At 65.6% G+C, this 225,466-nt stretch carries 205 protein-coding genes, 3 tRNA genes and 3 rRNA genes (1 of these 211 running past the window's edge); 118 read left to right on the top strand and 93 right to left on the bottom strand.

All coding sequences use genetic code 11. The annotated features are described in order from the left end of the window. The 6 genes from D9X30_RS01560 to D9X30_RS01535 form a co-directional block, all read left to right on the top strand. A 16S ribosomal RNA gene (locus D9X30_RS01560) occupies positions 1–141 on the top strand; the annotation flags it as partial. A 63-nt stretch (positions 142–204) separates the two neighbouring features. Beyond that, positions 205–281, top strand: a tRNA-Ile gene (locus D9X30_RS01555). A 12-nt stretch (positions 282–293) separates the two neighbouring features. After that, positions 294–369 (top strand) — tRNA-Ala (locus D9X30_RS01550). 300 nt (positions 370–669) lie between these two features. After that, positions 670–3,471 (top strand): 23S ribosomal RNA (locus D9X30_RS01545). A 101-nt stretch (positions 3,472–3,572) separates the two neighbouring features. Then, positions 3,573–3,686 (top strand): 5S ribosomal RNA (gene rrf, locus D9X30_RS01540). A gap of 340 nt (positions 3,687–4,026) precedes the next feature. Further along, positions 4,027–4,977, top strand: coding sequence for a DUF3047 domain-containing protein (locus D9X30_RS01535; RefSeq protein ID WP_502799594.1), 951 nt, complete (start codon positions 4,027–4,029; stop codon positions 4,975–4,977). A gap of 46 nt (positions 4,978–5,023) precedes the next feature. Here D9X30_RS01535 and D9X30_RS01530 read toward each other — a convergent pair whose 3' ends face one another. Together D9X30_RS01530 and D9X30_RS01525 are read right to left on the bottom strand one after the other, a co-directional pair. Beyond that, positions 5,024–6,049 carry a DUF2891 domain-containing protein gene (locus D9X30_RS01530; protein WP_153947166.1) on the bottom strand — a complete coding sequence of 342 codons (1,026 nt, stop codon included), beginning with the start codon at positions 6,047–6,049 and terminating at the stop codon, positions 5,024–5,026. A gap of 33 nt (positions 6,050–6,082) precedes the next feature. Continuing rightward, positions 6,083–7,276 carry a M20 aminoacylase family protein gene (locus tag D9X30_RS01525; protein ID WP_153947167.1) on the bottom strand — a complete coding sequence of 398 codons (1,194 nt, stop codon included), beginning with the start codon at positions 7,274–7,276 and terminating at the stop codon, positions 6,083–6,085. A gap of 413 nt (positions 7,277–7,689) precedes the next feature. On the opposite strand from D9X30_RS01525, the gene D9X30_RS01520 reads away from it, so the two are divergent. The 5 genes from D9X30_RS01520 (at position 7,690) to D9X30_RS01500 (ending at position 13,442) form a co-directional block, all read left to right on the top strand. Further along, the gene (locus D9X30_RS01520; RefSeq protein ID WP_153947168.1) at positions 7,690–9,285 is read left to right on the top strand and encodes an ABC transporter substrate-binding protein; all 1,596 of its coding nucleotides are present in this window, start codon (positions 7,690–7,692) and stop codon (positions 9,283–9,285) included. A 165-nt stretch (positions 9,286–9,450) separates the two neighbouring features. Further along, the gene (locus tag D9X30_RS01515; RefSeq protein WP_153947169.1) at positions 9,451–10,428 is read left to right on the top strand and encodes an ABC transporter permease; all 978 of its coding nucleotides are present in this window, start codon (positions 9,451–9,453) and stop codon (positions 10,426–10,428) included. 3 nt (positions 10,429–10,431) lie between these two features. Then, positions 10,432–11,364 (top strand): ABC transporter permease, encoded by a 933-nt coding sequence (locus tag D9X30_RS01510; RefSeq protein WP_153947170.1) that lies wholly within the window; start codon positions 10,432–10,434, stop codon positions 11,362–11,364. 18 nt (positions 11,365–11,382) lie between these two features. Next, positions 11,383–12,381 (top strand): ABC transporter ATP-binding protein, encoded by a 999-nt coding sequence (locus tag D9X30_RS01505; RefSeq protein WP_153947171.1) that lies wholly within the window; start codon positions 11,383–11,385, stop codon positions 12,379–12,381. A gap of 17 nt (positions 12,382–12,398) precedes the next feature. Further along, a complete protein-coding gene (locus D9X30_RS01500; protein ID WP_194946497.1) occupies positions 12,399–13,442 on the top strand; it encodes an ABC transporter ATP-binding protein in 1,044 nt (347 codons plus the stop codon). A 161-nt stretch (positions 13,443–13,603) separates the two neighbouring features. Here the strand turns inward: D9X30_RS01500 and D9X30_RS01495 are convergent, their stop codons facing one another. Then, complete coding sequence (locus D9X30_RS01495) at positions 13,604–14,800, bottom strand: ABC transporter substrate-binding protein (protein ID WP_153947173.1); 1,197 nt, start codon at positions 14,798–14,800, stop codon at positions 13,604–13,606. 313 nt (positions 14,801–15,113) lie between these two features. On the opposite strand from D9X30_RS01495, the gene D9X30_RS01490 reads away from it, so the two are divergent. The 4 genes from D9X30_RS01490 to D9X30_RS01475 all read left to right on the top strand — a co-directional run bounded on the left by D9X30_RS01490 (position 15,114) and on the right by D9X30_RS01475 (position 20,956). Continuing rightward, on the top strand, positions 15,114–17,219 hold the full coding sequence (locus D9X30_RS01490; RefSeq protein ID WP_153947174.1) for a molybdopterin-containing oxidoreductase family protein: 2,106 nt from the start codon (positions 15,114–15,116) through the stop codon (positions 17,217–17,219). Further along, a complete protein-coding gene (locus D9X30_RS01485) occupies positions 17,216–18,358 on the top strand; it encodes an aminopeptidase (RefSeq protein WP_153947175.1) in 1,143 nt (380 codons plus the stop codon). Before D9X30_RS01490 ends, D9X30_RS01485 begins: the two co-directional genes overlap by 4 nt. Before the next feature lie 51 nt (positions 18,359–18,409). Next, on the top strand, positions 18,410–19,078 hold the full coding sequence (locus D9X30_RS01480; protein ID WP_194946492.1) for a TetR/AcrR family transcriptional regulator: 669 nt from the start codon (positions 18,410–18,412) through the stop codon (positions 19,076–19,078). A 195-nt stretch (positions 19,079–19,273) separates the two neighbouring features. Beyond that, positions 19,274–20,956, top strand: a complete 1,683-nt coding sequence (locus tag D9X30_RS01475; protein WP_153947177.1) for a long-chain fatty acid--CoA ligase — start codon at positions 19,274–19,276, stop codon at positions 20,954–20,956. A gap of 19 nt (positions 20,957–20,975) precedes the next feature. On the opposite strand, the gene D9X30_RS01470 is transcribed toward D9X30_RS01475, so the two are convergent. The 4 genes from D9X30_RS01470 to D9X30_RS01455 form a co-directional block, all read right to left on the bottom strand. Further along, on the bottom strand, positions 20,976–21,449 hold the full coding sequence (locus D9X30_RS01470; RefSeq protein ID WP_502799593.1) for a hypothetical protein: 474 nt from the start codon (positions 21,447–21,449) through the stop codon (positions 20,976–20,978). After that, positions 21,446–21,955 carry a MarR family winged helix-turn-helix transcriptional regulator gene (locus D9X30_RS01465; RefSeq protein ID WP_153947178.1) on the bottom strand — a complete coding sequence of 170 codons (510 nt, stop codon included), beginning with the start codon at positions 21,953–21,955 and terminating at the stop codon, positions 21,446–21,448. Before D9X30_RS01465 ends, D9X30_RS01470 begins: the two co-directional genes overlap by 4 nt. 90 nt (positions 21,956–22,045) lie before the next feature. Then, complete coding sequence (locus D9X30_RS01460) at positions 22,046–23,047, bottom strand: Bug family tripartite tricarboxylate transporter substrate binding protein (protein ID WP_153947179.1); 1,002 nt, start codon at positions 23,045–23,047, stop codon at positions 22,046–22,048. Between the two features lie 195 nt (positions 23,048–23,242). Beyond that, the gene (locus D9X30_RS01455; protein WP_153947180.1) at positions 23,243–24,427 is read right to left on the bottom strand and encodes a porin; all 1,185 of its coding nucleotides are present in this window, start codon (positions 24,425–24,427) and stop codon (positions 23,243–23,245) included. 340 nt (positions 24,428–24,767) lie between these two features. Here D9X30_RS01455 and coq7 point away from each other — a divergent pair, with 340 nt between their 5' ends. The 18 genes from coq7 (at position 24,768) to lpxC (ending at position 45,377) form a co-directional block, all read left to right on the top strand. After that, positions 24,768–25,391 carry a 2-polyprenyl-3-methyl-6-methoxy-1,4-benzoquinone monooxygenase gene (gene coq7 / locus D9X30_RS01450; protein WP_153947181.1) on the top strand — a complete coding sequence of 208 codons (624 nt, stop codon included), beginning with the start codon at positions 24,768–24,770 and terminating at the stop codon, positions 25,389–25,391. 514 nt (positions 25,392–25,905) lie between these two features. Then, on the top strand, positions 25,906–26,334 hold the full coding sequence (gene mraZ, locus D9X30_RS01445) for a division/cell wall cluster transcriptional repressor MraZ (protein ID WP_153947182.1): 429 nt from the start codon (positions 25,906–25,908) through the stop codon (positions 26,332–26,334). A 7-nt stretch (positions 26,335–26,341) separates the two neighbouring features. After that, positions 26,342–27,319: a 16S rRNA (cytosine(1402)-N(4))-methyltransferase RsmH gene (rsmH, locus tag D9X30_RS01440; RefSeq protein WP_153947183.1), complete on the top strand. Its 978-nt coding sequence runs from the start codon at positions 26,342–26,344 to the stop codon at positions 27,317–27,319. Next, entirely contained in the window at positions 27,316–27,633 is a 318-nt protein-coding gene (ftsL, locus tag D9X30_RS01435; RefSeq protein ID WP_092601229.1) for a cell division protein FtsL, read from the top strand. The genes rsmH and ftsL overlap by 4 nt, the downstream gene beginning before the upstream one ends. Next, positions 27,630–29,447, top strand: a complete 1,818-nt coding sequence (locus D9X30_RS01430) for a peptidoglycan D,D-transpeptidase FtsI family protein (RefSeq protein ID WP_153947184.1) — start codon at positions 27,630–27,632, stop codon at positions 29,445–29,447. The genes ftsL and D9X30_RS01430 overlap by 4 nt, the downstream gene beginning before the upstream one ends. Beyond that, positions 29,444–30,991, top strand: a complete 1,548-nt coding sequence (locus tag D9X30_RS01425; protein ID WP_153947185.1) for a UDP-N-acetylmuramoyl-L-alanyl-D-glutamate--2,6-diaminopimelate ligase — start codon at positions 29,444–29,446, stop codon at positions 30,989–30,991. The genes D9X30_RS01430 and D9X30_RS01425 overlap by 4 nt, the downstream gene beginning before the upstream one ends. Then, positions 30,988–32,388, top strand: coding sequence for a UDP-N-acetylmuramoyl-tripeptide--D-alanyl-D-alanine ligase (locus tag D9X30_RS01420; RefSeq protein WP_153947186.1), 1,401 nt, complete (start codon positions 30,988–30,990; stop codon positions 32,386–32,388). The genes D9X30_RS01425 and D9X30_RS01420 overlap by 4 nt, the downstream gene beginning before the upstream one ends. A 12-nt stretch (positions 32,389–32,400) precedes the next feature. After that, a complete protein-coding gene (mraY, locus tag D9X30_RS01415; protein ID WP_153947187.1) occupies positions 32,401–33,570 on the top strand; it encodes a phospho-N-acetylmuramoyl-pentapeptide-transferase in 1,170 nt (389 codons plus the stop codon). A gap of 46 nt (positions 33,571–33,616) precedes the next feature. Further along, on the top strand, positions 33,617–35,128 hold the full coding sequence (gene murD / locus D9X30_RS01410; protein WP_249640851.1) for a UDP-N-acetylmuramoyl-L-alanine--D-glutamate ligase: 1,512 nt from the start codon (positions 33,617–33,619) through the stop codon (positions 35,126–35,128). Then, entirely contained in the window at positions 35,125–36,366 is a 1,242-nt protein-coding gene (ftsW, locus tag D9X30_RS01405) for a putative lipid II flippase FtsW (protein WP_092601237.1), read from the top strand. Before murD ends, ftsW begins: the two co-directional genes overlap by 4 nt. Then, positions 36,363–37,433: an undecaprenyldiphospho-muramoylpentapeptide beta-N-acetylglucosaminyltransferase gene (gene murG / locus D9X30_RS01400; protein ID WP_153947189.1), complete on the top strand. Its 1,071-nt coding sequence runs from the start codon at positions 36,363–36,365 to the stop codon at positions 37,431–37,433. Before ftsW ends, murG begins: the two co-directional genes overlap by 4 nt. A gap of 10 nt (positions 37,434–37,443) precedes the next feature. Beyond that, positions 37,444–38,859, top strand: a complete 1,416-nt coding sequence (gene murC, locus D9X30_RS01395; protein ID WP_153947190.1) for a UDP-N-acetylmuramate--L-alanine ligase — start codon at positions 37,444–37,446, stop codon at positions 38,857–38,859. Beyond that, complete coding sequence (locus D9X30_RS01390) at positions 38,856–39,839, top strand: D-alanine--D-alanine ligase (RefSeq protein ID WP_153947191.1); 984 nt, start codon at positions 38,856–38,858, stop codon at positions 39,837–39,839. Before murC ends, D9X30_RS01390 begins: the two co-directional genes overlap by 4 nt. A 37-nt stretch (positions 39,840–39,876) precedes the next feature. Next, positions 39,877–40,779 (top strand): cell division protein FtsQ/DivIB, encoded by a 903-nt coding sequence (locus tag D9X30_RS01385; RefSeq protein ID WP_153947192.1) that lies wholly within the window; start codon positions 39,877–39,879, stop codon positions 40,777–40,779. After that, positions 40,776–42,008: a cell division protein FtsA gene (gene ftsA / locus D9X30_RS01380; protein ID WP_061955279.1), complete on the top strand. Its 1,233-nt coding sequence runs from the start codon at positions 40,776–40,778 to the stop codon at positions 42,006–42,008. The genes D9X30_RS01385 and ftsA overlap by 4 nt, the downstream gene beginning before the upstream one ends. Positions 42,009–42,204: 196 nt before the next feature. Beyond that, on the top strand, positions 42,205–43,395 hold the full coding sequence (gene ftsZ, locus D9X30_RS01375) for a cell division protein FtsZ (RefSeq protein WP_092601247.1): 1,191 nt from the start codon (positions 42,205–42,207) through the stop codon (positions 43,393–43,395). Positions 43,396–43,798: 403 nt separating this feature from the next. Further along, positions 43,799–44,305 (top strand): peroxiredoxin, encoded by a 507-nt coding sequence (locus D9X30_RS01370; RefSeq protein ID WP_153947193.1) that lies wholly within the window; start codon positions 43,799–43,801, stop codon positions 44,303–44,305. 154 nt (positions 44,306–44,459) lie between these two features. Continuing rightward, complete coding sequence (gene lpxC, locus D9X30_RS01365) at positions 44,460–45,377, top strand: UDP-3-O-acyl-N-acetylglucosamine deacetylase (protein WP_153947194.1); 918 nt, start codon at positions 44,460–44,462, stop codon at positions 45,375–45,377. 73 nt (positions 45,378–45,450) lie between these two features. Here the strand turns inward: lpxC and D9X30_RS01360 are convergent, their stop codons facing one another. From D9X30_RS01360 to D9X30_RS01350, 3 genes are all read right to left on the bottom strand, one after another. Continuing rightward, positions 45,451–46,155 carry a hypothetical protein gene (locus D9X30_RS01360; protein WP_153947195.1) on the bottom strand — a complete coding sequence of 235 codons (705 nt, stop codon included), beginning with the start codon at positions 46,153–46,155 and terminating at the stop codon, positions 45,451–45,453. A 31-nt stretch (positions 46,156–46,186) separates the two neighbouring features. After that, on the bottom strand, positions 46,187–47,359 hold the full coding sequence (locus D9X30_RS01355; RefSeq protein WP_153947196.1) for a M20 aminoacylase family protein: 1,173 nt from the start codon (positions 47,357–47,359) through the stop codon (positions 46,187–46,189). A gap of 252 nt (positions 47,360–47,611) precedes the next feature. After that, the gene (locus D9X30_RS01350) at positions 47,612–48,115 is read right to left on the bottom strand and encodes a DciA family protein (protein ID WP_153947197.1); all 504 of its coding nucleotides are present in this window, start codon (positions 48,113–48,115) and stop codon (positions 47,612–47,614) included. Positions 48,116–48,222: 107 nt separating this feature from the next. Here D9X30_RS01350 and D9X30_RS01345 point away from each other — a divergent pair, with 107 nt between their 5' ends. The 5 genes from D9X30_RS01345 (at position 48,223) to mutT (ending at position 54,988) form a co-directional block, all read left to right on the top strand. Then, positions 48,223–49,167, top strand: a complete 945-nt coding sequence (locus D9X30_RS01345) for a M23 family metallopeptidase (protein WP_153947198.1) — start codon at positions 48,223–48,225, stop codon at positions 49,165–49,167. A gap of 242 nt (positions 49,168–49,409) precedes the next feature. Next, the gene (gene secA / locus D9X30_RS01340) at positions 49,410–52,199 is read left to right on the top strand and encodes a preprotein translocase subunit SecA (protein WP_153947199.1); all 2,790 of its coding nucleotides are present in this window, start codon (positions 49,410–49,412) and stop codon (positions 52,197–52,199) included. 138 nt (positions 52,200–52,337) lie between these two features. Next, positions 52,338–53,564, top strand: a complete 1,227-nt coding sequence (gene argJ / locus D9X30_RS01330; RefSeq protein ID WP_153947200.1) for a bifunctional glutamate N-acetyltransferase/amino-acid acetyltransferase ArgJ — start codon at positions 52,338–52,340, stop codon at positions 53,562–53,564. A gap of 83 nt (positions 53,565–53,647) precedes the next feature. Then, the gene (locus D9X30_RS01325; RefSeq protein WP_153947201.1) at positions 53,648–54,538 is read left to right on the top strand and encodes an ATP-binding protein; all 891 of its coding nucleotides are present in this window, start codon (positions 53,648–53,650) and stop codon (positions 54,536–54,538) included. Positions 54,539–54,544: 6 nt separating this feature from the next. Next, a complete protein-coding gene (gene mutT, locus D9X30_RS01320) occupies positions 54,545–54,988 on the top strand; it encodes an 8-oxo-dGTP diphosphatase MutT (RefSeq protein ID WP_153947202.1) in 444 nt (147 codons plus the stop codon). Positions 54,989–55,129: 141 nt separating this feature from the next. On the opposite strand, the gene D9X30_RS01315 is transcribed toward mutT, so the two are convergent. From D9X30_RS01315 to ltrA, 9 genes are all read right to left on the bottom strand, one after another. Beyond that, entirely contained in the window at positions 55,130–55,321 is a 192-nt protein-coding gene (locus D9X30_RS01315) for a DNA gyrase inhibitor YacG (protein ID WP_153947203.1), read from the bottom strand. Between the two features lie 8 nt (positions 55,322–55,329). Continuing rightward, positions 55,330–56,088: a cell division protein ZapD gene (gene zapD, locus D9X30_RS01310; RefSeq protein WP_153947204.1), complete on the bottom strand. Its 759-nt coding sequence runs from the start codon at positions 56,086–56,088 to the stop codon at positions 55,330–55,332. Between the two features lie 259 nt (positions 56,089–56,347). Next, on the bottom strand, positions 56,348–56,971 hold the full coding sequence (gene coaE / locus D9X30_RS01305; protein WP_153947424.1) for a dephospho-CoA kinase: 624 nt from the start codon (positions 56,969–56,971) through the stop codon (positions 56,348–56,350). 86 nt (positions 56,972–57,057) lie between these two features. Further along, positions 57,058–57,951, bottom strand: a complete 894-nt coding sequence (locus tag D9X30_RS01300; protein WP_153947205.1) for a prepilin peptidase — start codon at positions 57,949–57,951, stop codon at positions 57,058–57,060. A gap of 15 nt (positions 57,952–57,966) precedes the next feature. Beyond that, positions 57,967–59,232 carry a type II secretion system F family protein gene (locus tag D9X30_RS01295; RefSeq protein WP_153947206.1) on the bottom strand — a complete coding sequence of 422 codons (1,266 nt, stop codon included), beginning with the start codon at positions 59,230–59,232 and terminating at the stop codon, positions 57,967–57,969. A 137-nt stretch (positions 59,233–59,369) separates the two neighbouring features. Next, complete coding sequence (gene pilB, locus D9X30_RS01290) at positions 59,370–61,091, bottom strand: type IV-A pilus assembly ATPase PilB (protein WP_153947207.1); 1,722 nt, start codon at positions 61,089–61,091, stop codon at positions 59,370–59,372. Positions 61,092–61,440: 349 nt separating this feature from the next. Further along, positions 61,441–61,517, bottom strand: a tRNA-Pro gene (locus D9X30_RS01285). A gap of 106 nt (positions 61,518–61,623) precedes the next feature. Then, positions 61,624–62,553 (bottom strand): octaprenyl diphosphate synthase, encoded by a 930-nt coding sequence (gene ispB, locus D9X30_RS01280; protein WP_153947425.1) that lies wholly within the window; start codon positions 62,551–62,553, stop codon positions 61,624–61,626. 164 nt (positions 62,554–62,717) lie between these two features. Continuing rightward, positions 62,718–64,418: a group II intron reverse transcriptase/maturase gene (ltrA, locus tag D9X30_RS01275; protein WP_092601284.1), complete on the bottom strand. Its 1,701-nt coding sequence runs from the start codon at positions 64,416–64,418 to the stop codon at positions 62,718–62,720. A 1,600-nt stretch (positions 64,419–66,018) separates the two neighbouring features. Between ltrA and rplU the strand changes: the two genes are divergently transcribed. The 4 genes from rplU to proB all read left to right on the top strand — a co-directional run bounded on the left by rplU (position 66,019) and on the right by proB (position 69,111). Next, complete coding sequence (gene rplU, locus D9X30_RS01270; protein ID WP_008647259.1) at positions 66,019–66,330, top strand: 50S ribosomal protein L21; 312 nt, start codon at positions 66,019–66,021, stop codon at positions 66,328–66,330. Positions 66,331–66,381: 51 nt separating this feature from the next. Further along, entirely contained in the window at positions 66,382–66,642 is a 261-nt protein-coding gene (rpmA, locus tag D9X30_RS01265; RefSeq protein WP_066732378.1) for a 50S ribosomal protein L27, read from the top strand. 201 nt (positions 66,643–66,843) lie between these two features. Continuing rightward, positions 66,844–67,941 (top strand): GTPase ObgE, encoded by a 1,098-nt coding sequence (obgE, locus tag D9X30_RS01260; RefSeq protein ID WP_153947208.1) that lies wholly within the window; start codon positions 66,844–66,846, stop codon positions 67,939–67,941. A 51-nt stretch (positions 67,942–67,992) separates the two neighbouring features. Further along, positions 67,993–69,111, top strand: a complete 1,119-nt coding sequence (gene proB / locus D9X30_RS01255) for a glutamate 5-kinase (RefSeq protein WP_153947209.1) — start codon at positions 67,993–67,995, stop codon at positions 69,109–69,111. Positions 69,112–69,201: 90 nt separating this feature from the next. Here the strand turns inward: proB and D9X30_RS01250 are convergent, their stop codons facing one another. Together D9X30_RS01250 and D9X30_RS01245 are read right to left on the bottom strand one after the other, a co-directional pair. Next, on the bottom strand, positions 69,202–69,780 hold the full coding sequence (locus tag D9X30_RS01250; RefSeq protein ID WP_153947210.1) for a CNP1-like family protein: 579 nt from the start codon (positions 69,778–69,780) through the stop codon (positions 69,202–69,204). Beyond that, entirely contained in the window at positions 69,777–70,490 is a 714-nt protein-coding gene (locus D9X30_RS01245) for an RNA pyrophosphohydrolase (RefSeq protein WP_153947211.1), read from the bottom strand. The genes D9X30_RS01250 and D9X30_RS01245 overlap by 4 nt, the downstream gene beginning before the upstream one ends. Positions 70,491–70,686: 196 nt before the next feature. Between D9X30_RS01245 and D9X30_RS01240 the strand changes: the two genes are divergently transcribed. The 6 genes from D9X30_RS01240 to D9X30_RS01215 all read left to right on the top strand — a co-directional run bounded on the left by D9X30_RS01240 (position 70,687) and on the right by D9X30_RS01215 (position 76,473). Continuing rightward, complete coding sequence (locus D9X30_RS01240; protein ID WP_153947212.1) at positions 70,687–72,408, top strand: proline--tRNA ligase; 1,722 nt, start codon at positions 70,687–70,689, stop codon at positions 72,406–72,408. A 15-nt stretch (positions 72,409–72,423) separates the two neighbouring features. After that, a complete protein-coding gene (locus D9X30_RS01235) occupies positions 72,424–73,185 on the top strand; it encodes a lytic transglycosylase domain-containing protein (protein WP_153947213.1) in 762 nt (253 codons plus the stop codon). Then, positions 73,182–74,114: a 2OG-Fe(II) oxygenase gene (locus D9X30_RS01230; protein ID WP_153947214.1), complete on the top strand. Its 933-nt coding sequence runs from the start codon at positions 73,182–73,184 to the stop codon at positions 74,112–74,114. Before D9X30_RS01235 ends, D9X30_RS01230 begins: the two co-directional genes overlap by 4 nt. Continuing rightward, the gene (locus D9X30_RS01225) at positions 74,078–74,926 is read left to right on the top strand and encodes a helix-turn-helix transcriptional regulator (protein ID WP_153947215.1); all 849 of its coding nucleotides are present in this window, start codon (positions 74,078–74,080) and stop codon (positions 74,924–74,926) included. The genes D9X30_RS01230 and D9X30_RS01225 overlap by 37 nt, the downstream gene beginning before the upstream one ends. 125 nt (positions 74,927–75,051) lie before the next feature. After that, on the top strand, positions 75,052–75,723 hold the full coding sequence (locus D9X30_RS01220; protein WP_153947216.1) for a LysE family translocator: 672 nt from the start codon (positions 75,052–75,054) through the stop codon (positions 75,721–75,723). A 111-nt stretch (positions 75,724–75,834) separates the two neighbouring features. Further along, entirely contained in the window at positions 75,835–76,473 is a 639-nt protein-coding gene (locus D9X30_RS01215) for a LysE family translocator (protein ID WP_153947217.1), read from the top strand. A 24-nt stretch (positions 76,474–76,497) separates the two neighbouring features. Here D9X30_RS01215 and D9X30_RS01210 read toward each other — a convergent pair whose 3' ends face one another. Continuing rightward, positions 76,498–77,040, bottom strand: coding sequence for a hypoxanthine-guanine phosphoribosyltransferase (locus D9X30_RS01210; RefSeq protein ID WP_153947218.1), 543 nt, complete (start codon positions 77,038–77,040; stop codon positions 76,498–76,500). Between the two features lie 50 nt (positions 77,041–77,090). Next, entirely contained in the window at positions 77,091–78,482 is a 1,392-nt protein-coding gene (ffh, locus tag D9X30_RS01205; RefSeq protein ID WP_153947219.1) for a signal recognition particle protein, read from the bottom strand. A gap of 118 nt (positions 78,483–78,600) precedes the next feature. Here ffh and D9X30_RS01200 point away from each other — a divergent pair, with 118 nt between their 5' ends. The 9 genes from D9X30_RS01200 (at position 78,601) to D9X30_RS01160 (ending at position 91,193) form a co-directional block, all read left to right on the top strand. Next, positions 78,601–79,545 carry a cytochrome C assembly family protein gene (locus D9X30_RS01200; protein WP_153947220.1) on the top strand — a complete coding sequence of 315 codons (945 nt, stop codon included), beginning with the start codon at positions 78,601–78,603 and terminating at the stop codon, positions 79,543–79,545. Positions 79,546–79,596: 51 nt separating this feature from the next. Beyond that, a complete protein-coding gene (locus D9X30_RS01195; protein WP_153947221.1) occupies positions 79,597–79,863 on the top strand; it encodes a PP0621 family protein in 267 nt (88 codons plus the stop codon). After that, positions 79,860–81,881, top strand: coding sequence for a sensor histidine kinase (locus D9X30_RS01190; RefSeq protein WP_153947222.1), 2,022 nt, complete (start codon positions 79,860–79,862; stop codon positions 81,879–81,881). Before D9X30_RS01195 ends, D9X30_RS01190 begins: the two co-directional genes overlap by 4 nt. A 38-nt stretch (positions 81,882–81,919) precedes the next feature. Next, a complete protein-coding gene (locus tag D9X30_RS01185) occupies positions 81,920–83,596 on the top strand; it encodes a sigma-54-dependent transcriptional regulator (RefSeq protein WP_153947223.1) in 1,677 nt (558 codons plus the stop codon). Then, positions 83,589–84,200, top strand: a complete 612-nt coding sequence (gene ampD, locus D9X30_RS01180) for a 1,6-anhydro-N-acetylmuramyl-L-alanine amidase AmpD (protein WP_153947224.1) — start codon at positions 83,589–83,591, stop codon at positions 84,198–84,200. The genes D9X30_RS01185 and ampD overlap by 8 nt, the downstream gene beginning before the upstream one ends. A gap of 704 nt (positions 84,201–84,904) precedes the next feature. Then, positions 84,905–87,853, top strand: coding sequence for a ribonucleoside-diphosphate reductase subunit alpha (locus D9X30_RS01175; RefSeq protein WP_153947225.1), 2,949 nt, complete (start codon positions 84,905–84,907; stop codon positions 87,851–87,853). Between the two features lie 137 nt (positions 87,854–87,990). Further along, positions 87,991–89,181: a ribonucleotide-diphosphate reductase subunit beta gene (locus tag D9X30_RS01170; RefSeq protein WP_153947226.1), complete on the top strand. Its 1,191-nt coding sequence runs from the start codon at positions 87,991–87,993 to the stop codon at positions 89,179–89,181. Positions 89,182–89,505: 324 nt separating this feature from the next. Then, positions 89,506–89,877, top strand: coding sequence for a helix-turn-helix domain-containing protein (locus tag D9X30_RS01165; protein WP_153947227.1), 372 nt, complete (start codon positions 89,506–89,508; stop codon positions 89,875–89,877). Beyond that, positions 89,874–91,193 (top strand): HipA domain-containing protein, encoded by a 1,320-nt coding sequence (locus tag D9X30_RS01160; protein WP_153947228.1) that lies wholly within the window; start codon positions 89,874–89,876, stop codon positions 91,191–91,193. The genes D9X30_RS01165 and D9X30_RS01160 overlap by 4 nt, the downstream gene beginning before the upstream one ends. A 41-nt stretch (positions 91,194–91,234) precedes the next feature. Here the strand turns inward: D9X30_RS01160 and D9X30_RS01155 are convergent, their stop codons facing one another. After that, positions 91,235–92,221, bottom strand: coding sequence for a tripartite tricarboxylate transporter substrate binding protein (locus D9X30_RS01155; RefSeq protein WP_488773551.1), 987 nt, complete (start codon positions 92,219–92,221; stop codon positions 91,235–91,237). Between the two features lie 167 nt (positions 92,222–92,388). On the opposite strand from D9X30_RS01155, the gene D9X30_RS01150 reads away from it, so the two are divergent. After that, complete coding sequence (locus tag D9X30_RS01150) at positions 92,389–93,354, top strand: MDR/zinc-dependent alcohol dehydrogenase-like family protein (RefSeq protein ID WP_153947229.1); 966 nt, start codon at positions 92,389–92,391, stop codon at positions 93,352–93,354. A 74-nt stretch (positions 93,355–93,428) separates the two neighbouring features. Here the strand turns inward: D9X30_RS01150 and D9X30_RS01145 are convergent, their stop codons facing one another. Together D9X30_RS01145 and D9X30_RS01140 are read right to left on the bottom strand one after the other, a co-directional pair. Further along, entirely contained in the window at positions 93,429–94,364 is a 936-nt protein-coding gene (locus tag D9X30_RS01145; RefSeq protein WP_092601323.1) for a recombination-associated protein RdgC, read from the bottom strand. Between the two features lie 175 nt (positions 94,365–94,539). Then, positions 94,540–95,139 (bottom strand): BPSL1445 family SYLF domain-containing lipoprotein, encoded by a 600-nt coding sequence (locus D9X30_RS01140; RefSeq protein WP_153947230.1) that lies wholly within the window; start codon positions 95,137–95,139, stop codon positions 94,540–94,542. A gap of 212 nt (positions 95,140–95,351) precedes the next feature. Here D9X30_RS01140 and D9X30_RS01135 point away from each other — a divergent pair, with 212 nt between their 5' ends. Continuing rightward, a complete protein-coding gene (locus D9X30_RS01135) occupies positions 95,352–95,846 on the top strand; it encodes a hypothetical protein (protein WP_349632216.1) in 495 nt (164 codons plus the stop codon). A gap of 43 nt (positions 95,847–95,889) precedes the next feature. Here the strand turns inward: D9X30_RS01135 and D9X30_RS01130 are convergent, their stop codons facing one another. Then, a complete protein-coding gene (locus D9X30_RS01130; RefSeq protein ID WP_153947231.1) occupies positions 95,890–96,723 on the bottom strand; it encodes an aldo/keto reductase in 834 nt (277 codons plus the stop codon). A 129-nt stretch (positions 96,724–96,852) separates the two neighbouring features. Further along, positions 96,853–97,251, bottom strand: a complete 399-nt coding sequence (locus D9X30_RS01125; protein WP_153947232.1) for a tautomerase family protein — start codon at positions 97,249–97,251, stop codon at positions 96,853–96,855. A 153-nt stretch (positions 97,252–97,404) separates the two neighbouring features. On the opposite strand from D9X30_RS01125, the gene D9X30_RS01120 reads away from it, so the two are divergent. Beyond that, positions 97,405–98,295 carry a LysR family transcriptional regulator gene (locus D9X30_RS01120; RefSeq protein WP_153947233.1) on the top strand — a complete coding sequence of 297 codons (891 nt, stop codon included), beginning with the start codon at positions 97,405–97,407 and terminating at the stop codon, positions 98,293–98,295. 65 nt (positions 98,296–98,360) lie between these two features. Here D9X30_RS01120 and D9X30_RS01115 read toward each other — a convergent pair whose 3' ends face one another. The 4 genes from D9X30_RS01115 to D9X30_RS01100 form a co-directional block, all read right to left on the bottom strand. Then, positions 98,361–99,047 carry a Fe2+-dependent dioxygenase gene (locus tag D9X30_RS01115; RefSeq protein WP_153947234.1) on the bottom strand — a complete coding sequence of 229 codons (687 nt, stop codon included), beginning with the start codon at positions 99,045–99,047 and terminating at the stop codon, positions 98,361–98,363. Between the two features lie 73 nt (positions 99,048–99,120). Then, on the bottom strand, positions 99,121–101,406 hold the full coding sequence (locus D9X30_RS01110; RefSeq protein ID WP_153947235.1) for a TonB-dependent receptor: 2,286 nt from the start codon (positions 101,404–101,406) through the stop codon (positions 99,121–99,123). 371 nt (positions 101,407–101,777) lie between these two features. Next, entirely contained in the window at positions 101,778–102,749 is a 972-nt protein-coding gene (locus D9X30_RS01105; RefSeq protein WP_153947236.1) for a Bug family tripartite tricarboxylate transporter substrate binding protein, read from the bottom strand. Positions 102,750–102,922: 173 nt separating this feature from the next. Beyond that, positions 102,923–103,396, bottom strand: a complete 474-nt coding sequence (locus D9X30_RS01100; protein WP_153947237.1) for a DUF2147 domain-containing protein — start codon at positions 103,394–103,396, stop codon at positions 102,923–102,925. A 1,984-nt stretch (positions 103,397–105,380) separates the two neighbouring features. Between D9X30_RS01100 and D9X30_RS01095 the strand changes: the two genes are divergently transcribed. Next, entirely contained in the window at positions 105,381–106,031 is a 651-nt protein-coding gene (locus tag D9X30_RS01095) for a histone H1-like DNA-binding protein (RefSeq protein WP_153947238.1), read from the top strand. 235 nt (positions 106,032–106,266) lie between these two features. Here D9X30_RS01095 and D9X30_RS01090 read toward each other — a convergent pair whose 3' ends face one another. The 10 genes from D9X30_RS01090 to D9X30_RS01045 form a co-directional block, all read right to left on the bottom strand. After that, complete coding sequence (locus tag D9X30_RS01090) at positions 106,267–106,734, bottom strand: outer membrane lipoprotein (RefSeq protein WP_092601343.1); 468 nt, start codon at positions 106,732–106,734, stop codon at positions 106,267–106,269. 65 nt (positions 106,735–106,799) lie between these two features. After that, complete coding sequence (locus D9X30_RS01085) at positions 106,800–107,747, bottom strand: carbohydrate kinase family protein (RefSeq protein WP_153947239.1); 948 nt, start codon at positions 107,745–107,747, stop codon at positions 106,800–106,802. Positions 107,748–107,852: 105 nt separating this feature from the next. Beyond that, complete coding sequence (gene tpx / locus D9X30_RS01080; protein ID WP_153947240.1) at positions 107,853–108,353, bottom strand: thiol peroxidase; 501 nt, start codon at positions 108,351–108,353, stop codon at positions 107,853–107,855. 76 nt (positions 108,354–108,429) lie between these two features. Next, positions 108,430–110,334 (bottom strand): DUF3426 domain-containing protein, encoded by a 1,905-nt coding sequence (locus D9X30_RS01075; RefSeq protein ID WP_153947241.1) that lies wholly within the window; start codon positions 110,332–110,334, stop codon positions 108,430–108,432. A 9-nt stretch (positions 110,335–110,343) separates the two neighbouring features. Then, the gene (gene prmA / locus D9X30_RS01070) at positions 110,344–111,255 is read right to left on the bottom strand and encodes a 50S ribosomal protein L11 methyltransferase (RefSeq protein ID WP_249640850.1); all 912 of its coding nucleotides are present in this window, start codon (positions 111,253–111,255) and stop codon (positions 110,344–110,346) included. 42 nt (positions 111,256–111,297) lie between these two features. Beyond that, positions 111,298–112,665 carry an acetyl-CoA carboxylase biotin carboxylase subunit gene (gene accC / locus D9X30_RS01065; protein ID WP_153947242.1) on the bottom strand — a complete coding sequence of 456 codons (1,368 nt, stop codon included), beginning with the start codon at positions 112,663–112,665 and terminating at the stop codon, positions 111,298–111,300. Between the two features lie 114 nt (positions 112,666–112,779). After that, complete coding sequence (gene accB, locus D9X30_RS01060; protein WP_153947243.1) at positions 112,780–113,250, bottom strand: acetyl-CoA carboxylase biotin carboxyl carrier protein; 471 nt, start codon at positions 113,248–113,250, stop codon at positions 112,780–112,782. A gap of 141 nt (positions 113,251–113,391) precedes the next feature. Next, positions 113,392–113,871, bottom strand: coding sequence for a type II 3-dehydroquinate dehydratase (gene aroQ / locus D9X30_RS01055; protein WP_249640849.1), 480 nt, complete (start codon positions 113,869–113,871; stop codon positions 113,392–113,394). A gap of 240 nt (positions 113,872–114,111) precedes the next feature. After that, positions 114,112–114,666 carry a TlpA family protein disulfide reductase gene (locus D9X30_RS01050; protein WP_153947244.1) on the bottom strand — a complete coding sequence of 185 codons (555 nt, stop codon included), beginning with the start codon at positions 114,664–114,666 and terminating at the stop codon, positions 114,112–114,114. Between the two features lie 67 nt (positions 114,667–114,733). Continuing rightward, complete coding sequence (locus D9X30_RS01045) at positions 114,734–115,414, bottom strand: UDP-N-acetylmuramate--alanine ligase (protein WP_153947245.1); 681 nt, start codon at positions 115,412–115,414, stop codon at positions 114,734–114,736. Between the two features lie 149 nt (positions 115,415–115,563). Between D9X30_RS01045 and mpl the strand changes: the two genes are divergently transcribed. From mpl to mtgA, 8 genes are all read left to right on the top strand, one after another. After that, positions 115,564–116,943, top strand: coding sequence for a UDP-N-acetylmuramate:L-alanyl-gamma-D-glutamyl-meso-diaminopimelate ligase (gene mpl / locus D9X30_RS01040; protein ID WP_153947246.1), 1,380 nt, complete (start codon positions 115,564–115,566; stop codon positions 116,941–116,943). Between the two features lie 17 nt (positions 116,944–116,960). Beyond that, on the top strand, positions 116,961–117,560 hold the full coding sequence (locus tag D9X30_RS01035; RefSeq protein ID WP_153947247.1) for a YqiA/YcfP family alpha/beta fold hydrolase: 600 nt from the start codon (positions 116,961–116,963) through the stop codon (positions 117,558–117,560). Beyond that, positions 117,557–118,207: a chorismate--pyruvate lyase family protein gene (locus D9X30_RS01030; protein WP_153947248.1), complete on the top strand. Its 651-nt coding sequence runs from the start codon at positions 117,557–117,559 to the stop codon at positions 118,205–118,207. The genes D9X30_RS01035 and D9X30_RS01030 overlap by 4 nt, the downstream gene beginning before the upstream one ends. Continuing rightward, complete coding sequence (gene fabG / locus D9X30_RS01025) at positions 118,204–118,944, top strand: 3-oxoacyl-ACP reductase FabG (protein ID WP_153947249.1); 741 nt, start codon at positions 118,204–118,206, stop codon at positions 118,942–118,944. The genes D9X30_RS01030 and fabG overlap by 4 nt, the downstream gene beginning before the upstream one ends. 166 nt (positions 118,945–119,110) lie before the next feature. Continuing rightward, positions 119,111–121,228: a ribonuclease catalytic domain-containing protein gene (locus D9X30_RS01020; RefSeq protein WP_153947250.1), complete on the top strand. Its 2,118-nt coding sequence runs from the start codon at positions 119,111–119,113 to the stop codon at positions 121,226–121,228. 119 nt (positions 121,229–121,347) lie between these two features. Then, positions 121,348–122,283, top strand: a complete 936-nt coding sequence (locus tag D9X30_RS01015) for an energy transducer TonB family protein (RefSeq protein ID WP_502799592.1) — start codon at positions 121,348–121,350, stop codon at positions 122,281–122,283. After that, entirely contained in the window at positions 122,283–123,161 is an 879-nt protein-coding gene (gene aroE, locus D9X30_RS01010; RefSeq protein WP_153947251.1) for a shikimate dehydrogenase, read from the top strand. The genes D9X30_RS01015 and aroE overlap by 1 nt, the downstream gene beginning before the upstream one ends. Positions 123,162–123,242: 81 nt before the next feature. Further along, positions 123,243–123,944, top strand: a complete 702-nt coding sequence (gene mtgA, locus D9X30_RS01005; RefSeq protein ID WP_153947430.1) for a monofunctional biosynthetic peptidoglycan transglycosylase — start codon at positions 123,243–123,245, stop codon at positions 123,942–123,944. A gap of 148 nt (positions 123,945–124,092) precedes the next feature. Here the strand turns inward: mtgA and corA are convergent, their stop codons facing one another. Further along, entirely contained in the window at positions 124,093–125,055 is a 963-nt protein-coding gene (corA, locus tag D9X30_RS01000; protein WP_066732294.1) for a magnesium/cobalt transporter CorA, read from the bottom strand. A 476-nt stretch (positions 125,056–125,531) separates the two neighbouring features. Further along, positions 125,532–126,416: a DMT family transporter gene (locus tag D9X30_RS00995; protein ID WP_153947252.1), complete on the bottom strand. Its 885-nt coding sequence runs from the start codon at positions 126,414–126,416 to the stop codon at positions 125,532–125,534. A 224-nt stretch (positions 126,417–126,640) separates the two neighbouring features. Between D9X30_RS00995 and pyrF the strand changes: the two genes are divergently transcribed. After that, positions 126,641–127,459 (top strand): orotidine-5'-phosphate decarboxylase, encoded by an 819-nt coding sequence (pyrF, locus tag D9X30_RS00990; protein WP_153947253.1) that lies wholly within the window; start codon positions 126,641–126,643, stop codon positions 127,457–127,459. Between the two features lie 86 nt (positions 127,460–127,545). Here the strand turns inward: pyrF and D9X30_RS00985 are convergent, their stop codons facing one another. From D9X30_RS00985 to thiL, 3 genes are all read right to left on the bottom strand, one after another. Further along, complete coding sequence (locus D9X30_RS00985) at positions 127,546–128,043, bottom strand: CinA family protein (protein WP_153947254.1); 498 nt, start codon at positions 128,041–128,043, stop codon at positions 127,546–127,548. Between the two features lie 58 nt (positions 128,044–128,101). Continuing rightward, positions 128,102–128,683 carry a phosphatidylglycerophosphatase A family protein gene (locus tag D9X30_RS00980; protein WP_153947255.1) on the bottom strand — a complete coding sequence of 194 codons (582 nt, stop codon included), beginning with the start codon at positions 128,681–128,683 and terminating at the stop codon, positions 128,102–128,104. A 103-nt stretch (positions 128,684–128,786) separates the two neighbouring features. Further along, entirely contained in the window at positions 128,787–129,767 is a 981-nt protein-coding gene (gene thiL, locus D9X30_RS00975) for a thiamine-phosphate kinase (RefSeq protein WP_153947256.1), read from the bottom strand. A gap of 234 nt (positions 129,768–130,001) precedes the next feature. Between thiL and D9X30_RS00970 the strand changes: the two genes are divergently transcribed. From D9X30_RS00970 to D9X30_RS00960, 3 genes are all read left to right on the top strand, one after another. Further along, positions 130,002–132,326 carry an NADP-dependent malic enzyme gene (locus D9X30_RS00970; protein ID WP_153947257.1) on the top strand — a complete coding sequence of 775 codons (2,325 nt, stop codon included), beginning with the start codon at positions 130,002–130,004 and terminating at the stop codon, positions 132,324–132,326. 428 nt (positions 132,327–132,754) lie between these two features. Then, entirely contained in the window at positions 132,755–133,102 is a 348-nt protein-coding gene (locus D9X30_RS00965) for a guanyl-specific ribonuclease (protein ID WP_153947259.1), read from the top strand. Then, the gene (locus D9X30_RS00960) at positions 133,099–133,707 is read left to right on the top strand and encodes a barstar family protein (protein ID WP_153947260.1); all 609 of its coding nucleotides are present in this window, start codon (positions 133,099–133,101) and stop codon (positions 133,705–133,707) included. Before D9X30_RS00965 ends, D9X30_RS00960 begins: the two co-directional genes overlap by 4 nt. Positions 133,708–133,797: 90 nt before the next feature. On the opposite strand, the gene D9X30_RS00955 is transcribed toward D9X30_RS00960, so the two are convergent. The 4 genes from D9X30_RS00955 to D9X30_RS00940 form a co-directional block, all read right to left on the bottom strand. Further along, on the bottom strand, positions 133,798–134,403 hold the full coding sequence (locus tag D9X30_RS00955) for a YidB family protein (protein ID WP_153947261.1): 606 nt from the start codon (positions 134,401–134,403) through the stop codon (positions 133,798–133,800). 15 nt (positions 134,404–134,418) lie between these two features. Further along, positions 134,419–135,162: a 16S rRNA (uracil(1498)-N(3))-methyltransferase gene (locus D9X30_RS00950; protein ID WP_153947262.1), complete on the bottom strand. Its 744-nt coding sequence runs from the start codon at positions 135,160–135,162 to the stop codon at positions 134,419–134,421. Continuing rightward, the gene (locus D9X30_RS00945; protein ID WP_153947263.1) at positions 135,162–135,596 is read right to left on the bottom strand and encodes a VOC family protein; all 435 of its coding nucleotides are present in this window, start codon (positions 135,594–135,596) and stop codon (positions 135,162–135,164) included. Before D9X30_RS00945 ends, D9X30_RS00950 begins: the two co-directional genes overlap by 1 nt. A 62-nt stretch (positions 135,597–135,658) precedes the next feature. Next, positions 135,659–136,570, bottom strand: a complete 912-nt coding sequence (locus tag D9X30_RS00940; protein ID WP_228770863.1) for a spermine/spermidine synthase domain-containing protein — start codon at positions 136,568–136,570, stop codon at positions 135,659–135,661. 10 nt (positions 136,571–136,580) lie between these two features. Here D9X30_RS00940 and tkt point away from each other — a divergent pair, with 10 nt between their 5' ends. Then, the gene (gene tkt / locus D9X30_RS00935; RefSeq protein WP_502799591.1) at positions 136,581–138,668 is read left to right on the top strand and encodes a transketolase; all 2,088 of its coding nucleotides are present in this window, start codon (positions 136,581–136,583) and stop codon (positions 138,666–138,668) included. A gap of 85 nt (positions 138,669–138,753) precedes the next feature. Beyond that, positions 138,754–139,752, top strand: a complete 999-nt coding sequence (gene gap, locus D9X30_RS00930; protein ID WP_153947266.1) for a type I glyceraldehyde-3-phosphate dehydrogenase — start codon at positions 138,754–138,756, stop codon at positions 139,750–139,752. Positions 139,753–139,816: 64 nt separating this feature from the next. Here gap and D9X30_RS00925 read toward each other — a convergent pair whose 3' ends face one another. Beyond that, entirely contained in the window at positions 139,817–140,413 is a 597-nt protein-coding gene (locus tag D9X30_RS00925; RefSeq protein WP_153947267.1) for a flavin reductase family protein, read from the bottom strand. A 294-nt stretch (positions 140,414–140,707) separates the two neighbouring features. On the opposite strand from D9X30_RS00925, the gene D9X30_RS00920 reads away from it, so the two are divergent. After that, complete coding sequence (locus D9X30_RS00920; RefSeq protein WP_153947268.1) at positions 140,708–141,712, top strand: LysR family transcriptional regulator; 1,005 nt, start codon at positions 140,708–140,710, stop codon at positions 141,710–141,712. 97 nt (positions 141,713–141,809) lie between these two features. On the opposite strand, the gene fur is transcribed toward D9X30_RS00920, so the two are convergent. Continuing rightward, positions 141,810–142,241, bottom strand: coding sequence for a ferric iron uptake transcriptional regulator (fur, locus tag D9X30_RS00915; protein WP_066732268.1), 432 nt, complete (start codon positions 142,239–142,241; stop codon positions 141,810–141,812). Between the two features lie 200 nt (positions 142,242–142,441). Here fur and D9X30_RS00910 point away from each other — a divergent pair, with 200 nt between their 5' ends. From D9X30_RS00910 to D9X30_RS00870, 9 genes are all read left to right on the top strand, one after another. Next, positions 142,442–143,056 carry an outer membrane protein assembly factor BamE gene (locus D9X30_RS00910; RefSeq protein ID WP_153947269.1) on the top strand — a complete coding sequence of 205 codons (615 nt, stop codon included), beginning with the start codon at positions 142,442–142,444 and terminating at the stop codon, positions 143,054–143,056. Between the two features lie 104 nt (positions 143,057–143,160). Next, positions 143,161–143,958, top strand: coding sequence for a 4-hydroxy-tetrahydrodipicolinate reductase (gene dapB / locus D9X30_RS00905; RefSeq protein WP_153947270.1), 798 nt, complete (start codon positions 143,161–143,163; stop codon positions 143,956–143,958). A gap of 174 nt (positions 143,959–144,132) precedes the next feature. After that, positions 144,133–146,754, top strand: a complete 2,622-nt coding sequence (gene leuS, locus D9X30_RS00900) for a leucine--tRNA ligase (protein ID WP_153947271.1) — start codon at positions 144,133–144,135, stop codon at positions 146,752–146,754. A 26-nt stretch (positions 146,755–146,780) separates the two neighbouring features. Continuing rightward, positions 146,781–147,296, top strand: a complete 516-nt coding sequence (locus D9X30_RS00895) for an LPS-assembly lipoprotein LptE (RefSeq protein ID WP_153947272.1) — start codon at positions 146,781–146,783, stop codon at positions 147,294–147,296. A gap of 43 nt (positions 147,297–147,339) precedes the next feature. Further along, a complete protein-coding gene (gene holA, locus D9X30_RS00890) occupies positions 147,340–148,410 on the top strand; it encodes a DNA polymerase III subunit delta (protein ID WP_153947273.1) in 1,071 nt (356 codons plus the stop codon). Between the two features lie 105 nt (positions 148,411–148,515). Next, positions 148,516–149,796, top strand: a complete 1,281-nt coding sequence (locus tag D9X30_RS00885; RefSeq protein ID WP_153947274.1) for a glutamate-5-semialdehyde dehydrogenase — start codon at positions 148,516–148,518, stop codon at positions 149,794–149,796. 18 nt (positions 149,797–149,814) lie between these two features. Further along, a complete protein-coding gene (locus D9X30_RS00880) occupies positions 149,815–150,237 on the top strand; it encodes a CopD family protein (protein ID WP_153947275.1) in 423 nt (140 codons plus the stop codon). 35 nt (positions 150,238–150,272) lie between these two features. Continuing rightward, the gene (locus D9X30_RS00875; protein ID WP_153947276.1) at positions 150,273–150,878 is read left to right on the top strand and encodes a 2-hydroxychromene-2-carboxylate isomerase; all 606 of its coding nucleotides are present in this window, start codon (positions 150,273–150,275) and stop codon (positions 150,876–150,878) included. Positions 150,879–150,946: 68 nt separating this feature from the next. Continuing rightward, positions 150,947–152,212 carry a THUMP domain-containing class I SAM-dependent RNA methyltransferase gene (locus tag D9X30_RS00870; RefSeq protein ID WP_153947277.1) on the top strand — a complete coding sequence of 422 codons (1,266 nt, stop codon included), beginning with the start codon at positions 150,947–150,949 and terminating at the stop codon, positions 152,210–152,212. A gap of 78 nt (positions 152,213–152,290) precedes the next feature. Here the strand turns inward: D9X30_RS00870 and D9X30_RS00865 are convergent, their stop codons facing one another. Next, a complete protein-coding gene (locus D9X30_RS00865) occupies positions 152,291–153,340 on the bottom strand; it encodes a response regulator (RefSeq protein WP_153947278.1) in 1,050 nt (349 codons plus the stop codon). Between D9X30_RS00865 and D9X30_RS00860 the strand changes: the two genes are divergently transcribed. Further along, positions 153,339–153,533, top strand: coding sequence for a hypothetical protein (locus tag D9X30_RS00860; protein WP_153947279.1), 195 nt, complete (start codon positions 153,339–153,341; stop codon positions 153,531–153,533). The genes D9X30_RS00865 and D9X30_RS00860 overlap by 2 nt on opposite strands. Positions 153,534–153,560: 27 nt before the next feature. Here D9X30_RS00860 and D9X30_RS00855 read toward each other — a convergent pair whose 3' ends face one another. From D9X30_RS00855 to D9X30_RS00845, 3 genes are all read right to left on the bottom strand, one after another. Beyond that, the gene (locus tag D9X30_RS00855) at positions 153,561–155,033 is read right to left on the bottom strand and encodes an NAD(P)(+) transhydrogenase (Re/Si-specific) subunit beta (RefSeq protein WP_153947280.1); all 1,473 of its coding nucleotides are present in this window, start codon (positions 155,031–155,033) and stop codon (positions 153,561–153,563) included. After that, a complete protein-coding gene (locus D9X30_RS00850) occupies positions 155,033–155,365 on the bottom strand; it encodes an NAD(P) transhydrogenase subunit alpha part 2 (protein WP_066732243.1) in 333 nt (110 codons plus the stop codon). Before D9X30_RS00850 ends, D9X30_RS00855 begins: the two co-directional genes overlap by 1 nt. Positions 155,366–155,508: 143 nt before the next feature. Then, positions 155,509–156,633, bottom strand: coding sequence for a Re/Si-specific NAD(P)(+) transhydrogenase subunit alpha (locus D9X30_RS00845; RefSeq protein WP_153947281.1), 1,125 nt, complete (start codon positions 156,631–156,633; stop codon positions 155,509–155,511). Positions 156,634–156,974: 341 nt separating this feature from the next. Between D9X30_RS00845 and D9X30_RS00840 the strand changes: the two genes are divergently transcribed. From D9X30_RS00840 to mnmA, 5 genes are all read left to right on the top strand, one after another. Then, positions 156,975–157,766, top strand: coding sequence for a TorF family putative porin (locus tag D9X30_RS00840; protein WP_153947282.1), 792 nt, complete (start codon positions 156,975–156,977; stop codon positions 157,764–157,766). A gap of 140 nt (positions 157,767–157,906) precedes the next feature. After that, positions 157,907–158,227 carry a hypothetical protein gene (locus tag D9X30_RS00835; RefSeq protein WP_153947283.1) on the top strand — a complete coding sequence of 107 codons (321 nt, stop codon included), beginning with the start codon at positions 157,907–157,909 and terminating at the stop codon, positions 158,225–158,227. After that, the gene (dapA, locus tag D9X30_RS00830) at positions 158,214–159,122 is read left to right on the top strand and encodes a 4-hydroxy-tetrahydrodipicolinate synthase (protein ID WP_153947284.1); all 909 of its coding nucleotides are present in this window, start codon (positions 158,214–158,216) and stop codon (positions 159,120–159,122) included. The genes D9X30_RS00835 and dapA overlap by 14 nt, the downstream gene beginning before the upstream one ends. A 59-nt stretch (positions 159,123–159,181) precedes the next feature. Further along, a complete protein-coding gene (locus D9X30_RS00825) occupies positions 159,182–159,718 on the top strand; it encodes an NUDIX hydrolase (protein WP_153947285.1) in 537 nt (178 codons plus the stop codon). Next, positions 159,715–160,794 (top strand): tRNA 2-thiouridine(34) synthase MnmA, encoded by a 1,080-nt coding sequence (gene mnmA / locus D9X30_RS00820; protein WP_249640848.1) that lies wholly within the window; start codon positions 159,715–159,717, stop codon positions 160,792–160,794. The genes D9X30_RS00825 and mnmA overlap by 4 nt, the downstream gene beginning before the upstream one ends. Positions 160,795–160,860: 66 nt before the next feature. Here mnmA and D9X30_RS00815 read toward each other — a convergent pair whose 3' ends face one another. Beyond that, entirely contained in the window at positions 160,861–161,475 is a 615-nt protein-coding gene (locus D9X30_RS00815) for a glutathione S-transferase C-terminal domain-containing protein (protein WP_153947286.1), read from the bottom strand. 382 nt (positions 161,476–161,857) lie between these two features. Between D9X30_RS00815 and purB the strand changes: the two genes are divergently transcribed. The 8 genes from purB to D9X30_RS00775 all read left to right on the top strand — a co-directional run bounded on the left by purB (position 161,858) and on the right by D9X30_RS00775 (position 170,752). Continuing rightward, entirely contained in the window at positions 161,858–163,234 is a 1,377-nt protein-coding gene (gene purB / locus D9X30_RS00810) for an adenylosuccinate lyase (RefSeq protein WP_153947287.1), read from the top strand. 357 nt (positions 163,235–163,591) lie between these two features. Further along, complete coding sequence (locus D9X30_RS00805) at positions 163,592–164,155, top strand: cytochrome b (protein WP_153947288.1); 564 nt, start codon at positions 163,592–163,594, stop codon at positions 164,153–164,155. 70 nt (positions 164,156–164,225) lie between these two features. Next, positions 164,226–164,801 (top strand): YceI family protein, encoded by a 576-nt coding sequence (locus D9X30_RS00800; RefSeq protein WP_153947289.1) that lies wholly within the window; start codon positions 164,226–164,228, stop codon positions 164,799–164,801. 77 nt (positions 164,802–164,878) lie between these two features. Next, positions 164,879–165,469 carry a YceI family protein gene (locus tag D9X30_RS00795; RefSeq protein ID WP_153947290.1) on the top strand — a complete coding sequence of 197 codons (591 nt, stop codon included), beginning with the start codon at positions 164,879–164,881 and terminating at the stop codon, positions 165,467–165,469. A 389-nt stretch (positions 165,470–165,858) separates the two neighbouring features. Continuing rightward, complete coding sequence (locus tag D9X30_RS00790; protein ID WP_249640847.1) at positions 165,859–167,250, top strand: class I SAM-dependent methyltransferase; 1,392 nt, start codon at positions 165,859–165,861, stop codon at positions 167,248–167,250. 40 nt (positions 167,251–167,290) lie between these two features. Continuing rightward, positions 167,291–168,622 (top strand): sensor histidine kinase, encoded by a 1,332-nt coding sequence (locus tag D9X30_RS00785; protein ID WP_153947291.1) that lies wholly within the window; start codon positions 167,291–167,293, stop codon positions 168,620–168,622. A 7-nt stretch (positions 168,623–168,629) separates the two neighbouring features. Beyond that, entirely contained in the window at positions 168,630–169,763 is a 1,134-nt protein-coding gene (locus tag D9X30_RS00780; protein ID WP_153947292.1) for a hybrid sensor histidine kinase/response regulator, read from the top strand. Continuing rightward, positions 169,760–170,752 (top strand): response regulator, encoded by a 993-nt coding sequence (locus D9X30_RS00775; protein ID WP_153947293.1) that lies wholly within the window; start codon positions 169,760–169,762, stop codon positions 170,750–170,752. Before D9X30_RS00780 ends, D9X30_RS00775 begins: the two co-directional genes overlap by 4 nt. Positions 170,753–170,857: 105 nt before the next feature. Here D9X30_RS00775 and secF read toward each other — a convergent pair whose 3' ends face one another. The 5 genes from secF to queA form a co-directional block, all read right to left on the bottom strand. Next, positions 170,858–171,832, bottom strand: coding sequence for a protein translocase subunit SecF (gene secF, locus D9X30_RS00770; protein ID WP_153947294.1), 975 nt, complete (start codon positions 171,830–171,832; stop codon positions 170,858–170,860). Positions 171,833–171,856: 24 nt separating this feature from the next. Next, positions 171,857–173,719, bottom strand: a complete 1,863-nt coding sequence (secD, locus tag D9X30_RS00765) for a protein translocase subunit SecD (protein WP_153947295.1) — start codon at positions 173,717–173,719, stop codon at positions 171,857–171,859. Positions 173,720–173,931: 212 nt separating this feature from the next. Next, positions 173,932–174,258, bottom strand: a complete 327-nt coding sequence (yajC, locus tag D9X30_RS00760; RefSeq protein WP_061955498.1) for a preprotein translocase subunit YajC — start codon at positions 174,256–174,258, stop codon at positions 173,932–173,934. 221 nt (positions 174,259–174,479) lie between these two features. Further along, positions 174,480–175,610 carry a tRNA guanosine(34) transglycosylase Tgt gene (gene tgt / locus D9X30_RS00755; protein ID WP_153947296.1) on the bottom strand — a complete coding sequence of 377 codons (1,131 nt, stop codon included), beginning with the start codon at positions 175,608–175,610 and terminating at the stop codon, positions 174,480–174,482. Between the two features lie 33 nt (positions 175,611–175,643). Next, positions 175,644–176,696 (bottom strand): tRNA preQ1(34) S-adenosylmethionine ribosyltransferase-isomerase QueA, encoded by a 1,053-nt coding sequence (gene queA, locus D9X30_RS00750; protein WP_153947297.1) that lies wholly within the window; start codon positions 176,694–176,696, stop codon positions 175,644–175,646. 182 nt (positions 176,697–176,878) lie between these two features. Between queA and recG the strand changes: the two genes are divergently transcribed. The 5 genes from recG to ubiA all read left to right on the top strand — a co-directional run bounded on the left by recG (position 176,879) and on the right by ubiA (position 182,186). Next, positions 176,879–179,107, top strand: coding sequence for an ATP-dependent DNA helicase RecG (recG, locus tag D9X30_RS00745; protein ID WP_153947434.1), 2,229 nt, complete (start codon positions 176,879–176,881; stop codon positions 179,105–179,107). Positions 179,108–179,230: 123 nt separating this feature from the next. Further along, complete coding sequence (locus tag D9X30_RS00740; RefSeq protein ID WP_153947298.1) at positions 179,231–180,187, top strand: LysR substrate-binding domain-containing protein; 957 nt, start codon at positions 179,231–179,233, stop codon at positions 180,185–180,187. Between the two features lie 241 nt (positions 180,188–180,428). Beyond that, positions 180,429–180,614 (top strand): hypothetical protein, encoded by a 186-nt coding sequence (locus tag D9X30_RS00735; RefSeq protein WP_153947299.1) that lies wholly within the window; start codon positions 180,429–180,431, stop codon positions 180,612–180,614. Positions 180,615–180,697: 83 nt separating this feature from the next. Beyond that, positions 180,698–181,183 (top strand): Dps family protein, encoded by a 486-nt coding sequence (locus D9X30_RS00730; RefSeq protein WP_153947300.1) that lies wholly within the window; start codon positions 180,698–180,700, stop codon positions 181,181–181,183. Between the two features lie 118 nt (positions 181,184–181,301). Continuing rightward, positions 181,302–182,186 carry a 4-hydroxybenzoate octaprenyltransferase gene (gene ubiA, locus D9X30_RS00725; RefSeq protein ID WP_153947301.1) on the top strand — a complete coding sequence of 295 codons (885 nt, stop codon included), beginning with the start codon at positions 181,302–181,304 and terminating at the stop codon, positions 182,184–182,186. A gap of 51 nt (positions 182,187–182,237) precedes the next feature. On the opposite strand, the gene proC is transcribed toward ubiA, so the two are convergent. Further along, positions 182,238–183,056, bottom strand: a complete 819-nt coding sequence (gene proC / locus D9X30_RS00720) for a pyrroline-5-carboxylate reductase (protein ID WP_153947302.1) — start codon at positions 183,054–183,056, stop codon at positions 182,238–182,240. 94 nt (positions 183,057–183,150) lie between these two features. Then, positions 183,151–183,840 carry a YggS family pyridoxal phosphate-dependent enzyme gene (locus tag D9X30_RS00715; protein WP_153947303.1) on the bottom strand — a complete coding sequence of 230 codons (690 nt, stop codon included), beginning with the start codon at positions 183,838–183,840 and terminating at the stop codon, positions 183,151–183,153. Positions 183,841–183,952: 112 nt separating this feature from the next. Between D9X30_RS00715 and D9X30_RS00710 the strand changes: the two genes are divergently transcribed. Genes D9X30_RS00710 through D9X30_RS00700 form a run of 3 tightly spaced genes read left to right on the top strand, consistent with a single transcriptional unit; the run spans position 183,953 to position 186,695 of the window. Beyond that, on the top strand, positions 183,953–184,996 hold the full coding sequence (locus D9X30_RS00710) for a type IV pilus twitching motility protein PilT (RefSeq protein WP_153947304.1): 1,044 nt from the start codon (positions 183,953–183,955) through the stop codon (positions 184,994–184,996). A 9-nt stretch (positions 184,997–185,005) separates the two neighbouring features. Then, positions 185,006–186,145 carry a PilT/PilU family type 4a pilus ATPase gene (locus D9X30_RS00705; RefSeq protein ID WP_153947305.1) on the top strand — a complete coding sequence of 380 codons (1,140 nt, stop codon included), beginning with the start codon at positions 185,006–185,008 and terminating at the stop codon, positions 186,143–186,145. Between the two features lie 55 nt (positions 186,146–186,200). Further along, positions 186,201–186,695, top strand: a complete 495-nt coding sequence (locus D9X30_RS00700) for a glutathione peroxidase (protein ID WP_153947306.1) — start codon at positions 186,201–186,203, stop codon at positions 186,693–186,695. 33 nt (positions 186,696–186,728) lie between these two features. Here D9X30_RS00700 and D9X30_RS00695 read toward each other — a convergent pair whose 3' ends face one another. From D9X30_RS00695 to D9X30_RS00650, 10 genes are all read right to left on the bottom strand, one after another. Next, positions 186,729–187,421, bottom strand: a complete 693-nt coding sequence (locus D9X30_RS00695) for a helix-turn-helix transcriptional regulator (protein WP_153947307.1) — start codon at positions 187,419–187,421, stop codon at positions 186,729–186,731. 7 nt (positions 187,422–187,428) lie between these two features. After that, the gene (locus D9X30_RS00690; protein ID WP_153947308.1) at positions 187,429–187,833 is read right to left on the bottom strand and encodes a VOC family protein; all 405 of its coding nucleotides are present in this window, start codon (positions 187,831–187,833) and stop codon (positions 187,429–187,431) included. A 96-nt stretch (positions 187,834–187,929) separates the two neighbouring features. Next, positions 187,930–188,655: an LrgB family protein gene (locus D9X30_RS00685; RefSeq protein WP_153947309.1), complete on the bottom strand. Its 726-nt coding sequence runs from the start codon at positions 188,653–188,655 to the stop codon at positions 187,930–187,932. Beyond that, complete coding sequence (locus D9X30_RS00680) at positions 188,652–189,023, bottom strand: CidA/LrgA family protein (protein ID WP_153947310.1); 372 nt, start codon at positions 189,021–189,023, stop codon at positions 188,652–188,654. Before D9X30_RS00680 ends, D9X30_RS00685 begins: the two co-directional genes overlap by 4 nt. A gap of 183 nt (positions 189,024–189,206) precedes the next feature. Continuing rightward, positions 189,207–190,478: a glycolate oxidase subunit GlcF gene (glcF, locus tag D9X30_RS00675; RefSeq protein WP_153947311.1), complete on the bottom strand. Its 1,272-nt coding sequence runs from the start codon at positions 190,476–190,478 to the stop codon at positions 189,207–189,209. A 43-nt stretch (positions 190,479–190,521) separates the two neighbouring features. Further along, positions 190,522–191,637, bottom strand: coding sequence for a glycolate oxidase subunit GlcE (gene glcE / locus D9X30_RS00670; protein WP_153947312.1), 1,116 nt, complete (start codon positions 191,635–191,637; stop codon positions 190,522–190,524). Between the two features lie 48 nt (positions 191,638–191,685). Beyond that, a complete protein-coding gene (locus D9X30_RS00665; RefSeq protein ID WP_153947313.1) occupies positions 191,686–192,624 on the bottom strand; it encodes an ion transporter in 939 nt (312 codons plus the stop codon). A 79-nt stretch (positions 192,625–192,703) separates the two neighbouring features. Beyond that, positions 192,704–194,215, bottom strand: coding sequence for an FAD-linked oxidase C-terminal domain-containing protein (locus D9X30_RS00660; protein WP_153947314.1), 1,512 nt, complete (start codon positions 194,213–194,215; stop codon positions 192,704–192,706). 220 nt (positions 194,216–194,435) lie between these two features. After that, on the bottom strand, positions 194,436–195,326 hold the full coding sequence (locus tag D9X30_RS00655) for a LysR substrate-binding domain-containing protein (RefSeq protein ID WP_153947315.1): 891 nt from the start codon (positions 195,324–195,326) through the stop codon (positions 194,436–194,438). A gap of 10 nt (positions 195,327–195,336) precedes the next feature. Further along, the gene (locus D9X30_RS00650; protein ID WP_153947316.1) at positions 195,337–196,755 is read right to left on the bottom strand and encodes an FAD-binding oxidoreductase; all 1,419 of its coding nucleotides are present in this window, start codon (positions 196,753–196,755) and stop codon (positions 195,337–195,339) included. Between the two features lie 193 nt (positions 196,756–196,948). Between D9X30_RS00650 and D9X30_RS00645 the strand changes: the two genes are divergently transcribed. The 4 genes from D9X30_RS00645 (at position 196,949) to D9X30_RS00630 (ending at position 202,901) form a co-directional block, all read left to right on the top strand. Then, positions 196,949–197,503 carry a cob(I)yrinic acid a,c-diamide adenosyltransferase gene (locus D9X30_RS00645; protein ID WP_153947317.1) on the top strand — a complete coding sequence of 185 codons (555 nt, stop codon included), beginning with the start codon at positions 196,949–196,951 and terminating at the stop codon, positions 197,501–197,503. Between the two features lie 169 nt (positions 197,504–197,672). Continuing rightward, a complete protein-coding gene (dnaK, locus tag D9X30_RS00640; protein ID WP_153947318.1) occupies positions 197,673–199,619 on the top strand; it encodes a molecular chaperone DnaK in 1,947 nt (648 codons plus the stop codon). 174 nt (positions 199,620–199,793) lie between these two features. After that, positions 199,794–200,936, top strand: coding sequence for a molecular chaperone DnaJ (gene dnaJ / locus D9X30_RS00635; protein WP_153947319.1), 1,143 nt, complete (start codon positions 199,794–199,796; stop codon positions 200,934–200,936). Between the two features lie 114 nt (positions 200,937–201,050). Next, positions 201,051–202,901, top strand: a complete 1,851-nt coding sequence (locus D9X30_RS00630) for a chorismate-binding protein (RefSeq protein ID WP_228770864.1) — start codon at positions 201,051–201,053, stop codon at positions 202,899–202,901. A gap of 161 nt (positions 202,902–203,062) precedes the next feature. Here D9X30_RS00630 and panB read toward each other — a convergent pair whose 3' ends face one another. The 7 genes from panB to D9X30_RS00595 all read right to left on the bottom strand — a co-directional run bounded on the left by panB (position 203,063) and on the right by D9X30_RS00595 (position 209,425). Next, positions 203,063–203,884 carry a 3-methyl-2-oxobutanoate hydroxymethyltransferase gene (gene panB, locus D9X30_RS00625; RefSeq protein ID WP_153947321.1) on the bottom strand — a complete coding sequence of 274 codons (822 nt, stop codon included), beginning with the start codon at positions 203,882–203,884 and terminating at the stop codon, positions 203,063–203,065. A gap of 122 nt (positions 203,885–204,006) precedes the next feature. Further along, the gene (locus D9X30_RS00620) at positions 204,007–204,648 is read right to left on the bottom strand and encodes a deoxynucleoside kinase (RefSeq protein WP_153947322.1); all 642 of its coding nucleotides are present in this window, start codon (positions 204,646–204,648) and stop codon (positions 204,007–204,009) included. Between the two features lie 20 nt (positions 204,649–204,668). Continuing rightward, on the bottom strand, positions 204,669–205,187 hold the full coding sequence (folK, locus tag D9X30_RS00615) for a 2-amino-4-hydroxy-6-hydroxymethyldihydropteridine diphosphokinase (RefSeq protein WP_153947323.1): 519 nt from the start codon (positions 205,185–205,187) through the stop codon (positions 204,669–204,671). A 1-nt stretch (position 205,188) separates the two neighbouring features. Further along, positions 205,189–206,808 (bottom strand): polynucleotide adenylyltransferase PcnB, encoded by a 1,620-nt coding sequence (pcnB, locus tag D9X30_RS00610; RefSeq protein ID WP_249640846.1) that lies wholly within the window; start codon positions 206,806–206,808, stop codon positions 205,189–205,191. 1 nt (position 206,809) lies between these two features. Beyond that, on the bottom strand, positions 206,810–207,484 hold the full coding sequence (locus D9X30_RS00605) for a histidinol-phosphatase (RefSeq protein ID WP_153947324.1): 675 nt from the start codon (positions 207,482–207,484) through the stop codon (positions 206,810–206,812). Positions 207,485–207,589: 105 nt separating this feature from the next. Beyond that, positions 207,590–208,303 carry a DnaA regulatory inactivator Hda gene (hda, locus tag D9X30_RS00600; protein WP_153947325.1) on the bottom strand — a complete coding sequence of 238 codons (714 nt, stop codon included), beginning with the start codon at positions 208,301–208,303 and terminating at the stop codon, positions 207,590–207,592. A gap of 51 nt (positions 208,304–208,354) precedes the next feature. Continuing rightward, positions 208,355–209,425 carry an AI-2E family transporter gene (locus tag D9X30_RS00595; protein WP_153947326.1) on the bottom strand — a complete coding sequence of 357 codons (1,071 nt, stop codon included), beginning with the start codon at positions 209,423–209,425 and terminating at the stop codon, positions 208,355–208,357. A gap of 205 nt (positions 209,426–209,630) precedes the next feature. On the opposite strand from D9X30_RS00595, the gene purM reads away from it, so the two are divergent. Continuing rightward, positions 209,631–210,683, top strand: a complete 1,053-nt coding sequence (gene purM, locus D9X30_RS00590; RefSeq protein ID WP_153947327.1) for a phosphoribosylformylglycinamidine cyclo-ligase — start codon at positions 209,631–209,633, stop codon at positions 210,681–210,683. A gap of 165 nt (positions 210,684–210,848) precedes the next feature. On the opposite strand, the gene D9X30_RS00585 is transcribed toward purM, so the two are convergent. The 3 genes from D9X30_RS00585 to mutL are packed head-to-tail and all read right to left on the bottom strand — an operon-like array spanning position 210,849 to position 214,363. After that, the gene (locus D9X30_RS00585; RefSeq protein ID WP_488770755.1) at positions 210,849–211,343 is read right to left on the bottom strand and encodes a GNAT family N-acetyltransferase; all 495 of its coding nucleotides are present in this window, start codon (positions 211,341–211,343) and stop codon (positions 210,849–210,851) included. Between the two features lie 53 nt (positions 211,344–211,396). Next, positions 211,397–212,350 (bottom strand): tRNA (adenosine(37)-N6)-dimethylallyltransferase MiaA, encoded by a 954-nt coding sequence (miaA, locus tag D9X30_RS00580; RefSeq protein WP_153947329.1) that lies wholly within the window; start codon positions 212,348–212,350, stop codon positions 211,397–211,399. Positions 212,351–212,377: 27 nt separating this feature from the next. After that, positions 212,378–214,363, bottom strand: a complete 1,986-nt coding sequence (gene mutL / locus D9X30_RS00575) for a DNA mismatch repair endonuclease MutL (protein WP_153947330.1) — start codon at positions 214,361–214,363, stop codon at positions 212,378–212,380. Between the two features lie 140 nt (positions 214,364–214,503). Between mutL and D9X30_RS00570 the strand changes: the two genes are divergently transcribed. Beyond that, complete coding sequence (locus D9X30_RS00570) at positions 214,504–215,142, top strand: VTT domain-containing protein (protein WP_175459959.1); 639 nt, start codon at positions 214,504–214,506, stop codon at positions 215,140–215,142. Between the two features lie 34 nt (positions 215,143–215,176). Here D9X30_RS00570 and D9X30_RS00565 read toward each other — a convergent pair whose 3' ends face one another. Both D9X30_RS00565 and murJ read right to left on the bottom strand, forming a co-directional pair. Beyond that, positions 215,177–216,025 carry a SirB1 family protein gene (locus tag D9X30_RS00565; RefSeq protein ID WP_153947331.1) on the bottom strand — a complete coding sequence of 283 codons (849 nt, stop codon included), beginning with the start codon at positions 216,023–216,025 and terminating at the stop codon, positions 215,177–215,179. Positions 216,026–216,041: 16 nt separating this feature from the next. Further along, positions 216,042–217,592 (bottom strand): murein biosynthesis integral membrane protein MurJ, encoded by a 1,551-nt coding sequence (murJ, locus tag D9X30_RS00560; RefSeq protein WP_153947332.1) that lies wholly within the window; start codon positions 217,590–217,592, stop codon positions 216,042–216,044. A 353-nt stretch (positions 217,593–217,945) separates the two neighbouring features. On the opposite strand from murJ, the gene rpsT reads away from it, so the two are divergent. Beyond that, positions 217,946–218,212, top strand: a complete 267-nt coding sequence (gene rpsT / locus D9X30_RS00555; RefSeq protein WP_066732116.1) for a 30S ribosomal protein S20 — start codon at positions 217,946–217,948, stop codon at positions 218,210–218,212. Between the two features lie 164 nt (positions 218,213–218,376). Here the strand turns inward: rpsT and D9X30_RS00550 are convergent, their stop codons facing one another. Then, positions 218,377–218,682 (bottom strand): DUF3579 domain-containing protein, encoded by a 306-nt coding sequence (locus D9X30_RS00550; RefSeq protein WP_092601779.1) that lies wholly within the window; start codon positions 218,680–218,682, stop codon positions 218,377–218,379. A gap of 450 nt (positions 218,683–219,132) precedes the next feature. On the opposite strand from D9X30_RS00550, the gene argF reads away from it, so the two are divergent. Next, the gene (gene argF, locus D9X30_RS00545) at positions 219,133–220,056 is read left to right on the top strand and encodes an ornithine carbamoyltransferase (protein ID WP_153947333.1); all 924 of its coding nucleotides are present in this window, start codon (positions 219,133–219,135) and stop codon (positions 220,054–220,056) included. Positions 220,057–220,139: 83 nt separating this feature from the next. Continuing rightward, positions 220,140–220,451, top strand: coding sequence for a pyrimidine/purine nucleoside phosphorylase (ppnP, locus tag D9X30_RS00540; protein ID WP_153947334.1), 312 nt, complete (start codon positions 220,140–220,142; stop codon positions 220,449–220,451). A gap of 66 nt (positions 220,452–220,517) precedes the next feature. Here ppnP and murB read toward each other — a convergent pair whose 3' ends face one another. Continuing rightward, positions 220,518–221,540 (bottom strand): UDP-N-acetylmuramate dehydrogenase, encoded by a 1,023-nt coding sequence (gene murB / locus D9X30_RS00535; RefSeq protein ID WP_153947335.1) that lies wholly within the window; start codon positions 221,538–221,540, stop codon positions 220,518–220,520. Between the two features lie 107 nt (positions 221,541–221,647). Here murB and D9X30_RS00530 point away from each other — a divergent pair, with 107 nt between their 5' ends. Beyond that, positions 221,648–222,133, top strand: a complete 486-nt coding sequence (locus tag D9X30_RS00530) for a YajQ family cyclic di-GMP-binding protein (protein WP_092601771.1) — start codon at positions 221,648–221,650, stop codon at positions 222,131–222,133. A gap of 24 nt (positions 222,134–222,157) precedes the next feature. On the opposite strand, the gene D9X30_RS00525 is transcribed toward D9X30_RS00530, so the two are convergent. The 3 genes from D9X30_RS00525 to D9X30_RS00515 all read right to left on the bottom strand — a co-directional run bounded on the left by D9X30_RS00525 (position 222,158) and on the right by D9X30_RS00515 (position 223,689). Beyond that, positions 222,158–222,607, bottom strand: coding sequence for a DUF192 domain-containing protein (locus D9X30_RS00525; protein WP_092601769.1), 450 nt, complete (start codon positions 222,605–222,607; stop codon positions 222,158–222,160). Positions 222,608–222,758: 151 nt separating this feature from the next. Then, the gene (locus tag D9X30_RS00520; protein ID WP_066732106.1) at positions 222,759–222,953 is read right to left on the bottom strand and encodes a hypothetical protein; all 195 of its coding nucleotides are present in this window, start codon (positions 222,951–222,953) and stop codon (positions 222,759–222,761) included. A gap of 124 nt (positions 222,954–223,077) precedes the next feature. Further along, positions 223,078–223,689 (bottom strand): pseudouridine synthase, encoded by a 612-nt coding sequence (locus D9X30_RS00515; RefSeq protein WP_153947336.1) that lies wholly within the window; start codon positions 223,687–223,689, stop codon positions 223,078–223,080. Positions 223,690–223,954: 265 nt separating this feature from the next. Here D9X30_RS00515 and icd point away from each other — a divergent pair, with 265 nt between their 5' ends. Next, positions 223,955–225,205 (top strand): NADP-dependent isocitrate dehydrogenase, encoded by a 1,251-nt coding sequence (gene icd / locus D9X30_RS00510; RefSeq protein WP_153947337.1) that lies wholly within the window; start codon positions 223,955–223,957, stop codon positions 225,203–225,205. 72 nt (positions 225,206–225,277) lie between these two features. Here the strand turns inward: icd and D9X30_RS00505 are convergent, their stop codons facing one another. Continuing rightward, positions 225,278–225,466 carry the 3' end of a carbonic anhydrase gene (locus tag D9X30_RS00505; RefSeq protein ID WP_228770865.1) on the bottom strand. The gene runs 579 nt beyond the window's last position, so 189 of the gene's 768 nt are visible here — the last part of the coding sequence; the start codon falls outside the window, past its right edge — the gene reads right to left on this strand; the stop codon is at positions 225,278–225,280.

Below are 225,466 nucleotides of genomic sequence, written 5' to 3'. Positions count from 1 at the left end.
CCCGTCACACCATGGGAGTGGGTTTTGCCAGAAGTAGTTAGCCTAACCGCAAGGAGGGCGATTACCACGGCAGGGTTCATGACTGGGGTGAAGTCGTAACAAGGTAGCCGTATCGGAAGGTGCGGCTGGATCACCTCCTTTCCAGAGGCTTGTGTTCACAAGTCAAGCGTTCACACTTATCGGTTTGTTTGCTGTTACAGCCAAGGGTCTGTAGCTCAGGTGGTTAGAGCACCGTCTTGATAAGGCGGGGGTCGTAGGTTCAAGTCCTACCAGACCCACCAAGTTATCTACGCGGGGGATTAGCTCAGCTGGGAGAGCACCTGCTTTGCAAGCAGGGGGTCGTCGGTTCGATCCCGTCATCCTCCACCACTTACCTTGGGGTTGTTGTCAAAGACAAGAATTCAGAACGCAGAACGCGGTTCTGAGTGTTTGTCTTTGGCTACTGCCAAGCGACGATAAGTCGGCTGTTCTTTAACAATATGGGATGTAGTAAAGGTGTCGCGAGGCGTTGATGAGACGCTGCAGTACAAGACGCGATACCGGGTTGTGATTGTATCAACCAAAATGTATTTAAGTGATCGAAAGATGACTTGGAATACGGCACAAACGCGAGAACTCAGACCTGTAGCCAGCGTGGATAACGGAAAGCGTTAGACACACTCGTTATAGGGTCAAGCGAACAAGTGCATGTGGTGGATGCCTTGGCGATCACAGGCGATGAAGGACATGGGTCATCCCTTGCTGAATACATAGGCAAGGGAAGCGAACGCGGCGAACTGAAACATCTAAGTAGCTGCAGGAACAGAAATCAACCGAGATTCCCAGAGTAGTGGCGAACGAAATGGGAAGAGCCTTGCACTCTTTAGCAGAACTGTTAGCAAAACGGGATGGAAAGCCCGGCCATAGCAGGTGATAGCCCTGTATGCGAAAACAGATTTGTGGAACTAGGTGTGCGACAAGTAGGGCGGGACACGTGAAATCCTGTCTGAAGATGGGGGGACCATCCTCCAAGGCTAAATACTCGTGATCGACCGATAGTGAACCAGTACCGTGAGGGAAAGGCGAAAAGAACCCCGGGAGGGGAGTGAAATAGATCCTGAAACCGCATGCATACAAACAGTCGGAGCCTGGCAACGGGTGACGGCGTACCTTTTGTATAATGGGTCAGCGACTTACATTCAGTGGCAAGCTTAACCGGTTAGGGAAGGCGTAGCGAAAGCGAGTCCGAACAGGGCGTTGAGTCGCTGGGTGTAGACCCGAAACCAGATGATCTATCCATGGCCAGGTTGAAGGTGCGGTAACACGTACTGGAGGACCGAACCCACTAACGTTGAAAAGTTAGGGGATGAGCTGTGGATAGGGGTGAAAGGCTAAACAAATCTGGAAATAGCTGGTTCTCTCCGAAAACTATTTAGGTAGTGCCTCGTGTCTCACCTTCGGGGGTAGAGCACTGTCATGGTTGGGGGGTCTATTGCTGATTACCCCGCCATAGCAAACTCCGAATACCGAAGAGTGCAATCACGGGAGACAGACATCGGGTGCTAACGTCCGGTGTCAAGAGGGAAACAACCCAGACCGCCAGCTAAGGTCCCCAAATATAGCTAAGTGGGAAACGAAGTGGGAAGGCTAAAACAGTCAGGAGGTTGGCTTAGAAGCAGCCACCCTTTAAAGAAAGCGTAATAGCTCACTGATCGAGTCGTCCTGCGCGGAAGATGTAACGGGGCTAAGCTATATACCGAAGCTGCGGACGCACAGCAATGTGCGTGGTAGGAGAGCGTTCTGTAAGCCTGTGAAGGTGTCTTGTAAAGGATGCTGGAGGTATCAGAAGTGCGAATGCTGACATGAGTAGCGATAAAGGGGGTGAAAGGCCCCCTCGCCGTAAGCCCAAGGTTTCCTACGCAACGTTCATCGGCGTAGGGTGAGTCGGCCCCTAAGGCGAGGCAGAGATGCGTAGCTGATGGGAAGCAGGTTAATATTCCTGCACCGTCGTATGATGCGATGGGGGGACGGATCGCGGAAGGTTGTCCGGGTGTTGGAAGTCCCGGTCCCTGCATTGGAGAAGGCGCTTAGGCAAATCCGGGCGCGGGATTCAAGGATGTGGGGCGAGCGGCCTAGAGCTGCGAAGCAATCGGAAGTGGTTCCAAGAAAAGCCTCTAAGCTTCAGTCATACGAGACCGTACCGCAAACCGACACAGGTGGGCGAGATGAGTATTCTAAGGCGCTTGAGAGAACTCGGGAGAAGGAACTCGGCAAATTGGTACCGTAACTTCGGGATAAGGTACGCCCTGGTAGCTTGACTGGCCTGCGCCAGAAGGGTGAAGGGGTTGCAATAAAATGGTGGCTGCGACTGTTTAATAAAAACACAGCACTCTGCAAACACGAAAGTGGACGTATAGGGTGTGACGCCTGCCCGGTGCCGGAAGATTAAATGATGGGGTGCAAGCTCTTGATTGAAGTCCCGGTAAACGGCGGCCGTAACTATAACGGTCCTAAGGTAGCGAAATTCCTTGTCGGGTAAGTTCCGACCTGCACGAATGGCGTAACGATGGCCACACTGTCTCCTCCCGAGACTCAGCGAAGTTGAAGTGTTTGTGATGATGCAATCTCCCCGCGGCTAGACGGAAAGACCCCATGAACCTTTACTGTAGCTTTGCATTGGACTTTGAACCGATCTGTGTAGGATAGGTGGGAGGCTTTGAAGCGTGGACGCCAGTTCACGTGGAGCCGTCCTTGAAATACCACCCTGGTTTGTTTGAGGTTCTAACCTTGGCCCGTGAATCCGGGTCGGGGACAGTGCATGGTAGGCAGTTTGACTGGGGCGGTCTCCTCCCAAAGTGTAACGGAGGAGTTCGAAGGTACGCTTGGTACGGTCGGACATCGTACCTAAAGTGCAATGGCAAAAGCGTGCTTAACTGCGAGACCGACAAGTCGAGCAGGTGCGAAAGCAGGACATAGTGATCCGGTGGTTCTGAATGGAAGGGCCATCGCTCAACGGATAAAAGGTACTCTGGGGATAACAGGCTGATACCGCCCAAGAGTTCATATCGACGGCGGTGTTTGGCACCTCGATGTCGGCTCATCTCATCCTGGGGCTGTAGCCGGTCCCAAGGGTATGGCTGTTCGCCATTTAAAGAGGTACGTGAGCTGGGTTTAAAACGTCGTGAGACAGTTTGGTCCCTATCTGCCGTGGGCGTTGGAATCTTGACGGGGGCTGCTCCTAGTACGAGAGGACCGGAGTGGACGTACCGCTGGTGTACCTGTTGTCTCGCCAGAGGCATCGCAGGGTAGCTATGTACGGAAGAGATAACCGCTGAAAGCATCTAAGCGGGAAACTCGCCTGAAGATGAGGATTCCCTGGAGGCTTGACCTCCTTGAAGGGTCGTTCGAGACCAGGACGTTGATAGGCTGGGTGTGGAAGCGCAGTAATGCGTGCCCGTAAGGCTTGATCCTATAACCAGTGTGTTTGACCTGGTGGGACCCGAGTCCGCGTGTGCCACAGGCATACAACACAACCCCCTTACTACACCCCAGATTCGCTGCGCTGATGCATCTCAGCGCGGCAACCCCTCATGCCTGGTGACCATAGCGAGTTGGAACCACCCCTTCCCATCCCGAACAGGACCGTGAAACGACTTTGCGCCGATGATAGTGCGGACTACCCGTGTGAAAGTAGGTCATCGCCAGGCTCTTATACCCAGAACCCCCAAGCCCTTAAAGCTTGGGGGTTTTGCTTTTGCGGATGCGAAAACGCAAAGCGGTCAAATTCCCCCTTGGCCCCCGGCGCACATGCCGTAGTTGCGCCCACTGTCCATAGAACAAATTCGAAAAGCACAGTCCGTCATGTTGGCTGTTGTATTCAGGGTACCCGAGCATTCCGGCTCCGCGATGCATCTGATATCGTCTGCCTTCAAGTGCTGAAAAATTCAGCACGAAGCAGTCTGCAATACCAAGCCTCGGCGCCGAATAGCCAGGCGGTTGGGATTTCGACGAACGGGTAAGTATCGGGTTATCAGGGTCCAGGGGGTTATCGTGGCCATGAAGTTTCGGCCAGCACTGGCTTGTGTGGTGAGCGCGCTCGCGCTCGCCGGTTGTGCATCATCGACGGTCGCACCGACCGATCCATCAAGGTTGGCCACCGTCTCCGACGGAAATTGCGCGACGTTCGCGGAAAAAGGCTTGTTGAACGCTGCCGTTCGAAGCCAGCCGGCCGACCTGCTCGAGCAGGCGAATCGCGCGGCAAATCGGGCGGCGAATGGCGCAGCCGATTCGGACGCGGGCGGCGACGGCGAGGCCGAATCCGACGCCACATCGTTGCCGTTGCTGGCAGAACCGCCGCTATTCTCGGCCTTCGCGACCCCTGCGGGCCCCACGGCGAGCCCGACAGGCTGGCAGCCCTGGAAGGTCAATCGCAACAAGACGCCCACCCGTTATTCGCTGGCCGAAGTCGACCAGCGCACCGTGCTGCATGCCGAGGCCGACGGGTCCGCGTCGGGCCTCTACGTCCCGCTTGAACAGCGCGATCCTGGCACGCTGCGCTGGATGTGGAAGACGCGGGATGTGATTCGTGTCGCGGATAACGCGGTCAGCCATCGCGAGGATGCCCCATTGCGGATTTTCGTCGCGTTCGACGGGGATCGCAGCACCTTGTCGCTGAAAGACCAGTTGATGTACGAAATGGCGCGCATTACCACGGGTCGGGAAATGCCGTATGCCACGTTGATGTACATCTGGGGTGGCAAGCGTCCGGTGGGCAGCGTCCTGAACAATCCCCACACGGACCGCGTTCGCATGATCATCGTGGATTCGGGCACGCGACATACCAACGAATGGCGCTGCCATGAACGCGACCTGCGTGCCGACTACCGCAAGGCGTTCGGCGCCGATCCCGGCAAGATCCTCGCGGTCGGCCTGATGACCGATACCGACAACACCAAGAGCCGCGCCGAAGCCTGGTACGGCGATATCGCGCTGGACTAAGCCCGCGTACCCCGCAAAACCCGGCAGAGCCCCGCCTGGGCGGCCGCTACCCGACGCTCAGGTCTTCCAGCGCCAGCAGCGCGAACGAGGCGAGCCAGTGCGTCGCCACGTAGTGGCCATCCACGGCCTGCGGCAGGGACACTTCCAGATGATCGGACCACGCCCGCACGGCCAGCGGCTGCAGGGGCGATGGCAAGGCCGGACCCAGCAGCCGCCAGCACCAGGCGCGCGACAGATTCAGACCGTCCAGATGAGACATCTTCGGATCGGTCCGATCCGCGACAGCCACAGGGGTCAGCCAGGTCCCGAGTTCGGCCTGTCCCGGCGAAAACAGGTCCCACCATTCCGCAAAGCCGCAGTCATCCATGACCTGCCGCATCAGCACGGCCTCCATCAGGCCGCCTGACAGGAATTCGTCGCCGCCCGGCTCGTAGCGGGCCGGATAGCGCAGGTCATGCGCGAACCAGCGATGCGCCCGACGCACGATCGATTTGCGCAGGGCCGGATGCTGGTCCTGCCGTGCGTAGAACAGCGCCATCACCAGCGCAAACGCACTATTGAAATGGGTGCCGGTGCGAACCGGGAAATCGGCTACGTCGATGTAATCCATCAGACGTTGGGCCAGATGGTTGGCCAGCGGCGCGCAAGCGGCGGCCCACCTGGCCGCCTGCGGGTCTTTGAGACCCAGCGCGCCCAGCTCGGCCTGCAGCCGCAGCACCCATGCCCAGCCGTAAGGCCGTTCGAAGGTCCGGGAGGCAGGCCGTTCGAAATAGGCCAGCTCCGTGGCGAAGGCCTCCGGGCGGAACTGGGCATCAAGTGTTTCGCGGATGCGGCCGGCATCGGGCAGGTTCGGACGCAAGACCACCAGCCGCACCAGCAGCCAGTGCATGTGCACCGACGAATGCCAGTCATAACTGCCGTAGAAGACCGGGTGGCTGACCGCCGGCGCGGCCAGGTCGCCCGCATCCACCATCATGTGGTCCAGCTTGTACGGATACGGACGCACGATATTGTCGAGCGCCACCCGGGCAAATCGCGACGCCACGGCGTCGTCCAGCAGCGTATGGGGCATCGTGCGTCGCCTGAAACGTCGATCAGTGCCGGATCAGGCCGGCGCCAGCCATTTCTCCACCAGCTTGACGAAGAACGTGGAGCCCACCGGCAGCAGTTCGTCGTTGAAGTCGTAGCTGGGGTTGTGCAGCATGCACGGGCCCATGCCGTGGCCAGCCTCGCGGTGCGAGCCCTCGCCGTTGCCGATAAAGAGGTAGCAGCCAGGCCTTTCCTGCAGCATGAACGAGAAGTCCTCGGCGCCCATGGTCGGTTCCACGTTGGCGTCGACGTTGTCGGCACCCACCAGTTCGCTGGCGATGCCCACCGCGAACTCGGCTTCGGCCGCGCTGTTGATGGTGGGCGGATAGTTGCGGCGGAATTCGAAATCGATCGTGCAATCGAACGCCTGCGCCACCGCGCGCGACACTTCTTCCATGCGCCGTTCGATCAGATCGAGCACTTCCACGGTGAAGGTGCGCACCGTGCCGCCCAGCCAGACTTCATTGGGCACGATGTTGGTGGCGTCGCCGCCGTGGAACTGCGTCACCGAGATCACGGCGGTGTCGATCGGCCGCTTGTTGCGCGTGATGATGCCCTGCAGCGCCGATACGATCTGGGCGCCCGTGAACACCGGGTCCGCGCCATTGTGCGGCATGGCTGCATGCGCGCCCTTGCCCCGCACCGTGATCTTGAATTCGTTGCTCGATGCCATCAGCGGGCCGGCCGTGGTGCCGAACGAGCCGACCGGCATGCCCGGCCAGTTGTGCATGCCGAACACGGCATCGCACGGAAAACGCTCGAACAGGCCGTCCTTGATCATCTCGCGCGCGCCGCCGCCGCCTTCTTCGGCCGGCTGGAAGATCAGGTGCACGGTGCCGTCGAAATTGCGATGCTCGGCCAGGTAGCGCGCGGCGCCCAGCAGCATCGCCGTATGGCCATCATGGCCGCACGCGTGCATCTTGCCTTCGTGCTGCGAGCGATGGCCGAAGGTGTTGGCTTCCTGCAGCGGCAGCGCATCCATGTCGGCACGCAGGCCGATGGTTTTGGCGCTATTGCCATGGCGGATGACGCCGACCAGGCCGGTGGTGCCCAGGCCACGGTGGACCTCGATGCCCCAGGATTCCAGGTTCTTGGCCACCACGTCGGCGGTGCGCTGTTCCTCGAAACACAGTTCGGGATGCGCGTGGATGTCACGTCGAATGGTGCGAATTTCGGCTTGCGCCTGCAGGATTTCGGGGATGAGCTTCATGATGCCGGTCCGGGCAAATGGGGCAATTGGATACCCCAGATCATACGACGCCTATCGTAGAAGCGCCAAAACAAGGCGTTCCCGGCACCTGGCGCCGGCCCCGGTCACGTATCGGTGCCCGGCCGGCCGCGGCGGGCATACATTGGCTCCGGCAACGGTACCGGCCCTGCGGCGCCCGCTTCCATGCTGGCGCAGCGCAGCATCGGGCGATGTTGCAGGGCGGGTGGGTTTCCCCGCATGGCGGACGCCGTGCACTGCTGGAACAGTTCATGCTTGAACTGCCCGGCCGGTTGCGCGCCACGTTGCCCAGCGGAATGCCGCACCAAAATGCGGCGCTCCTGCATGAGACATTCGGGACGCGCGCAACTGATCCTTATCGTCATTTCAAGACTTCCCACTGGGAGAATCGTGCGATGTTCCTTCGTCACGTCAAGAAGGCTGTCGGCAAGGCGGTCGGTACTGTCCTGCTGACCGGTGCGCTCGGCCTGGCCACTCAGGCCCAGGCGGTCGATCTCAAGATCGCCATGAGCTCGCCGCCGACCTCAATGGATCCGCATTTCTACAACCTGTTCTCGAACATCAATGTGTCCGAGCACGTGTTCGAGACACTGATCAAGCTCGACCCCGACAGCAAGGTGGTGCCGGGCCTGGCCGAATCGTGGAAGCTGGTCAACAACCTCACGTGGGAATTCAAGATCCGCAAGGGCGTGAAGTGGCATGACGGCACCGAACTGACCACCGAAGACATCGCGTGGTCGCTGGACCGCCCGGCCACCATCGTCAACAGCCCGGGCAAGTTCGATGTGTACACCAAGGCGATCATCAACAAGAAGATCATCGACAAGTACACGATCCAGGTGACCACCAACCAGCCGTATCCGCTGATGCTCAACGACCTGACATCGGTGTTCATGGTCCAGAAGAAGGCCACGCAGGGCCTGACTTCCGACGACTTTGCACAGGGCAAGGGCATGGTCGGCACCGGGCCGTTCAAGTTCGTCAGCTATGCGCGCGACGACCGCGTGGAACTGGTGAAGAACCCCGACTACTGGGGGGCCAAGCCCGCCTGGGACAAGGTGACGCTGCGTTTCATCCCCAACCCGGCCACGCGCCTGGCCGCGCTGCTGTCGGGCGACGTGCAGGCCATCGAGAACGTGCCCACGCCCGACCTGCCGAAGGTGCGAAGCGATCCCAAGCTGTCGTTCTTCTCGAAGATCTCGCACCGCGTGATCTACCTGTACTTCGACGTCAAGCGCGACAAGTCGCCGTTCGTGACGACCAAGGACGGGCAGCCGATGGACAAGAACCCGCTGAAGGACGCGCGCGTGCGCATCGCCATCAGCACGGCCATCAACCGCCAGGGCATCAAGGACCGCCTGATGGAAGGCCTGTCCGAGCCGACCAACAACCTGGTGCCGCCCACGCTGTTCGGCCACAACCCGGCGCTGAAGACGGTGAAATACGATCCGGAAGCGGCCAGGAAGATGCTGGCCGACGCCGGTTATCCGAACGGCTTCGGGCTGACGCTGCATACGCCGAACAACCGTTACGTCAACGACGAGAAGATTGCGCAGACCATCGCGCAGAACCTGACCCGCATCGGCATCAATACCAAGGTGGAAGGCATGCCGATGGCCACGTACTCGTCGAAGGCGATCAAGCGCGAATGGTCGTTCGGCCTGGTGGGCTGGGGCGCCCAGACCGGCGAGGTCAGCTCGCCGCTGCGCGCGCTGGTGGCGTGCGAAGACTCGAAGAAGGGCTTCGGCACCACCAACTGGGGCGAGTACTGCAATCCGAAGATGGACGCGGTGCTGGAAAAGGCGCTGGCCACCGTGGATGACAACGAGCGGTCCAAGCTGCTGCAGGAAGCCACGGCCATCGTGGTGCTGGACGGCGGCATCATCCCGATCCACCATCAGGTGACCACGTGGGCCACGCAGAAGGGCATCACGTATGTGCCGCGTACCGACGAACGCACCTACGCGCACCTGTTCAAGCCTGCCCAGTAAGCCAGCAGGGCAGGACGGCGCCGCCAGCGGCTGGCGGCTCCGGTATGATCGCGGCCCCGGTCTTCCACGAGAAGCCGGGGCGATGTTCCCACGATTTTCCCCGTGGGCCGCGAACCCGCCGGCAGTGCGCCACCGCGCGCCGGCGAAAGGATAGGCGTCTGGAAAATGCTGGTCTTCATCATCCGGCGACTGATGCAGAGCGTGGTTGTGCTGCTGGTCATGTCGTTGCTCGTGTTTCTTGGCGTTTTTGCGATCGGCAACCCGATCGACATCCTGATCAGCCCGCAGGCCGACCAGGAAGACATCAAACGCACCATCGCCGCGCTTGGTCTCGACAAGCCACTCTGGGAGCAATACTGGATCTTCCTGCAGAACGCGCTGCACGGAAATCTGGGCACCTCGTTCGCGCATGGCACCCCGGCGCTGAAGCTGATCTTCGAACGCATGCCGGCCACGATGGAGCTGGCGGTGTGCGCCATCCTGCTGGCCATCGTGCTGGGCATCCCGCTGGGCCTGTGGGCGGGGCTGCGGCCGAACGGCGTGGCCGGCAAGACCATCATGACGGTGTCGATCCTGGGCTTTTCGCTGCCCACGTTCTGGGTCGGGCTGATGCTGATCATGGTGTTCGCCGTGCAGCTGGGCTGGCTGCCGTCGAACGGGCGGGGTGAAACGGTCAGCGTGCTGGGCGTGCCGCTGAGCTTCCTGACCGGCGACGGCATCCGGCACCTGATCCTGCCCGCCGTGACGCTGTCGCTGCTGAATATCGCCATGGTGATCCGGCTCACGCGTGCCGGCACGCAGGAGGCGATGCTGCAGGACTACGTGAAGTTCGCCCGCGCCAAGGGCTTGTCGAACACGCGCATCGTCGGTGTCCATGTTCTTAAGAATATTCTGATCCCGATCGTCACCGTGATCGCGCTGCAGTTCGGCTCCATCATCGCGTTCGCGATCGTGACCGAGTCGATCTTCGCGTGGCCCGGCATGGGCAAGCTGATCATCGATTCAATCCAGTTGCTGGACCGCCCGGTGATCGTCGCCTACCTGATGGTGATCGTGACGCTGTTCATCCTGATCAACCTGGTGGTGGATATCGTCTACAGCATGCTCGATCCGCGCGTGCGCATTGCCGACAACAAGGGCTGAGCCATGAGCACATCGACCGTCCCCCAGCAAGCCCCGGCCCAGCCGACGCCGGCGGCCAAGGACCAGACCCCGTGGCGCCGCTTCGCGCGGCAGTTCTTCGAAAGCAAGCTGGCGGTGCTGGGCCTGGTGACGCTGCTGCTGATCATCCTGATCGCGATCTTCGCGCCGCTGCTGGCCCCGCAGAATCCTTATGACCTGGCCACCCTGGACGTGCTCGACGCGCGTCTGGCCCCGGGCGAGCAGGCCGGCAGCGGCATGACGTTCATCATGGGCTCCGACGAGCAGGGCCGCGACATGCTGTCGGCCGTGATGTACGGCCTGCGCATCAGCGTGGGCGTGGGCGTGGTCAGCACGGTGATTGCCCTGCTGCTGGGCGCCACGCTGGGGCTGCTGGCCGGCTTTCTGGGCGGGCGCACCGAGGCATTCATCATGCGCGTGGCCGACCTGCAGCTGTCGTTCCCGCCGATCCTGCTGGCGCTGATTCTTCTGGCGTTTCTACGACCCGGCATCGGCAATATCGTGATCGCGCTGGTGGCGGTGCAGTGGGCTTACTATGCCCGCACCACGCGCAGTGCGGCGCTGGTGGAGCGCCGCAAGGAATACATCGAGGCCGCCACCTGCCTGGGGCTGCCGCCGCAGCGCATCATGTTCCGGCACCTGCTGCCGAACTGCCTGCCGCCGCTGATCGTGATCGCCGCGCTGCAGGTGGCATCGGCCATCACGCTCGAGGCCACGCTGTCGTTCCTGGGGCTGGGCGTGCCGGTCACCGAGCCGTCGCTGGGCATGCTGATCGCCAACGGACAGCAATACATGCTGTCCGGCAAGTACTGGATCAGCTTTTTCCCGGGCATCGCGCTGGTCGTCACCATCGTGTCGATGAACCTGGTGGCCGACCAGTTGCGCGACGTGCTGAACCCCCGCCTGCAGACGCAGTAAGACGCCAGGAGCGCCGAAATGACCCAGCCAACCCTGGTCGTAGAAGATCTAAAAACGCAGTTCTTCACCCGCGCCGGCGTGGCCAGGGCCGTGGACGATGTGTCGTTCTCGGTGGGCCGTGGCGAAATCATGGGCCTGGTCGGTGAATCGGGCTCCGGCAAGTCGATGACCGGCTATTCGATCATGGGCTTGATCGATCCGCCCGGCCGGGTCGTGGATGGGCGGATCGCCCTGACCAGCCGCGACGGCGTGACGCGCGACCTGCGCGCGCTCACCCCGGCCCAGCAGCGCGACGTGCGCGGCAACGGCATCGCCATGATCTTCCAGGACCCGATGATGACGCTGAACCCGGTCCTGCGCATCGACACGCAGATGATCGAGGCCGTACGCGCGCACGACGACGTCAGCAAGGCCGCCGCCCGCGAGCGCGCCCGCAATGCGCTGGCGCGCGTGGGCATCCCGTCGCCGGACGAACGCCTGCAGGCCTATCCGCACCAGTTCTCGGGCGGGATGCGCCAGCGCGTGGCCATTGCCATCGCGCTGCTGAACAAGCCCGACCTGATCATCGCCGACGAGCCGACCACGGCGCTGGACGTGACCATCCAGGGCCAGATCCTCTATGAAATGCAGACGCTGTGCCGCGAATCGGGCACGGCGCTGATCTGGATCACCCATGACCTGTCGGTGGTGGCCGGCCTGGCCGACAAGGTCTGCGTGATGTACGCGGGCAAGATCGTCGAGTCTGGCGATGTGCGCCAGGTGCTGGAGCAGCCCCATCATCCCTATACGCACGGACTGATCGGCTCGGCGCCGTCGCGCAATCCGCGCGGTGCGCCGCTGCGGCAGATCCCTGGCATGACGCCGTCGCTGCTGAACCTGCCCGGCGGCTGCTCGTTCCGCAACCGCTGCCCGTACGCCACCGACGTGTGCAAGAGCGATCCGCCGCTGGCCGTTTCGCCAGATGGCCGGCAGTTGCGCTGCTTCCACCCGGTGCATGCCCAGCAGGAGGCCGCATGAGTACACCCGTGATCGAAATGCCGAAGGCCGCCGCCGTGGACGCGTCGCCCGACGCCGCCACGCCGCCGGCGCCGCTGCTGGAACTGCGAGGGGTGTCCAAGCGATTCGTCAAGTCGCTGGATGTGGCCGCCAGGGTCGCCAATGTGTTTGGCGCAAAGCAGAAGATGGAAGTGGTGCATGCCGTTGACAGGGTGGACCTGGCAATCCGCACCGGCGAGGTCGTGGGGCTGGTCGGCGAGTCGGGCTGCGGCAAGTCCACGCTGGGCCGCATGGCCGTGGGCCTGCATTCGCTAACCGAAGGCGAGCGGCTCTGGCGCGGCACCGACCTGGACCGCCTGCCGCCCGACAAGCGGCGCGAGAAGCAGCTGGCCATCCAGATGATCTTCCAGGACCCGTACGCGTCGCTGAACCCGCGCCTGCGCGTGCTGGACATCGTCGGCGAGGCGCCGGTCGTGCATGGCATGGTCGAAAAGGGCGCGCAGAAGGCTTATGTGGAAGACATGCTCGTGCGCGTGGGCATGGACCCCACGGTGCTGCGCCGTTTTCCGCATCAGTTCTCGGGTGGTCAGCGGGCACGCATCGGCATTGCCCGGGCCCTGGCCGTGAAGCCGGAATTCCTGGTCTGCGATGAGTCGGTGGCGGCGCTGGACGTGTCGATCCAGGCCCAGGTGCTGAACCTGTTCATCCGCCTGCGCGAAGACCTGAACCTGACCTACCTGTTCATCAGCCACGACCTCGGGGTGGTCAAGCACATCAGCGACCGCGTGGTGATCATGTACCTGGGGCGTGTGGTGGAATCGGCGCCGACCGAGGAAGTGTTCGCCTCGCCGAACCATCCGTACACCCAGGCACTGCTGGCCGAGGCGCCGAAGCTGGAGGTGGGCAAGAAGACGTATGTGGCGATCCGGGGCGAAATCCCGTCGCCGCTCAATCCGCCGATGGGCTGTCACTTCCACCCGCGCTGCCCGCACGCGATGCCGCGCTGCAAGGAGGAACAGCCCGCGCTCAAGGAAATCGCGCCGCTACGGTGGTCGGCATGTCACCTGAATGACATGGGGTGAGCGAGGGGGAGTTTCTCCCCTCTCCCGCGTGCGGGAGAGGGGCGGGGGAGAGGGCAAGGCGGTTCCATTCACGACAAGCCGCAACTTGAACCTCGACACCCTCTCCCCCAACCCCTCTCCCACAAGTGGGAGAGGGGAGCAACGTAGCCGCAGCACACCCCTCAGCGAATCACCACCCCCCGCGAATTGATGATCGTCATTTCGACGAATTTCGAGCCCACGTGGTTGTCCGGGCCGAACTGGACGATGAATCCGCCCAGGTCCACGTTGCGCATGCTCTCCAGCGCCATCACGAAGCGTTCGCGCGTCAGGTCCTTGCCGGCGCGGCGCAGGCCTTCCACGAATGCCTTGGCGGCGATGAAGCCTTCGATACTGGCGTAGTCGAAGTCGTTCTGCTTGCCGGCCGCCTGCAGCAGGCGCAGGTATTCGCGCACCACCGGCAGCGTGGCATTACCCGGATGCGGCATCACCTGCGAGATGATCACGCCGCTGCCCTGCGGGCCCACTTCCCTGGCCAGCGCCTGGGTGCCCACGAACGACACGTTATAGAACTGTCCGCTGTAGCTGCGGCGCAGGGCCTCCTTCACGAAGGCGCCGGCCGTGCGATAGGCGCTGATCAGCACCACGGCATCGGGCTTGGCCTTCATGGCCTCCTGCATCGCGTCGCCGATTTCCACCGTGTTGCGGACCACGCTGGACTGCGCCACCAGCTTCACGCCGCTGTCGGCCGGCAGCGCCTTGATGGCGTGCTCGATGCCCGCCAGGCCGGCCTTGCCGTAGCCGTCGTCGTTGTAGACCACGGCAATGCGTTTCAGGCCGGTGGTGCGGATCTGGCGCACGATGGCGGCGGTTTCTTCCTCGTAGCCGGCGCGCACGTGGAAGACGTAGCGGTTGGACCCGTCGCGCAGCGTCTGCGCGCCGCTGAACGGGGCGAAGAACGGAATGCGCGCCTGGCTGACCAGCGGCAGCGCGGCCTGGCTGGTGGGCGTGCCCACATAGCCGAACAGCGCAAAGACGCGGTCTTCCTCGATCAGCTTCTTCGTGTTCTTGACGGCATCGTCGGGCTCGTAGGCATCGTCCAGCGCCTTGAGTTCGATCTTGCGGCCGAACACGCCGCCATGGCTGTTGATGTAGTCGAAGTAAAGGCGCGCGCCGGCGTTCATCTGCTTGCCCAGCACGGCCGTGGGGCCAGTCAGCGCGGCCGATTGTCCCAGCAGGATCGTATCGGCGGACACGCCAGCCTCGGCGGGCGCGGTGTTGGCGGCAAACGCGGCGCCTGGTACGCCGCTGGCCGCGAGCGCGGCCGCCATCATCAGGCCGGCGAACTGCCGGCGCTTGACCCCAGAAGTGAAACCCATGTGAATCCCCGTCAAAAATCCGTAAAACGTTCTTCGTTGTGTCTTTGCTGCTTTCGGACCCCGCGGATGCCGTCCGGATCTTGTGCCGGTACGGCTCCCGGCCCTGCCGGGCCGGACAGTTGCCGGCCTTGGCCGGACTGCGCCGGCACATCATAATCGAATACAATCGGAGCCAAACAATTTCTCCCGGTCAGCAATGTTTGGCCGACGCCACTGCGCCACAGTCACGCCGTTGACAAACGCCACGCCGTCGGCCCGCCGAATGCCCGGACCGGGCGCCCCCACCCGCCGTATCTGCCTGCCCGAGCCCACCATGGCCACCCGCATCGTCCGCGCCGCCTGCCCCCATGATTGTCCCGACACCTGTGCGCTGCTCGTCACCGTCGAGGACGGCCGCGCCACCAAGGTGGCCGGCGATCCAGACCATCCCACCACGGGCGGCGTGCTCTGCACCAAGGTGTCGCGCTACACCGAACGCACGTACCACGCCGACCGCCTGCTGACGCCGCTGCGCCGCGTGGGCAGGAAGGGCGAGGGCAAGTTCGAGCCGATCTCCTGGGAAACCGCGCTCGACGAGATCGCCACGCGGCTGGGCGCCATCGCGGCACGCAACCCCGAGGCTATCGTCCCGTACAGCTACGCGGGCACGATGGGCCTGGTGCAGGGCGAAAGCATGGCCGCGCGGTTCTTTCACAAGCTTGGGGCGTCGCTGCTGGATCGCACGATCTGTGCCAGTGCCGGCGCCACGGCGCTGCGCTACACCTATGGCGCCAGCGTCGGCATGGACATGGAGCACGTGGTCGATGCGAAGCTGGTGATCATCTGGGGAGGCAACCCGATCGCGTCGAACCTGCATTTCTGGACCCGCGCGCAGGAAGCCAAGCGCCGCGGCGCCACGCTGGTGGCGATCGATCCGTACCGATCGCTGACGGCCGAGAAGTGCCATCGCCATATCGCGCCGATGCCGGGCACCGATGGCGCGCTGGCGCTGGCGATGATCCACATCCTGATCCGGGACGGCCTGCTGGACCACGACTACATCGCGCAACACACGGTCGGTTTCGACGCGCTGCGCGAGCGGGCGATGGACTATCCGCCGGCCCGGGCAGCCGACATCTGCGGCGTGCCCGTGGACGATATCGAATGGCTGGCCGGCCTGTACGGGCAACTGGCGGTCAAGGAACGCCAGCCCGTGGCCATCCGCCTGAACTACGGCATGCAGCGCGTGCGCGGCGGCGGCCAGGCGGTACGCGCCGTGGCCTGCCTGCCGTCGCTGGTAGGCGCCTGGCGCCTGCCGGCGGGCGGCCTGCAGCTGTCGACGTCGGGTTTCTTCCCGGTCGATACGGCGTCGCTGCAGCGCCCGGACCTGCTGCCCACGTGGCCCGAACTGCCGCGCACCGTGAACATGAGCACGATCGGCGATGCGCTGCTGGACGACGGCACGCGCGGCAACGGCCCGAAGATCGAAGCCGTGGTCGTCTACAACAGCAATCCGGTGGCGGTGGCGCCCGAGTCGGCCAAGGTGGCGCAGGGGTTTGCGCGCGAGGACCTGTTCACGGTGGTGCTGGAACACTTCCGCACCGATACGGCCGACTATGCCGATATCGTGCTGCCGGCCACCACGCAGCTGGAACACGTGGACGTCCACAAGACCTACGGCCACGTCTACTTCATGGCCAACAACCAGGCCGTGGCCCCGCTGGGCCAGGCGCTGCCGAACACCGAGATCTTCCGCCGGCTGGCCGCGCGCATGGGGTTTGCCGAGCCGTGCTTTGCCGATACCGACGAGGAAATCGCCAGCCAGGCCATCCTGCGCGACGACAAGCGCGCCGAGGGCATCAGCTGGGACACGCTGAAGGCGCGCGGCTGGCAGCGGCTCAATATCGACGCGGCGCCGTTCGCCAACGGCGGCTTCCCGACGGCTTCGGGAAAGTGCGAGTTCTATTCGGCAGCCATGGCGCGCGACGGGCTCGACCCGCTGCCGGCCCATGTGGCGCCGTACGAGACGCCGTCGTCGGCGCCGGAACTGGCGGCACGGTATCCGCTGTCGATGATCTCGCCGCCGGCGCGCAATTTCCTGAACAGCACGTTCGTCAATGTGGACAGCCTGCGCAATACCGAAGGCGAGCCCCATCTGGACATCCATCCGGTGGACGCCGCCGCGCGCAACATCGCCCACGGCGACATGGTGCGTGCCTACAACGACCGCGGCAGCATGCAGGCGCGCGCCCGCGTGACCGATCGCGCCAGGCAGGGCCTGGTGGTGGCCCTGTCGATCTGGTGGAAGAAGCTGGCCCCGGATGGCAAGAACGCCAACGAACTGACCAGCCAGCAGCTGACCGACCTGGGCCGCGCGCCGGTGTTCTATGACTGCCTCGTGGAAGTGGAGGCGGTGCGGACCGAGGCCCTGGCATCATGAAACGGTGGCCGGCCCGCCGGCGCCTGGCGGGTATCCTCGCGATACTCGCTGGTGCGACGCTGGCGGCCGGCTGCGACACGGTCGGCTATTACTATCAGTCGATCGGTGGCCACCTGGGCGTGATGGCTTCGGCGCAGTCGCTGGACGACGCCATCGCCACGGCCAACGGCGCCAACGACCGGAAGCTGGCGCAGCGGCTGGAACTGGCGCGCCGCATCCGCGACTACGCATCGCGAGAACTGAAACTCCCCGACAACGGCAGCTATCGCCGTTACGCCAATTTGCACCGGCCCTATGTGGTGTGGAGCGTTTTCGCCACGCCCGAACTGTCGCTGGACCTGCGCAAGTGGTGCTTCCCGATCGTCGGCTGCATTACCTATCGCGGCTACTACAGCCAGGACGATGCCGATCACTATGCCAAGGGGCTGCGCCGCGACGGCTTCGAAACCTACGTGGCGGGCATCCCGGCCTATTCCACGCTCGGTTATTTCGACGATCCGCTACTCAATACCTTCGTCTACCAGCCCGAGGGCGAACTGGCCCGGCTGATCTTCCACGAACTGGCGCACCAGGTGGTGTACGTGCGCAACGACACCGCGTTCAACGAGTCGTTTGCCACCGCCGTGGAAGTGGCCGGCGTGGAGCACTGGCTGGCGCAGGAGGGTTCGGCCGACGCGCGCGCCAGCTACAAGATCTATGACGCCCGGCGCCGCCAGTTCCGCGCGATGCTGCTCAGCACGCGCGACAAGCTGGTGACGCTGTACAAGTCACCGCTGACCGACGAGGCCAAGCGCCAGGGCAAGGCGCGCATCTTCGACGAACTGCGACAGGAGTACGCCGCGCTGAAGGTCGAATGGGCCGGCTATACCGGCTACGACCGCTGGTTCGACCAGCCGCTGACCAACGCCCACCTGGCCGCCGTGGCCACGTACCAGCAATGGGTGCCGGCCTTCACGGCGCTGCTGGCGCAGTGCGGCGGCGACTGGGAACGCTTCTATGCCGCCGCCCGCAAGATCGGCGATCTGCCGCCGGCCGAACGCGACGCGGCGTTGCGCAGGCTGGCGCCGCCGGCCACCGAAGTCACGCCGCTGACCGCCCGTGGCACCACGGGGGCCGTGGCCGATACGCCAAAACCCTGACGCGGGAGTTTCCCGATGGTGACGCACGCCCCGCATGCGAAAATGGCGGCCATGTCTCATGCCCCCAAGAAACCCGGCAATCTGCCGCGCGCCACCGCCGCCGCCACGCTGAGCGACGACGGCCCCGCCCGCTCGCACGTGGCCGAGCGCCAGGAAATGCGCCGCCGCCAGATCCTGGATACGGCCGCGCAGCTTTTCTACACGAAGGGCTATCCGGGCATGACGATGAACGACCTGTGCCGGGCCCTGGGCGTGACCAAGCCGGCGGTCTACTACTATTTCGCCGACAAGTACGAAATCTTCGACATCCTGTGCCGCGAATCGGCGCAGACCTGCCTGCCGGTGATTCGGGAAACGGCCAACCCGGCGCTGCCGGTGCGCGAACGCCTGCATGCCTGCCTGCTGGAAATGGCGCGCCGATGCGTCAGGTGCCATGTGGCGGCGGCGCTGAGCTTCCGTGACAACCAGTACCTGAAGAGCGATACGGTCGCGTGGCTCAACCGCATGGCGCGCGAGTTCTACCGCGACCTGTACGTGCTGCTGGAGGAAGGGCGCGCCGCAGGCGTGTTCGCATTCGGCGATGCGCGGGTGACGGCCCATTCCATGGGGGGCGTGATCGGCTTCATGTACACCTGGCATGAACCGGGACGCATGGACCCCGAGGCGCTGGCGCATGAGCTGGCGCAGAACATGATGAAGCTGGTGCTGCCGCCGGCTTGATCGGCGGCAGGGATTGCGGCTTTCTCCGCCGTTTTCGTCAGGGTATTCCCTCGATCCCGCCAATGGGTGGCGGATAATTCACCATTTCGACGGTCCAATTCGTGGAGGACTTCGTCTAACGGGTTGTCTTCACATGGGGCACGCGTTTAGCATTCCCCAAAAATCGAACGACCATTCAGAAATTCAGGAGACGGTATGGAAAAGCTGTGGCTGAAACACTATCCGGCAGGCGTACCGGCAGAGATCGACGCCAGCCAGTTCCGTTCGCTGGCCCAGTTGCTCGAGCATTCGTTCCGTACCTACGCCGACCGCCGCGCGTTCATCTGCATGGACCGCGCCATCACCTATGGCGAACTGGACCAGCTGTCGCGCCAGTTCGCGGCCTGGCTGCAGTCGCGCGGGCTGCGCCCGGGCGCCCGCGTGGCCATCATGATGCCGAACGTGCTGCAGTATCCGGTGGTGCTGGCGGCCGTGCTGCGTGCCGGCTACGTGGTGGTCAACGTGAATCCGCTGTACACGCCGCGCGAACTGGAGCACCAGCTCAAGGACAGCGGCGCCGAAGCGATCGTCATCCTCGAGAATTTCGCCGCCACGCTGCAGGCCGTGCTGCCGGCCACGCCGGTCAAGCACGTGGTGGTGGCCAGCATGGGCGACATGCTCGGCGGCCTGAAGGGCGCCATCGTCAATTTCGTGGTCCGCAACGTCAAGAAGATGGTGCCGGCCTGGGAACTGCCCAACTGCGTGCGCTTCAACGACGTGCTGGCCGAAGGGCGCAAGATGGAACTGAAGCCCGTCAGCACGGGCCCGGACGACATCGCGTTCCTGCAGTACACGGGCGGCACCACGGGGGTGTCGAAGGGCGCCACGCTGCTGCACCGGAATATCGTGGCCAACGTGCTGCAGTCCGAGGCCTGGATGCAGCCGGCGCTTGCCAAGGGTGCCCATATCGACCAGGTGGTGACGATCACTGCGCTGCCGCTGTATCACATCTTCGCGCTGACGGTCTGCTGCCTGCTGGGCATGCGCAGCGGCGGCCTGAGCATCCTGATTCCGAATCCGCGCGACATCCCGGGCTTCATCAAGGAACTGCAGAAGTACAAGTTCCATATGTTCCCGGCCGTGAACACGCTGTACAACGCGCTGCTGAACCATCCCGACTTTGCCAAGGTGGACTGCTCGGGCCTGCGCGTAGCCAACGGCGGCGGCATGGCAGTCCAGGAAGCGGTGGCCAAGAACTGGCTGGCCAAGACGGGCTGCCCGATCATCGAGGGCTACGGTCTGTCGGAAACTTCGCCGTCGGCCACCTGCAATCCGACCGATTCCGACGCGTTCTCGGGCACCATCGGCCTGCCGCTGCCTTCCACGGAAGTGTCGATCCGCGACGATGACGGCAACGAACTGCCGCTGGGCCAGCCGGGCGAGATCTGCCTGCGCGGCCCGCAGGTGATGGCCGGCTACTGGAACCGCCCCGACGAGACCGCCAAGGTCATGACCCCGGATGGCTTCTTCAAGACCGGCGACATCGGGGTGATGGACGAGCGCGGCTACACGAAGATCGTCGATCGCAAGAAGGACATGATCCTGGTGTCGGGCTTCAACGTGTATCCGAACGAGGTGGAAGGCGTGGTTGCCGAATGCCCGGGCGTGCTCGAAGTGGCGGCGGTTGGCGTGCCCGACCAGCACTCGGGCGAGGTGGTGAAGCTGTTCGTGGTCAAGAAGGACCCGGCGCTGTCGGAAGCCGACGTGATTGCCTTCTGCAAGGACCGCCTGACCGGCTACAAGCGGCCGAAGTACGTCGAATTCCGCACCGAACTGCCGAAGACCAACGTCGGCAAGATCCTGCGGCGCGAACTGCGCGACAGCCGCAAGGCCGCCTGAACGGGCAGGGCGGCCGTCGTCAGCATTCGTTCGACGGCGCCATCTGGGGCTGGGTCGATCCATCGGGATAGATCAGCCGCACGCACGTGCCGGGCTCCAGCCCCGGCGCGGCCGGCCCGTTCACCTGGGCCACCATGCCATCGGTGGTCCGGACCTTGTACTGGTACAGGTCCATCAGCATGGGCGGCGGCGGCGGATTCAGCAGCCGCGTCAGGTCGACAGAAAAACCCACCCCCACACCACCGCCTCCGCCTCCGCCACCAGCGGCCACACCGCCAACCCCCATCCCGTAGCCGCCGTAGCTGCTGCCTTGCGGCACCTCCACGCGCGACAGGAAGGTCTTTTCGGTCACACGGCCGAGCTTGATCGTGGCATTGACCGGCGTGACCTGCGGGCCGGCCGGTGCGCTGCTGCAGCCCGCGGCCAGCGTGGCCAGCGCGGCCGCGCACAGCGTGGGCATCCATCGACATACGGAAATGGCGATTCGGGTCATGGCGTGCTCGTCAGGCTGGACTTGAGGCGGCCAAGCAGGCGGAAGAGGGCGCGCCGATCGGTTTCGGCAAGGCCCGAGAACAATTGTTCCACCCAGCTCTCGTGTGCGCGTGCCATGCGCGAGAACGCCTCGCGCCCGGCCGGCGTCAAGCGGATCAGGTAGGCCCGGCGGTCCGTGGGCAACGCCTCGCGCGTGACCAGGCCTTCCTGCTGCAGCTGGTCGGTGATGCCCGTGACGTTGCCGCCGGTCACCATCATGCGGCGCGATAGCTCGCCCATCTTGAGCCCCTCGGGATGGCGGTCGAGCTGCGACATCAGGTCGAAGCGCGGCAGCGTGACCGCAAAGTCCTGGCGCAGGCGCGAGCGGATGTCGCCCTCGATCAGCGTGGTGCAGGTCAGCAGGCGCAGCCAGAGCCGCAGCGCCTCGTGGTCCGATTCGCCGGCGCTGGTTTCCAGATCGACCGGGATGTCATCGGCGGCGCTGCTGGCGACGGAAGGATTAGGCATCGGGATTCGGGCAGCATGAACATTTGATGCCTCAAGTATATGCGCTGCCCGGCGTTCCCCGTATCGCCGCCATTCCGGTGGCTGGAGACGTCAATCCACCTTGGCGCCCGAATCCTTGACGACCTTGGCCCACTTGGTGGTCTCGGAGCGGATCAGCGCGGCGAACTGCTCGGGCGTATTGCCCACCGGATCGGCGCCCTGGGCCATCAGCCGTTCACGCACGGCCGGCGTGTTCAGACTCCTGGCCACTTCCTGCTGGATGCGATGGATGATCTCCGGCGGCGTCCCGGCCGGCGCGAGCAGGCCAAACCACGAGCTGGCCTCGAAGCCCGGCAGGTTGGCCGCCTGCGCCACGGTTGGCACGCCGGGCAGGGCCGGCGACGGCCTGGCGCTGGTCACGGCCAGCGCCTTGAGCTTGCCCGACTTGATCAGCTGCATCGACGACGGCAGGTTGTCGAACATGACCTGCATTGTGCCGCCGGACAGGTCAGTCAGGGCCGGGCCGCTGCCGCGGTACGGAAAATGGACCATGAAGGTCTTGGTCTGCGTCTTGAACAGTTCGCCGGCCAGGTGGATCGACGTGCCGTTGCCGCTCGACGCCATATTGAGCTTGCCCGGATTGGCGCGCGCGTAGGCGATCAGGTCGTTGACGCTTTGGATCTTGTTCTGCTGGGCGAAGGCGGGATTGACCACCAGCACGTTGGGCACCGCGGCCACCAGCGTGATCGGCGCGAAGTCCTTGATCGGGTCGAACGGCAGCTTGCCGTAGAGCGACTGATTGATGCCGTGCGTGCCGACCGTACCCATCAGCAGCGTGTAGCCGTCGGGGGCCGACTTGGCCACGATGTCCGAGCCGATGTTGCCGCCCGCACCGGGTTTGTTGTCGACCACCACGTTCCAGCCCGGCAGCTTCGACAGCTCTGCGGACACCGCGCGCGCCATGATGTCAGTAGTGCCGCCGGCCGGGAAGGGCACGACCAGCCGGATCGGCCGGGTCGGATAGGCGTCGTTGGCGAGCGCCGGGGCCGCGGCCAGCGGGCCCAGGGCAACCGACAGGAGCAGGGCGAGGGTGCGCCGGCGAGGTGCATGCATGGCAATGTCTCCAGGTAAGGCGGCCGGGTGTTCCGGTCTGCAGGCCATTCTAGTCGGGTCCGCGCCACTTCGCGGATGAGGTGAAACCCGTTGAGACATTTGTGCCGGGGGAAGGGAAAAGGCTCCCGCCAGACGCAAAAAAGGCGCCCGGAGGCGCCTTGACGAAAGGAACAATGCCGAACGGCGTGAAGCCGGTCAGAACTTGTGGCGGATACCCAGGGCCACGCCAACCTGGCTGGTCTTGCCCTGCTGCAGCGGGTAGCCGTTGGCAAAGCTGACTGCCGAGGTATCGAAGTTCAGGCCCGAGTTCTTCACGTAGCCGGCCGTCAGGTAGACGTCGGTGCGCTTCGAGAAGTTGTAGTCGGCCACGAAGCTGATCTGCCACGGGTTCTTCGGGTTGTCCGCCACGAACGCCGACGATGCGCGCATCGTTTTCACGTCGTCGTAGAAGTACGCCAGCGTCAGGCCCAGCGGCGCCGATACCTGGTAGTTCACACCGAACCAGTAGTAGTTGTCGCGCAGCAGTTCGGCGCCCGTGTTGTCGGTCGTACGGCCGTAGCGGTAGCCCGCCATCAACTTGGCCGGTCCGACCGTGTAGCTGCCGGCGGCACCCGCCTTGCGCGAACGGCCGGGCTGGCCGATCGTGATCGTCGGACGCCATTCGTCGTACGCCAGCGTCAGGCCCAGCGGGCCGCTCATGTACAGCACGCCGGCACCGCCGCCCGCGTTGTTGTTGAAGTTGCCCGGGGTTTCGCCCGCGCCCGCGGCAGCCAGCGGTACCGGCCCGATCGCGGCCACGCCCGTGCCAAAGCTCCAGTGCGCCTCGGCGGTGACCGGGCCGAACACGGCCGTGTACTTGACGGTGTTGTCCGAGCGGAAGTTGGTGCCCAACTGGGCCACCACCGGTTCGTAAATCGTTGCGTAGCCGGTCGGCGAGAAGTTCGCGAACATGTCGAACATGGTCGTGTACTGCCGACCCATGGTCAGACGGCCGTAGCTGTCGCTCTGCAGACCCAGGAATGCCTGACGACCGAACAGGCGGCCGCCTTGCTGCGACCTGCCGTCGTCGAGGCCGAAGCCGCTTTCCAGCACGAACAGTGCCTTCAGGCCGCCGCCCAGGTCTTCAGTGCCACGCAGACCCCAGCGCGAGCCGGACAGGCCGCCGCCGGTCTGCAGGCCGACACGGCTGCCGCCGCCGGGCAGCGAAGGCGGGCGGCCATTCGGGCCCCACGTTGCGGGATTGGTGTTGAAGCCGGGTGCCAGGTTGTTGTTGTATTCGATAGGCAGGTCGACAACGCCGTACAGGGTCACGCTGGTTTGCGCATTTGCAGCCGTGGCAAAAGCGCTCATCGCGGCAAGCGCGAGTAGCGATTTTTTCATGCTGGGTGATCTCCACTTAAGAATTATTAGTTGAAGCTATGCGGAAGGACCTCCTGTCAGCCCTCTTCATCCTTCCGTGCTTGACTTCCATGGAAGCTGCCGATCACTCTAGCAAAATCACTATTTTTTTGACCCTGTGGTAAACGTCTTGTCTGGTTTTCACAACTCAGGGTTATCCGGGACCCAGGCTTAGCGAAACCGCGCGGGGCCATGTCGATGCGCAAACCTGCACAAAATCCCGCGGGTACAATGCGGGAAATCCCGGTGCGCCATCGAGGAAAAGCTCTACCTATCAGTGGGGCACGCGCGTATGGCGGCCGCAGACCTTCCATTGACACCCATGGACACGTTGATCCACGAATTCGATGTCGCGCTGCGCGCGATTGCCGGTGCGACCCGCGCGGGCCGCGACAATCCCGCAGACCGCCTGACGCCCGATACGGAACCGATGAGTGCAGAGGAGCGCCGCCACGTGGCCGGGCTCATGCGCATCAACCATGTGGGCGAAGTCTGCGCGCAGGCCCTGTACCAGGCGCAGAAGCTCACGGCCCGCAGCGCGCCCGTGCGCGCGCAGATGGATGCCGCGGCGCGCGAAGAGGAAGATCACCTGGCATGGTGCGCCGAGCGCCTGCGCGAACTCGGTTCGCGGCCGAGCCTGCTCAATCCGCTCTGGTATGCCGGCGCGTTTGCCATCGGCGTCGTGGCGGGCCGCGCGGGCGACCGCGTCAGCCTGGGCTTCGTGGCCGAGACCGAGCGCCAGGTCGAGCATCACCTGACCGGACATCTGGACCGCCTGCCGCCCGCTGACGGCCGCTCGCGAGCCATCCTGGAACAGATGCGCGACGACGAGATCCGCCATGGCGATGCCGCCCGCGACGCCGGCGGCGTGCCGCTGCCCGGCCCGGTGCGTGCACTGATGCGCGCCGCCTCGAAGATCATGACCACCACGGCCTATCGCATCTAGTCGCCACCCGGGCGTATGGCAAATGGCGACGGGCGTGTACGCATCGTTGCCATTTTCATTTCCAACGGGCATCTGAACGCTGCCTCGCACAGCTGTGGAAAACTGCCGTGAGCCCTTGGTCGGGCGGGGCTGGCGGCAAAACGTTGTATCCTTCCCGACGGCGCGCAACCGGATGCGATTCTCGCCGTCAGCAGTCCTCCCTCAGATAGTTCTCAGGTGGTTTCTCTGCTTTCTTCCCCAAGTGCTTCATTTCATTAAGGATTCACTGTTGCGGTGCGTGAAGTTGGCGCGCTAAGTCTTTGTTCTGATTAAAAAAACCCTGTTTTTTGCCCCATAGCGAGCCTTGACCGGCCAAAACGCTTCCTCTAAAGTGGGAAATAGTGTGAGGAAGTGTATTTTTGTGTGAAATACCGCCTTGTCTCTGCGATGATTCGCATCGGACCGGGCGGTTGCGGACAAGGACGAATCGACCTGCCAAAGGCTGAAATAGCCGGCGGTTACCGGGGGAAAGAGCTTGTTTCAGGGAGCATCGGCGCTGTCGCTCGATGCCAAGGGCCGGATGTCCATTCCGGCCAGGCACCGCGAGGCGCTGCAAACGCAGGCCGAGGGCCGGGTGACGCTGACCAAGCACCCGGATGGCTGCCTGTTGCTCTTTCCAAGGCCCGAGTGGGAGGTTTTCCGCGGCCGCATCGCGGCGCTGCCCATGGATGCCCACTGGTGGAAGCGGATCTTCCTTGGTAGCGCCGCCGACGTGGAAATGGATGGCGCGGGCCGCGTGCTGATCGCACCGGAACTGCGCACTGCCGCCATGCTCGACAAGGAAGTGATGCTGCTCGGCATGGGCAGCCATTTCGAAGTCTGGGATGCCGCCACCTACGCCGCCAAGGAACAGGCGGCGATGGCGCAAGGCATGCCGGACGCATTGAAGAATTTCTCTTTCTGAAGAGGTCATGACCCCTACCGAAACGCCGGGGACCACCGCCCTGCGCCATCGCACCGTGTTGCTGGACGAGGCCGTCGACGCGCTCGTCTGGCGGCCCGACGGCGCCTATGTGGACGGCACCTTCGGAAGAGGCGGTCACAGCCGTGCCGTGCTGGCGCGGCTGGGGCCGGCCGGCAGCCTCGTCGCATTCGACAAGGATCCGGCAGCAATCGCAGAAGCGGGCACCATCGAGGATGCCCGCTTCTCCATTGAGCACGCGAGCTTTGCGGAGATGGGCGACCGGCTGGCCGGGCGCCCGCCCGTGGCTGGCGTGCTGCTCGACCTGGGCATCAGCTCGCCCCAGATCGACGAGGCGGCGAGGGGATTTTCCTTTCGTTTCGAGGGCCCGCTGGACATGCGCATGGACACCACGCGCGGCGTCACTGCAGCCGAATGGCTTGCACAGGCGGACGAGCAGGACATTGCCAGGGTGATACGAGACTATGGGGAAGAACGGTTTGCTGTACAGATTGCAAAGGCGATTGTTGCTCGCCGGAGCGAACCCGGCGATGGCGGACCTGTCGCCACTACTTCAGAGCTTGCCGCGCTCGTGGCGAAAACCGTCAAGACACGCGAGAAGGGTCAGGACCCTGCGACCCGCACCTTTCAAGCTCTACGGATTCACGTCAATCAAGAGCTTGCGGACCTCGAAAGAGGCCTGAAGGCGGCGTACGAGCTGCTGCAGGTCGGAGGCCGCCTCGTGGTGATCAGCTTTCACTCGCTCGAGGACCGCATCGTCAAGCGGTTCATGCAGGCGCACGCCCATCCGGACCGCGACGCGGACCCGGCGCTGCGCCGCGCGCCGCTGCGTGCCGCGGACCTGCCGCAGCCGACCATGAAGCTGCTGGGCCGCTTCAAGCCCGGCGCCCAGGAAGTGGCCGATAACCCGCGCGCGCGCTCGGCCGTGATGCGCGTGGCCGAAAAGCTCGGAGGCCGGCCGGCATGAACCGCCTGACCTTCTTCCTGCTTGCCGCGCTGATGCTGTGCGCGCTGTCGCTGGTGAGCGCCCAGCACCAGGCCCGCACGCTGTTCGTGGCGCTGGAGCGCGCGCAGACCGAGGAAAAGCAGCTCGACATCGACTGGTCGCGCCTGCAGTACCAGCAGAGTTCGCTCAGCAAGAGCGCGCGCATTGCCGATTCGGCGCGTGCGCAGCTGAAGATGGCGCCGGCCATGGCCGGCCGTACCCAATACCTGCAGGGCGTGGTGCTGCCTGACACCCCGCCCGATGCCCAGCAACCCGCCGGGGGACCCGCCAAATGAGCCTGGCCCGCCCGAGCCTGAACCGCGCCCGCGCCGGCAACAAGCCGCGTGGCGAGGCCGCGCGCCCGCGCACCGGCCAGTTCTCGGCCAGCCCGGTGCTGGGCCTGCGCCTGCCGATGTGGCGCTCGAAGTTCGTGGTGTTCCTGATGTTCGCCGCGTTCGTGGCACTGGCCGCGCGGGCGATGTGGATCCAGGGCCCGGGCAACCAGTTCTACGAGATGGAGGGCAAGAAGCGTTTTCAGCGCACGCTGGAACTGCCCGCCACGCGCGGCAAGATCCTGGATCGCAACGGCCTGGTGCTGGCCACCAGCCTGCCGGTCAAGGCGATCTGGGCCGTGCCCGAAGACGTGCCCGATCTCGATCCCCAGCGCATGCGCCAGCTGGCCAGGCTGCTGGACATGTCCGAGAAGGACCTGCGCGCCAAGTTCAATGAAGACAAGAGCTTTGTCTACCTGAAGCGCCAGGTGCTGCCCGACGCCGCCGACAAGATCGCCGCGCTCAAGATCGAGGGTGTGCACCAGACCCGCGAGTACAAGCGTTTCTACCCGGAAGGCGAGGCGATGGCGCACATCGTCGGCTTTACCAACGTCGAGGACAAGGGCCAGGAAGGCGTGGAACTGGCGCGCGAAAGCGTGCTGGCCGGCAGCCCCGGTGCGCGCCAGGTGATCAAGGACCGCCTGGGCCGCGTGGTGGAAGACGTTGGCATCCTGAAGACGCCGCGCGACGGCCAGGACATGCAGTTGTCGATCGACGCCAAGATCCAGTACCTGGCCTACAACGAGGTCAAGGCCGTGGTGGAGCGCAACAAGGCCAAGGCCGCCAGCGCGGTGGTGCTGGACGCCCAGACCGGCGAGGTGCTGGCGCTGGCCAACTGGCCCACCTACAACCCGAACGACCGCAGCCGCCTGTCGGGCGAACAGCTGCGCAACCGCGTGCTGACCGACACCTTCGAGCCCGGTTCGATGATGAAGCCGATCACCATCGGCCTGGCGCTGCAGCTGGGCCGCGTGACGCCGGCCACGACGGTGGTCACCACCGGCAAGTTCAACTTCGAAGGCGCCACGATCTCGGATACCCACAACTACGGCACGCTCACGGTGGGCGGCGTGATCCAGAAGTCCAGCAACATCGGCACGACCAAGATCGCGATGATGATGAAGCCGCAGGAGATGTGGGACATGTTCACCAGCGTGGGCCTGGGCCAGGCGCCGAAGATCGGCTTTCCGGGCGCGGTGGCTGGCCGCGTGCGGCCCTGGAAGAGCTGGCGCCCGATCGAGCAGGCCACCATGTCTTACGGCTACGGCCTGTCGGTGTCGCTGTTCCAGGTGGCGCACGCCTATACGATCTTTGCCCATGACGGCGAGCTGATTCCGGTGTCGATGTTCAAGACCAACGGCCCGGTCACCGGCGAACGCATCCTGACGCCCCAGATCGCGCGTGAAGTGCGCGGCATGCTGGAAACCGTGACCGCTCCGGGCGGCACCGCGCCGGAAGCGCAGGTGATGGGCTACCGCGTGGGCGGCAAGACCGGTACCGCATACAAGCACGTTGGCCGTGGCTATGACCGCAGCAAGTACCGCGCGTCGTTCATCGGCCTGGCGCCGATGTCGAACCCGCGCGTGATCGTGGCGGTCAGCGTCGATGAGCCGACCGCCGGCAGCCACTACGGCGGTGCCGTGGCCGGCCCGGTCTTCTCGGCCATCACCGGCGGCGCGCTGCGCTCGCTGAACGTCCAGCCCGATTCGCCGATCCGCCAGCTGATGGTCACCGACAAGGTCCAGGAAAGCGAACCACCGTGGAGCGCCACGCCATGACGGCCAAGCCGCTGCTCCCGCTCGAGGTGTCCACTCAGGCCAGCAACTCGCTGGCCTGGCTGCATTCGCACGCGCCGGCCGGTGCCAGGCTGACCGGCGATACGCGCCGCCTGCAGCCGGGCGACGTGTTCTTTGCCTACGTGCTGGGTAACGAACGCCTGGCGACCGACGGCCGTCCGCATATCGACAAGGCCATCGCCGCCGGCGCCTCGGCCGTGGTCTACGAGGCCGATGGCTTCGACTGGCCGCACGGCGACGCCGTGCCGCACCTGGCCGTGTCGCAACTGCACTGGCTGGCCGGCCCGATCGCGGCCGGCTGGTACGGCGTTGGCGCCCGCAACCTGGCCGTGACCGGCATCACGGGCACCAACGGCAAGACATCGTGCGCGCAGTGGCTGGCGCGCCTGCTGCAGGGCACCGGCACGCCGTGCGCGACGATCGGCACGCTGGGCACGGGCTTCCCCGATGCACTGCGCATCACCGGTTTCACCACGCCCGATGCCGTGCAGCTGCAGGCCAGTCTGGCCGAGTTGAACGATGCGGGCGCGCGCGCCATCGCCATGGAAGTGTCGTCGCACGGCCTGGAACAGGGCCGCGTGGCCGGCACCGCGTTTGGCGTGGCGGTGCTGACCAACCTGACGCAGGATCACCTCGACTACCACGGCACGATGGCCGAGTACGAGGCGGCCAAGGCGCTGCTGTTCCAGTGGGATGGCCTGCGCGCGGCCGTGATCAATCGCGACGACGCCATGGGCGGCCGCCTGCTGGCCGGCAATGCCGCCGCCGTCAGCGCGCCGCAGGTGATCGAATATGGCATCGACGGCAAGGCCGGTGCCTCCGCGGCACGCGGCCAGTGGCTGCGCGCCACCGATGTGCGCGCCACGGCCTCGGGCACGGCGTTCCATGTCGATGGCAGCTTCGGCAGCGCCGACGTGACCACGCCGATGATCGGCGCCTTCAACGTCAGCAATCTGCTGGCGGTGCTGGGTGCGGCACTGGCGCAGGGCGTGGCCTGGGATGCGGCGATTGCCGCCCTTCGCCAGCTGACGCCGGTCGATGGCCGCATGGAGCTGTTCGGCGGCCATGAGGCGCCGCTGGCCGTGGTCGACTACGCCCATACGCCCGACGCGCTGGTGCAGACGCTGACCGCGCTGCGCCCGGTGGCCGACGCCCGCCAGGGCCGGCTCTGGTGCGTATTCGGCTGCGGCGGCGACCGCGACGCCACCAAGCGCCCCCTGATGGGCGGCGTGGCCGAGCGCCTGGCCGATGACGTGGTGCTGACCAGCGACAATCCGCGCAGCGAAGATCCGCTCGATATCCTCGAACAGATCGCCGACGGCATGCAGGACCGCAGCCGCGTGCGGCTGATCGAAGACCGCGCCGCGGCCATTCTTTACGCAATCAAGCACGCCGCCCCGGCCGATGTGGTGCTCGTGGCCGGCAAGGGCCATGAAGCCACGCAGGAGATTCAGGGCCGCAAGCGGCCGTTCTCGGACCGCGAACATGTGCGCCTGACCCTGGGCACGCGGGGGGTGTCGGCATGAACGGACACCAGATGACGAATTTGCAGCAAGCCGCCGGCTGGATGGCCGGCGCGCGTATTTCCGGCGATGCCACGCGCACGTTTTCGCGCGTGCACACCGACAGCCGTACCGTACAGCCGGGCGATCTGTTCGTGGCGCTCAAGGGCGACCGCTTCGACGCCCATGACTTCCTGGCCGATGTGGTGGCGCGCGGCGCCGCCGCCGTGCTGGTGAGCCGCGACATCGACCTCGACGTGCCGGCGCTGATCGTGCCGGACACGCGCATCGGCCTGGGCGAACTGGGTGCCGGCTGGCGCCGCCAGTTCACGCCGCCGACGGTGGCCGTCACCGGCAGCAACGGCAAGACCACGGTCAAGGAAATGGTCGCGGCGATCTTTGCCGCGGCCGTGGGCGAGGACGACCGGCTGGCCACGGGCGGCAACCTGAACAACGATATCGGCCTGCCGCTGACGGTGCTGCGCCTGCGTGCACACCACAGGCTGGCGGTGCTGGAACTGGGCATGAACCATCCGGGCGAGACGGTCTACCTGGCGGCCATCGCCCAGCCGACCGTGGCCGTAATCACCAACGCGCAGCGCGAGCACCAGGAATTCATGGTCAGCGTGGAAGCGGTGGCCCACGAGCACGCCAGCGCCATCGCCGCGCTGCCCGCCGATGGCGTGGCGGTGTTCCCGGTGGATGCCGAAAGCGGCGGCGCGCATGCCGCGATCTGGCGCCAGGCGGCGGGCGCCCGCCGCGTGCTGGCGTTCGGTACCGACGCTTCGGCCGATGTGTGCGCGACCGTGACGCTGGACGACGGCGTGCAGGTGCTGCACGTGACGGCGCCAAACCAGAGCTTCGATCTGCGGCTGCAGCTGCTGGGCGCGCACAACGTGCGCAACGCGCTGGCCGCCACGGCCTGCGCGCTGGCGGCCGGGGTGGCGGTGGATGCGATCCAGCGCGGCATCGCGGGCTTCTCGGCCGTGAAGGGCCGCCTGCAGGTCAGGCACACGCCGGCCGGCACGGTGGTCATCGACGATACCTACAACGCGAATCCCGATTCCGTGCGCGCCGCCATCGACGTGCTGGCCGGGTTTGCCGCCCCGCGCGTGCTGGTGCTGGGCGACATGGGTGAAGTCGGCGACCAGGGCCCGGCGTTCCATGCCGAGATTGGCGCCTACGCGCGCGACCGCGGCATCGAGACGCTGTGGGCGCTGGGCGATCTGGCCACGCATGCCGTGCAGGCATACGGCCCGGGCGCGCGCCATTTTGCCGGTGCGGAAGCCCTGGCGCAGGCGCTGAAGGAAGACAAGGAGGGCGTGGTGGCTGGTGCGGCCGCCGTGCTCGTGAAGGGATCGCGCTTCATGCGCATGGAACGGATGGTCGATGCGCTGGTCGCATCCCCTTCCGCTCACTAAGAAAGACGAACGATGTTATTGGCACTGGCCCAGTGGCTGCAAAACGATTACAGCTTCCTGCGGGTCGTTAACTACCTGACCTTCCGCGCGGTGATGGCCAACCTCACCGCGCTGGTGATCGGCCTCGGTTTCGGGCCGTGGGTCATCCGTCGCCTGACCGAACTGAAGATCGGCCAGGCCGTGCGTACCATCGGCCCGCAGACGCACCTGGTCAAGTCCGGCACGCCCACCATGGGCGGCGTGCTGGTGCTGATCTCGATCTGCGTGTCGACGCTGCTCTGGTGCGACTGGGGCAACCGCTTCATCTGGGTGGTGCTGCTGGTGACGCTGGGCTACGGCGCCGTGGGCTGGGTCGACGACTATCGCAAGGTGGTGTATCGCGACCCGCGCGGCATGTCGAGCCGCGAGAAGTTCTTCTGGCAGACGCTGATTGGCCTGGTGGCTGCCGTGTACCTGGCGTTCTCGGTGACCGAGGCTAGCAACGTGCGGGTCTGGAGCCTGTTCCTGAGCTGGATCGAAGGCGGCATGTTCGCCGATGTGCCGTACAAGACGAACCTCATCGTCCCGTTCTTCAAGGAAATCAGCTACCCGCTGGGCGTGACCGGCTTCATCGTGCTGACGTACCTGGTGATCGTCGGCTCCAGCAACGCGGTGAACCTGACCGACGGGCTGGACGGCCTGGTGATCATGCCCGTGGTGCTGGTCGGGGGCGGCCTGGGCGTGTTCGCCTACGTGATGGGCAACGCGGTCTACAGCAAGTACCTGCTGTTCCCGCATATCCCGGGCGCCGGCGAACTGCTGATCTTCTGCTCGGCGATGGCCGGAGCGGGCCTGGCCTTCCTCTGGTTCAACGCGCACCCGGCGCGGGTGTTCATGGGCGATGTCGGCGCGCTGGCGCTGGGCGGCGCGCTGGGCACCATCGCCGTGATCGTGCGCCAGGAAATCGTGCTGTTCGTGATGGGTGGCATCTTCGTGGTGGAAACGCTGTCGGTGATGCTGCAGGTCACGTGGTTCAAGTTCACGAAGAAACGCCATGGCGAAGGCCGGCGCCTGTTCCGCATGGCGCCGCTGCACCACCACTTCGAACTGAGTGGCTGGAAGGAAACACAGGTCACCGTGCGGTTCTGGATCATCACGATGCTGCTGGTGCTGATTGGCCTGTCGACGCTGAAGCTGCGCTGAGCGTCCCCGAAAACTGAAGCTCTCTATATATAGGCAGGAAATCGAAGTGTTTGGCGTGTTGCAGAAACCTCATGTGCTGGTACTTGGCCTCGGTGAATCGGGGCTGGCCATGGCACGCTGGTGCGGCCTGAACGGCTGCCGCGTGCGCGTGGCCGACACACGCGAGGCGCCCGCCAACCTTGTCTTCCTCCAGGCCGAGCTGACCACGGCGCAGTTCGTGGGCGGCCCGTTCGCCGAAGGCCTGCTCGACGATATCGGCCTGGTGGCGATCAGCCCCGGCCTGTCGCCGCTGGAAGCCGGCACGAAGGCGCTGCTCGATGCGGCCCAGGCGCGCGGCATCCCGGTCTGCGGCGAGATCGAACTGTTCGCCCAGGCGCTGGGCTATCTGGAAGCCGCGTCGGGCTACGCGCCGCGCGTGCTGGCCATCACCGGCACCAACGGCAAGACCACCACCACGGCGCTGACCGGCCGGCTGATCGAGCGCGCGGGCAAGACCGTTGGCGTGGCCGGCAATATCAGCCCGTCGGCGCTGGACAAGCTGTCGGCCTGCATCGCCAGCGCCACGCTGCCCGATGTCTGGGTGCTGGAGCTGTCGAGCTTCCAGCTGGAATACACGTTTTCGCTGGCGCCCCACGCCGCGACGGTGCTCAACGTCACGCAGGATCACCTGGACTGGCACGGCAGCATGCAAGCCTACGCCGCCGCCAAGGCCCGCATCTTCGGCCCGGATGGCAAAGGCTGCGTACAGGTGCTGAACCGCCAGGACAAGCTGACGCTGGAGATGGCCCGTCCGGGCGCGACGCCGGTCACCTTCGGCACCGACCTGCCCGAGACCGTCGGCAGCTACGGCGTACTGCGCGACGGCGGCATGCCGTGGCTGATCGTGGCCGAGCCCGATACGGAAGCCGAACCGGAGCAGAAGCCGCGCCGCCGCAAGAAGGACGAGGCGGTCACGGAAGCCGTGCCGGTGCGCCACAAGCGACTGATGCCGGCCGATGCGCTGCATATCCGTGGCCTGCACAACGCCACCAACGCCATGGCGGCGCTGGCGCTGTGCCGGGCGATCGACCTGCCGCTGAACGCGCTGCTGCATGGCCTGCGCGAGTATCGCGGCGAGCCGCACCGCGTGGAGTGGGTGGCGACCATCGACGAGGTCGAGTATTTCGACGACAGCAAGGGCACCAATGTGGGCGCCACCGTGGCCGCGCTGAACGGGCTGGACAAGCGCGTGGTGCTGATCGCCGGCGGCGAAGGCAAGGGCCAGGACTTTTCTCCGCTGGCCGCGCCGGTGACGCAATATGCACGCGCCGTGGTGCTGATCGGCAAGGACGCCGGCGCCATCCGCGAGGCACTGGCCGCCACGGGCACGCAGATCGTTGACGCCGCCACGCTGGAAGAAGCGGTCGAGAAATCGGCGGGCCTGGCCGAATCGGGCGATGTCGTATTGCTGTCGCCGGCCTGTGCCAGCCTCGACATGTTCCGCAATTACGTGCATCGCGCGCAGGTGTTTCGCGGCGCGGTGGAAGAACTGGCCCTGTCCCGGGGGATCATGCCATGAGCGATTCGCAGGTCAAGCGCAGCGGATTCATCGGCGCCACCATCGGCAACGCCTGGGGTGGCCTGCGCGACGCGGTGTCGGGCGTCAAGCCAACCCGTTCGCGGATGATGGAGTACGACCAGCCCCTGCTGTGGGTGGCCATCGTGCTGCTGACGTTCGGCCTGGTGATGGTCTATTCGGCATCGATCGCGCTGCCCGACTCGCCGCGCTACGCCAACTACCGCGAGGCGCACTTCCTGGTGCGCCATGCGTTCGCGCTGTTCATCGGCCTGTCGGTGGGCCTGGCGGCGTTCCAGGTGCCGGTCAAGGTGTGGGACAAGTACGCGCCCAAGCTGTTCATCATCGCGCTGGTGCTGTTGGTGCTGGTGCTGGTGCCGTTCGTGGGCAAGGGCGTGAACGGCGCGCGGCGCTGGATTCCGCTGGGCGTGATGAACTTCCAGCCATCGGAACTGATGAAGCTGGCCGTGGTGCTGTACGCGGCCAACTACACGGTGCGCAAGCAGGAATGGATGCAGACCGTCAGCAAGGGCTTCCTGCCGATGGGCGTGGCGGTGGTGGTGGTGGGCATGCTGCTGCTTCTGGAACCCGACATGGGCGCGTTCCTGGTGATCGCGGCCGTGGCCATGGGCATCCTGTTCCTGGGCGGCATCAACGGCAAGCTGTTCGCGGGCCTGGTGGGCGTGGCCGTGGGCGCGTTCGCGCTGCTGATCACGGCGTCGCCCTGGCGCCGCGAGCGGATCTTCGCGTACCTGAACCCGTGGGAAGAGAGCAACGCGCTGGGCAAGGCGTATCAGCTGACGCACTCGCTGATCGCCTTCGGCCGTGGCGAATGGACGGGCGTGGGCCTGGGCGGCAGCATCGAGAAGCTGCACTACCTGCCCGAGGCGCATACCGACTTCATCCTGGCGGTGATCGGCGAGGAATTCGGCTTCATCGGCGTGCTGGTGATGATCGTGCTGTTCTACTGGCTGGTGCGCCGCTGCTTCAACATCGGCCGCACCGCGCTGCAGCTCGACCGCACGTTTGCCGGGCTGGTGGCCAAGGGCATTGGCGTGTGGGTCGGCTGGCAGACCTTCATCAACATGGGCGTGAACCTGGGCCTGCTGCCCACCAAGGGACTGACGCTGCCGCTGGTGAGCTACGGCGGCTCGGGCATCCTGATGAACTGCGTGGCGCTGGCGATCGTCCTGCGGATCGACTACGAAAATCGAGTGTTGATGCGCGGAGGGAAGGTATGACCGACCGCACCCTTCTCGTCATGGCTGGCGGCACCGGGGGACACGTGTTCCCGGGGCTGGCGGTCGCGCGCGCGCTGCGCGACGAGGGCTGGCGGGTGGTCTGGCTGGGCAATCGTTCGGGCATGGAAGCCACGCTGGTGCCCAAGCACGACATCCCGATGGAGTACATCCAGTTCGGTGGCCTGCGCGGCAAGGGTCTGGTGACCAAGCTGCTGCTGCCGCTGAACCTGCTGCGCGCGTTCTGGCAAAGCATCGGCGCGCTGCGCCGCGTGAAGCCCGACGTGGTGCTGGGCATGGGCGGCTACATCACGTTCCCGGCGGGGATGATGGCGTCGCTGCTGGGCCGCCCGCTGGTGCTGCACGAGCAGAATTCCATCGCCGGGCTGGCCAACAAGGTGCTGGCCAAGGTGGCGGACCGCGTGCTGTGCGCGTTCCCGGACGCGCTGCCGGACAGCGAATGGACCGGCAACCCGGTCCGCGCCGAACTGGCGGAGATCCCGGACCCGGCATCGCGCTACGAACAGCGCACCGGACCGCTGCGCATCCTGGTGGTGGGCGGCAGCCTCGGCGCGGCGGCACTGAACGACGTGGTGCCGAAGGCGCTGGCCTTGCTGCCCGAGGCCACCCGGCCGACGGTGAAGCATCAGGCGGGCGCGAAACAGATCGACCAGCTGCGCGCGAACTACGTGGCGGCGGGCGTGGCCGGCGAGACCGTGCCATTTATCGACGACATGGCGGCGGCCTACGCCGACGCCGACCTGGTCATCTGCCGCGCTGGCGCGATGACGGTCTCGGAAGTGGCGGCCGCCGGGGTGGCCGCGCTGTTCGTGCCGTTCCCGCACGCGGTGGACGATCACCAGACCACCAACGCCAGCTTCCTGTCGAAGCAGGGCGCGGCGTTGCTGGTGCAACAGAACGCATTGACCGCGGAGGGCCTGGCGCAAACGATCGCCGGTCTGGACCGCGGCCAGTTGAAGGACATGGCGCGCGCTGCGCGCAGCCTTGCAAAACCTGAGGCAACCCGGCGAGTGGCCGAGATCTGCCGTCAGATGGCGGGCGAAAAATGAAACGGAAGCAATGAAGCATATCGTCAAGAACATCCACTTCGTAGGCATTGGCGGGGCCGGCATGAGTGGCATCGCCGAGGTCCTGCTGAACCTGGGCTACAAGGTCTCGGGCTCCGACATGGGCAGCAACGCTGCCACGCGGCGCCTGGCCTCGCTGGGCGCCCGCGTGTGCCACGGCCATGACGCCGCCAACGTGGAAGGCGCCAACGCCGTGGTCGTGTCGACCGCCGTGACCCACGACAACCCGGAAGTGCTGGCCGCGCGCGCCAAGCGCATTCCGGTGGTGCCGCGCGCCGTGATGCTGGCCGAACTGATGCGCCTGAAGCAGGGCGTGGCCATCGCCGGCACGCACGGCAAGACCACGACCACCAGCCTGGTGGCGTCGGTGCTGGCCGAGGGCGGGCTCGACCCGACCTTCGTGATCGGCGGCCGGCTGAATTCGGCCGGTGCCAACGCGCGCCTGGGCACGGGCGACTTCATCGTCGCCGAGGCCGACGAGTCCGATGCGTCGTTCCTGAACCTGTTCCCGGTGATGGAAGTCATCACCAATATCGACGCCGACCACATGGACACGTACGGGCATGACTTTGCCCGTCTGAAGCAGGCGTTCGTGGAATTCACCCAGCGCCTGCCGTTCTACGGCATTGCCGTGCTGTGCGTGGATGACCCGAACGTGCGCGAGATCATGCCGTTCGTGTCCAAGCCCGTGGTGCGCTACGGCTTTGCCGAGGATGCCCAGATCCGCGCGGTCAATGCCCGCGCGGTGGACGGCCAGATGCATTTCACGGTGCTGCGCCAGCTCAACGGCCACGCGGAGCCGCCGCTGGACGTGGTGCTGAACCTGCCGGGCCTGCACAACGTGCAGAACGCGCTGGCCGCCATCGCCATCGCCACCGAACTGGAGGTGCCCGACGCCGCCATCGTCAAGGCGCTGCGCGAATTCCACGGTGTTGGCCGCCGCTTCCAGCGCTACGGCGAGGTGGCGACGCCCGATGGCGCCGGCACGTTCACGCTGGTGGACGACTACGGCCACCACCCGGTGGAAATGGCCGCCACGCTGGCCGCCGCGCGCGGTGCATTCCCGGACCGCCGGCTGGTGCTGGCCTTCCAGCCGCACCGGTACACGCGGACGCGCGACTGCTTCGAGGATTTCGTGAAGGTGCTCGGCACCGTCGACGCGCTGCTGCTGGCCGAGGTGTATGCGGCCGGCGAGGCGCCCATCGTGGCCGCCGACGGCCGCGCGCTGACCCGCGCGCTGCGGGTGGCCAACAAGGTAGAACCCGTTTTTGTGGAACAGATCGAAGACATGCCCCAATCGATCATGGATGCCGTGCGACCTGGCGATGTGGTCGTGACCATGGGTGCCGGCACGATCGGTGCGGTGCCGGGACAACTGGTGTCGCACCAGGCGGGAGGTCAGCAATGAGCTTCGTGGCGCATCCCAATATCGATCCGGAATCGCTGGGCAAGGTTGGCGTGCTGCTGGGCGGGCGCTCGGCCGAGCGCGAAATCTCGCTGATGTCCGGCAACGGCGTCCTGGCGGCACTGAAGTCGCGCGGCGTGGACGCCCACGCGTTCGACCCGGCGCTGCAGTCCGTGGCGGAACTGGCCGCGGCGAAGTTCGACCGCGTCTTCATCGCGCTGCATGGCCGTTACGGCGAGGACGGCACGATGCAGGGCCTGCTGGAACAGCTGGGCGTGCCCTATACGGGCAGCGGCGTGCTGGCGTCGGCGCTGGCCATGGACAAGCAGGCCACCAAGCGCCTGTGGATGACGCACGGCCTGGCCACGCCGCGCTTTGCGATGCTGTATGCCGATACCGATTTCGACGCCGTGGTGCGGGATCTGGGCCTGCCGCTGATCGTCAAGCCGGCCCGCGAGGGGTCGTCGATCGGCCTGACCAAGGTCACCGATGCCGGCCAGATGCGCGAGGCGTTCGAGAAGGCGGCGGGGCTCGATGCCGATGTCATCGCCGAGACGTTCATCGATGGCGACGAGCTGACCTGCCCGGTAGTGGGCGAGGGCGCAACGGCCGAAGCACTGCCCGTTATCAAGATTGTCGCGCCCGAGTCGAACTACGACTATCAAAATAAGTACTTTACTGACGTTACCCAATACCTGTGCCCGTCAACTTTGCCTGAGGCACTGGAGAACGAAGTGCGGGCGCTGGCCGTCGAAGCGTTTCGCGTGCTGGGTTGCCGTGGCTGGGCCCGTGCGGACGTCATGCTGACCCGCGACGGCCGCCCGCATCTGCTCGAAATGAATACGTCGCCCGGCATGACCGGCCATTCGCTCGTGCCGATGGCGGCGCGCGCGGCGGGCATCAGCTACGAGGATTTCGTGATGCAGGTGCTGGCCGCCGCGACGCTTGACCTGCATCCGAACGAGCACTGGAAACCCGAATAACCGCATCACCAACGGCTGACCGCCCCACCAAACGACCATGTGGCACAACGCGCGCCTGCTCAACCTGATCGCCTCAGCGCTCTATGCGCTGGTGGCGCTCATGGCGCTTGGCGCCGGCCTGTTGTGGCTGGCGCAGCGGCCCGTGTTCGCCATTACCCACGTGGAACTGACGTCGCTGGACGGCAGCCAGCTGCGCCACGTGAACGCGCCGAGCGTGCGGGCCAACGCGCTGAACAAGCTGTCGGGCAATTTCTTCACGCTCGACCTGAACGCGGCGCGCCAGGCGTTCGAGTCGGTGCCCTGGGTGCGCCATGCCAGCGTGCGGCGCGAATGGCCGAACGGCCTGGCGGTACAGGTGGAAGAGCACGAGGCGCTGGGCACGTGGGGCGGGCCGGACAGCGGCCGGCTGATCAATACCTACGGCGAGGTATTCGTGGCCAACACGGCCGAAGCCGAGGAAGACGCCCAGTTGCTGGCGCTGGACGGCCCGCCGGACAGCGAGGAAGACGTGGTCGAGAAGCTGGAGACCATGCGCGAGTGGTTCAAGCCGATCAAGGCCGAACCGCTGGCCGTGGCCCTTTCCAGCCGCTATGCGTGGCGGGCGAAGCTGTCCAACGGCACGGTGATCGAGTTCGGGCGCGAGCAGAACGACGAGGATCGCGCCGCCATGGAGGCGCGGGTCAAGCGTTTCGTGGCGTCGTGGCCGCAGTTGACCCAGCAGTGGGGCAAGCAGATCGAGTACGCCGACCTGCGGTATCCCAACGGTTTTGCCATCCGCACGGCCAGCGTGCGCTTCCTGACCGATGCCCAGGCGCAGGCGGCGGCCAAGGCAGCGGCCAAGGCGGCAGCGGGTGCGGCAGGTTCCCAAGCGGCTTCGGCCGGCAACACCAACAACAATCCGACGCGACTCAAGAGTAAGAACGCGGAGAAAACTCGATGAGCAAGGAATACAAGGACCTTCTGGTCGGTCTCGACATCGGCACCTCGAAGGTGGCGGCCGTGGTGGCGGAACTGCGCCCCGACGGCAGCTATGAGGTCATCGGGATGGGCCAGTCAGAGTCCAAGGGTTTGAAGAAGGGGGTCGTGGTCAACATCGAGGCCACCGTGCAGTCGATCCAGCGGGCGCTGGAAGAGGCCGAACTGATGGCCGATTGCAAGATTGCCGAGGTGTTCACGGGCATTGCCGGCAGCCATATCCGCAGCTTCAACTCCAGCGGCATGGTGGCGATCAAGGACAAGGAGGTCACGCAGACGGACGTGGCCCGCGTGATCGAGACCGCCAAGGCGGTGAACATCCCGACCGACCAGCAGATCCTGCACATCCTGACGCAGGAATTCATCATCGACGGCCAGGAAGACGTGCGCGAGCCCATCGGCATGAGCGGCATCCGCCTGGAAGTGAAGGTGCATATCGTCACGGGCGCGGTCAGCGCGGCGCAGAACATCGTCAAGTGCGTGCGCCGTTGCGGGCTGGAAGTGCATGACCTGATCCTGCAGCCGCTGGCGTCGAGCCTGGCGGTGCTGACCGAGGACGAGAAGGAACTGGGCGTGGTGCTGGTCGACATCGGCGGCGGCACCACCGACATCGCCATCTTCAGCGAGGGCGCGATCCGCCATACGGCCGTGATCCCCATCGCCGGGGACCAGATCACCAACGACATCGCCATGGCGCTGCGCACGCCGACGCCCGATGCCGAGGACATCAAGATGCAGTACGGCATTGCCAAGCAGGCGATTGCCGACCCGGAAGACATGATCGAGGTGCCCGGCGTGGGCGACCGCGGCACGCGCACGCTGAGCCGCCAGGCGCTGGCCGCCGTGATCGAGCCGCGTATCGAGGAGCTGTATTCGCTGGTGCACCAGGTGGTGCGCGAGTCGGGCTACGAGGAGCTGCTGTCGTCGGGCGTGGTGATTACCGGCGGTACGGCGATGATGCCGGGCATGGTCGAGCTGGGCGAGGACATTTTCCTGAAGCCGGTGCGCGTGGGCGTGCCCGAGTACCGCGGCAATCTGCACGAAGTCGTGAAGAGTCCGCGCTATTCGACCGTTATGGGTCTGCTGCAGGAAGGCTGCGTGCAGCGCATGCGCGGCCGCAAGGTGGCCGTGCAGAGCGGCCAGGTGAAGCAGGTGTGGACCCGCATGAAGGAATGGTTTGTCGGCAACTTCTGAGCCGCAAGCTTGTCAGGACTTTTTTAAGTGTGACGATCCTGTTGCAGTCAGCCGAACGGATCGTGGCACGTTGAGCAGGTCAAGCAGTTTTGCTGCGGTATTGGCTACTCATTTTTTGATGGTTTCTTGTTCAGAAACCAAGGGTTGCGGCGGGGAGGCTGCAGCGTTTGGGGACTGATTTTTCTCGGAGGCAGTGATGGACTTTGACATGATCGAAACGGAGATTCAGGACGGCACCATCATCAAGGTGGTGGGCGTGGGCGGTGCAGGCGGCAACGCCGTGCAGCACATGATCAGCCGTGGCGTGCAGGGCGTGGAATTCATCTGCATGAACACCGATGCCCAGGCGCTGAAGCGTTCGAGCGCATCGCGCGTGCTGCAGCTTGGCAATTCCGGGCTGGGTGCCGGCGCCAAGCCTGAAGTGGGCCGCAACTGCGCGGAGCAGGCGCGCGAACAGATCGCCGATTCGCTGCGCGGCGCCCACATGGTCTTCATCACTGCCGGCATGGGCGGCGGTACCGGTACCGGTGCTGCGCCGATCGTGGCGCAGGTGGCCAAGGAAATGGGCATCCTGACCGTGGGCGTGGTCAGCAAGCCGTTCGACTTCGAAGGCGCGCGCCGCGCCAAGGTGGCCGAACATGGCTCGGGCGAGCTGGAATCGTCGGTGGACTCGCTGATCGTTGTGCTCAACGAGAAGCTGTTCGAAGTGATGGGCGACGACGCCGAGATGGACAAGTGCTTCCAGTGCGCCGATGACGTGCTGCACAACGCCGTGGCCGGTATCGCCGAGATCATCAATGTCGATGGTCTGGTGAACGTCGACTTCGAAGACGTGAAGACGGTGATGGGCGAGCAGGGCAAGGCCATGATGGGCACGGCAACCGTGTCGGGCGTGGATCGCGCCCGCCTGGCGGCCGAGCAGGCCGTGGCCAGCCCGCTGCTGGAAGGCGTGGACCTGTCCGGCGCGCGTGGCGTGCTGGTCAACATCACGGCCAGCCGTTCGCTGAAGCTGTCGGAAACCAAGGAAGTCATGAACACGATCCGCAGCTATGCCGCGGAAGACGCGACCGTGATCTTCGGTACGGTGTACGACGACTCGATGGGTGACGCCCTGCGCGTGACCGTGGTGGCCACGGGCCTGGGCCGTTCGGCCAAGAAGCAGCAGCCGATGACGCTGCTGAAGACCGGCACGGACAACATCCCGGTGCAGATGATGGCAGGCCTGACGGCCGCGCCGGCCCATGCATCGCCGGACTACAGCAACCTGGATACCCCGGCGGTGTGGCGCAGTTCGCGTGAGTCGGCATCGGCTCACGTGGCGGCGTTGCAAGAAAAGGGTGTGGATACGTACGACATCCCGGCCTTCCTGCGCAAGCAGGCAGACTAAGTTGGGAACCGGCAGGGCAGCGGCATCCGCCGCGCGCCTGGCAGGCTGTCAGCGGTCCGTCACGCATCGCCTGGGCGCTCCCTATCCGCCCGGCGTTTGCCTGGACTGACGTCACCCGTCAGTGCGTGCGGCTGCGCCGCGCCACGCCACATGTTGTCCGTCGCATCCCGTTGCCGGGCAGGCAGGCCATCGGCCGCCTCCCCGGACTGGTTTCCCGCCCCCGGCGGCGGGATGTCTCCGTCCGCGCGGCGCGTTTACCCAACGCGCCGCGCGGCGTTTCGAATCCCAGGTAATTCCTGCTGCACCCGCATGCCGCGCCGCTTGGTGGCGACGGCATCCGCCCCTATGATGCAGGCAGGTTTTTCCGATACACGCCAGACACCACGCTGGAGGATTGTCCAAAATGATCGCCGTTGGCCAGCGCGTCCCCGACGCCACGTTGTACGAATTCTTTGAAACCGAGACCGGCGGCTGCGCGCTGGGCCCCAACGCCTTTCCGGTGGCCGAACTGGTCAAGGGCAAGAAGATCGTGGTGTTTGGCCTGCCCGGCGCATTCACACCCACCTGCTCGGCCAAGCATGTGCCAGGGTTCGTCAAGCTCAACGACCAGCTGCGCGCGGCCGGCGTGGACGAGGTCTGGTGCCATTCGGTCAACGACGCCTTCGTGATGGGCGCCTGGGGCCGCGAGCAGAAGACCGACGGAAAGGTCCGCATGATGGCCGACGGTGCCGCACAGTGGGCAAAGGCGCTCGGCCTGGACCAGGACCTGAGCCAGCGCGGCCTGGGCGTGCGCGCCAAGCGTTATGCCATGGTCATCGACGATGGCGTGGTGACGCATCTGGCCGTGGAAGAACCGGGCGAATTCAAGGTCAGCAGCGCCGAAGCCGTTCTGGAAGCGTTGCGCGCCTGACACGAAGCGTGTCAGTAGAAGTGATTTTTTGGGCGCTTGATTAACATTGCATAACACCCGGACACAAAGTGGTGCAGCGCAATACATCCAGTAATGGTAGTATCGCGTTATTGGAAATTACGCCCAATAGCTTTTAATAATAGTTGAGGCCGTCATGCTCAAACAGCGCACTATCAAATCCGTGGTGAAGACGGTCGGCATCGGTTTGCACTCGGGTCGCAAGGTGACGCTGTCGCTGAGGCCGGCCCCTGCCGATACCGGCATCGTCTTCACGCGCGTCGATCTGCCCGAAGCGGTAGAAATTCCGGTGGCCGCCAGCGCCATCGGCGACACCCGTCTGGCGTCGGTCCTGCAGAAGGACGGCGCCCGCGTTTCGACGGTCGAGCACCTGATGTCGGCATGCGCCGGCCTGGGCATCGACAACCTCTACGTCGACGTCGACGCCGAGGAAATCCCGATCATGGACGGCAGCGCGGCTTCGTTCGTATTCCTGCTGCAGTCCGCGGGCATCGAGGAGCAGCCGGCCGCCAAGCGTTTCATCCGCGTCAAGAAGGCGGTGGAAGTGCGCGAGGGCGACAAGCTGGCCCGCCTGGAGCCGTTCTTCGGTTTCAAGCTCGCGTTCACGATCGACTTCCGCCATCCGGCGGTGGACAAGACCGGCCAGACGTTCTCGATCGACTTTGCCGATACGAGCTATGTCCGCGAGATCGCGCGTGCCCGCACGTTCGGCTTTGCCCACGAGGTGGAAGCGTTGCGCGAGATGGGCCTGGCCCGTGGCGGCAGCCTGGACAACGCGATCGTGCTCGACGAGCACCGCATGCTGAACAACGAGGAACTGCGCTACGGCGACGAGTTCGTGCGTCACAAGATCCTCGACGCCATTGGCGATCTGTACGTGGTGGGCCATCCGCTGATTGGCTCGTACGTTGCCCACAAGTCGGGCCACGGCCTGAACAACCAGCTGCTGCGCGCACTGCTGGCGGATCAGGAAGCGTACGAGATCGTGACCTTCGACAAGGTCGAGGAAGCGCCGACGGCCTTCCTGCCGCAGGCGCAACCGGCCTTTGCCTGATCGTCCATAGCCGTTCCACCAGATTGAAAAACCCCCGTTCGTGAGAGCGGGGGTTTTTTGTTGGGATCGCCGATCAGGCCGGCAACGGTTTCGCAGGTTTGGGGCCTGCTAGGGCCAGCACGATACCCAGGGCGACACCGAGCAATGCCGCAAACAGGATCTGGGAATCGGGGGGCAGCAGAAAGGTCAGCCCATGGGCGGGAATCCAGAAAAACGGAATGGTCTTCTTGAACACGAAGCCCCACTGCGTCTGCCAGTCGAGCGCCTTCAGGTGTTCCGCGACGGCAATCGGCCGGTACAGCGACCGCAACGATCCCTGATAGCGGACGATATGCATGTCCGTGACCTTGTGGGCGGTCATCATGACCGGCGAGAAGGTCAGGTTCAGCAAGGTGCTGATGATCAGGGCGCCCGCCAGTTTGAGCATCGTGAAACCGCCCGCCATGGCCGCGACGATGCCGTCGATGCCCAGGTATTCCGCAAAATAGGGCGATCCGACGGCAAAGACCTTGAACGCCATGCTGATGAACAGGCCGAGAATCCCCCAGACGACCATTCTCGGCAGGATGCCGAACCCCTTCCTCAGATAATGCCCGGTGCGAATGCGCTGCCCGATGACCTCGCCCAACGTCGCCAGCACGCCAAACTTGATAAATGCCATGACCATGCCGTGCTGCCCGTTGAAGCGCTTGTAGGCATCGAGCCATTCCGGGAACACGGCGAACGGCAGAAGTATCAGGCAGAGCAGCGCGACCAGCGCCAGATCCTGTGTTTTCATGGGATAGCCTCGAATCCAGCCTTAATTGGGCTTACTTCAGGTATCGCTCGGTCAGTGCGCACCAGTATGCGGCGGCAGGCACCAGGCATTTGTCGTTGAAGTCATAACCGGGGTTATGCACCATGCAATAGCCCGGCTCGTCGCCGCCGCCGATCAGCATGTAGCTGCCATTCGGATTGGCCTCCAGCATGAACGCAAAATCCTCGCTGCCGGGTAGCTGGGGCGCGTCGGTATGGACCTTGTTCCTGCCAAACACGTCCTGCGCGACCTCGGCGGCGAACTCGGTGGCGTGGTCGTCATTGACCAGCACCGGGCTGCCGTTCACATGAAAGACTTCGGCGGTAGCGCCAAAACTCTGCGCCTGCAGCTGGGCGACTTCGCCGATCCGCTTTAGCAGCAGGGTGCGGATGGACGGATTCAACGACCGGACGCTCAGTTTCATGAGGGCCTTGGCGTTGATAATGTTTGGCGCCTCTCCGGACTGGATGCTGCCGATGGTGATAACCGCCGCCTCGAACGGCGACACATTACGCGAGACAATGGTTTGCAGCGCGGTGCCGATATGGCAGGCAACCAGCGTGGCATCGACCGCTTTCTCCGGAATCGCACCATGCCCGCCGACCCCGGTAATCTCGATATGCAAGGTGTCGGACGATGCCATGAATGCGCCCTTCCTGAAATAGAATTCGCATTCCTTGAATCCCGGCATGTTATGCATGGCGAAAATCGCATCGCAGGGAAACTGCTCGAACAATCCGTCATGCACCATGACCTTGCCACCGTAAAGCAATTCCTCGGCGGGCTGGAAAATCAGATGCAGGGTGCCGTCGAAATTCCGGCTCTTTGCCAGATATTCCGCCGCACATAACAGAATCGCGGTATGTCCGTCATGGCCGCACCCGTGGAATTTGCCAGGAACGGTGCTGCTCCATTCCTTTTGACTGTTTTCGGTCATCGGCAAGGCGTCCATATCGGCGCGGATGCCCAGGCGCCTGTTGCCATTGCCCACCTTCAGCGTGCCGACCACGCCGGTCCGCGCCAAGCCGCGATGCACCTCGTAGCCCCAGCCTTTTAGCATTTCTGCTACGAGATCACTGGTCCGGGTTTCCTCGAATCCGATTTCCGGGTGTTGGTGGATCTGGCGCCGAATTCGGATAAATCTGTCTTCGCTTTCGGAAATGGCTTTCAGAATGCGCTGGTACATGATGTTTCTCCTTTGGACAATGCAAAGGGTCGTGATGTACGCCCGAGGCCATTCTATGAGCCCGAAAGCATGATCAAATTGCCCGGCGTCATGGTTTTGCCGACAGCGGGTTCGATGCGCGGGCCAGCGCCGGTACATCAAAATCGCGGGGAAATATCAGGATTTGCGATGACCGTCGCATCTGCCCGATTGGCGCAACGATGCGGGATTATCGTGATGGGCTCGACTGAAGCGTTTTGGGGCTTTCGGTCTTCAGCGGTGACGCGCCAGCAATGCCTGCACGGCATCCTTCAGCGGCGAATCCTCGAGGGTGCGCGCCAGCGCGTCCATGCTCTGCATGCCGGCTGGCGACAGATTCTGCGTGCGCGGCTTGCGCTCGACCGGCTCGGTGTCCCAGTCGCCGCGTCCCACCTCGGGTTGTACCCGTACCCGGATTGCAGTAACCTGCGAGCCTCGTTGTTGCAACCGGGAAAGCAATGTGGGCACCACTTGCCTGACCCGTGCGGCGGCCGCGCCATGGGCGGCCAGCAACAGCAGCGTCTGCTCCGCCTGCGGGCCCCGGTTGTCGGTCTTGATGCCGCCCACCGCAATGCCGCTGCGCAGGGCCGGTGGCAGCAACGCAAAGACTTCCGCTTCCAGTGACGCCAGTTGCCGCGCGGTCTGCATCAGCGCGGAAACCGGGCCGGACTTGGCCAGCCAATCATTGAGAGGCTTGGCGTTCGGGGTCTGGTGAGCGTGGTGGGTGAACAAGCGCATGCAAGCATTCTAGCGCGCAATCCTTGCCCGTCCGAGAGCCGGGATGCGATGCCTGCAAGCGCGCCGGTGCCTCGATGGCGCCGTCCTTTGGGAATTGGGGAACGGTCATGCAGATCATCGTGCTGCATCCGCGCGAGCCGCGGGTGTTTCGCTTCCAGTTGACGCGGGCGCGCGTCGTGCTCTTCGGCCTGGCGCTGTGCGCGCTGGTGGCGGCGGCCTCGTCGGGTTTGACCTGGCTGGTTGCCCGCAACGCGTCGGCGCCGGAAATCACCCGACAGGCGCGGGACAATGCGTACTTGCGCGAGAACCTGGCCGTGATGGCCACCCGGCTGGGCGAACTGCAGGCCCAGATGGTGCGCCTGGACGCGCTCGGCGAGCGCGTGTCCGGCCTGGCCGGCATCTCCCCCCAGGATTTCGATTTCCGCCATCGCCCGGCGCGCGGCGGCCCGGCCCACCCCGCACAGTCCAGCGACCTCACGATGCCCGAGCTTAGCGACGAACTGGCGCGGCTGGGCCGCCAGGCCGACCATCGCGTCGACTATTTCGACGTGATCGAGACCGCGCTGATGGATCGCCAGTTGCATGAGCGCCGTCAGCCCAGCGTGCTGCCGGTGGCGTCGGGCTACGATGGATCGAGCTTCGGCGCGCGCATCGATCCCTTTAGCGGCCGCCGCTCGCAGCACGATGGCGTGGATTTCGTCGCGCCGGCCGGCACGCCGGTCGTGGCCGCTGCCGGCGGGGTGGTGGTGGCCTCGGAATGGCATCACGAGTACGGCAACATGATCGATATCGACCATGGCAACGGCCTCAAGACCCGCTACGCCCACGCGTCGAAAGTGCTGGTCAAGGCCGGCGACCTGGTCCGGCCGGGCCAGCCGATCGCCCGCGTGGGCAGCACGGGCCGCTCCACAGGGGCGCACCTGCATTTCGAGGTCCATGTGAACGGCGTGCCACGCAACCCGGGCGGCTTCCTGAGCGCCGCGATGCCGGCGTCGGCGCAGCTCCCCCTGGCGGCTGCCCCTGCGCCGGCCGACCGGCGCGCCATCCGATGACGCCACCGGCCGCCATCGGGCCGGATGCCCGGAACATTGAAGCCGCCGCGTCTGTCCCAACCTGCTGTACGGGCCGCCAGTCAATGGGGCCGGGCGGTTGCACCTGTACAGAAACTGTGCTGGTGACAGGTCCGGTCAGGACATCGGCACATGATAAACTCGGCGTTTTGCGCCAATCTACCCATTCCTCGCGCGGATTTGGCGGGTCTCGTACCGGTCTGCCGCGCAGGTGAAAGCACTCGATGATCACGGGCCTTCTCAAGAAAGTCTTCGGCAGCCGCAATGAGCGGCTGATCAAACAATATCGCCGCACGGTCACGCAGATCAACGCGCTCGAGCCGAAGTTCGAGGTGCTTTCGGACGACGAACTGCGTGGCATGACCGAGACGTTCCGCCAGCGCCATGCCGCCGGCGAATCGCTCGAATCCCTGCTGCCCGAAGCCTTTGCCGTGTGCCGCGAAGCCAGCAAGCGCGTCATGAAGATGCGCCACTTCGACGTGCAGATGATTGGCGGCATGGTGCTGAACGACAACAAGATCGCCGAAATGCGAACCGGCGAAGGCAAGACGCTGACCGCCACGCTGCCCGTGTACCTGAACGCGCTGACCGGCAAGGGTGTGCACGTGGTGACGGTGAACGACTACCTGGCCCAGCGTGACGCCGAGTGGATGGGGCGCCTGTACAACTTCCTGGGGCTGTCGGTGGGTGTGAACCTGTCGCAGATGCCGCACGACCAGAAGCAGGTGGCCTACAACGCCGACATCACGTACGGCACGAACAACGAGTTCGGCTTCGACTACCTGCGCGACAACATGGTCTACGACCCGTCGCAGCGCGTGCAGCGCCCGCTGCACTACGCGATCGTCGACGAAGTGGACTCGATCCTGATCGATGAGGCGCGTACGCCGCTGATCATCTCGGGCCAGGCCGAGAACCAGACCGACCTCTACCAGCGCATGAACGGCATTCCGAAGCTGCTCGAGCGCCAGATCGGCGAGGAAAAGGCCGACGGCACGGGCGTCGAGAAGCCCGGTGACTACTACGTGGACGAAAAGGGCCACCAGGTCTACCTGACCGAGGCCGGCCACGAGAAGGCCGAGCAGATCCTGGCCGCGCAAGGGCTGATCGGCGAGGGCGAATCGCTCTACGCGCCGCAGAACATCACGCTGATGCACCATCTGTACGCCGCCCTGCGTGCGCAAAGCCTGTTCCATCGCGACCAGCACTACGTGGTGCAGAACGACGAAGTGGTGATCGTCGACGAATTCACGGGCCGCCTGATGACGGGCCGCCGCTGGTCGGACGGCCTGCACCAGGCCGTGGAAGCCAAGGAAGGCGTGACGATCCAGCAGGAAAACCAGACGCTGGCCACCATCACGTTCCAGAACTACTTCCGCATGTACGAGAAGCTGGCCGGCATGACCGGCACGGCGGATACCGAAGCGTACGAATTCCAGGAAATCTACGGCCTGGAAGTGGTTGTGATCCCGACCAACCGCCAGGCCCAGCGCAAGGACCTGCAGGACCAGATCTACAAGACGTCGAAGGAACGCTACGACGCCGTGGTGCGCGATATCCGCGACTGCTACGAGCGTGGACAGCCGGTGCTGGTGGGTACGACGTCGATCGAGACGTCCGAGTACCTGTCAGACCTCCTGAACAAGGAAAAGCTGCCGCACCAGGTGCTGAACGCCAAGCAGCACGAGCGCGAAGCCGAGATCGTGGCGCAGGCCGGCCGGCCGAAGATGATCACGATCGCCACGAACATGGCCGGTCGCGGTACCGACATCGTGCTGGGCGGCAACGTCGAGAAGCAAGCGGGCTTCATCCAGGCCGACCCGAACCTGTCGGATGCCGAGAAGGCCGCCAGGATCGCGCAGCTCGAAGGGGAATGGCAGTCGCTGCACGAGCAGGTCAAGGCATCCGGCGGCCTGCATATCGTGGGCACCGAGCGCCACGAGTCGCGCCGGATCGACAACCAGCTGCGGGGCCGTGCCGGCCGCCAGGGCGACCCGGGTTCGTCGCGCTTCTACCTGTCGCTGGACGACCAGCTGCTGCGCATCTTCGCCGGCGATCGCGTGCGCGCGATCATGGAACGCCTGAAGATGCCCGAGGGCGAGCCGATCGAGGCCGGCATCGTCACGCGTTCGATCGAATCGGCGCAGCGCAAGGTGGAAGGCCGCAACTTCGACATCCGCAAGCAGCTGCTGCAGTACGACGACGTTGCCAACGACCAGCGCAAGGAAATCTACAAGCTCCGTAACGACGTGCTGGAGGCCAAGGACGTCGGCGACATGGTAGCGAACCTGCGCGAAAGCGTGATCGTGGAAATGTTCCGCGACTACGTGCCCGCCGAAAGCATGGAAGAGCAATGGGATATCGCCGGGCTGGAGCAGCGTCTGCGTGACGACTGGAGCCTGGACGTGCCGCTGGCCAAGACCATCGAGGGCGCCCAGAGCATCGAGGACGAGGAGCTGCTGAACCTGATCCTGAAGACCGCGCGCGAGACCTACGACGCCAAGGTGGAACAGGTTGGCCGCGATTCGTTTGCGGGCTTCGAGCGGTCGGTCATGCTGCAAAGCATCGACACGCACTGGCGCGAGCACCTGGCCGCGCTGGATCACCTGCGCCAGGGTATTCACCTGCGCGGCTACGCGCAGAAGGACCCGAAGCAGGAATACAAGCGCGAGTCGTTCGAATTGTTCGCCCGCCTGCTGGACGTCATCAAGAACGAAGTCACGCGCGTGGTGTTCAACGTGCAGATCCAGTCGCCGGAGCAGCTGGAGCAGGCATCCGAGGAAATCGAGGAAGGCCTGTCGCACCTGGCCAACGTGCAGTACAAGCACGACGAATTCGCCGACGGCGGCGAGCCGGTGGAAGAGGCGTCGCCGCGCAGCAGCACGGCCGCCGCCGCGATGGCCGCGATGGGCGGCGACGTGGCGCTGGCCGGCATGCCCAAGGTTGGCCGCAACGACCCCTGCCCGTGCGGATCGGGCAAGAAGTTCAAGCAGTGCCACGGCAAGCTGAGCTGAAGCTGGCCCGCCACTGCCGGTGATGCGCCCCGAGCGGCGCGTCATCGACCGAATCCCTGGACATGCCCGCTTGAGCCGACCGCTCAAGCGGGCATGTTCATCAGGTGCATCACACAATTTGCAGCAAAGGAAACGAACATGCCCGTGAACTTGCCCCTGCCGCAGGCAGACAACCTGAAATCCGTCGCTGGCGTCGAACTCGGCTGGGCCGAGGGCGGTATCCGCAAGGCCAATCGCAAGGACGTGCTTGTGGTCAAGGTGGCCGAAGGCAGCACGGTGGCGGGCGTCTTCACCCAGAACCGCTTCTGCGCCGCACCGGTGCAGGTCTGCCGCGAGCACCTGGCCGCGGGCGCCGGCATCCGCGCGCTGGTGGTCAACACGGGCAATGCCAACGCCGGTACCGGCGAACCGGGCCTGGCCGTCGCGCGCGCCACCTGCGATGCGCTGGCCAAGCAGCTGGGCATCGCCGCCAACCAGGTGCTGCCGTTCTCGACCGGCGTAATTCTGGAGCAGCTGCCCGTGGATCGCCTGACCGCCGCGCTGCCCACGGCCATCGCCAACGCGCGCCCCGACAACTGGCTGGCCGCCGCCGAATCGATCATGACCACCGACACGCAGCCCAAGGCCGCGTCGCGCACGGTGCAGATCGACGGCAAGACCGTGACCCTGTCGGGCATCAGCAAGGGTGCCGGCATGATTCGTCCCAACATGGCGACGATGCTTGGCTTTATTGCGATGGACGCCGCCGTGGCCCAGCCGGTGCTGCAGAAGCTGGTGTCGCATGCGGCCGATCACTCGTTCAACAGCATCACGATCGATGGCGATACGTCGACCAATGACTCGTTCGTGCTGATTGCCTCGGGCAAGTCGGGCGCCAGCGTGACCGCCGCCGAAGGCCCGGCGTATGACGCGCTGCGCGACGCGGTGACGTCGCTGGCCCAGGAACTGGCCCAGATGATCGTGCGCGATGGCGAAGGCGCCACGAAGCTGATGACGATTCGCGTGGAAGGCGGCAACGATGTGGCCGAATGCCGCCAGATCGCCTATGCCGTGGCCCATTCGCCGCTGGTCAAGACCGCTTTCTATGCGTCGGACCCCAACCTGGGCCGCATCCTGGCCGCCGTGGGCTATGCCGGCGTGAACGATCTCGATGTGAACCGCGTCAACCTGTGGCTCGACGACGTTTGGGTGGCACGCGATGGCGGCCGCAACCCCGACTATCGCGAGGAAGACGGCCAGCGCGTGATGAAGCAGGCCGAGATCACGGTGCGTATCGCGCTGGGCCGTGGCAATGCCGACGCCACGGTGTGGACGTGCGACCTGTCGCACGACTACGTGTCGATCAACGCCGATTACCGTTCGTAAGTCGTAGAACCTTCAAATTCTCGACTTACGCCAGTCGCCCGTCGCCTTTCGTATTCCGTCATTCGTCTGAGAAGAAGCGCCCCATGTCCGACCTTGCTGCCCGCCTCGACAACTTCCTCGCCCGCCTTGAACAATGGCTGCCGCCCGAACTGACCGAGGTGGACTGGAAGGAGGCGGTAGCATTCCGCTGGCGCAAGCGGCAGAGCCTGTTCGGCAACATCGGCTATCTGCAGGCTATCCGCCAGCTGCCGCCGATCCACCTGAACGACCTGAAGAACATCGATCGCCAGAAGGACGCGATCGTGGCCAACTCGCGCCAGTTCGTGAAGGGACTGCCGGCCAACAACGTGCTGCTGACCGGCGCACGCGGCACGGGCAAGTCGTCGCTGATCAAGGCCATCCTGAACGAATTCGTGAAGGATGGGCTGCGCCTGGTGGAAGTGGACAAGGACGACCTGGGCGACCTGGGCGACATCGTCGAAAGGCTGGCTTCGCGGCCGGAACGCTTCGTGATTTTCTGCGACGACCTGTCGTTCGAAGACGGCGAGTCGGGCTACAAGTCGCTGAAGTCGGCGCTCGACGGTTCGGTGGCTGCGCAGTCGGACAACGTGCTGATCTATGCCACGTCGAACCGCCGCCATCTGCTGCCCGAGTACATGAAGGACAACGAGACGTACCAGCACACGTCGGATGGCGAGATCCATCCGGGCGAGGTGGTGGAAGAGAAGATCTCGCTGTCCGAGCGTTTCGGCCTGTGGCTGTCGTTCTACCCGCCGAAGCAGGACGAGTACCTGGCGATCGTCGGGCACTGGCTGTCGCACTTCGGCTGCACGCCGGCCGATATCGAGGCGGCGCGCGGCGACGCGCTGATCTGGGCACTGGAGCGCGGCTCGCGTTCGGGCCGGGTGGCCTGGCAATTTGCGCGCGACTGGGGCGGCAAGCATGGCCAGCCGTTCGTGGCGGACAAGGAATAACCGGGCATGACGGCGCAGGTGGAAACCGTGACGACGGCCGACGGCCAGACGCGCAAGGTCACGGAGGTGGCCGTGGGCGTGATGATCCAGCCCGATGGCCGCTTCCTGCTGGCACAGCGCCCGGCGGGCAAGCCCTACGAGGGCTACTGGGAATTTCCGGGCGGCAAGCTGGAACCGGGCGAAACGGTGGAAGACGCGCTGGCGCGCGAACTGCACGAGGAACTGGGGCTCGACATCGTGCGCAGCGAACGCTGGCACACGCTCGAGCATGATTACCCGCACGCCTATGTGCGGCTGTATTTCTGCAAGATCACCGACTGGCGCGGCGAGCCGGTCGGCAGGGAGGGCCAGGCATTTTCCTGGCAGGCGGTACCCGTGGACGTGGGGCCGCTGCTACCGGCGACCATCCCGGTCGTCGAATGGCTGGCGGAGGAATCCCGCGCCAGCTGAACGCAGGCAAGGCATGCCCCGGCTACAAGCCGGGCATTTCGGCCCGGCATTTCCGTGGGCGACGGCGAGAGACTGCGGGAGCGTGCTACGCAATCCCCTCTCCCGCCATGCGGGCGAGGGGAGCCAGCCCTACGACGCTCGTCAGTCTTCGTCGTCCGCCGGCAGGTCTGGCGATGGTGATTCGTCCGGCTTGCCGCCGATGACGTACTTCTCGGACGCCCAGGCGCCAAGGTCGATCTGCTTGCAGCGATCGGAGCAGAACGGGCGGAACTTGTTTTCCGGCACCCAGGCGACATCCTTGCCGCAGGTGGGACACTTGACGACGGCTGGCATCGCGAACTTCAGAAATTACAGAGTTTGAGCAGGAAGGGGATATCCGCGTCCACCGAGCGCGGCCGCATGTCGCCGTCCTGCTGGGTAAAGCGGACCCAGAGCATGTACTTGTTGGCGCTCATCTCGGGGATGAAGGCCAGCAGCGATTCGTCCAGGTACACCTGCATCAGCTGGTAGCTGCGGCCGGACAGCATCTGCTGATAGCTGCCGCCCGTGGCGATGACCTTGCCGCTCTGGCCCGACTCACGCAGCAGGCGCAGCACGATGGTCGCGCCCATGCGCAGCGAGGCCAGTGGCCGGGCCCACTTGAGGATATCGGCCTGGCGGTCTTCGGCGGGACGGTGTTGCCACGCATAGTAGGCCGGCAGGTCGAATTCGCAGGTGCCGCCCGGGATGATCGCCCGGCTGCGGATGCTGGTGAGCCACTCGTTGTCGGTCAGCAGCTGGCCGGCCTTGCCAACGGTCTGGCTCAGTGCCGCAATGCCTTGCTCGACTTCGGTGATGACGCTGACCAGTGCATCCTGGTCGATCTGCGGATTGGCACGCAGCGGCGCCAGGGCCTGGCGCTGACGCTCCAGTTCCTTGATCAGGTCGGTCTTGAGATCGGCACGGCCGGCCACGTCGATGATCTCGAAGATCGTGGTGATGGCAACGTGGTGCTGCAGCGAATGTTCCTGCCCGAGGAAATAATCCAGCCGATCGAACAGGTCTTCCAGGCGCAGGAGCGTCCTGATGCGTTCGTTGAAAGGATATTCGTACAGGATCAAGTCGGTATCCGTGCTGCGCGCCGAATGGCGGTTCGTAAGCGAGGGCGCCCGGCGGTGCTGCCGCCGGTTTCTCCGCGCACGCTGGTGGTCCAGCCGTGGCGCAGAGGCCGGGAGCCGTCACTCGGTGCTTTTTCCCCGGCATGTTTCAGCGCATTCTATGCGAGTCGGAGCCCAACCACAAATCGAAAGTTCCCCGGGCGACGCAGACCGAACAGCCCAGGCGCCGCGCGAAACCCCACCGGGTGATCCTTGGGTCGTCTTATGTGGTCGCCGGGCGCGCCGACAGACTGCGATACAGCGCATCGAGCCGCGCCACTTGCGGCGCGAGTGCGTCGGGCGGGCCATCGTTATCGATCACGTCGTCGGCCACGGCCAGGCGTGCCGCCCGGGTGGCCTGCTTGTGCATGATGGCCAGCACCTGGTCACGCGTGAACCCGTTCCGGCCCATGACCCGCGCCACCTGCGTCTCTTCCTGGCAATCGACCACCAGCACGCGCCCGACGCGCGCCCGCCACGTGCCCGATTCCACGAGCAGCGGCACCACGTAGATCAGATATGGATGCTGGCCGGCGGACCGGATGGCGGCCGCGCGTGCTTCGGTCAGCTGGCGGATCAGAGGGTGGGTGATGCCTTCGAGCCGGGCCTTGGCCGTGGGATCGGAAAACACCAGCGCGCGCATGGCGTCGCGGTCCATGGCGCCGTCGGACCGAAGGCAGCGCGGGCCGAAGGCTTCCACTAGCGGTGCGATGGCCGCGCCGCCGGGCGCGGTGATCTCGTGGGCAAGCAGATCGGTATCGATCAACGCGGCACCGCGCTCGGCAAACATGTCCGCGACGCGGGTCTTGCCGGAGCCGATACCGCCTGTAAGGCCGATTTCCAGCATGGGGGCAGGCAGGGGGGTCATTGGCTAATGGTGCCCACGATACCAGTTTTGCACTGCCGGTTGCGATGACGGCCGGTCTGGCATCGCTAATGGCCCGCGATCAGCCCCAGCGGCAGTACGTCCGGGCCCAGGAACAGCACGATCAGGCCGGCCCCGGCAATGTACGGGCCGTACGGAAACGCCGTGTCGCGGCCCTTGCGCTGGACCACCAGCATCAGCCCGCCGATGATCGCGCCGACAATCGACGACATCAGAATCAGCGCCGGCAGTGCCTGCCAGCCAAACCATGCGCCCAGCGCACCCATGAGCTTGAAGTCGCCATGGCCCATGCCGGCCTGCCCGCGCACCAGCGTGAACAGCAGGTTGACGGTCCATAGCACCAGATACCCGGCGGCGGCCCCGATCACGGCATCGGCCAGCGGCGCAAACCATCCTTGCAAATTCAGCAGCAGCCCCAGCCAAAGCAGCGGCAGCGTGATCTGGTCAGGCAGCAGCTGGGTATCGGCATCGATCAGGAACAGTGCCACCAGGGCCCAGATCATGACGATGGCGGCCAGCGCCTGGGCGGTCGGGCCGAAATGCCACATCGCCAGCGCGGTCAGGACCCCGCTCACCGCTTCCACAAGCGGGTAGCGGATGCTGATCGGCGCCTTGCACGACGAGCACTTGCCCCGCAGGAACAGGTAACTGACGATTGGCACGTTTTCCCAGGGCGCGATCTGGTGCCCACAGTGCGGGCAGGCCGAGCGCGGCACCATGAGGTTGTAACGCCCGGGATGCGGCAGGGGCTCGCCGCGCAGTTCGGCAATGTAGTTGGCCTCTTCGTGATCCATCATCCTTGGCAGGCGATGGATCACGACATTGAGAAAACTGCCCACGAGCAGGCCCAGCAGACCGGCCACGACGATCAGGAAAGGCGCCGGCACCAGCGCCAGGGCATCCAGCGTGACGGCCCCGGCCGGTCCAAAAACTGCTTGCATGCGAGATACCTGTTGTTAAACCACCTGGCCCAGCTTGAAGATCGGCAGGTACATGGCAACCACCATGCCACCGATCAGCACACCCAGGATCACGATGATCAGCGGCTCGATCAGGCTCGAAATGGCAGCCACGGCGTCGTCCACTTCACGCTCGTAGAATTCCGCCACCTTCAGCAGCATGTTGTCCAGCGCACCTGATTCCTCGCCGATCTGCGTCATCTGCAGCACCATGTTGTCGAACAGGTGCGTGGCCTGCATGGCGTTGGTCAGGCTGGTACCGATGCGCACGGCCTGCTCGATTTCACGCGTGGCATCGTAATACAGCCAGTTCCCGGCCGCACCGCCCACGGATTCCATCGACTCCACCAACGGCGTGCCGGCCGCGAACATCGTGGCCAGCGTGCGAGTCCAGCGTGCGACCACGGCCTTGCGGAACAGGCTGCCGAAGATCGGCATCTTCAGCAGCATCTTGTCGTGCCATCGCTGGACTTTTTCCGATGTCTTGCGGGCGCGGAAGTAGGCGACGATCGACAGGATCGGCGCGCCGACGATCAGATACCAGTATTCGACGAAGAAATCGGACATGCCGATCACGACCTGCGTAGGCGCCGGCAGCGCCGCGCCGAAGCTCGAGAACACGCCCTTGAAGGCCGGGATCACGAACAGCATCAGCACCACGGTCACGGCAAAGGCCACCGACAGCACGGCGATCGGGTAGATCATCGCCGACTTGATCTGGCTCTTCAGCGCGATGCTCTTTTCCATGTACAGCGACAGGCGCTCGAGCAGCGCGTCGAGAATACCGCCCTGTTCCCCGGCATCGATCAGGTTGCAGTACAGCGTGTCGAAGTACTTCGGCTGGCGCCGGAAGGCCTGTGCCATGCTGCTGCCGGACTCGATATCGAAGCGGATGTCGTTCAGCAGCTGGGTGAAGTTGGGGTTGGCGTGGCCGCGCGCGATGATGTCGATCGATTGCAGCAGCGGAATGCCGGCCTTCAGCATGGTCGATAGCTGGCGCGTGAAGTATGCGATGTCCTTCTCGGTGATCTTCTTGCCGCGCGCCGCCTTGCGCTTCTTCATCTTGACGACGGTCAGGCCCTGCTTGCGCAGGGTGGTGGTGACCTCCGCCTGGCTCTCGGCCCGTTGCTCGCCCTTGAAGGACTTGCCCTTGCGGTCCTTGGCCTCCCACTCGAAGATGTATTGCGTGGGCGCCTTCCGCCCTGTCCTGGCCCGTGACGGCGCTGCCGTCCGGGCGCCCGCCGCTGGTGCGCGCGTCGCCATGATTTGACCCCCGAAGTATTGCTATTGCTATTGTTTTTGGACCTCCGCAACCCGATGCGGATGCCCGTATGCGCGGCCGGCTCTGCCTTTCGTACTGTCCCCGGCCGCGCGCCTGGTCAGTACCGCCTTGTCCGTGACTAGCTGTTCGTGGTCGCCAGCACTTCTTCCAGCGACGTGATGCCCTGTTTCACCTTCTGCAGCCCGGCCTCGCGCAACGATAGCACGCCCTCTTTACGGGCCTGTTCGGCGATCTGCAAAGCCGTGCCGTGCGACAGGATGATCTGCTGGATGGCTTCGGTGATGGGCATGACCTGGTAGATGCCGCAGCGCCCCTTGTAGCCGCTGCCGTTGCAGCGTTCGCAGCCCACCGGGTGGTACGGCTTCCAGCTGCCGTCGATATCGGCTTGCGTGAAGCCGGCATCGAGCAGCACCTGCGGCGCTAGGTCGCCCGCGCGCTTGCACGAGCAAAGGCGGCGCGCCAGGCGCTGCGCGGTGATCATCAGCACCGACGACGCGATGTTGAACGGCGCTACCCCCATGTTCATCAGGCGCGTCAGCGTGGTGGGCGCGTCGTTGGTGTGCAGTGTCGACAGCACCAGGTGGCCGGTCTGCGCGGCCTTGATCGAGATGTCGGCGGTTTCCAGGTCGCGGATTTCGCCGACCATGATGATGTCCGGGTCCTGCCGCAGGAACGACTTGAGCGCGGCCGCGAAGGTCAGGCCGGCCTTGTCGTTGACGTTCACCTGGTTGACGCCGGGCAGCTGGATTTCCGCCGGGTCCTCCGCCGTGGAAATGTTGATGTCGCCCTGGTTCAGCATGTTCAGGAACGTGTAGAGCGACACGGTCTTGCCGCTGCCGGTCGGGCCGGTGACCAGCACCATCCCGTACGGGCGCTTGATGACGTCGAGCAGCAGTTCCTTCTGCTGCGGCTCGTAGCCAAGCTGGTCGATGTCGAGCTTGTCGGTGGAAGAATCGAGAATCCGCATCACGATCTTCTCGCCGAACAGCGTCGGCAGGGTCGATACCCGGAAGTCGATCGCCTTCTCGATGGTTTCCTTGCTGTCCTTGTCCTTGGGCACGGAGATCAGCAGCTTCATCCGGCCGTCCTGCGGCACGCGCTTTTCGGAAATGTCCAGCCGCGACAGCACCTTGATGCGGGTGGCGATCTTGTCGCGGATGTCCAGCGGCGGGCGCGCAACTTCCTGCAGCACGCCGTCCACGCGGAAGCGAATGCGGTAGAAGAACTCGAACGGCTCGAAATGCAAGTCCGATGCGCCGCGATTGAACGCTTCGTTCAGCAGCTTCTGCAGGAAGCGCACCACCGGGGCGTCGTCGATGTCGTTGCCCGGCCCCTTGCGCGCGGCAGCCGCGGCCGACGGGTCGTACTCGATCATCTTCTGCGCGGTCGGCGTCACCGGCGAGATGTTCTTGAGCGTGCCGAGTGTTTCACCGGCGGCCTGCACATGCTTCATGAGCTTGTCGTGCTCGACCACGACCGTTTCGACCGTCAGGTTCATCTTCTGACGGATGGCCTCCACGCCGGCCTGGTTGGCCGGGTCGGACGTCGCCACGATCAGCCGGTTCTCGCGCCGGCCCAGCGGCAGCAGGCGGTGGGCGTGGAATTCGCGGTTGCCGGCCAGTACCGATGGCACGCGGTCCAGGCTGTATTGCGTCAGGTCCAGCAGCGGCAGCCGGTATTTGTCGGCAGCAAAGATCGCCACGTCGTGGGCGGACATCGTGCCGCTGCCGATGATCTCGTCGATCAGCTGCGTTTTCTTTTCCCGTGCCGATTGCTCCAGCTGGGCGAGCAGCGCCGGCGCGATCCGCCGGCTCTGGGCAAGCGCAAGACCTAGTGTCATGGTCGAAAGTCGATGCAAGGTGCGCAGGCTGCCGAAGGCTGGGCGGAAAACGGCGGACGGCGCGGTTGACAGCGTCGGGACGGCGGGCGTGGGTCCCAGGATCGGGGCAGTTTGCCGCCGGGGTCACTTTTTGTAAAGCTGGCGCGCGTGCGCGTTGGCGTTTGCGCGACACGGCTGCAACCCTACTTGCGCGGGGGGCGGAAAGAGGGGTGGCGCGGTCCGGCGGAAAGAAGGGGGAAAAGGAGGGGAGGGGCGGGAGACCAAAACAAAAAAGCCGCACATCGCTGTGCGGCTTTCTGCTGATACCTGTGATGTCCGGCAACGTCTTGCATCACCTTGCATCGAAATCTGGTCGGGGTGAGAGGATTCGAACCTCCGGCCTCTACGTCCCGAACGTAGCGCTCTACCAGGCTAAGCTACACCCCGATTTCTGTTGCCGGCTGACAGTGCGTCGTCAGCAGCAAAGAATAAAATTCTAGCGGCGTTTCCCGGAGTTGGCAAGCACCATCTCAAGAAAAAGTATCGCCCGCCGTCAGCTCTGCCGCTGCAGCGAGAACGCGCACAGCTCGATCAGCGTGTTCTTGAGCGGCGAGTCCGGAAACTGCATGGCGGCCCGCTCGGCGGCTTCGGCCTCGTGGCGCGCGGCCGCGAACGTTACTTCGAGCGCGCCGCTGGCGTGGATGGCCGAGAAGACGGCGTCGAAGTGTTCGGTGCCGCCTTGCACGATGGCGTCACGGGCCAGTTCGCGCTGCTCGGCCGTGCCATGCTCCAGCAGGTGCAGCAGCGGCAGCGTGGGCTTGCCTTCACGCAGGTCGTCGCCGGCGTTCTTGCCCATCTGCTCGGCGCTGGCCGTGTAGTCCAGCATGTCGTCGATCAGCTGGAATGCCGTGCCGATGCGCCGGCCGTACTCGGCGGCCGCTTCTTCCATGGCGGCGTCGGCGCCGGCCAGTACCGCGCCCAGTTGCGCCGAAGCCTCGAACAGCTTGGCCGTCTTGTACCGGATCACCTGCAGGTAGCGTTCCACGGTGACATCGGGGTCGTGCATGTTCAGCAGCTGCAGCACCTCGCCCTCGGCGATCACATTGGTGGCGTTGGAGAGAATCTCCATGATGCGCATGCTGCCGGCGTCGACCATCATCTGGAACGCGCGCGAGTAGAGGAAATCGCCGACCAGCACGCTGGCGGCATTGCCGAACACGGCGTTGGCGGTCTGGCGGCCCCGGCGCAGTTCGGATTCGTCCACCACGTCGTCGTGCAGCAGCGTGGCGGTGTGGATGAACTCCACCACCGCGGCCAGTTCGTGATGGCGATGACCCTCGTAGCCGAACGCGCGCGCCGACAGCAGCAGGATGACCGGGCGCAGGCGCTTGCCGCCCGCGCTGATGATGTATTCGCCAATCTGTTCGACCAGCGGGACTTCCGACGACAGGCGTCGGCGGATCACGGCGTCAACGGCGCGCATGTCGGCAGCGACCGGGGCAAGCAAGGCAGTGGCGGAAGACTGGGACAAGATGAGATCACCGTTTCGGGAGGGTAGGAGGAACCCATTGCTGGATCCCTCCCCCCTAAGAACCGTACGTGCGAGTTTTCCCCGCATACGGCTCAAGCCTCTACAAAATGTATGAGTTACTCAAACACCGGCTTCACTGCGGCTCTGCCATAGTGATGAACCTGGACATGGCAGTCGGGATGTACCAGTACACGATTGCTTAGAGCGTCGGACCCGCCTGCTACTCTGGGTTCGATGTGGTGGTCATGCCACCCGGTCTCTTTGCTTATCGCGCTGTGACACACCGCGCACAAGCCTCGCTGGGACATGAACAGCTTTGCCCACTGCTTCCGGTACGCCATGCTTTCTGCCATGCGTTCCTGTCGCAGCGTTTCGCCATACATTTCCTGCGCTGGGTCGAAAGGGTTGTAGTCCCCCCGCACCTTCTTGTGCCTCCGGATAGGCGTACTCGGGATCGAATACAGTCCTTTCCAGTAGCGTTCGCCAGCCTTGTTCACTTCCGTGGAACCGAACACCCAATTCCGATCATCGATTGATGCGAAGTATTTCTTTCGCACCCATTCAACTTTCTTTCTTCGATGTCGCCGTTTTGCCCACCTCCACAGCGCCCTAAATATCAGGTGCTCCATTCGGGTGAACGTCGCCTTCGCAACCACTGGGCTGTGATACTGCGCCCAGCCCCTGAGCATCGGGTTCAGCGTTTGGACTAGGTCCGCCTGCTTTCGCCCGCTGTGAGCACTGATGACCTCCTTGACCTTGCGATAAAACGTTTGTGCGTTCTTCTTGCTCGGTTTGATGAGCAGTGTTCCCGAGTACTTCCGGAAATTCCACCCAAGGAAGTCAAAGCCTTCGGCGATGTTGACGATTCGCGTTTTCTCCGTGGATAGCGAAAGCCCCCTTGTTGCTAGGAACTGTTCCACCCACGGCTTCACTTCGTTTTCTAGGACTTCCGGCGTGTTGCCGGTGATCACGAAGTCATCTGCATACCGTACGACATTCACTTTCAGCTTCTTCGTGTTGGTTACTCCCAGCTTTGCCCGTAGGGACTCGACCAGTTGTTGTTCCAACCCATTCAGTGCCACGTTAGCCAAGGTCGGGGAAATGATGCCCCCCTGTGGTGTTCCAGCGTCGGTCGCCTGAAACTGGCCCTGAAATACCACGCCAGCTTTCAGCCACTTCCGCAGGATTGCTTTGTCCATAGGGACATTGCGCTCCAGCCAGTCGTGACTGATATGGTCGAAACACCCTTTGATATCCGCTTCTAGGATCCATTGGGCCGAAGCCTTTCTGGACAAATTGACGAATAGCTGGGACATGGCATCCGCCGTGGATCGATTGATCCGGAACCCATAGGAGTTCGGATCGCTCGTCCCTTCGGACACTGGTTCCAGCGCCAGCAGATACAACGCCTGCATGGCTCTGTCCAACATGGTCGGGATACCCAGAGGGCGTTCCTTTCCGTTGGCCTTGGGGATGTAAACCCGCCTTAACGGCAGCGGGCGGTACCCCCGGTGCTTCAACCGCCCGATGGCTTCCCATCGGGCTTCAGGCGATTTCCACTTTTCGCGGTCGACTCCTGCCGTCCGCGCACCTTGGTTCATCGCCACTCGCCTTACCGCCGATGCTTTGGCGGAAAACGAGCGGGTCAGGGATCGTTGCAGGGCTTTCACCCGGCGCCAATCCCCTTCCTGTGTTGCCTTCGCAATTCGAATCTGCATTGCCCGAACATTCCGATCGACGCGGCGCCAATTGATGTCGCCCCATCGTTGCGGGATGCCGGAGGGCGCAGATTCATCCTCTCGGATCAATACTTCCATGCTGCTCTCCTATCTTGAGGACTTCCCCAAACAGCAGAGACAACATGCCCCCTTGGGGGGCATGTCACCCCCCAAAGGGAAGAAAATTAAACAAGCGAGTTCAGTCAGCCGTCTTGCGACGAGAGACCAGTTGGAAGTCTGCCCGCTTTCGCGTGGGATGATGTTTCAACCCCTATCCGGACCATTACAGCCTGGCGTTCGCTTTCTCCAACCTCCCATACCCGCACAGCCAACAGCGTTCCTTACGGTTCGCCTGCCTGAGTCAAATTGCACTCCGGCAGCCATACGGGCTTACCACGTTCCCTGCGCATTACACGACTGGGTTAGGGCCTGCCTCTCCGCCGGTGGTCATACTAGCGACGTGTCCCGAGTTTTGAGCGGGGCATCCGACCACGTACCGTTTGGTTAGTGCCTATCAGCAGCTTTGGCACCGCAATCCTTACGACGTTTATCAGCAGTTCACTACGTTACCCATACCAGCCAGCCCGCACCTCGACCCCTTTGCTGCTGGGAGCCTCTACATCCCGGCCTCACGGCATGGACGCACCCTTACGGGGGCAGCGTTGTCAGGAGAGCTTCATACCCCACCGTTAACCAGTGACGCATGTCTCCATAGGCTACTGCTAGTCGCATAGCAGGTTCTCTATCGAGGCACCCTCGCGGGTGTATTCGACCGAACCATAACGCGCAGAGCTATACGCTCCGGGAAACCTCACTTCATTACTTCAGTGCCTCCGTGCTGGCAGGCGCTTGACGACAGGCGGGCTCTTGTGAGCACATGGCCTGCGTCCCAAAGAACGTAGCGCCGACCCTACTGGGTCGGTTTAAACGCTATGTAGCGAACACGCAGCGAAACTGCCGCTGCATGTCCACCCGCACCCTCCGGGGAGAGCGCGTACTGCAAAGACACCTGCCCAAAGGCAAGCGTCCCCGCCTTTGGGCAATGGCTGGAAATCCATCCAGCAAATAGCAAGCTGCGAGTTAGCCGATACGCTGGCCTTCCCGCAACACATGGACTCGCTCCAGCCTTGCGGCTGGGCTTGTCAAAGCAAGAAATGGTTGAGATTGGACGGTTCAGGCCGAAGCTTTCCCCTTGTCTCAACGAAAGGTCGATGCTCCTTACGTTGGAGCTACCCGGACACGAGCGTGCGTGTCGCACCAAAACCGGAGGATTATATGCGATGCCGATGTGACTATGGCTGTCGCTGGCGCGGGATGGAAGGGAATGTCAGGCGCGGCGGGGGAAGGGTGTCTGCGGCGGCGCTGGCGCCCCTATAATGCCGCCATGGACAAGCCCCATGCATCCCGCCGGCATGTCCGCCGCACCGCCTGGTGGGTGGCGTTCGCTGCCCTGGCCGGGTTTCTGCTGGCCGACCTGACCTGATCCTGCGCGCAACGCCGGAAGTGCGCCGCCCGCCTCAACCGGCGTCCGGCCGGCTATCCCGTTGTTTTCTTTGCGCTTTTCCGTAAACCGGATTATAATTTGCGGTTCCTTCGGTCGCGTTTCATGCGCGCACCGTCTGCGGCGCACGAAACGGCGCCGGCTTCGGGCCTCCCGGGGCAGCATTCATCGTTTCAATCAACATCGAGAGGTTCGACAATGTACGCGGTCGTAAAAACCGGCGGCAAGCAATACAAGGTTGCTGCTGGCGAAAAACTGAAAGTAGAACAGATACCGGCTGACATTGGCGCAGAAATCACGCTGGACCAGGTGCTCGCAGTGGGCGCTGGCGACCAAATCAAGTTTGGTACGCCGCTGGTGAGCGGGGCTTCCGTCAAGGCTACCGTTATCGCCCAAGGTCGTCACGACAAGGTGAAGATCTTCAAGATGCGCCGTCGCAAGCACTACCAGAAGCGTCAGGGCCATCGTCAGAATTACACCGAACTGCGCATCGAAGCCATCGTTGCCTGAGCCACGGCTCGGAAACAGGTTTCCTCGCAATAGGTCAACAGGAGTTAAGACATGGCACAGAAAAAAGGCGGCGGCTCTACGCGGAACGGACGTGATTCGGAATCGAAGCGTCTGGGCGTGAAGGTGTACGGTGGTCAGGCCATCAACGCCGGCGGCATCATCGTTCGTCAACGCGGCACGCGCGTGCACGCTGGCGACAACGTGGGTGTCGGCAAGGACCACACGCTGTTTGCACTGGTCGACGGCCACGTGCAGTTCGCAGTCAAGGGCGCTGCCAAGAAGCAGCAAGTCAGCGTCGTTCCGGCGGCCTGATAACAGCCTTTGCAGCACGAAAGGCCCCGCAAGCATGCGGGGCTTTTTTATTTTCGACGCGCCGGCAAAACGTTTCTGGCGTCGTTGCGCGGCCTTGCCGTAACATTTGTATTATCTGCGGCCACGCGCCCTGGCCAGAACCGCTTCGCTCCGTTTGCTGGCGTTTCGCGGTGCAAGCCGGATCCTCATCGGAAAACCAACATGAAGTTCATTGACGAAGCCCGTATCGAAGCGATCGCCGGCAGTGGCGGCAACGGAAGTGCTTCGTTCCGGCGCGAGAAATTTGTGCCCTTCGGTGGCCCCGATGGCGGCGACGGCGGGCGTGGCGGCAGCGTGTTCGCGCAGGCCGACCGCAATATCAATACGCTGATCGACTTCCGCTACGCCAAGAAGCACGTGGCCCGCAACGGCGAGAACGGCCGCGGCTCCGACTGCTATGGCGCCGCCGGCGAAGACGTCACGCTGCGCATGCCGGTGGGGACGCTGATCACCGACATGGATACCGGCGAAGTCATCGCCGACCTGACCGAGCACGGCCAGCGCGTCTGCCTGGCCGAAGGCGGCATGGGCGGCTGGGGCAACCTGCATTTCAAGTCGAGTACCAACCGCGCGCCGCGCCAGCAGGTCGATGGCAAGCCGGGCGAGCGCCGCATGCTCAAGCTGGAACTGAAGGTGCTGGCCGACGTGGGCCTGCTGGGCATGCCCAACGCGGGCAAGTCCACCTTCATCTCGCACGTGTCGAACGCTCGCCCGAAGGTGGCGGACTACCCGTTCACGACGCTGCATCCGAACCTGGGCGTGGTCCGCGTGGACCATGAGCAGTCGTTCGTGGTGGCCGATATTCCTGGCCTGATCGAAGGCGCCGCCGAGGGTGCCGGCCTGGGCCATCAGTTCCTGCGCCACCTGCAGCGCACCGGGCTGCTGCTGCATATCGTCGATATCGCGCCGTTCGACGAGAATGTCGATCCCGTTGCCGAGGCCAGGGCCATCGTCAACGAACTGAAGAAGTACGACGAGACGCTGTACAACAAGCCGCGCTGGCTGGTGCTGAACAAGCTCGACGTGGTGCCCGAGGAAGAGCGCGCCACACGGGTGAAGGACTTCATCAAGCGTTACAAGTGGAAGGGCCCGGTGTTCCATATCTCCGCGCTGACCGGCGAAGGCTGCCGCGAGCTGGTCTACGCGATCAAGGACCATCTGGCCGCGCTCAAGGCCGAAGAGGCCGCCGCGCTGGCCGAGCCGGACATCCGGCTGGACGACCGCCTGCACAACGTCGACCGGGGCGACGAGCCGGCGTAAGCTGTCACACCTTCAACACAACTACCACGGCTCGGAGACAGGGAACTCGTCATGCAATCGGTCATCGCCCAGGCAAAGCGTATCGTCGTCAAAGTGGGTTCGAGCCTGGTCACCAACGACGGCAAGGGGCTGGATCACGACGCCATTGCGCGCTGGGCCGCCCAGATCGCCAAGCTGCGCGGGACGGGCAAGGAAGTGGTGCTGGTAAGTTCCGGGGCCATTGCCGAAGGCATGCAGCGGCTGGGCTGGACCCGCCGGCCGAAGGAAATCCATGAACTGCAGGCCGCCGCCGCGGTGGGCCAGATGGGCCTGGCCCAGGTCTACGAGAGCCAGTTCGGCCGTTACGGCATCCGCACGGCGCAGGTATTGCTGACCCACGCCGACCTGGCCGACCGCGAACGCTATCTCAATGCGCGCTCCACGCTGCTGACGCTCCTGAGCCTGGGCGTGGTGCCGATCATCAACGAGAACGACACCGTGGTCACCGACGAAATCAAGTTCGGCGACAACGACACGCTGGGCGCGCTGGTCACGAACCTGATCGAGGGCGATGCGCTGGTGATCCTGACCGACCAGCGTGGCCTGTACACGGCCGACCCGCGCAAGGACCCGGATGCCGAATTCGTCCACGAGGCGCTGGCCGGCACGCCGGAGCTGGAAGCCATGGCGGGCGGCGCGGGCACGTCCATCGGGCGTGGCGGCATGCTGACCAAGATCCTGGCGGCCAAGCGGGCTGCCAAGTCGGGCGCGCACACCACGATTGCATCGGGCCGCGAGCAGGACGTGCTGGGCCGCCTGGCGGCAGGCGAAGCCATCGGCACGCAGCTGCTGGCGCCCACGGGCCGGCTGACGGCGCGCAAGCAATGGATGGCGGATCACCTGCAGCTGCGCGGGCGCGTGGTCATCGATGCCGGCGCCGTCGAAAAGCTGACGGGCGGCGGCAAGTCGCTGCTGCCGATCGGCGTGACCGAGGTGCAGGGCGAGTTCGCGCGCGGCGAAGTGGTGGCCTGTGTCGACAGCAGCGGCCGCGAGGTGGCGCGCGGCATCACCAACTATTCAAGCGCCGAGGCCAGGTTGATCGCCCGCAAGCCGTCGTCGGAAATCGAGTCGGTACTGGGTCATCTGAACGAGCCCGAGCTGATCCATCGCGACAACCTCGTGCTGGTCTGACGCGGGTCCGGCGCAGGCCGGGTCGGGCCGGTGCCCATGAAAAAAGGCGAGTCCCCTCGGGTACTCGCCTTTTTTGTGCCGAAGGGCCGGTCAGCGGCTGGGCGCGTAGGCCTTCAGGTCGCGGATCATTTGCTCCGGCTTGCCGGCCACCGTGCGGCCTTCGCAGAAATAATCGGTGGCCAGCGTGGCCGCATAGGCGTTGCGGGAACGGGTCTGCATGCGGATCCACATGTCGCGGTCCTCGCCCAGGTTCGGCACCCAGGCCGTGGCGCCCTTGGGCAGCGTGGCGTAGATGCGGCGCTCGAACGCATCGCAGCGCATGCCTTCATAGCTGACATTGCGGCCGCCACCGGCGCTGGTGATGACCACCGTATAGCGCACCACGCGGTCCGGGCCGACCGAGATCGACTTCGGATCGACCATGAAGCGGAAGTCCGACGAATCGTTGACCGTGAACGGGATCAGGTCCGCATCCTGGGGCAGGGCCGGCAGCGCCGTTTGGACTTCCTTGAACGGCCGGTCCTCGAAGGGGTTGATGAAGCCGCTGTCGGACGCCGGCTGTTCTTCCTCGGGCATGCCCTTGGCGGTGGTCTTGCAGCCGGCGAGCGCCAGGCAGGCTGCCGCCAGCAACAGGCCGAAGCGAAGACTCCGGCCGCTGAAACTAGTCATCCATGACTCCGTTTGTTGGTCGCCGGCTGGTCCGGCGAAAGAGAGGTTTCGGGCACGATGGCCGCCGCGTCCATGGCAGCCGTCTCATCGACGACATGGGCGGGCTGGCCGTTGCCTGCGGTGGCCGCCTGCAAGGCCGCCGCTGGCACGGTCTCGGGCTGCCGGGGCGCACGCGCGCCTTCGCCGTGCCGGCCGTGTCCCATATGGTGATGCCCATAGGGGCTCAGCGGCACGCGTCCACGGTTCAGGAACCGCGACAGCTCGGTCAGCGCCAGCTGGTAGACATCGCGCTTGAATTCGATCACGGCGTCGAGCGGTACCCAGTACTCGCTCCAGCGCCAGGCATCGAACTCCGGATGGTCGCTCGCGCGTAGGTGGATGTCGCAATCGCGACACACCATGCGCAGCAGAAACCAGATCTGCTTCTGGCCCTTGTAGTGGCCGCGGATCTCGCGGCGAATGAACTTGTCCGGCACCTCATAACGCAGCCAGTCGCGCGTGCGACCGACGATCCTGACGTGCTCCGGAAGCAGCCCGACTTCTTCTTGCAGCTCGCGGAACATGGCCTGTTCCGGCGTCTCGCCGTACTTGATGCCACCTTGCGGAAACTGCCAGGAGTGTTCGCCGATTCGCTTGCCCCAGAAAACCTCGTTACGTGCGTTGATGAGGATGATGCCGACGTTCGGGCGAAAGCCTTCACGATCGAGCATGACTGCACCTCGAATCCTTTAGAATTACGTCGATTATAAGGGATGCGCGCGCGTCGGCCCGACCCCGGGAATGCTGGTTTTCCCGAGCAGATGGGCAGTTTCAGGCGCGTCCCCCCGTGAACCGAAAGCCCTATGCTGCCGTCCGGCGGCGCGGCCGATACGGCCCGCCACGACCAGCCTTACGAGAAACCAACGGATGAAAGCCTCGCATTTCTTCATTTCCACCCTCAAGGAAGCCCCCGCCGACGCGGAAATCGTGTCGCACAAACTGATGATGCGGGCCGGCATGATCAAGAAGCTGGGCGCCGGGATCTACAGCTACATGCCGGTGGGCCTGCGGGTGATCCGCAAGGTGGAGAACATCGTTCGCGAGGAAATGAACCGCGCCGGGGCCGTGGAACTGCTGATGCCGGTGGTCCAGCCGGCCGAGCTGTGGCAGGAAACCGGCCGGTGGGACAAGATGGGCCCCGAGCTGCTGCGCCTGAAAGACCGCCACGAGCGCGACTTCGCCATGCAGCCGACGTCGGAAGAGGTCGTCACCGACATCGCCCGGGGCGAAATCCGCAGCTACAAGCAGCTGCCGGTGAACTTCTATCAGATTCAGACCAAGTTCCGCGACGAGCGCCGTCCGCGCTTCGGTATCATGCGCGGCCGCGAATTCACGATGAAGGACGCCTATTCGTTCGACCGTGACGTCGAGGGCCTGAAGGTCTCGTACCAGAAGATGTACGACGCCTACCAGCGCATTTTCACGCGTTTCGGCCTGGAATTCCGCGCCGTGGCGGCCGATAACGGCGCCATCGGCGGCTCCGGCTCGCACGAATTCCACGTGATCGCCGACACCGGCGAAGACGCCATCGTCTACTGCCCCACGTCGGATTACGCCGCCAACATGGAAGCCGCCGAGGCGCTGCCGCTCACGGCCCAGCGCGCCGCGCCGGCCGAGGCCCTGGCCAAAACGTCCACGCCGGGCAAGGCCAAGTGCGAGCACGTGGCCGAATTCCTGGGCATGCCGCTGGACCGCACGGTCAAGTCCATCGTGCTGGCCACCGATGGCGATGCCGGCGCGCAGATCTGGCTGCTGCTGGTCCGTGGCGACCACGAACTGAACGAGGTCAAGGCGTCGAAGGTGCCGGGCCTGGCCGAATTCCGATTTGCCACCGAGACCGAGATTGTCGATGCGTTCGGCTCGCCCCCGGGCTATCTGGGCCCGATCGGCACGAAGAAGCCCGTCAAGGTGGTGGCTGACCGCACCGTGGCCAACATGGCCGATTTCTGCTGCGGCGCCAACGAGCGCGACTACCACTACACCGGCGTGAACTGGGGCCGCGACCTGCCCGAGCCGGTGGTGGCAGACCTGCGCAACGTGGTGGCCGGCGACGCGTCGCCGGACGGCAAGGGCACGCTGGAAATCTGCCGCGGCATCGAGGTGGGCCACGTTTTCATGCTGGGCACCCGCTATTCGGAGTCGATGAATGCCGTGTTCCTGGACGAAACCGGCAAGAACCAGCCGATGCAGATGGGCTGCTATGGCATTGGCGTCACCCGGATCCTGGGCGCCGCCATCGAGCAGAACTATGACGAGCGCGGCATCATCTGGCCGGCGTCGATTGCCCCGTTCGCGGTGGTGGTGTGCCCGGTCGGCTATGACCGCAACGAAGCCGTGAAGGCCGAGGCCGACCGCATCCATGCCGAACTGCTGGCAGCCGGCGTGGACGTGATCCTGGACGACCGTGGCGAGCGCCCTGGCGTGATGTTTGCCGACTGGGAACTGATCGGCGTGCCGCATCGCGTGGTGGTGGGCGACCGTGGCCTCAAGGAAGGCAAGGTCGAATACCAGGGCCGCCGCGACGCGCAGGCGACCCCCGTAGCCGTGACCGACGTGGTGGCGCACGTGCGCCACCTGCTGGCCAGCTAAGCGACAGTCGACGTCATGCGCGCCGCAGGCCTGCCGATATCCCGCCGCTGGGCTGCCGCCCTGGCCGGCGGCGTGTTATGTGCCGCATTGTCCACGGCAGCCCAGGCCGGCGCACAGAAGGAAGAGGCGCTGGCCGATTCCGTGCGGGGCGCGCTGGCGGCGGCAATTGCCGATAACCGGCCGGTGCGGCCGACGTTCGCGTCGGGCGGCGAGAAGCTAGGCTATCTGAAATGGCTGGGCGAGATGTCGCGCCGGCTGGAATCGAAGCTGCCCGACCCGCAGACGCGGGTCGAACTGATCGAGACCGTCTATTACGAGGCCAAGCGCGCCGGGCTGGAGCCGTCGCTGGTGCTGGGCCTGGTGCAGGTGGAAAGCGGCTTCCGCAAGTACGCCATCAGTTCGGCCGATGCGCGCGGGCTGATGCAGGTGATGCCGTTCTGGGTGCGCTCGATCGGCGACGGTGACACCCGCAAGCTGTTCCACCTGCAGAGCAACCTGCGTTACGGGTGCACCATCCTGCGCCACTATCTGGATCGCGAGAACGGCGACCTGTTCCTGGCGCTGGGCCGGTACAACGGCAGCCGTGGCCGTCCCGAGTATCCGAATGCGGTGCTCGGGGCCTGGAAACGCTGGCAGTATTCCGAGGCCACGGTCACGATTGCCGGCGACCCGGACGGCGCGACCCCGGCGGCCACGGCGCCGGCACGCCGCACGCTGCCGCCCGAATCGCCCGCGCGCAACCCGTTCTCGCCCCAGCGGCTGGCCAATCCGTCATGACACGTGAGTCCCGCGCAGGGTATTGCGCTACGTCTCCCGAACTCGAACTATGGCTGGCACGCCATATCGAACAGGGCTTCGATGCCGAATCGCTGGTGCTGTCGATGCTGCGGTCCGGCTACGACGCCACGTTTGCCCGCGATACCGTCAATGGCGCGCTGGGCCATCGCGCGCCCGCCAGGCAGGTGCCGGCGCCCGCGCCGGGGGTGACGCGCGCGGCGGTGCAGCCTGCGAGGACCGCGGCCACACCGGCAACCACGTCGGCAGAATCGGACATGCCGGCCGCCGGCCGCAATGCGTTCCGCCACGAAGGGCGCGAGGTGCCTATCCTGTTCGCGCTGGAGGCGCCGCGCATCCTGCTGTTGCAAAATTTGCTCGACGGTACCGAGTGTGATGCGTTGATCACGCTGGCGCGCGACCGCCTGCAGCGTTCGCCCGTGGTCAATCCCGATACCGGCGACGAAAACCTGATCGACGCCCGCACCAGCATGGGGGCGATGTTCCAGGTGGGCGAGCATGCGCTGATCCAGCGGATCGAGGCGCGCATTGCCGCCATCACCGGCTTGCCGGTCGAACATGGCGAGGGTTTGCAAATCCTCAACTACAAGCCCGGCGGCGAGTATCAGCCGCATTTCGATTTCTTCAACCCGCAGCGCCCCGGCGAAGCGCGCCAGTTGCGCGTGGGCGGGCAGCGCGTGGCCACACTGGTGATCTACCTGAACAGCCCGCCGGCCGGTGGCGCCACCGCGTTTCCGCGTCTTGGGCTGGAAGTGGCGCCGGTCAAGGGCAACGCGGTGTTATTCCACTACAAGCAGCCCGACGGCACGCTCGACGACCGTACGCTGCATGCCGGCCTGCCCGTGGAATCGGGCGAAAAGTGGATCGCCACCAAATGGCTGCGCGAGCAACCGTATCGCAGCCGGGGCTGAGCCGCTTCTGGTTCGACCCGGCGCTGCAGGTGGTCGAAAGCCGGCGCGCCTGCGATAGCCGGGCCGCCTATCTGCCGCACACGCATCCCACGCTGTCGGTGGGCGCCGTCGATGGTGGCGCCAGTGTCTTCAGTCATGATTCGCGCGGTGCGCGCCACGACAACCTGCTGGCCCCGGGCGCAGTGGTGTGGGTGCCCGCCGGCTGCGTGCATGCCTGCAACCCGGTGCCCGACGGGCGCTGGAGCTACCAGATGATCCACGTCGATGCGGCATGGGCCGATGGGGTGCTCGACGAAGCGGGCCGGGCCCGGGTGCGCCGGGTGCACGTCAGCGCCGATGCCGCGCCCTACGCACTGGTCTGCGCGCTGAACGCCACGCTGTTTTCGGACGCCGACCTGATGGAAAAGGAGGCGGCACTGGTGGCGTTCGTGGGAGACATGCAAGGCTGGCTCGGGCAGCATCGCCTGCGGCACGGCGTGCCCGACGATGGCCCGCCAGCCGATGGCCGGCTCGATCGCGTCACCGCGCTGCTGCACGACCGCCATGGCGACGCCCTGCCGCTGGCCGAACTGGCCGCGGTGGCGGGCATGAGCCGCTACCAGTTGATCCGCCATTTCCGGGCCCGGTTCGGCATGACGCCACATGCGTTCCAGCTCGACATCCGCATTCAGCACGCGCGCCGGCTGCTGCGTCGCGGCGATGCCCCGGCCGACGTGGCCCAGCAGCTCGGGTTTGCCGACCAGAGCCACTTCCATCGCGCGTTCCGCCAGCGCGTGGCACTGACGCCGCGCGCGTACCAGCGGGCCGGTTAGCCGGCAAGCGGCCTTTCAGGCGACCTGCGGTCTTTCCGCGCGCCCGCGCAATTTTCTTCAATCCTTGCCGCGCCGATCCAGCCAGACTGCCGCCTTTGCAGGTGCATACCGGCTGGGAGGCAAGGATGGCATTCGATCAGGCATCGTGGCAGCAGTTTGCGATGGTGGCCGGCGCGCACGGGTTGGCGCTGCTGAGTCCGGGGCCCGATTTTTTTCTGGTGGTGCGTGCGTCGATGGTCGATGGCGTGCGCAGCGCCACCGGCGTATGCCTGGGCATCGCGCTGGGCAACAGCGTCTATATTGCGCTGGCGCTCGCCGGTCTGGCCGCCACGGCTGGCATGCATGGCCTGTTCGGCGCGCTGCAGTGGGCCGGCTGCGCCTATCTGGCATGGATGGGATGGAAATTCCTGCGCTCGCGTGGCGCCGTGCGGCTGCCGTCCGGCGCTGCCGATGCCACCGATGCCCGGGGGGCAGCGGGCGGAATGACCGGGCCCGCCTATCTGGCGCAGGTCGGCACAGGGTTTCTGTCGGCAGTCCTCAATCCGAAGAACGGACTGTTCTACGCCAGCCTGTTCGCGGTGCTGGCGGGGCAGTCTACGCCGCTGGCCACGCAGGCGGCCTATGGTGTGTGGATGTTCGGGGCGGTCCTGCTGTGGGACCTCGCCGTGGCGGCCGCCGTGCGCCACCCGGCCGTGATGCGGCGCTTTGTCCGGTCGGTGCGCACCGTGGAGCGGGCGACCGGGGTCGTGCTGTGGGGCATGGCCGTGGCGGTCGCGATCCACGCCGCCGGACGGTAGCCCATGGGCTTGACCGATGCCGTACCGGCGGCTTTCGCCTCAACTGTATCGGTACTGTACTGAGCAGTGTCCTTAGACTGAGCGCCTGTTTCGATTTTCTGGAGCGCCGTCATGGCTCTGACCCTGCCCCCCGAATTTGCCGCCAGTACCGGCGCGTTGATGGCCTACAGCGCCTTCGTGCTGGTTTCGTCGATCACCCCTGGCCCGAACAACACGATGCTGCTGGCTTCGGGTGTGAACTTCGGCCTGCGCCGTACCGTGCCGCACCTGCTCGGCATCTGTATCGGCATGGTGGTCATGATGGTCATCGTGGGGTTGGGCCTGGGCTCGGTGTTCACGGCGATTCCGTGGACGTGGAGCGTGCTGCGCGTCGCCGCTACCGCCTACCTGGTCTGGCTGGCGTGGAAGCTGGCCACGGCGGGCGGGCTGCAGGACCGCGAGGTGGCGCAGCCGATGACCTTCCTGCGCGCGGCGGCATTCCAGTGGGTGAATCCGAAAGCCTGGGTGATGGCGGTGGGCGCGTGCAGCGCCTATGTGCTGCATCCCAACCTGTGGACCAACGCGGCCCTGATGGCGGTGCTGTGCGGGGTGGTGAACCTGCCCAGCATCACGACGTGGGCGGTCTTCGGCGCGGCATTGCGCCGCTGGCTCGCAAATCCGCGCGTGCTGCGCGTATTCAATGTGACGATGGCGATACTTTTACTGGCTTCGCTGTGGCCCATCCTGGGCGCCCACCCGCACGGGGCGTAGCGCCAGGACGGCGACCCGTGCGGTTCAGACCAGGGCGCGGATGGCGCCGAGGTTGCGCCAGTAGCCCTTGACGTCCATGCCACAGCCGAACACGTAGCGGTCTGGCACCTGGAAGCCGCAGAAGTCGGGGTGCATCGGCTTGAGCTTGGTCAGCGTCTTTTCGCACAGCACCGCGGCGTGGAATTCCTTGGCGCCCATGTCCATGATGCGCTGGCGGATGGCCGCCATGGTCTCGCCTTCGTCGAGGATGTCGTCGAGCACCAGCACCACGCGATCCTTGACCGATTCGCGCGGCGCCACGCGCCATTGCATCTCGCCGCCCACCGTCTTGTTGTTGTAGCGCGACAGATGGATGTAGTCGAATTCCAGCGGGAACTGCAGCTTGGGCAGCAGCATGCCCGTGAACACCACGGCGCCGCCCATCACGGACAGCACCAGCGGGAAGTCGTTGCCCATCTTGTCGGTAATCTCGCTGGCCATGCGGTCCAGCGAGTCCTGCACCTCCTGGGCGCTGACGATTTCCTCGGAGCTGGCCCAGAGTTCGCGGGCCTGATCGGCGGTCATCATGATCGGTGTCCTGTTACTTGTCTTTTGCGGGAATCAGGGTAGGGGACGGGTCAGCGGTTGAAGAGGCCCTTCATGCCGCCCTTCATGGCACCCATCTGGCGCATCATCTTCATCATGCCGCCGCCCTTGAGCTTCTTCATCATGCCCTGCATCTGGTCGAACTGGTTCAGCAGGCGGTTCACTTCCTGCACCGGCACGCCGGCGCCCGCCGCGATGCGACGCTTGCGGCTGGCCTTGATCAGTTCCGGCTTGGCGCGTTCGGCGGCGGTCATGCTGTTGATGATGCCCTCCATGCGGCGCACCTGCTTTTCGGCCTGGTCCATGTTGGCGCCCTGCGCCTGCTGCGCAAACTGGGCCGGCAACTTGTCGACCAGGCTGCCCAGGCCGCCCATCTTCTTCATCTGGCCGATCTGTGCCTTGAAGTCTTCCAGGTCGAAGCCGCCCGTCTTCTTGATCTTCTTGGCCAGCTTCTCGGCCGCTTCCATGTCCACGCCGCGCTGGGCTTCCTCCACCAGCGCGAGGATGTCGCCCATGCCCAGAATGCGCTGGGCCATGCGGTCAGGATAGAACGGCTCCAGGCCGTCGAGCTTTTCGGCCACGCCGACGAACTTGATCGGCCGGCCGGTGATGTGACGTACGGACAACGCGGCACCGCCCCGGGCGTCGCCGTCCAGCTTGGTCAGCACCACGCCGGTCAGCGGCAGGGCGTCGTTGAACGCCTTGGCCGTGTTCACGGCGTCCTGGCCCAGCATGGCGTCGACCACGAACAGCGTCTCGGCGGGCTTCAGTTCGGCGTGCAGGGCGGCGATTTCCTGCATCATCGCCTCGTCGATACCAAGCCGGCCGGCCGTATCGACGATCAGCACGTCGTGGTAGTGCTTGCGGGCCCAGTCCAGCGCCGCACGGGCGATGTCCACCGGCTTCTGGTCGGGCTGCGACGGGAAGAAGTCCGCGCCCACCTGTTCGGACACGGTCTTGAGCTGCGCGATGGCGGCGGGGCGATACACGTCGCACGACACCGTCAGCACTTTCTTTTTCTTGTTTTCCTTGAGCCACTTGGCCAGCTTGCCGGATGTCGTGGTCTTGCCCGCACCCTGCAGGCCGGCCATCAGGATCACGGCGGGCGGCTGGACGTTCAGGTTCAGCTCGGTAATCTTCGGGTCGGCAATGGCGTCGTCACCGCCGATGATCGCGGTCAGCTCGCGCTGCACCACGCCAACCAGGGCCTGTCCTGGCGTCAGGCTGGTGACCACGTCCTCGCCAAGCGCCTTTTCCTTGACGCGGGCGATGAAGTCACGCACGACCGGCAGCGCCACGTCGGCTTCGAGCATGGCAAGGCGCACTTCGCGCAGCATCTCGGCGGTGTTGGCCTCGGTCAGTCGGGCCTCGCCGCGCATGGTCTTGACGACCCGCGCCAGGCGTTGTGTGAGGTTATCCAGCATGGCAGAAAAGGGGAGGAAATCGGCTTGAATGCGGGGCGCAGCCGGCTCGGGGCAAGAGGGTGTGGCGGGAATCCCATCGCCAGAACCACCCGTGATGGCACTAAGGTAAACTGCGCAAATGGCCATTGTACTGTATGCCTTGACGGCAATTCTCTACTGCGGCCTGGCCTTTCACGGCTGGGCGACGCGCAACCCGCAACTGGCGGCAGCCGGCGGGGCGACGGTCGGGCCATCCGGGCGTCCCGGCGGCGGCGCCACGGCCGTGCTGATGCCATCGCCCACGCCCAACGGCGGGCGCATCGACGGCCAGCCGGCCTGGTGGCATGGGCTGGTGCTGGCCGCGCTGGTCAGCCACGGCGTGCTGCTGCACGAAACCATCTTCCCGGCCGACCACATGATGTTCGGCTTCGCCTTCGCGCTGTCGGCCATGCTCTGGCTGGGCGTGGGTATCTACTGGATCGAAAGCTTCTTCTTCTCGCTGGCCGGGCTGGGGCTGATCGTGTTCCCGGTGGCGATGCTGGCCAGCCTGATGCCGCTCGCGTTTCCGGGGGCGCAGATCCTGGGCTACGCGGCGCGGCCGCTGTTCAAGCTGCATTTCGTGATCGCCAACGTGGCCTACGGGCTGTTCACGCTGGCTGCCTTTCACGCCTTCCTGATGCTGCTCGCCGAGCGCCGCCTGCATGGCTTTACCCGCCCGACGGCGGGCGAGGCGGCGTCCGGGCAGTGGCTGGGCCGCTGGCTCGACCTGCTGCCGCCGCTGCTGACACTCGAAAAACTGCTGTTCCGCCTGATCGCGGCCGGCTTCGTGCTGCTGACGCTGACCATCGCGTCGGGCTTCCTGTTCTCGGAGCAGCTGTTCGCCCGCGCATTCCGGGTGGATCACAAGACCGTCTTCGCGATCATCTCCTGGCTGATGTTCGGCGGCATCCTGATCGGCCGGCACTTCCGTGGCTGGCGCGGCCGCACGGCGCTGCGCTGGGTCATCGCGTCGTTCGGCATCCTGCTGCTGGCCTATGTGGGCAGCCGCTTCGTGATCGAAGTGGTGCTGCACCGGATCACCTGACCGGACCCATCGTCCTTTCTCCAGGCCAACCCGTTCCTGTATTTCCGATCCATGGCAAGAATCTTCATCCTGCTGGCTGTCGTGCTGGGCGTCCTCTGGTGGCTGCGCCAGCGTGCCAGCGCACGCCGGGCATCCGGCGCGGCACGGCGCGATGCCGCCGCGGGGCGCGAACCGGCGAGCCCGGAGGCCGCTCAGCCGATGGTGCAATGCGCGCAATGCGGCGTGCACCTGCCGCGCACTGACGCCATTGCCTGGCAGGGGCAGCACTACTGCCGCCGCAGCCATCTGCCCGATTCGGCCGGCGAGGGCGGGGCATGAAGCGGCGGGCGTCGGTCTGGTCCCGGTTGAGCGGCTGGCATACGCTGTCCGATCTCTGGCGCCAGCCCGAGCCGCCCGACTTCCACTGGCGCCTGCTGCGCTACTTCTGCTGGACCCGCGCCACCGTGGCCGTGCTGCTGCTGGGCTACGCCTGGCTGCCGCTGGAGCGTGGCGGTGCCGGCGTGGCCGTGGCGGACCTGGCCGCAAGTGCGCGCACGGCCGCCGCGATTCCCGTGGTGGTGCCGTACCTGTGCATCGGGCTGGCCACGCTGCTGGGCACGTTATGGCGGCGCCATTTCCATGTGCGGGTGCGCGCGCAGGTCATCGTCGACCTGGCGCTGCTGGCTGCCATCTATATGGTGCTGGGCCGCAGCGGCAATCACGGCGAAGGGCTGGCGATGATTTTCCTGCTGCCCGCGCTGGAGGCCGGGGCGCTGACCAGCCTGATGTTCGCGCTGCTGACCGCTGCGGTGTCGGCCATGCTGGTGATGGCCAATCCGTTCGTCCAGACGCTGCTGGTGCGCCAGGCCGACGCCAACCTGCTGGGCTCCGGCCTGTTCGGGCTGGTGTTCATGATCGCCGCGCTGCTGATGTACATGCTGGCGAACCGCCAGCTCGCGCAGGAACAGCTGGCCCTGGCGCGCGAGCAGGAACTGCGCATGCAGCAGCTGGTGAACCGGCTGATGGTGAACGACATGCAGGACGGCGTGATGCTGGTGCGCGCCCACGGCGCGGTGGTGGCCGCCAACCCGGCGGCGTTCGTGCTGCTGGGCGTGCAGCCGCACGAGCGGGTCAGGCAGGGCCAGGTGCGCGCGGGCGAGCGCGACAACGTGCTGTTCGACCTGCGCCGCATCCCGCGCCTGCAGCCGTTGATGGAGATGCTGCGCGACTGGATCCAGCGCAAGGACGACGTGCCGCGCATCCTGCAGCTGCTGCCGCTGCCGTCGCGCCCGACGGCCAGCCGGACGCCGATGCTGCACACCCGGCTGCGCCTGCGCTTCGTGCTGCCGGGCCTGGCCGGGCTGCGGGCCACGCTGAACGGTGTGTCGTCGCTGGGGGGCGATACCACGGGCCTGCACGACATGTCCGCCGAAGGCGCGGCACGGCTGCGGCTGGCGATTGCCCAGAACGAGGCCATGGCCTGGAGCCCGGAAGACGAGACGCTGCTGCGCAGCGAAATGCGCGACACGGTGCTGGTCCATATCGAAAGCTGGGAGCGGATCGCCGAGCAGGTGCAGCAGGAAAAACTGGCGGCCATGGGCCGGCTGGTGGCCAGCGTGGCCCACCAGATCCGCAATCCGCTGGCCGCCATCAGCCAGGCCAACGAGCTGCTGGCCGATTCGGGCGGCGGCGAGGGTTCCGCCATCGATGCCCGGCTGCTGCGCATCATCAGCGACAACGTGCGCCGGCTGGACCAGGTGGTGTCCGACGTGCTGCAGTTGTCGCGCCGCCCCAAGGCCGGCCATAGCGCGGTGGATCTGGGGCAGGCGCTGCCCGAGATCGTCGACCGCTGGCGGCTGGAGATGCGCTCGCGCGCCGGCGCCCGCGCCGAGGTCAATCCCAATGCGGTGCGCGTGGCCGTGGACCTGCAGGGGCCGGTGATCTTCGATGCCTCGCAGCTGCAACAGGTGCTGGGCAACCTGCTCGACAACGCCTGGCGCTATTGCAGCCGGCTGCCGGGATCGATCCGGCTGCTGGCCCACGCGCTGGACCAGCACCACGCCGAACTGATCGTCTGGAACGATGGGGCCGAAGTCACGCGCGAGCAGCAGCGCAGCCTGTTCGAGCCGTTCTTCACCAGCAATCCGCAGGGTACCGGGCTGGGCCTGTTCATGGCGCGCGAACTCTGCGGGGCGAACGACGCCCAGGTGCGTTACGGGGCGATCGTGCTCGACGCGTTGCTGGATCGCACCGGCATGCTGGCGGGCGGGGCTCGCGATACACTGCCGGCCAAGGCATTCGTGCTGACGATGCGCATCGAGACCCCCGACGTGGTCGATGCGGCCATCGCCGGCTAGTTCGCATCGCCACAACAACAACCGGACATCCCTTCGTCATGCCACCCAGACCGCCCGCCCCCGCCCCGATTCTCGTCATCGACGACGAGGCCGACCTGCGCGAGCTGCTGGACATTTCGCTGCGCCGCATGGGCCATGACGTGGTGATGGCCGGTTCGCTGGCCGAGGCGCGCCTGCGCCTGGCCGAGCGCCGCTACAGCCTGGTGCTGACCGACATGCGCCTGGGCGACGGGCTGGGTATCGACATCGTGCGCCAGCTGTCGGCGTCGCCCGAGCGGACGCCGGTGGCGGTGATCACGGCCTATGGCAGCGCCGACAACGCCGTGGATGCGCTGAAGGCGGGCGCATTCGACTACATCGCCAAGCCGGTCTCGCTGGAACAACTGCGCACGCTGATCCTGAACGCGCTGGGGCGGCAGCACCGCGCGCCAGCCGATGGCGTCAGCCCGGCGGAGTCGTCGGAACTGGCCGACCGCGCGGCGCAGCTGCTGCCCGGCGTGTCCGCGGCCGTCAGCGAGGTGCGGCGTTCGCTGTCGCGGCTGGCGCGCAGCATGGCGCCCGTGGTGATCAGCGGAGAGTCCGGCAGCGGCAAGGAGCGCGCCGCGCGCGCCATCCACGCCATCAGCGCCCGGTCGGCGCACCCGTTCGTGGCCGTGAACTGTGGCGCGATTCCCGAAACGCTGATGGAGTCGGAATTCTTCGGCTATGTGAAGGGCGCCTTCACGGGCGCCGACGCCGAGCGCGGGGGCTTCTTCCAGGCCGCCCATGGCGGCACGCTGATGCTGGACGAGGTGGCCGACCTGCCGCTGGCCATGCAGGTCAAGCTGCTGCGCGCGCTGCAGGAACGCCGCGTGCGCAAGATCGGCGCCAGCAAGGAAGACAGCGTGGACGTGCGCGTGATGTGCGCCAGCCACAAGGATCTGGCCGCGATGGTGGCGGCCGGCCTGTTCCGGCAGGACTTGTACTACCGGCTCAACGTGCTGGAACTGCGCATGCCGACGCTGCGCGAGCGCAGCGAGGACGTGCCCGTGCTGGCGCATGCCATCCTGGAGCACCTGGCCACGCGTTATGGCGATGCCCATCCCAAACGGCTGTCGCGCGCCGCGCTGGAGCGCCTGGCGGCGTATCCGTTCCCGGGCAACGTGCGGGAACTGGAAAACCTGCTGGAGCGCGCCTACGCGTTTGCGGAGACCGACGAGATCGCCGTGGCCGATCTGGGGCCGCTCGACGCCGGCATGGAGCGCGCCAGCCTGTTGCAGGCGGGCATGCCGCCGATGCCTGCCGTCGCGCCCGTGCCGGCGCCGGTCGGCTATCACGCGTGGGGCAGTTCGACGACCTGGCCGGCCACCGGCGCAGCGCCATCGATGGGCGGTCTTTCCGAACGGGCGCCCGAACCCGGCGTGGATGCTGGCGAAGCCGGGCAGGGCGGCGACGGTGCGGTGACCGACCCGCTGGGCGCGGCGCTGGCCGACATCGAATTCCCGATCGACCTGCCCGCGCGGCTGGAAGCCGTGGAGCGCGCGATGATCCTGCGAGCGCTGCGCCAGACCGGCTTCAACCGCACGGCTGCCGCGCCGCTGCTGGGCCTGAACTTCCGCCAGCTGCGCTACCGCATCCAGCAACTGGGCATTCGCGACGAACGCGATGGCCGGGATGGCCGCGACCCCGCCGACGATGGCGAACCGCTGGCCGAGGGCGAGGGGCGCGATGTCTGACGCGGCTGCCGGCGCCCGCGCATTCAGGCCCGACGCGCAAGGCTGGGTGCCCGCCGCCCGCCGCGTGCCGTCGCCGAATTTCGACGCCCGGCCCGACGGCGTGCCGCTGGACGTGGTGGTCATCCACAACATCAGCCTGCCGCCCGGCCAGTTCGGCACCGGTGACATCGAGGCGTTCTTCCAGAACCGGCTCGATGCGTCGCGCCATCCGTTCTTCGAGACCATCCGCGACGTGCGCGTGTCGGCCCACTTCCTGATCGCCCGCGACGGCGAACTGGTGCAGTTCGTGGCATGCACGCAGCGCGCGTGGCATGCGGGGCAATCCGAATACTGCGGACGGCCACGCTGCAACGACTTCTCGATCGGCATCGAGATCGAGGGCGCCGACGACCAGCCATTCACGCTGGCCCAGTACGACACCGCCGCCGCGCTGGTGGCCGGGCTGCGTGCCGCGTACGCGATCCAGGGCGTGGCGGGGCACAGCGACATTGCCCCTGGGCGCAAGACCGATCCGGGGCCGCATTTCGACTGGGACCGGTTCGCCAGGCTGGCGGGCCTGCCTGCCGCGCTGCTGCCCTATCGCCCGCAATCGGGGAATCGATAGACCGACAGGGTCGGCCATATCGGCACGGCCGGGCGAATCTGTGTAGGGATAATCACTGTGTTGCACAAACGCCGCAAACTCCCGGTGGCGTCAAAACGGGGAATGTGGCGCCGGCAAAACCTCACGCACCGTAGGGTGTCATCGCGCTGAAAAATCACGATGCAGTTGCGTGTACGCCGCTTCATTTCGGCGCAAGGGCGGCTACAATCGCGTCCCCGGCGGTCGCGGGCGCGCCCCATCCTGGGTCACCTATCGGTGATCCATTCCCATTAAAAAATTTTCGGAATTTTGTGCGCCACCGAACGTGACGCCGCCAAGCCTTGAGGCAGCGCGCTTTGCGGGAATGTGGCGCCGCCGCACCGGCCAGCCAAGACCCCAGACCGCGCTTGTCAAGACTGGTCATGTGGTCTCTTTTCACTATACTTAGGCCCAGTTTTGAACAGCACCACAACATCTAGTGGTGCTACCGGGGAATCGGCCGGCAGGTGCAGCAATCGTCGCAGCAAGATACGCGATCCACTGCACAAGGATTGGCGGGCCGGAGCAGTACCGAAAGTCCCTAGCAAAGTGTCCGCACAAGCAGTTTGGTTCGCATCTGGCATCGCCTGAATCAAGTGACTTATATAGCGCATTTTGCTAGGGACTTTGTCGTCTCAGTACAAGAACAGAAGTATTCATTTCAGGGTTAATACCGGAGTTACCTCATGCAAACGGCCCAAAACGAACAACAAACCACCGGCGTGACTGGCGCAACCGGCATCGGTGGCGCAGCAGCCGGTAGCTCGCAGCAGAGCCCTGCCGCTGCAGGTGTGTCGTACCAGGACTACAAGCTGATCCGCCGCAACGGCGCCGTGGTGGCGTTCGAGCCGAACAAGATTGCCGTGGCCGTGACCAAGGCCTTCCTGGCCGTCAACGGAGGCCAGGGCGCGGCATCGGCCCGCGTGCGCGAGCTGGTGGAACAACTGACGCAGTCCGTGGTGCGCGCGCTGGTGCGCAGCCGTCCGAATGGCGGCACCTTCCATATCGAGGACGTGCAGGATCACGTGGAACTGGCGCTGATGCGCTCGGGCGAGCATGAGGTGGCCCGTGCCTATGTGCTGTACCGCGAAAAGCGCACGCAGGAGCGCGCCCAGGCCAACGCGCAGGCCGTGGCCCGCGTGCAGGAATCGGGTGCGTCGTTCAACGTGACGGACAACGGCGTCACGCGTCCGCTGGACCTGGCGGCGCTGCACGCGCTGATCGACAACGCCTGCAGCGGCCTGGGCAATGCCGTCAGCGCCGAGCCGATCCTGAAGGAAACGCTCAAGAACCTGTACGACGGCGTGCCGATGACGCAGGTCTACGACTCGGCCATCCTGGCCGCGCGTACGCTGATCGAGAAGGACCCGGCCTACAGCCAGGTGACCGCCCGCATCCTGCTGCACACGATCCGCAAGGAAATCCTGGGCGCCGAAGTGACCCAGGCCGAAATGTCGACGAAGTACGCCGAGTACTTCCCGAAGTTCATCGCCCGCGGCATCGAAGCCGAACTGCTGGACGAAAAGCTGGCCACGTACGACCTGGCCCGCCTGGGTGCCGCGCTGGACGCCTCGCGCGACTTCCAGTTCAACTACCTGGGCCTGCAGACGCTGTACGACCGCTACTTCCTGCACGTGGACGAAGTGCGCATCGAAATGCCGCAGGCATTCTTCATGCGCGTGGCCATGGGCCTGGCGCTGGAAGAAAAGGATCGCGAAGCCCGCGCCATCGAGTTCTACCAGCTGCTGTCGTCGTTCGACTTCATGTCGTCCACGCCGACGCTGTTCAACTCGGGCACGCGCCGCTCGCAGCTGTCGTCGTGCTACCTGACCACGGTGTCGGACGACCTGGAAGGCATCTACGAAGCCCTGAAGGAAAACGCGCTGCTGTCGAAGTTCGCCGGCGGCCTGGGCAACGACTGGACCAACGTGCGCGCGCTGGGCTCGCACATCAAGGGCACCAACGGCAAGTCGCAGGGCGTGGTGCCGTTCCTGAAGGTGGTCAACGACACGGCCGTGGCCGTGAACCAGGGCGGCAAGCGCAAGGGCGCGGTCTGCGCCTACCTGGAAACGTGGCACCTGGACATCGAGGAATTCCTGGAACTGCGCAAGAACACCGGCGATGACCGCCGCCGCACGCACGACATGAACACGGCCAACTGGATTCCGGACCTGTTCATGAAGCGCGTGATGGAGAACGGCGAATGGACGCTGTTCTCGCCGGCCACCTGCCCGGACCTGCACGACAAGGTCGGCAAGGCCTTCGAGCAGGCTTACCTGGGCTACGAAGCCAAGGCTGCCAACGGCGAACTGAAGCTGTTCAAGAAAGTGCCGGCCATGCAGCTGTGGCGCAAGATGCTGGGCATGCTGTTCGAGACCGGCCATCCGTGGATCACGTTCAAGGACCCGTGCAACATCCGTAGCCCGCAGCAGCACGTGGGTGTGGTGCATAGCTCGAACCTGTGCACGGAAATCACGCTGAACACGAACGAAAGCGAAATCGCCGTGTGCAACCTGGGTTCGGTGAACCTGGTGGCCCACCTGAAGCAGCAGGCCGACGGCACGCACGTGCTGGACCACGCCAAGCTGCAGAAGACGATCCGCACCGCGATGCGCATGCTCGACAACGTGATCGACATCAACTACTACGCGGTGGACAAGGCGCGCAATTCGAACCTGCGCCACCGTCCGGTGGGCATGGGCATCATGGGCTTCCAGGACTGCCTGCACGTGCTGCGCACGCCGTACGCCAGCGACGCCGCGGTGAAGTTCGCCGATACGTCGATGGAAGCGGTCTGCTACTACGCCTATCAGGCTTCGACCGAACTGGCCGAAGAGCGCGGCCGCTACAGCACCTATGAGGGTTCGCTGTGGGATCGCGGCATCCTGCCGCAGGACTCGCTGAAGCTGCTGGCCGAAGAGCGCGGCGGCTACCTGGACGTGGACCTGTCGTCGACGATGGACTGGGACAGCCTGCGCGCCCGCATCAAGCAGCACGGCATGCGCAATTCGAACTGCATCGCGATCGCCCCGACCGCCACCATTTCGAACATCATCGGCGTGTCCGCCTGCATCGAGCCGACGTTCCAGAACCTGTACGTGAAGTCGAACCTGTCGGGCGAATTCACGGTGGTGAACGACTACCTGGTGCGCGACCTGAAGGACCGCGGCCTGTGGGACGAAGTGATGGTTGCCGACCTGAAGTACTTCGACGGTTCGCTGGCCCGCATCGACCGCATCCCGCAAGACCTGCGCGACATCTACGCCACGGCCTTCGAAGTGGAGCCGACCTGGCTGGTGGAGGCCGCAAGCCGCCGCCAGAAGTGGATCGACCAGGCCCAGTCGCTGAACATCTACATGGCCGGCGCATCGGGCAAGAAGCTGGACGACACGTACAAGCTGGCCTGGCTGCGTGGCCTGAAGACCACGTACTACCTGCGCACGATGGCCGCCACGCACGTGGAGAAGTCCACCGTGACGCGCGGCTCGCTGAACGCGGTGTCGTCGGGCGCGGACGGCCAGTCGGCCATCGACGCCGCCGCCGCTGCGGCCCCGGCCATGCCGGAAGCCGAAGGCGCGGTCTGCACGATGCGTCCGGGCGACCCCGGCTTTGAAGAGTGCGAGGCCTGCCAGTAACGTCATACCAACCCCCTCGGGTTTCTCCCCTCTCCCGCATGCGGGAGAGGGGCCGGGGGAGAGGGCCGGCGCATCCTGACCCGGATGCGTGATGCTGGCCACCAGCCGCCCCTAATCGAATCATCGGAGAACACAACATGCTGAGCTGGGACGACGACGTTCAAGCCACGCCGCAAGCTGCGCCGCAGCCTGCCCTGCAACCCGCCGCGCCGTCCGCCACGCCCGACCAGCAAGGCGTGCTGCCGCCGGCCGCCACCGCGCCGACGGGCATCCTCGGCAACAACCCGAACGCCGCCGCCGCGCAAAGCACGCGCCGCGTGAACGCCGCCGACAAGCGCGTGATCAACGGCGCCACGGACGTGAACCAGCTGGTGCCGTTCAAGTACAAGTGGGCCTGGGAAAAGTACCTGGCCGGCTGCGCCAACCACTGGATGCCGCAGGAAATCAACATGTCGCGCGACATCGCCCTGTGGAAGGACCCGAACGGTCTGACCGAGGACGAGCGCCGCATCATCAAGCGCAACCTGGGCTTCTTCGTGACGGCCGACTCGCTGGCCGCCAACAACATCGTGCTGGGCACCTACCGCCAGATCACGGCGCCGGAATGCCGCCAGTACCTGCTGCGCCAGGCCTTCGAAGAGGCGATCCACACGCACGCGTACCAGTACATCGTGGAATCGCTGGGCCTGAACGAGGCCGAGATCTTCAACGCGTACCATGAAGTGCAGTCGATCCGCGACAAGGACGAGTTCCTGATCCCGTTCATCGACACGCTGACCGATCCGTCGTTCAAGACCGGCACGCCGGAGAACGACCAGAAGCTGCTGAAGAGCCTGATCGTCTTCGCCTGCATCATGGAAGGCCTGTTCTTCTACGTGGGCTTCACGCAGATCCTGGCCATGGGCCGCCAGAACAAGATGACCGGCGCCGCCGAGCAGTACCAGTACATCCTGCGCGACGAATCGCTGCACTGCAACTTCGGCATCGACCTGATCAACCAGATCAAGCTCGAGAACCCGCACCTGTGGACGCCCGAGTTCAAGGCCGAGATCACCGAACTGTTCAAGAAGGCCGTGGATCTGGAATACCGCTACGCAGAGGACACCATGCCGCGCGGCGTGCTGGGTCTGAACGCGCCGATGTTCAAGGGCTACCTGCGCTACATCTGCAACCGCCGCTGCCAGCAGATCGGCCTGGACCAGCTGTTCCCGAACGAGGAAAACCCGTTCCCGTGGATGAGCGAGATGATCGACCTGAAGAAGGAACGCAACTTCTTCGAAACGCGCGTGATCGAGTACCAGACCGGCGGCGCGTTGTCGTGGGACTGACCGGTTGAAGGGTCGGCTGCACAGCGGTAACGACATGCATTGAACAGTCCACGCAGCCAGGACGGGTGAGGAGCGGCCATCGGGTGAGAACCCGGTGGCCGTTTTTCTTGGTCGAGCGCCGCGCGATAACGGCCCGGGAAAACCATGCGTTCGTACAGTTTTTGGCCTGCGGTAGATCGGTGCATGGAAAACTTGCAGTACGACGAGTTTTTATTGCAAGACGGGAGAATCGGGCTAAAATCTATGCGAGCGACGAGTTTTCCTCGTTTCGTTCGGTAAAATTCGAGAAACCTTGCGGACGAACAGTTTTGTCGGACATTTGACATGAAGCACCACCTCCGCCATTCAGCCGACGTGGGAGGCATCATTCGCGCCGCCCGTAAGGCGCAAGGCTTGCGGCAAGACGATGCTGCCGGCAGCATCGGCGTCAGCGAGTCCTTTATGGTCAAGGCCGAACGGGGTGCCGACACCGTGCAGTGGGGCAAACTCTTCCAGATTCTGGATGGGCTGGGCGTCCGTATCACTGTCGACATTCCCGATGCAAGTCCGGAACTGCTGCGTGATCAGCTGGAAAAGGCAACCCGCCGGTCCGACTCGTTCCAGCGGCGCACCACCGAGCGTGTGGATGCCACGCGGGATGCGAAGTCCGGCCAGATATCGACGGACAGTGCGCGACACAAGCGGGGTGAGGAATGAGCGGGCGCAAATTGCTGGCGTCGATCGACAATGCAGTTGTCGGTACGCTGCACGAAGACCGCAATCTATGGGCATTCGAATATGCGGACACCTGGCTCGCCGATGCATCCCGCTTCGCGTTGAGTCCGCATTTGCCATTGCAGACGGGCTCACAGGTCGATGGCGCAACCACTCGCACTGTGCAGTGGTACTTCGATAACCTCTTGCCGGAAGAGGGCGCGCGGGCCTTGCTGGCCCGCGATGCCGGCCTGAGAGACATCCACGATGCCTTTGCGTTGCTCGCGTTCTACGGGCGCGAGTCCGCGGGTTCTGTCACGCTGCGCAGGCTCGATGATGTACCGGTTGCAGACGAACTGCTGCGATCGCTGACAGACGTGGAGCTCGATCAGCGCATACGCGCGCTCCCGCGTGTGCCGTTGACGCACGATGCCCCCAAAAAGATGTCGCTCGCCGGCGCGCAGCATAAGCTTGCCGTGGTCCTGCAGGACGGCCAGATATTCGAGCCCGCCGGGCAGGCCATCTCAACCTGCATCCTGAAACCCGACAATTTCCAAACCGACAGCTACCCATGCTCGGTGATCAACGAGTGGTTTGTTATGCAGCTTGCCCGGCGTGTCGGGCTGGAGGTACCGCATGTCGAGCGCCGCTACGTGCCGGCCCCGGTGTACCTGATTGCTCGGTTCGACCGCGTGCTCCGCAACGGTATCACCACTCGGCTGCATGCCATCGATGGCTGTCAGATGCTCAACCTGGCGCCGACGATGAAATATTCGGCCTGGTCGCTGGAATCGCTACTGGCACTCGCCAACGCATGCCGTGCGCCGGCTGTTGCACGGCTAAGGATCTACCGATGGCTACTGTTTTGCATACTGGTCGGCAACGGCGATTCGCACCTCAAGAACCTGAGTTTCCTTGTGGATCGCGACGGCATTTCCCTGGCGCCACACTACGATCTCTTATGCGATAGCGTTTACGAAACGCGCGCCTACAATCCCAAGGAGCGGTGGCCCGATCTGGTCGAGTTCACGAGTCCGGTCCTGGGAGTGCAACGCTATGCCGGTTTCACGCGTGCGCTGCTGTTGGAGGCTGGCCAAGTGCTTGGGCTGACTCGCCAGACCGCCACCCGGCAACTGGACGATATGCTTCGACTGATACCAGCGCACGCTGACGCCCTGTTCGCCGAGACCGTCGACCAGAACCATGCGATGGCGGATGCCCGCCCCGAACTTCGCGCGACATTTGCTGGCGAAATCCGCCTGCTCAGGACGATCCGGCATGTCGTGATCGAAGAAACCGTGTCCCGTTTCGCTGCCTGATAGGGGCTGGCGGCGAACGGAACACGGCCCATGAAACCGCCTCAGTCCGCCGTCGCCCCCGACCGTTTCACCACAGCCGACCACTTCCTGATCTCGCTGTCGACGAACTTGCCGGTCTCGGCCGGCGTCATCGGCATGGGCTCCGAGCCGCGGTCGGTGATGAACTTGTGCAGGTCGGGCGACTGCAGCGCCTTCACCGTCTCCGCGTTGAGCTGGGTGACGATGGCCGGCGGGGTGCCGGCGGGCGCCATCATCACGGCCCAGCCCAGCGCCTCGAACCCCGGCACGCCCTGTTCGCGCACGGTGGGCACCGATGGCAACTGGGGCACCCGCCTGGCCGTGGTCACCGCCAGCGGCAGCGCCTTGTTGGTCTGGATCAACGGCATGGCGGCGGTGACCGAGTCCACCATCAGCGGAATCTGGTTGCCCAGGAAGTCAGCCTGGGCCGGGCCGCTGCCCTTGTACGGGATATGGACGATAAAGGTGCCGGTCTGCGCCTTGAGCATCTCGGCGGACAGGTGCTGCGTGCCGCCGATGCCCGCGCTGGCATAGCTGTATTTGCCCGGCGCGGCCTTGGCCTTGGCAATCAGGTCGCGCAGCGACGTGAACCCCGATTGCGGCGTGGCCAGGAACACCAGCGGCACCGAGAACACGCCCGTCACCGGCGCAAAGTCCTGGCGCGGATCGTAATTGAGCTTCTTGTACAGCGTCTGGTTGATGGCCATGGCGCTGCCGGCCATCACGATCGTGTAGCCGTCGGCCGGGGCCTTGGCGGCCACTTCCATGCCGATGTTGCCGCCGGCGCCGGCGCGGTTTTCCACGATCACCGGCTGGCCAAGCTGCTTGCCGAGTTTTTCGGCCAGCGCGCGGGCGAAGATGTCGGTGGCCTGCCCGGGCGGGAACGGCACGATGAGCTTGATGGGGCGGTCTGGCCAGGCGGCGTGGGCCGTGCCGGCAGCGGCCAGCAGCAGCGCGGCCAGCGTACGGGCCGCAAAAGCGGGGCTGGCAAAGGGGCGCAACGACTTCAAGGGGGTCTCCTCAGCGGGTTTGGATGGCGATGACGTCTTGGTCCGTGGCGTCTTTTTGCGCTTTTGACCAGATTCTACGCGTGCTTCGCTTTCAGAATCGCCTCAAAGACGCTGGGCAAATGGCCGCATACGATCGTTCGCGGATCTCAACCAAGGAGAACGACACGATGCGAGCCGTAGTAGTGCAACAGCTGGGCGAAGTCCCGCGCTTTACCGAATTCCGCGATCCCGAGCCGCGCGCCGGCGAAGTCATGGTGCGCGTCTGCGCGGCGGTGATCCGGCCGGCGGACCTGGCCATCGCGCGCGGGCACCATGCCTGCATGCCGCTGGAATTGCCCTATGTCTGCGGGCGAGACGGCGTTGGCTACCTGGTCGACGGGCGGCGCGTCTATTTTCGCGCGGGCCGCAGTCCGTTTGGTGCGATGGCGGAGTTCGTACCGGCGCAATGGGTGGTGCCGATCCCCGACCCGGTGGCCTCCGCGGACGCCGCCGCATTGGTCGGGCCGGCGCTGGCGGCGTGGCTGCCGCTGGCGGCGCGTGCGGACCTGGCGCCGGGGGAGACGGTGCTGATCCTGGGGGCAGCCGGGCTGGCGGGGCGCCTGGCCATGCAGGCGGCACGGCTGCAGGGCGCCGGGCGTGTCATCGTGGCGGCACACCGGATCGACCTGCAGACCATGCCCGGCGCCGATGCGCAGATCGACCTCGGCCAGGCGCCAAGTCTGCTGCAGCATGCGTTTGCCACCCATGCCGCCGACGGCATCGACGTCGTGCTCGATTTTGTCTGGGGCGAGACGCTGGAGCTGCTGCTGTCGGCGCTGGTCCAGGCCGATGGCGTGTCGGCCCTGCCGGCCGACCACGCCACGCGTGTGGTGTCCGTGGTCGATCGCCGGGCGGCCAGCGTCATGCTGGCGCCGATGGCCCTGCGCGACTCACGCGCGGTGCTGATGGGATGCGGCGCCGCCAGCCATCCGCCGGCCGAAGACCTGCGCTTCCTGGTGGAGGATGTCCTGGGCTGCATGCACGCCGGCTACCTGTCGATCGATCCGCCCGGGCAGGTGCCGATGAGCGAAGTGGCGTCCGCCTGGCGCCAGGCGGGCGAGCCCGGCCAGCGCGTGGTGCTGACGCTGGACTGAACAGGCTGCTCCCACCCCGGCCCGGCGAATATACCGACCGGGGCGGGGCGTGGGGACGGTCAGCGGAACGGGGCTCAGGCGGCCTTGCGCTGGTCAGCCGGCATCGCGCCTTCGGCCTTGCGCTCGCCGCCGAGCGCGTCGGTCAGGTCGGCCAGCATGCCCGCGAGTTCGCCGGCCATCAGCGCGAAATCGGCGTCAAAGCGTTCGTTTTCGTCGTGGAGCGTGGCGTCGGCCTGTTCCTTGATCACGTCGAGCGGATTCACGCGCTTGACCGCCAGCGCGTCGGTCAGCACGAACGACACGCGGTCGTTCCAGGTCATGGCCAGCCGCGTGCAGCGCTTGCCGGCTTCGATATGACGCCGCAGGTCCTCGGGGTCGAGGGGGTGACGCACGTAGCGCACGGTGGCCTTGGTCTCGCTGCTCGATTGCAGTTCGATTTCCTGATCGACCGTGAAACCGGCCGGGGCGGTGTCGGTGGCCAGCCACTCGGTCATGGCGGCAACCGGCGACAGGTTGACCTGCAGGCCCACCACGGGCAGCGGGTCGATGGCCTTGAACAGCATGCCGCGCACTTCGTCGGCCTTGGCCGTGCCGGCTGCGTCGATGGCCAGCCAGCCGTTGACGGGGTCGATCCATACGCGCGTGTCGCGGCGGATGCTGAAGGCGCGCGGCAGCAGTTCCTCGGTGACCTGCTCCTTCAGTTCCTTCAGCTGCTTGCGGCCCGGCTTGAAGCCTTGCTGCTCCTCGATCTCGGCGGCGCGTGCCTTGGTCACCTGATTGACTACCGTGGCGGGCAGCAGCTTCTTTTCGGTGCGCAGGACCAGCAGCATCTGCTTGTTGACGCAATGCACAAGCTGGTCGTTGTCGCGCGGCGACGCCCAGCCCTGGGTCTGCATTTCCAGGCTGGTGCCCGGATAGAACGCATGTTTGGCCAGGCAGGCCTCAACATCTTCTGCACTCAGCGTCCACGGGGCGGAGAAACGATGAATCTGGAGATTCTTGAACCACATGAGAATTCGGCCTCGCGTGCGGGTTGGAAAATTGGCAAGGGACGAATTCTAACGGCTTGGCGCGGGGGTGAAACGAAGAAAAGCGGCGCCCATGTTACGGAATGCAAGTGTTCCGCAACGTGGGCGCCGTGTGGTACGCAACGGATGAGCGCCGGGCGGGCGCCGCACCCGCCTGTCAGATATTGAGCTTCGAGATCTTGGTGCCTTCCAGACTCAGGCCGGCCATCAGGCCTGCGTTGGTCATGGCAAAGCCGATGATCGGCTGCTGGGCGGTGTTGGTGTCGATCTGGCCATTGGCACCGATCGTGGCCAGCGCCACCGTGGCGTCGGCGCCAACCTGCCAGCCGCTGCTGCGCACGAACTTGTCGTAGGCGTCCTGGGTCATGAACATCAGGATGAAGGCCTTGGACTGCGCGCCGATCTGCCAGCCGACCGAGCCCGAAATGGCCCGGTAGTAGCCGCGGTCCGCACCGCCGGAACGGAGCACGCCGTCGCCGTACTCGCCGCCGACGATAAAGCCCGCCGACAGCAGTTTCGGGAAGATCAGGATGCCCTTGGCCTTGGCGCCCAGATCCCGCGCGCCGTTGGTCGTGGAATAGAGGCGGTTCAGCGTGTCAGTGGCGCCCGTGTCGATCTCGCGGCGTTTGGACGCCGCGTCGCCTGAGTCTTTGGGGCCTGTGAAGCTGCATCCTGCAAGCGACAGGGCGCCCACGGACAGACCGGTGAGGCCGACAATCCCGGCACTGCCGGCGGACAGGAAGGTTCGACGTTTCATTATTTCCTCCAGGAGGGTTCATGTGTTGCAACCGCCTCTAAAGCATAGGCTGGCAAGGCACATCCGCAAATGCGATTTTGTCTGACACGGAGGGGACAGGCCTCTGACATGACTTGGTCATACTTTCTTGCAAATCGGCGGAACTTCTTCCGGAACCGGGCAGATAACATACCGGTCTGTCGAGCATCTATCCGCCAACCGCTCCCATACCCATGTCATTCCAGAAGTCCAACGTCCAGCCCGATTCCCGTCTGTCGAACCTCCATGCTGCAGTGCAGCGCCCGCGTGGATGGCGGCGTGCCGGCGCGCTGGCCATGCCCCTGGCGGCACTGCTGCTGGCTGCCTGTGCGTCCCAGCCGGCGGTCGAAACGGCCGAAGCCAAGCAGGAATCGGCCCAGATGAACGCCGGCTGGCAGGCCGAGCGCGCCAAATATATGGATTGCGTGCAGGACCGCGCCACCGACGGCGCCAAGGGCAAGGGCACCTCGAAGGAGGTGGCTGCCGGCGCGATCGACGCGTGCAAGGGCCAGCTGAAGGTCATGCACGATGCCTTCCAGTCCTACCTGTCGGCGCAGATGAGCAGCGCGCACGGCCAGACCAGCGCCCGCCAGGCCGCCGAGCGCGTGACCACGGACACCCGCGAGAAAGCCCGCACCTATCTGACCCGCTACGTGGAAGTGGAACGCTACAAGGCAGGCCAGCACTGAGCGCGGATTCCACCTCGTCCGTTCGGCCTGAAACGGCCCCGCGTCACAGCATCGCCAACGGCTGCGCGTGACGCGGCGGCGCGAACAGCGCGTCCAGTTCGGCCAGCTGGCCCGGCGTGAGCGTGATATCGAGCGCGCCCATGTTCTCGCGCAGGCGGTCGCGCTGGCCAGTCTTGGGAATCGCAATGATGTCGTCCGACGCCAGCAGCCAGGCCAGCGCCGCCTGCGCGGGCGTCATGCCATGCTTCGCCGCAAAGCCCTTCAGGCCGGCGTTGCGCAGCAGCCGCGCCTGCTCGATTGGCGAATAGGCCATCACCGGCACGTTGCGTTCGCGCAACCATGGCAGCAGGTCGAACTCGATGCCGCGCCGGCTCAGGTTGTAGAGCAGCTGGTTCACCGCCACCGCATCGCCCCCCGGGGTGTCCCAGAATTCCTCCATATCGGACAGGTCCAGGTTGCTGACGCCGAAATAACGGATCTTGCCGGCCGCCTGCAACGCCTGGAATGCCTCGATCGTGTCCTCGAACGGCACGTCGCCGCGCCAGTGCAACAAATACAGGTCCAGATGGTCGGTGCCCAGCCGGCGCAGGCTGCGCTCGCACGCCGCCACCGCGCCTTTGCGGCTGGCGTTGTGCGGATAGACCTTGCTGACCAGGAAGGCGTCGTCGCGGCGGCCCGCCAGGGCCTCGCCGACCAGCGATTCGGACAGGCCTTCGCCATACATCTCGGCGGTATCGACCAGCCGCAGGCCCATGTCCAGGCCCATCTGCAGCGTGGCGATTTCCTCGGCGCGCGTGGCGCGGTGGTCGCCAATATTCCAGGTACCCATACCCAGCGCGGGCACGCGCTCGCCGCCGGGTAGCGTGACTTGTTTCATGCGATGCCTCCGGTTTCGGGAAACTTGCCCTCCACACTAGTGAACATCGCCACGCGGCACAAGCGCGCCGCCCGCACGGCACTTTTTACCTGACTGCAGCAATCAGCGTCGCGCGGGCCGCGCCAGCCATCAGCGGTGCTGGTGCCGGAATTCCTGGGTCTTGCCGCCATAGCCATAGGCGGCCGCGCGCGCGTCGATCACATGGATATAGGACACCTCGTTGACGTCGCCAATCAGCTCGGACAGCGCGGCATGCGACTGGCGCAGGTAATCGGCTTTCTCGGCCTTGGTGTTGGTCTCGTCGGTCACGCTGATGTCGAGCTGGAAGGCGTTGCGCCCCTTGTCATAGTCGGACAGCGGCTTGCCGCCAATGAACCACTGCTCGCGCGGGATGAACGTCACGGTGGTGGCAATCACGGGGGCTTCCTTGCCCAGCACGCGCTGGGTCAGTTCACCCACCACGGCCACGGCGCGGCGCGTCAGTTCGGTATCGGGATGGCCGGAAATCTGCAGGGATACGTGGGGCATGACTGGCTCCTTTCGGGTTTGGGTTTCACGTTGCGGCGCGCTTGCGGGTTGGCGTATTGGCGTGCTGCGGTGATGTCATCGTAGGCGTTACCTTGAAATCGGAAAAGCGGGAATATACGATGCCATCTATCGGAATAGCCGAAACTTCAAATCATGCGCGGATTCGAAACGGACCAGCTCCGGACCTTTGTGGCCGTGGCCGAGAGCGGCAGCCTGTCGGCCGCGGCGCCCCGGCTGTTCCTGTCGCAATCGTCGGTCAGCGAGCAGCTGCGCAAGCTGGAGGAGCGTGCCGGCGTGCCGCTGCTGACGCGCGGCAAGAAGGGCGCGGCGGTGACGCCGGCCGGGGCGCGCCTGCTGGACTATGCCCGGCGCATCCTGTCGCTGAACGAACAGGCGCTGGCCGAACTGCGCGGCCAGACGCTCGATGGCGAACTGCGGCTGGCGGTGACCGACTATTTCCGCCCCGGAGAGATCGCTGGCATGCTGCGGCGCCTGCGCGACCGCTATCCCTACCTGAAGCTGCACGTCACGGTCATGAAGAGCGCCGCCATCGAGGCGGCGGCCGAGATGGATGCGTTCGACATCGGCCTGAGCATGCGGCTGATCGGCGCACGCGGCACGGAAAAGACTTCGGGCGCCACGCGCGGCGGCACGGTGCTGCGGCGCGAGGCGCTGGCATGGGTGGCCGCACCGGAAATTTCCGAAGAACCCCAGGCTACGCTGCCGCTGGTGTTGCTGCCCGATACCTGCTCGATGCACCAGTTCGTCGTGCAGTTGCTGATGCGGCGCCGGCGCGAATTCGATATCGCGCACTCGGCCTCGGGCGTGGCTGGCCTGCATCTGGCGCTGGCCGCCGGTCTGGGCGTGTCGTGCCTCAACGCATCGGCCATCGGACCCGGCGTGACGCCGCTGGATGCAGCGGGCGTGGCCGGCTGGAAGCTGCCGGCACTGCCTTCGGCGGAGTTCTATCTATTAGCGGCGCGCCGGGGCGAGAGCGAGTTCATCGGCCAGGCGCGGCAGGCGCTGGCGGAGCAATTTGGCTGAACGGCTGAACAGCCAGATGGCGCCGATGGGGCCAGGTCGGATCGGGCGGGCCAGGGCGGCCGGGCTCAGGTCTCGCTCCACTGCCGCAGCAGGTTGTGATAGCAGCCGACCAGGCTGCGCCGCGCGCGCGCATCGGCGTTGGTCTGGTTCAGCGTCTGGATCGCGTTGTCCATGTCGAACAGCAGCGCGCGCTGGCCGTCGTCGCGGATCAGGCTCTGGATCCAGAAGAAGCTGGCCACCCGCGTGCCGCGCGTGATCGGTGTCACCTGGTGCAGGCTCGTGGCGGGGTAGACCACCATGTCGCCGGCGGCCAGCTTGATCGCGTGCACGCCGTACGTGTCTTCCACCTGCAATTCGCCGCCGTCGTAGCTGTCGGGGTCCGACAGGAACAGCGTGGCGGACACGTCGGTGCGCAGCTTGCGCCCGGTGTGCGGATGGATGCGCACGCCGCCATCGACGTGGGCGCCGAACGTCATGCCCTCGCTGTAGCGGTTGAACATTGGCGGATAGACGATGTTCGGCAGCACCGCACTAATAAATAGCGGATGGCGTTCCAGCGCGGCCAGGATCAGGTGCTGGCACTGGGCGGCCACTTCGGATCTCTCGTCGATCTGCTGGTTGAACTTGACCGGCGCGCCGGAATAGCCGGCCGACACGCGGCCGTCCACCCAGGCATCGCCGGCATGTTCCAGCTGCGCCAGCACCACGGCCACCTGTTCGGCGTTGAGAACCTTCGGAATACGAACCAGCATCGGAGACATCCGGTTGGGGCCGGGGGCAGGCCATGGCGAAACAGCCAGGCGCGGCGTGCGGCCCCGGCGGCGCTTACATGCGATAGGTGAACGACAGCATTGCGGTACGGCCCGTGCCCGGCACCGACCGGCCGCCGTCCGACTGGATCAGCGCATCGTAATACTTCTTGTCGAAGATGTTGAACAGATTCAGGCGCACGTCGTACTTGGGCTGGTGGTAGGCGATCATGCCGTCCCAGCGCACAAAGCCGCCAACCTGCACCGTATTGGTATTGTTGGCATAACGCTGTGACATGTAGAACGCCCCGCCGCCCACTTCCCAGCTTGGCAGGATGGCATAGCTGGTCCATGCCGTGGCCGTGTGCTTGGGCGTGTTGGTCGGCACCATGCCCTGCGTGCCGGCCGCGATACCGCTCTTGATCTCGGCATCCAGGTACGTATAGCCCGCGAACACCTGCCACTTGGGCGTGATGCGGCCGGTCACGCCGGCGCGGAAGCCATCCACCTGGATCTTGCCGGTCAGCGCGTACGTGGTGGCGTCGATCTGGCTGCGCGCGTTGTCCTTGGTGATGCGGAAGATGGCCGACGTCACCGACAGGTTGCCGCTCATCAGATCCCACTTGCCGCCCGCCTCGTAGGCCTTGTTTTTTTCGGGGTCCAGCGACTGCTGCCCCACCGTGCCGACCAGCTGTTCCAGCGACGGGTTGAACGACGTGCCGTAGGAAATGTAGTACGACTGCGTCTCGGTCGGCTGCCAGATGCCGCCCAGGCGCACGCTGGTGAAGTGGACGTCCTGGCTGGCGTTGGGCAGCACCGTGCTGCCGGCCGTGTTGCCGGAATTGACCGAGTTGCTGATGCTGGCGATGTACTTGTCGTAGCGCAGGCCGGCCACCGCCTTCCATTGCTTCGAGAACTCGATCGAGTCGTTGGCGTAGACGGCCACCGTGTTGGCCGAGCCGCCCTGCAGGTTGCCGGTGCGGGTGGCCACGCTGCCCGGCGAATCCCGGTACGGCGGATCGATGACCGGCGTGCAGGCCACGAAGCCGGACGTGCCCGTGGCCGGGTTCAGTGGCGTGCTGCCGCAACTGCCGTTGCGGTAGTAGTTCTGGTTGTTGTAGCCGTCGTGGCCCAGCTCCAGTCCGGTCAGCAGCGTGTGCTTGACCGGGCCCGTGTCGAACTTCGCGGTCAGCTCGGTCTGGTTGAAGATCGAGTAGTCGCGGATGTTGCGGTCATGGCTCTGCTGGCGCACGTACAGCTGCGACAGCGGCAGGTTGGTGGTGGTCAGCGCGGTAAAGGCGCCGGCCGCGTTGATCGATCCCACCGCATTCGGCGCGGTCTCGCGCGCATCGGTTTCCACATAGTTGAACGCCGTGACGTTGCGCAGGCGCAGGTTGGGCGAGAACTTGTGGTCGATGGCGCCATTCAGCGACACGATGTTCTGGCGCGTACGGTCGTTGTTGAAGCCGTAGTACGTATTGCGATCGACGTTGACCGGATGACCGTTGATGGCGGGCAGGCCGTAGTCGGGCATGTCCTCGTTGTGCTGGAGCAACGCCGACAGGGTGATCTCCGTCGAGGTGCCGATACCAAAACGCCACGACGGCGCGATGCCGAAATCCTGCACGGTCATCTCGTCGCGCGTGCTCGGCTTGCCGTCCTGGGCCATGGCCGAGATGCGGAAGGCCGAGGTGTCGCCGGTGGGCGTGTTCACATCCGCCGTGGCCCGCACCAGGCCGTTGGTAGTGACCGATCCGGTGACCTCGGTGGCGGCCTGCAACTTGGGCTTCTTGGTGACCTGGTTGATCACGCCACCCGTGGAGCCGCGCCCGAACAGCATCGACGACGGGCCCATCAGCACTTCGACCTGGTCCAGCGCGAAGGTGTCGCGGTAGTACTGGCCGCGATCGCGGAAGCCGTCCAGGTAGATGTCGGTGCGCGCCGAGAAGCCGTTCAGGTTGATGTTGTTGCCAATCTGGCCGCCCTCGGCGCCGCCGATGGTGATGCCGGGCACGTTGCGCAGCGCATCGGCCAGCGAACTGGCGCCCTGCGATTCCATCAGCGCCCGGTTCACGATCGTCACCGATTGCGGCACATCGCGCAGGTCGGCCGGCAGCTTCGACAGCTGACTGCCGATCGGGTTGAAGTCGTCGCGGGCAGCGGAGCCCTGGACCGTCACCTCACGCAGCGTCTGCGGCACGGATTCGCCATTTTGCGGCGCCGATGGGGCGGTCGATGGGGCAGGGGCTGCGGCGGGCGATGCGGGCGCCTGCTGCGCCGGCTGAGCGGCTTGCTGCGCGAAGACGGCGGGTGCGGCAAAGAGGGCCACCAGCGCGGTAGCCACAGGGGTGCGACGGAGCATTGTCAGTTCCAGTGCGCCCCGTACTGCCGGGCCCTTTACCGGCTTCACCACCGGGGCTAAATGTTCGGGCGATCGGCAATATAAATAAGAACCATTCTCGTTGCAATCGCGTTGCGTGGCGATCACAGACATGCTGCCGGCGGTCAGATGTCTGCAAAATCAAACATCGCAAACTGCGCTATGGGTGGTGTTGGGCAGTGTCGTGCACATTTCCGGCGCTATCTGTCAAATTTGACAAGGTCCGGCCGCATGCAAACGGCCCGCATGTCGCGGGCCGCGTGCAGACATAGGATCACCGGGGCCGGTGATCGCATCCAAAAAAGTTCTGGATGGGGCGTGGGCCGACCATTGGCCGGCCCATTCCCTGCCGATCAGTCGGCCGTCATGTTGGCGTTCTTGGCGATACGGCCAAGACGTTCGCGCTCCGTCTTGATGAAGGAAACGAAGCTCTCCACCGAACCGCCTGCCGGCTCGATCCCGTTCTGGATCAGGCGCTCGCGAATCTCGGGGTTCTGCATGCCGGCGCTCAGTTCGGCATTGAGCTTCTTGATGATCGCGGGATCGGTGCCCTTCGGCGCGAAGATGCCGGCCCAATGGCCGATGCGCACTTCAGGCAGGCCCTGCTCCGCGGTGGTGGGGATGTTCGGTGCGGCGGGCATGTGCTTGTCCCACGTCGCACCCAGCGCCTTGAGCTTGCCGGCCTTGATCTGCGGCAGCACCACGATCGATGCCTCTGACGTGGCGGCCACCTGGTTGCCGATCACGGCGGTGATGCTTTCCGAGCCGCTCTTGTACGGCACCACGGTCAGCTGCGCACCTTTTTCCTTAAGCATTTCTTCAACGAAATGCGGTGTGCTGCCGCTGCCGGCGGTGGCAAACGGCACGCCGCCCTGCTTCTTCGAATATTCGATCAGTTCCTTCACGTTGTTCGCCGGCAGCGACGGCGATGCCACGATGACCGACGGGCTGACCGCGATCAGGCCTACGGGCACCAGGTCGTCGGGCTGGTAGGGCATCTTCGTGCGGATCAGGCTGTTGGTGACGGTGCCCACGGCACCTACCAGGAACGTGTAGCCATCGGGCTTGCTCTTGGCCACGTAGTCGGCGCCCACGATGCCGCCGGCACCGGGACGGTTTTCGATCACCACGGGCTGGCCAATCCGTTTGCTGACGGCGTCGGCACCGGCGCGAGCCACGAGGTCATTGGCCCCGCCGGCCGTGAACGGCACGACAAACTTGATCACGTGGTTGGGCCACGCATCGGCGGCGTGGGCGGTGGTGGCCATCAGCGAGGTGGCGGCGAGCGCCAGGGCCAGCGTGCGGCCGCGAGGGGACAATGGCATGCTTGGTCTCCGGTAGTTGTTGTAAAGAGGATCGGGGGATCGATCTTACCGAACTAAGCTGTCAGTTTGCTGAATGGCGTGGGTGGCGTCGTTCTTGCTGCGCTTTTCTGTATCGCCCGTGCGCCGTTCGTGCGCCACGGGATGAGCGGCGCGCGGGCGATGGCATCAGAACGTCACTGCTGGCGCACCCACGTCTGCGTCCGGCCGATCAGGCTGATGCCGATGAAGCCGCGCACGTTGAGCTTCTTGCCGTCGTCGGCCATCGACATCTTGCACTTGTACAGCTTGCCGGTCTCGGGGTCCAGGATCTCGCCGCCGGTCCATTCGTTGTCGCCGGTCTTGCGCAATCCGGTTAGCAGCGTCATGCCGATGATGGGCTGGTCCTTGCGCGCGTCGGTGCATTTGTCGCACACCTTGGGCGGGCCTTCGGACGGCACCAGGCTCTTCACGAGCTTGCCGCTGTACACGCCATCCTTCTCGGTAATCTCGATCACGCCGCGCGGCTTGCCGGTGGCGTCGTCGATCGTTTGCCATGTGCCCGCCGGGGTGGCTTGCGCCATCGCCAGGGCACTGGCGGTGAGTGCGGCGGCGAACACGGCGGCACGGGCGGTATGGCGAAGCAGGGCGCGGGGGTCGGTCATGCGCATGAAGATCTCCAGTTCAGTGTCGCGATGGCGGATTCGCCAGTGCGCGGCGCGGGTTATGTCGGTCGGTAAGGTTGCAGCCAGCCTGCAGGTCTGACACGCAAGTCGTACACGACGTGCAGGATGCCGGCTTCCGGGTCAGCACGATTGCAACGGTCCGCAATGAACCGCGTGCCGCGCTGGCCGGCATCGGCATCGCGCGACGCCAATCTACTGGCGCGCGCCGTTCGCTGCAATCTCCCGCGTCCATTTGCGTACGCACCAGAGCGTACCGCGGCACCTCCGGCAATCGCCCGCCTGGCGGCGGCTGGCCTCGATTTTGTCCTGCAACAAGCACCGCGCGGGAAGCGTTCCCGAGACATTCCTCTAGCCGGCCCGTGGCGCAGGCGCGCCACACCCGAGCGCGCCACCGACGCCCTGACGCGCGGTCGCCCCGGTGTTCCTGGCGACGTCGGCCGACCGGCTGCGCGGCGGCGGTGACGGCATCGGTAAGAACCCGAATGCGCGCATCGTCAGCAGATCAATGATCGTGCCTGGTGGATGGTTGACCGCGCAGCAGTTTGCCGGCGGCGACCGACGCGTCGAACGATGGACATCCGATGCGCGCGGACCGATGCGACGCCGCCGCGCAAGCTGAGTCGATGGCAGCCGCACCGGTTGCCGAGACGCCGGCGGTGCACGGCGATCGCTCGGTCCGCGCGATGGCCCGACTGGCCGGCCGACGACACCACGCGCGATGCGATGCCGGGCAAGCGCGGGGCACTGCGGCCTCCAGTTCGTACGCGCGTCGACACATCATCCATCGCACGACTGATGTCAAAACGCGGGGGGCGATACGTGTCGAAGAGGGAAACCGTTGCGTAGGCGCATCACTCCTTCGTCGTGCTCGCGCAACTGTCTGATCGACGCACGCGAGGCTCACCGACACATCGACGCGACCGTCGCGCGATCGGCTTGTCGAAGGGCGCGCGCGCGTCTTGCCAAGGCACTGGCGCGTGACCGCCGGCGTCCCAGGATCGCACTGTGCGATGCCACCGGACGGCACGCTGCCGCGCCACTGCGTGTGTGTCGGAAAGCCAATATTCACGCGGGTTTCCAGTCGGCGCCGATCCATGCGAAGCGTCGCCGTGATCTCGCGCATCGGCGTGCCGTGCAGGCGGTTGGACGACGCGCGCGGAGGGTGCGAACACACGCTGCGCCGTCGCGTCGCCAGGTGTTCTTCCACCATCGAAACACACGCGTGATGGAACTTCATTTGGTGTACGCGCGTCTCGAAGAGAGAGCGTATCGATGGTGTTGTGTTCGGCGTGCGCGCGTGAATTAGATCGATTCGTTCTTGCGCGCAAGTTTTTTTGCACTTTTTTCTTAACATCATCGAGCAAACGAATTATGATTCGCCTTGACAAGAGTCTCACTTCATTGCATCGATGTGTTTGACGAAGCGGGCGTCGCAAGAAGGCAAGCAAGAAGCAACGATGACGCGATGCTTTGTCGCAGTGAATGCGGGTAGCCGAGGAGCACCAGAACTTTGACGCAGACCGGGCCGATCAGGCTTCTTACAACGCGTGCAGTCTCCTGTGGCCCAGTGACGGGATGGGCGAGCTACCCCCGTGGAATTACCGTCTGCAGTGCGCGAGGCCAAGCCCGTGCTGCAGGCCTGCTGACCGATATCTCCTCTATTCAGGCTGCGCGCCGACACGATGTGCGGCGCGGGCCGATCGAATATTCCAGGGCACGGCATGCCCCGGAAATCCGCCTGGAAGCTGGCTTTGCAGCCAGCGCGCGGATTTTGCGCTGCCGTGAAAACACCGCGGTGCGCGACACGGGTCGCGCCGGTATCCCTGCCACCGAATTCATTAGCGTGCGGTTCGAGCTGTCGTGCGCCGATGAATCGCTCGCTCGATTGGGGCATGCCTCCATGCGCCTCGGATCGGTCGGGTCGTCCATTTAGGTCATTCGATATTTCACGCTAGTGAAGGAGTTATCCATGGCAACTGCTGCAAAGAAAAAGCCGGCCGCCAAGAAGGCTGCCAAGCCGGCCGCCAAGAAGGCCGCTGTGAAGAAGGTCGCCGCCAAGAAGGCAGCGCCGGCCGCCAAGAAGGCTGCTGTGAAGAAGGTTGCTACGAAGAAGGTAGCCGCCAAGAAGGCTGCACCGGCTGCCAAGAAGGCCGCTGTGAAGAAGGTTGCCGCCAAGAAGGTCGCAACCAAGAAGGTCGCCGCCAAGAAGGCAGCACCGGCCAAGAAGGCTGCAGTGAAGAAGGTTGCCGCCAAGAAGGTTGCAACCAAGAAGGTCGCCGCCAAGAAGGCAGCACCGGCCAAGAAGGCCGCAGTGAAGAAGGTTGCCGCCAAGAAGGCCGCACCGGCCAAGAAGGCTGCTGCTGCCAAGAAGCCGGCTGCCAAGAAGGCTGCTGCCAAGCCTGCCGCGAAGAAGGCTGCTGCAAAGCCGGCTGCCAAGAAGGCCGCCGCCAAGCCGGCTGCGAAGCCTGCTGCCAAGAAGGCTGCCGCCAAGAAGCCGGCTGCCCGCAAGGCTGCCAAGCCCGCTGCTGCGCCCGCCGTTGCACCGGCAGCTGCCGCACCCGCCAAGACCGCGCTGAACCCAGCAGCGGCCTGGCCGTTCCCGACGGGCAACCGTCCGTAATTGCCTCGCCCTCGTGCGAGCGATCACAACCGGGAAACGCCTGGGCACGCATCGCGTGCCACACTGACCGGATACGCCGTATCCGGTCTGCAAGACAGCGAGTCTTGCCAACCCGCCGATGGCATCCGTGCCCGGCGGGTTTTTTATTGGCCGTGGGCGCGGCGATGGCCGCGTCAAATGAAAAACGCCGCGGCCCGAGGGCACGCGGCGTTTCTTTCTGACGGCTTGTCATGTTTCAGTGCGAGACGCGTGTCACGCCTCCTGAAGACAGCAGGCGCACCCGGTCGCCGGGGCGGAACACCTCGTCGGCTTCCTGGGTGATGGCGCGCATGTCGCCGTCTTCGAGCTGAACCGTGATCTCCAGGCCACGGCGCTGCGTGATGCGGTTCTCTGCCGCGCTGCCCGCAATGCCGCCGAGCACGGCGCCCAGCAGGCCGGCTGCCACGGAGCCCCCGCCGCTGCCAATGGTGCTGCCCGCCGCGACGCCGCCGATGGCGCCCCCGGCAAGCGTGCCGGCGCCCGTCGAGCCGCCCTGGATCATGACTTCGCGCACACCCTGGACCACGCCATAGCGCACGGTCTGCTCGCGTTGTGCCTGGCCTGGTGCGTAGACGCTGCCGGAATTGGAGTAGTTGGCACAGCCGCTGACCAGCGCCACGGTAGCCAGCACCGCGACACCGCCGATTCGAAGGATCTGATTCATCGCAACTCCCGTCTGAATGCCGCGCCCTTCGTCGTCGTCCGGTGTGCGCGGTTCACCTTTTCATCTTAGGCGTATTGGTAGCCGAACGCCGCCGCGAAGCGGCTGCCGATTTCCTCACGCGAAATCCAGTGGTTCTGAGGGCCCTGCTGGGCAATCTTGAGCGCACCCATCAGCGAGGCGAGGCGACCGGTGGTTTCCCAGTCCATGCCCTGCTCGATGCCGTAGAGCAGGCCGCCACGGAAGGCGTCGCCACAGCCGGTGGGGTCCACCACGCGCTCGGCCTGCACGGCCGGGATGGCGTACTGCTGGCCATCGGCGAAGATGCTGGCGCCACGTTCACCGTGCGTCACGATGAACGCGCGAACCTTGGCGGCCACTTCGGCGCTGGTCCAGGCGGTACGGGACAGCATGACCTGTGCTTCGTAGTCATTGACCGTCACGTAACTGGCGAGTTCAATGAACGCCCGCAGGTCCTCGCCGTTGAACAGCGGCATGGCCTGGCCCAGGTCGAAGATGAACGGAATGCCCGCGTCGGCGAACTGCTGTGCGTGGTGCAGCATGCCTTCGCGGCTGTCCGGGGCCACGATGCCCAGTGCCGGGCGCTTGCCGGCGCCCAGCGCGTCCTGCACGCTGTTGAGCTGCGACTGGCCCATGGCGCCCGGGTGGAATGCGGTGATCTGGTTGTTGTCCAGGTCGGTCGTGATCATCGCCTGCGCCGTGAACGTGTCGGGCAGCGTGCGGATATGGTCGGTGGCAATGCTCAGGTCGCGCAGGTACTGCAGGTACGGGCCGGCGTCCTGGCCCACGGTGGCCATCACGATCGGATCGCCGCCCAGCATCTTGAGCGTGTAGCCGATGTTGCCGGCGCAGCCGCCGAACTCGCGCCGCATGCCCGGAACCAGGAACGAGACGTTCAGCATGTGGATCTGGTCCGGAAGAATGTGTTCACGGAACCGGCCGTCGAACGTCATGATGGTGTCGTAGGCGACGGAACCGCAGATCAGGCTGGACATCTCTTCTCCAAATGGCCCGGCGAAGGGCCGCAACAGATACGTTAAATAATTCCGCCCGTGCATGACGGGCGGAAACGCTGGTACGACTGTGTTCTACCGCACAGATTATTTCAGTGCAGCCAGAGCAGCGTCGTAATTCGGCTCCTGCTTGATTTCCGGCACCAGCTCGCTGTACTTCACGGTGTCGTTCTCGTCGACCACCACCACGGCACGCGCGCAGACGCCGGCCAGCGGTCCGCTCTTGATATCCACGCCATAGGCGTTCTTGAAGTCGGCGCCGCGCATCGTCGACAGCGTCACGACGTTGGTCAGGCCTTCGGCGGTGCAGAAGCGGCCCATGGCGAACGGCAGGTCGGCCGAGACGGTCAGCACCACGGTGTTGGCCAGGCTGCTGGCAGCCTCGTTGAACTTGCGTGCCGACGCCTGGCAGACGGGCGTGTCCAGGCTCGGGACGATATTCAGCACCTTGCGCTTGCCTGCGAAGTCAGCCAGCGTCACGTCCTTCAGGTCCTTGCCGACCAGCGTGAAAGCCGGTGCCTTGTCGCCAGCATGGGGAAACTTGCCGCCAACTTCGATGGCGTTGCCGCCAAGGGTCACATTGCTCATGGTTGCTCCTGTCAGAAAAGTACAGCCCGCCGGCCCGGTGCATTGCCGGCCGGCGTGGCGAGGGGGGCGATGGAATTCAGGGGTAAAAGATCAGCACGCGGTAATTGGCAGCCGCCTGCTGTGTCCGGAATCGTACCCGAACCGGCAGCTCGCTGCCCGCGCGCAGGCCCGTGGCCGCGAAGCCGCGCTGGACGGGCTCCAGGTACTCGGCCGGCAGCAGCACGCGGCGCAGCAGCAGCTGGTCCTGCAGATCGGTCATGACCAGCTCGATCGCCGGCAGCGCCGTGGTGGCGCGCCCCTGGTTGCGCAGGGTGACCGCCAGCAGATAGACGTCGCTGGCCTCGTCCTGCTTCTGCAGTTGCGAACTGTCGATGCGCAGCGCCTCGAGGTCGCGCCACGGCGGCACATCGCAGCCAAACGGTGCGCAAGCCGCCTCAAGTACCGGACGCAGCACCGGCATGCTGCCGGCAATCTGGCTGCGGGCCAGGTAGACGCCCTGCAGCAGGATGCCGAGGCCCAGCACCACGGCCCCCGCGCGCATCCAGGCGCGCCGGCTGGCGGGCACCGAGACCTTCACGCCGGGCGCGCGAGACTGTTCGCGTTCGCGCGTATGGCGCAGGAAATCGGGCGCGAAGACCGGCCCGCTTGCTGCCGGGCCCGCCGATGCGGATGGCGATCCCGCCGATGCGCCGGGCCGGTTCAGCCAGTGGCGTGTGGCGGTCTCGCGTGCCACGGCATCGGGCGTGCCATCGCGCAACGTGACGCCGAGGTCGTGTTCGATGACGTCCTTGGCCTGTGCGGCCCAGGCTTCGGCCTCAGGGTCGGCCGGATCCTCGGCGCGCAGGAAGCCGCTGGCGCTGGGCACCGGATCTGCCTGCGGGAACGGTTCGGGCGTGGGCAATGCATCGGCCGGCACATGGGGCACATCCGAATCCTGCGATGCAGCCGATGCAGCCAATGCGTCCGATGCGTCCGATGCGTCCGATGCGTCCGATGCGTCCGATGCGTCCGATGCGTCCGATGCGTTCGATGTGTTCGATGCATCGGACGCGGCCCCGGCGCCTGCGTCCTCCGGCACCGCATCGGCGGCCGAAGCCGCTTCGGTGGCGGACGTCTCGGGCGTTGCGGCACCGGCTTCGTCCGTGGGCTGGCTCGACGGTGCATTGGTCGGGCGCAGCGGCGGCCAGCTGGCCTTGGCGCTGTATGCGCCGTAGGGCGGCATGCCCGACGGGTTTTTCGGCGCGAAGGCCGCAGCCGGGTCCAGCGAAGAGTGGGATGCCTGCGACGCCTGCGCGGCCGGCGATGGTGTCTGCACCGGCTCATCGTCGAACGCCGAATGGTCGAGCATCGGCCATGGCGTGGGCGGATCGGTCAGTGGGGGTTCCGCTGGCGGCGCGGTGTCGGCCGATGCGGGAGTCGATGCGTCGGACACCGGCTCACCCTCGGCCGCGGGCATTGCCGCCTCGACGGCGGGGGCCAGGTCGGGTTCGTGGCTGGCCGGGAGACCGGGTTCGACGTCGGCATCGGCGCCTTCGGCATCGGCTTCCGCAGCCGCTTCCTGACGCGCGTCGCCGGCGACCGTCGCGGCGCTCGGCGCCTGCGCCACTGCATCGGGCGGCTCCGACATCATCGTCGTTGGCGAATCGAGCGCGGGGACTTCGTAGCCCGGATCAAAGCCCGGGTCGAATGGGGCCTCGTCTTCGCGCGCGCGGGCCGTTGCCTGGGTCTGCTCGGCGTGGGCCAGCGCGGCCGCCATCGTCACGGCGGCGGCCGATGGGTTCGACGGCGCCGATGGGGCCGATGGGGCCGATGGGGCCGATGGGGCCGGCGCGGGCACCTCGATCAGGTGTTCGCGTGCATCGAAGACGGTATCGCATTGTCCGCAGCGGACCAGGCCCTGGCGCAGCCGCAGCTGATCCGCAACGAGCCGGAACGCGGTGCGGCAGGCCGGGCAGCGCGTGACGAGCTTGGCGGCGGCCATGATGACGAATCAGGAACGGTTGGCCGTCAACGGGCGCGTGCCATGCAGGCACACCCAGCCTTCCTCGCTGCGCCAGACCGACATGGCCAGCCACGGCGCGTAGGCCGCAGCCACTTCATCGGCCTGCCGTTCCAGCACGCCGGACAGCACCAGCCGGCCGCCGGGGCGCACGCGCGCCGACAGCATCGCGGCCATCAGCTTGAGCGGATTGGAAAGAATATTGGCCACCACCAGGTCGTAGGTGGCCTCGGACACCGACTCCGGCAGCGCGAAGCTGGCCTGCACCTGGTTGCGTTCGGCGTTGTAGCGCGATGCCTCGACGGCGTTCGGATCGATGTCGATGCCGATGGTCTCGCCCGCGCCGAGCTTCTTTGCCACGATGGCCAGGATGCCCGAGCCGCAGCCGTAGTCCAGCACGGTCTCGCCAGCCTGCACGTTCTGCTCCAGCCACTGCATGCACAGGCGCGTGGTCGGATGGCTGCCCGTGCCGAAGGCCAGTCCCGGATCGAGTTCCAGGATCACCGCGTCGGGCTCCGGCGCGTCGTGCCACGACGGCACGACCCAAATCTTCTCGCCCACGCGGATCGGTTCGAATTGCGACTGGGTCAGGCGAACCCAGTCCTGGTCTTCCACCGAGCGCAGCACGAACGGCGGGACGGGGTCGACCTTGAGCGCGTTCGCGGCAGCGGTCACCACCAGCGCGGGGTCGGTCTCTTCGTCGAAGAGCGCCACCACGCGCGAGCGGTTCCACGCCAGCCGCGTCGGCTCCAGCCCGGGCTCTCCAAAGAGCGGTTGCTCGTCAGGCGTATCGGCGTCGGCGTCTTCCACCGATACCGACAGCGCGCCGAGGTCGAACAATGCATCGGACCAGGCTTCAGCCTGATCCTGCGCAATTTCGATCACACATTCCTGGAATGCCACGGGTTTCCTTTTGACTGCAATGCCGGCCGGTCAGGCCCCGCTTCAGGGTTTTTCGCCCTGGGCGTTGGCCTTCTGGGCCAGGCGGTGTTCAAGATAATGGATGCTGGTGCCGCCTTCCACGAAGTTGGCGTCGAGCATCAGTTCGCGGTGCAGGGGCACGTTGGTCAGGATGCCGTCCACCACCATTTCCGACAGCGCGATGCGCATGCGGGCGATGGCCTGGTCACGCGTGGCGCCGTACGTGATGATCTTGCCGATCATCGAGTCGTAGTTGGGCGGCACGAAGTAGCCATCATACGCGTGCGAGTCCACGCGGACACCGGGGCCGCCGGGCATGTGCCAGGCGGTGATGCGGCCCGGCGACGGCGTGAACTTGAACGGGTCCTCGGCGTTGATCCGGCATTCGATCGCGTGGCCGCGCAGTTCCACGTCCTTCTGGCGGTAGCGCAGCTTCTCGCCGTAGGCGATGCGGATCTGTTCCTGCACGATGTCGATGCCCGTGATCATCTCGGTGACCGGGTGCTCGACCTGCACGCGCGTGTTCATCTCGATGAAGTAGAACTCGTTGTTCTCGTACAGGAATTCGAACGTGCCGGCGCCACGGTAGCCGATCTTCTTGCAGGCCTCGGCGCAGCGATCGCCGATACGCTCGATCAGGCGGCGCGGAATGTGCGGCGCCGGCGCTTCCTCGATCACCTTCTGGTGGCGGCGCTGCATCGAGCAGTCCCGTTCGCCCAGCCAGATGGCCTGCTTGTGCTGGTCGGCCAGGATCTGGATTTCCACATGACGCGGGTTCTCGAGGAACTTCTCCATGTAGACCTCGGGGTTGCCGAAGGCACGGCCCGCTTCCTCGCGCGTCATGTTGACGGCGTTGATCAGCGCGGCCTCGGTATGCACCACGCGCATGCCACGGCCGCCACCACCGCCGGCTGCCTTGATGATCACCGGATAGCCCACGCGGCGCGCGGTGGCCAGGATTTCCTTGGGATCGTCGGGCAGGGCGCCTTCCGAGCCCGGCACGCACGGCACGCCGGACTTGATCATCGCCTGCTTGGCCGACACCTTGTCGCCCATCAGGCGGATGCTGTCGGACGTCGGGCCGATGAACACGAAGCCGGACTTCTCCACGCGCTCGGCAAAGTCGGCGTTTTCCGACAGGAAGCCGTAGCCCGGGTGGATGGCCTGGGCGTCGGTGACTTCGGCGGCCGAGATGATGGCCGGCATGTTCAGGTACGACAGCGGCGACGGGGCCGGGCCGATACAGACGGCTTCGTCGGCCAGCTTGACGTACTTGGCTTCCTTGTCGGCTTCCGAGTACACCACCACGGTCTTGATGCCCAGCTCGCGGCAGGCGCGCTGGATGCGAAGGGCGATTTCGCCGCGGTTCGCGATCAGAATTTTTTCAAACATGGTCTCTCTCTGCGAGAACAGGGGCGGGCCCGCGCACGCCAGGGTGGCGCACCGGGCCAACGCATGCGGCAGGGGCCTTTCGGGGCCCGCCTGCCGCGTCAGCCGGCTGACGGCTTAGCCGATCACGAACAGCGGCTGGCCGTATTCCACAGCCTGGCCGTTTTCGACGAGGATTTCCTTGATCACGCCAGCCTTGTCGCACTCGATCTCGTTGAGCAGCTTCATGGCTTCGATGATGCAGACGGTCTGGCCTTCCTTGACGGTATCGCCCACGTTCACGAACGGCGCGGCGCCCGGCGACGGTGCGCGGTAGAACGTGCCAACCATCGGCGACGTCACCACGTGGCCGGCCGGCAGTTGCGGGGCCGCCTCAGCAGCGGCGGCCGGGGCGGCAGCGCCCGCCACGGGGGCGGTGGCGCCGGCGGCGGGCGGCAGGGCCTGGAACTGGGGCATGGCAACCGGCGCCAGCACCTGCGGCGGTTGCTTGACGATGCGAACCTTGCCGTCGCCCTCGGTCACTTCGAGCTCCGAAATGCCGGATTCGGCCACCAGGTCGATCAGCGTCTTCAGCTTGCGCAGGTCCATCTTCTTATCCTCCAGAATCGGGTTGTCCGGTCACCTTCATGTCAGGGAAGGGGACGGCGGCGGTCAGTCATTATTGATTTGGCCTGCCACGCAAGCGTGCCAGGCCGCGGTTTTCTCGCGTTTGCAGAGGCGGTGCGGGTGCTAGCTGTCCTGTTCCTGCGCCAGCGCGTATTCCAGCGCCAGCAGGTATCCCTGCCAGCCCAGGCCGCAGATCACCCCGATCGCCTGATCGGAAAAATACGAGTGATGGCGGAACGGCTCGCGGTGGTGCACGTTGGACAGGTGAACCTCGACAAATGGGATTGCCACGCCAGCCAGCGCATCGCGCAGCGCCACGCTGGTATGCGTGAAGGCCGCGGGATTGATGATGACGAGATCTACCCCTTCGCCGCGCGCGGCATGAACGCGATCTACCAGGGCGCCCTCATGATTGGACTGGAACGTGTCCAGCCCGATGCCTGCGGACGCCGCGCGTTTTGCCAGCGCATCGTTGATGTCGGCCAGCGTGGTATGTCCGTAGGTCTGCGGCTCGCGCGTACCGAGCAAATTGAGGTTCGGACCATGCAGAACCAGCACTTTGCGGTAGCGGGCGGAGCGGCTGACGGTAGGGGTGTTAGACACGGCGGCTCGACCAGTTCAACGAAATTGCGCGGAGATTACCGTAGCTTAGAGGGATTTGTCTAGCACGGGATACAAGCCGCCATGTCGCCTTTAAGACATTTCCGGCGTGCAAAGCGCCGTTTCAGGCGCAAAACCGGCTTCGATGGGGGTTTGCCCGCAGGTTGGCAGCCAGTTCGGTGCGCGTTTGGAGAAGATCGACGCAGATCCCTGCTACTTGGCATGCGCGCCGTGCCGACCGCCTCAGGCGCCGGGGAGCGCCTTGCGCAGTTCGTCGGCATGGACACGGCCCATCTTGCGGTACTTCACAGTGCCTTCGGGGGTAATGATCACCGTGTAGGGCAGGCCGCCTTGTGCATTGCCAAAGCTCTTGGCGAGTTCGGTCCCAGTGAAGCCGGCCACGGCCAGCGGATAATTCACTGGCACTTTTTTGAGAAATTCCTGAATGTTGCTGGCGGAATCGATGCCGATGCCGATAAATTCGACGTTGCGCTGCGCATATTCGCCATGCAGCGCGGTCAGCTCGGGCATTTCTTCGACGCAAGGCCCGCACCAGGGCGCCCAGAAGTTGACGACCAGCGTCTTGCCCCGAAACTTCGACAGATCCAGCTCGGTGCCTGACGGATCGGGCATTTTGGCCTGGAACAGCGATTCCACGGCCTGGTCGGACGCCTGTTTGGGGGCCAGTGCAAAGTTGGCCACCAGGACACCGGCGGCCGCGGCCACGATGGCCACGACGATCCAGATGAGCAGGGATGAGCGGGGAGCGGGTGTGGAACCGGGCGTCGATGCAGTCATGGTGGGTGACGTTGATGGCAGTTCTATATAGATAGGGCGATCAGGCCCGTACGGACCCGAGCGGGAATCAATGGTCGCGGGCCTCGCCGAGCAATGTGCGGACGGCGTTGGCGTCGGCGCGGACCGCGCGGCCGCTGGCGTCGGCGCGCGCCGCGCCGCGCTCGTCGTCGGCATCATACAGCGCGATATGGATGCCCACCGGGGCGCCCAGCGTGGCCCGCACCTCGCCGGCCAGCTGGCGCGCTTCGCGCAGGGCCGGCCACTGGCCGCGCCACAGGAAGCTCAGGGTCTCCACATCGGCCCGCCCGGCGAAGTGCCGGCTCTCGCTGGTCTCGAAATCGACCCCGGCGTTGAGCAGGTGCAGCGCCACGTCCTTGGGGCTGTCGCAGAAGCACTGTATATAGACGTCGGAATGCTCGGTGGCCGTGCCGTTGAGCACGGCGCCCACCAGATAGGGCCGGAACGGGGCCAGGTCGCCCATGGCCAGCAGCGCCAGCTGCCGCAGCAGGGCCAGGATGCGTGGCTGCTCCTCGCTGTGGAACAGCGCCTGGTAGGCCCTCACCTCCTCCTCGATCATGTCGTTGTCGGGCAGCCATTCGCCGGCCACGCGCAAGTCGCCAAGCAACTGGCGCGCGGCCTTGCGCTTGGCGGTGGCGTAATCGGCGCCATCTTCGGCGATCATGCGCGCGGCGGCCTGGGCGATTTCCTCGCGCAGGCGGCCGGGGTCGGAGGGGGTACGTCTGGACATGGTGTCGATGATACCCGCATGGCTGGACAACGAAGTCCGCGGCACGGTGGCGCAGCCCGGGGAACCTGCCGCATGCAGGTACAATCAGAGCCTTCTTTCCAGTGCCGTGCGGCCCGGCCGCCACGGCCCCACGCATTCCCGAAGCTCCCATGCATATTCATATCCTTGGCATCTGCGGTACGTTCATGGGCGGCCTTGCGGTCCTGGCGCGCCAGGCGGGTCACCGCGTGACCGGCTGCGACGCCAACGTCTATCCGCCGATGAGCACCCAGCTCGAAGCCCAGGGCATCGACCTGATCGAAGGATTCGATCCGGAGCAACTGTCGCTGAACCCCGACCTGTACGTGATCGGCAACGTGGTGTCGCGCGGCAACCCGCTGATGGAAGCCATCCTGGACCGCAACCTGCCGTACGTGTCGGGCCCGCAATGGCTGGGCGAACACGTGCTGAACGGCAAGTGGACGCTGGCCGTAGCCGGCACGCATGGCAAGACCACCACCACGTCGATGCTGTCCTGGCTGCTCGAGGATGCCGGCTACAACCCCGGTTTCCTGGTGGGCGGCGTGCCGCAGAACTTCGGCATCTCGGCCCGGCTGACGGAATCGGACTTCTTTGTCATCGAAGCCGACGAATACGACACTGCCTTCTTCGACAAGCGCAGCAAGTTCGTCCACTACCGCCCGCGCACGGCCATCCTGAACAACCTGGAATACGATCACGCCGACATCTTCCCCGATCTCGCGGCGATCGAGACGCAATTCCACCATCTGGTGCGTACGGTGCCGGGTCAGGGCCGCCTGGTCGTCAACGGCAACGAGCCGGCGCTGGCCCGCGTGCTGGAGCGCGGCTGCTGGAGCGAGGTGGAACAGTTCGGCATGGGCGACTGGCGCGAGGGCGATGCCCGCACGCCTGCGCCGGCCGGCAAGGACGCCTTCGACGTGTACTTCCGCGAGGTACTGCAAGGCACGGTCGTCTGGGATCTGCAAGGCACGCACAACCGCATGAACGCGATTGCCGCGATTGCCGCCGCGCGCCACGTGGGCGTGCCGCCGGCCCAGGCCATCGAGTCGCTGGGCCGCTTTGCCAACGTCAAGCGCCGCATGGAAGTGCGGGGCGTGGCCAACGACGTAACGGTCTATGACGATTTCGCGCATCACCCCACCGCCATCCAGACCACGCTGGACGGCCTGCGCCGCCGTGTGGGCAACGCCCGCATCCTGGCCGTGCTCGAACCGCGTTCCAACACGATGAAGCTGGGCGTGATGGCGGCCCAGCTGCCAGCCAGCCTGCAAGCCGCCGACCTGGTGTTCGGCTACGGCGCGCCGGCTGGCAAGGACGCCCTGGGCTGGAACCTGGGCGAGGCCCTGGCGCCGCTGGGCGACCGGGCCGCAGCCTTCGACGACCTGGGCGCGCTGGTCGCGGCGGTAACCGCCGCCGCGCGGCCCGGCGACCAGGTGCTGGTGATGAGCAACGGCGGTTTCGGCGGCGTCCACCAGAAACTGCTCGACGCCATCAAGGCCCGCGCCTGACCACGGCAGGACATCACATGCTGCTGTACCTGCACGGTTTCCGGTCCTCGCCCCAGTCGATGAAGTCGCGGCTGGTGCAGGACCGGATGCGCGCCTGGGGCCTGGAGAAGTATTTCGCCTGCCCGATGCTCAACGTGTCGCCGTCCGAGGCGATCGCTCAGGCCGAGGCCGCCATCCGTGGCGCCCGCGCGGGCGGCGAGACCGATATCGCCATCGTCGGGTCGTCGCTCGGCGGCTTCTACGCGCGGTGGCTGGCCGAAAAGCATGGCTGCCGCGCCGTGCTGCTGAATCCGGCGATCCATCCATGGACCGATGTGGAGAAATACCTGGGCGAGCAGCCGCTGTATCACGGCGGCGGCTCGGTCGTGGTGCGGCCCGAACATCTGCAGGAACTGCTGGCGCTGCGCGTGGACACCATCACGCGTCCCGAACGCTACTACCTGCTGGCCACCACCGGGGACGAGGTGCTGGACTATCGCGAGATGGTCGCGGCCTGCCCGGGCGCCCATATCCGCATCATCGAAGGCAGCGATCACGGCATCAGCGAATTCGGCGACTACGTCGACGACGTACTGGCCTTCTGCGGCTATGCGCCGGGCGGAAAACGCAAGGTATGACGGGCGCGAGCGGCCTCAAGGGCCTGCGCGCCGCCTGGCACGCCCATCTGCCGCATGACGCGGCGATTCCGCTGAACCAGCGCCGCTGGATTGCCGGCGAGGGGTCGCTGACCGCCCGTTTGATGTCGGCATCGTCGCGCTTCCGCGTGCAACGGCTGGCGCAGGCGCCCCGATTGCCGTTTGCCGACGAATGGCAGGCGCTGGGCCTGATGCGCCCGGTACCGGCCATCACGCGCGAAGTGCTGCTCATCTGCGACGAAGTGCCGGCGGTCTTCGCCCACACCATCGTCGATCCATACCGGGCGCGCCGCGACTGGCCGTTCCTGCGCGGGCTGGGCAACCGCCCGTTGGGCGGCGCGCTGTTCGTGGACCCGCGCGTGCGGCGCGAGCCGTTCCAGTTCGCGCGGCTATCGATCCACCACCCGCTGCGCCAGGCGCTGCAGCGGGTATTGCCGGCGTTTGCGTCGGTACCGATGCTGCCCGCGCGGCGCTCGGTATTCCGGCGCGGCGGCGGCGCCATGCTCGTGACAGAGGTCTTTCTGCCAGACCTGCTGGCGCGGGCGGCGCCTGCCAACATTGGCGCGGGCGGCACCAGACTGCCCCGCCGTATCGACACACACAGCAAGGAAGAGAGACAAGCATCATGAAACTGGAAGGACGGGTCGCCATCATCACCGGCGCAGCTGCCGGTATCGGGTTTGCCACGGCGGAGCGATTTGCCGCCGAGGGCGCGAAGCTGGTGCTTTGCGATGTGAACGAAGCGCGCGTGCGCGAGGCCGCCGACCGCCTGGCCGCCACGGGCGCCAGCGTCGATGCGCACAAGATCGACGTGACCAGCCGCGACCAGGTGGATGGCGTGGTCGCCGCCACGCTGGCGCGCCATGGCCGCATCGACATCCTGGTCAACAACGCCGGCATCACCAAGGACGCGCGGCTGGCCAAAATGACCGAGGCGCAGTTCGACGCCGTGATCGACGTCAACCTGAAGGGCGTGTTCCATTGCGCCCAGGCCGTGGCCGCCGTGATGACCGAGCAGGGCAAGGGGGTGATCCTGAACGCGTCGAGCGTGGTCGGCCTGTACGGCAATTTCGGCCAGACCAACTACGCGGCCAGCAAGTTCGGCGTGATCGGCTTCACCAAGACCTGGGCGCGCGAACTGGGCCCGAAGGGCGTGCGCGTGAACGCGGTGTGCCCCGGTTTCGTCAACACCGAGATCCTGCAGAGCGTGCCGGAAAAGGTGCTCGATGGCATGAAGGAACACTGCTGGATGCGGCGCCTGGCCGAGCCGGCGGAGATCGCCGCCATCTACGCGTTCCTGGCCAGCGACGACGCCAGCTACGTGAACGGCACGACGATCGAGGCCAGCGGCGGCATGTCGCTCTGACCCGCAAGGCCCCGGCCAGTCGTTTCTGACCCAGGGTGTGCCGCCGTTGCCGCAAGGCGGGGTGCGGTATCATCCCGGGTCGTATACCCGTCCGGACAGGCCGTGTTTTGCGCGTTGCAGCGCACATCGCGCGCCCCTGTCCCGGCACTTCTGAAAGTACCGATCCATGCAGTTGCTGTTCGAAGAAGGCGGCGAGATTCGCGCCGGCACCGTGCTCGCCCAACAGGGCGAGGCCTACCAGGTCGAGCTGCCTGCGGGCAAGCGCACCAAGGTCAAGGCCAAGGACGTGCTGCTGCAGTTTGCCCAGCCAACGGCGATCGAAATGGTGCGGCAAACTGGCGAACTGACCGCCGAGATCGATCTCGACTTCCTCTGGGAATGCGCGCCGGCCGAGGAATTCGGCTTCGGCGAGCTGGCTGCCGAGTACTACGGTGCCGATGCCGGCGCCGTGCAGCAGGCCGCGCTGGCCATGGCGCTGCATGGCAATCCGGTCTATTTCCGCCGCAAGGGCCGCGGCCGCTACATGCGCGCCCCGGAAGACCAGCTCAAGGCCGCGCTGGCCGCGGTGGAGCGCAAGAAGCAGCAACTGCTGGTGCAGGCCGAGTACGAGGAACAGCTCAAGGCGCGCAAGCTGCCCGATGCATTCCTCGGCAAGGTGCTGCAGCTGCTGTTCAAGCCGGACAAGAACAGCCTCGAATTCAAGGCCATGGATGCCGCCTGCACCGCGCTGGGCATGACGCCGATGCGGCTGATGGTGGCGGTGGGCGGCGTGGAAAGCCCGCGCGCGCTGCACGAGGCCAAGTTCCTGGCCGACTGCTTCCCGAAAGGGACCGGCTTCCCCGACGTGGACGTGCCCGATCCGGCCGGCGACCTGCCCGTGGCCGACGTCCAGGCATTCTCGATCGACGATGTCACGACGACGGAAATCGACGATGCGCTGTCGGTGACGCGCATGCCCGACGGCAAGCTGCGGGTGGGCATCCACATCGCGGCGCCGGCGCTGGGTTTCAGGCGCGGCGAGCCGCTCGACGCCATCGCGCGCCAGCGGCTGTCCACCGTGTATTTCCCGGGCGACAAGATCACGATGCTGCCCGACAGCGTGGTGGACAAATACACGCTGCAGGAAGGCCGCACCTGTCCGGCCGTGTCGCTCTATGTGACGGTGGACATGGACGGCATCGATGGCGTGACCATCCTTGGCAGCGAGACGCGTGCCGAACTGGTGCCGATTGCCGCCAACCTGCGTCACAACCTGCTGGAAGATCTGGTGACCGAGCAGGCACTGGCGGCCGGCACGGGCGACTACCCGTTCCGCGAGGCGCTGACCGAGCTGTTCCGGCTGGCCAATCACCTGCATGACGAGCGCCAGAAGGCGCGTCTGGCCAGCGGCCTGCGTCCGGAAACGCACAACCGCGCGGACTTCAATTTCTATATCGATCCCCTGCCGAACGGCGGCGAGCGGGTGCGCATCGAGCAGCGCCGCCGCGGGTCGCCGCTGGACAAGATCGTCGCCGAGCTGATGATCCTGGCCAACAGCACGTGGGGCAAGCTGCTGGCCGATCACGGCGTGCCGGGCATCTATCGCACGCAGAAGGCCTGGGGCATGCACCGCACGCGCATGCAGACCTATCCGGCGCCGCACGAGGGCCTGGGCGTGGCGCAGTACGCGTGGAGCACCTCGCCGCTGCGGCGCTATGTTGACCTGGTCAACCAGTGGCAGATCCTGGCGGTGGCCCAGCATGGCGTCACAGCCAAGCTGGTGGCGCCGTTCAAGCCCAAGGACGCCGACCTGCTGGCGGCCGTGGCCGATTTCGAAGGCACCTATGCCGCCTATGCCGACCACCAGTCGACCATGGAACGCTACTGGTGCCTGCGCTGGCTGGCCCAGGAGGGCCGCGACAAGCTGATGGCCACCGTGCTCAAGGACGGCGCGGTGCGCTTCACCGAGATTCCGCTGGTGACGCGCGTGCCGGAACTGGCGCAGGCCAACCGCGGCACCCAGGTGCTGCTGGAAATCGCGTCGACCGACGAGATTTCGCTCGATGTGTCGTGCCGCGTGCTGGAAATCTTCGCCGGTGAGGGCGAGGTGCCCGAGGAAGAGCTCGAAGGCGACAGCGACGACGGCGACGACGACCTGGCCGAGGTTTCCGCCGAGGCCGCGGCCGAAGCGGCTGCCGAGGATGCCTCGGAAGCCGCAGCGGAGGAGGGCGCCAGTCCGGCGGCCGGCCAGGATGGCGACGATGCGTCGGCGCCACGCGACACCGGCACCAACCCCCCCGCCTGAGTCCTTCGGTAAACGGGGCGGCTCCCGTACAATCGGAGTCGGTTCCGGCCCCCCTCCGCCGTGGGGTGGCCGGCTTTCGAGCGAGCCCCCATTCCGACCGCCCAGGTTCCTGACCCATCGTGAACGCCGTTCTCCCTGCTCCCCGCCACGTGCACCTGCGCGACCGGTGGCAATCCAGCAACACGCTGGTCAAGGCGCTTGTCGTGTCCGTGGCCATCCACGCGGTGCTGCTGATGGTGCGGATCGCCGCGCCGGAGGTGTTCGAGATCAAGCGTTCCGATCCGCAGCTGGACGTGGTGCTGGTGAACGCGAAGTCTGCCGAGAAGCCCCGCAACCCGACCGTGCTGGCGCAGGCCAACCTCGACGGCGGCGGCGACCACGACGCCCAGCGTGCCACCACGCCGCTGCCGGCGCAGACCGAATCGAAGGAAGGCGACCTCATCAGGCTCACGCAGCGCCGGCTCCAGGAGCTTGAAGAAGAGCAGCGCCGCCTGATGACGCAGGCCCGGGTGGCCGCGCCGTCCGTGCGCAGCCAGCCGGTGAAGCCGGGCGAGCAGCGCACCGATACCCCGACGCGCGGGCAGGACGACCGCACGTCCACCGACGAGATGGCCAAGCTCGAAGCCGAGATCGGCCGCAACCTGGAGCACTACGCCAAGCGGCCCAAGCGCATGCAGCTGACGGCCACCAGTGCGCAGGGGGTGGACTATGCCCAGTATTACGACCGCCTGCGCCGCAAGATCGAGGCGCGCGGCACGAGCGACTTCCCGCAGAAGAACGGCAAGCCGCTCTATGGCCAGCTGATCCTGGTGCTCAACGTGAACCGCCAGGGCAAGCTGGGCTACAACCGCGACGGCTACAACGTCGAGGCGATCGACGTGGCCAAGAGCTCGGGTGACCCCGCGCTCGACCGCCAGGCCGTGGCCATTGTCCGTGCCGCTGCACCGTTCGGCGCCTTCACGCCCGAGATGCAGGCGAAGCAGGACATCCTCGAAGTCATTTCCACTTTCAAGTTCACGCGCAGCGGGCTCGACGTCCGCCTGCAAGGACGCTGATGACCGCAGAACAGCAATCCGCCGACCGCTATGTCGTGGTGGGCAATCCCGTATCGCACAGCCGCTCGCCGGCCATCCATGCCGCGTTTTCGCGCCAGACCGGCGAAGCCGTCCAGTACGATCGCCTGGAGGCGCCGCTCGACGCATTTGCCGACACCGTGCGCAAGTTCCTGGCCGACGGCGGCCATGGCTTGAACGTGACCACGCCTTTCAAGCTCGAGGCCTATGACCTGGCGGATCGCCTGACCCCCCGCGCGGAAGCCGCCGGCGCGGTCAACACGATGTGGATCGAGGACGGGCTGATCCACGGCGACAACACCGACGGCGTGGGCCTGGTGCGCGACATCCAGGACAACCTCGACGTGTTGCTGGAAGACAAGCGCATCCTGGTGCTGGGCGCCGGGGGCGCGGCCATGGGCGCGCTGCTGCCGCTGATCGAATGCCGCCCTGCGCGGATCGTGGTGGCCAACCGCACGGCGCAAAAGGCCAGCGACGTGGTCGAGCAGTTCGTGGAAGCCGCCGACCAGTACGGCGTGGAACTGTGGGCTGGGGGTCTGGACGCGCTGAGCGCGCTGTCCGAGGACGAAGCCTGCGACGTGGTCATCAACGCATCGGCCAGCAGCCTGCAGGGCGAACTGCCGCCGGTGCCGGAATACCTGCTGGGCGAAGGCGTGCTGGCCTACGACATGATGTACGGCGCCAGGCCGACCGTGTTCCTGGCCTATGCGGCCAAATGCGGCGCCCGCACGTCGGACGGCCTGGGCATGCTGGTGGAGCAGGCCGCCGAGGCGTTCTACAACTGGCGCGGCGTGCGTCCGAACACCGCCCCGGTCCTGGCCGAGCTGCGCGCCGCGCTGCAGGCCGAAGCGACCCGCTGATCCACGCGCGGAGCCGACTTGGCACGCCAGCGAAGCGGCGCCGCACGCGCACCGTCCCGGGCATCGGGCGCGGCCAATCCGCTGCGCTGGGTGGGCTATCTGGGCGAGTGCCTGATCCTTGGCGTGCTGGCGCTGCAGTTGTACTTCTTCCTGCAGATTGCCGCCTGGCAATACCTGAATCCGTCATCCACGTCGTTCATGCGCGCCGAAGGCTGGCGCCTGTGCGGCTTCAACTTCTGGAGCTGCTCGATCGACCACAAGTGGGTGGGCTATGACCAGATGTCGCGCAATCTCAAGCGGGCAGTGATTGCCAGCGAGGATGCCGACTTCGTCAACCATCCGGGCTACGAACTCGACGCGATGCTGGACGCCTGGGAGCGCAACAAGAAGCGCGGCCATATCGAACGTGGCGGTTCTACGATTACTCAGCAGCTGGCCAAGAACCTGTTCCTGTCTTCGGAGCAATACTACGTGCGCAAGGGCCAGGAGCTGGCCATCACGTGGATGCTCGAATTCTGGCTCGACAAGCAGCGGATCTTCGAGATCTACCTGAACTCGGTGGAGTGGGGCGAGGGGGTGTTCGGCATCGAGGCGGCCGCGCAGCACTACTTCCACACCTCGGCCGCGAAGCTGACCGTGGGCCAGGCCGCACGGCTGGCCGCGGCACTGCCGGCGCCGAAGTGCTTCGACAAGAAGGAATACTGCGCCAACGTGCGCGTGAACTTCCGCGTCAAGGCATCGATCATCGCCCGCCGCATGGGCGCGGCGACGCTGCCGGATTGAACTCTTTTGCTCCCCTCTCCCATGGAATGGGAGAGGGGCGGGGGAGAGGGCCTTGCCGTTGAACTGCGACTTGTCGGCAAGCAGAACCGCCCAGCCCTCTCCCCCCAACCCCTATCCCGCACGCGGGAGAGGGGAGCAAACACGGCCGTCAGCTCAACCAGCCCTTGCGCTTGAAATACACCAGCGGAATGGCCGCCGACACGGCCATCAGCGCGATGGCCCACGGGTAGCCGATGGCCCAGTCCAGTTCCGGCATCAGCTTGAAGTTCATGCCGTAGATGCTGGCGATCAGCGTGGGCGGCATCAGCGCCACCGACACCACCGAGAACAGCTTGATGATCTTGTTCTGGTTGATGTTGATGAAACCGACCGTGGCGTCCATCAGGAAGTTGATCTTGTCGAACAGGAACGCGGTGTGGTTCTCGATCGAATCGATGTCGCGCAGGATCTGGCGCGCCTCGTCCTGCTGCTCGGCCGACAATAGCTGGCTGCGCATCAGGAACGACACCGCCCGGCGCGTGTCCATGACGTTGCGGCGGATGCGGCCGTTCAAGTCTTCCTCGCGGGCGATGGTCTCCAGCACGTCGGCGGCGGCGGCATCGGTCACGTTCTCGGCCAGCACGCGGCGGCTGGCTTCTTCGAGCCGCTCGTAGATTTCCTCGATCGAATCGGCCGAATACTCGGCGTCGGTCGCGTAGAGGTCCATCAGCACGTCCTTGGCGTTGCGCACCGATCCGGGCCGCATCCGGGCGCGCAGCCGTACCAGGCGGAACACGGGCAGGTCTTCGTCGTGGATCGAGAACAGGACGTCGCGCGTGAGCACGAACGCCACGCGCACGTTGCGCGACGCCTCGTCTTCCGCCAGCAGGAAGTCGGTGCGGATATGGATGTTCTCGTCCTCGCCCTCGAAATAACGCGCCGATGCCTCAAGGTCACCGAGGTCTTCGAGTTCCGGCAGGACTACGCCGTAGGCTTCCTTGATCCACGCCAGCTCCTCGTCGTCGGGGCTGACCACGTCGATCCAGATGGGCTTGTGCTGCAGCAGCTCATTGCGCTCGTCGACCTGCTCCTGGGCGAGCCGACCTTTCTGCAGGACGAACAGATTGATCATCCCTTGGATTCCTTGTTACTGATTGCGCGTTTGTCCGGAAACAGGCGCAGGCAAGGCATCGCCAGCAAAGCGACCATGGGGCGGCCGGCAAGCGTGATCGCGCTGCTTGCGGACGGCGGATGCCGGTCCGTTGCAAGGCGATGACGTTTGCCTGTTGCCTGTATCTGGCTGGCAAGCCGGGGGGAGGGGGAAGATCCGCAGCGCGCGGCGGCCGGCAGGCGGCCGCAGGAGAAACGGAAAGACACACTCACCCGCAGGTGTCTGCGGGCAAGTACGGCGACGAGCAGGGCAATGGCCCCGCGCGGATCGGCGTTACGCAGCCCGCAGTGACATGGCATCCGGCGATGACGCGGCCTGGCCGCTACAACCCGAACACCCGATGCTACTGCCCACGTAGGTTCTCCGGGATTCTGATGGCCGCGAGTGTAATCCAACGCGGGGGGGCTTGTTAAGCGAAATCTCTGCGCCGGTGTTGCTCACAGGCGCCGCCGCAGCAGCGGGGCCAGCATCACGGACGACAGCGCCGCGAACATCAGCACGATGGCCGCGTAGTCCTGCCAGTGCGGCGTCTCGCCCAGCAGCCACATGCCCGAGAACACGCCCACCACGGGGATGAACATGATCGACAGGCTGGACACCACGGGCGGCAGGCTGCGCGCCAGCGCGAACCAGACCAGGTGGCAGTACGCGAAGACCACCACGGCGTTGTAGGCGATGGCGGCCCATTCGATGCCGGTCGGCATGCGCCAGCCGGTCTCGAACAGCAGCGATCCGACGGCCAGGAACGGCAGCGTGACGGCCAGCATCCAGAAGGTCAGCGCGCCGATCGGCACATCGGTCGGGGTGCGCTTCATCAGCTGGGTGCCGAAGCCCCAGCCGGCGGCCGCCACCAGCATCAGCAGCGTGCCGGCCGGGCTGCCGGTCAGCGCGGCGATCTCGCCCGACAGCAGCAGCACGGTGCCGGTCAGCGCGCAGGCGATGCCGATCCAGGCCGATAGCGCAATCCGCTCGCGGAAGACCAGCAGGCCCCAGACCACGGCCCAGATCGGCATGGTGTAGCCCAGGATGGCCGCCCGGCCCGACGACCGCATCTTCACCGCGCAGATGGCGAACAAATGCCAGATCACCATGTTCGGGATGGCCAGCCTGACCACCGTGGCCCAGGCCTGGCGCGGCACCTGCAGCGAATCGCCGCGCAGCTTCAGGGCCAAGCCCAGCGCCACCAGCCCGCCGGCCATGCACAGCAGCCGGAATCCCATGGCCGGGAAGTGGGCGACGCCGACCTTCATGATCGGCCAGTTCAGGCCCCAGGCGATGGTCAGGATGACGAGCAGGACGAGACCGCGGCGGTCGAGGTGCATGGCGCAGGAGGGGGCGGCGACCTGATGTGACGGGGTCGCTCTTTTTAAGCGGAAGCTCCAGACAATATCACGCCAGCAGGTAGAATGCCGCCCACGCCATATGTTGGGCCGCGGGATGCCTTGTTCGCCCCGCCGCGCCAACCGGCCGGCGCCCACCCGCGTTATGCTGTGAAGACTGTCGAACGCAGCCGGGCCGCCGGCTTCACCCGAATACCGAGCATCCCATGACCTTTACCGAGTTGCTGTCCAATGCCTGGCAGCGAAACGATTCCCTGCTGTGCGTCGGGCTCGATCCGGACCCGGCCAAGCTGCCGCTGTCGATGACCGGCACTGGCGGGGCGATCTTTTCGTTCTGTCGCGAAATCGTTGACGCCACGGCCGACCTGGTCTGCGCCTTCAAGCCGCAGATTGCCTATTTCCATTCGCAGCGCGCCGAAGACCAGCTCGAGCAGCTGATCGAGTACATCCACGACGCCCATCCCGGGATTCCGGTGATTCTCGACGCCAAGCGCGGCGACATCGGCTCGACGGCCGAGCATTACGCCATCGAGGCGTTTGATCGCTACAAGGCCGACGCGGTAACCGTCAGCCCGTACATGGGCTTCGATTCGATGTCGCCGTACCTGGCGCACCCCGGCCGTGGCGTGATCGTGCTGTGCCGCACGTCGAATCCGGGCGGTTCGGACGTGCAGTTCCTGCAGGTCGACGGCAAGCCGCTGTACCAGGTGGTGGCCGAAGCCGCCCGCGAACGCTGGAACACCAACGGCCAGATGGGCCTGGTGGTGGGCGCGACGTTCCCGAACGAAATCGCCAAGGTGCGCCAGATCGTGGGCGACATGCCGCTGCTGATTCCGGGCATCGGCGCCCAGGGCGGCGACATCGAGGCCACCGTGAAGGCGGGCCGCACGGCCGATGGCACCGGCATGATGATCAATTCGTCACGCGCCATCCTGTACGCCAGCCGCGAGAAGGATTTTGCCGCCGCCGCCCGCAACGTGGCGCTGCAGACGCGCGAGACAATCAACCGGTATCGCCACGGCTGACGCGTTGACGCATGATGGATGAGGTCGGCGGTTGCTCCCCTCTCCCGCATGGCGGGAGAGGGGAGAAAATCACGCCTTCGCTTTACCTATTCCTCGTTCCGGATCAGTTCGATCAGCCCGCGCATCGCGTGCTCGGCCGCCTGGCGGCGGATCTGGGCGCGGTCGCCCTTGAATCGCTGGGTCTCTGTGCGAGTGGTGATGCGGTTGCTCCAGCCGAAGCAGACCATGCCCACCGGCTTTTCAGGCGAGCCGCCGTTCGGCCCAGCCACGCCGGTGATCGACAGCGACACCTGTGCGCGGCTGTTCAGCAGCGCACCCTCGGCCATGGCATGGGCCACCTCCTCGCTGACCGCGCCGTGGTCGCGGATCAGTTTGGCGGGCACGCCGATCATGGTGGTCTTGGCTTCGTTCGAGTAGGTCACGAAGCCCCGCTCGAACCAGCCCGACGACCCTGACACATCGGTGATGGCCGCCGCCACCAGCCCGCCCGTGCAGGATTCGGCGGTGGCCAGCATGAGCGAACGTTCCGCAAGGACGGCTCCGGCCTGGATGGCAAGCTGGTCGAGCAGGCGGCTGACGGACATGGACGGTTCCCCGAGATCCTGATGCAGTGATGAAGAAGCGATGAAATGGCGCGGGCGCTCAGAACGAGCGCCACAGGGCGAAGACGAGCAGCGTATAGAACGCCGCGAACATATCGTCGAACATCACGCCGAACGCGCCGGTGAAACCGGGCCCCTTGAGCGTGCGGTCGTAGTACCGGATCGGTGCCGGCTTGACGATATCGAAGAAGCGGAACCACAGGAAGGCCGCGAACTGGCCCCAGAAGCCGGTGGGCATGACAAACACCAGCACCAGCCAGAAGGCGACGATCTCGTCCCAGACCATGCTGCCGTGGTCGTACACGCCCATGTCGCGCGCGGTACGCAGGCAGGCCCAGATGCCGACCAGGAATCCGCCGGCAATGATCCACAGCCACGTGTTCGGCTCGATCCACATCGAGATCACGACGTACGACAGCCAGCCATACAGCGTGCCGACCGTGCCCGGACTCACCGGCGACAGGCCGGAGCCAAAGCCCAGCGCAATCAGGCGGGCGGGATGGCCGAGCATGAAGCGGGCGGTCGGGCGCATGACCTTGGCGGTCTGGCCGGCGTCCAGCGTGACGGGCTCGGCAGGATTGGCGGGATCGCGCGGCGCGGCCCCGGGGGGATAGGCGGACATCAAGAACCTGGCTCGACTTTTCTAGTGATATATGGCGCGCAAGCGTGCAGTTCTCCCTGTTGCGCGCATGCCTGGCATCATGACACGGCTTGCGTGCGAAGTGTCACGGGGCGCTGAAATGATCGAATGACGCACCCGTAAAGGCGAACGGGTCGCCCTGGCCATCGACGATGCGCAGGCCGGCTTCCGATGTGATCGAACCGGCACGGGTGAGGGGCAGGCCGAGTTGCCGGCCGATGGCGGCGATGGCCTCGCGATGGCCCGCCGGGGCGGTGAAGCAGAGCTCGTAGTCGTCGCCGCCGGCCAGCACGCATTCGCGCTGCAGCGCCAGCGGCTGCGCCCCGAGAATCTCGGAGCGGGGCAGCGCATCGACGTCCAGAATGGCGCCGACCGAAGAGCGCGTCAGGATATGGCCCAGATCGCCGATCAGGCCGTCGGATATATCCAGTGCAGCATGCGCCACGCCGCGTAGGGCCATGCCCAGCGCCACGCGCGGGGTGGGCGTATCCATGCGCGGGCGGATCACCGTGAAATCGGGTTCGGGCAGCAGCCATTCGCCGCGGCAGTCGCCCAGGGCCAGCCGGGCATCGCCCAGCGTGCCGGAGATCCAGATGTCGTCGCCGGGGCGCGCTGCGTCGCGGCGCAGGGCCTGGCGCGGCGGCACGTCGCCAAATACGGTGATCGACAGCGTCAGCGGCCCCTTGGTGGTATCGCCGCCGATCAGCTCGCAACCGTGGTCATCGGCCAAGGCGAGCATGCCGCCCGCAAACGCTTCGAGCCAGGCGGGATCGGCCTCCGGCAAGGCCAGCGCTAGCGTGAACGCGCGCGGTTCGGCGCCCATCGCGGCCAGGTCGGACAGGTTCACGGCCAGCGCCTTGTGCCCCAGCGAGCGCGGCGGCACGTCCGGAAAGAAGTGGCGGCCGCTGACCAGCATGTCGGTGCTGACGGCAAGCTGATGGCCCGGCCGGGCGTCGATCAGCGCGCAGTCATCGCCCACCCCCAGCGCAGCCTTGCGGACGGGGCGCGTGAAGAATCGGCGAATCAGGTCGAATTCGGACAGGGAAGCAGGCGTGGGATCTGGCATCAGGTGGGGAGCATACCGGCTGGTCAAGCCCATCGGCATGCGGCATATTGTACCGAAACGCAAAGGTGCCCCGCGCAAAACGCCCATTGTGAAATAGTTTTTCACAATATAAAATGCGCCATCCTTAAGCGTGCAAATCTTAAGCGCGTACAAGCGGAGACGACGGGTTCGTGGAGCCGGCCCTTGATCTCCCAGCGTTATTCAGTGCGGCTCCACCGATCGGAAGATGCGCAGATGACAAGCCCTCAGCAGTCCCCGTCCCAAGACGATCTGAAACAGCAGCAGCGTGAGGCGCTGCGCAAGGCCGCACTCGAATATCACGAGTTTCCGACCCCCGGCAAGATTTCCGTCACCCCGACCAAGCCGCTGTCGAACCAGCGCGACCTGGCCCTGGCCTATTCGCCGGGTGTGGCCGCCGCGTGCGAGGAGATCGTCGCCAACCCGGCCGATTCGTTCCGTTACACCGCCCGGGGCAACCTCGTGGCCGTGATCACCAACGGCACCGCCGTGCTGGGCCTGGGCAATATCGGCGCCGCGGCGTCCAAGCCGGTGATGGAAGGCAAGGCCGGCCTGTTCAAGAAGTTCGCCGGTATCGACGTCTTCGACATCGAAATCGACGAGACGGACCCCGAAAAGCTGGTTGACATCATCGCGTCGCTGGAGCCGACGTTCGGTGGGATCAACCTCGAAGACATCAAGGCGCCGGAGTGCTTCTACGTGGAGCGCAAGCTGCGCGAACGGATGAAGATTCCCGTCTTCCACGACGACCAGCACGGTACCGCCATCGTGGTGGGCGCCGCCGTGATCAACGGCCTGAAGGTGGTGGGCAAGGACATCTCGAAGGTCAAGCTGGTGGCCTCGGGCGCTGGCGCCGCCGCGCTGGCCTGCCTGGACCTGCTCGTGGACCTGGGCCTGCCCATCGAGAACATCTGGGTGACGGACCTGGCCGGTGTGGTGTACGAAGGCCGTACCGAGCTGATGGACCCGGAAAAGGCACGCTTCGCGCAGAAGACCGACAAGCGCCGCCTGGGTGAAGTCATCGACGACGCAGACATCTTCCTGGGCCTGTCCGCCGCCGGCGTGCTGAAGCCCGAGATGGTGCAGAAGATGGCCGACAAGCCGCTGGTGCTGGCGCTGGCCAACCCGAATCCGGAAATCATGCCGGAACTGGTCAAGGAAATCCGTCCGGACGCCGTGATGGCCACGGGCCGCACCGACTACCCCAACCAGGTCAACAACGTTCTCTGCTTCCCGTTCATCTTCCGTGGCGCGCTCGATTGCGGCGCCACCACGATCACGCGTGAAATGGAAATCGCCGCCGCCAATGCCGTGGCGGAACTGGCGCGCCAGGAACAGAGCGATATCGTGGCCTCGGCCTACGGTATCCAGGACCTGTCGTTCGGCCCCGAATACCTGATCCCGAAGCCGTTCGATCCGCGCCTGATCGTCAAGATCGCACCGGCCGTGGCGGAAGCCGCCGCCAAGTCGGGCGTGGCCGCGCGTCCGATCGAGGACATGGACGCCTACCGCCTGCAGCTGCAGCAGTTCGTCTACCACTCGGGCACGCTGATGAAGCCGATCTACGCGGCCGCGCGCAAGGTGGAGATGGAAAAGAAGCGCATCGTCTTTGCCGAGGGTGAAGAAGAGCGCGTGCTGCGTGCCGTGCAGGTGATCGTCGACGAAAAGCTGGCCAACCCGATCCTGATCGGCCGTCCGGCCGTGCTGTCGCACCGTATCGAACGCTTCGGCCTGCGCCTGCGCATGGGTGTGGACTTCACCGTGGTCAACCCCGAGCACGACGACCGCTTCCGCGACTATTCGGACGCCTACTACCGCATGATGGCCCGCGAAGGCATCACGCAGCAGTACGCCAAGCTGGAAATGCGCCGCCGCACCACGCTGATCGGCGCGATGCTGGTCAAGCGGGGCGAGGCCGACGGCATGATCTGCGGCACGGTCAGTACGACTGCGGCCCACCTGCGCTACATCGACCAGGTGCTGGGCGGTACCAACTGCGTCTACGCCGCGATGAACGGCCTGGTGCTGCCGGGCCGCCAGATCTTCCTGGTGGACACGCACGTCAACATCGATCCGACCGCCGCCGAGCTGGCCGAAATCACGCTGATGGCCGCCGAGGAACTGAAACGCTTCGGCATCGAGCCCAAGGTTGGCCTGCTGTCGCACTCGAACTTCGGTACGTCGGAAGCCCCGTCGGCCCGCAAGATGCGCGAAACGCTGGCCATCCTGCGCGAGCGCGCGCCGGAACTGGAAGTCGACGGCGAAATGCACGGCGACAGCGCGCTGGATCAAAAGCTGCGCGATTCGCTGGTGCCGGACGGCTCGCTCAAGGGCGAAGCCAACCTGCTGGTGTGCCCGAACATCGACGCGGCCAACATTTCGTACAACCTGCTCAAGGTGGCGGCCGGCAACAACGTGGCCATCGGTCCGATCCTGCTGGGCGTGAAGGCGCCGGTTCACATCCTGACGCCGTCGGCCACCGTGCGCCGTATCGTCAACATGACGGCGCTGGTGGTGGTGGACGCCGCCGCCAAGGTCTGATCGGCGGTTTTACCGGCGGCCAGGTCCGGCCGCCGGAGCCATGTGGTGCAAGAGCCGGGTTCGCCCGGCTTTTTCATGCCCGCGTCAAATCGCCGCCTGCGCGGTTAGTATGCGCACACATATCAATAACATGTTGAAACAATTGAGGAAATTCGCGGCGTCCGGGCGCAGGGATTGATTAATGATGGACTTGCGCGTAACCTTACGCCTTTGAATGCGGACGCTCGCCTGGGCGTGCCGGTAGCGGCTTTGGGTCCGAAAAGAGACCGAGGCGATGCCGGAATGACCCGCCATCAACTTTCGCCAACGATTCATTCACTATCGTGGGTTCCCGGATTTCTCAAAGCCAGTCGCAGCGGCAGTCACATTGGCAGTCCCTGAGTCTGGCGCGAAGCCTGGGCCACGTGTTGGCTGGCGCGGCGCTATCGATGGCGCTGGTCCTGTCGCCGCAAGGCGCGATGGCAAGGCAGTCGCCCGACGTGTCCGGGGTGGGAACCATCCCGGCACAGCAGTTGCCCAACGAGGCGCGGCAAACGCTGGACCTGATAGAGGCCGGCGGCCCGTTTCCGTATGACAAGGATGGTTCGCGGTTCGGCAACTACGAACGCATCCTGCCGCAGCAGCCTCGCGGGTATTACCGCGAATACACCGTCAAGAACAGCAAAAGCCGGAATCGGGGAGCCAAGCGGATAGTTTGCGGTGGTGATCAACGCGCCGCCAACGACTGCTACTACACGGAAGACCACTACAACAGTTTCAAACGGATAACCAAATGATGACTGACATTTTCGGATTGGGCGACGCCCTTGCCGCCCGCGAGGAGCGCGGCGCCGGAGATGGCTGGCAACGGGCTCACCATCAGGCCCAGAACCTTTACGACAACGTGCTGATGATGCCGCGCCAGGATCTGACGCCCCGACTTCCGCCCGCCTGTGCCCCCGTCATGGCCACATGGGCTGACGACGGCACCAACGAGGGAGCCATGAATCTGTTCAAGACGGTGCGCCCTAATATCGTCCAGTCGATCCGCGCGTTCCGCGTGCCCGAGCTGGCCCAGGCAGCCGCCGCGCTGAATCAGCATTTCCTGTACGCGAACTGTGCCGACTGCGCGAGCAAGGCCGAGATTCTTGAGCGTATCGCTACCGAGTTCACGTTTCCGAAGCATTTCGGCAAGAATTTCGATGCCTTGTCCGACTGCCTGACCGACATGATCCACAAGGCGGGGCCGCAGCCGGGTTTCGTGATCGTCCTCGAAGGCCTGCCGATCGCGCAGAAGTTCGACAAGGAAGCCCGCGAAGTGCTGCTGGACGTGTTCCGCGACGCCGCCGAGTTCTGGGGCGAGCGCAAGGTGCAGTTCCGGGTGTTCTACTCGTTCGCCTGACGGTCCGAGCGAATCGCCCACGAAAAAGCCCGCTGGTGTCAGCGGGCTTTTTGTTTGTGCTTCGGAAAGCGTCCCCGGCCGGCCGACGCATCAGGCCGCGGGAGGCACCTGGCCGGTCGGTGTCAGGCGGTCGATCAGTTCGGGCAGGCCTTCGCTGAGACTGGCGGCCACATCGTCCGACGACATGCCGGTGGTTTCAGCCAGCGACTGCAGCGCGCCGGTGTGGCCCAGCGCCGCCGACAGGTCATTGGCGCTGACGGCCTGATTGGCGCCGGTGCCGATCCAGGAGTCCACCTGCTGGCCCAGTCCCGCCTGCGCCAGGATGTCGCGCAACGCGCCGATGCCGCCGCTGGCCGCGCCGATCGCCTGGGCCGATGCGCCGGCTTCGCCCTGTCCGCCGAGCAGCCCACCGAGCAGCGAACCCAGGTCGAGCCCGCCCGGGGCCCGTGCGCTGCCGCCGCCCAGCATGCCACCGAGCATGCCGCCCAGCCCGCCGAGGCCACCCAGCGGATTGTCGCCGGCATCGGCCGGCGCCACGCTGCCGTCGGCCCCCTGGCTCTTGTGCCGCATGGCCAGCATCGCCAGCAGGCCCAGGGCCATCATCAGCTTCGGATTCATGCCGCCGGACTGGCCTTCCTGATGCTGGCCGCCAAGCTGGCCGAGCACGCCCCCGAGTACGCTATCGAGTAGTCCCATCTCAGACTCCTTATCTCAAAATCCGCCAAGGATGGCGTTCAGCGTTGCCAGGCAAGCCAGCCCGGCGGTTTCCGTGCGCAGGATGCGCGGCCCGAGTGACACGCCGATAAAACCGGCACGCCGCGCGGCGTCTTCTTCGTCCGGGGAAAGGCCCCCCTCGGGGCCGATCAGCAGTGTCACCCCTTCGGTACGCCAGGCGTCGCGATGCGCCTGGGCAAGCTCGGGCAGCGACCCCGTGGCACGCGGCGACAGCAGCAGCCGGGCGCCGGTGGCGGGCGCTGCCGCCAGCCACGCTTCAAAAGTAGCGACCGGCGCCAGATGCGGCAAGCGATTGCGGCCACATTGTTCGCATGCGGCCTGCACCAGCGCCTGCCAGTGTGCCTGGCGCTTGAGCGCGCGGTCGCCGGACAGGCGCACGACCGAGCGGGCGGCCTGCAGCGGCTGGATGGCGGCCACGCCCAGCTCCACGGCCTTTTCGATCAGCCAGTCCATCTTGTCGCCGCCGGCCAGGCCTTGCGCCAGCGTGACCGCAAACGGCGCTTCGGCATCGGAGGCGTCATGCGCGCCAATCTGCGCGGTGGCGTGACGCTTGCCGATCTCGGCGAGGGTGGCGGCATGGCTGCCGCCCTGGCCGTTGAACAGCGTGACGGCGTCGCCCGGGGCCAGGCGCAGCACCTGCACATGGCGCACTACGGCTTCGGGCAAATCCAATACGGCATCGGCGGCCAGCGCCGCATCGACAAAGAATCTGGGAGGCATCAAGGGATGGGTTTGGCGTCCGGAGCCTTGGCCAGCGGCGTGGCAAAGCCCCATCGGTATCCATCGGGATCTTCGACCATGCAGTATCTGTCGCCCCAGAACTGGTCGGCGGGCGGCATGACGCTGGTTGCGCCGGCGCCCGTGGCCTGTGCGTACAGCGCGTCGACATCCTCGCAATACAGGTAGAACGTCTGCGGCGCTTCCACGCCCATGGAGCGCGGCGTACGGGCCGTGCTGCCCCAGGCGCCCTCGGGCGCGAACATGATGACGATCTGGCCCTGGTAGTGCATTTCGGCGTGGGTCGGCACGCCGTTCTCATCGACGACATGCCCGGCTTTGAAGCCGAATGCCCTTTGGTAGAAATCAAGGGCGGCGCGTCCGCTGGCGACCGTGAGATAGGGCGTCAGCCAGGGCGTGTTGGGCGGTCTGGACATGCGGGTCTCCCGGATGGCACGAAAGCTCCGCGCGCAAGGCAGCGGCGGGGCGTTTGTGCATGTTACGCGGGACGGCCTGCGCTGTCGAAGATCGCCTGCAAATGGCGTGGATGGTTGAACAGCGCCGGGTGCAGCCCGGCGTGGTAGGCGCGCAGCGCGCCATCGAGCCCCCACTGTTGCAGGCGCGCCGCAATGCGCTCGGGCGGGTGGGCCGCGATGTCCAGCGTATCGCTGGCCAGCGCGATTCCCCACAGCGCACCGTACGCCGGCACGAACGTGGTCAGCGGTGCCACGTTCCGGAATACCTGGCGCAGGCGCGCCAGCAGCAGCTGCGTGGCCTCCGGCCGGTGCCACGGCGGACCCAGATGCAGCGACATCGCGCCGCCGGCGGTCAGGCAGCGCCGTGCCGTCTGCAGGCCGTGCGGCGCGAACAGGGCGGCTGCCGGGCTGCCGTCGTCGGCTTCGGTCAGGTCGTAGACGATCAGGTCGAACTGGCGGCCGGCCCGCGCAAACGCTTCCATCAGGCCCAGCCCGTCGCCAATGGCCAGGTGCAGGCGCGGATCGCCCGGCTCGTCCAGGGCGCCACGGTGTATCCCGGGCAGCCATTCGCGCGCCAGGCGGACGACTTCGGCATCGAGTTCGGCCACTACCACTTCCCGCATGGTGGGAATTCGCAGCAGTTCGAAGGCCGATCCGCCGTCGCCGCCGCCCACGACCAGGGCGCTACGTGGCGAACCATGCACTGCCGCCATCGGCACGGTCATCAGCTCATGCTGGATATGGGCGTCGGCTTCGGTGCTCATTACGCGTCCATCGAGCCGGAAAATACGGCCAAATATCGCGTTCTCGCCGATTTCAACCTGCTGGTGGGGCGTGCGCGCCGCGGCCAGCACGGCGATATCGCACAGCGTGGTGCCGACACCCGGCGCCAGCCATTCGGTCCACGTCTGAGACCCCCGTCGCGGTGCGTCCATGCGTCCGGAAATGCCGCCTGCTTCTGCTAAAATTGCGGTTTTCCCGCCGTCAGGTTCTCGCATGTCTGCCCTCGCCCATCCCGCAACCAGTCCTTTTGCCAATCAACCCGTCAAGCTGATGGCCGATGCCATCCGCGTGCTTGCCATGGATGCCGTCCAGCAGGCCAACTCCGGTCACCCCGGCGCGCCGATGGGTATGGCGGACATCGCCGTGGCGCTGTGGGGGCGGCACCTGAAGCATAACCCGGTCAATCCGCACTGGGCCGACCGCGACCGCTTCGTGCTCTCTAACGGCCACGGATCGATGCTGATTTATGCCTTGCTGCATCTGACCGGCTACGACCTGCCGGTGGAAGAGCTGCGCAACTTCCGCCAGCTGCACAGCAAGACCGCCGGCCACCCGGAATACGGCATCACCCCGGGCGTGGAAACGACCACCGGCCCGCTGGGCCAGGGCATCACCAACGCGGTGGGCATGGCACTGGCCGAGCGCCTGCTGGCCGAGGAATTCAACCGCCCGGGCTTCGACATCGTCAACCATCACACCTACGTGTTCATGGGCGACGGCTGCCTGATGGAAGGCATCAGCCACGAAGCCTGCTCGCTGGCCGGCACGCTGAGGCTGAACAAGCTGATCGCGCTGTGGGATGACAACGGCATCTCGATCGACGGCGACGTGGTGCACTGGTTTGCCGACGACACGCCGAAGCGTTTCGAGGCCTACGGCTGGAACGTGATCCGCGGCGTGGACGGCCACGACGTGGTGGCGGTGGACAACGCCATCGCCCAGGCCAAGGCCAGCGACAAGCCGACGCTGATCTGCTGCCGCACGATCATCGGCAAGGGCGCGCCGAACAAGGAAGGCGGCCACGACGTGCACGGCGCCCCGCTGGGCGGCGCCGAAGTGCTGGCCACGCGCGAGGCGCTGGGCTGGGCCCACGCCCCGTTCGAACTGCCGGAAGACGTGTACAACGCCTGGAACGCCAAGGCCACCGGCAGCGCGCTGGAAAAGGCCTGGGACGCGCTGTTCGACGCCTACGCCGAAGTGCATCCGTATGAAGCCGGCGAATTCAAGCGCCGCATGCGCGGCGAACTGCCGGGCGCGTTCGATGCCGCGGTCGATGCCTTCATCGCCAAGTGCGAGGAAAAGGCCGAGACGATCGCCACGCGCAAGGCCAGCCAGAACACCATCGAGGCGTTCGCACCCGTGCTGCCGGAATTCCTGGGCGGCTCGGCCGACCTGACCGGCTCGAACCTGACCAACTGGTCGGGCACCCAGGCGGTGCGCGTGGATGCATGGGGCAACCACATCAACTACGGTGTGCGCGAATTCGGCATGAGCGCCATCATGAACGGCATCACGCTGCATGGCGGCTACGTGCCCTACGGCGCCACGTTCCTGACGTTCTCGGACTACAGCCGCAATGCGCTGCGCATGGCCGCGCTGATGAAGATCCGCACGCTGTTCGTGTTCACGCACGATTCGATCGGCCTGGGCGAAGACGGCCCGACGCACCAGTCGATCGAGCATGTGGCCAGCCTGCGCCTGATCCCGAACATGGACGTCTGGCGTACCGCCGACACGACCGAAACGGCCGTGGCCTGGGCCGAGTCGATCCGCCGCACGAACGGCCCGAGCTGCCTGATCTTCAGCCGCCAGAACCTGCCGTTCCAGAAGCGCGACGATGTCACGCGTGCCAATATCGCGCGCGGCGGCTACGTGCTGCGCGATGCGAAGAACCCGCGCACCGGGCGTCCGGACGCCGTGATCCTGGCCACGGGCTCGGAAGTGGGCCTGGCCGTGGGCGCCGCCGATGCGCTGGCCGCCGAGGGCGTGCATGTGCGCGTGGTGTCGGTACCCGCCACGACGGTGTTCGACAAGCAGGACGCCGCCTACAAGGCCAGCGTGCTGCCAGCCGGCGTGCCGCGCGTCGCCGTGGAAGCCGGCGTGACCGATTTCTGGTGGAAATACCAGGTCCAGGCGGTCGTCGGCATCGACACGTTCGGCGAATCGGCTCCGGCTGGCGTGCTGTTCAAGCACTTCGGCTTTACGGTGGACAATGTGGCCGACACCGTTCGCGCCACGCTCGCCCAGTAATTTCCGCCCGCGCGGTCAGCCGGTGCGATGCGCCGGCGACCGGCGCCGGCCACCGGCTTTATCGATTGCACTCTAGGAGATAGACATGACCATCAAGATCGGCATCAACGGCTTTGGCCGTATCGGACGCATGGTATTCCGCGCCGCCGCCGCGAACTTCAAGGACATTGAAGTCGTTGCCATCAACGACCTGCTGGAGCCGGACTACCTGGCCTACATGCTGAAGTACGATTCGGTCCATGGCCGCTTCGACGGCGAAGTGTCGGTGGAAGGCAACACGCTGGTCGTCAACGGCAAGAAGATCCGCCTGACCGCCGTCAAGGACCCGTCGGAACTGAAGTGGGGCGAGGTTGGCGCGGACGTGGTCATCGAGTCGACCGGCATCTTCCTGACCAAGGAAGGCGCGCAGAAGCACATCGACGCCGGCGCCAAGAAGGTGATCATGTCGGCCCCGTCGAAGGACGACACCCCGATGTTCGTGTACGGCGTGAACCACGAAACGTACAAGGGCGAAGCGATCATCTCGAACGCCAGCTGCACCACGAACTGCCTGGCCCCGGTGGCCAAGGTGCTGAACGACAAGTGGGGCATCAAGCGCGGCCTGATGACGACCGTGCACGCTGCCACGGCGACGCAGAAGACCGTTGACGGCCCGTCGAACAAGGACTGGCGCGGTGGCCGCGGCATCCTGGAAAACATCATCCCGTCGTCGACCGGCGCCGCCAAGGCCGTGGGCGTGGTGATTCCGCAGCTGAACAAGAAGCTGACGGGCATGTCGTTCCGCGTGCCGACGTCGGACGTGTCGGTGGTCGATCTGACCGTCGAACTGGAAAATCCGGCCAAGTACGAAGAAATCTGCGCCGAGATGAAGGCCCAGAGCCAGGGCGCGCTGAAGGGCGTGCTGGGTTACACGGAAGACAAGGTTGTGGCCACGGACTTCCGCGGCGACGCCCGTACCTCGATTTTCGACGCCGAAGCCGGCATCGCGCTGGACGGCACGTTCATCAAGGTCGTGAGCTGGTACGACAACGAATGGGGTTATTCGAACAAGTGCCTGGAAATGGCACGCGTCGTCGCCAAGTAATTGGTGCTCGCCTCATGAAGAACGCGCCTTCGGGCGCGTTTTTTTATTCTCGGCCGCAGCGGGATCAGGGTGTCAGCGGTTTTGCATCCACGGCGTCGCCGTCCACCAGGAAATGGCCGCCCGCCACATGGTGGAGGGTGCGCAGGCCGTCATGGCCGGTAAAGTGCCAGCGGCCTTCGCTGAAGACGCGGCTGTCGGCGTGGGCGGCCACCACCTCGCCCAGGAACAGGTCGTAGCCGGCCTGGATGGCGGGCTCTGGCAGCAGCCGACATTCGAGCCAGGCCGCGCAGCCTTCCAGCAAGGGCGCACCGATCACGCTGCCGGCAAACGTCTGCAGCCCGTAGGCGGCGAACTTATCGATGCCTTGCTGTTCCAGCATGGTCAGTCCGGAGCTGGAGCCCAGCGCCTGGGTAATATCGACCTGGCTGACCGTGGGCACCTGCAACGCAAACTCGCCGCTGGCTTCCAGCAGGCGGCGCGTCCAGGTGGCCTTGTCCAGCACGACGGCCACCTTGGGCGGCGCAAAATCGAGCGGCATCGCCCAGGCGGCGGCCATGATGTTGCGCTGGCCGCGGTGGGCCGCGCTGACCAGTACCGTGGGACCGTGATTGAGCAGCCGATAGGCTTTGGCAAGATCAACGCCGAGACGAGGAGAAATCATGATGCGCGTCCGAAATTTCCGAGGTAATGTGAGCGGGCGCAAGGCAGGATCGAGCCCATTCAGGTCAATATAGCGGGCCTCGCGCGCGCCGGGATCATGGTTTTTGACATTATCTGTCCCAATGTTGTCAAAAATCCCCCGATTACCGAATCGCGTAGTGCGAGAAATGCCGAATTTGCTTTTCCCTGCCGTTTTTTTCTCTTACACTCGGAAGAATCTGTTGAAATCTGATGTGCAGCCAGTGAAAGTGGTGGGGCCATCCAGAAGCGCGAGACATAACAACCGGGCCTGATCATGGTGAACGTGGATACCAAGCTGCTGGTGATTTTTACCGAGCTGCTGAGCAAGCGGAACGCCACTTATGTGGCGGAGAAAATGCATATGACGGCGCCTGCCGTATCGCATTCGCTTGGGCGCTTGCGCGAAATCTTCGACGACCCTCTCTTTATCCGCGTGCCGCATGGGCTGACGCCAACGCCCCGTGCGCTGGAGCTGGGTCCGAAAATCCGGGACATGCTCGACCTGTGGTCGTCCATCAACGAGGGCGATGCAGACAATTTCGATCCCGCGGTGGCCACCGGCACGCTGAGCATCGGCTTTGCGGCCGAGTTGGGCGATACCGTCTTCAATCGATTCGTGCTGCGGATCAAGCAGCTGGCGCCGGACCTGCATATCCGGCTGGTGGAATCGCACTCATGGGAAAGTGACGTGGCGTCCATGCGCGCCAATGAGCTGGACCTCGCATTTTCTCCATTCCCCACGCGCCATCCGGAAATCGTCGAGGAAATGGTGACGTCGCTGAACCTGTGGGTGTGCGCGCGCAAGAATCATCCACTGCTCAAGACCGATTGCACGCTGGAGCAATACCTGGAATGCAGCCATATCTTCATGGCGCATTCGGGCGGCACAGGCCGGCCGGCGCCGGCGCTGATTCCGCTGGACTACGCGCTGCAGCAGCGCGGTCTGAAGCGCAATGCCACGCTGACAGTGCATTCGTGGCGTGCCCAGGCCGAACTGGCGGCGCAGACCGACATGATCTTCACGGTCAACGCGCTGACCAAGGACATGGCCTGCGAGACCTATGGCCTCAAGGCGTTCCCGCTGCCGGCGGAATTGAACACGACGCTGGGCCTGAACATGTTCTGGCACCGCAGCCGGAATACGCATCCGATGCTGGTCTGGGCCCGACACTTGTTTCGTCAGGTCGTTGGAGAATTCGTGGGCCTGCCTCAAGTCGCCGCGGCACGCACCCTGCGCGTGGTGACCGAGGCCGAACAGGACAACCTGCCGCAGGAATAAGCGGCCGGCCGATTCGGCAAGCCCAATAAAAAACCGGCGCTCTCGTGCCGGTTTTTTATTGCCTGCATGGTGGGGACTGGATCGAGCCCCCCGTGGCTTATCGTTTGGGTCTGTGGGGACAGTCGTTCTTGGTGCAGTTGCCGTACAGCGACAACGCATGTTCCTGCAAGGCAAAACCGCGCTCGCGCGCAATACTCTGCTGGCGCTGCTCGATATCGCCGTCGAAGAACTCCTCGACGCGACCGCAGTCCAGGCACACCAGGTGATCGTGGTGCTTGCCTTCGTTGAGTTCGAAAATTGCCTTGCCCGATTCGAAGTTGTTGCGGGACAGCAGGCCCGCCTGTTCGAACTGCGTCAGGACGCGATAGACCGTGGCGAGGCCGATATCCATGTGCTCGTTGAGCAGGATCCGGTAAACGTCTTCCGCGCTCAAATGGCGCTGCTCGCTGGTCTGGAAGATTTCAAGAATCTTCAGGCGGGGGACAGTCGCCTTGAGGCCGATATTTTTGAGGTCCGCCGGACTCGGCATGGGCGTGACTCCCTAGAGTACAATGTCTGGATAGTTGAATCATAAGGGTTTTGGCGACAAAAGTCGCCCCGGTGCCATGGCGCCCGGCCGCCACCCGCAAGGTGGCGTACCCGCGATGCGCCTGGCCGTGCCGGCCGCCTCCGATTGTCTGCGGAGCGTCGGGACCGGCACAGAACCATTCCCGTCTGGAAGCGAGATACATGCGTTCATTCCGTTCGTCCGCCATGCGCCCCGCGCTGGTGTCTTCCCTGCTGGCCGCCGCGCTGCTGGCCGGCGCCTGCTCGGCCTACGACAGCACGTCGCGCAAGGTGGCAGAGGCCATCACGCCATATCGCATCAACATCGTTCAGGGCAACTTCGTGTCCCGCGAGGCGGCTTCGCAACTGCGCGAAGGCATGACGCGCGACCAGGTGCGCTTCCTGCTGGGTACGCCGCTGCTGCAGGACGTGTTCCACGGTAATCGCTGGGACTACTATTTCTCGTTCCGCCGGGGCAGCACGCCGGTGGTGCAGTCGCGCCAGTTCACGGTGTTCTTCGAGGACGACAAGCTGGTGAAGTGGCAGGGTGGCGATTTGCCGTCGGAATATGAACTGATTGCCGAAATCGACGGCATGAAGGCGGCGCAGCGCAACCAGAAGATCGGCATTGCGACGTCCAGCGCCAGTGCTTCGCAGCCGGCCTCCGCGCCGGCCGCTGCTGGCGCCTCGGCTCCGGAAGCCGCGCCGGCGCCGGCCGTTGAATCGACGCCTCCCGCCTCCGAACCGGCCGCCCAGGGGCCGGCCACGAGCGCCACCCCGGACAAACCGGCCAGCTGATCGCAAGCCGGCTCCGGCCGGCTGCCACCCATCGCATCCGTGCGCCCCGCCTGTCAGGCCGGGTCGCAGTCTTCCCAGTCTTTCCGCCACCGCAACGCCACGCCATGAAAATCGCCATCGCAGGTGCCTCCGGCCGCATGGGCCGCATGCTGATCGAAACCGTTCTGAATACCGATGGCGTCACGCTGGCGGGTGCGCTGGAGCATGCGTCGTCGCCCGCGCTGGGCCAGGACGCCGGGTTGTTCCTGGGTCAGGTGACGGGCGTCAAGATCACGGCCGATATCGATGCCGTGCTTGGCGCCGCTGATTGCCTGATCGACTTCACCCGCCCCGAGGGCACGCTGGTCCACCTGGACGCCGCAAAGCGCCTGGGCAAGAAGATCGTGGTCGGCACGACCGGCTTCGACGCCGCCGGCAAGCAGGCCCTGGCCGACGCAGCCAAGTCGATTGGCGTGGTGTTCGCGTCGAACTTCAGCGTGGGCGTCAACGCCACGTTCAAGCTGCTCGACGTGGCCGCCAGGCTGCTTTCGACGGGTTACGACATCGAAGTGATCGAGGCGCATCATCGTCACAAGGTCGATGCCCCGTCGGGGACCGCGCTGACGATGGGCGAAGTGATCGCCAATGCGCTTGGGCGTAACCTCGACGACTGCGCCGTGTATGCCCGCGAAGGCCATACGGGCCCGCGCGATCCGAACTCGATCGGTTTTGCCACGATCCGTGGCGGCGATATCGTTGGCGACCATACGGTGATGTTTGCCGGTATTGGCGAGCGCATCGAGATCAGCCACAAGTCGTCCAGCCGCCAGTCGTACGCCGATGGCGCGGTGCGCGCCGCCCGTTTCCTGGCCGACAAGCCCAGCGGCATGTTCGACATGCAGGATGTGCTGGGCCTGAAGTAACCGGCTGTCTCGCGGCTCGCCATGGCGGGCCGTTCGCGCCTTTGGGCGCCGCCGTGGCAGGGCCGGAATCGCTGTCGGCCACGGTTATAATCGTCTCTTTCGTTTTTCCGATCCCCCCGGCCGCCGGCGCGCCAGTCGCCGCGCGTGACCGTTGCCCAGACCGTCGTCCCGACCATGCAAGACAAATATCTTCCGTCCGCCGTTGAACAAGCCGCCCAGCAGCACTGGCAAGCGATCGATGCCTACAAGGTATCGGAGCACGCGGTCGGGCCCGACGGCAAGGAAAAGCAGAAGTTCTACGCCTGCTCGATGCTGCCGTATCCGTCGGGCAAGCTGCACATGGGGCACGTGCGCAACTACACCATCAACGACGTGATGGCGCGCTACCTGCGCATGAACGGCCGCAACGTGCTGATGCCGATGGGCTGGGATGCGTTCGGCATGCCGGCGGAAAACGCCGCGCTGAACAACAAGGTGGCGCCGGCCGCCTGGACCTACGACAACATCGCTTACATGAAGAAGCAGATGCAGTCGATGGGCCTGGCGATCGACTGGTCGCGTGAAGTGGCCACCTGCAGCCCCGACTACTACCGCTGGAACCAGTGGCTGTTCCTGAAGATGCTGGAAAAGGGCATCGCCTACCGCAAGACCGGCACCGTGAACTGGGACCCCGTGGACCAGACCGTGCTGGCCAACGAGCAGGTGATCGACGGCCGCGGCTGGCGTTCGGGCGCGGTGGTCGAAAAGCGCGAGATCCCGATGTACTACCTGCGCATCACCGACTACGCGCAGGAACTGCTGGGCGACCTGGACGGCCTGGGCTGGCCGGAGCGCGTCAAGATCATGCAGCAGAACTGGATCGGCCGCAGCGAGGGCGTGCGCTTTGCCTTCCCGCACCAGATCCAGGGCGCCGACGGCAAGCTGGTGGGCGACGGCAAGCTGTTCGTGTTCACCACGCGCGCCGACACCATCATGGGTGTCACGTTCTGCGCCGTGGCCGCCGAGCACCCGCTGGCCACCCACGCTGCCGCGAACAATCCGCAACTGGCCGCGTTCATCGACGAATGCAAGCACGGTTCGGTCATGGAAGCCGACATGGCGACCATGGAGAAGAAGGGCATGCCCACCGGGCTGAAGGTCACGCACCCGCTGACCGGCGAGCAGGTGGACGTGTGGGTCGGCAACTACGTGCTGATGACGTACGGCGATGGCGCCGTGATGGGCGTGCCGGCGCATGACGAGCGCGACTTCGCGTTCGCGAAGAAGTACAACCTGCCGATCAAGCAGGTCATCGACGTCAAGGGCCAGCCATATTCGACCGACGCCTGGCAGGAATGGTACGGCGACAAGGAACACGGCACCTGCATCCACAGCGGCAAGTACGACGGCATGGGCTACCAGGCGGCCGTCGATGCCATTTCCGCCGACCTGGCCGCCAAGGGCCTGGGCGAGAAGAAGGTGACGTGGCGCCTGCGCGACTGGGGCATCTCGCGCCAGCGTTACTGGGGCACGCCGATTCCGCTGATCCACTGCGACAGCTGCGGCGTGGTGCCGGTGCCCGAGCAGGATCTGCCGGTGGTGCTGCCGGAAGACCTGGTGCCGGACGGCACCGGCAATCCGCTGAACAAGGATCCGCGTTTCCTGGCGTGCACCTGCCCGTCGTGCGGCAAGCCCGCGCGCCGCGAAACCGACACGATGGACACGTTCATCGACTCGTGCTGGTACTACATGCGCTATACGTGCCCCGATGCCAGCACGATGGTGGACGGCCGCAACGACTACTGGATGCCGATGGACCAGTACATCGGCGGCATCGAGCACGCGATCCTGCACCTGCTGTACGCGCGTTTCTGGACCAAGGTCATGCGCGACATGGGCCTGGTCAAGTTCGACGAGCCGTTCACGAACCTGCTCACGCAGGGCATGGTGCTGAACGAGACGTTCTACCGTGAAGACGCGTCGGGCAAGAAGATTTGGTACAACCCGGCCGACGTGGACGTGCAGACCGACGAGCGGGGCCGCCCCGTGGGCGCCACGGCCAAGGCCGACGGCCTGCCGGTGGTGATCGGCGGCATCGAGAAGATGTCGAAGTCGAAGAACAACGGTATCGACCCGCAGGCGCTGATCGACCAGCATGGCGCCGATACGGCCCGCCTGTTCGTGATGTTTGCCGCACCGCCCGAGCAGCAGCTCGAATGGAGCGGTTCGGGCGTGGACGGCGCGTCGCGCTTCCTGCGCCGCGTGTGGAACTACGGCTACGCCAACGCCCAGGCGATTCGCGATGGCGCGGGCAGCCAGTTCACGGCCGCCGACGCCGATGTGCGCCGCGAGCTGCACACCGTGCTCAAGCAGGCCAACTACGATTACGAGCGGATCCAGTACAACACCGTCGTGTCGGCGACGATGAAGATGCTGAACGCGCTGGAAGATGCCAAGGCGGCGTCGCCGGCCGCGCGCCGCGAAGGCTTCAGCATCCTGCTGCGCGTGCTGTATCCGGTGGTGCCGCATATCGCGCACGGGCTCTGGACCGAACTCGGCTATGCAGCCGAAGCCGGCGACATCCTCGACGCGGCCTGGCCGCAGGTGGACGAAAGCGCGCTGGTACGCACCGAAATCGAACTGGTGCTGCAGATCAACGGCAAGGTCCGTGGCAGCCTGACCGTGCCGGCCGATGCCGACCGCGCCGCCATCGAGGCCGTGGCCGCCGGCAGCGAGACCGTGGCGAAGTTTGCCAACGGCGCCGCGCCCAAGAAGATCGTGGTGGTGCCGGGCCGGCTCGTCAACGTGGTGCTCTGAGCCACACAGCCAGGAAGACACAAGCAATGGATCGACCGGACATGGGACGCCGCGGATTTCTCGCCATCGGGGCTGCAATGGCGGCGGCCGGCTTGCTGGCCGGCTGCGGCTTTCACATGCGCGGGAACGCCGATTTCGCATTCAAGCGGCTCTACATCGGCTTGCCGCCCAATTCGCTGATGGGCGCCGACCTGCGCCGCAATATCCGCAACGGTTCCGACACGAAGGTCGTGGAGGAGCGCGAGGAAGCGGACGCATTGCTGGACGTGCTGGCCGATACGCGCGGCAAGTCGATCCTGTCGATCACGGCCCAGGGCGTGGTGCGCGAATACCGGCTGACCCAGCGTTTCAGCTTCCGGCTGCGCGATGCTGCGGGCAAGGAGCTGATTCCGGCGTCGACGCTGATCCTGACGCGCGACCTGACGTACAACGAAGCCAATACGCTGGCCAAGGACTACGAAGAGCAGCAGCTCTACCGCGATATGCAGAAGGACATCGTGCAGCAGCTGATGCGCCGCCTGGCAGCGGTCAAGACGATCTGATCGCGGCCGCGCGCGGATCGCTTCGCAGGCACAGGGCAACACGATGCAGCTCAAGCTCGACGGACTCGATGCACACCTGAAGCAGGCCCAGGCCAGGGGCCTGGCGCCGCTCTACGTGGTGCATGGCGACGAGCACCTGCTGGTGCTGGAGGCGGTGGACCGCCTGCGCCGCGCCGCGCGGGACTCGGGCTTTACCGAGCGCGAAGTGCTGGTGGCCGAGCGCGGCTTCCAGTGGGGCCAGGTCACCGAGGCCCAGCAGTCGATGTCGCTGTTTGGCGACCGCAAGATCGTGGAACTGCGCGTGCCATCGGGCAAGCCCGGCAAGGACGGCGGCGAGGCCTTGCGCGCCGTGGCAGCCCAGCCCTCGCCGGACGTGGTGATGCTGGTCACGTTGCCGAGGCTCGACTTTGCCACGTCGAAATCGGCCTGGTTCCAGGCGCTGGAGTCGGCGGGCGTATCGATCAAGGTGGATGCCGTGGACCGCACGCGCCTGCCCGCCTGGGTGGGCGAGCGGCTGGCCCTGCAGCAGCAGCGTGTGGAACCGGGCGAGCCCGGCCGGCGCTCGCTGCAGTTCATCGCCGACAAGGTGGAAGGCAATCTGCTGGCCGCGCACCAGGAAATCCAGAAACTGGGGCTGCTGTACCCGGCGGGCGTGCTGACGTTCGACCAGGTGCACGACGCGGTGCTGAACGTGGCCCGCTACGATGTGTTCAAGCTGTCCGAGGCGATGCTGGGCGGCGATGTGCCGCGCCTGACGCGCATGCTCGAAGGGCTGCGCGGCGAGGGCGAGGCCACGGTGCTGGTGCTGTGGGCGCTGACCGAGGAAATTCGCGTATTATCCAAGGTCCGGCAAGGGCTGGCGGCTGGCAAGCCGGCGGGCGTGCTGATGCGCGAACTGCGCGTCTGGGGCCCGCGTGAGCGCCTGGTGCCACAGGCCGCGCAACGGTTGTCGATGCCGCAGCTGGAAGCCGCGCTGGCCATGGCCGCACGGCTGGACCGCCAGGTCAAGGGCCTGGCCGACCTGCCAGGCGCCGGAGGCGCGGCGGGCAGCCTGCCAGCCGAGCCATGGGACGGCCTGCTGCAACTGGCGCTGCAGATCGCGCGGCCAGCCTGACGTCCCGGACCCAGGCAGCGAACCAACCAGAATACTGCCGGCAGCCGCGCCGGCGCTTCGACATCGCGGCACCCACAGCAGACCGGGCTGGGCCCGGACACCATCATGACCGAGTTCGATCTCCACGCTTACATGAACCGCGTCGGCCAGCAGGCCCGCGCGGCATCGCGCGCCATGGCGCGGGCCTCCACGGCCGACAAGAACCGTGCGCTGCTGACGATTGCCGCGGCCATCCGGCGCGATGCCGGCAAGCTCAAGGCCATCAACGCCCGCGACGTGGAACGCGCCCGCGCCAATGGCCAGGACGCCGCCTTCGTGGACCGCCTGACGCTGTCCGACAAGGCCATCGACACCATGGCCGCCGGCCTGGAGCAGATTGCCGCGCTGCCGGACCCGATCGGCGAGATCAGCAACATGAAGTTCCGCCCGACCGGTATCCAGGTGGGGCAGATGCGCGTGCCGCTGGGCGTGATCGGCATCATCTACGAATCGCGGCCGAACGTGACCATCGACGCCGCGGCGCTGTGCCTGAAGTCGGGCAACGCCACGATCCTGCGTGGCGGCTCCGAGGCGATCGAATCGAACACGGCGCTGGCCGCGCTGGTGGCCGAGGGCCTGGCCGCCGCCGGGCTGCCGGGCGAGGCGGTGCAGGTCATCGAGACCACGGACCGCGCTGCCGTTGGCCGTCTGATCACCATGAACGAATACGTCGACGTGATCGTGCCGCGCGGCGGCAAGAGCCTGATCGCGCGCCTGATCGAGGAAGGCCGCGTGCCGATGATCAAGCACCTGGACGGCATCTGCCATGTCTACATCGACGACGATGCCGACGTGGAAAAGGCCGTGCGCATCTGCGACAACGCCAAGACGCAGCGTTACGCGCCATGCAACACGATGGAAACGCTGCTGGTGTCGCGCCAGATCGCGGCCACCGTGCTGCCGCCGCTGTGCCGCATCTACCAGGAAAAGGGCGTGGAACTGCGCGTCTGCGCCGACACGCGCGCCACGCTGGAATCCGCCGGCTTCAGCGGCCTGGTTGACGCCACCGAGGAAGACTGGCGCCTGGAATACCTGGCGCCGGTGCTGGCCATCCGTACCGTGGACGGTCTGGACGCCGCGATCGCGCATATCAATACCTACGGCTCGGCCCACACCGATTCGATCGTGACGGAGAACTACAGCGCCGGCATGCGCTTTATCCGCGAAGTGGACTCGGCCAGCGTGATGATCAATGCCTCGACGCGTTTTGCCGATGGCTTCGAGTACGGCCTGGGCGCCGAAATCGGCATCTCGAACGACAAGCTGCACGCCCGTGGTCCGGTGGGGCTGGAGGGGCTGACGTCGCTCAAGTACGTCGTGTTCGGTCACGGCGAAGTGCGCACGTAAGGGGAGGCGGGAACGCAGATGCTTTGGGTCAAGGCCTTCCATATCCTGTTCGTCGTCTCGTGGTTCGCGGGCCTGTTCTACCTGCCGCGCATCTTCGTCAACCTGGCCATGGAAACCGACCCGGCCAGCGTGCGCCGCCTGCTGCTGATGGCGCGCAAGCTGTTCCGGTTCATGACCATGCTGGCAGTGCCGGCCCTGGTGTTCGGCCTGTGGCTGTTCCTGGGCTACGGCATCGGGCGCGGCGCGGGGCAGGGCTGGATGCATGCCAAGCTGGCGCTGGTGCTGGTGCTGATCGGCTATCACCACGGCTGCGGCGTGCTGCTGCGCAAGTTCGAACGCGGCGCCAACACACGCTCGCACACGTTCTACCGCTGGTTCAACGAGCTGCCGGTGCTGGTGCTGTTGGCCATCGTGATTCTGGTTGTCGTAAAGCCGTTCTAAGCTGTCGGATTCCTACTGTTTTCGATGAGGTCGTGATGAGCAAGCAGGTCGAGTACTTTCTGGCGCCGCAGTCGCCGTTCGTCTACCTGGGCCATGCCCGCTTTGTGGAAATCGCCAACCGCCACCAGGCGCAGGTGCTGCTGAAGCCAGCCGACCTGGGCAAGGTGTTTTCGGTCTCGGGCGGCGTGCCGCTGGCGCAGCGTCCGCCGCAGCGCCAGGCGTACCGGCTGGTCGAGCTCGAACGCTGGAGCCGCTTCCTGGGTATCCCGCTGAACCTGCATCCGACGTTCTTCCCGGTGTCGGGCGATGCCGCCGCCAAACTGATCATCGCCGCCCAGCTCGCGCATGGCACGGCCCGTGCGCTGGCGCTGACCGGCGCCATCACGCGCGCCGTCTGGGCCGAGCAGCGCAATATCGCCGATGGCGGCACGCTGTCGCAGATCGCCGACGAGAACGGCCTCGATGGCGCCAGCCTGCTCAAGGCCAGCGAAGGCCAGGCCGTGCAGGCCGCCTATGCGCAGAACACGCAGGATGCGATTTCCGCCAATGTGTTCGGCGCGCCGTGGTTCGTCTACGACGGCCAACCGTATTGGGGCCAGGACCGGCTCGATTTCCTTGACCGCGCCCTGGCTGCAGGCTGATCGGCACACCGGACCCATGCCTTGCCCGTCCGCGATGCGGACGTTTTTGTTTTCTGGAAAGACTCGCCATGACCCAAGCCTTCTTTGCTCCTTGCCCGCGTGGCCTTGAACCGGCACTGGCCGAGGAGCTGCGCGAGATTGCGCAGTACCCGGCCGTGGTGGCGGCGGCACCGTTCGAGGTGCATCGCGAAATGCCGGGCGGCGTGACGTTTTCGGGCGAGATGGCCGCGGCCTATGCGGTCAACCTGCATTCGCGCATTGCCAGCCGCGTGCTGCTGCGCGTGGCGCAGCGCGGCTACCGCCACGAGGACGACATCTATGCGCTGACGCGCCAGCAACGCTGGGAGCAATGGTTCTCGCCGGACGAGACGCTGCGCGTGGACATCACCGCCCACAAGTCGCAGCTGCGCAGCCTCAACTTCACGGCGCTGCGCGTCAAGGACGGAGTCTGCGACGCCATGCGCGAACGGCTGGGCGCACGCCCCAGCGTCGATACGGTCAGTCCGGACGTCCGCATCTACGCCCACCTGACCGAGACCGATTGCACGCTGTACCTGGACACCACGGGCGAGCCGCTGTTCAAGCGCGGCTGGCGCATGGAAAAGGGTGAGGCGCCGCTCAAGGAAAACCTCGCCGGCGGCATCCTGCGCCTGGCTGGCTGGGTGCCGGGCCAGACCGACCGGCCGTTCTTCGATCCGATGTGCGGCAGCGGCACGTTCCTGGTGGAAGCCGCGCAGGTGGCGCTGGGCATCGCGCCGGGCGTGGGCCGCACGTTCGCGTTCGAATGGCTGAAGGGCGCGGATACCAGGGCGTGGCAGGCATTGCGTGCCGATGCGCAACGCGCGCGCGAGTCGGCCGCCAGCCGCGCCGCGACGCTGCAGATCGCCGGGTCCGATATTTCGACGGACATGCTGTCGATGGCGCAGGCCAACTGGCAGCGCGCCGGCCTGCCGGGCGATATTTCGCTGAAGCAGGTCGATGCGCGCTTCGTGCAGCCGCCGTTTGCCAAGCCGGGCCTGATGATGATGAACCCGCCGTATGGCGAGCGTATCGCAGTGCGCGGCAGCCGCCGCGATGCGATGCAGGACGCGCCGCCCGACGAAGTGGAAGAGGCCGCTGCCAACCAGTTCGCCAGCGCCTTTGCCACCACGCTCAAGCAGAACTTCGCGGACTGGCAGGCCTGGGTGTTCACGGGCGATCTGTCGATGCCCAAGCGGCTGCGCCTGAAGGAATCGCGCCGCACGCCGCTCTACAACGGCAATATCGAATGCCGGCTGTTCCGTTTCGACATGGTGCGCGGCGGCAATCGGGATCAGGCGAAGAAAGAAGGCTGACGCGCGAAGGCGATCCGGTGCGCGCCGGCTTCGCACTCCACTCCAACGGTGTGGAGAACGGTGTAAATCGTAAAAGTACTACGCGAGTTTGTTCCGCCCGGTCATCGCCGCGCCGTTGCGCGAAAACTCCGACAGGAAGCTCTGCAGGCTGACCACCGGCTCCTGCAGCATGTGGCGCGGCAGGTCGAACAGCGCGTAGAAATATTCCTCGTTGCCCTCGCAGCGTTCCGCCGGGAGGCAGTATTGTTCCCAGTCCATGCAGGCCGGCGTGTACATGCCGTTGCCAGGCCAGAAGAACGGTACGATGCGGCCCTCGCGCAGCCCTTCGATCAATGCCGCCGGCGCCTCGTACGCTTCGGCCGACTCCACCTGGCTCATCAGCCCGGCGCGGGTTTCGATCACCATCAGCGTGGCATGGCCCTGTGCGGTCAGCAGCAGCATGCCCACGGGGTTCGGGAACAGGTAGTACTCGATAAAGCCATAGCGTGCCGCCGTCTGGCGTACGCGGTCGGCCATGATCGGGTCGGACAGGAACGAGTACGAATGGCGCGTGAGCAGGTCGCGCAGCGTGCGCGAGATCGACGCGAAGTACTGCTGCTGGAGCGCGTCGATTTCGTCGTTCAGCCGCGCCACCATGTTCGGATCGTGCTTCTTCACGTAGCGGTCGATCAGCCCGTGGTTGAAGCCCTGCACGGCGATGCTTTCATCGGCCGTGCCGGTCAGCAGGATGGTCTTGCACGGCAGGTCTTCCAGCGCCTGGCAGAATTCGAGCCCGTCCATCTGTGGCATGGAGTAATCCACCACCACCACGCCGGGCTGCAGGAAGCGATGCACATCGTGGATCTGGCGATGGATGCGGTCGACATCGAGCTGCACCGTGCGGCGTTCGGACAGGAAGGTCAGGTCGTCGTGCGTGACGCGTACCGGCAGGAAGGCGGGATGCCGCGTGGCATACGCTTCGCGAATCCACGTCAGCGCGTCGCGCGGATCGGTGAAGCTGACCACCGCGCGCGATGCATCCATCTGGAAAGCCAGGCTGTCGATAAACGACTTGCTGTCGTCCACCAGTACCGTCAGTACTGGGTGATGGAAAACCGACAGGTTCCGGTCGTGCGCGGGGAATGTCATGGTGCGATCAAATCTGGCCGCCGGCCGCAAGGGGAAAAAGAACGGGGCAAGCCAGTATAGCGCCTGCGTCTGCCTGCGCAACCAGACCACGCAAAAGGAAACGGCCAGCGTTGGTTGCTGGCCGCACTACTTCGATTTTATTGATTTCAGGTCTGCGCGTTTCTTTATTCACTTGGCAGCACTGCGCGCCTGACGGCCACTGCCGAACATTAACGGCAGCTTATTCCACGGCCTTGAACATGTCCTCCACCACCTTCTTGGCGTCGCCGAACACCATCATGGTCTTGTCCATGTAGAACAGCTCGTTGTCCAGGCCCGCGTAGCCGGCGGCCATCGACCGCTTGTTCACGATGATGGTCTTGGCCTTGTAGGCTTCCAGGATCGGCATGCCGGCGATCGGCGATTTCGGATCGGTCTTGGCGGACGGGTTGACCACGTCGTTGGCGCCCAGCACCAGCACCACGTCGGCCTGCCCGAATTCGCTGTTGATGTCCTCCATCTCGAAGACCTGGTCGTACGGCACCTCGGCTTCGGCCAGCAGCACGTTCATGTGGCCCGGCATGCGGCCCGCCACGGGGTGGATGGCGTACTTCACCGTCACGCCGTGCTCGGTCAGCTTTTCGGTCAATTCCTTCAGTGCATGCTGCGCACGGGCCACCGCCAGGCCGTAGCCGGGCACGATGATCACGGTCTCGGCGTTGCTCATCACGAACGCGGCGTCGTCGGCCGAGCCCGACTTCACGTTGCGCTGGGCCTGCGCGCCGGCCGGGCCGGCAGCAGACGCCTCGGCGCCGAAGCCGCCCAGGATCACGTTGAAGAACGAACGGTTCATCGCGCGGCACATGATGTACGACAGGATGGCACCCGAGGAGCCCACCAGCGAGCCCGCAATGATCAGCATCGGGTTGTTCAGCGAGAAGCCGATGCCCGCCGCCGCCCAGCCCGAGTACGAGTTCAGCATCGACACCACCACGGGCATGTCGGCGCCGCCGATCGGGATGATGATCAGCACACCCAGCACGAAGGCGATGGCCAGCATGATCAGGAACGGCAGCCACGACTGCGACAGGAAGAAGATCACGCCAAAGCCGATCATGGCGATGGCCAGCAGCAGGTTCAGCCAGTGCTGTCCCGGAAACACCACCGGCGCGCCCTGGAACAGGCGGAACTTGTAGCGGCCCGACAGCTTGCCGAACGCGATGACCGAGCCCGAGAACGTGATCGCCCCCACGAAGCAGCCGATGAACAGCTCGATACGGTTGCCCAGCGGGATCAGGTGCGTACCGGCCGGCGTGATGCCGAACGCGGCAGGTTCCGCCACGGCGGCCACGGCGATGAACACCGCGGCCAGACCGATCAGCGAGTGCATCGCCGCCACCAGTTCCGGCATCTTGGTCATTTCGACCTTGCGTGCCACGTAGGCGCCAATGCCGCCACCTACCACCAGTGCGCCGAAGATCAGCGCCAGGCCGGTGCCGACCGACGACTGCGCGGCGCCCACGGCCAGGAACTCGTTCTTGAGCTTGATGATCAGCACCAGCGTGGTCACCACGGCAATCGCCATGCCGATCATGCCGAACGCGTTGCCCTTGCGGGCCGATGCCGGGTGCGACAACCCCTTCAGGGCCTGGATGAAGCAGACCGACGCCACCAGGTACAGCAGCGTCACAAGGTTCATGCTGATGCCTTCCATCACGCACCTCCCTTGGCGGCTTCAGCCCCGGCCTTGGCGCGTGGCTCCTTCTTCTTGAACATCTCCAGCATGCGCTGGGTCACCAGGAAGCCACCGAACACGTTCACCGCGGCCAGTGCCACGGCCAGCGTGCCCATCACGCGGCCCACGCCGCCTTCGGTCAGGCCGGCCGCCAGCATGGCACCGACGATGATGATGGCCGAGATCGCATTGGTCACGGCCATCAGCGGGGTGTGCAGCGCGGGCGTGACCGTCCACACCACGTGGTACCCTACGTAAATTGCCAGCACGAAGATGATCAGGTTGATCACCGTGTGGTTCACCATCTCCATCGACTTCTCCTCCGTTGCTTTTGAATACTGCCGGGCGTCGCGTCCGCGCAGGCGGACTGAAACTGCAGGATCAAGCGTGCCGGGGACGCGGCGGGCCGTGGCGCAGGGCTCTTTTCAGCGCCGCGGCATCTTCAGACGGGATGTCAGGCGGCCTGCTGCCTGACGACCTGGCCGTCCTTGCACATCAGGCAGGCGGCGACGATGTCGTCTTCCAGGTTCAGCGTGTAGCGGCCATCCTTGTCGATGATCAACTTCAGGAAGTCGAGTACGTTGCGCGCGTACAGCGCGGACGCGTCGGCCGCCACCATGCTGGCCAGGTTGGTATGGCCGATCAGGATCACGCCGTGGCGCTCCACCACTTCGTCGGCCACGGTCAGCGGGCAGTTGCCGCCCTGTGCGGCGGCCAGATCGACCACGACCGAACCGGGCTTCATCTGCTTGACGGTGTCCTCGGCCAGCAGCACCGGGGCGCGGCGGCCGGGGATCAGTGCGGTGGTGATGACGATGTCGGCCTGCGTGGCGCGCTGGTGCACCAGTTCGGCCTGGCGGCGCATCCAGTCGGCCGGCATCGGGCGCGCATAGCCGCCCACGCCCTGTGCGATCTCGCGCTCTTCGTCGGTGACGAACGGCACGTCCAGGAACTTGGCACCCAGCGATTCGATCTGCTCCTTCACGGCGGGGCGCACGTCGGAGGCTTCGATCACGGCGCCCAGGCGCTTGGCGGTGGCGATGGCCTGCAGGCCCGCCACGCCGGCACCGAGGATCAGCACGCGTGCGGCCTTGACGGTACCGGCCGCGGTCATCAGCATCGGCATGAATCGCTGGTAGTGGTGTGCGGCCACCAGCACGGCCTTGTAGCCGGCGATGTTGGCCTGCGACGACAGCACGTCCATGCTCTGGGCGCGCGTGGTGCGCGGCGCGGCCTCGAGCGCGAACGCCGTGACGGCGGCGCTGGCCATGCGGGCGTTGTTCTCGACGTCGAACGGGTTGAGCATGCCGACCAGTACGGACCCCGGCTTCATCTGCGCGCGCTCGGCATCGTCGGGCGCGCGCACCTTGAGCACAAGCTCGGCGCCCAGCGCATCGGCACCGGAGCCCACCCGGGCCCCGGCCGCCTCGAACGCGGCATCGGGAATACTGGCACGCACACCGGCACCGGCTTGCACCGTTACCTGATGGCCCTGCGCTACGTACTTCTTGACGGTCTCCGGGGTGGCGGCGACACGCGTCTCACCTGCCCGCGTCTCAAGCGGGATACCGATATGCATCGTCAATTTCTCCTGTCTGGCGTCGTTCGTCATCTGGTCGGGCCAACGTCCTCGCCCGTTGATGCATTGCAAAAGAATGCCTCAATTTTTGCGCAGCTTACCCGAAACTTACGTTCGGTGGTGACTCGCCGGTCGGGTATATGTGCTTTCACCGAGACTCATCTTTTCCAGTCATGAAACGACTCGTTTGATGCACATCGAATTCCCTTGCATTCCGGCCATTGATGAAATGACATCGGCGTCACCTGCAATCTTGACGCCGATTTGATGCGGGGCTGCGTATCGTGGCGTTCACGTCTCTTTCGAGGCGTTTTTCCCAATACGCCCACGGTTTTTCATTGATGATTGCAACCCGCCTGATGACTTCGGCGGCGGCCACGCTGGCCGCCGCCGTCCTGCTTGCCGCCCCGTTTTCCAACGCATTCGCGCAGCAGGCGATCCCCGACCCCGCGCCGGCGTCGCCGCACACCTTCACGGCCAACGTGTCGGTGGCATCCGATTACCGCTACCGCGGGATCAGCCAGACCGACCGGCGCCCGGCCATCCAGGGCGGCTTCGACTATGCCCACGAGAGCGGCTTCTACGTCGGCAACTGGAACTCGAGTATCAGCTGGCTGGGCGATGCCGACGCGACGGTGTCCGCGCCCGTCGAGATGGATTTCTATGGGGGTTTCAGGAATACGTTCACGCTGGCCGACCAGGCATTCAACTACGACGTGGGCGTGCTCGAGTACTACTATCCGGGCGGCTACACGGCCACGCGTCCGTACACCACCGAGTTGTATGCCGGCATCGGCTGGGGGCCCGTATTCCTGAAGTACTCGCATGCGGTGACCAACCTGTTCGGGTTTGCCGACAGCAAGAACAGTTACTACGTCGATCTGACGGCCAACGTGCCGCTGAACGTGTGGGGCCTGACGCTGAACGCGCATGTCGGCTACCAGGGCGTGCAGCATTTCAGCGATGCGTCGTACACGGACTGGAAGCTCGGGCTGACGAAAGACCTGGGCAGCGGGTTCTCGCTGGCCGTGGCCTATATCGACACGAATGCCAGCAAGGCGGCCTACACGAACACGCGCGGGCGCTACCTGGGCAAGGCGACGGCCTTTGCGTCGATCACGAAGACGTTCTGAGCGCCGGACACATGCTGACGGCCCGCACCTTTACGCAATCTTGATGGCGGGCCGGCCAAACGCTGCATCAAATTGAGGCCGGTCTCCCTAGCATGGAGCCATGTTCAACAGACGATCCGCCCCGCGCGGATCTTCGCTTCATGCGACAGTCATCGAGTCTCGCCGTGGCGTTTGCATCGGTTCCGCGACGCCGTGCCATTGCCCAGGATCCTTGGATTCGCCTGCGCCTGGCCGTCTCGTCGTCACAGGTCTTCGCGCTGCGCCAGACGCTGCATCGCGCGATCGGCAACATGGCCCGCATCTACGTGGTGGAAGTGGATCATCGCAATGGCGAGACATCGCTGCACGTGGAGGTGGAGCGCGGCGACCGCGACGCGGCCATGCACGCGATCATGGCGGCTTTGCCCGCAGCGGAATTTGGCGTCGCGATGGTGCTTGGAGACGACCATGGCACGCATTGATCCGCAGCGCGGCGCGATTGCCGATGGCCTGTGGCTGCCGATGGTCACGCCGCTGCGCAGCGATCAGGTGGATCTCGACGCCGCCCAGCGCCTGGCGTCGCACTACGCGGCGGCCGGTGTCGATGGCCTGATCGTGCTGGGCACGACCGGCGAGGGCGGCCTGCTGACCGATGCCGAGCGGTTCATGCTGACGGCGGCGGTGCTCGAGGCCGTCGCCGGCTCGCTGCCGGTGATGGCCGGCGTGGGCGGGGTGGCCACGCATGCCGTATGCGAGCAGGTGCGCAGGCTCGACCGCCTGCCGCTGGCCGGCTACCTGGTGCCGCCGCCGTACTACCTGCGCGTGTCCGACGAAGGCATCGCCTGGCATATGCGCAGCGTGGCCGCCCAGACGGGCAAACCGCTGATGCTCTACAACGTGCCCGGGCGCACGGGTTGCACGATTTCCCCCGAACTGGCATGGCGCCTGGCCGCCCATCCGCAGATCGTGGCCGTCAAGGAATGCGACCCGGCCGGCCTGCGCACGCTGGCCATGCAGGACCTGATCGGCGTGTATTGCGGCGACGATGCGTCGATGCTCGACCATCTGCTGCGCGGCGGCCAGGGCATCGTGCCGGCTGCGGCGCATGTGCGGCCCGACCTGTTCGTGCGGCTGCAGCATCTGGCGCGCACCGGGCGCGACGAGGCCGCACGGGCGTTGTTCCGGCAACTGTCGCCGCTGATCGGGCTGATGTTCGCCGAGCCCAATCCGGCGCCCGTGAAAGCCGCGCTGGCGCTGGCCGGCATGACCACCGCCGAGGTGCGTCGCCCGCTGATGCCGGCGTCAAAGTCACTTGTGGCCCGCATCGATGCGGCCATCGCCTTGCTGCCCCCCATGCTGACGGCCGAGGCGGCCTGAAACGCCGCGCGCCATGCACGTTCGAACGGCAACCGGTAAAATGCCGGATTGCTTAAAAAATGTGCATCATGTCACGTGAATGGATTGCCAGCGTCACGGTTGCCGCCGTCATCGAGCGCGGCGGCCGCTTTCTGCTGGTGGAAGAGGAAACGGCCGATGGCCTGCGACTGAACCAGCCGGCGGGCCACCTGGAACCGGGCGAGAGCCTGATCCGCGCCGTTGTCCGCGAAACGCTCGAAGAAACCGCCCACACGTTCGAGCCGCGCGCGCTGCTCGGCTGCTACATGAGCCGTGGCCGGTCGTCGCGCGACGGGGGCGATACCACCTATATCCGCTTCGGCTTCACGGGCGACCTGGGCTCGCTCGACGCCGGCCGCCAGCTCGATACTGGCATTGTCCGCACGGTCTGGATGACCGCCGAGGAATTGCGCGCCTGCGCCGACCGCCATCGCTCGCCGCTGGTCATGGCCTGCGTGGACGATTACCTGGCCGGCAAGCGTTTTGCGCTGGACCTGCTGCATACCCATCCCACCGCCATCGCGGGCGCCACCGATGCGGCTGCAGTAACCGGGCAGGCACCGGGAGCGGCGTCGTGAGCGGCAAGAGAGTGGTAGTGGGCATGTCGGGAGGCGTGGATTCGTCGGTCACGGCATGGCTGCTCAAGCAGCAGGGTTACGAGGTCATCGGCCTGTTCATGAAGAACTGGGAGGACGATGACGACAGCGAGTATTGCTCCACGCGGCAGGACTGGCTCGACGTGGCGTCCGTGGCCGACGTGATCGGCGTGGACGTGGAAGCGGTGAACTTCGCCGCCGAGTACAAGGACCGCGTGTTCGCCGATTTCCTGCGCGAATACTCGGCCGGCCGCACGCCGAACCCCGACGTGCTCTGCAACGCCGAAATCAAGTTCAAGGCCTTCCTGGACCATGCGATGTCGCTGGGCGCCGAACTGATCGCCACCGGCCACTATGCGCGCGTTCGCCAGGCGCCGGGCGGCAGGTTCGAGCTGCTCAAGGCGTTCGACCATACCAAGGACCAGAGCTATTTCCTGCACCGGCTGAACCAGGCGCAACTGTCGCGCACGATGTTCCCGCTGGGCGAAATGCCAAAGACCCGCGTGCGCGAGATCGCTGCCGAAATCGGCCTGCCGAACGCGAAGAAGAAGGACTCCACGGGCATCTGCTTTATCGGCGAACGCCCGTTCCGCGACTTCCTGAACCGCTACCTGCCGACCCGGCCCGGCCCCATGGTGACCGACGAGGGCAAGGTCGTCGGCGAACACATCGGCCTGGCGTTCTACACGCTGGGCCAGCGCAAGGGCATCGGCCTGGGCGGCAGCAAGGACGGCAGCGGCGACGCGTGGTACGTGGCCCGCAAGGACATGGCATCGAACACGCTCTACGTCGTGCAAGGCCACGATCACCCGTGGCTGCTGACGCCGGAACTCGACGCGGCAGACCTGTCGTGGGTCGCCGGCGAACCGCCGGCCGCCGGGGCGACGATGTCGGCCAAGACCCGGTATCGGCAGAGCGACGCCCCGTGCACGATCGTCAAGGCCGAAGGCGATGAACTGCGGCTGTCGTTTGCCGAGGCGCAGTGGGCGGTGACGCCCGGGCAGTCGGCCGTGTTGTATGACGGGGAGGTTTGTCTGGGTGGGGGGATTATTCGGTAGGGCGAAAAGACGACGCCCAACAAAAAACGGCCGCATCAGCGGCCGTTTTGCCATGCGTGTTCGCAATCACGCCGCCGGCGGCGCCGTATCGATGAACGACTGGCGCTTTTCGATCTTGTCCTGGAAGGCAACCAGGTTCGCGTACTGGTCGCGCCAGGCGATGTCCGGGAAGCGGAAGTCCAGGTACGCCAGCGCGCAGCCCACGGACACGTCGGCCAGGGTGTAGTGGATGCCGGTGCACCACGGCTTGTCGGCCAGGCCCTTCGACATGGCGGCCAATGCGGCGTCGATCTTGCCGCGCTGGCGTGCCACCCAGCTCTCGCTGCGTTCGGCGGGCTGGCGCTGGGTGCCCTCCAGGCGCACCAGCAGGGCGGCGTCCAGCAGGCCATCGGCCAGGGCTTCCCAGCAGCGCACTTCCAGGCGCTCGCGGCTGCCCTGCGGAATCAGGCGGCTGACGGGCGACAGCGTGTCGGCGTACTCGGCAATCACGCGCGAATCGAAGACCGCGCCCCCGTCTTCCATGATCAGGCACGGCACCTTGCCGAGCGGGTTGAACTGGCCAATGATGGTGTCGGGCGACCAGACGTTTTCCTCGATCATCTGGTAGTCGATCTTCTTCTCCGCCAGCACCACACGCACCTTGCGCGCATACGGGCTGGTCTGGGACGCATACAGCTTCATGTTCTCCCCTTGAGCTTGTTATGAAGTGCATCGGCGCTCGGTGGCACGGGTGCGCTGGCAGGCGCGGCGGCGTGCCCGATGGACTTCATAACAGGCTAACGGATGGGCGAGCGCGAGTATACCTGCGGAGTCACGCGAATGCGGCATCAATGCGGCCTTGCGCACGCATGGAGGGCTGGCGCCCACAGCGACCCGCACAGCGCCATGGGGCGATGGTAAAATCCCGCGTTGCGCGTTTGGCGGGACGGTGTGCGCCGTCTGCCGAACCGGCCCTTGCATCGGCAGGGTAATGCGGCGGATTCGTCGCATCCGGCCCTTGTCGCGTGGTTCCCTGCGCCCCCCGCACGAACCTCCACATTCCTCTTTTCTCCCGGTTGCCAGCATGTCCACGTCTTCCCTTTCGCCGCTCACCGCCCTGTCTCCCATCGATGGCCGCTATGCCGCAAAGGCCGATGCGCTGCGCGAATGGCTGTCCGAGGCGGCCTTCATGCGCAACCGCGTAAAGGTCGAGGTCAACTGGCTGATCGCGCTGGCCCAGGCCGGGCTGCCCGACGTGCCGAAGTTCTCGGCCGCCTCGGAAGCGAAGCTGCAGTCGCTGGTGGACAACTTCACCGAAGCCGACGCCGCCCGCATCAAGGACATCGAGGCGGTCACGAACCACGACGTGAAGGCCGTCGAATACTGGCTCAAGGAGCAGGTCAAGGGTAACGCCGAACTGGAAGCCGCCAGCGAGTTCATCCACTTCGCGTGCACGTCGGAAGACATCAACAACACGTCGCACGGCATGATGCTCAAGGGCGCCCGTGACGGTGTGATCGTGCCGGCGCTCAAGCGCGTGCAGGCCCGCCTGGTGGAACTGGCCAGGCTCAACGCCACCCAGCCGATGCTGTCGCGCACGCATGGCCAGCCGGCCAGCCCCACCACGCTCGGCAAGGAACTGGCCAACGTGGCTGCCCGCCTGGCCCGCGCCATCGAGCGCGTGGAGCGCGTGGAGCTGCTGGGCAAGATGAACGGTGCCGTCGGCAACTACAACGCGCACCTGTCGGCCTATCCGTCGTTCGACTGGGAATCGTTCTCGAAGCAGGTTATCGAGCAGCGCCTGGGCCTGACGTTCAACCCGTACACGATCCAGATCGAGCCGCACGACTACATGGCCGAGCTGTTCGATGCCGTGGCCCGCGCCAACACGATCCTGCTGGACCTGAACCGCGACGTGTGGGGCTACATCGCGCTGGGTTACTTCAAGCAGAAGACCAAGGCCGGTGAAATTGGCTCTTCGACGATGCCGCACAAGGTCAATCCGATCGACTTCGAAAACTCGGAAGGCAACGTTGGCCTGGCCAACGCCGTGCTGCGTCACCTGTCGGAAAAGCTGCCGGTCTCGCGCTGGCAGCGTGACCTGACCGATTCCACCGTGCTGCGCAACATGGGCGTGGCCTTTGGCTACAGCCTGCTGGCGTACGAGGCCTGCCTGCGCGGCCTGGGCAAGCTCGAAACCAACCCCGAGCGCCTGAACGAAGACCTGGACAACTGCTGGGAAGTGCTGGCCGAGCCGGTGCAGACCGTGATGCGCCGCTTTGGCGTGCCCAATCCGTACGAGCAGCTGAAGGAACTGACGCGCGGCAAGGGCATCTCGCGCGAGGCGCTGCAGACGTTCGTGCAGGGCCTGGCGATTCCCGACGACGCCAAGAAGCTGCTGCTGGACATGACGCCGGCCAGCTATATCGGCAAGGCCGTGGAACTGGCCAACCGCATCTGATCGCCGCCCGGCGCACCGCGACATGCCGGGGCGCCGCAAGGTAACAGAACAGGGCTGACCCGAAGGGGTCGGCCCTTTTTGTTTGCCGCGCAAGTTTCGAAAGTCATTACCTGGCGGATACCAGCGGCCAGTGTCATGCGGCCCCCCGCCGCGTTACGATCGGTTCCCGGGCGGCGGGTGCGACATCTCGACACATCAAATGATTTGAACAACTTCATGAAGTTCGGCGCTTCCAACGCACAGCCTGTCATCGAATAATGCGAGAATTGGCAGCGAAGGGCCGGACCGGTACTGCAACAGACTGTCTTGGCGCCGACATAGCAGAATAAGTAATAAAGATCGAAGGGATTGACTGACATGGGTTTCAAAGCATCCGGGCCGGGGGGCCAGGCGACGTACACCGCCACCGCCATCGGCCTGCACTGGCTGATCGCCTTCGGCATTTTTGCCGCGTTCGGGCTGGGCCTGTACATGACGGGCATTCCGGGGCTGACGCCGACCAAGCTCAAGCTGTTCTCGTGGCACAAGTGGCTGGGCGTGACGATTTTCGTGGTGGCCGTGCTGCGCGTGCTCTGGCGTGCCACGCATGCCGCCCCGCCCGTGGCACCCGGTACGCCGGCCTGGCAGGCCAGGGCCGCCGCCGCCGCGCACCATCTGCTCTATCTGCTGATCCTGGTCGTCCCGGTCACCGGCTATCTCTACAGTTCCGCCGCGGGCGTGCCTGTGGTGTACCTGGGCCTGTGGAAGCTGCCGCCGCTGATCGAGGCCAGCGACACGCTGAAGCCGATCCTGAAGTTCGCCCATGTCTGGCTGAACTACTTCATGGCCGCGATCGTGGTGGTCCATGCCGCCGCCGCCGTCAAGCACCAGGTGGTGGATCGCGACGGCACGCTGGGTCGCATGATCCCGTTCCTGCGCTGATTTGCCGACGTATCGCAACCGCTTTGCCTGACCAACCGGCCGTGATGGCCAGTCACCACTGGAGTCTCAGATGAAACGTATGTCCCGTCCCGGCACGATCTTCGTGGCGGCCGCCCTGGCAACGGCTGGCCTGGCCGCAAACCTGGCCTGGGCCCAGATCGATGCCGCCAAGAGCACGGTCACGGCCACCGCCAGGCAGATCGGCGTGCCGATGGAAGGCAAGTTCAGGAAGTTCGACGCCACCGTGGACTTCGATCCGGCCAAGCTGGCCACGTCGTCGGCCAAGGTCGAGATCGACGTGTCCAGCTTCGAGATCGGCGATGCCGAGACCACGAAGGAAGTGAAGGGCAAGGACTGGTTCGACGCCGGCAAGTATCCGAAGGCGGTGTTCCAGTCGACCAGCATCAAGGCCGGCGCCGCCGGCAAGTACGACGTGGCCGGCAAGCTGACCATCAAGGGCAAGACCATCGACGTGACCGTGCCCGCCACGTACAAGCAGGAAAACGGCAGCCAGGTGTTCGATGGCGTGCTGCCGATCAAGCGCACCACGTTCAACATCGGTGACGGCGAGTGGAAGGACACTTCCGTCGTGGCCGATGATGTCCAGATCAAGTTCCACCTTGTGACCCCGGCGAAGAAGGGCTGAGGCGGGTTTGTCCCACTTACAGCTCCTTGGCCGTTTTTTTCGACCTTCCTCTCCAACTTCTTGACGGGAGACTCAATATGAAAATCCGTACCCTGATCGCCGCCGTGGCCGCAGCCTCCGCCGCCCTCGCCGCCGGCACCGCCATGGCCAACGCCACGACGTACAACATCGACCCCACCCACACTTACCCGAGCTTCGAGGCCGACCACCTGGGCGGCCTGTCGAAGTGGCGCGGCAAGTTCGACAAGTCCAGCGGCGTGGTGACGCTGGACCGCGCGGCCAAGGCCGGCACCGTCGATATCAAGATCGACGCCGCATCGATCGATTTCGGCAACAACAAGCTGAACGAGCACGCCAAGGGCCCGGAAATGTTCGACGTGCAGGCTTTCCCGGAAGCCACGTACAAGGGCAAGTTCTCGAAGTTCAAGGGCGACGTGCCGACCGAAGTGGATGGCGTGCTGACGCTGCGCGGCGTGTCGAAGCCGGTGAAGCTCGAGATCAAGGAATTCAAGTGCATCCAGCACCCGATGCTCAAGCGTGAGGCATGCGGCGCGGATGCCGTGGCCCAGTTCAACCGTGCCGACTTCGGCATCGACTACGGCGCCAAGTACGGCTTCAAGCAGGACGTGAACCTGGCCATCCAGGTGGAAGCCGTCAAGGCCGACTGATCACGGCGGGACACACTTCTGGCGGAAGTTGCGCCAGTGGGGAAATTGTCATTTCTCCAATACATGATGAAAAATGAGCCAGCAGCGTTGCTGGCTCATTTTTTTTGCCGTTTGCATACCCCCCTTCGTGCAGCAGGCGGACTGTTGTACGGTTCAGAATTGCCACAGTACAATGGTTCGCCGCAGTCCCACCCTCAGGGGCGGCGTTCGCCCTGGTCTTCGCCGGCTGGCGCGCGCGTCCCGCAAACAGGTCCCGCGCATCGATATGAGCATTGGCTGCATTCCCTGATTGGTAGTTTCGCCGCAAGACCCTTGCCTTGAGCTGTACCCGGCCGACGCCCGCGGGCGCCGTGCCCGCAGCGTTTCTCGGAATTCCCTGGCGCGATACCGTGTACTCCAAAACGCAAATCGATCCGGTAGTTAGTTTCCGCAACTCGCAGGGCGAGCAGGTGCGGGGCACGATCATCAATCTCCAGCGCAAGTCGCTGGTGATGGAAATCTACAATCCCTACTCGATTGTCCAGGTCAGCGAAGTATTGAGCGAGCTGAGCGTGCGCATGGGCGCGAAGAACGCGTACCTGGGCAAGGCCGTGGTCATGAGCCTGGTGAACACCGGCCTGACGGCGGTGGTATCACTGACGCTGATCGACGAGTGGCGCGAACTGACCGACGTGAACGATGCACCGAAATCGGTCGCACGCGAAGCCGAGATGTTCGTGCAGGACTGGGATACGCGCTTCAATATCCGCCGCGACTACCAGATCGTGGTCAACGAGATGCGCGCTTATCTGTCCGAAGTATCGCGCTGGGTCGAGCAGGTAGACCTGACCGAATCGCTGCCCAAGAAGGAAGGGCGGTTGCGCGAGGACGTGTTCTACGAACTGGCCACGCCCCTGATGGGGAAGGTGAAGACTTACCTCGACTGGCTCGAGGACGAGGCCCAGCGCGTGGACCAGGAACTGGCGCCGGTCCATCGCACCTATGCCCAGGCGGCGCTGCATCCGCTGCTGCTGCGCGCGCCGTTCGTGTATCGCACGTTCACGAAGCCGCTTGGCTATGCGGGCGACTACGAGATGGTGAACCAGATCCTGAGCGATCCGCAGCAGGGTCCCACCACTTACTTCCAGATCGTCAATACGGCCTTCCTGAAGGCCGCGGTGGCCACGGCGCACCGCAACCGGATCGACCTGCTGGTGGATTACCTGACCCGCCAGGCTGAAAGGGCGCGCGCCGAAGGCCGCCAGTTCCGCGTGCTCAACGTGGGTTGCGGGCCGGCGTTCGAGATCCAGCGGTTCGTGCGCGAGTACCCGAATCCGGAGCTGCTGTCGTTCCAGCTGGTCGATTTCAGCGAGGAAACGCTTGGCTACACGCGCGCGTCGGTGGAGCGTGCAGCCGCCGGGGCGGGCCACAAGGTATCAGTCGAAATGGTGCACCAGTCGGTGCACGAACTGCTCAAGCGCCGCATTGCGGCGGACGATCCGAGCGTGCGCGAGTTCGATGCCGTCTACTGCGCCGGGCTGTTCGACTACCTGTCCGACAAGGTCTGCGCGCGCCTGCTCCAGTATTTCGCGTCGCGCTCGAAGCCGGACGGTCAGGTGCTGGTCACCAATGTCCACTCGGACAATCCCGAGAAATTCGGGATGGAGCACCTGCTCGAGTGGTATCTGATCTATCGCGACGAGGCCGGGATGTCCTCGCTCTTGCCGGAGAACTCGCATGCCCACCGACTCTATGTCGATGAAACCGGCGTCAATGTCTTCGCCGAAGCCACTGTCCGCTGAGGTCCCGGACGCCGAAGACGCGGCACCACCCGCCAAGGTCATGAGCGCGAATCAACTTTACGCCGGATACCAGTCCGAGCTGGCCGACTTTCGCCTGGCGTTCAGCCGGGGCGGCGCCTACACGGCCATCGCGCTGGTACTGCTGGGCGTCGGGCTGGATTACGGCCAGTATCCGCACTTCCAGCTGCCTTTTGCGATTGCGCGCGTGGTGGTCTCGCTGATGATCGCCGGTGTCATCGTGGCGCTGTACAGCCAGGCCGGCCGGCGCTTCGCGCCATGGCTGACCATGACGTGGCTGCTGCTGCCGCAGATCATGATTGCCTGGATGATCTCGCGGACCGAAGGCGTTGAATCGCCGTACTACGTGGGCCTGAACCTGGCGATCTTCGCGTCGGGCATCGCGTTGCCATTCGGGCTCTGGCAAAACCTGGTGTTCGGCATCCTGTCTTACGTGCTCTACGCGGCCGCCTGCCTGCTGCATCCGGGCGGCGTCGAACCGATGGGCACATTTATCGTCAATTCGCTATTTCTGCTGTTTGCCGCGGCGGCCAGCGGCGTCTACACATTCTTCAATGAACGTGCCCGCTTCATGCTGTTCCGCCTGAAGGCCGAGGTGGCCGACAAGAATACCGAGCTGGAAGTCATCAACCGCAAGCTGGTCGACATCAAGGGCCAGATGCTGCAGCAGGAAAAAATGGCGGCCATCGGTACGTTGGCGGCAGGCCTGCTGCACGAGGTCAACAATCCGGTCAACTTCTGCCTGATGGCCATCGAGGTGGCCATGGAAGAGCCGGCGGCCAAGTCGGAGCCGATGCTGCAGGAATGCCTGGTCGATGCCAAGCAGGGCATGCAGCGCATCCAGCATATCGTGTCCGATCTGAAGACATTCGCCTATCGCAAGCCGGGCGCCGAGGTCGAAGGCACGCCGTTCCTGTTCGAGAAGGCGCTCGATTCGGCGCAGCGGCTGACCGCGCACGAGCTGCGCGGCGTCAAGATGACGCGGGAAATGCCCGACGATACGCTTGTGATGGGCGACGAAGCGGCCATCATTGGCGTCCTGATCAATCTGTTCTCGAATGCCGCGCTGGCCATGCGCAAGGCGGGCACCAAGGACCCGGCCATCCATACGACCGTGCGCTGGCAGGACAAACGCCTGCACGTGACCGTCAAGGATAACGGCCCGGGCATTGCCCCCGAACACCTGGCGCGCGTGTTCGAACCGTTTTTCACCACGCGCGAGGTGGGGCAGGGGCTGGGTCTGGGCCTGTCGATCAGCTATGCGGTGATCGAGCGCCACGAAGGCGTGCTGTTCGCCGAAAGCGAAGTCGGCCACTGGGCCGCTTTCAGTTTCGACCTGCCGCGTGCGGAGTAATGCTGTCATGACCGACACCACGCAGCCGCGCCCCACCATCCTCTACGTCGACGACGAGGAGATGGCGTGCAAGTATTTCGCGCGCGCAGTGGGCAGCGAATACGAAGTGCTGTCGGCCAACGGCGCCGACGAGGCGGTTGGCATCCTGCGCGCGCACCATGCCCGGATCTCGGTGCTGGTGACAGACTTCCGCATGCCCGGGCGCGACGGCGGCGACCTGCTGCGCCAGGTGGCCCAGGAGTATCCGCAGATCGTGCGCATCCTGGTCACGGCCTATGCCGACAAGGACATGCTGCTGCAGACCGTCAATTCCGGCGAGGTGTTCCGCATCCTGGAAAAGCCGATCGGCGTGGCCGATGTCCGAGAAATCCTGCGGCTGGCGGGCGACCGCTACCGCGAGCGGGCGGTGCGCCAGCAGCGGCTGATGGCCATCGACGAGACGCTCGCCTTCCTGGCGCACGAACTGAACACACCGCTGGCGGCCATCGCCAATTTTGCGCTCGGTATCGGGTCGCGGGTCGATGCCGAGTACAGCGGGCAGCGCCAGCTGGAAATTGGCCGGGCGGCCAGTGCCATGCACGACAACGCCCAGTATTGCCTGGCGGTGCTGTCGTCGTTTCTCCAGTCGGTGCGCAGCAGCGCGGGCGGTGCGCCGCCGAAGCCGGGCGCTGGACAGGAAGTCAGCGCCGGTGCGCTGGTGGCGTCGTTGCTGGATGCCTATCCTTTTGCCGATAACCAGCGTAGCTGGGTGCAGGTGGAGATGGAGGGCGATTTTCCGGTACACACGCTGCCCAACTGCGTGGCGTTGGTACTGTCGTCGGTCATGAGCAATGCGTTGCGCGCGTTGGCCGATGTTCGCGACCCCTCGCTGCGCTTCGTGGTGGTGGCGGGCGAGCGCCCCGAGATCCGCATCGCCGACAACGGCCCGGGCATCCCGCCCGAAATCATGGGACGCCTGCTGGTGGACCCGGTGACCACGCACGCATCGGCGGGCGGCAGCGGGATGGGCATGATCTTCTGCAACCGGGTGATGCAGTCGTTTGGCGGCGGCATCCGGATTGCATCGGCGTCCGGCGCGGGCACCACCGTAACCCTCGATTTCCCAAATTCCAAGAATCGTATGCACAGGAGTGATCGATGACCGAACCGAATACCACGCAGGCACCCCCGGCGATTCTGTTCGTCGACGACGAAGCGACTGCGGTCAAGTATTTCCAGCGGGCCATCGGCCAGCTGGCGCCGGTGGTGACCGGCCAGTCCGTGGAAGAAGGCAAGGCCATGCTGGACGCCCATGCCGACAGCCTGGCCGTGCTGGTGTCAGACCAGCGCATGCCGGGCGAGTACGGCAACGAACTGCTGCGGTATGCGCGGGAGCGGTATCCGCATATCGTCCGGATTCTGACCACGGCCTATTCGGAACTCGACCAGACCGTCGAGGCCGTGAACCAGGGCCAGATCCATCGCTATATCAAGAAGCCATGGGACATTACCGCGCTGCGCATGGAACTGAAGCAGGCGCTGGAGCTGTCCGGGCTGCGCAAGGAGCGCGACCAGCTGGTGCGCGAAAAGCTGATGGTGCTGCAGAAGCAGACCGTGGCATCGCGCGTGGGCATGATCCACGCGCTGTGCGCCAGCCTGATCGGTCCGGGCCGCTTCCAGCCGGTGGAGACGTATCTGTCCGGCACCTATCTGGCCGGCGCGCAGAACGCCGAGCCGGACTGGCAGCGCCTGGACTATGCCGATCTGGTGGGAGCGGAAAGCCAGCGCAGCGGTTCGTTCGGCCATGCCGTGGCCACCACGCTATCGAAGCTGCGCGGCGCCGGCCGCGCGGCCGGTGATGCCGCGGCGGTGCTGGCCGAAACGCTGGGCGCCTCGGTCCGCCGCGACGGCGACGTGATTACCTGGACGTCAACCGCCACGCTGAATGAATTCGTGTCCCGTCCCGTGGCCGAAGCGGTGTCGGCCGAACACGCCGGATGGCTGGCCGTGCTGCTGTGGGTGGAAGAGGCCGGCGGCGCGCTGCAACTGGTGCGCGAAGGCGATGCCATTGCCGCCCGCGCCGGCACCCGGGCAGACGCGTTCGCCTCGGACCGCCTCGCGGTGTGGATCGAGCAGCTGACCGAGGCGTAGCACGGGTTTGTTCCCTCTGCCCCCGGGCGGCGGAGGGCAGGCAATGGATAAACAAAAAGGCACCCGAAGGTGCCTTTTCCTTTTGCCGCTCAGGCGCTCGAACCGTCAGGCCTGCGCCCCGTAGTTCGGGTCGTTGCGGTCGGGGGCGTCGCCGCCTTTTTTCTCGCCCTTGACCAGGTCTTCGCGCTTTACGCCCAGCCACATGGCCAGGGCTGCCGCCACGAACACCGACGAATAGATACCGAACAGAATACCCACCGTCAGGGCCAGTGCGAAGTAATGCAGCGTCGGGCCGCCGAAGAAGAACATCGACAGCACCATCATTTCGGTCGAGCCGTGGGTGATGATGGTCCGCGACATCGTGCTGGTAATCGCGTGGTCGATCACCTCGTGCGTGCTCATCTTGCGGTACTTCCGGAAGGCTTCGCGAATCCGGTCGAAAATCACCACCGACTCGTTCACGGAGTACCCCAGCACCGCCAGGATGGCAGCCAGCACCGACAGCGAGAATTCCCACTGGAAGAACGCGAAGAAGCCCAGGATGATGACCACGTCGTGCAGGTTGGCGATAATGCCGGCCACCGCAAACTTCCACTCGAAGCGGAACGACAGGTAGATCACGATACCGGCCACCACGCACAGCAGCGCCAACAGGCCGTCGGTGGCCAGTTCCTTGCCCACCTGCGGGCCGACGAACTCCACGCGCTGCAGCTTCACGTCAGGCGCGGCCGCCGTCAGGGCGCCCATCACCTGTTCGCTCTGCTGCGCCGACGTCACCTGTTTGCCGTCCGGACCCTTCTGGAGCGGCAGGCGGATCATCACGTCGCGCGAGGTGCCGAAGTTCTGCACCTGCACGTCGGTGTAGCCGAGCTTGCTGACCTGGCCTCGGATTTTCTCCAGATCGGCAGTCTGCTGGTAGTTGACCTCCATCACCGTGCCGCCCGTGAACTCGATCGACAGGTGCAGGCCCTTGTGCCAGAGGAAGAAAACAGCGGCGGCAAACGTCAGGAAGGACACCACGTTGAAGATCAACGCGTGCTTCATGAACGGAATGTCGCGCTTGATGCGGAAGAATTCCATGATGTGTTCCTGATATGTCCCGGCTTACTTGGCGACCGGTGCGTCGGCATCCGGCTTCCAGACCTGACCGATGGCCAGGCTCTGGAGCTTCTTCTTGCGGCCATACCAGAGGTTGACCAGGCCACGGTTGAAGAAGACCGCCGAGAACATCGAGGTCAGAATCCCCAGGCAGTGCACCACGGCGAAGCCGCGCACCGGGCCCGAGCCAAAGGCCAGCAGCGCCAGCCCGGCGATCAGCGTGGTCACGTTGGAATCCAGGATGGTGGCCCACGCGCGGTCGAAGCCGATGGCAATGGCCATCTGCGGCGACGCACCGGCACGCAGTTCCTCGCGGATCCGCTCGTTGATCAGCACGTTGGCGTCAATGGCCATGCCCAGCACCAGCGCGATAGCGGCGATACCCGGCAGCGTCAGCGTGGCCTGCAGCATCGACAGCACCGCGATCAGCAGCAGCAGGTTGACACCGAGGGCGAACACCGAGAACACGCCGAACAGCATGTAGTACAGGATCATGAACGCCGCGATGGCCGCAAAGCCGTAGGCCACCGAATCGAAGCCCTTCTGGATGTTGTCGGCACCCAGCGACGGGCCGATCGTACGTTCCTCGATGATTTCCATCGGGGCGGCCAGCGAGCCGGCACGCAGCAGCAGGGCCAGGTCGTTGGCGGCTTCGGTCGAATACGAGCCGGTGATCTGGAAGCTGGAACCGAGTTCGGACTGGATCGTGGCCACGGTCAGCACTTCGCCCTTGCCCTTTTCGAACAGGACGATGCCCATCGGCTTGCCGATGTTCTCGCGCGACACGTCGCGCAGCACGCGGCCGCCCTGGGCGTCGAGCTTGATGTTCACCGACGGGCGCTGGTTCTGGTCGAAGCCGGCCGAGGCGCTTTCGATGCGGTCGCCGGTAAAGATCACCTGCTTGCGCAGCATGACCGGGGCGCCATTGCCCTGCGTAAACAGTTCGTCGCCGAACGGGACCGGGTCGCCCGGACGCGGGTTGCGCACGGCCGGGTCGGCCAGGCGGGCTTCCAGCGTGGCGGTGCGGCCGATGATGTCCTTGGCCTTGGCGGTGTCCTGCACGCCCGGCAGCTGCACGACGATACGGTCGGCGCCTTGCTGCTGGATCACGGGCTCGGCCACGCCAAGCTCGTTCACGCGGTTGTGCAGCGTGGTGATGTTCTGCTTGACCGCGGCGTCCTGCACCGCCTTGCGGGCGGCTTCGGTGAACACGCCCACCACGTTGGTGCCGTCGATCGAGAAGGCCAGCTCGCGCAGGTTGTCGGCCAGGATGCCGCGCGCGCGGTTGGCGTCGTCGGCGTTGCCGAAGCGCACGGTCAGGCGGTCGCCATCGCGCTCGATGCCGCTGTGGCGCACGTTCTTGTCGCGCAGCAACGTGCGCGCATCGCCGGACAGGCTGTCGAGCTTCTTGTCGACGGCGCCCTTCATGTCCACCTGCAGCAGGAAGTGCACGCCGCCGCGCAGGTCCAGGCCCAGGTACATCGGCAGCGCGTGCAGCGCGGTCAGCCAGTGCGGCGAGCCCGACAGCAGGTTCAGCGCGACCACGTAAGTGGCGTCGCTGGCGTCAGGATTCAGCGCGCGGGACAGCACGTCCTTGGCCTTGAGCTGTTCGTCGGTGGTGCGGAAACGCGCCTTGACCGACCCCGATTGCCCGGAGACGTCAAAAAAGACGCCGTCCGGCTGCAACTGGTTCTGCGCCAGGATTTCCTCCACATGCTTCTGCATGGACAGGTCGACCTTGACCGTGGCCTTGGCCGACGATACCTGGACAGCGGGGGCCTCGCCGAAGAAGTTCGGCAGGGTGTAGGTGATGCCGATGGCGAGGGCCACCAGGATCACGATGTATTTCCAAAGCGGATAGCGATTCATCTTCGGCCAGTCATTGCAGTTGGCATGCCGACAAGTCGCGCACAAGGCGCGCCGGTTCGGCTGGACCGGTTGGCAAACAGCCGCCTGGCAGCCCGGTCACGCGTCCGGAAGGACCGTGGAGGCTGGTGCAGGCGGCTGCGCAGGGCAGGGTCGGCGGAGCGTCTGGCGCCACACGACACCTGCCGGGATCAGGCTGGGAAGACCGTCCGGGATCAGAGCGACTTCAGCGAGCCCTTCGGCAGCACGGTGGTCACGGCGTTCTTCTGCACGGTGATTTCCGTGCCTTCGGCCACTTCCAGCGTCACGTAGTTCTCGTTGACCTTGGTCACACGGCCGAGGATACCGCCGGCGGTCACGACTTCGTCGTTCTTCGCCAGGGCTTCCAGCATGGCCTTCGATTCCTTCTGGCGCTTCATCTGCGGGCGGATCATGATGAACCACAGCACCGCGAACATCAGGATGATCGGCAGGAAGCTCATCAGGCCACCGGCCGCGCCGCCGGCACCGGCGGTCTGCGCAAAAGCGTTCGAAATCAGCACGTTACTTCTCCGTCACAAAGGTCAATCAGGGAATCGGGCATTCTATCACCCGGTTGTTGTCCCGCCCTGGCATTCTAGGGCGGATTACGGGTTTGTTCGGGGTGCTTTGCAAGTACTTTGCGGACGTTGCAGAAAACACCCCGCAGGCTTCCGTTGCGGCCAGTCATTCGACTTGCAAGCCGCCAAAAGTTCGGCTGCCTGTCTGGTTTTCCGAACATTCTCTATTTGGTGCCGCGGGCGCGGTGTTCGGCGAACTGGCGGCGGAACGCGTCGAAGCGGTGCTCCTCGATGGCTGTGCGCATCTCGCGCATCAGTTCCAGGTAGTAATAGAGGTTGTGGATCGTGTTCAGGCGCGCGCCCAGGATCTCGCCCACGCGGTGCAGGTGGTGCAGGTAGGCGCGCGAGAAGTTGCGGCAGGTGTAGCAGCCGCACTGCTCGTCGAGCGGACGCGGGTCGTTGCGGTGCGCCGCATTGCGGATCTTGACATCGCCAAACCGGGTGAAAAGCCAGCCGTTGCGGGCATTGCGGGTGGGCATGACGCAGTCGAACATGTCCACGCCATGCGCCACGCCGGCCACCAGGTCTTCCGGCGTGCCCACGCCCATCAGGTAGTGCGGCTTGTGGGCCGGCAGGCGCGGGCCCACGTGTTCCAGCACGCGCATCATGTCCTCCTTTGGCTCGCCCACGGACAGGCCGCCGATGGCGTAGCCGTGGAAGTCGAGTTCGGACAGCCCCGCCAGCGATTCGTCGCGCAGGTCCTCGAACATGCCGCCCTGGACGATGCCGAACAGCGCGTTCGGGTTGGCCAGGCGGTCGAATTCGCCGCGCGAACGCTTGGCCCAGCGCAGGCTCATGCGCATCGAGCGGGCCGCCTCGTCATGCGTGGCCGGGCGGCCGTCGATCTCGTAGGGCGTGCATTCGTCGAACTGCATGACGATGTCCGAGTTCAGCGTGCGCTGGATCTGCATCGAGATCTCGGGCGACAGGAACAGCTTGTCGCCATTCACCGGCGACGCGAACGTGACGCCTTCTTCGGTGATCTTTCGCAGTTCTCCGAGCGAAAACACCTGAAAACCGCCTGAATCGGTCAGGATGGGCTTGTCCCAGCCGATAAACCTGTGCAGGCCCTCATGGGTGTCCACCACGTCCAGGCCCGGGCGCAACCACAAGTGGAACGTGTTGCCAAGGATGATCTGCGCGCCGATCTCGTTCAGTTCCAGCGGCGACATTGCCTTGACCGACCCATAGGTGCCCACGGGCATGAAAATTGGCGTTTCTACTACGCCATGGTTCAGCGTGACGCGGCCACGGCGTGCGTTGCCATCGGTGGTCAGCAGTTCGAAGTTCAGCATGTTCGGTTCTCGAAATCGGTCGGTCGCGCGGTGTCAGTCGCGGCGGGTCAGCAGCATGGCGTCGCCGTAGCTGAAGAAGCGGTAGCGTTGGGCCACGGCATGGCGATAGGCGGCGCGGATGGCTTCCACGCCGGCCAGCGCGGACACCAGCATCAGCAGCGTCGACTTGGGCAGGTGGAAGTTCGTGATCAGCGCGTCCACCGCGCGGAAACGATAGCCGGGGGTGATGAAGATATCGGTGTCGCCGGTGCCGGGGCGCAGCGTGCCGTCCTCGGCCGCGGCCGATTCCAGCGCGCGCAGAGACGTGGTGCCCACCGCGATCACGCGTCCGCCACGGGCGCGCGTGTCGCGCACGGCATCGGCCAGTTCCTGGCTCACGGCGTACCACTCCGAGTGCATCTTGTGCTCGGACAAGTCTTCGGTGCGCACCGGCTGGAAGGTACCGGCGCCCACGTGCAGCGTCAGGAAGGCGCGGCGGATGCCGGCGGCGTCGAGCCGCGCAAACAGCGCATCGTCGAAATGCAGGCCGGCTGTCGGTGCGGCCACGGCGCCCGGGTTGCGCGCGTACACGGTCTGATAGCGCGTTTCATCATAGGCGTCGGGATCGTGCGTGATGTACGGCGGCAGCGGCAGCCGGCCATAGCGTTCGATCAGGTCGAGCGCGGGTTCCGGAAAACGCAGCGTGAAGAACTGGTCCACGCGCGGGCCCACGGTGACCGTGAAGGCGCCATCGGCCAGATGCAGCGGGCTGCCCTCCGCCGGGGTTTTCGACGCGCGCACCTGGGCCAGCACGGTGTGGCTGTCCACCACGCGCTCAACCAGCACCTCGATGCGGCCGCCGCTGGGTTTCTGGCCGAAAAAGCGCGCCTTGATCACGCGCGTGTCGTTGAAGACCAGCAGGTCGTCGGGGCTCAGGTATTCGAGGATGTCGCTGAACGCGCGGTCCACCAGCCGCACCGCGTCGGCGGTGTCATCCGGCGCCGTCCGCTCTACCACCAGCAGGCGGCTGGCGCTGCGGTCGGGCAGGGCAGACTGCGCGATCAGTTCGGGCGGCAGCGGGAAATCGAAATCGGACAGGGTCAGCATTGCGGTTCAGCGAGGTATTCGGGGCAAAGCGCCAGGCAATACGCGAGCCGGGCAGCACTCCGGAACGAAGTGCCGCCGCAGGCATCGGTACGGCATGGGTACAATCGGCGAATCCGACATTGTAAGGCTTGGGCGCCCGGCTTCGCCCGATGCCCGCTTGTGATCCCTATATTCCCGCGCTGATGCCAGGCACCGCTACCGATCCGCTCGACGATCCTGCCCCGACGGCCGCCCAGTCCACCCCGTCCGCCCCCGCCGGCGACAAGCCGGCGCGGCGCGGCGTGGCCAGGGCGGAGGCCAAAGGCGACGCCAAGGCCAGCGACAAGGCCGGCGACAAGGCCAAGCCGTCGTCGGCCGTGGCCCGGCTGGCCAAGCTGGGCCTGCGCCGGCCGGTCGATCTGGTGCTGCACCTGCCGCTGCGCTACGAGGACGAAACCACGCTGGAGCCGATCCGCGACGCCATCCGCCGCGCGGGCATGGGGCTGGCCGCCCAGGTGGAAGGCGAGGTGGTGTCGAACGAGGTGACGTTCCGCCCGCGCCGCCAGCTGGTGGTCAAGATTGCCGACGAAACCGGCGAACTGACGCTGCGCTTCATCAATTTCTACGGCAGCCAGACCAAGCAGATGGCCGAAGGCGTGCGCCTGCGCGTGCGCGGTGAAATCCGCGGAGGCTTCTTCGGCGCCGAAATGGTCCATCCCACGGTACGGCCGATCACACCCGACGAACCGTTGCCCGACCGCCTGACGCCGGTCTATCCGGCCACGGCCGGCATTTCGCAGGCCTATCTGCGCAAGGCCATCGGCGGGGCGATGTCGCGCACGCCAATGCCGGAGACCTTGCCCCAGGCCATCCTGCGCGGACCGCTGGCGCCGCTGAAGCTGACGCCGCTGATCGACTGCCTGCGCCTGCTGCACAACCCGCCGCCGCAGGAAAGCGAGGCCGCGCTGGCCGATCGTTCTCATCCGGCCTGGGTCCGCATCAAGTTCGACGAACTGCTGGCGCAGCAGATTTCGCTGCGGCGCTCGCAGGCCGCGCGCAAGGAAAAGAACGCACCGTCGATGCCGCGCCGGGCCGACGGCCTGCTGACGCGCTTCCTGGCGGCGCTGCCGTTCAGGCTGACCGGTGCGCAGCAACGCGTGGTGGAGGAAATCGCCGCCGACATGGCGCTGCCGCACCCGATGCACCGGCTGCTGCAGGGGGACGTGGGCAGCGGCAAGACCATCGTGGCCGCGCTGGCCGCCTGCCAGGCCATCGACGCGGGCTACCAGGCCGCGCTGATGGCGCCGACCGAAATCCTGGCCGAGCAACACTACCGCAAGCTGTCGGCCTGGCTGGAGCCGCTGGGCGTGCCCGTGGCGTGGCTGGCCGGCAGCCTGAAGACGAAGGCCAAGCGCGAAGCCGTGGCGCGTGCCGAATCGGGCGAGGCCCGGCTGGTGATCGGCACGCACGCGCTGATCCAGGACGGCGTGAAGTTCGCCAACCTGGGCCTGGCCGTGGTGGACGAGCAGCATCGCTTTGGCGTGGCGCAGCGGCTGGCGCTGCGCGGCAAGGCGGCCGAAGGCGACGCGCCGGTGCCGGCTGACGAAAAGGTGCCGCATCAGCTGATGATGTCGGCCACGCCCATTCCGCGCACGCTGGCGATGACGTACTACGCGGACCTGGACGTGTCGGTGATCGACGAATTGCCCCCGGGCCGCACCCCGATCGTGACGCGGCTGGTCAACGATGCGCGTCGCGACGAGGTGATCGAGCGCGTGCATCATGCGGCCGCCGAAGGGCGCCAGGTCTACTGGGTGTGTCCATTGATCGAGGAAAGCGAGGCGCTGCAGCTGCAGACGGCCGTGGAGACCTTCGAGACGCTGGTGGCCGCGCTGCCCGACCTGCGCGTGGGGCTGGTGCATGGCCGCCTGCCGCCCGCCGAGAAAGCGGCCGTGATGGACGATTTCAGCGCCAACCGCCTGCAGGTGCTGGTGGCCACCACCGTGATCGAAGTGGGGGTGGACGTCCCCAATGCATCGCTGATGGTGATCGAGCATGCCGAGCGTTTCGGCCTGGCCCAGTTGCACCAGCTGCGCGGGCGTGTGGGCCGTGGCAGCGCGGAATCGGTCTGCCTGCTGATGTACCAGGCGCCGCTGTCCCCCACGGCGCGCGAACGCCTGGCGACCATGCGCGAGACGACCGACGGCTTTGAAATCGCCCGGCGCGACCTCCAGATCCGGGGTCCCGGGGAATTCCTGGGCGCGCGGCAGTCGGGCGAGGCCATGTTGCGCTTTGCCGACCTGGAAACCGATGCCTGGCTGGTTGATTATGCCCAGCAAGCCGCCGAGCTGATGCTGGACCGGTTCCCAGAGGCGGTTGAGGCACATTTGCTGCGCTGGCTGGGCGGACGCGAGCATTTTCTGAAGGCCTAGACACCTTCCGGGCGCGTCGTCCGACGGGTGCGGAAAAGTGGTGGATGGCTGACATTGCTTCGGCGATCTGACAGACGACGCAATCGAAGCTAAAATCTATCGCCTAACCGGATTTGATTAATCATGACGCTCACCGAACTCAAGTACATCGTTGCCGTAGCGCGCGAGCGCCATTTCGGCCGGGCGGCCGAGGCGTGCTTCGTTTCGCAGCCGACGCTGTCGGTTGCCATCAAGAAGCTGGAAGACGAGCTCACCGTGCAGATTTTCGAGCGCGGCACGTCCGAGGTGTCGGTGACGGCCATCGGCGAACAGATCGTGGCACAGGCCCAGCGCGTGCTGGAACAGACCATGGCGATTCGTGAAATCGCCAAGCAGGGCAAGGACCCGCTGGCCGGACCACTGCGCGTGGGCGTGATCTACACGATCGGGCCGTACCTGCTGCCGGCACTGGTCAAGCAGATGATCGACACCGTGCCGCAGATGCCGCTGATGCTGCAGGAAAACTACACGAACAAGCTGATCGAGCTGCTCAAGCAGGGTGAAATCGACTGCGCGATCATGGCCGAGCCGTTTCCGGATTCAGGCCTGACGGTGCGTCCGCTCTATGACGAGCCGTTCGTGGTGGCCGTGCCGCGCGGGCACAAGCTTGCCGAGCAGACCCGGGTGGACCCCGACGAACTGAAGCAGCAGACCATGCTGCTGCTGGGCAGCGGCCATTGCTTCCGCGATCACGTGCTGGGCGTGTGTCCGGAACTGTCGCGCTTTTCGCAGGCAGCCGACGGCATCCAGAAGACGTTCGAGGGGTCGTCGCTCGAAACCATCCGCCATATGGTGGCCAGCGGCGTGGGCATTACGGTGCTGCCGCGCACGTCGGTGCCCGATCTCAAGCCGCGCAACGACATGCTGTCTTACGTGCCGTTCGCCGACCCGGTGCCGGACCGCCGTGTGGTGCTGGCCTGGCGCAAGAGCTTTACGCGCCTGCCCGCCATGGAGGCGCTGGCCAACGCCGTGACCGCGTGCGAATTGCCCGGCGTGCGCAAGCTCGGCAGCACGCTGGCCGAGGAAGCCGTGGCGGCCTGATTTCGGCCGCCCGGGGATGTCATCGAACGGCAGGGGAGACCCTGCTGTTTGTGCTTTTAGTGCCGTAATCTCCATATTCCAGGCAATCCCCTACGCGAGACAGGGATATAGTCATCCCCTATTCGATAGGTTGAAATTATCAAATAGCCACATCGATAGCGCTGGATTAGACTTCTTCCATCGGTTGCGGGACACGTCAGGCGGACGTGCCGGACCCTCGGAAAACAGTTGGAGAATTGTCATGGCAATGCTGAATCTTTTCGTGAGCGAGTTCCGGCAGCTGAAGGCCGACGCGGTGCGCGACGGCGGCGCCGGGCGGCTGCACCGCAAGGTGGTGCGCAAGGAAATCGGGATGGCCGTCGTGGCGCTGGGCGCGATGGTCATGTTCCTCGACGCGGCCAGGGGGCTGTCCGTCCTTCTGACTTGAACCTGATACGATAATGGCCGCTGCTCGTCCGTGTAGCGCGGGCGGTCGATCCTCGTGGCCAGACCAGAATGGAGCTTAAAAAAATGGCAAAGAAGAATGAGATGAGCGTGAACATCGGTATTTCGGACAAGGACCGCAAGAAGATCGCGGAAGGCCTGAGCAAGCTGCTGGCTGACACCTACACCCTCTATCTCAAGACCCACAACTTCCACTGGAACGTGACGGGCCCGATGTTCAACACGCTGCATACCATGTTCGAGACGCAGTACACCGAACTGGCGCTGGCCGTTGACGCGATTGCCGAGCGGATTCGCGCGCTGGGCTACCCGGCTCCGGGTACGTACAAGGAATACGCGAAGCTGTCGTCGATCGCCGAGGAAGAGGGCGTGCCCGAAGCCACCGAGATGATCCGCAAGCTCGTGGAAGGCCAGGAGGCCGTGGTGCGCACCGCGCGTTCGCTGTTCGGCGTGATCGACGCCGCAGGCGACGAGCCGTCGGCCGACCTGCTGACCCAGCGCATGCAGACGCACGAAAAGACCGCGTGGATGCTGCGCTCGCTGCTGGCCTGATTCCGGCCATGCCGCACACCGGTTGAACCGGTACGACGCGCCTTCGGCATGCCGAAGGCGCGTTTTTGCTTTGTATTGCCGGTAGTATTGCCGGAAGTTTCGTCAGAAGTCCGCCGCCATGTCTCATCCCTCCGCCGCCCCCCATCATCCGAGCCGTATTGCGCTGTATGCCCGACTTGTACGCATCGACAAGCCAATCGGCACGCTGCTGCTGCTGTGGCCCACGCTGTGGGCGATGTGGATGGCTGCCGACGGGCCGCCGTCCTGGCAGATTTTCTGGATCTTCTTCGCCGGCACGTTCCTGATGCGCTCGGCGGGCTGCGCCATCAACGACTGGGCCGACCGCGATTTCGACAAGCACGTGAAGCGCACCAGGGAGCGGCCGCTGACCGCCGGGCTGATCGCCGGCTGGGAAGCGCTGGCCGTGGCCGCCGTGCTGGCGCTGATCGCGTTCGCGCTGATCCTGCCGCTGAACGGGCTGACCAAATGGCTGGCCGTGGTGGCGGCGGTGCTGGCCGGGACCTACCCGTTCTTCAAGCGGTTCTTTGCGATTCCGCAGGCCTACCTGGGCATTGCCTTCGGGTTCGGCATTCCGATGTCGTTCGCCGCCATCCAGGGCGAGGTGCCGGTCGTGGCCTGGCTGATGCTGCTGGGCAATGTGTTCTGGGCGGTGGCGTACGACACCGCCTATGCGATGGTCGATCGTGACGACGACCTGCTGCTGGGCATGAAGACGTCGGCCATCACGTTCGGGCGCTTCGACGTGGCCGCGATCATGATCTGCTACGCGGCCTTTCTGGGGCTGATGGCCTGGGCCGGCGCGCTGCTGGGCCTGGGCTGGGCCTACTACGCCGGGCTGGTGGCGGCCGCCGTGCTGGCGGGTTACCACTACACGCTGATCCGCGAGCGGGACCGCATGAAGTGCTTTGCCGCGTTCCGGCACAACAACTGGCTGGGCGCCTGCGTGTTTGCAGGCACCTTCGCGGCTTACCTGCTGAAATAGACCTGTTGTTTGCGCCGCGCTTCCACGGCATGGGAGCACGGCGCCATCCCGTCAATCCTTGCCGAACTCCGCACCCATCTCGCGTCCGCGCGCGGCGGCGGCGTGCATGGCCTTGACGAAAGCGTCCTTCATGCCGCTGGCGTCCATCGCCGTCAAGGCGGCATAAGTCGTGCCGCCCTTGGACGTGACGCGCTCGCGCAGCGTGGCTACCGGCTCGGGAGATTCGGCCGCCAGCGCCGCCGCGCCACGGAACGTTTCCACGGCCAGTTTCCGGCCCTGTTCGGCGGTCAATCCCAATTCCACGGCCGCGCGCTCCATCGCCTCCACAAAATAGAAGACGTAGGCCGGCCCGCTGCCCGAGATCGCGGTGACGGCGTCGATCTGGTCGTCGTTGTCCACCCAGACGCACTGGCCCACGGCTTCGGCCACGGCCGTGGCGATATCCCGGTCGGCGCCGGATAGCCCCGGGGCTGCGGCCAGGCCGGTCATGCCCAGGCCGGCCAGCGCGGGCGTGTTCGGCATGGCGCGCACCAGACGGCTGCGGCCCAGCCAGCGGGCCATGTCCTGCAGCCGGATGCCGGCCGCGACGCTGATGATGAGGTTGTCGGTCAGCAGCGGCTCAAGCGCGGTGATGGCGTCACGGAACTGCTGCGGCTTGACGGCCAGCACGATCACGTTGCTGGCGCCAAAGGCGGCGTCGGGCGCAGCCAGCGCCTTGACGCCACTCTGGGCCAGGCGCTGGCGGGCATCTTCCGAGGGGTCGACCACGCGGATCGAGCCGGCCGGCACGCCACGGGCCACCAGGCCGCCGATCAGAGCAGACGCCATGTTGCCGCCGCCGAGAAAGCCAAAGGTGAGGGAATCGAGCATCAGGTTTCCTGGTGTGCCGGCGCGATACGTGGCGGCCGGCGTTTTTTCATGTCATGGGGATGCGAAAGACCGGCGCGGACCCTGCCGGGCGCCATCAGCGCCGCGCGCCGAAAATCGCGGTGCCGATACGCACCAGCGTGGCGCCCTCGGCAATGGCCGCGCCCATGTCGGCGGACATGCCCATCGAGAGCGTGTCCACGTTTAGCCCGGATTGCCGCAGTTGATCAAGCAACGCACGGAGGGCGGCAAACGGTTGACGCTGGGCGGCCGGGTCGGCCGCTGGCGCCGGAATGGCCATCAGGCCGCGCAACCGCAGGTTCGGCAGCGCCGCGATGGTCTGGGCCAGCGCCGGCACCTCGGCCGGCGCCACGCCGCTCTTGGTGTCCTCGTTGCTGATATTGACCTGGATGCAGACCTGCAGCGGCGGCAGCCCGGCCGGACGCTGGGCGGACAGCCGCTCGGCGATCTTCAGCCGGTCGATGGCATGGACCCAGTCGAACTGCTCGGCCACCGGCCGCGTCTTGTTGCTTTGCAGGGGGCCGATGAAATGCCACTGGATCTGGCCGCGCAGCGCGTCCAGCGCGGCGATCTTTTCCACGCCTTCCTGGACATAGTTCTCGCCGAAAGCCCGTTGCCCGGCGTCGAAGGCCTCGCGGACCCGATGCGCCGAAACCGTCTTGGAAACCGCCAGCAATGTGACATCGGCCGGCGCCCTGCCGGCTTGTTGTGCGGCCGCCGCGATGTCATTTTTCACGGCTTGCAAGTTGGCGGCGATTACAGACATAATCCAGCGGATATATTCGAAGAAGTACAACTAGAAGTACAACAATAAACCTTTGAAGGCCCGGCAAATCGATATTCCCGCCAGGGCCTCTTTTAGGGTGGGGTCATTATAGATGGACATCGCACAGCTTCTGGCCTTCGCGGTCAAGAACAAGGCATCCGATCTTCACCTCTCGGCCGACATGCCGCCGATGGTGCGTATTCACGGGGACATGCGCCGCATCAACGTCGCGGCGATGACGCACAAGGACGTCCACGCCATGGTGTACGACATCATGAGCGACGTTCAGCGCAAATCCTATGAAGAGCGGCTGGAGGTCGATTTCTCGTTCGAGATCTCGGGCCTGTCCCGTTTCCGGGTCAACGCCTATACCACGCAGCGCGGGTCGGCCGCCGTATTCCGTACCATTCCGTCGAAGGTGCTGACCCTCGACGACCTGCATGCGCCGGCGGTGTTCGCCGACCTGTGCATGAAGCCGCGCGGGCTGGTGCTGGTGACGGGGCCGACCGGTTCGGGCAAGTCCACCACGCTGGCGGCGATGGTCGACCATCGTAACGACAACGACATGGGCCACATCCTCACGGTGGAGGACCCGATCGAATTCGTCCACAACTCGAAAAAGAGCCTGATCAACCAGCGCGAGCTGGGGCCGCACACGCATTCGTTTGCCAACGCGCTGCGTTCGGCGCTGCGGGAAGACCCGGACGTGATCCTGGTGGGCGAATTGCGGGATCTGGAAACGATCCGGCTGGCGCTGACGGCGGCGGAAACCGGCCATCTGGTCTTTGCCACGCTGCACACCAGTTCGGCCGCCAAGACCATCGACCGGGTGGTGGACGTGTTCCCGCCCGAGGAAAAGGACATGGTCCGGACCATGCTGTCCGAATCGCTGGAGGCCGTGATCTCGCAGACGCTGCTCAAGACGCGCGACGGCAATGGCCGCACCGCGGCGCACGAGATCATGATCGCCACGCCCGCCATCCGCCACCTGATCCGCGAGAACAAGATTGCGCAGATGTACTCGATGATGCAGACGTCCAGCGGCATGGGCATGCAGACGCTGGACCAGTGCCTGGGCGACCTGATCAAGCGCGGCATGATCAACTACAACGATGCGCGGGCGATTGCGAAGAACCCGGACGCATTCATGGGCTAAGGGGCGATCATGCTCGACCGCGAATCCGCATCGAAGTACATCAACGATCTGCTCGAGCTGATGGTGAACAACCGCGGCTCGGACCTGTTCATCACCTCCGAATTCCCGCCGGCCATCAAGGTCGACGGCAAGATCACGCCGGTGTCGCAGCAGCCGCTGAACCCGACGCAGGCGCTGGGCCTGGTGCGTTCGATCATGAACGAGCGCCAGGTGAAGGAGTTCGACGACACGCGCGAATGCAACTTCGCGATCACGGCGCCCAACGCGGGCCGCTTCCGGGTGTCGGCGTTCATCCAGCAGGGCCGCGCCGGCATGGTCGTGCGAACCATCAACACGCGCATCCCGTCGGTGGAAGACCTGGACCTGCCGCAGTCGCTCCATGACATCGTGATGTCCAAGCGCGGGCTGGTGATCGTGACCGGCGCCACGGGCTCGGGCAAGTCGACCTCGCTGGCGGCCATGCTGGACCACCGCAACGCGCATTCGTACGGCCACATCATCACGATCGAGGACCCGATCGAATACGTGCATGCGCACCAGAACTGCATCGTCACGCAGCGCGAGGTGGGCATCGATACCGAGTCGTGGCACATCGCACTGAAGAATACGCTGCGCCAGGCGCCCGACGTGATCCTGATCGGCGAAATCCGCGACCGCGAGACGATGGAATACGCGATGCAGTACGCCGAGACGGGCCACCTGTGCCTGGCCACGCTGCATGCGAACAACGCCAACCAGGCCATCGACCGGATCGTCAACTTCTTCCCCGAGGAAAAGCGCCAGCAGCTGCTGATCGACCTGTCGCTGAACCTCAAGGCGATGATCTCGCAGCGTCTGCTGCCGCGCGCCGGCCGCAAGGGCCGCGTGCCGGCCGTGGAAATCATGATCGGCACGCCGCTGGTGGCCGACCTGATCTTCAAGGGCGAGATCCACGAGCTCAAGGAAGTCATCAAGAAATCGCGCGAGCAGGGCATGATCTCGTTCGACCAGGCGCTGTTCGAACTGTACGAGGCCGAGAAGATCACCTACGAGGACGCGCTCAAGAACGCCGATTCGCTGAACGACCTGCGCCTGATGATCAAGCTCCATAGCACGCGGCATCGCGACGCGGATCTTGGCGCCGGCACCGAACACCTGAACGTGATCTGACGCAGGCGGCCGGGGCGCGGTATCCTTGCGCCCATTACCTTTCAGGAGACCGACGATGAGCAACGTCTACCAGTTCGAGGCCAGTTCGCTGGCGGGCCAGCCGGTGCCGCTGGCCGACTTCCGGGGCAAGGTGCTGCTGATCGTCAACACGGCCAGCGAGTGCGGCTTCACGCCCCAGTACGCGGGTCTGCAGGCGCTGCAGGACAGCTACCAGACGCGCGGCTTCGATGTGCTGGGCTTTCCGTGCAACCAGTTCGGCAAGCAGGAGCCGGGCGATGCCGAACAGATCGGCGCGTTCTGCGAATCGCGCTTCCACGTCACCTTTCCGATGTTCGCGAAGATCGATGTCAACGGCGCCGATGCGCACCCGCTCTACAAATGGCTGACGTCGGAAAAGCCGGGGCTGCTGGGCACCCAGGCCATCAAGTGGAATTTCACCAAGTTCCTGCTGCGCCGCGACGGCACGATCTTCAAGCGTTATGCGCCGACCACCAAGCCTGACGAGATTCGCGCCGACATCGAGACACTGCTCAGCGATCCGGGCGCCTGAAACAGACCGGCCGGCGACCGGCGGCGGCCGGCTTCAGCCGTGCGAGTCCGCCCGGACCGCGCGCAGGAAGCCGTTGAGCGAACGCTCCGGCGTTTCGTGGAAATGCTCGGCCAGCATGGTCAGCTTGCGGCAGCGGTCCAGCCGGAAACTCCGGTAGTCCTCGCGCGCCGTGCACCAGGCGGCCACCAGCCAGACATTGCCCCAGAAGAACAACCCCAGCGGCTGCACCACGCGCATGGTGTCGCGCTGCTGCGCATCGGAATAGTCGATCTGCAGCAGCCGCTGCGCGCCGATGGCCGTGTGGACGATGTCGAACGCCTCGCGCACGGCGGGGTGGTTGGCATACTCCGGCGCGAAAATGCGGCTCTGCTGCGCGGCCAGGCGCCGCTGCGGCGGCAGGGCTGCCATCAGCTTTTCCAGCGATGGCTCTGCCGCGGCGGCCAGCGCGCCGCCACCCCAGGCCTTGAGCAGGCGCAGGCCCGCCACCATGGCCTCCACTTCCATCGACGTGAACATCAGCGGCGGCACATCGTAATCAGGCCGCAGGCGGTAGCCGATGCCGGCTTCGCCCTCCACAGGCACGCCGGATAGCGACAGCGCCTGGATGTCGCGGTAGACCGTGCGTTCGGACACGCCCAGCCGCTGCGCGAGCAGCGCGGCGGTGGTCAGGCGGCGCCCGCGCAGCACCTGGACGATCTGGAAAAGGCGGTCGGCGCGTCGGCTCATGGCGGTGTCAGTGCGCGACGGCCGCGGGTGCGGCAACCATGGCCGGTTCGTGCAGGCCGATCCGGTTGCCTTCGCTGTCGGTGATATGGGCGAAGCGGCCCATGTTGTCGGGCAACTGCACCGGGCCGCGCACGGTGCGGCCTCCGGCATAGGTGACCCGCGCCAGCACGTCGTCGAGTTGGGGGGCGTTGAAATACGGCACCGGGCCGTAGAACGCGCTGGACCGGTACTGCTCGCCGCGCACCAGCGCACCGGCCGAGCTGGCATGGGTGAATACGGCCAGGTCGACGTCGCCCACGGTTTCGCGGCGTAGCGGATGCTCGAACACCGTTTCGTAGAACTGCATTGCGCGCTTCATGTCGGTCACCGGGATTTCCAGCCAGTTGACCAGTGCATTGGACGGGTTGGCCATGGTGGCGCTCCTCTTCGTCATATCGGGAGACCGGATCATGCGCGGGCACTCCTGACAGCGTGCTGTCAGGAGCGTGTCAGGGGCCCGGGTGAGGTCTCAATGCGGCATCCAGGCCGCCATCACCGGCACCAGGATGGCCGTCAGTACGCCATTCAGCCCCATGCCCAGCGCGGAAAATGCGCCGGCCTCCTGGCTGACCTGAAACGCCCGGGCCGTGCCGATGCCGTGGGCTGCCACGCCCGTGGCAAAGCCGCGCACGGTGTAGTCGCGCACGCGCAGCAGGTTCAGCAGGCCGGTGGCGCTGATCGCGCCGATAATGCCGGTGGCCATCACCAGCACGGCGGTCAGCGACGGCAGGCCGCCGATCTTTTCGGACACGCCCATCGCGATCGGGATCGTCACCGACTTCGGCGCCAGCGACAGCACCACCTCGGGCGAGGCCCCAAGCAGGTAGGCGATGCCCACCGCCGACACCACGGCGGCCACCGAACCCGCCAGCAAGCCGGCCAGCAGCGGCAGTACATTGCTGCGCAGCTTCGGCAACTGGGTGTACAGCGGCACAGCCAGTGCCACGGTGGCCGGCCCCAGCAGGAAGTGCACGAACTGCGCGCCGTCGAAGTAGGTCTTGTACGGCGTGCCGGTCACGGTCAGCACCGTGACCAGGATGGCCACCGAGATCATCACCGGATTGGCCAGCGGCGAGAACCGCGCGCGCTCGTAGATGCGGAACGCGAACACATAGGCGATCAGCGTGGCGGTCAGCCCGATCAGCGGACTGGCGGCCAGGTACACCCAGATTTCATTGAGACGCGGCGACATCATGGCTGGACTCCGGCATCCACGGCATCGGCCGGCGGCTTGCGCATCAGTGCCCGCGTGACCAGCGCGGTCACGGCGATGGCCACCCAGGTGGAGATCACCAGCGCGATGACGATCGGCAGCCATTCGCTGCCGATGCGGTTGGCATGCACCATGATGCCGACGCCGGCCGGCACGAACAGCAGCGACAGGTGCTTGAGCAGGTCATTGGCCGAGCCCTGGATCACGGGCAGCAGCCGGTTGTCGAATACGAGCCAGCCGAACAACAGCAGCATGCCGAGCACGGGACCGGGCACGGGCAGACGCAGGGCGTAGCTGATGACTTCGCCCACGGTCTGGAAGACCAGCAGGATGGCAAACGTCTGGAGCATGGGGGCAGCTTGGGAGAATCCGATGTGCCGCCATGTTACTCCCGGACAAGATGCGTGCAAGATGAGGCACCGGGCCGTTGCGCCGGGAACACGGCCCTCGCCATGCAGGCGCTGGCCCCTCTCCCCCGACCCCTCTCCCGCCTTGCGGGAGAGGGGAGCAACCATCCCTACGCCCCTACGCCCCTACGCCGCCTGCGCCGCCACTGTCGGCGCCAGCATGCGGTCCACCAGCTCCACCCAATGGATCACCGGCGTGTCGGTGCCGCTTTGCAGGTGCGTGATGCAGCCGATATTGGCCGTGGCGATGGCATCGGGCGACGTGGCCTGCAGCTTGGTGAGCTTGTCGTCGCGCAGCTTGTACGACAGCTCGGGCTGCAGTACCGAGTACGTGCCCGCCGAGCCGCAGCACAGGTGGCTGTCTGCGCAGAGCCGCACGTCCACGCCCAGGCGCGTCAGCAGCGATTCCACCTTGCCGCGGATCTGCTGGCCGTGCTGCAGCGTGCACGGCGGATGCCACGCCACGCGGCGGCCATCGCGCGGCACCGCGCCGGCCAGCCGGTGCAGGTCGTCGGCGAAATCGGGCAGCAGCTCGGACAGGTCGCGCGTCAGCGCCGACACGCGCGCGGCCCGTTCGGCGTACTTCGGATCATTGCGCAGCAGGTGGCCGTAGTCCTTGACCATCGCGCCGCAGCCCGATGCCGTCATGACGATGGCCTCGGCGCCGGCCTGGATATGGGGCCACCAGGCGTCGATGTTGGCGCGCATGTTGTCGAGCCCGCCCGCATGGTCGCCGGTGTGGAAGCGGATCGCGCCACAACAGCCGGCCTCGCGCGCCAACACCAGTTGCACACCGAGCTTGTCGAACACGCGGGCCGTCGCGGCATTGATGTTGGGCGACATGGCGGGCTGCACACAGCCGTCGAGCAACAGCATCTTGCGCGGATGCTCGCTGCGCGGCCAGTTGCCCGGCGGCGTCGGATGCGCCGGCACCTTGTTGCGCAGCGTCCGCGGCAGCAGCGGCCGCACGATCTGGCCCAGCTTCAGCGCCGGGCCGAACAGCCCGGGCCGGGTCAGGCCCTCGCGCAGCATCCAGCGCGCGATGCGCTGTTTCGCGGGGCGCTGGACCCCCTGTTCGGCCAGCCGGTCATCGACGATCTGGCGGCCGATGTCGACCAGGCGCCCGTACGTGACCCCCGACGGGCAGGTTGATTCGCAGTTGCGGCAGGTCAGGCAGCGGTCCAGGTGCAGGCGCGTGCTTTCGGTCACCGCGCTGCCTTCGAGCACCTGCTTCATCAGGTAGATGCGCCCGCGCGGGCCGTCCAGTTCGTCACCGAGCAGCTGGTAGGTGGGGCAGGTGGCGGTACAGAAGCCGCAGTGCACGCATTTGCCGACGATCGATTTCGCCTCTTCGCCTTCGGGCGTGTTGCGCAGGAATTCGGCCAGTGTGGTTTGCATGGTGGGGGATCGTTATCGTTGGGGACCGTGTCCGGACGGTGGCTCAAAGCCCGCTGTACATGCGCTGCGGATTGAAGATGCCCGCTGGATCGAAGCTGGCCTTCAGCCGCCGGTGGATCGCCGCCAGCGGCGCCGGGAGCGGCGTGAACACGCCCACGGCCTTGTCGCCGTTGCGGAACAGCGTGGCATGGCCACCCACGGCCTGGACGGTCGCGCGGACCTGGTCGGCCGACGCGGCGCTGTCGTCGGGCGCCAGCCACCAACGCTGGCCGCCGCCCCATTCCACCAGTTGCTCGCCGGGCAGGTCCAGCGGTTTTGTCACCGGCGGGACGGCAATGCGCCACAGCGCGCGGCCGGCGTCGTGCGCCGGGGTGAAGAACGGATAGGTCTGCTCGCGCAGGGCGGTCCACAGCTGTCGGGCGTGGCTGGCATCGACCACCTCGCCGCCCAGGCTGTCGCGCGCCGCGCAAACGGCGGCGGTGGCGCCGCTCAGGCGCACACACAGCACGCCGTCATGCCAGGCCGACGCGGCGATCGGCAACGGCTTGCCGCCCCACTTGTTGAGCTGGTCGATGGCGTCGGCCTGGGACAGCGCAAAGCGCAGCGTGGCGTCGTCGAAAGGCACCGGCAGCACCTTCAGCGATACCTCGGTGACCAGGCCCAGCGTGCCGAGCGAGCCGGCCAGCAGGCGCGATACATCGTAGCCGGCCACGTTCTTCATGACCTGCCCGCCGAAGTTCAGGATCTCGCCCTTGCCGTCCATCAACTGTGCGCCGAGCACGAAATCGCGCAGGGCGCCCACCGACTGGCGGCGCGGCCCCGACAGCCCCGCCGCGAAGGCGCCGCCCAGCGTGGCGGTGCTGGCCTGGCCGTGCGCGGCGAAATGGGGCGCCTCGAAGGCCAGCATCTGGCGGCGCTCGGCCAGCACGTCCTCGATCTCGCCCAGCGGCGTGCCGCAGCGCGCGGTGATTACCAGCTCGGCCGGGTCATAGTCGACGATGCCGCGATACGCCCGTGTGTCGAGCACGGTGCCGACCAGCGCCTGGCCGTAGAAATCCTTGCTGCCGCCGCCGCGCAGCCGCAGCGGGGTGCGGCTGTCGCCGGCCTGGCGAATCGCGTCGCGGAAGGTCGCGAGGGTGGCGTCGAGGGTGGCTTGCATGAGGACGTGTCGTGAAAGGGTGGGTGGGTCAGTGGCGCATCGGGCCAATCATGGGCGCGGCGGCCTGGGCGGCGGCCGGTTCTCCACGGCGCCTTCGAGCCGGCCCTCCAGGCCTGGCTCGCTGCGGTACGCCGGTAGCGCGCTGCCGCAGTGCTGGCAGAACCTGGCGGACGGCTCGTGCCCTTCGGTCAGGCATTGCTCGCACGAGCGCGTGGTCAGCGGCCGCTTGATGATGCTGGCGGCCAGCTCGGCGCCGACGATGCCGGTCGGGAAGGCGATGATCCCGTAGCCCAGCAGGATCGTCAGCGACGTGATGAACTGCCCGATCGGCGTCTTCGGCACCATGTCGCCGAATCCCGTGGTGGTCAGCGTGACGATGGCCCAGTACATGCTGAGCGGAATGCTGGTGAAGCCGTGCTCGGGGCCTTCGACCACGTACATCACGGTGCCCAGGATCACCGTGATGATGAACACGGTGGCCAGGAACACGAAGATCTTGCGCCGGCTGTTGGCCAGCGCGCGGGCCCGGATCTCGGCCTCCTCGAAGTACACGGTGAGCTTGAGGATCCGGAACACCCGCAGCAGGCGCAGCAGCCGCACGTCGATCAGGAACGCCAGCTCGGGCACGAAGAACGACGCCCAGGTGGGCATGATCGAGATGAAGTCGATGATGCCGTAGAAGCTCAGCGCGTAGCGCAGCGGGTGCTTCACCACGCATAGCCGCATGACGTACTCGGCCGTGAACAGCAGCGTGAACATCCATTCCAGCGCCGTGAACGCCTTGCCCAGCCGCGCGTGGATGGACGGCACGCTGTCCAGCATCACCACGCCGACGCTGGCGACGATGGCGATCAGCAGCACGACGTCGAACAGTCGCCCCGGGCGTGTGTCGGCTTCGAAGATGATCGTGTACCAGTGCTGGCGCCAGCCCGATTCGGGCTGGCCCAGGCGCTGGCGGATCATGGCGTTGGTGTGGCGTTGTGGCATGTCTGACGAAACGGGTAAGCGGGGGCGGGTGGATAAACAGGCAGCGTGCCGCCATCCCCCGCCGGGACCTGCGCGTCGATCAGAATCGCGGGATGTCGGGGTAGGGCAGCAGGCCGCGCCGGACGTGCATCTTGCCGTATTCGGCACAGCGTGCCAGCGTCGGGATGGCCTTGTCCGGGTTGAGCAGGCGCGCGGGATCGAACGCCGCCTTCACGCCGAAGAACGCCTCGCATTCCTCGCGCGAGAACTGCACGCACATCGAATTGAGCTTTTCGACGCCCACGCCATGCTCGCCGGTCACGGTGCCGCCCAGTTCGACGCAGGTCTCCAGGATGTCGGCGCCAAACAGTTCGGCGCGGTGCCATTCATCGACGTCGCCGCCATCGAACAGGATCAGCGGGTGCATGTTGCCATCGCCGGCATGGAACACGTTGATGCACCGCAAGCCGTACTTCTGCTCCATCCGTTCGATGCGCTTGAGCAGCGTGCCGATGTGCTTGCGCGGGATGGTGCCGTCCATGCAGTAGTAGTCGGGCGAAATACGGCCGGCGGCCGGGAAGGCGTTCTTGCGGCCGCTCCAGAAGCGCAGGCGCTCGGCCTCGTTCTGCGACACCGTGATGCGCGTGGCGCCCGATGCGCGCAGTACCTCGCTCATGCGGCCGATTTCCTCGGCCACTTCCTCGGGCGTGCCGTCGGACTCGCACAGCAGGATGGCGGCGGCATCGAGGTCGTAGCCGGCCTTGACGAATTCCTCCACGGCAGCCGTGGCGGGGCGATCCATCATCTCCAGGCCGGCCGGGATGATGCCCGCCGCAATCACGTCGGCCACGGCATTGCCGCCTTTTTCCACGTCGTCGAAGCTGGCCATGATGACCTGCGCCAGCTGCGGCTTGGGGATGAGCCGGACGGTGACCTCGGTGACCACCGCCAGCATGCCTTCGGAGCCGATGATCGTGGCCAGCAGGTCCAGGCCCGGCGAATCGGGCGCCTCGGAGCCGAACACGACCACATCGCCCTCCATCGTCACCGCGCGGACGCGCAGCACATTGTGGACGGTCAGCCCGTACTTCAGGCAATGCACGCCGCCGGAGTTCTCGGCCACGTTGCCGCCGATGGAGCAGGCGATCTGCGACGACGGGTCGGGTGCGTAATAGAGATTGTGCGGCGCGGCCGCTTCGGAAATGGCCAGGTTGCGCACGCCGGGCTGGACCACCGCCGTGCGCGAATACGGATCGACCGACAGGATGCGCTTGAACTTGGCCAGTGACAGCACCAGGCCGCCCGCGACCGGCATGGCGCCGCCGGACAGGCTGGTGCCGGAACCACGCGGCACCACGGGCACGCCGAGTTCGTGGCACAGGCGCAGCACGGCGCAGACCTGGTCCTCGGTGTCGGGCAGCACCACGGCGTCGGGCACCTGCCGATAGGCGGCCAGGCCATCGCACTCGTAGGGGACGGTGTCTTCGGCCCGCCACAGCACGGCAGCGTCGGGCAGGATGGCCGACAGCCGGGCCAGCAGCGCGGCACGGCGGCCATCTGCGGCTTGGGCGGATACATCCGCAACGGTGCGGGCGTCTTGCGGGGCGTTCATGGCAGCAACTCCTGTGACGGACCGGGCGCCGCATGCTGCTTCGCAGGCACGCGGCCGGGACGGCAGACTATAGCGCAGGCACCTCGCCAGGCGGGCGCCCGGGCACGTGAATTCCGCATGCCGACCCGATCAAAATGGTTCATGCCGGCGCAGGCAGGGGGTGGGCACCGGCGCACACCGTCGTCGGGCAGGGGACGCTTCCAGCGTAGTGGCTGGGGCGCTACCAGTCCAGCCCGAGCAGCCAGTCGATAAAGTAGCGCGCCTCGGGCATCAGCGGCGCCTGCTCGCGCTCGACGATGTAATAGCCGTGCGGCGAGATCGATTCCACATCGAGCAGCTTCACCATCTGGCCGGCCGCCAGCCACTGGCGCGCCATGCGCTGGCGCACCAGGCCCACGCCCTGGTTCGACACGATGGCCTCCAGCATCAGGCCGATGTCGTTGAACTGGGCACCGGTCTGCGGCTCGGGCCAGTCCAGGCCCGCCGTCTCGAACCACGGGCGCCACGGTTCCAGCGGGCTGCGCAGCAGCGTCAGGTTGTGCAGGTCCTCGGGCCTGGTGATGGCAAAGCCGTTCACGCGCTCGTAGTATTCGCGGCCGCACGCCGGGAACACCGGCTCCACCAGCAGCTTGGTGGTCTTCAGGTCCGGATAGCGGCCCGTGCCGTAGCGGATCTCGATGTCGGTATCCTCGGCCTTCACATCAAGGAACGGCACGGCCAGGTGCAGTTCCAGGTCGATATGCGGATACAGCGCGCTGAACTCGGGCAGGCGCGGCACCAGGTGCTGGCGCCCGAAGGTGGGCGGAATGGCCACGCGCAGGCGCGTGCGCAGCTTGTTGTACTCGGGGCGCGCCAGTTCGTTGAGCGATTTCAGCGCATCCTGCACGTTGCGCTGGTAGCGCGTGCCGGCCGCCGTGAGCCGCAGCGCGGCGTTCGAGCGCACGAACAGGTCCTCGCCCCAGAGCTCCTCCAGGTTCTTGATGCGATGCGAGACCGCGCTGGGCGTGACCGACAGTTCCTCGGCCGCGCGGGCAAAGCTGCCCAGGCGCGCCGCCGACTCGAAGGCGATCAGCAGGTGCAGCGGCGGAACACGTTGGAAGACCGATGCCATGGCCGCGGGCTCAGCGCGACGCGCTGAAGATCTTGCCCGGGTTCAGGATGTGGTTCGGGTCCAGCGCGTCCTTGATGGCGCGCATCAGGTCCAGCGCGTCCTCGCCGTGCTCCTGCACCAGAAAGCCGATCTTGTGCAGGCCCACGCCATGCTCGCCGGTGCAGGTGCCGCCCATCGACAGCGCGCGCTCGACGATCCGGCGGTTGATGGCCTCGGCCTCGGCCATTTCCTCGGGCTTGCCGGTATCGACCAGGATCGCCACGTGGAAATTGCCGTCGCCGACGTGGCCCACGATCGGGCAGGGCAGCGACGATGCGTTCAGGTCGCGCTCGGTTTCGGTCACGCAATCGGCCAGGCGCGAAATCGGCACGCAGACGTCGGTGGTCACCGCGCGGCAGCCGGGCTTGAGCTGCAGCATCGCAAAGTAGGCCGTGTGGCGGGCATTCCAGAGCCGCGTGCGGTCTTCGGGCCGGGTCGCCCACTCGAAGCCCTGGCCGCCATGCTCGGCCACGATCTCCTGCACGGTCTCGGCCTGCTCGCGCACGCCGGCCTCGGTGCCGTGGAATTCGAAGAACAGGTGCGGGGTCTCGGGCAGCGTCAGGTTGTCGTGGCGGTTGATGGCGCGGATGGCCAGCGCATCGACAAATTCCACGCGCGCCACCGGCACGCCCAGCTGGATGGTCTGGATGGTGGCACGCACCGCGTCGCCCATGCTCGGGAACGCGCATACGGCGGCCGAAATGGCCTCGGGCTGCGGATACAGGCGCACCGTGACCTCGGTGATGATGCCCAGCGTGCCTTCGCTGCCGATGAACAGGCGGGTCAGGTCGTAGCCGGCCGACGACTTGCGCGCGTGGGTGCCGGTGCGGATCACGCGGCCATCGGCCATGACCACGGTCAAGGCCAGCACGTTTTCGCGCATGGTGCCGTAGCGCACGGCGTTGGTGCCCGACGCGCGTGTGGCGCACATGCCGCCCAGCGACGCGTCCGCGCCCGGGTCGATCGGGAAGAACAGGCCCGTGTCCTTGATGTCCTGGTTCAGCTGCTTGCGCGTGACGCCCGGCTGCACGGTGACGGTCAGGTCTTCGGGATGGACGGCCAGCACGCGGTTCATTTGCGACAGGTCAAGGCTGACCCCGCCGGCGACCGCCAGCAGGTGGCCTTCGAGCGACGAACCGGCGCCGTAGGGAATCAGCGGCACGCCATGGGTGTTGCACAGCCTGGCCACCTCGGCCACTTCCTCGGTGCTGTGGGCAAATACCACGGCATCGGGCAGGGCGGGCGGAAACGGCGATTCGTCGCGGCCATGGTGCTCGCGCACGCCGTTCGAGGTGGAAAAGCGGTCGCCAAAACGGGAGGTCAGGGCATCGGCCAGCGCGGACGGGAACGGGCGGCGCGCCAGGGCGGCGGCGGGTGTGGGGTGGTTCATGCGGGTCTCCGGGCGGGCCGTATGGCTCTGTATGCAATGGAATGCCGCTATTCTACGACTCGCCTACGCCGCGTGCGCCACCTGATGGGCGGGCAATGGCCGCCATCCGGCCGATAAACGGCCATCCCGGACCGGAAGCAGGCCATAATTGCGCCACTTCGAAGCACCAACCCCACAAAACGAGGAGACCGGCATGGGCAACCGCCTGTCCAAGATTGCCACGCGCACCGGCGATGCCGGCACCACCGGCCTCGGTGACGGCAGCCGCGTGGGCAAGAACAGCCTGCGCATTGCCGCCATCGGCGACGTCGACGAGCTGAATTCCCAGATCGGCCTGCTGCTGACCCAGCCCGACCTGCCGGCCGACGTGCGCGATGCGCTGCTTCATATCCAGCACGACCTGTTCGACCTGGGTGGCGAACTGTCGATTCCCGGATACACCCTGCTAAAGGAACCCCAGGTGGCGCAACTCGATACCTGGCTGGAGCACTACAACGCCAGCCTGCCCCGCCTGGCGGAATTCATCCTCCCCGGGGGTAGCCGCACCGCCGCCCACGCCCATGTCTGCCGTACCGTGTGCCGGCGCGCCGAGCGTTCCCTGGTGGAACTGGGCGCCGCCGAATCGCTCAACGACGCGCCGCGCCAGTACCTGAACCGGCTCTCGGACCTGCTTTTCGTACTGGCTCGCGTGCTGAATCGCGTGGACGGCGGCACCGACGTGTTGTGGCAGCGCGGGCGGCCATCCTGATTGTGACGAATAACTAACTTTCAACTGGCTGGCGGGTCTGGCCGGATAAACCGAGAAAATTACTCGGATTTGCAGATTACACCCTTGAAATGGCCCGGGACGGCCACATTTCGCTCTCAGTCGAGATTGCAGTCCCTGACTGAGAGACAGGGCAATAGGAGAGAACACTATGGGTAAGATCATCGGTATCGACCTGGGTACCACCAACAGCTGCGTGTCGGTCCTGGAAGGCAACACGCCAAAAGTCATCGAGAACTCGGAAGGCGCGCGCACCACGCCGTCGATCATCGCCTACATGGAAGATGGCGAGATCCTGGTGGGCGCCCCGGCCAAGCGTCAGGCCGTGACCAACCCGCGCAACACGCTGTATGCCGTGAAGCGCCTGATCGGCCGCAAGTTCGAAGAGAAGGAAGTCCAGAAGGACATCGGCCTGATGCCGTACTCGATCGTCAAGGCCGACAACGGCGACGCGTGGGTTAGCGTGCGCGACCAGAAGCTGGCCCCGCCGCAGGTGTCGGCCGAAGTGCTGCGCAAGATGAAGAAGACCGCCGAGGACTACCTGGGCGAGCCCGTGACCGAGGCCGTGATCACGGTGCCGGCGTACTTCAACGACTCGCAGCGCCAGGCCACCAAGGACGCCGGCCGCATCGCGGGCCTGGAAGTCAAGCGCATCATCAACGAACCGACCGCCGCGGCGCTCGCGTTCGGCATGGACAAGAACGAGAAGGGCGACCGCAAGATTGCGGTGTATGACCTGGGTGGCGGCACGTTCGACATCTCGATCATCGAAATCGCCGACGTCGATGGCGAGAAGCAGTTCGAAGTGCTGTCGACCAATGGCGACACGTTCCTGGGCGGCGAAGACTTCGACCAGCGCATCATCGACTACATCATCGGCGAGTTCAAGAAGGAACAGGGCGTCGATCTGTCCAAGGACGTGCTGGCCCTGCAGCGCCTGAAGGAAGCCGCCGAAAAGGCCAAGATCGAACTGTCCAGCTCGCAACAGACCGAGATCAACCTGCCGTACATCACGGCCGACGCCTCGGGTCCGAAGCACTTGAACCTGAAGATCACGCGCGCCAAGCTCGAAGCCCTGGTGGAAGACCTGATCGCCCGCACGATCGAACCGTGCCGTACCGCGATCAAGGACGCCGGCGTCAAGGTCAGCGACATCGACGACGTGATCCTGGTGGGCGGCATGACCCGCATGCCCAAGGTGCAGGAGCAGGTGCGCGAGTTCTTCGGCAAGGAAGCCCGCAAGGACGTGAACCCGGACGAAGCCGTGGCCGTGGGTGCCGCCATCCAGGGTTCGGTGCTGTCGGGTGACCGTACCGACGTGCTGCTGCTGGACGTGACGCCGCTGTCGCTGGGCATCGAGACGCTGGGTGGCGTGATGACCAAGATGATCTCGAAGAACACGACCATCCCGACCAAGCACGCCCAGGTGTTCTCGACCGCTGACGACAACCAGCCGGCCGTGACGATCAAGGTGTTCCAGGGCGAGCGCGAGATGGCCAGCGGCAACAAGCTGCTGGGCGAGTTCAACCTGGAAGGCATTCCGCCGTCGCCGCGCGGCATGCCGCAGATCGAGGTCTCGTTCGACATCGACGCCAACGGCATTCTGCATGTGGGCGCCAAGGACAAGGCCACCGGCAAGGAAAACCGCATCACGATCAAGGCGAACTCGGGTCTGTCGGAAGACGAGATCCAGCGCATGGTGAAGGACGCCGAGGCCAACGCCGAGGAAGACAAGAAGGCCCGCGAGCTGGCCGATGCCCGCAACCAGGCCGATGCGCTGATCCACTCGACCCGCAAGGCCCTGACCGAGCATGGCGACAAGCTCGAGGCCGGCGAGAAGGAAAAGATCGAAGCCGCGATCAAGGAACTGGAAGACGCCGCACGCGGCGGCGACAAGACCGAGATCGATGCCAAGGTCAATGCGCTGTCCGAAGTCAGCCAGAAGCTGGGCGAGAAGGTCTACGCCGACATGCAGGCCAAGGCCGGTGAAGCCGGCGCGGCCGGTGCAGGCGCGGCCGGTGGCGGCCAGCAGCAGGCCCAGCCCCAGGACGATAACGTCGTGGACGCCGAGTTCAAGGAAGTGAACGACAAGAAGTAAGCGGGAAGGGGGCGGCGGCGCGGGTGATGCCGGCGCCGCTGCCCGTTCCCGACGCCGGGCGACGGTGGTCTGACTCACGGTGCAAACCACGGTCGGACACCGCGCTCGGCTTTTTTGCTTATCGCCCGCCGGGTGTTTTCATGACCCGCCGGGCCCATCAGGTATTGAGCCACCATGGCAAAACGTGACTACTACGAAGTGCTCGGGGTAGGCAAGAACGCGAGCGAAGACGAGATCAAGAAGGTTTATCGCAAGCTCGCGATGAAGTACCACCCGGACCGCAATCCGGACAACAAGGAAGCCGAGGAAAAATTCAAGGAGGCCAAGGAAGCCTACGAGATGCTTTCCGACCCCGAGAAGAAGGCTGCCTATGACCAGTACGGCCATGCGGGCGTGGACCCGAACATGGCCGGCGGCTTCGGCGCCGGCGGGTTTGGCGGCGGCGGCTTTGCCGAGGCGTTTGGCGACATCTTCGGCGACATCTTCGGCCAGGCGGCCGGCGGTGGCGGCCGGCGCGGCAACGGCCCGCAGGCCTACCGGGGCGCCGACCTGCGCTACAGCATGGAGATCTCGCTGGAGCAGGCCGCGCACGGCCACGAGGCGCAGATCCGCGTGCCGCACTGGGACGATTGCGATCACTGCCACGGCAAGGGCGCCGAGCCGGGGTCGTCGGTGGAAACCTGCCCGACCTGTAACGGCGTGGGCCAGGTACGTGTGTCGCAGGGCTTCTTCACGATGCAGCAGACCTGCCCGAAGTGCCACGGCAGCGGCAAGTTCATCCCCAAGCCATGCACCAAGTGCCACGGCCAGGGCAAGCTGAAGTCGCAGAAGACGCTCGAAGTGAAGATTCCGGCAGGGATCGACGAAGGCATGCGCATCCGCTCGTCGGGCAATGGCGAGCCGGGCATCAACGGCGGCCCTCCGGGCGATCTGTACGTCGAAGTGCATATCAAGCCGCACGAGGTATTCGAGCGTGACGGCGACGACCTGCACTGCCAGATGCCGATCTCGTTCGCCACGGCGGCGCTGGGCGGCGAGCTGGAGGTGCCGACGCTGGGCGGCAAGGCCAGTTTCCCGGTGCCCGAAGGCACGCAGGGCGGCAAGACGTTCCGGCTGCGCGGCAAGGGCATCAAGGGCGTGCGCTCGGGCTATCCCGGCGACCTCTACGTGCATGTGAACGTGGAAACGCCGGTCAAGCTGACTGACGCCCAGAAGGAACTGCTGCGCCAGTTCGACCGCTCGGTGCACGAGGGCGGTTCGCGCCACAGCCCGCAGGAGCAATCCTGGCTGGACAAGGTGAAGAGCTTCTTCAGCTAAGCCTTCGCGCCGCTGGAAACAGAAACCGGCTACGTGAGCAACGTGGCCGGTTTTTTTATGTATCGTTGGTGCTGGAACGGCCCGGTCCGTATCCCGACCACGTTCGCCAGATTGATGTCTCTCACCGATCCCTTCGTTCTGCTCGACGATGCCCACGCGCCGGGCGTCGCCGCATCGCGCCTGTACACCGGCTTCGTGCGCCAGGACATCGTGCCGGCCCGCACCGATGCCGCCGCGCTCGACGCACTGCTGGCACAAGGCTGGCGCGACGGCCTGCACGTTGCCCTGTTTGCGCCGTACGAATTTGGCGGCCATCTCGTCGGCGCTCCGGTCCATCTGGACGAACGGCTACCGTTCCACGATGGCGCCTTGCGCCTGCTGTGGTTCCGTACGCTGACGCTGCTCGATGCCGGACAGGTCAAGCAGTGGGTCGATGCCCAGGCCGGGCCCGGCCCGGCTGGCGTGCTCGACGTGGCTGGCAACCTGTCGCGCGAACAGTACACCGCCGCCATCGCGCGCATCCATGCGTACATCGAGGCGGGCGATACCTACCAGGTCAACTTCACGCAACGGCTCGGTTTCCAGGCCTTCGGCGATCCGGTGGCCTTCTACGCCGCGCTGCGCGATGCCCAGCCCGTGCCGTTCGGCGCGCTGGCGCGGTTGCCCGGCGATGGCTGGGTGCTGTCGTTGTCACCGGAATTGTTCGTGGCGCACGATGGCGGTGGCCATCTGGTGGCGCGCCCGATGAAAGGCACGGCCCCGCGCACCGGCGATGCCGACGTCGATGCACGATCGGCCAGGGTCCTGGCCGCCGATCCGAAAAATCGCGCCGAGAACGTGATGATCGTCGACCTGCTGCGCAACGACCTGGGTCGCCTGGCCGTGCCTGGCAGCGTGGCGGTGCCCAATCGGTTTGTGGTGGAGCCGTTCGGCCGCGTGCTGCAGATGACGTCCACAGTCACCGCCACGGCGCAGCCCGGCACGTCGTTCGGCAGCCTGATGCAGGCGCTGTTCCCGTGCGGGTCGATCACGGGCGCGCCCAAGCGCCGCACCATGCAGATCATCGCCGAACTGGAATCCTCGCCACGCGGCCTCTACACGGGGTCGATTGGCTGGCTCGACGCGCCGCGCGCCGGTGTCGTGCTGGGCGCTTTCGGCATGTCCGTGGCGATCCGTACGCTGGTGCTGGCCGCAGCCGACGAGGCCGGCCTGCGGCGCGGCGAGATGGGCGTGGGCGGCGGCATCGTCCATGACAGCGTGGCCGACGACGAGTTCGCCGAATGCGGCTGGAAGGCGCGCTTCCTGACGGCGCATGACCCGGGCTTCACGCTGTTCGAAACCATGCATGCGCACGACGGCGTCGTGCTGCATCGGGAACGGCATCTCGCGCGTATCGCCAAATCTTCAAAAACTTGTGGATTCGCATTCGACACACCGGCCGCCCGTGCTGCGTTGCAGGCCGAGGCCGCGCGGCTGGGCGACGGCGACTGGCGCTTGCGGATGAGCGTCGACAAGCGCGGCGCCATCGCCTTTGCCAGCGGACCGCTCGTGCCCCTGCCGGCGGCGACGGTCGATCTCGAAATGGCGGAAATGCGATTACCTGTGGCCGATCCGCTGCGCCGCCACAAGCTCAGCGCGCGTCATACGTTCGATCAGGGCTGGCAGGCCGCGGAACGTGCCGGGGCATTCGACTGCCTGTTCTTCAACACGCGCGACGAACTGCTGGAAGGTGGCCGCAGCTCGGTGTTCGTCAAGGTCGATGGGCAGTGGCTGACGCCGCCGCTGTCTGCCGACATCCTGCCCGGCGTGATGCGCGCGGTGGTGCTGGAGGCGGGCGATGCGCTGATCGACGGCCCGGTGGCCGAGACGACGGTGACGCGAGAGGCGGTGCTGCGAGCCGAGGCGATCGTCATCGCCAATGCGCTGCGAGGGACGATGCGGGCGCGGTTGCGTGACAGGACTTGAGGGTTTACTCCCCTCTCCCATTTATGGGAGAGGGGCGGGGGAGAGGGCGAGCGGTTGTGGTACCAGGCAAGTCGCTCGTGGCCGAGGCGCTTTGCCCTCTCCCCCAACCCCTCTCCCGCAGGCGGGAGAGGGGAGCCGAACGATCCGGCGAGTGCGGCCAATCAAGCCGAAAACGTATGTTCCACCGCCGGGAAGCTGCCGTCTTTCACGGCGGCCACGTAGGCGCGCACGGCGCCTTCGATCGAGGTCTGGCCGTCCATGAAGTTGCGGACGAACTTGGCCTTGCGGCCGGGGTAGATGTTCAGCATGTCCTGCAGCACCAGCACCTGGCCCGAGCAGTCAACGCCGGCGCCGATGCCGATGGTCGGCACCTTCAGCATCGCCGTGACCTCGCCAGCCAGCTTGGCGGGCACGGCTTCCATCAGGATCACCTGCGCGCCGGCCTGCTCCAGCGCCTGGGCCTCGCGCTTCAGTTGCGCGGCGCCGGCCTCGGTCTTGCCCTGTACCTTGAAGCCGCCGAATGCGTGGACCGATTGCGGCGTCAGGCCGATATGGGCGCACACCGGGATGCTGCGCTCGACCAGGAATTTCACGATGGGCGCCAGCCATTCGCCGCCTTCGAGCTTCACCATCTGCGCGCCGGCGCGCATCAGCGTGGCCGCGCTTTCGAAGGCCTTTTCGGGCGTGGGATAGGTGCCGAACGGCAGGTCCGTCACCAGCAGCGCGGTCTGGTTGCCGCGTGCCACGCATTCGGTGTGATACGCCATGTGTTCCAGCGTGACGGGCAGCGTGGTCTGCTGGCCCTGTATCACATTGCCCAGCGAATCGCCGACCAGGATCATCTCGACGCCGCAGTAGTCGAGCAGTGCGGCGAAGCTGGAATCGTAGGCGGTCAGCATGGCGATCTTGTCGCCGGCGTCACGCATGGCCTGCAACCTGGGCGCGGTGACGGTCTTGCGGGAAGGGTCGAGGAGGTAACTCATGGCAGTGCCCGTAGGAGTGGCGGCCGTGTGTCGCACGAACAAGCTTCGGCGGCGGCCGTTGTCGTTATCGTGTTGTGCTGCCGGGGGCCTTAGGCGCGTCTTTGCAGCGGCTTTGGAGCAGATCAGCGGGCAGCGAGATTCAGGAAGGCCCTGCGGCCCCGCATGTTCTCGATGCGCGACAGTAGTGTACGGAAATCGTCGTCGTTGTCTACCGGATTGAAGTGGGCGGTATCGACGATCAGCACCGGGGCGTCGTCGTAGCGATGGAACAGTTCGCCGTAGGCGTCGTGCAGCCGTTGCAGGTACGTCTCGTCGATGGCGGTTTCGCCAGGCAGGCCCCGTCGCAGAATGCGTTCGCGCAGCAGCGACGGCGTAGCCTGCAGCAGGATGACCAGGTCCACGCGCTGCGCGGGCACCTGCAGCCGTGCCGCCAGTGCATCGTAAAGCGCCAGTTCGTCGGCCTCCAGCGTCAGCGCGGCATAGAGACGGTCGCGCGCGTACAGGAAGTTCGTCATCATGCGCTGGCCGGCAAGCAACGCCGCCTGCCATTGCTGCAACTGGGTGGCGCGCTGGTTCAGGCAGGCCAGCTGCATCGGCAGCGCGTAACGCTGCGGCTCGCGATAGAAGCGTTCGAGGAAGGGATTCTGGCGGGCGCCGTCGGCGAGTTCGCCGGCCCGCAGGTACTGCGCCAGCCGCTGGGCCAGCGCGGACTTGCCCGATCCGACCGGGCCTTCGACGACGATGCGGCGCAGATGGTCGAGCATGCGTCAGGTGCGCGGTGCGCTCAGGACGGGGTGTTGCCTTCCTGCAGGCGCGTGCACTTGCAAGTGGAAAGCTTTTCGATGCGCTGGTCCTGCACGCCAGGCAGGAAGTCCGCTGCCCGGCCGCGGCCGGGAATCTCCAGCGCGGCGTCCAGCTCGATCAGCGGAACCAGCACGAACGCACGTTCCGTGATGCGCGGATGCGGCACGGTCAGCGCCTCGGTGTTGATCGCATCGGCGCCGAACAGCAGCAGGTCCAGGTCCAGCGTGCGCGGCGCGTTGCGGAACGGCCGCTCGCGGCCGAACTGGTCTTCGATGTGGTGGCAGATGCGCAGCAGTTGCGACGCCGTGAAGGTCGTCTCGACCTTGACCACGGCGTTGAAGTAGTCGTCGCCGGAGGCGTCGACCGGGGCCGTGCGGTAGAACGACGACCGCGCAACGACCGTGATCCCGACCTGCTGGGCCAGGCACACGATGGCGTCTTTCAACGCCTGGCGCGCATCTCCAAGATTGGCGCCGATGCCGATGAAGGCAAGCGTCATGTTATTCCTCCGGCTGGGCGCGGCGCGGTCCCGGCTCGGGCTGACCTCCATCGGCCCCGTCAGTCGATTGCGCCTCGCTGCGGGAAGACACTTTATCCGATTTCCGCGGACCGCGTCGGCGGCGCCGTTTGCGTGCCGGCGCGTCGCCATCGTGGCCGGTGCCGTCCTCGGCGCCTTCCGCGCCACCGTCGTGGCCGGCGTCCTGGCCGCCGTCGTGGCTCTCACCCGAACCGCCCCTGGAACCCTTGCCGGACTTGCCGCGCGCGGGCCGGGCCGCCTCGATCAGCGCCTCGCGCTCGTCGGGGTGGGCGTTCTGGAAGTCGGTCCACCACTGGCCCACCTCGGCCGGCTGCTCGCCGGCTTCGCAACGCAGTTGCAGGAAGTCGTAACCGGCGCGGAAGCGCGGCGATTCCAGCAGGCGGTACGGCATGCGGCCCACGCGCTTTTCAAAGCGCGGCTGCATGCCCCAGATGTCGCGCATGTCGGTGACAAAGCGGCGCTGGATGGCCAGCTGGCCGGTCTGCTTTTCCAGCACCATGTCCATGGCCGTATTCAGCGCGGCGATCGGATGCTCGCCTTCGTCGCGCAGCCTGGTCCAACGCTGCAGCACGTGGTGCCACAGCAGCGACGCGAACAGGAAGCCCGGCGACACCGGCTTGCCGGCCTGCACGCGGCGGTCGGTGTTGTCGAGCGCCAGCTGCACGAAACGCTGGCCCATCGGCTGTTCGATGGCCACGTCCAGCAGCGGCAGCAGGCCCTTGTGCAGGCCGGCCTTGCGCAGTTCCTGCAGCGATGCCCAGGCGTGGCCCGACATCAGCAGCTTGAGCATTTCGTCGAACAGGCGCGCGCTGGGCACGTTGTGGATCAGCGGAGCCAGTTCGGCGATGGGCGCACGGGTTTCCTCGTCGATGCCGAAGCCGGTCTTGGCGGCAAAGCGCACCACGCGCAGCATGCGGACGGGGTCCTCGCGGTAGCGCGTGACCGGGTCGCCGATCATGCGCAGCGTGCGGGCGTGCATGTCTTCCATGCCGTGATGGTAGTCATGCACGGTCTGCGCGGCCGGATCGTAGTACATCGCGTTGATGGTGAAGTCGCGGCGTTCGGCGTCTTCGGCCTGCGATCCCCACACGTTGTCGCGCAGCACGCGGCCGCTGGCGTCGATCGCGTGCGTCTTGCTGTCGAGCTCGGCCCGCTTCAGGCGGCGCCCTTCGGGCAGCGTCTCGCTGGCCACGGCGTCCACCAGCGCGCGGAATGTCGAGACCTCGATGATCTCCTGCTCGCGGCCGCCGTAGAACGTCACGTGCACGATCTGGAAGCGGCGGCCAATGATGCGGGAACGGCGGAACAGCGCCTGCACCTGGTCCGGCGTGGCGTTGGTGGCCACGTCGAAATCCTTCGGCTTGATGCCGAGCAGCAGGTCGCGCACGGCGCCGCCCACGATAAAGGCCTGGTATCCGGCCTGTTGCAGCGTGGACGTGACCTTGACCGCGTTGCGCGAGATCAGCGCCGGGTCGATCCTGTGTTCTTCCACGCCAACCACGCGCGGGGTATGGGCGCGGCCCGTGCGGCGCTGTTTCGGCCCCGGCTTGCCCAGCAGCCGGGTGATGAGCTTCTTGATCACGTCAGAACAGGTCCATGATGCGCCAGCCGGCGGCCGCGGCGTGGTTGCGCAGGCGGTCGTCGGGGTTGGCGGCGATCGGCTCGCTGACCTTTTCGAGCAGCGGCAGGTCGTTGGCCGAATCGCTATAGAACGTGGTGGTGCCGAAGTCGTCCCACTTGGCGCCCAGGCTCTTGAGCCAGCTTTCCACGCGGGTGATCTTGCCTTCGCGGAAGCTGGGCACGCCAGCCACTTCGCCGGTGAAGGCGCTCTCGGGCTTGCCGTCGATCGTTTCCGGATCGGTGGCGATCAGGTGCTTGATGCCGAAAGCCTGGGCGATCGGCGCCGTGACAAAGCTGTTGGTGGCCGTCACCACCGCGCACAGGTCGCCGGCTTCCAGGTGCTTGTACACCAGGGCCTTCGCCTGCGGCGTGATTACCGGCTCGATGACCTCGTGCATGAAGCGCACGCGCCATTGGTCCAGCCGGTCGCGCGGGTTGGCCGCCAGCGGGGCCAGCGCAAAACGCAGGAATTCCTGGATATTGAGCGTCCCAGCCTTGTATTGGCTGTAGAACTCGTCGTTCTTGCGACGATACGATTCCTCGTCGACGACGCCCATGCGGACCAGGAAGCGGCCCCATTCGTGGTCGCTATCGGTCGGGATCAGGGTGTGGTCGAGGTCAAACAGTGCCAGATTCATGGGGCGCGATTTTACATTAAGGTGTCCCGGGCGGTCGGCCGGGCCCGGGGGACGAGCGGGGCGGCGTCTCGCCGGCCCCGCGAAGCAAGCGTGGGGGTCCGGCGGCTACTCCCGGAATTCGGCGAACATTTCGCGCAGCAGCGGCAGCGTCACCGCGCGCTTGCGCTCCAGCGAATACATGTCCAGCGCGTCAAGCAGCGCCATCAGGCTGGGCATGTCGCGATAGTGGCGCGTCACGAGCCAGTGCGGGATTTCGGGCGAAAGCTGCAGCCCGCGCTCCTTGGCGGCCTGCACCAGCGCGGCCATCTTGTCCTCGTCGGACAGCGGCTGCAGCTGGTAGACCAGCCCCCAGCCCAGCCGGGTGCGCAGGTCTTCACGTACCGGCATGGCGCGCGGCGCCAGGCTGCCCGCCACCACGAGCGCGCAGCGCACATGGGCGCGCACCTCGTTATAAAGCGAAAAAACGGCGATCTGGCGCGCCTCGTCCAGCAGGTCGACGTTGTCGACGGTATAGATCTGGCACGCCGGGTCGAACATGAAGTCGGCCAGCGCGTGGTGCGGGCTCAGGTAGCGGCAGTTCAGGCCGGCGTGGAGCGCGGCGTCGCAGACGGCATGCAGCAGGTGGGTGCGGCCGGAGCCCATGTCGCCCCACAGGTAGAACAGGCGGTCGTTGGCCTGCTCGCGTGCCACCAGGCCGGGCAGGTCGCGAAGGCGCTGCACCGGCTCGCGATTGGCCGACACGAAGAAATTGTCGAACGTGGAAGGGGGCGGGCTGCCCAGTTCCAGCGACAGCTGCTTATGACTTTGACGCGGTGACATGACGAATCCGTTACTTGCGCGATGCGTGCCTGCAGTATGCCCAGTGCCGGCCTAGTGCCGATAGAGGTCGCTGGCCAGGTAAACGCGTCGCAGCTGACGCGCGCCGACCAGCAGCACCGCACAGGTTGGCAGTGCCAGCAGCACGCCAAAGAAGCCGAACAGCTGCCCGAACGCCAGCAGCGCGAAGATCACCACCAGCGGATGCAGGCCGATACGCTCGCCCACCAGCCGCGGTGTCAGGTAGAAGCTTTCCACGAATTGGCCGATGCCGTATACCACCGCCACCGCGCCCAGCCCGTACCAGTTGCCGAACTGCAGTAGCGCGGCCAGCACCGCCAGCGTCAGTCCGATGCCGAAACCGATATACGGGATGAACACGGCCAGCCCGGTGAAGATGCCCACCGGGATGCCCACATCGAAGCCTGCCACGGTCAGGCCGATCGAGTAGATCGCGGCCAGGATCACCATGACCAGGATCTGCCCGCGCAGGTACTGGGACAGCAGGGCGTCGGTCTCGGCCGATAGTTCATGCACCTTGGGCACCCAGCGGCGCGGCACCAGGCGCTCGATACGCCGCATGACCATGTGCCAGTCCATCAACAGGTAGAACATCAGGATCGGCACGATGAACAGCAGCCCGGCCAGCTCGATCAGCGCCGATCCCGACACGCGCACGTAGTCGAACAGCACCTGCATCAGGTCTTCGGGGCTGGCCGCGAAGCGGTTCTGCAGCATGCTGCGCAGGCCGGGGAAGTCGAAGCGCACGCGCACGCCCAGTTCTGCCAGCCGGGGCGCCAGCACGCTGTTGAGCTTCTGGAGCAGCATCGGCACCTGTTCGCGCAATTGCGGGATCTCGCGCTGGAGCACCGCGATCAGCAGCAGCACCAGCAGCACCAGAACCACGCCCAGCAGCCCGATCATCAGCGCCACGCCGATGAAACGGGGCACCCGGCGGCGTTGCAGCCAGTCCACCCCCGGATTGAGGATGTACGAAAAGATGAAGGCCACCAGAAACGGCGTCAGCACGGGCGCCAGCGCCAGAATCACGGCAAACAGGGCGGCCCCGACAACCATCCACAGCAGGATGCGCTTGGTGTCTTGGGAAAGCAGGGGAGCGGTCATCGGAGGGTCCAGCGCGTCATGGTTTGGCAGTGTGGCAGGTGGATTCGTCCGCGATCACTGGTCGCCAGGAGCCTGTATCCGTTAAAATCGCGATTTTACTGGACTCGCGTCCGTGCTCCGTGCCCGATTGGCCTCCCCGGCCCAGGGACTTAGCTAAAAGCGACGGATTCCGCACTTCATCCTCATCCAAGACAAGCAGGTTCTCATGAGCGCATCCCCGACCGCCGGCCAGGCAGGCCTTTCCTACCGCGATGCCGGTGTTGACATCGATGCCGGCGACGCCCTGATCGACCGGATCAAGCCGTTTGCCAAGCGCACCATGCGCGAAGGCGTGATGGCCGGTATCGGCGGATTCGGCGCCCTGTTCGAACTGTCGAAGAAGTACCAGGAGCCGGTGCTGGTGTCCGGCACCGACGGCGTCGGCACCAAGCTCAAGCTGGCGTTCCAGCTGAACCGCCACGACACCGTGGGCCAGGACCTGGTGGCCATGAGCGTCAACGACATCCTGGTGCAGGGTGCCGAGCCGCTGTTCTTCCTGGACTATTTCGCCTGCGGCAAGCTGGACGTGGACACCGCCGCCACCGTGATCCAGGGTATCGCCCATGGTTGCGAACTGTCGGGCTGCGCGCTGATCGGCGGCGAAACCGCCGAAATGCCGAGCATGTACCCGGACGGTGAATACGACCTGGCCGGCTTCGCGGTCGGTGCCGTGGAAAAGAAGAAGATCATCGACGGCACCACGATCCGCCCGGGCGACGTGGTGCTGGGCCTGGCCTCGTCGGGTGCACACTCGAACGGTTACTCGCTGGTGCGCAAGATCATCGAAGTGGCCAAGCCGGACCTGAATGCCGACTTCCACGGCCAGCGCCTGCAGGACGCCATCATGGCGCCGACGCGCATTTACGTGAAGCCGCTGCTGTCGCTGATCGACACGCTGCCGGTCAAGGGCATGGCCCATATCACCGGCGGCGGCCTGACCGAGAATGTGCCGCGCGTGCTGGCCGACAACCTGACCGCCGTGATCCAGCGCGATGCCTGGACGCTGCCGCCGCTGTTCCAGTGGTTGCAGGCGCAGGGCAACGTGGCCGACGCCGAAATGCACCGCGTGTTCAACTGCGGCATCGGCATGGTCGTGATCGTGGCCCGGGAAGACGCCGAACGCGCCATCCGCCACCTGCAGGCCGCCGGTGAAGCCGTGTGGCAGATCGGCGAGATCCAGGAACGCGCCGAAGGCCAGGCACAGACCGTGGTGGTCTGAGCGTAGCTTCGTAGTCGGTTTTCTCCCCTCTCCCGCCACGCGGGGGAGGGGCCGGGGGTGAGGGCAAAGCGGTTCTGCTTGCCGATCATCGCAGTTTGAATCGCTGACCCTCTCCCCCAACCCCTCTCCCGCACAGCGGGAGAGGGGAGCCAACTCCAGGCATTGTTACTCCGTCCCCAGCTTCGTCAGCGCATCCCCCGTCACGCGGCAGATGCGCCAGTCCGGCATCACGTCGGCGCCCATCGCCCGGTAGAAATCGATCGACGGCTGGTTCCAGTCCAGCACCGACCACTCGAAGCGGCCGCAGCCGCGTTCCACGGCCAGCGCCGCCAGATGCTTGAGCAGCGCCTTGCCCAGTCCATGCCCGCGCCAGGCGGGCTCGACGAACAGGTCTTCCAGGTACAGGCCGGGTTTGGCCAGGAAGGTCGAAAAGTTGTGGAAGAACAGGGCAAAGCCGACGGCCTGCTTCGCACCATCCTGGTCGACTTCCACGATCACCGCTTCGGCATGGGGCCTGGCCCCGAACAGCGCGTCGCCAATCTTCTGCGGCGTGGCTTCCACCAGATGCGTCAGCTTTTCGTATTCGGCCAGTTCCGAGATCAGGCGGAACAGCGTGGCGCTGTCGGCCGGCGTGGCGGGGCGGATCAGGAAGGCGGTCATCGTCATTCGCTCAAAAAAACGGAAGCGATGATTATCGGTCACCCGGCGCGCGGTCACCAGCCCGCAGCCTGGGCCACCTGCGCGACGTAGTCGGGTGCGAGGGCATCGACGCTGATGCGCTCCGGCGTGCCGCGCAGCCACGTCAGTTGCCGCTTGCAAAGCTGGCGCGTGGCGGCAATGCCGCGCTCGCGCATGGTGGCGGCATCGCAGTCGCCGTCCAGGTATTCCCACACTTGCCGATAGCCGACGCAGCGCATCGAGGGCAGCCCCAGATGCAGGTCCCCGCGTGCGCGCAGCCGCTGCACCTCGTCGATCAGCCCGCCAGCCAGCATCGCGTCGAAGCGGTCGGCGATACGGGTGTGCAGCACTGCGCGGTCCGAGGGCTCCAGCGCAATCACACGGTAGCGCGCATCGGCCGCGCCCGTGAAGGTCCGCGCATCGGCCTGGCGGGCCAGCAGGGCCGACATCGGCTGGCCGCTGAGCCGGTAGATCTCCAGCGCACGCTGGATGCGCTGCGCATCGTTGGGCGCCAGGCGCGCGGCCGTGACCGGATCGGCCTCGGCCAGCATCGCATGCAGCGCGGGCCAGCCGCGCTCGGCAGCCAGCGCGTCGAGTTCGGCACGCACGGTGGCATCGGCCTGCGGCAGATCGTTCAGGCCCTGCGTCAGCGCCTTGTAATAGAGCATGGTGCCGCCGACGATCAGCGGTGTGTATCCGCGCGACCGGATCTCGTCGATCAGCCGTTCGGCATCGGTCACGAATTGCGCGGCCGAGTAGCTGTCGAGCGGATCGATGATGTCGATCAGGTGGTGCCGCACGCTGGCCAGTTCGGCCGGCGTGGGCTTGGCCGTGCCGATATCCATCTCGCGATAGACCAGCGCGGAATCGAGGCTGATGATTTCCACCTGGCGGCGCGCGGCCAGCTCCAGCGCGGCAGCGGTCTTGCCGGACGCGGTGGGCCCCAGCAGGCAGACGATCGGCGGAAAGTCAGAAAACTGCGATGACATATCAAACGGTCAACGGGAAACAGGGGCTTACTGGCCGCGCAGGAACAGACGGTCGAGTTCGGTCACGGTCAGCTGCACCCAGGTGGGACGACCATGATTGCACTGGTCGGCGCGTTCGGTCTGTTCCATCTGGCGCAGCAGCGCGTTCATTTCCTCGACGGTCAGCTTGCGATTGGCGCGCACGGCGCTATGGCAGGCCAGCGTGGCCAGCAGTTCGTTCTGACGTTCGGCCAGCACGCGTGAGCCGCCGTAGGACTGCAGGTCGCGCAGCACGTCGCGCGCCAGTGCTTCGGCATCGGCCTGCTTGAGCAGGGCCGGAATGGCGCGCACGGCCAGCGTGGTGGGTGACACCGGCGCGATATCGAAGCCCAGCAGCTGCAGTGTTTCCTGGTGCTCTTCGGCCGCGCCGATTTCCACCGGACTGGCCGGCAGCGTGACCGGAATCAGCAGCGGTTGCACCGCCAGCTGGCGCGCGGCCAGGCCATCCTTGATCTGTTCGTATAGGATGCGTTCGTGCGCCGCGTGCATGTCCACCAGCACCAGCCCGCGCGCGTTCTGCGCCAGCACGTAGATGCCGTGCAACTGGGCGATGGCGTAGCCGAGCGGATGATCGGCCTCGCCCGATTCGGCGTCGGCGCCCGGCAGTTCCGGGACGCGCGGCGGCAGGCGGTCCAGCAGGCTGGGCGGGTCGTCGGCACGGGCGGCCTGGGCGTCGGCCAGCCAGGCGGGCGGGCGCGACGACGGCTGCCACGACCCCGGGTTGGCCGATCCCGGCGAGGTGGCGTCACGCACCATGCCCAGATAGGCCTGGCGCGGCTGCGCAATACCCAGTTCGGTCTGGCGGCCCGCCGAGTAATTGATCCATTGCGGCGCGGCGCCGGGCACCCCGGGTGCGGGCGTGGCCGGGCGCGCGGTGGGCATCGGCATCAGGCCGGCACCGTCGCCGGTATCGGAATGCAGGCTGTCGCCCTGTTCGCCGGCCTGGCGCGCCAGGCAACGCTGCACGGCGTGATAGACAAACTGATGGACCGCGCGCGATTCGCGGAAGCGCACTTCGATCTTCGACGGGTGGACGTTGACGTCGACCAGCTCGGGCGGCAGGTCCAGGCACAGCACGTACGACGGAAAGCGGTCGCCGTGCAGCACGTCCTGGTAGGCGCTGCGCACGGCGTGGTTCAGCAGCTTGTCGCGCACGAAGCGCCCGTTGACGAAGAAGTACTGCTGGTCGGGCCGTCCGCGCGATGCCGTAGGCAGGCCGGCAAAGCCGTACAGGTGCAACGCATCGGCGTCTTCATCCAGCGCCAGCCGCGCCCGCGCGAAGTCGCTGCCGAGCACCTGCGCGGTGCGCGTGGACACGTCGCCGGCATTCCAGTGCTCCAGCGGCTTGCCGTTGTGGTGGACGGAGATCGTGACTTCGGGCCGTGCCAGCGCCGCGCGCCGGATCATCTCCAGGCAGTGGCCCAGTTCGGTTTGTTCCGATTTCAGGAACTTTCTACGCGCTGGCGTGTTGAAGTACAGGTGCTGCACGTCAATCATCGTGCCCACGCCGCCCGAGGCGGGCTGCAGCTGGCCGCTGTCGGCGCTGATCTGGGTAGCGTGTGCGGCCGCAGCAGTGCGGCTGGTCAGTACCAGGTGCGAGACCGAGGCAATCGACGCCAGGGCCTCGCCCCGGAAACCGAGCGTCAGGACCGATTCCAGTTCATCGAGCGAGGCGATCTTGCTGGTGGCGTGGCGCATCAGCGCAACGGGCAGTTCGTCGGCGGGAATGCCGCAGCCGTTGTCGGTGATGACAATGCGCCGCACCCCGCCTTCCTCCAGCCGGATACCCAGTTGCGTGGCGCCGGCATCGAGTGCGTTTTCGAGCAGTTCCTTGACCACCGAAGCGGGGCGCTCCACCACCTCGCCAGCCGCAATCTGGCTGATCAGTTGATCCGGCAACGGACGGATCGGGCGGCCAGGCTGGGTGGTGCGAAGGGGGGCTGAGGCGTCAGGCAGGGCGGCGTCGGCAGGCATGCGGGCGATTATACGTGCGGCCGGACACGTTTTCGGCACAAGTCCCGCCAAGAGGTGACGGATTGTCGTAATGGCTCTTGTATGATGGGGGCCTTCTTTGGAGAGAGGCTAATTTGGATACCGTATTGCATCTGATCGACATGGTCCTGCATGTCGACAAATTCCTGGGGCAGTTTGTCCTGGACTATGGGGTCTGGGTCTACGGCATCCTGTTTGCCATCGTCTTTGCCGAGACCGGACTGGTGGTGCTGCCGTTCCTGCCGGGCGACTCGCTGCTGTTCATTGCCGGCGCCATGTGCGCGGCAGGCGCCATGAACGAATGGATGCTGGCGGGCCTGCTGTTCGTGGCCGCCGTCACGGGAAACACAGTCAACTACTTCGTGGGCAGCTGGATCGGGCCCAAGGTGTTCGACCAGCACTGGCGCTTCCTGGACCAGCAGGCCCTGCGCAAGACGCACGACTTCTATGAGCGCCACGGCGGCAAGACGCTGGTGATGGCGCGCTTCATCCCGATCGTGCGCACCTTCGCGCCGTTCGTGGCGGGCGTGTCGCAGATGACCTTTGCACGCTTCCAGCTGTTCAATGTGATCGGTGCGGCCACGTGGGTGTTCGGCCTGGTATTCGCCGGGTACTTCTTCGGCAACCTGCCCTTCATCAAGCAGTATCTGAACCTGATCGTGCTGGCCGGGATCGGCGCGGCCGTGGTGCCGCTGGTGCTGGGCGGGCTGTGGAAGCTGGTGCGCGGCAAGGGCCGCACGCGCGCCCCGGCTGACCGTTAAGGCTGCGCATTGCCCTGAGCGCCGCGGCCGGACGTCAGCTCAGGCTGCGGCTCATCATGCGCAGGGCTGGCATGCGGTCGCGGATCTGCGTGGTGTCGGCGGCGTCGGGCCGCGCCTGGACATAGGCTTCCAGGTCTTCCAGCGCCGGCCGGAAGCACTCCAGATTGGCATATGCCAGGCCGCGATCGCGGACTTCCTCGATCGAATCGGGCAGCAGGATCACCAGCCGGTTCTGCACCGCCAGCAGCCGCTGCCAGCGCGATTCCTGCAGATAGATGGTCTTCAGGTTGCGCAGCATGCGCGCCACGATCTCGCGATGGCCGGCCACCTGCAGGAACAGCCCCAGCGGCACTTCATTCGACCCCGTGATGCCCTCGCGCTCCAGGAACGGGTCGAGCATTTCCTGCAACTGTTCCTTCGACAGCGTTTCGCCAGTCAGCGGGTCGAGCACGACCTCGCCGGCGGGAATCGTCATGCGCACCAGGAAATGGTTGGGAAACGACACGCCCTTGAGCGGCAGGCCGATCTGCTGGCCCAGCTCCATGTACAGCACCGCCAGCGAGATCGGAATGCCCCGGCGCTGCTTGAGCACCACGTTCAGGTACGAATTGTCCGGGTCGTAGTAATCGTTGGCGTTGGGTCCGAAGCCCAGGTCGCGGTAGAAGAAATGGTTTAGCAGGCGCAGGCGCTGGATGGCGGGCGTGCCTTCGGCGATCCGCCGCTTGAGGCGCACCGCCAGTACGTCAAGGGCGGCCAGTTCGGCTTGCAGGTCCAGGTCAGGGTAGGCGTCCTGGGCAATCGCAAGCGCGGTTTCGGTGAGCGGGATCGCATCGTCGTCGGCCACGAGGCTGGCGAAGTAATCCAGGACTTTCGTGGAGGTCATGGGGCGGTGTTCCTGACTAGCCGGCGCGGCGCCGGAAGGCTGCGTAGCGCAGGCCCATGAGCCACAGTGTACCGAAGTAGACCGCCGCTGCAAGTACCAGGCAGGCGGCCATCAGCGCGATGCGCAGCCACGGCGTGGTACCCATCGCCACCCAGTCGAAATTGCGCGAGAACCACAGCAGCATGCCGGACAGGATCAGCATGGCCGCCGCCAGCCGCAGCAGGAACATGCCCCAGCCCGGCGCCGGGCGGTAGAAGCCCCGCCGGCGCAACCCGAAGAACAGCAGCAGCGCGTTGACGGTGGCGCCAAAGCTGATCGACAGCGGCAGGCCGGCATGGCCCAGCACCGGCACGAACACGAAGTTGGACAGCTGCGTGATGACCAGCACCAGGATCGCGATCTTGACCGGGGTGCGGATGTCCTGCCGCGCATAGAAGCCCGGCGTCAGGATCTTGATGAGAATAAGCGCCAGCAGGCCCACGCCATAGGTGCCCAGCGCCTGACGCGTCATCTCCACCGCGTGGGCGTCGAAGCGGCCATAGTTGAACAGCACGGATGTCAGCGGCGTGCCGAACAGCATCAGCCCGGCCGCGCAGGGCAGGGCCAGCAGGAAGGTCAGCCGCAGGCCCCAGTCGAGCAGGCCCGAGTATTCCTCGCGGTTGTCGTTGGCGTTGGCGCGCGACAGGCTCGGCAGCAGGATGGTCCCCAGCGCCACGCCCAGCAGCGCCGTCGGGAACTCCATCAGGCGATCTGCATAGGTGATGTACGACACGGCGCCGGCACCCAGGCGCGATGCGATGTTCGTATTGATGATCAGGCTGATCTGGGCCACCGACACGGCCAGCAGGGCCGGCGCCATCTGCTTGACCACGCGCCGCACGCCGGGATTGGACCAGGCCTGGCGCAGGTCCAGCGAAATCCGCGGCAGCACGCCCAGACGGCGCATGGCCGGCACCTGGATGGCCAGCTGCAGCACGCCGCCGATCAGCACGCCCCACGCCTGCGCGTAGATCGGCTGCTTCAGGTGGGGGCCCACCCAGACCGCGGCCACGATTAGGCAGAGGTTGAGCAGCACGGGCGTGAAGGCGGGCACCGCGAAGTTGCGCCAGCTGTTCAGGATGCCGGAGGCCAGTGCCACCATCGAAATCAGGCCGATGTACGGAAACATCACGCGCGTCATGAACACCGCCGAGTCGTAGGTCTCGGCGTCGCCGCGGAAGCCCGTGGCCACCACGGTCATGACGATCGGCGCGGCAATCACGCCCACCAGCGAAACGGCGGCCAGCACCCAGGCCATCACCGTGGCCACGGCGTCGATCAGCAGATGCGTCTCGGCGTCGCCCCGCTTGCCGTGGTATTCGTTCAGGATCGGCACGAAGGCCTGCGAGAAGGCCCCTTCGCCAAAGATGCGGCGCAGCATGTTGGGGATGCGGAACGCCACGTTGAAGGCGTCGGTCATGTCCGAGGCGCCGAAGGCCCGGGCAATCAGGATTTCGCGCATCAGGCCCGTGATGCGCGACAGCATCGTCAGGCCACTGATGGTGGCAAGGGCTTTGAGAAGGTTCAAGGTGGTAGTCGGGGAAAGCTTCAGGCCGGCCGGCCGCTACGCAGCCAGGGCGGAATGCGGTTCAGACGCCCGTTTGGCCCCAAAAGTTGCCGCGGCGCCACGGTCTGCGGCCAGGCGGCGCCGGATGTGGCGCTTATTATACGGATCGGCCGATGTTGGGTGACCGTCAGCGCGGGTATACGAATCACCCTTGCCTGTGCCGGCAGCATGTGTGTATAATCGCCGATTCGCAAGGACAGTCGCGTCCAGGATTCGTTTGTCGAAACATCCCGGGTCGCACGATGTGACTTAATTGTTGCGTCCCAAATTATTGCGTCGCCCCGGGCGCGCATTCTGAATTCAGGAAGAGATACATGGCAAATTCCGCACAAGCTCGCAAGCGCGCGCGCCAAGCCGTCGCCGCGAACGCCCACAATTCCAGCCTGCGCTCGCGTCTGCGCACCGCCGTCAAGGCAGTTCGCAAGGCAATCGACGCCGGCGACAAGGCTGCAGCTGCTGAAATCTTCAAGCAGTCGCAAACGATCATCGACAGCATTGCTGACAAGAAGATCGTGCACAAGAACAAGGCCGCTCGTCACAAGTCGCGCCTGTCGGCAGCCATCAAGGGCATGGCCGCCTAAGTCTGCCTGGGCCACCCCGGTGGCCTGCAGAAAGAAAAGCTCGTCTTCGGACGGGCTTTTTTGTTTTCTGGGGCGTCGCTGCGGCTGGCTTGGCCGCGTGCGGCCGGCAACAAAAAACCCGGCGCCGGCCGGGTTTCTTCATATGGGGTGCGTCGACTTCGGTGTCAGTGTTCGACCGAGCAGGCTTCCACCACCTGGAGGTTGTTGTCGCGGGCGAAGTTCAGGACAAAATCGAGCGCCTTCGGCTCGATGTCGCGCAGCCGGGTATCCACCACCACGTTCTTGACGCCAGCCACGATCACCGGGCGCACATACGGCGAGTAGGTCAGGCGGGGATCGCCGGTATCGCCTTCGGGACGGAATTGCGCCATCACGCCGCACAGCCGCTCGGCCCAGTCGCTGGGGCGGAAGGTCTTGCCTTCCTTCGTAACGCCTTGGATGAAATATTCGCGGACTTGGGGGGTGGTCATGGGACTGCGGGGATTCTGCTTGGTGACTCGACGGTAAACCCGCTTCAACGGGCGCACCGTTTGACGCATCCGGCGGGCGAATGGTTCGCGCGCATCCGGACATGACCAGCGGGGCGTGGTGTCGGCGGGGGCACTTTTGATGCCGGCGGCGGGCTGTTGGCATCGGTATGCCGGGCCCCGCGTGAATCAGCGAGTATTATATCTTATATAAGACCTGCGCATAAGGCTGAATCCTGTCGGAAACCTGTCAGTGACCCCCAGGGGCGCGCCAGTGCCGCTTCTGGAGGTTAACGGACCGGGCTCGCCAAAGCTGGAATAATCCCTTATGATCTTTGCAATTACATTGCGTAAGCGACGCGAAAGGCGGCTCCGCGACACGCTCCAGCCCTCATGGATTGCACTTCCGCGCAATCGGGCTGCGTGTCCCAAGCGAGCCGCCTTCTTTGTTTTATGAGCCCAACCCCGATCAAGCATTACCTCCAGTTCAGCGACCTCGGTGCCGACGAGTACGCGTACCTGCTGGACCGCGCGAGGATCCTGAAGGCGAAGTTCAAGAACTACGAGACATGGCACCCGCTGCACGACCGCACGCTGGCCATGATCTTCGAAAAGAATTCCACGCGTACGCGCCTGTCGTTCGAGGCCGGTGTCCACCAGCTGGGTGGCCATGCGGTGTTCCTGAACACGCGCGATTCGCAGCTGGGGCGTGGCGAGCCGATCGAGGATGCCGCACAGGTGATCTCGCGCATGGTCGACATCATCATGATCCGCACCTACGGCCAGGACATCATCGACCGCTTTGCCGCGCATTCGCGCGTGCCGGTGATCAACGGGCTGACCAACGAATACCACCCCTGCCAGGTGCTGGCCGATATCTTCACGTATATCGAGCAGCGCGGCAGCATTGCCGGCAAGACCGTGGCCTGGATCGGTGACGCCAACAACATGGCTTACACCTGGATCCAGGCGGCCGAGCGGCTCGACTTCACGTTCACGTTCTCGGCGCCCCCGGGCTACCAGCTGGACCCGGCCATGGTGCCGGCATCGGCCGCGCCGCGCGTGAGGGTGTTCGCCAATCCGCTGGAAGCCTGCCAGGGCGCGCACCTGGTGACCACGGACGTCTGGACCAGCATGGGCTTCGAGGCCGAGAACGAAGCGCGCAAGCGCGCGTTCAAGGACTGGATGGTGACCACGGCGATGATGGACTGCGCCGCTGACGATGCCCTGTTCATGCACTGCCTGCCGGCGCACCGTGGCGAGGAAGTGGAAGCCGCCGTCATCGACGGCCCGCGCAGCGTGGTGTGGGAAGAAGCCGAGAACCGCCTGCACGTGCAGAAGGCGCTGATGGAATACCTGCTCTGCGGCCGCTACTGAGCCGCCGCTGGAGCCAATGAAAGGGGGCCGCGATGGCTCCCTTTTTTACGTCTTTACGAACCGCAAGATCCGAGGAGATTGAGATGAGCCAGTTCGACAATGTGTCGGTCGTCAAAAAGGCCAACCTGTATTTCGATGGCAAGTGCGTGAGCCACACGGTGCTGTTTGCCGATGGCACGCGCAAGACGCTGGGCGTGATCTTTCCGGCCGCGCTGACGTTCAGCACGGGCGCGCCGGAAGTCATGGAAATCAACGCGGGCAGCTGCCGCGTGCGCCTGGCCGGCTCGGAAGAATGGAAGACCTACGGCGCGGGCCAGCAGTTCGACGTGCCGGGCAATAGCAGCTTCGACATCGAAGTGACCGAGACCCTGGACTACGTCTGCCACTTCGCTTGAGCTTTGGCTTGAGCTGCACGGTTTTCTCCCCTCTCCCGCCGGCGGGAGAGGGGAGAAGTACACCCTTCAAAGGATCACCGGTTCCGGCTCGATCCTGACGCCAAAGCGCGCCTGGACCGTATCCGCGATGCGGTCCGCCAGCTTCAGCAGCGCGGCGCCCGTGCCGCCGCCATGATGCACCAGCACCAGCGCCTGCTTGCCGTAGACGCCCACCGGGCCGTCGTCCAGGCCCTTGAAGCCGCACTGGTCGATCAGCCAGCCCGCCGCCAGCTTGTAGCGACCGTCGGGCTGGGGATAGCTGACCAGCGCCGGATGCTCGGCCACCAGCGCATCGCGCTGCGCCGCTTCCACCACCGGATTCTTGAAGAACGAGCCCGCGTTGCCGATCTGTGCCGGATCGGGCAGCTTGCGCGAGCGGATGGCGATGACGGCATCGCGCACCTGTGCGGCGCTGGGTGATGCAATGTGTTGCAGTTCGCGCGCCAGTTCGCCGTAGTTCAGCACTGGCTGCCAGGCCTTCGGCAGCCGCAGCGTCACGGCCGTGATGATGTAGCGGTCGCGGCCTTCGCGCTTGAACAGGCTGTCGCGGTAGCCGAACGCGCAGGCGTCCAGATCCAGCGTGACGAATTCGCGTGCCTGGCGATCGTAGGCGCGCAGCCGTGCGAAGCGGTCCCGCAATTCCACGCCATAGGCGCCGATGTTCTGGATCGGGGCGGCGCCGGCCGTGCCCGGGATCAGGGCCAGGTTTTCGAGGCCCGGCACACCGTCGGCAACCGTGCGGCTCACCAGGCCGTGCCAGTTTTCGCCGGCACCGGCCGTCACGAGCCAGTCGGCGCGGCCTTCGGTGACGTCCTCGGCGATGTCGTAGCCCGGGATTTCCATCAGCAGCACGCAGGCGTCGAGATCGCCGGTCAGCACGACGTTGCTGCCACCCCCGAGCACCACCACCGGCATCCCGGCCGCGCGCGGGTCCGACAGGGCCGAAACCAGGTCGGATTCGCTGCGAATATGCGCCGCCAGACGCGCACGCGCATCGAACCCGAATGTATTGTGGGTGCGCAGGGGATAAAATTCGTAAAAATCTGCCATGAAGGACGGGGAAAGCACCCCGGACCGGGGCAGGCCAAGATTATACGTAACCGCATGAACCGGCCGCCGGGGCAAACGGCGCGCCATGCAAGACCAGGAGAATCGATATGCCGTCGTTTGACGTAGTGTGTGAAGCCAATATGGTGGAAGTGAAGAACGCCGTGGAACAGGCCAACAAGGAAATCTCCACGCGTTTCGACTTCAAGGGGTCCGACGCCCGCGTCGAGCAGAAGGAAGGCGAACTGACCGCGTTTGCCGATGACGACTTCAAGCTCGGCCAGGTCAAGGACGTGATGATCAACAAGATGGCCAAGCGCAATGTGGACGTGCGCTTCCTGGACTACGGCAAGGTCGAGAAGATCAGCGGCGACAAGGTCAAGCAGGTCATCACGATCAAGAAGGGTGTGACCGGCGACCTGTCGAAGAAAATCGTGCGCATGATCAAGGACAGCAAGATCAAGGTGCAGGCCAGCATCCAGGGCGACGCCGTGCGCGTGACGGGCACCAAGCGCGACGACCTGCAGTCGGTGATCGCGCTGCTGCGCAAGGACGTCAGCGAGGCGCCCCTGGACTTCAACAACTTCCGCGACTAGGAAGCACGATCGAACCAGGAAACGCTATTGCCCCTGCCGCGCTTGCGGCAGGCCGCCGATCTTTGCGCCGGGCTTGATGCCCTTCTGCGCAAACCAGCCCTTGTTCATCTCCAGCGCGTAGCGCACGGCCGCGCGCGGGCAGTGGTTGTCCTCGGTCTGGGGCTTCATGTCCTCGATGTTCACGATGCTGCCGTCATCGGCCAGGAAGGCGATGGAAAGCGGCAGGTCCGTGTTGCGCATCCAGAAGCAGTGCCCGGCCTTTTCCTCGAACACGAACAGCATGCCGGCGTTGGCGGGCATCGACTTGCGGAACATCAAGCCGCGCTCGCGCGCTTCGGACGATGCCGCCACTTCGGCCTGGATGGCGTACATGCCGGCGGTCAGCGGGATGACAGGCAGCGCGGACTGCGCCTGGGCCAGGCTCGTCAGCGCGGCGGCGCCCACGGCCATCAAGGTCTTGAACACGGGATGCATGGCGGATCTTGTCGTTGGGGGTCTTGCTGCAGGCGAGAGCATAGCGCAGCCATGCCGGCCGTGCCGAAAGCGCCGGACATGAAAAAAGGCAGGTCGCATGGGCGCCTGCCTTTCTACAGACGCGCGGAAGGTGTCCGCGCGCGGGGTCGCCTTACTGGGCGGCCGGTGCCGAAGCTTCCGCCTTCTTGGCGTGGTGCTTGGTCGACGAATGCTTGTGATGGGTGGACTTCGCGGGCTTCGCGGCTTCCTTGGCGGCCGGCGCAGCGTCAGCAGCGGGAGCCGAAGCTTGCGCGAAAGCGCCGGTAGCGAACAGGCCAACAACCAGGGCAGCGATCAGTTTTTTCATTGCGAGTACCTCAGAAATGTATCCAGTATTTGGAGGGTTCGACGCGCGTAGACGTGTCACTCGCAAAAACGAAACGCCATCTTTTGCCGTTGACGTCGTGTTTAACACTATTTGTAACTGCGTTTTACCGGCGTCTGGGCACATGTATTGCGCCACGGACATGTGATGGCCGGGATGGAAGTCCCAGTGCGCGGACATCCACCTCGCTCCATTGCCCCGGCATCAGGCCAAGCTCGGGCAGCGACAGGTTGCCGATGGCTGCCCGGATCAGCCGAAGCGTGGGAAAGCCCACGGCGGCCGTCATCCGCCGCACCTGGCGGTTCTTGCCTTCGCGAATCTGCAGTTCAACCCAGGTGGTGGGAATGGCCGCGCGATACCGGATCGGCGGATCGCGATCCCATAGCCAGTCGGGTGCATCGACCACGCGCACAGCAGCCGGCAGCGTCGTGAAATCGCCAAGATCCACGCCCGCGCGCAGGCGGGCCAGCGCGGCATCGTCGGGTATGCCCTCCACCTGCGCCAGATAGGTCTTGGCCAGCTTGTGCCTGGGGTCGGCGATGCGCGTCTGCAGCGCGCCGTCGTCGGTCAGCAGCAGCAGGCCTTCACTGTCCGCGTCGAGGCGTCCGGCCGGGTAGACGCCAGGCATGTCGACGCAGTCAGCCAGCGTCGCCCGCGACGGATGCGCGGAGAACTGGCTCATCATCTGGAAGGGCTTGTTGAGGGCGATCAAGGTCATGGCCGCGCATTATCCACCAGTGCCGCCATGGCCGGCGCGCAAACGTTGGCGCGCGCCATCGCTTTATGCATAATATACAGATAGGTCTTATGTCTTATATAAGACTGCTGTGCGATGTGGCACACCCGCCGGGCGCGGATGCCGTTGGCCGAGGACACGCGACGGTGGCGAAACGCCCGTTACAATGCCTCGCACAACACAATCGCGTCGCCGGGCTCTGCGGCCTGGTGCCAGCCATCACCCCCATCCGCAGTTGGAGACGAACATGTATCAGCACATCAAGGTGCCGGCAGGCGAGAAGATCACGGTCAACGCCGATTTCTCGCTGAACGTGCCGGACAACCCGATCATTCCGTATATCGAAGGCGACGGCACGGGCGTCGATATCACCCCGGTGATGCTGAAGGTGGTGGACGCCGCCGTGGCCAAGGCCTATGGCGGCCAGCGCAGGATCGCGTGGATGGAGGTCTTCGCCGGCGAGAAGTCCACGCGCATCTACGGCCCGGACGTCTGGCTGCCCGAAGAGACGCTCGACGTGGTCAAGGAGTACGTGGTGTCGATCAAGGGCCCGTTGACCACGCCGGTTGGTGGCGGCATCCGGTCGCTGAACGTGGCGCTGCGCCAGCAGCTCGATCTCTATGTGTGCCTGCGCCCGGTTCGATATTTCAAGGGCGTGCCGTCGCCGGTGCGCGAGCCGGAAAAGACCAATATGGTGATCTTCCGCGAGAATTCGGAGGACATCTACGCCGGCATCGAATGGGAGGCCGGCAGCGAGGGGGCGAAGAAGCTGATCGCCTTCCTGCAGGACGAAATGGGCGTCAAGAAGATCCGTTTCCCGGACACATCCGCCATTGGCGTGAAGCCGGTGTCGAAACAGGGCACCCAACGGCTGGTGCGCAAGGCGATCCAGTATGCGATCGACAACGACAAGCCGTCGGTCACGCTGGTGCACAAGGGCAACATCATGAAGTTCACCGAGGGTGGCTTCCGTGACTGGGGCTACGAGCTGGCGCAGCAGGAATTCGGTGCCGAACTGGTCGATGGTGGCCCGTGGTGCAGGTTCAAGAACCCGAAGACCGGCCGCGACATCGTGATCAAGGACGTTATCGCCGATGCGTTCCTGCAGCAGGTGCTGCTGCGCCCGGCCGAGTATTCGGTGATCGCCACGCTGAACCTGAACGGCGACTACATCTCCGACGCGCTGGCGGCCCAGGTGGGCGGCATCGGCATCGCGCCGGGCGCCAACATGTCGGACGACGTGGCGATGTTCGAGGCCACGCATGGCACGGCGCCGAAATACGCTGGCAAGGACTACGTGAATCCGGGTTCGGAAATCCTGTCCGCAGAAATGATGCTGCGCCATATCGGCTGGACCGAGGCTGCCGACCTGATCATCGAGTCGATGGAGAAATCGATCCAGTCGAAGAAGGTGACCTATGACTTCGCGCGGCTGCTGGAAGGCGCCACGCAGGTGTCGTGCTCGGGCTTCGGCCAGGTGATGATCGACAACATGTAAGGCTGGCCGACCCGGACGGCAAGCGCCCCGGCACCGCGAGGTGGCCGGGCCTTTTTTTTTTTCGGGTGTCCTTCAACCGCCCGACTGCACGGCGCGCCCATCCAGCGGCTGGGGCGGCCGCGCATTCATCGGATAGCGGCTACGAAACGCGGCCAGTTGTTGCGGCGAGATCGTCAGCGGCTGCTTCATCACGTACCACTGGACATCCTCGGTACAAGGCGGTGTGGTCAGGCTGCCGGGGAACGTGTAGTAGTGATGTGA

It is taken from the genome of Cupriavidus sp. U2, from assembly GCF_009663685.2.
In the GTDB taxonomy this organism is placed as follows: Bacteria; Pseudomonadota; Gammaproteobacteria; order Burkholderiales; family Burkholderiaceae; genus Cupriavidus; species Cupriavidus necator_C.
Note: the sequence above shows the minus strand (reverse complement) of the source record. Positions and strands in the feature narration are given on the sequence as shown.

What these genes read in the sequence shown, in the direction of transcription:
- tgt (WP_153947296.1), bottom strand. Translation starts at nt 175,610, where the DNA reads ATGCTGAACTTCGAACTGCTGACCACCGATGGCAACGCACGCCGTGGC.
- D9X30_RS01520 (WP_153947168.1), top strand. Translation starts at nt 7,690, where the DNA reads ATGTTCCTTCGTCACGTCAAGAAGGCTGTCGGCAAGGCGGTCGGTACT.
- D9X30_RS01030 (WP_153947248.1), top strand. Translation starts at nt 117,557, where the DNA reads ATGACGGGCGCGAGCGGCCTCAAGGGCCTGCGCGCCGCCTGGCACGCC.
- panB (WP_153947321.1), bottom strand. Translation starts at nt 203,884, where the DNA reads ATGAGTTACCTCCTCGACCCTTCCCGCAAGACCGTCACCGCGCCCAGG.
- D9X30_RS01325 (WP_153947201.1), top strand. Translation starts at nt 53,648, where the DNA reads ATGTCCGACCTTGCTGCCCGCCTCGACAACTTCCTCGCCCGCCTTGAA.
- D9X30_RS01460 (WP_153947179.1), bottom strand. Translation starts at nt 23,047, where the DNA reads ATGCATGCACCTCGCCGGCGCACCCTCGCCCTGCTCCTGTCGGTTGCC.
- D9X30_RS00895 (WP_153947272.1), top strand. Translation starts at nt 146,781, where the DNA reads ATGGATCGACCGGACATGGGACGCCGCGGATTTCTCGCCATCGGGGCT.
- mutL (WP_153947330.1), bottom strand. Translation starts at nt 214,363, where the DNA reads ATGCCTGCCGACGCCGCCCTGCCTGACGCCTCAGCCCCCCTTCGCACC.
- D9X30_RS01515 (WP_153947169.1), top strand. Translation starts at nt 9,451, where the DNA reads ATGCTGGTCTTCATCATCCGGCGACTGATGCAGAGCGTGGTTGTGCTG.
- D9X30_RS00940 (WP_228770863.1), bottom strand. Translation starts at nt 136,570, where the DNA reads ATGGACGCACCGCGACGGGGGTCTCAGACGTGGACCGAATGGCTGGCG.
- D9X30_RS00630 (WP_228770864.1), top strand. Translation starts at nt 201,051, where the DNA reads ATGTCTCTCACCGATCCCTTCGTTCTGCTCGACGATGCCCACGCGCCG.
- D9X30_RS01175 (WP_153947225.1), top strand. Translation starts at nt 84,905, where the DNA reads ATGCAAACGGCCCAAAACGAACAACAAACCACCGGCGTGACTGGCGCA.
- D9X30_RS00690 (WP_153947308.1), bottom strand. Translation starts at nt 187,833, where the DNA reads ATGGCCAACCCGTCCAATGCACTGGTCAACTGGCTGGAAATCCCGGTG.
- ppnP (WP_153947334.1), top strand. Translation starts at nt 220,140, where the DNA reads ATGAGCCAGTTCGACAATGTGTCGGTCGTCAAAAAGGCCAACCTGTAT.
- D9X30_RS01230 (WP_153947214.1), top strand. Translation starts at nt 73,182, where the DNA reads ATGACACGTGAGTCCCGCGCAGGGTATTGCGCTACGTCTCCCGAACTC.
- pyrF (WP_153947253.1), top strand. Translation starts at nt 126,641, where the DNA reads ATGACCTTTACCGAGTTGCTGTCCAATGCCTGGCAGCGAAACGATTCC.
- D9X30_RS00645 (WP_153947317.1), top strand. Translation starts at nt 196,949, where the DNA reads ATGGGCAACCGCCTGTCCAAGATTGCCACGCGCACCGGCGATGCCGGC.
- murG (WP_153947189.1), top strand. Translation starts at nt 36,363, where the DNA reads ATGACCGACCGCACCCTTCTCGTCATGGCTGGCGGCACCGGGGGACAC.
- D9X30_RS00880 (WP_153947275.1), top strand. Translation starts at nt 149,815, where the DNA reads ATGCTTTGGGTCAAGGCCTTCCATATCCTGTTCGTCGTCTCGTGGTTC.
- lpxC (WP_153947194.1), top strand. Translation starts at nt 44,460, where the DNA reads ATGCTCAAACAGCGCACTATCAAATCCGTGGTGAAGACGGTCGGCATC.
- D9X30_RS00565 (WP_153947331.1), bottom strand. Translation starts at nt 216,025, where the DNA reads ATGACCTCCACGAAAGTCCTGGATTACTTCGCCAGCCTCGTGGCCGAC.
- D9X30_RS01240 (WP_153947212.1), top strand. Translation starts at nt 70,687, where the DNA reads ATGAAAGCCTCGCATTTCTTCATTTCCACCCTCAAGGAAGCCCCCGCC.
- D9X30_RS00870 (WP_153947277.1), top strand. Translation starts at nt 150,947, where the DNA reads ATGACCCAAGCCTTCTTTGCTCCTTGCCCGCGTGGCCTTGAACCGGCA.
- D9X30_RS01210 (WP_153947218.1), bottom strand. Translation starts at nt 77,040, where the DNA reads ATGATGACCGCCGATCAGGCCCGCGAACTCTGGGCCAGCTCCGAGGAA.
- D9X30_RS00655 (WP_153947315.1), bottom strand. Translation starts at nt 195,326, where the DNA reads ATGGCATCGGTCTTCCAACGTGTTCCGCCGCTGCACCTGCTGATCGCC.
- ftsL (WP_092601229.1), top strand. Translation starts at nt 27,316, where the DNA reads ATGAACCGCCTGACCTTCTTCCTGCTTGCCGCGCTGATGCTGTGCGCG.
- D9X30_RS00780 (WP_153947292.1), top strand. Translation starts at nt 168,630, where the DNA reads ATGACCGACACCACGCAGCCGCGCCCCACCATCCTCTACGTCGACGAC.
- D9X30_RS00800 (WP_153947289.1), top strand. Translation starts at nt 164,226, where the DNA reads ATGAAACGTATGTCCCGTCCCGGCACGATCTTCGTGGCGGCCGCCCTG.
- dnaJ (WP_153947319.1), top strand. Translation starts at nt 199,794, where the DNA reads ATGGCAAAACGTGACTACTACGAAGTGCTCGGGGTAGGCAAGAACGCG.
- ftsA (WP_061955279.1), top strand. Translation starts at nt 40,776, where the DNA reads ATGAGCAAGGAATACAAGGACCTTCTGGTCGGTCTCGACATCGGCACC.
- D9X30_RS00860 (WP_153947279.1), top strand. Translation starts at nt 153,339, where the DNA reads ATGGTGCGATCAAATCTGGCCGCCGGCCGCAAGGGGAAAAAGAACGGG.
- D9X30_RS01115 (WP_153947234.1), bottom strand. Translation starts at nt 99,047, where the DNA reads ATGCTGGTTCGTATTCCGAAGGTTCTCAACGCCGAACAGGTGGCCGTG.
- D9X30_RS00685 (WP_153947309.1), bottom strand. Translation starts at nt 188,655, where the DNA reads ATGATGTCGCCGCGTCTCAATGAAATCTGGGTGTACCTGGCCGCCAGT.
- D9X30_RS01215 (WP_153947217.1), top strand. Translation starts at nt 75,835, where the DNA reads ATGGCTCTGACCCTGCCCCCCGAATTTGCCGCCAGTACCGGCGCGTTG.
- D9X30_RS01120 (WP_153947233.1), top strand. Translation starts at nt 97,405, where the DNA reads ATGCGCGGATTCGAAACGGACCAGCTCCGGACCTTTGTGGCCGTGGCC.
- D9X30_RS01185 (WP_153947223.1), top strand. Translation starts at nt 81,920, where the DNA reads ATGCCACCCAGACCGCCCGCCCCCGCCCCGATTCTCGTCATCGACGAC.
- obgE (WP_153947208.1), top strand. Translation starts at nt 66,844, where the DNA reads ATGAAGTTCATTGACGAAGCCCGTATCGAAGCGATCGCCGGCAGTGGC.
- D9X30_RS01370 (WP_153947193.1), top strand. Translation starts at nt 43,799, where the DNA reads ATGATCGCCGTTGGCCAGCGCGTCCCCGACGCCACGTTGTACGAATTC.
- D9X30_RS00785 (WP_153947291.1), top strand. Translation starts at nt 167,291, where the DNA reads ATGAGCGCGAATCAACTTTACGCCGGATACCAGTCCGAGCTGGCCGAC.
- dapA (WP_153947284.1), top strand. Translation starts at nt 158,214, where the DNA reads ATGGCACGCATTGATCCGCAGCGCGGCGCGATTGCCGATGGCCTGTGG.
- D9X30_RS00570 (WP_175459959.1), top strand. Translation starts at nt 214,504, where the DNA reads ATGGTCCTGCATGTCGACAAATTCCTGGGGCAGTTTGTCCTGGACTAT.
- D9X30_RS00515 (WP_153947336.1), bottom strand. Translation starts at nt 223,689, where the DNA reads ATGACCTTGATCGCCCTCAACAAGCCCTTCCAGATGATGAGCCAGTTC.
- D9X30_RS01250 (WP_153947210.1), bottom strand. Translation starts at nt 69,780, where the DNA reads ATGACTAGTTTCAGCGGCCGGAGTCTTCGCTTCGGCCTGTTGCTGGCG.
- coq7 (WP_153947181.1), top strand. Translation starts at nt 24,768, where the DNA reads ATGGACACGTTGATCCACGAATTCGATGTCGCGCTGCGCGCGATTGCC.
- D9X30_RS01190 (WP_153947222.1), top strand. Translation starts at nt 79,860, where the DNA reads ATGAAGCGGCGGGCGTCGGTCTGGTCCCGGTTGAGCGGCTGGCATACG.
- D9X30_RS01510 (WP_153947170.1), top strand. Translation starts at nt 10,432, where the DNA reads ATGAGCACATCGACCGTCCCCCAGCAAGCCCCGGCCCAGCCGACGCCG.
- D9X30_RS00960 (WP_153947260.1), top strand. Translation starts at nt 133,099, where the DNA reads ATGATGACTGACATTTTCGGATTGGGCGACGCCCTTGCCGCCCGCGAG.
- rpmA (WP_066732378.1), top strand. Translation starts at nt 66,382, where the DNA reads ATGGCACAGAAAAAAGGCGGCGGCTCTACGCGGAACGGACGTGATTCG.
- leuS (WP_153947271.1), top strand. Translation starts at nt 144,133, where the DNA reads ATGCAAGACAAATATCTTCCGTCCGCCGTTGAACAAGCCGCCCAGCAG.
- D9X30_RS00605 (WP_153947324.1), bottom strand. Translation starts at nt 207,484, where the DNA reads ATGAATCTGGCACTGTTTGACCTCGACCACACCCTGATCCCGACCGAT.
- D9X30_RS01020 (WP_153947250.1), top strand. Translation starts at nt 119,111, where the DNA reads ATGCAGTTGCTGTTCGAAGAAGGCGGCGAGATTCGCGCCGGCACCGTG.
- D9X30_RS00595 (WP_153947326.1), bottom strand. Translation starts at nt 209,425, where the DNA reads ATGACCGCTCCCCTGCTTTCCCAAGACACCAAGCGCATCCTGCTGTGG.
- murC (WP_153947190.1), top strand. Translation starts at nt 37,444, where the DNA reads ATGAAGCATATCGTCAAGAACATCCACTTCGTAGGCATTGGCGGGGCC.
- D9X30_RS01220 (WP_153947216.1), top strand. Translation starts at nt 75,052, where the DNA reads ATGGCATTCGATCAGGCATCGTGGCAGCAGTTTGCGATGGTGGCCGGC.
- D9X30_RS01385 (WP_153947192.1), top strand. Translation starts at nt 39,877, where the DNA reads ATGTGGCACAACGCGCGCCTGCTCAACCTGATCGCCTCAGCGCTCTAT.
- corA (WP_066732294.1), bottom strand. Translation starts at nt 125,055, where the DNA reads ATGATCAATCTGTTCGTCCTGCAGAAAGGTCGGCTCGCCCAGGAGCAG.
- D9X30_RS00730 (WP_153947300.1), top strand. Translation starts at nt 180,698, where the DNA reads ATGGCAAAGAAGAATGAGATGAGCGTGAACATCGGTATTTCGGACAAG.
- fur (WP_066732268.1), bottom strand. Translation starts at nt 142,241, where the DNA reads ATGCCGAGTCCGGCGGACCTCAAAAATATCGGCCTCAAGGCGACTGTC.
- D9X30_RS00835 (WP_153947283.1), top strand. Translation starts at nt 157,907, where the DNA reads ATGCGACAGTCATCGAGTCTCGCCGTGGCGTTTGCATCGGTTCCGCGA.
- murB (WP_153947335.1), bottom strand. Translation starts at nt 221,540, where the DNA reads ATGGCAGATTTTTACGAATTTTATCCCCTGCGCACCCACAATACATTC.
- D9X30_RS00710 (WP_153947304.1), top strand. Translation starts at nt 183,953, where the DNA reads ATGGACATCGCACAGCTTCTGGCCTTCGCGGTCAAGAACAAGGCATCC.
- D9X30_RS00925 (WP_153947267.1), bottom strand. Translation starts at nt 140,413, where the DNA reads ATGATTTCTCCTCGTCTCGGCGTTGATCTTGCCAAAGCCTATCGGCTG.
- mutT (WP_153947202.1), top strand. Translation starts at nt 54,545, where the DNA reads ATGACGGCGCAGGTGGAAACCGTGACGACGGCCGACGGCCAGACGCGC.
- secD (WP_153947295.1), bottom strand. Translation starts at nt 173,719, where the DNA reads ATGAATCGCTATCCGCTTTGGAAATACATCGTGATCCTGGTGGCCCTC.
- D9X30_RS00910 (WP_153947269.1), top strand. Translation starts at nt 142,442, where the DNA reads ATGCGTTCATTCCGTTCGTCCGCCATGCGCCCCGCGCTGGTGTCTTCC.
- argF (WP_153947333.1), top strand. Translation starts at nt 219,133, where the DNA reads ATGAGCCCAACCCCGATCAAGCATTACCTCCAGTTCAGCGACCTCGGT.
- rplU (WP_008647259.1), top strand. Translation starts at nt 66,019, where the DNA reads ATGTACGCGGTCGTAAAAACCGGCGGCAAGCAATACAAGGTTGCTGCT.
- D9X30_RS01345 (WP_153947198.1), top strand. Translation starts at nt 48,223, where the DNA reads ATGCAGATCATCGTGCTGCATCCGCGCGAGCCGCGGGTGTTTCGCTTC.
- D9X30_RS00865 (WP_153947278.1), bottom strand. Translation starts at nt 153,340, where the DNA reads ATGACATTCCCCGCGCACGACCGGAACCTGTCGGTTTTCCATCACCCA.
- D9X30_RS00875 (WP_153947276.1), top strand. Translation starts at nt 150,273, where the DNA reads ATGAGCAAGCAGGTCGAGTACTTTCTGGCGCCGCAGTCGCCGTTCGTC.
- D9X30_RS01490 (WP_153947174.1), top strand. Translation starts at nt 15,114, where the DNA reads ATGGCCACCCGCATCGTCCGCGCCGCCTGCCCCCATGATTGTCCCGAC.
- D9X30_RS01495 (WP_153947173.1), bottom strand. Translation starts at nt 14,800, where the DNA reads ATGGGTTTCACTTCTGGGGTCAAGCGCCGGCAGTTCGCCGGCCTGATG.
- D9X30_RS00920 (WP_153947268.1), top strand. Translation starts at nt 140,708, where the DNA reads ATGGTGAACGTGGATACCAAGCTGCTGGTGATTTTTACCGAGCTGCTG.
- dapB (WP_153947270.1), top strand. Translation starts at nt 143,161, where the DNA reads ATGAAAATCGCCATCGCAGGTGCCTCCGGCCGCATGGGCCGCATGCTG.
- accB (WP_153947243.1), bottom strand. Translation starts at nt 113,250, where the DNA reads ATGGACCTGCGCAAGCTGAAGACGCTGATCGACCTGGTGGCCGAATCC.
- D9X30_RS01165 (WP_153947227.1), top strand. Translation starts at nt 89,506, where the DNA reads ATGAAGCACCACCTCCGCCATTCAGCCGACGTGGGAGGCATCATTCGC.
- D9X30_RS00850 (WP_066732243.1), bottom strand. Translation starts at nt 155,365, where the DNA reads ATGGAGATGGTGAACCACACGGTGATCAACCTGATCATCTTCGTGCTG.
- gap (WP_153947266.1), top strand. Translation starts at nt 138,754, where the DNA reads ATGACCATCAAGATCGGCATCAACGGCTTTGGCCGTATCGGACGCATG.
- D9X30_RS00735 (WP_153947299.1), top strand. Translation starts at nt 180,429, where the DNA reads ATGGCAATGCTGAATCTTTTCGTGAGCGAGTTCCGGCAGCTGAAGGCC.
- D9X30_RS00955 (WP_153947261.1), bottom strand. Translation starts at nt 134,403, where the DNA reads ATGGGACTACTCGATAGCGTACTCGGGGGCGTGCTCGGCCAGCTTGGC.
- D9X30_RS01475 (WP_153947177.1), top strand. Translation starts at nt 19,274, where the DNA reads ATGGAAAAGCTGTGGCTGAAACACTATCCGGCAGGCGTACCGGCAGAG.
- D9X30_RS01170 (WP_153947226.1), top strand. Translation starts at nt 87,991, where the DNA reads ATGCTGAGCTGGGACGACGACGTTCAAGCCACGCCGCAAGCTGCGCCG.
- glcF (WP_153947311.1), bottom strand. Translation starts at nt 190,478, where the DNA reads ATGCAAACCACACTGGCCGAATTCCTGCGCAACACGCCCGAAGGCGAA.
- recG (WP_153947434.1), top strand. Translation starts at nt 176,879, where the DNA reads ATGCCAGGCACCGCTACCGATCCGCTCGACGATCCTGCCCCGACGGCC.
- D9X30_RS01045 (WP_153947245.1), bottom strand. Translation starts at nt 115,414, where the DNA reads ATGTCCAGACGTACCCCCTCCGACCCCGGCCGCCTGCGCGAGGAAATC.
- mraY (WP_153947187.1), top strand. Translation starts at nt 32,401, where the DNA reads ATGTTATTGGCACTGGCCCAGTGGCTGCAAAACGATTACAGCTTCCTG.
- D9X30_RS00705 (WP_153947305.1), top strand. Translation starts at nt 185,006, where the DNA reads ATGCTCGACCGCGAATCCGCATCGAAGTACATCAACGATCTGCTCGAG.
- D9X30_RS01420 (WP_153947186.1), top strand. Translation starts at nt 30,988, where the DNA reads ATGAACGGACACCAGATGACGAATTTGCAGCAAGCCGCCGGCTGGATG.
- D9X30_RS01225 (WP_153947215.1), top strand. Translation starts at nt 74,078, where the DNA reads ATGGCTGCGCGAGCAACCGTATCGCAGCCGGGGCTGAGCCGCTTCTGG.
- D9X30_RS00775 (WP_153947293.1), top strand. Translation starts at nt 169,760, where the DNA reads ATGACCGAACCGAATACCACGCAGGCACCCCCGGCGATTCTGTTCGTC.
- D9X30_RS01195 (WP_153947221.1), top strand. Translation starts at nt 79,597, where the DNA reads ATGGCAAGAATCTTCATCCTGCTGGCTGTCGTGCTGGGCGTCCTCTGG.
- ftsW (WP_092601237.1), top strand. Translation starts at nt 35,125, where the DNA reads ATGAGCGATTCGCAGGTCAAGCGCAGCGGATTCATCGGCGCCACCATC.
- D9X30_RS00650 (WP_153947316.1), bottom strand. Translation starts at nt 196,755, where the DNA reads ATGAACCACCCCACACCCGCCGCCGCCCTGGCGCGCCGCCCGTTCCCG.
- D9X30_RS00715 (WP_153947303.1), bottom strand. Translation starts at nt 183,840, where the DNA reads ATGTCTGTAATCGCCGCCAACTTGCAAGCCGTGAAAAATGACATCGCG.
- D9X30_RS01100 (WP_153947237.1), bottom strand. Translation starts at nt 103,396, where the DNA reads ATGCGCATGACCGACCCCCGCGCCCTGCTTCGCCATACCGCCCGTGCC.
- D9X30_RS01505 (WP_153947171.1), top strand. Translation starts at nt 11,383, where the DNA reads ATGACCCAGCCAACCCTGGTCGTAGAAGATCTAAAAACGCAGTTCTTC.
- D9X30_RS01300 (WP_153947205.1), bottom strand. Translation starts at nt 57,951, where the DNA reads ATGCAAGCAGTTTTTGGACCGGCCGGGGCCGTCACGCTGGATGCCCTG.
- D9X30_RS01075 (WP_153947241.1), bottom strand. Translation starts at nt 110,334, where the DNA reads ATGGCCGCCGCCAAGCTCGTCACGCGCTGCCCGGCCTGCCGCACCGCG.
- tpx (WP_153947240.1), bottom strand. Translation starts at nt 108,353, where the DNA reads ATGAGCAATGTGACCCTTGGCGGCAACGCCATCGAAGTTGGCGGCAAG.
- miaA (WP_153947329.1), bottom strand. Translation starts at nt 212,350, where the DNA reads ATGTCATCGCAGTTTTCTGACTTTCCGCCGATCGTCTGCCTGCTGGGG.
- purB (WP_153947287.1), top strand. Translation starts at nt 161,858, where the DNA reads ATGTCCACGTCTTCCCTTTCGCCGCTCACCGCCCTGTCTCCCATCGAT.
- D9X30_RS01085 (WP_153947239.1), bottom strand. Translation starts at nt 107,747, where the DNA reads ATGTCCAGCCTGATCTGCGGTTCCGTCGCCTACGACACCATCATGACG.
- pilB (WP_153947207.1), bottom strand. Translation starts at nt 61,091, where the DNA reads ATGACACTAGGTCTTGCGCTTGCCCAGAGCCGGCGGATCGCGCCGGCG.
- ampD (WP_153947224.1), top strand. Translation starts at nt 83,589, where the DNA reads ATGTCTGACGCGGCTGCCGGCGCCCGCGCATTCAGGCCCGACGCGCAA.
- D9X30_RS01470 (WP_502799593.1), bottom strand. Translation starts at nt 21,449, where the DNA reads ATGACCCGAATCGCCATTTCCGTATGTCGATGGATGCCCACGCTGTGC.
- D9X30_RS00995 (WP_153947252.1), bottom strand. Translation starts at nt 126,416, where the DNA reads ATGCACCTCGACCGCCGCGGTCTCGTCCTGCTCGTCATCCTGACCATC.
- D9X30_RS01355 (WP_153947196.1), bottom strand. Translation starts at nt 47,359, where the DNA reads ATGTACCAGCGCATTCTGAAAGCCATTTCCGAAAGCGAAGACAGATTT.
- D9X30_RS00695 (WP_153947307.1), bottom strand. Translation starts at nt 187,421, where the DNA reads ATGAGCCGACGCGCCGACCGCCTTTTCCAGATCGTCCAGGTGCTGCGC.
- D9X30_RS00825 (WP_153947285.1), top strand. Translation starts at nt 159,182, where the DNA reads ATGTGCATCATGTCACGTGAATGGATTGCCAGCGTCACGGTTGCCGCC.
- D9X30_RS00855 (WP_153947280.1), bottom strand. Translation starts at nt 155,033, where the DNA reads ATGGAAGGCATCAGCATGAACCTTGTGACGCTGCTGTACCTGGTGGCG.
- D9X30_RS00970 (WP_153947257.1), top strand. Translation starts at nt 130,002, where the DNA reads ATGACAAGCCCTCAGCAGTCCCCGTCCCAAGACGATCTGAAACAGCAG.
- D9X30_RS01245 (WP_153947211.1), bottom strand. Translation starts at nt 70,490, where the DNA reads ATGCTCGATCGTGAAGGCTTTCGCCCGAACGTCGGCATCATCCTCATC.
- holA (WP_153947273.1), top strand. Translation starts at nt 147,340, where the DNA reads ATGCAGCTCAAGCTCGACGGACTCGATGCACACCTGAAGCAGGCCCAG.
- D9X30_RS00945 (WP_153947263.1), bottom strand. Translation starts at nt 135,596, where the DNA reads ATGTCCAGACCGCCCAACACGCCCTGGCTGACGCCCTATCTCACGGTC.
- D9X30_RS00680 (WP_153947310.1), bottom strand. Translation starts at nt 189,023, where the DNA reads ATGCTCCAGACGTTTGCCATCCTGCTGGTCTTCCAGACCGTGGGCGAA.
- D9X30_RS01200 (WP_153947220.1), top strand. Translation starts at nt 78,601, where the DNA reads ATGGCCATTGTACTGTATGCCTTGACGGCAATTCTCTACTGCGGCCTG.
- D9X30_RS00520 (WP_066732106.1), bottom strand. Translation starts at nt 222,953, where the DNA reads ATGAAAAAACTGATCGCTGCCCTGGTTGTTGGCCTGTTCGCTACCGGC.
- D9X30_RS01485 (WP_153947175.1), top strand. Translation starts at nt 17,216, where the DNA reads ATGAAACGGTGGCCGGCCCGCCGGCGCCTGGCGGGTATCCTCGCGATA.
- ffh (WP_153947219.1), bottom strand. Translation starts at nt 78,482, where the DNA reads ATGCTGGATAACCTCACACAACGCCTGGCGCGGGTCGTCAAGACCATG.
- D9X30_RS00840 (WP_153947282.1), top strand. Translation starts at nt 156,975, where the DNA reads ATGATTGCAACCCGCCTGATGACTTCGGCGGCGGCCACGCTGGCCGCC.
- folK (WP_153947323.1), bottom strand. Translation starts at nt 205,187, where the DNA reads ATGACGCTTGCCTTCATCGGCATCGGCGCCAATCTTGGAGATGCGCGC.
- argJ (WP_153947200.1), top strand. Translation starts at nt 52,338, where the DNA reads ATGCCCGTGAACTTGCCCCTGCCGCAGGCAGACAACCTGAAATCCGTC.
- D9X30_RS01125 (WP_153947232.1), bottom strand. Translation starts at nt 97,251, where the DNA reads ATGCCCCACGTATCCCTGCAGATTTCCGGCCATCCCGATACCGAACTG.
- D9X30_RS00525 (WP_092601769.1), bottom strand. Translation starts at nt 222,607, where the DNA reads ATGCATCCCGTGTTCAAGACCTTGATGGCCGTGGGCGCCGCCGCGCTG.
- D9X30_RS01140 (WP_153947230.1), bottom strand. Translation starts at nt 95,139, where the DNA reads ATGAAACGTCGAACCTTCCTGTCCGCCGGCAGTGCCGGGATTGTCGGC.
- D9X30_RS00815 (WP_153947286.1), bottom strand. Translation starts at nt 161,475, where the DNA reads ATGAAGCTGTATGCGTCCCAGACCAGCCCGTATGCGCGCAAGGTGCGT.
- D9X30_RS00985 (WP_153947254.1), bottom strand. Translation starts at nt 128,043, where the DNA reads ATGTCCGTCAGCCGCCTGCTCGACCAGCTTGCCATCCAGGCCGGAGCC.
- D9X30_RS00530 (WP_092601771.1), top strand. Translation starts at nt 221,648, where the DNA reads ATGCCGTCGTTTGACGTAGTGTGTGAAGCCAATATGGTGGAAGTGAAG.
- D9X30_RS01480 (WP_194946492.1), top strand. Translation starts at nt 18,410, where the DNA reads ATGTCTCATGCCCCCAAGAAACCCGGCAATCTGCCGCGCGCCACCGCC.
- D9X30_RS00885 (WP_153947274.1), top strand. Translation starts at nt 148,516, where the DNA reads ATGACCGAGTTCGATCTCCACGCTTACATGAACCGCGTCGGCCAGCAG.
- D9X30_RS01500 (WP_194946497.1), top strand. Translation starts at nt 12,399, where the DNA reads ATGCCGAAGGCCGCCGCCGTGGACGCGTCGCCCGACGCCGCCACGCCG.
- D9X30_RS01110 (WP_153947235.1), bottom strand. Translation starts at nt 101,406, where the DNA reads ATGCTCCGTCGCACCCCTGTGGCTACCGCGCTGGTGGCCCTCTTTGCC.
- D9X30_RS00665 (WP_153947313.1), bottom strand. Translation starts at nt 192,624, where the DNA reads ATGCCACAACGCCACACCAACGCCATGATCCGCCAGCGCCTGGGCCAG.
- D9X30_RS01295 (WP_153947206.1), bottom strand. Translation starts at nt 59,232, where the DNA reads ATGGCGACGCGCGCACCAGCGGCGGGCGCCCGGACGGCAGCGCCGTCA.
- D9X30_RS01160 (WP_153947228.1), top strand. Translation starts at nt 89,874, where the DNA reads ATGAGCGGGCGCAAATTGCTGGCGTCGATCGACAATGCAGTTGTCGGT.
- D9X30_RS00585 (WP_488770755.1), bottom strand. Translation starts at nt 211,343, where the DNA reads ATGACCGCCTTCCTGATCCGCCCCGCCACGCCGGCCGACAGCGCCACG.
- ltrA (WP_092601284.1), bottom strand. Translation starts at nt 64,418, where the DNA reads ATGGAAGTATTGATCCGAGAGGATGAATCTGCGCCCTCCGGCATCCCG.
- D9X30_RS01035 (WP_153947247.1), top strand. Translation starts at nt 116,961, where the DNA reads ATGCTGCTGTACCTGCACGGTTTCCGGTCCTCGCCCCAGTCGATGAAG.
- D9X30_RS00550 (WP_092601779.1), bottom strand. Translation starts at nt 218,682, where the DNA reads ATGACCACCCCCCAAGTCCGCGAATATTTCATCCAAGGCGTTACGAAG.
- D9X30_RS00845 (WP_153947281.1), bottom strand. Translation starts at nt 156,633, where the DNA reads ATGCATATCGGTATCCCGCTTGAGACGCGGGCAGGTGAGACGCGTGTC.
- purM (WP_153947327.1), top strand. Translation starts at nt 209,631, where the DNA reads ATGAGCGCATCCCCGACCGCCGGCCAGGCAGGCCTTTCCTACCGCGAT.
- coaE (WP_153947424.1), bottom strand. Translation starts at nt 56,971, where the DNA reads ATGCTGGAAATCGGCCTTACAGGCGGTATCGGCTCCGGCAAGACCCGC.
- D9X30_RS01425 (WP_153947185.1), top strand. Translation starts at nt 29,444, where the DNA reads ATGACGGCCAAGCCGCTGCTCCCGCTCGAGGTGTCCACTCAGGCCAGC.
- rsmH (WP_153947183.1), top strand. Translation starts at nt 26,342, where the DNA reads ATGACCCCTACCGAAACGCCGGGGACCACCGCCCTGCGCCATCGCACC.
- accC (WP_153947242.1), bottom strand. Translation starts at nt 112,665, where the DNA reads ATGTTTGAAAAAATTCTGATCGCGAACCGCGGCGAAATCGCCCTTCGC.
- dnaK (WP_153947318.1), top strand. Translation starts at nt 197,673, where the DNA reads ATGGGTAAGATCATCGGTATCGACCTGGGTACCACCAACAGCTGCGTG.
- D9X30_RS01525 (WP_153947167.1), bottom strand. Translation starts at nt 7,276, where the DNA reads ATGAAGCTCATCCCCGAAATCCTGCAGGCGCAAGCCGAAATTCGCACC.
- fabG (WP_153947249.1), top strand. Translation starts at nt 118,204, where the DNA reads ATGAAACTGGAAGGACGGGTCGCCATCATCACCGGCGCAGCTGCCGGT.
- D9X30_RS01105 (WP_153947236.1), bottom strand. Translation starts at nt 102,749, where the DNA reads ATGCCATTGTCCCCTCGCGGCCGCACGCTGGCCCTGGCGCTCGCCGCC.
- D9X30_RS01130 (WP_153947231.1), bottom strand. Translation starts at nt 96,723, where the DNA reads ATGAAACAAGTCACGCTACCCGGCGGCGAGCGCGTGCCCGCGCTGGGT.
- D9X30_RS00795 (WP_153947290.1), top strand. Translation starts at nt 164,879, where the DNA reads ATGAAAATCCGTACCCTGATCGCCGCCGTGGCCGCAGCCTCCGCCGCC.
- D9X30_RS01090 (WP_092601343.1), bottom strand. Translation starts at nt 106,734, where the DNA reads ATGAATCAGATCCTTCGAATCGGCGGTGTCGCGGTGCTGGCTACCGTG.
- D9X30_RS00700 (WP_153947306.1), top strand. Translation starts at nt 186,201, where the DNA reads ATGAGCAACGTCTACCAGTTCGAGGCCAGTTCGCTGGCGGGCCAGCCG.
- aroE (WP_153947251.1), top strand. Translation starts at nt 122,283, where the DNA reads ATGACCGCAGAACAGCAATCCGCCGACCGCTATGTCGTGGTGGGCAAT.
- D9X30_RS00740 (WP_153947298.1), top strand. Translation starts at nt 179,231, where the DNA reads ATGACGCTCACCGAACTCAAGTACATCGTTGCCGTAGCGCGCGAGCGC.
- proB (WP_153947209.1), top strand. Translation starts at nt 67,993, where the DNA reads ATGCAATCGGTCATCGCCCAGGCAAAGCGTATCGTCGTCAAAGTGGGT.
- ubiA (WP_153947301.1), top strand. Translation starts at nt 181,302, where the DNA reads ATGTCTCATCCCTCCGCCGCCCCCCATCATCCGAGCCGTATTGCGCTG.
- hda (WP_153947325.1), bottom strand. Translation starts at nt 208,303, where the DNA reads ATGTCACCGCGTCAAAGTCATAAGCAGCTGTCGCTGGAACTGGGCAGC.
- mpl (WP_153947246.1), top strand. Translation starts at nt 115,564, where the DNA reads ATGCATATTCATATCCTTGGCATCTGCGGTACGTTCATGGGCGGCCTT.
- secA (WP_153947199.1), top strand. Translation starts at nt 49,410, where the DNA reads ATGATCACGGGCCTTCTCAAGAAAGTCTTCGGCAGCCGCAATGAGCGG.
- D9X30_RS01465 (WP_153947178.1), bottom strand. Translation starts at nt 21,955, where the DNA reads ATGCCTAATCCTTCCGTCGCCAGCAGCGCCGCCGATGACATCCCGGTC.
- D9X30_RS01530 (WP_153947166.1), bottom strand. Translation starts at nt 6,049, where the DNA reads ATGCCCCATACGCTGCTGGACGACGCCGTGGCGTCGCGATTTGCCCGG.
- D9X30_RS01390 (WP_153947191.1), top strand. Translation starts at nt 38,856, where the DNA reads ATGAGCTTCGTGGCGCATCCCAATATCGATCCGGAATCGCTGGGCAAG.
- D9X30_RS01430 (WP_153947184.1), top strand. Translation starts at nt 27,630, where the DNA reads ATGAGCCTGGCCCGCCCGAGCCTGAACCGCGCCCGCGCCGGCAACAAG.
- ispB (WP_153947425.1), bottom strand. Translation starts at nt 62,553, where the DNA reads ATGCGCGCCGTTGACGCCGTGATCCGCCGACGCCTGTCGTCGGAAGTC.
- D9X30_RS01350 (WP_153947197.1), bottom strand. Translation starts at nt 48,115, where the DNA reads ATGCGCTTGTTCACCCACCACGCTCACCAGACCCCGAACGCCAAGCCT.
- D9X30_RS00980 (WP_153947255.1), bottom strand. Translation starts at nt 128,683, where the DNA reads ATGTCCGCCTATCCCCCCGGGGCCGCGCCGCGCGATCCCGCCAATCCT.
- D9X30_RS01150 (WP_153947229.1), top strand. Translation starts at nt 92,389, where the DNA reads ATGCGAGCCGTAGTAGTGCAACAGCTGGGCGAAGTCCCGCGCTTTACC.
- proC (WP_153947302.1), bottom strand. Translation starts at nt 183,056, where the DNA reads ATGCTCGATTCCCTCACCTTTGGCTTTCTCGGCGGCGGCAACATGGCG.
- D9X30_RS00965 (WP_153947259.1), top strand. Translation starts at nt 132,755, where the DNA reads ATGGCGCTGGTCCTGTCGCCGCAAGGCGCGATGGCAAGGCAGTCGCCC.
- ftsZ (WP_092601247.1), top strand. Translation starts at nt 42,205, where the DNA reads ATGGACTTTGACATGATCGAAACGGAGATTCAGGACGGCACCATCATC.
- D9X30_RS00620 (WP_153947322.1), bottom strand. Translation starts at nt 204,648, where the DNA reads ATGCTCGACCATCTGCGCCGCATCGTCGTCGAAGGCCCGGTCGGATCG.
- thiL (WP_153947256.1), bottom strand. Translation starts at nt 129,767, where the DNA reads ATGCCAGATCCCACGCCTGCTTCCCTGTCCGAATTCGACCTGATTCGC.
- secF (WP_153947294.1), bottom strand. Translation starts at nt 171,832, where the DNA reads ATGGAATTCTTCCGCATCAAGCGCGACATTCCGTTCATGAAGCACGCG.
- queA (WP_153947297.1), bottom strand. Translation starts at nt 176,696, where the DNA reads ATGCTGACCCTGTCCGATTTCGATTTCCCGCTGCCGCCCGAACTGATC.
- D9X30_RS01315 (WP_153947203.1), bottom strand. Translation starts at nt 55,321, where the DNA reads ATGCCAGCCGTCGTCAAGTGTCCCACCTGCGGCAAGGATGTCGCCTGG.
- D9X30_RS01135 (WP_349632216.1), top strand. Translation starts at nt 95,352, where the DNA reads ATGTCATTCCAGAAGTCCAACGTCCAGCCCGATTCCCGTCTGTCGAAC.
- tkt (WP_502799591.1), top strand. Translation starts at nt 136,581, where the DNA reads ATGCCGCCTGCTTCTGCTAAAATTGCGGTTTTCCCGCCGTCAGGTTCT.
- D9X30_RS01095 (WP_153947238.1), top strand. Translation starts at nt 105,381, where the DNA reads ATGGCAACTGCTGCAAAGAAAAAGCCGGCCGCCAAGAAGGCTGCCAAG.
- icd (WP_153947337.1), top strand. Translation starts at nt 223,955, where the DNA reads ATGTATCAGCACATCAAGGTGCCGGCAGGCGAGAAGATCACGGTCAAC.
- D9X30_RS01145 (WP_092601323.1), bottom strand. Translation starts at nt 94,364, where the DNA reads ATGTGGTTCAAGAATCTCCAGATTCATCGTTTCTCCGCCCCGTGGACG.
- D9X30_RS01455 (WP_153947180.1), bottom strand. Translation starts at nt 24,427, where the DNA reads ATGAAAAAATCGCTACTCGCGCTTGCCGCGATGAGCGCTTTTGCCACG.
- rpsT (WP_066732116.1), top strand. Translation starts at nt 217,946, where the DNA reads ATGGCAAATTCCGCACAAGCTCGCAAGCGCGCGCGCCAAGCCGTCGCC.
- glcE (WP_153947312.1), bottom strand. Translation starts at nt 191,637, where the DNA reads ATGCAAGCCACCCTCGACGCCACCCTCGCGACCTTCCGCGACGCGATT.
- D9X30_RS00950 (WP_153947262.1), bottom strand. Translation starts at nt 135,162, where the DNA reads ATGCCTCCCAGATTCTTTGTCGATGCGGCGCTGGCCGCCGATGCCGTA.
- D9X30_RS00660 (WP_153947314.1), bottom strand. Translation starts at nt 194,215, where the DNA reads ATGAACGCCCCGCAAGACGCCCGCACCGTTGCGGATGTATCCGCCCAA.
- D9X30_RS01235 (WP_153947213.1), top strand. Translation starts at nt 72,424, where the DNA reads ATGCGCGCCGCAGGCCTGCCGATATCCCGCCGCTGGGCTGCCGCCCTG.
- D9X30_RS00805 (WP_153947288.1), top strand. Translation starts at nt 163,592, where the DNA reads ATGGGTTTCAAAGCATCCGGGCCGGGGGGCCAGGCGACGTACACCGCC.
- D9X30_RS01360 (WP_153947195.1), bottom strand. Translation starts at nt 46,155, where the DNA reads ATGAAAACACAGGATCTGGCGCTGGTCGCGCTGCTCTGCCTGATACTT.
- D9X30_RS01050 (WP_153947244.1), bottom strand. Translation starts at nt 114,666, where the DNA reads ATGACTGCATCGACGCCCGGTTCCACACCCGCTCCCCGCTCATCCCTG.